The sequence below is a fragment of the Microseira wollei NIES-4236 genome, assembly GCF_020521235.1.
GTDB classification, from domain to species: Bacteria; Cyanobacteriota; Cyanobacteriia; order Cyanobacteriales; family Aerosakkonemataceae; genus Microseira; species Microseira wollei.
On record NZ_BLAY01000002.1, the window covers coordinates 1 to 165601 of the forward strand.

General features: G+C 46.6%; 141 protein-coding genes and 6 pseudogenes. 92 read left to right on the forward strand and 55 right to left on the reverse strand.

Annotation, left to right across the window (positions count from 1 at the left end; all coding sequences use genetic code 11):
* Both MiSe_RS01015 and MiSe_RS01020 read right to left on the reverse strand, forming a co-directional pair.
* Positions 1-439: hypothetical protein (locus MiSe_RS01015; protein WP_226572942.1), on the reverse strand; the 439-nt coding region annotated here is incomplete at its 3' end.
* Positions 436-726, reverse strand: a complete 291-nt coding sequence (locus tag MiSe_RS01020) for a hypothetical protein (RefSeq protein WP_226572944.1) — start codon at positions 724-726, stop codon at positions 436-438. The genes MiSe_RS01020 and MiSe_RS01015, both read right to left, overlap by 4 nt.
* A gap of 57 nt (positions 727-783) precedes the next feature.
* Between MiSe_RS01020 and hypE the strand changes: the two genes are divergently transcribed.
* The 5 genes from hypE to hypB all read left to right on the forward strand — a co-directional run bounded on the left by hypE (position 784) and on the right by hypB (position 5280).
* Complete coding sequence (hypE, locus tag MiSe_RS01025) at positions 784-1890, forward strand: hydrogenase expression/formation protein HypE (RefSeq protein ID WP_226572946.1); 1107 nt, start codon at positions 784-786, stop codon at positions 1888-1890.
* Positions 1891-2131: 241 nt separating this feature from the next.
* A complete protein-coding gene (locus MiSe_RS01030; protein WP_226572948.1) occupies positions 2132-2584 on the forward strand; it encodes an ankyrin repeat domain-containing protein in 453 nt (150 codons plus the stop codon).
* Entirely contained in the window at positions 2571-3857 is a 1287-nt protein-coding gene (locus tag MiSe_RS01035) for a SagB/ThcOx family dehydrogenase (protein ID WP_226572949.1), read from the forward strand. Before MiSe_RS01030 ends, MiSe_RS01035 begins: the two co-directional genes overlap by 14 nt.
* Before the next feature lie 194 nt (positions 3858-4051).
* Complete coding sequence (gene hypA / locus MiSe_RS01040; protein WP_226572951.1) at positions 4052-4393, forward strand: hydrogenase maturation nickel metallochaperone HypA; 342 nt, start codon at positions 4052-4054, stop codon at positions 4391-4393.
* Positions 4384-5280: a hydrogenase nickel incorporation protein HypB gene (hypB, locus tag MiSe_RS01045; RefSeq protein ID WP_226572953.1), complete on the forward strand. Its 897-nt coding sequence runs from the start codon at positions 4384-4386 to the stop codon at positions 5278-5280. Before hypA ends, hypB begins: the two co-directional genes overlap by 10 nt.
* 276 nt (positions 5281-5556) lie before the next feature.
* Here hypB and MiSe_RS01050 read toward each other — a convergent pair whose 3' ends face one another.
* The 3 genes from MiSe_RS01050 to MiSe_RS01060 all read right to left on the reverse strand — a co-directional run bounded on the left by MiSe_RS01050 (position 5557) and on the right by MiSe_RS01060 (position 7944).
* The gene (locus tag MiSe_RS01050; RefSeq protein ID WP_226572964.1) at positions 5557-7323 is read right to left on the reverse strand and encodes a C1 family peptidase; all 1767 of its coding nucleotides are present in this window, start codon (positions 7321-7323) and stop codon (positions 5557-5559) included.
* 43 nt (positions 7324-7366) lie between these two features.
* Positions 7367-7672 carry a protease inhibitor I42 family protein gene (locus MiSe_RS01055; protein WP_226572966.1) on the reverse strand — a complete coding sequence of 102 codons (306 nt, stop codon included), beginning with the start codon at positions 7670-7672 and terminating at the stop codon, positions 7367-7369.
* 116 nt (positions 7673-7788) lie between these two features.
* Positions 7789-7944, reverse strand: coding sequence for a hypothetical protein (locus MiSe_RS01060; protein WP_226572972.1), 156 nt, complete (start codon positions 7942-7944; stop codon positions 7789-7791).
* A 244-nt stretch (positions 7945-8188) separates the two neighbouring features.
* On the opposite strand from MiSe_RS01060, the gene MiSe_RS01065 reads away from it, so the two are divergent.
* The 3 genes from MiSe_RS01065 to MiSe_RS01075 are packed head-to-tail and all read left to right on the forward strand — an operon-like array spanning position 8189 to position 10381.
* Positions 8189-8899 (forward strand): PEP-CTERM sorting domain-containing protein, encoded by a 711-nt coding sequence (locus tag MiSe_RS01065; protein WP_226572975.1) that lies wholly within the window; start codon positions 8189-8191, stop codon positions 8897-8899.
* A gap of 51 nt (positions 8900-8950) precedes the next feature.
* On the forward strand, positions 8951-9640 hold the full coding sequence (locus MiSe_RS01070; protein ID WP_226572976.1) for a PEP-CTERM sorting domain-containing protein: 690 nt from the start codon (positions 8951-8953) through the stop codon (positions 9638-9640).
* A 51-nt stretch (positions 9641-9691) separates the two neighbouring features.
* Positions 9692-10381, forward strand: a complete 690-nt coding sequence (locus MiSe_RS01075; RefSeq protein ID WP_226572977.1) for a PEP-CTERM sorting domain-containing protein — start codon at positions 9692-9694, stop codon at positions 10379-10381.
* A 230-nt stretch (positions 10382-10611) separates the two neighbouring features.
* On the opposite strand, the gene ilvB is transcribed toward MiSe_RS01075, so the two are convergent.
* The 3 genes from ilvB to MiSe_RS01090 form a co-directional block, all read right to left on the reverse strand.
* Complete coding sequence (gene ilvB, locus MiSe_RS01080; RefSeq protein WP_444980447.1) at positions 10612-12522, reverse strand: biosynthetic-type acetolactate synthase large subunit; 1911 nt, start codon at positions 12520-12522, stop codon at positions 10612-10614.
* Positions 12523-12558: 36 nt separating this feature from the next.
* On the reverse strand, positions 12559-13815 hold the full coding sequence (locus MiSe_RS01085; RefSeq protein WP_226572983.1) for an RNA-guided endonuclease InsQ/TnpB family protein: 1257 nt from the start codon (positions 13813-13815) through the stop codon (positions 12559-12561).
* 581 nt (positions 13816-14396) lie between these two features.
* Positions 14397-15704: an MFS transporter gene (locus MiSe_RS01090; protein WP_226572990.1), complete on the reverse strand. Its 1308-nt coding sequence runs from the start codon at positions 15702-15704 to the stop codon at positions 14397-14399.
* Between the two features lie 355 nt (positions 15705-16059).
* On the opposite strand from MiSe_RS01090, the gene MiSe_RS50730 reads away from it, so the two are divergent.
* Positions 16060-16182, forward strand: coding sequence for a hypothetical protein (locus tag MiSe_RS50730; RefSeq protein ID WP_264196270.1), 123 nt, complete (start codon positions 16060-16062; stop codon positions 16180-16182).
* Positions 16183-16729: 547 nt separating this feature from the next.
* On the opposite strand, the gene MiSe_RS01095 is transcribed toward MiSe_RS50730, so the two are convergent.
* Positions 16730-20863, reverse strand: coding sequence for an nSTAND1 domain-containing NTPase (locus MiSe_RS01095; protein ID WP_226572993.1), 4134 nt, complete (start codon positions 20861-20863; stop codon positions 16730-16732).
* An 80-nt stretch (positions 20864-20943) separates the two neighbouring features.
* Here MiSe_RS01095 and MiSe_RS01100 point away from each other — a divergent pair, with 80 nt between their 5' ends.
* Positions 20944-21417: a hypothetical protein gene (locus MiSe_RS01100; RefSeq protein ID WP_226572996.1), complete on the forward strand. Its 474-nt coding sequence runs from the start codon at positions 20944-20946 to the stop codon at positions 21415-21417.
* Positions 21418-21918: 501 nt separating this feature from the next.
* Entirely contained in the window at positions 21919-22932 is a 1014-nt protein-coding gene (locus MiSe_RS01105) for a hypothetical protein (protein WP_226572997.1), read from the forward strand.
* A 246-nt stretch (positions 22933-23178) separates the two neighbouring features.
* Here the strand turns inward: MiSe_RS01105 and MiSe_RS01110 are convergent, their stop codons facing one another.
* Positions 23179-23718 (reverse strand): hypothetical protein, encoded by a 540-nt coding sequence (locus MiSe_RS01110; RefSeq protein WP_226573000.1) that lies wholly within the window; start codon positions 23716-23718, stop codon positions 23179-23181.
* Between the two features lie 298 nt (positions 23719-24016).
* Between MiSe_RS01110 and MiSe_RS01115 the strand changes: the two genes are divergently transcribed.
* Complete coding sequence (locus MiSe_RS01115; protein WP_226573430.1) at positions 24017-25144, forward strand: ferrochelatase; 1128 nt, start codon at positions 24017-24019, stop codon at positions 25142-25144.
* Between the two features lie 133 nt (positions 25145-25277).
* Here MiSe_RS01115 and MiSe_RS01120 read toward each other — a convergent pair whose 3' ends face one another.
* Positions 25278-25724, reverse strand: coding sequence for a CopD family protein (locus tag MiSe_RS01120; RefSeq protein WP_226573003.1), 447 nt, complete (start codon positions 25722-25724; stop codon positions 25278-25280).
* A 164-nt stretch (positions 25725-25888) separates the two neighbouring features.
* Here MiSe_RS01120 and MiSe_RS01125 point away from each other — a divergent pair, with 164 nt between their 5' ends.
* Together MiSe_RS01125 and MiSe_RS01130 are read left to right on the forward strand one after the other, a co-directional pair.
* The gene (locus tag MiSe_RS01125) at positions 25889-26137 is read left to right on the forward strand and encodes a hypothetical protein (protein ID WP_226573006.1); all 249 of its coding nucleotides are present in this window, start codon (positions 25889-25891) and stop codon (positions 26135-26137) included.
* A 139-nt stretch (positions 26138-26276) separates the two neighbouring features.
* Positions 26277-26513: a hypothetical protein gene (locus tag MiSe_RS01130; RefSeq protein WP_226573018.1), complete on the forward strand. Its 237-nt coding sequence runs from the start codon at positions 26277-26279 to the stop codon at positions 26511-26513.
* Positions 26514-26631: 118 nt separating this feature from the next.
* Here the strand turns inward: MiSe_RS01130 and MiSe_RS01135 are convergent, their stop codons facing one another.
* The 6 genes from MiSe_RS01135 to MiSe_RS01160 form a co-directional block, all read right to left on the reverse strand.
* Entirely contained in the window at positions 26632-27081 is a 450-nt protein-coding gene (locus MiSe_RS01135; RefSeq protein WP_226573029.1) for a nitrate reductase associated protein, read from the reverse strand.
* Between the two features lie 23 nt (positions 27082-27104).
* On the reverse strand, positions 27105-28295 hold the full coding sequence (locus MiSe_RS01140; RefSeq protein WP_226573032.1) for an MFS transporter: 1191 nt from the start codon (positions 28293-28295) through the stop codon (positions 27105-27107).
* Between the two features lie 14 nt (positions 28296-28309).
* The gene (narI, locus tag MiSe_RS01145) at positions 28310-29029 is read right to left on the reverse strand and encodes a respiratory nitrate reductase subunit gamma (RefSeq protein ID WP_226573041.1); all 720 of its coding nucleotides are present in this window, start codon (positions 29027-29029) and stop codon (positions 28310-28312) included.
* A 66-nt stretch (positions 29030-29095) separates the two neighbouring features.
* A complete protein-coding gene (gene narJ, locus MiSe_RS01150; RefSeq protein WP_226573044.1) occupies positions 29096-29650 on the reverse strand; it encodes a nitrate reductase molybdenum cofactor assembly chaperone in 555 nt (184 codons plus the stop codon).
* 229 nt (positions 29651-29879) lie between these two features.
* Complete coding sequence (narH, locus tag MiSe_RS01155; protein WP_226573046.1) at positions 29880-31370, reverse strand: nitrate reductase subunit beta; 1491 nt, start codon at positions 31368-31370, stop codon at positions 29880-29882.
* Between the two features lie 174 nt (positions 31371-31544).
* Positions 31545-35171, reverse strand: coding sequence for a nitrate reductase subunit alpha (locus MiSe_RS01160; RefSeq protein WP_226573048.1), 3627 nt, complete (start codon positions 35169-35171; stop codon positions 31545-31547).
* Between the two features lie 552 nt (positions 35172-35723).
* Between MiSe_RS01160 and MiSe_RS01165 the strand changes: the two genes are divergently transcribed.
* From MiSe_RS01165 to MiSe_RS01190, 6 genes are all read left to right on the forward strand, one after another.
* On the forward strand, positions 35724-37478 hold the full coding sequence (locus tag MiSe_RS01165; protein WP_226573051.1) for a peroxidase family protein: 1755 nt from the start codon (positions 35724-35726) through the stop codon (positions 37476-37478).
* A gap of 11 nt (positions 37479-37489) precedes the next feature.
* Entirely contained in the window at positions 37490-38425 is a 936-nt protein-coding gene (locus MiSe_RS01170) for a hypothetical protein (RefSeq protein WP_226573054.1), read from the forward strand.
* A 71-nt stretch (positions 38426-38496) separates the two neighbouring features.
* The gene (locus MiSe_RS01175) at positions 38497-38943 is read left to right on the forward strand and encodes a hypothetical protein (protein ID WP_226573056.1); all 447 of its coding nucleotides are present in this window, start codon (positions 38497-38499) and stop codon (positions 38941-38943) included.
* 9 nt (positions 38944-38952) lie between these two features.
* Positions 38953-40275 (forward strand): hypothetical protein, encoded by a 1323-nt coding sequence (locus MiSe_RS01180; protein WP_226573058.1) that lies wholly within the window; start codon positions 38953-38955, stop codon positions 40273-40275.
* 39 nt (positions 40276-40314) lie between these two features.
* Positions 40315-41760, forward strand: coding sequence for a Dyp-type peroxidase (locus tag MiSe_RS01185; RefSeq protein WP_226573060.1), 1446 nt, complete (start codon positions 40315-40317; stop codon positions 41758-41760).
* A 12-nt stretch (positions 41761-41772) separates the two neighbouring features.
* Positions 41773-43074: a catalase family protein gene (locus MiSe_RS01190; RefSeq protein ID WP_226573061.1), complete on the forward strand. Its 1302-nt coding sequence runs from the start codon at positions 41773-41775 to the stop codon at positions 43072-43074.
* A 251-nt stretch (positions 43075-43325) separates the two neighbouring features.
* On the opposite strand, the gene MiSe_RS01195 is transcribed toward MiSe_RS01190, so the two are convergent.
* Positions 43326-43508 carry a putative quinol monooxygenase gene (locus MiSe_RS01195; protein ID WP_226573433.1) on the reverse strand — a complete coding sequence of 61 codons (183 nt, stop codon included), beginning with the start codon at positions 43506-43508 and terminating at the stop codon, positions 43326-43328.
* A gap of 211 nt (positions 43509-43719) precedes the next feature.
* Between MiSe_RS01195 and MiSe_RS01200 the strand changes: the two genes are divergently transcribed.
* From MiSe_RS01200 to MiSe_RS01210, 3 genes are all read left to right on the forward strand, one after another.
* On the forward strand, positions 43720-44526 hold the full coding sequence (locus MiSe_RS01200; protein ID WP_226573064.1) for an SDR family NAD(P)-dependent oxidoreductase: 807 nt from the start codon (positions 43720-43722) through the stop codon (positions 44524-44526).
* 307 nt (positions 44527-44833) lie between these two features.
* Positions 44834-45520, forward strand: coding sequence for a type 1 glutamine amidotransferase domain-containing protein (locus MiSe_RS01205; protein WP_226573067.1), 687 nt, complete (start codon positions 44834-44836; stop codon positions 45518-45520).
* 31 nt (positions 45521-45551) lie between these two features.
* Positions 45552-46403: an esterase/lipase family protein gene (locus MiSe_RS01210; protein WP_226573070.1), complete on the forward strand. Its 852-nt coding sequence runs from the start codon at positions 45552-45554 to the stop codon at positions 46401-46403.
* A 359-nt stretch (positions 46404-46762) separates the two neighbouring features.
* Here MiSe_RS01210 and MiSe_RS01215 read toward each other — a convergent pair whose 3' ends face one another.
* The 3 genes from MiSe_RS01215 to ric all read right to left on the reverse strand — a co-directional run bounded on the left by MiSe_RS01215 (position 46763) and on the right by ric (position 48841).
* A complete protein-coding gene (locus tag MiSe_RS01215) occupies positions 46763-47698 on the reverse strand; it encodes a c-type cytochrome (RefSeq protein ID WP_226573073.1) in 936 nt (311 codons plus the stop codon).
* An 18-nt stretch (positions 47699-47716) separates the two neighbouring features.
* Complete coding sequence (locus MiSe_RS01220; RefSeq protein ID WP_226573076.1) at positions 47717-48046, reverse strand: carboxymuconolactone decarboxylase family protein; 330 nt, start codon at positions 48044-48046, stop codon at positions 47717-47719.
* A gap of 66 nt (positions 48047-48112) precedes the next feature.
* Positions 48113-48841: an iron-sulfur cluster repair di-iron protein gene (ric, locus tag MiSe_RS01225; protein WP_226573079.1), complete on the reverse strand. Its 729-nt coding sequence runs from the start codon at positions 48839-48841 to the stop codon at positions 48113-48115.
* A 376-nt stretch (positions 48842-49217) separates the two neighbouring features.
* On the opposite strand from ric, the pseudogene gntT reads away from it, so the two are divergent.
* Together gntT and MiSe_RS01240 are read left to right on the forward strand one after the other, a co-directional pair.
* Positions 49218-50579 (forward strand): annotated as a pseudogene (gene gntT, locus MiSe_RS01235) (guanitoxin biosynthesis MATE family efflux transporter GntT).
* Between the two features lie 200 nt (positions 50580-50779).
* Positions 50780-50938: a hypothetical protein gene (locus MiSe_RS01240; protein ID WP_226573087.1), complete on the forward strand. Its 159-nt coding sequence runs from the start codon at positions 50780-50782 to the stop codon at positions 50936-50938.
* A gap of 232 nt (positions 50939-51170) precedes the next feature.
* Here MiSe_RS01240 and MiSe_RS01245 read toward each other — a convergent pair whose 3' ends face one another.
* Positions 51171-51716: an NADPH-dependent FMN reductase gene (locus MiSe_RS01245; protein ID WP_226573090.1), complete on the reverse strand. Its 546-nt coding sequence runs from the start codon at positions 51714-51716 to the stop codon at positions 51171-51173.
* Between the two features lie 340 nt (positions 51717-52056).
* Between MiSe_RS01245 and MiSe_RS01250 the strand changes: the two genes are divergently transcribed.
* A complete protein-coding gene (locus tag MiSe_RS01250) occupies positions 52057-52233 on the forward strand; it encodes a DICT sensory domain-containing protein (RefSeq protein WP_226573093.1) in 177 nt (58 codons plus the stop codon).
* Between the two features lie 24 nt (positions 52234-52257).
* Here the strand turns inward: MiSe_RS01250 and MiSe_RS01255 are convergent, their stop codons facing one another.
* Positions 52258-53367 carry a glycosyltransferase family 4 protein gene (locus tag MiSe_RS01255; protein WP_226573096.1) on the reverse strand — a complete coding sequence of 370 codons (1110 nt, stop codon included), beginning with the start codon at positions 53365-53367 and terminating at the stop codon, positions 52258-52260.
* A 335-nt stretch (positions 53368-53702) separates the two neighbouring features.
* On the opposite strand from MiSe_RS01255, the gene MiSe_RS01260 reads away from it, so the two are divergent.
* From MiSe_RS01260 to MiSe_RS01285, 6 genes are all read left to right on the forward strand, one after another.
* Entirely contained in the window at positions 53703-55691 is a 1989-nt protein-coding gene (locus MiSe_RS01260) for a DICT sensory domain-containing protein (protein WP_226573099.1), read from the forward strand.
* 278 nt (positions 55692-55969) lie between these two features.
* Complete coding sequence (locus tag MiSe_RS01265) at positions 55970-56395, forward strand: photosystem I reaction center subunit II PsaD (protein WP_226573101.1); 426 nt, start codon at positions 55970-55972, stop codon at positions 56393-56395.
* 305 nt (positions 56396-56700) lie between these two features.
* The gene (locus MiSe_RS01270; protein WP_226573104.1) at positions 56701-57276 is read left to right on the forward strand and encodes a hypothetical protein; all 576 of its coding nucleotides are present in this window, start codon (positions 56701-56703) and stop codon (positions 57274-57276) included.
* A 75-nt stretch (positions 57277-57351) separates the two neighbouring features.
* On the forward strand, positions 57352-57741 hold the full coding sequence (locus MiSe_RS01275; protein WP_226573108.1) for a hypothetical protein: 390 nt from the start codon (positions 57352-57354) through the stop codon (positions 57739-57741).
* A gap of 145 nt (positions 57742-57886) precedes the next feature.
* Entirely contained in the window at positions 57887-59410 is a 1524-nt protein-coding gene (gene trpE, locus MiSe_RS01280) for an anthranilate synthase component I (protein WP_226573111.1), read from the forward strand.
* A gap of 72 nt (positions 59411-59482) precedes the next feature.
* Positions 59483-60367 (forward strand): PhzF family phenazine biosynthesis protein, encoded by an 885-nt coding sequence (locus MiSe_RS01285; RefSeq protein ID WP_226573114.1) that lies wholly within the window; start codon positions 59483-59485, stop codon positions 60365-60367.
* 510 nt (positions 60368-60877) lie between these two features.
* On the opposite strand, the gene MiSe_RS50735 is transcribed toward MiSe_RS01285, so the two are convergent.
* From MiSe_RS50735 to MiSe_RS01300, 4 genes are all read right to left on the reverse strand, one after another.
* Positions 60878-61009: a hypothetical protein gene (locus tag MiSe_RS50735; protein ID WP_264196271.1), complete on the reverse strand. Its 132-nt coding sequence runs from the start codon at positions 61007-61009 to the stop codon at positions 60878-60880.
* A gap of 149 nt (positions 61010-61158) precedes the next feature.
* Positions 61159-62010 (reverse strand): TIGR02452 family protein, encoded by an 852-nt coding sequence (locus MiSe_RS01290; RefSeq protein ID WP_226573116.1) that lies wholly within the window; start codon positions 62008-62010, stop codon positions 61159-61161.
* 4 nt (positions 62011-62014) lie between these two features.
* Positions 62015-62296: a hypothetical protein gene (locus tag MiSe_RS01295; protein WP_226573119.1), complete on the reverse strand. Its 282-nt coding sequence runs from the start codon at positions 62294-62296 to the stop codon at positions 62015-62017.
* Positions 62297-62470: 174 nt separating this feature from the next.
* Positions 62471-62968 (reverse strand): SAM-dependent methyltransferase, encoded by a 498-nt coding sequence (locus MiSe_RS01300; RefSeq protein ID WP_226573122.1) that lies wholly within the window; start codon positions 62966-62968, stop codon positions 62471-62473.
* 274 nt (positions 62969-63242) lie between these two features.
* Between MiSe_RS01300 and MiSe_RS01305 the strand changes: the two genes are divergently transcribed.
* Entirely contained in the window at positions 63243-66275 is a 3033-nt protein-coding gene (locus MiSe_RS01305) for a plasmid replication protein, CyRepA1 family (protein WP_226573135.1), read from the forward strand.
* A gap of 522 nt (positions 66276-66797) precedes the next feature.
* Here the strand turns inward: MiSe_RS01305 and MiSe_RS01310 are convergent.
* Complete coding sequence (locus tag MiSe_RS01310; RefSeq protein WP_264196275.1) at positions 66798-67649, reverse strand: RNA polymerase sigma factor SigF; 852 nt, start codon at positions 67647-67649, stop codon at positions 66798-66800.
* A gap of 468 nt (positions 67650-68117) precedes the next feature.
* Here MiSe_RS01310 and MiSe_RS01315 point away from each other — a divergent pair, with 468 nt between their 5' ends.
* The 8 genes from MiSe_RS01315 to MiSe_RS01350 all read left to right on the forward strand — a co-directional run bounded on the left by MiSe_RS01315 (position 68118) and on the right by MiSe_RS01350 (position 75140).
* Positions 68118-68846 (forward strand): Bax inhibitor-1/YccA family protein, encoded by a 729-nt coding sequence (locus MiSe_RS01315; protein ID WP_226573138.1) that lies wholly within the window; start codon positions 68118-68120, stop codon positions 68844-68846.
* 180 nt (positions 68847-69026) lie between these two features.
* A protein-coding gene (gene prfB, locus MiSe_RS01320) for a peptide chain release factor 2 (protein ID WP_226573439.1) occupies positions 69027-70152 on the forward strand; the annotation gives its coding sequence in 2 pieces (ribosomal slippage) (positions 69027-69101 and positions 69103-70152; 1125 coding nt in all).
* 134 nt (positions 70153-70286) lie between these two features.
* Positions 70287-70484, forward strand: a complete 198-nt coding sequence (locus MiSe_RS01325; RefSeq protein WP_226573140.1) for a DUF3285 domain-containing protein — start codon at positions 70287-70289, stop codon at positions 70482-70484.
* A gap of 36 nt (positions 70485-70520) precedes the next feature.
* Positions 70521-71036, forward strand: coding sequence for an rRNA maturation RNase YbeY (gene ybeY / locus MiSe_RS01330; protein WP_226573151.1), 516 nt, complete (start codon positions 70521-70523; stop codon positions 71034-71036).
* A gap of 14 nt (positions 71037-71050) precedes the next feature.
* Positions 71051-71590: a diacylglycerol kinase family protein gene (locus MiSe_RS01335; RefSeq protein WP_226573153.1), complete on the forward strand. Its 540-nt coding sequence runs from the start codon at positions 71051-71053 to the stop codon at positions 71588-71590.
* Between the two features lie 114 nt (positions 71591-71704).
* Positions 71705-72304: an anthranilate synthase component II gene (locus tag MiSe_RS01340; RefSeq protein WP_226573156.1), complete on the forward strand. Its 600-nt coding sequence runs from the start codon at positions 71705-71707 to the stop codon at positions 72302-72304.
* A 335-nt stretch (positions 72305-72639) separates the two neighbouring features.
* The gene (locus MiSe_RS01345) at positions 72640-73413 is read left to right on the forward strand and encodes an MBL fold metallo-hydrolase (RefSeq protein ID WP_226573441.1); all 774 of its coding nucleotides are present in this window, start codon (positions 72640-72642) and stop codon (positions 73411-73413) included.
* Between the two features lie 122 nt (positions 73414-73535).
* Entirely contained in the window at positions 73536-75140 is a 1605-nt protein-coding gene (locus MiSe_RS01350) for a peptide ligase PGM1-related protein (RefSeq protein WP_226573159.1), read from the forward strand.
* A 48-nt stretch (positions 75141-75188) separates the two neighbouring features.
* Here MiSe_RS01350 and MiSe_RS01355 read toward each other — a convergent pair whose 3' ends face one another.
* Complete coding sequence (locus tag MiSe_RS01355) at positions 75189-75497, reverse strand: hypothetical protein (RefSeq protein WP_226573162.1); 309 nt, start codon at positions 75495-75497, stop codon at positions 75189-75191.
* A gap of 253 nt (positions 75498-75750) precedes the next feature.
* Here MiSe_RS01355 and MiSe_RS01360 point away from each other — a divergent pair, with 253 nt between their 5' ends.
* From MiSe_RS01360 to MiSe_RS01375, 4 genes are all read left to right on the forward strand, one after another.
* A complete protein-coding gene (locus tag MiSe_RS01360) occupies positions 75751-77616 on the forward strand; it encodes an AAA-like domain-containing protein (protein WP_226573175.1) in 1866 nt (621 codons plus the stop codon).
* A 165-nt stretch (positions 77617-77781) separates the two neighbouring features.
* Positions 77782-79047: an RNA-guided endonuclease InsQ/TnpB family protein gene (locus MiSe_RS01365; RefSeq protein WP_226573178.1), complete on the forward strand. Its 1266-nt coding sequence runs from the start codon at positions 77782-77784 to the stop codon at positions 79045-79047.
* On the forward strand, positions 79044-79238 hold the full coding sequence (locus MiSe_RS01370; protein ID WP_226573181.1) for a hypothetical protein: 195 nt from the start codon (positions 79044-79046) through the stop codon (positions 79236-79238). The genes MiSe_RS01365 and MiSe_RS01370 overlap by 4 nt, the downstream gene beginning before the upstream one ends.
* 10 nt (positions 79239-79248) lie before the next feature.
* The gene (locus MiSe_RS01375; protein WP_226573184.1) at positions 79249-81723 is read left to right on the forward strand and encodes a Sll1247 family protein; all 2475 of its coding nucleotides are present in this window, start codon (positions 79249-79251) and stop codon (positions 81721-81723) included.
* A 257-nt stretch (positions 81724-81980) separates the two neighbouring features.
* On the opposite strand, the gene MiSe_RS01380 is transcribed toward MiSe_RS01375, so the two are convergent.
* From MiSe_RS01380 to MiSe_RS01395, 4 genes are all read right to left on the reverse strand, one after another.
* Positions 81981-84452, reverse strand: a complete 2472-nt coding sequence (locus MiSe_RS01380; protein ID WP_226573186.1) for a carotenoid oxygenase family protein — start codon at positions 84450-84452, stop codon at positions 81981-81983.
* Positions 84449-88144 (reverse strand): WD40 domain-containing protein, encoded by a 3696-nt coding sequence (locus MiSe_RS01385; RefSeq protein ID WP_226573188.1) that lies wholly within the window; start codon positions 88142-88144, stop codon positions 84449-84451. Before MiSe_RS01385 ends, MiSe_RS01380 begins: the two co-directional genes overlap by 4 nt.
* Before the next feature lie 362 nt (positions 88145-88506).
* Complete coding sequence (locus MiSe_RS01390) at positions 88507-89115, reverse strand: hypothetical protein (RefSeq protein ID WP_226573191.1); 609 nt, start codon at positions 89113-89115, stop codon at positions 88507-88509.
* A 129-nt stretch (positions 89116-89244) separates the two neighbouring features.
* Entirely contained in the window at positions 89245-89721 is a 477-nt protein-coding gene (locus MiSe_RS01395) for a hypothetical protein (RefSeq protein WP_226573194.1), read from the reverse strand.
* Between the two features lie 527 nt (positions 89722-90248).
* Between MiSe_RS01395 and MiSe_RS01400 the strand changes: the two genes are divergently transcribed.
* Together MiSe_RS01400 and MiSe_RS01405 are read left to right on the forward strand one after the other, a co-directional pair.
* Positions 90249-91739 carry a glycoside hydrolase family protein gene (locus MiSe_RS01400; RefSeq protein WP_226573197.1) on the forward strand — a complete coding sequence of 497 codons (1491 nt, stop codon included), beginning with the start codon at positions 90249-90251 and terminating at the stop codon, positions 91737-91739.
* 380 nt (positions 91740-92119) lie between these two features.
* A complete protein-coding gene (locus MiSe_RS01405) occupies positions 92120-94714 on the forward strand; it encodes a hybrid sensor histidine kinase/response regulator (protein WP_226573199.1) in 2595 nt (864 codons plus the stop codon).
* A gap of 184 nt (positions 94715-94898) precedes the next feature.
* Here the strand turns inward: MiSe_RS01405 and MiSe_RS01410 are convergent, their stop codons facing one another.
* Positions 94899-95729 carry a hypothetical protein gene (locus tag MiSe_RS01410; protein WP_226573202.1) on the reverse strand — a complete coding sequence of 277 codons (831 nt, stop codon included), beginning with the start codon at positions 95727-95729 and terminating at the stop codon, positions 94899-94901.
* 477 nt (positions 95730-96206) lie between these two features.
* Here MiSe_RS01410 and MiSe_RS01415 point away from each other — a divergent pair, with 477 nt between their 5' ends.
* From MiSe_RS01415 to MiSe_RS01435, 5 genes are all read left to right on the forward strand, one after another.
* Positions 96207-97163, forward strand: a complete 957-nt coding sequence (locus MiSe_RS01415; protein ID WP_226573205.1) for a hypothetical protein — start codon at positions 96207-96209, stop codon at positions 97161-97163.
* 562 nt (positions 97164-97725) lie between these two features.
* Positions 97726-98298 carry a hypothetical protein gene (locus MiSe_RS01420; RefSeq protein WP_226573219.1) on the forward strand — a complete coding sequence of 191 codons (573 nt, stop codon included), beginning with the start codon at positions 97726-97728 and terminating at the stop codon, positions 98296-98298.
* A gap of 31 nt (positions 98299-98329) precedes the next feature.
* On the forward strand, positions 98330-98716 hold the full coding sequence (locus MiSe_RS01425; RefSeq protein WP_226573222.1) for a hypothetical protein: 387 nt from the start codon (positions 98330-98332) through the stop codon (positions 98714-98716).
* A gap of 133 nt (positions 98717-98849) precedes the next feature.
* Entirely contained in the window at positions 98850-100610 is a 1761-nt protein-coding gene (locus MiSe_RS01430; protein WP_373872735.1) for a serine/threonine protein kinase, read from the forward strand.
* A gap of 28 nt (positions 100611-100638) precedes the next feature.
* Positions 100639-101223: a Uma2 family endonuclease gene (locus tag MiSe_RS01435; RefSeq protein ID WP_444980449.1), complete on the forward strand. Its 585-nt coding sequence runs from the start codon at positions 100639-100641 to the stop codon at positions 101221-101223.
* A gap of 72 nt (positions 101224-101295) precedes the next feature.
* Here the strand turns inward: MiSe_RS01435 and lipP1 are convergent, their stop codons facing one another.
* Entirely contained in the window at positions 101296-102231 is a 936-nt protein-coding gene (gene lipP1 / locus MiSe_RS01440; RefSeq protein ID WP_226573231.1) for a LipP1 family hormone-sensitive lipase, read from the reverse strand.
* 157 nt (positions 102232-102388) lie between these two features.
* On the opposite strand from lipP1, the gene MiSe_RS01445 reads away from it, so the two are divergent.
* Positions 102389-102544 (forward strand): hypothetical protein, encoded by a 156-nt coding sequence (locus MiSe_RS01445; RefSeq protein WP_226573234.1) that lies wholly within the window; start codon positions 102389-102391, stop codon positions 102542-102544.
* Between the two features lie 543 nt (positions 102545-103087).
* On the opposite strand, the gene MiSe_RS01450 is transcribed toward MiSe_RS01445, so the two are convergent.
* Complete coding sequence (locus tag MiSe_RS01450; RefSeq protein WP_226573236.1) at positions 103088-103444, reverse strand: hypothetical protein; 357 nt, start codon at positions 103442-103444, stop codon at positions 103088-103090.
* 400 nt (positions 103445-103844) lie between these two features.
* Here MiSe_RS01450 and MiSe_RS01455 point away from each other — a divergent pair, with 400 nt between their 5' ends.
* The 7 genes from MiSe_RS01455 to MiSe_RS01485 all read left to right on the forward strand — a co-directional run bounded on the left by MiSe_RS01455 (position 103845) and on the right by MiSe_RS01485 (position 110501).
* Entirely contained in the window at positions 103845-104315 is a 471-nt protein-coding gene (locus MiSe_RS01455; protein WP_226573240.1) for a tetratricopeptide repeat protein, read from the forward strand.
* Between the two features lie 177 nt (positions 104316-104492).
* Positions 104493-106271, forward strand: a complete 1779-nt coding sequence (gene hflX / locus MiSe_RS01460; RefSeq protein ID WP_226573457.1) for a GTPase HflX — start codon at positions 104493-104495, stop codon at positions 106269-106271.
* 497 nt (positions 106272-106768) lie between these two features.
* A complete protein-coding gene (grxC, locus tag MiSe_RS01465; RefSeq protein ID WP_226573243.1) occupies positions 106769-107026 on the forward strand; it encodes a glutaredoxin 3 in 258 nt (85 codons plus the stop codon).
* Positions 107027-107267: 241 nt separating this feature from the next.
* Positions 107268-108236 carry a glutathione synthase gene (gshB, locus tag MiSe_RS01470; RefSeq protein ID WP_226573471.1) on the forward strand — a complete coding sequence of 323 codons (969 nt, stop codon included), beginning with the start codon at positions 107268-107270 and terminating at the stop codon, positions 108234-108236.
* A 6-nt stretch (positions 108237-108242) separates the two neighbouring features.
* Positions 108243-108728, forward strand: a complete 486-nt coding sequence (locus MiSe_RS01475; protein ID WP_226573246.1) for a DUF4870 domain-containing protein — start codon at positions 108243-108245, stop codon at positions 108726-108728.
* A 69-nt stretch (positions 108729-108797) separates the two neighbouring features.
* Entirely contained in the window at positions 108798-109253 is a 456-nt protein-coding gene (locus tag MiSe_RS01480; RefSeq protein ID WP_226573260.1) for a DUF4870 domain-containing protein, read from the forward strand.
* Positions 109254-109364: 111 nt separating this feature from the next.
* Complete coding sequence (locus MiSe_RS01485; protein ID WP_226573274.1) at positions 109365-110501, forward strand: Gfo/Idh/MocA family protein; 1137 nt, start codon at positions 109365-109367, stop codon at positions 110499-110501.
* 201 nt (positions 110502-110702) lie between these two features.
* On the opposite strand, the gene MiSe_RS01490 is transcribed toward MiSe_RS01485, so the two are convergent.
* The 9 genes and pseudogenes from MiSe_RS01490 to purM all read right to left on the reverse strand — a co-directional run bounded on the left by MiSe_RS01490 (position 110703) and on the right by purM (position 118670).
* Complete coding sequence (locus tag MiSe_RS01490; protein WP_226573277.1) at positions 110703-111227, reverse strand: hypothetical protein; 525 nt, start codon at positions 111225-111227, stop codon at positions 110703-110705.
* A gap of 624 nt (positions 111228-111851) precedes the next feature.
* Positions 111852-112928 carry an endo-1,4-beta-xylanase gene (locus MiSe_RS01495; RefSeq protein WP_226573279.1) on the reverse strand — a complete coding sequence of 359 codons (1077 nt, stop codon included), beginning with the start codon at positions 112926-112928 and terminating at the stop codon, positions 111852-111854.
* Entirely contained in the window at positions 112916-114064 is a 1149-nt protein-coding gene (gene dprA, locus MiSe_RS01500) for a DNA-processing protein DprA (RefSeq protein WP_226573282.1), read from the reverse strand. The genes MiSe_RS01495 and dprA overlap by 13 nt, the downstream gene beginning before the upstream one ends.
* 13 nt (positions 114065-114077) lie before the next feature.
* Positions 114078-114613, reverse strand: a pseudogene (locus MiSe_RS53590) (GNAT family N-acetyltransferase).
* Between the two features lie 14 nt (positions 114614-114627).
* The gene (locus MiSe_RS01515; protein WP_226573290.1) at positions 114628-115290 is read right to left on the reverse strand and encodes a DUF2301 domain-containing membrane protein; all 663 of its coding nucleotides are present in this window, start codon (positions 115288-115290) and stop codon (positions 114628-114630) included.
* Between the two features lie 457 nt (positions 115291-115747).
* Positions 115748-116539: an SAM hydrolase/SAM-dependent halogenase family protein gene (locus MiSe_RS01520; RefSeq protein WP_226573293.1), complete on the reverse strand. Its 792-nt coding sequence runs from the start codon at positions 116537-116539 to the stop codon at positions 115748-115750.
* Positions 116509-116649: an HNH endonuclease gene (locus tag MiSe_RS01525; RefSeq protein ID WP_226573473.1), complete on the reverse strand. Its 141-nt coding sequence runs from the start codon at positions 116647-116649 to the stop codon at positions 116509-116511. Before MiSe_RS01525 ends, MiSe_RS01520 begins: the two co-directional genes overlap by 31 nt.
* A 332-nt stretch (positions 116650-116981) precedes the next feature.
* Positions 116982-117527: a reverse transcriptase domain-containing protein gene (locus tag MiSe_RS01530; RefSeq protein ID WP_226573296.1), complete on the reverse strand. Its 546-nt coding sequence runs from the start codon at positions 117525-117527 to the stop codon at positions 116982-116984.
* 114 nt (positions 117528-117641) lie between these two features.
* Positions 117642-118670 carry a phosphoribosylformylglycinamidine cyclo-ligase gene (gene purM, locus MiSe_RS01535; protein WP_226573309.1) on the reverse strand — a complete coding sequence of 343 codons (1029 nt, stop codon included), beginning with the start codon at positions 118668-118670 and terminating at the stop codon, positions 117642-117644.
* 442 nt (positions 118671-119112) lie between these two features.
* On the opposite strand from purM, the gene MiSe_RS01540 reads away from it, so the two are divergent.
* The 4 genes and pseudogenes from MiSe_RS01540 to MiSe_RS53595 all read left to right on the forward strand — a co-directional run.
* Entirely contained in the window at positions 119113-120336 is a 1224-nt protein-coding gene (locus MiSe_RS01540) for a septal ring lytic transglycosylase RlpA family protein (RefSeq protein ID WP_226573312.1), read from the forward strand.
* Positions 120337-120535: 199 nt separating this feature from the next.
* Positions 120536-120784 carry a hypothetical protein gene (locus MiSe_RS01545; protein ID WP_226573315.1) on the forward strand — a complete coding sequence of 83 codons (249 nt, stop codon included), beginning with the start codon at positions 120536-120538 and terminating at the stop codon, positions 120782-120784.
* A gap of 111 nt (positions 120785-120895) precedes the next feature.
* Positions 120896-122485 carry a bifunctional pantoate--beta-alanine ligase/(d)CMP kinase gene (locus MiSe_RS01550; protein WP_226573487.1) on the forward strand — a complete coding sequence of 530 codons (1590 nt, stop codon included), beginning with the start codon at positions 120896-120898 and terminating at the stop codon, positions 122483-122485.
* A 274-nt stretch (positions 122486-122759) separates the two neighbouring features.
* A pseudogene (locus tag MiSe_RS53595) lies at positions 122760-122855 on the forward strand (transposase); the annotation flags it as partial.
* Positions 122856-122880: 25 nt separating this feature from the next.
* On the opposite strand, the pseudogene MiSe_RS01555 reads toward MiSe_RS53595, so the two are convergent.
* Positions 122881-123060: pseudogene (locus MiSe_RS01555) on the reverse strand (transposase); the annotation flags it as partial.
* Positions 123061-123225: 165 nt separating this feature from the next.
* On the opposite strand from MiSe_RS01555, the gene MiSe_RS01560 reads away from it, so the two are divergent.
* From MiSe_RS01560 to MiSe_RS01570, 3 genes are all read left to right on the forward strand, one after another.
* Positions 123226-123981: an EF-hand domain-containing protein gene (locus tag MiSe_RS01560; protein ID WP_226573318.1), complete on the forward strand. Its 756-nt coding sequence runs from the start codon at positions 123226-123228 to the stop codon at positions 123979-123981.
* Positions 123982-124005: 24 nt separating this feature from the next.
* Positions 124006-124467, forward strand: a complete 462-nt coding sequence (locus MiSe_RS01565) for an iron-containing redox enzyme family protein (RefSeq protein ID WP_226573321.1) — start codon at positions 124006-124008, stop codon at positions 124465-124467.
* Between the two features lie 406 nt (positions 124468-124873).
* Positions 124874-126757: a TauD/TfdA family dioxygenase gene (locus MiSe_RS01570; RefSeq protein ID WP_226573325.1), complete on the forward strand. Its 1884-nt coding sequence runs from the start codon at positions 124874-124876 to the stop codon at positions 126755-126757.
* A 152-nt stretch (positions 126758-126909) separates the two neighbouring features.
* Here MiSe_RS01570 and MiSe_RS01575 read toward each other — a convergent pair.
* Positions 126910-127412: pseudogene (locus tag MiSe_RS01575) on the reverse strand (IS5 family transposase); the annotation flags it as partial.
* 862 nt (positions 127413-128274) lie between these two features.
* Between MiSe_RS01575 and MiSe_RS01580 the strand changes: the two are divergent.
* Together MiSe_RS01580 and MiSe_RS01585 are read left to right on the forward strand one after the other, a co-directional pair.
* On the forward strand, positions 128275-128658 hold the full coding sequence (locus MiSe_RS01580; protein WP_226573328.1) for a hypothetical protein: 384 nt from the start codon (positions 128275-128277) through the stop codon (positions 128656-128658).
* Positions 128659-128804: 146 nt separating this feature from the next.
* On the forward strand, positions 128805-130142 hold the full coding sequence (locus tag MiSe_RS01585) for a polysaccharide deacetylase family protein (protein ID WP_226573329.1): 1338 nt from the start codon (positions 128805-128807) through the stop codon (positions 130140-130142).
* Here MiSe_RS01585 and MiSe_RS01590 read toward each other — a convergent pair.
* Positions 130126-134907, reverse strand: a complete 4782-nt coding sequence (locus MiSe_RS01590; RefSeq protein ID WP_226573490.1) for a glutamate synthase-related protein — start codon at positions 134905-134907, stop codon at positions 130126-130128. The genes MiSe_RS01585 and MiSe_RS01590 overlap by 17 nt on opposite strands.
* Before the next feature lie 677 nt (positions 134908-135584).
* Here MiSe_RS01590 and MiSe_RS01595 point away from each other — a divergent pair.
* The 9 genes from MiSe_RS01595 (at position 135585) to MiSe_RS01635 (ending at position 144567) form a co-directional block, all read left to right on the forward strand.
* Positions 135585-137606 carry a phosphodiester glycosidase family protein gene (locus MiSe_RS01595; RefSeq protein ID WP_226573332.1) on the forward strand — a complete coding sequence of 674 codons (2022 nt, stop codon included), beginning with the start codon at positions 135585-135587 and terminating at the stop codon, positions 137604-137606.
* A gap of 341 nt (positions 137607-137947) precedes the next feature.
* Positions 137948-138367, forward strand: coding sequence for a cupin domain-containing protein (locus MiSe_RS01600; protein WP_226573334.1), 420 nt, complete (start codon positions 137948-137950; stop codon positions 138365-138367).
* Between the two features lie 6 nt (positions 138368-138373).
* Complete coding sequence (locus MiSe_RS01605; protein ID WP_226573338.1) at positions 138374-138703, forward strand: HesB/IscA family protein; 330 nt, start codon at positions 138374-138376, stop codon at positions 138701-138703.
* A 216-nt stretch (positions 138704-138919) separates the two neighbouring features.
* Positions 138920-139297, forward strand: a complete 378-nt coding sequence (gene rpsL / locus MiSe_RS01610) for a 30S ribosomal protein S12 (RefSeq protein WP_226573341.1) — start codon at positions 138920-138922, stop codon at positions 139295-139297.
* Positions 139298-139469: 172 nt separating this feature from the next.
* Entirely contained in the window at positions 139470-139940 is a 471-nt protein-coding gene (gene rpsG, locus MiSe_RS01615) for a 30S ribosomal protein S7 (protein ID WP_226573344.1), read from the forward strand.
* 90 nt (positions 139941-140030) lie between these two features.
* The gene (gene fusA / locus MiSe_RS01620) at positions 140031-142106 is read left to right on the forward strand and encodes an elongation factor G (protein ID WP_226573347.1); all 2076 of its coding nucleotides are present in this window, start codon (positions 140031-140033) and stop codon (positions 142104-142106) included.
* Positions 142107-142128: 22 nt separating this feature from the next.
* Positions 142129-143358 (forward strand): elongation factor Tu, encoded by a 1230-nt coding sequence (tuf, locus tag MiSe_RS01625; protein ID WP_226573349.1) that lies wholly within the window; start codon positions 142129-142131, stop codon positions 143356-143358.
* A 119-nt stretch (positions 143359-143477) separates the two neighbouring features.
* Positions 143478-143795: a 30S ribosomal protein S10 gene (gene rpsJ, locus MiSe_RS01630; RefSeq protein WP_018399487.1), complete on the forward strand. Its 318-nt coding sequence runs from the start codon at positions 143478-143480 to the stop codon at positions 143793-143795.
* A 124-nt stretch (positions 143796-143919) separates the two neighbouring features.
* Positions 143920-144567, forward strand: coding sequence for an LON peptidase substrate-binding domain-containing protein (locus MiSe_RS01635; RefSeq protein ID WP_226573352.1), 648 nt, complete (start codon positions 143920-143922; stop codon positions 144565-144567).
* 47 nt (positions 144568-144614) lie between these two features.
* On the opposite strand, the gene MiSe_RS01640 is transcribed toward MiSe_RS01635, so the two are convergent.
* A complete protein-coding gene (locus MiSe_RS01640) occupies positions 144615-146030 on the reverse strand; it encodes an alkaline shock response membrane anchor protein AmaP (protein ID WP_226573355.1) in 1416 nt (471 codons plus the stop codon).
* A 143-nt stretch (positions 146031-146173) separates the two neighbouring features.
* Here MiSe_RS01640 and MiSe_RS01645 point away from each other — a divergent pair, with 143 nt between their 5' ends.
* Positions 146174-146440 carry an ADP-ribosylglycohydrolase family protein gene (locus MiSe_RS01645; protein WP_226573358.1) on the forward strand — a complete coding sequence of 89 codons (267 nt, stop codon included), beginning with the start codon at positions 146174-146176 and terminating at the stop codon, positions 146438-146440.
* A 298-nt stretch (positions 146441-146738) separates the two neighbouring features.
* On the opposite strand, the gene MiSe_RS01650 is transcribed toward MiSe_RS01645, so the two are convergent.
* From MiSe_RS01650 to MiSe_RS01660, 3 genes are all read right to left on the reverse strand, one after another.
* Positions 146739-147563: a cyanophycinase gene (locus MiSe_RS01650; protein WP_226573361.1), complete on the reverse strand. Its 825-nt coding sequence runs from the start codon at positions 147561-147563 to the stop codon at positions 146739-146741.
* Positions 147564-148025: 462 nt separating this feature from the next.
* Positions 148026-148868: a GNAT family N-acetyltransferase gene (locus MiSe_RS01655; protein WP_226573362.1), complete on the reverse strand. Its 843-nt coding sequence runs from the start codon at positions 148866-148868 to the stop codon at positions 148026-148028.
* 3 nt (positions 148869-148871) lie between these two features.
* Positions 148872-149387, reverse strand: a complete 516-nt coding sequence (locus MiSe_RS01660) for a GNAT family N-acetyltransferase (protein WP_226573365.1) — start codon at positions 149385-149387, stop codon at positions 148872-148874.
* Positions 149388-149762: 375 nt separating this feature from the next.
* Between MiSe_RS01660 and MiSe_RS01665 the strand changes: the two genes are divergently transcribed.
* The 4 genes from MiSe_RS01665 to MiSe_RS01680 all read left to right on the forward strand — a co-directional run bounded on the left by MiSe_RS01665 (position 149763) and on the right by MiSe_RS01680 (position 153305).
* Positions 149763-150752, forward strand: a complete 990-nt coding sequence (locus MiSe_RS01665; RefSeq protein WP_226573368.1) for a S1C family serine protease — start codon at positions 149763-149765, stop codon at positions 150750-150752.
* Positions 150753-150886: 134 nt separating this feature from the next.
* Entirely contained in the window at positions 150887-151852 is a 966-nt protein-coding gene (locus MiSe_RS01670; RefSeq protein ID WP_226573370.1) for a S1C family serine protease, read from the forward strand.
* On the forward strand, positions 151849-152496 hold the full coding sequence (locus tag MiSe_RS01675; protein ID WP_226573373.1) for a response regulator transcription factor: 648 nt from the start codon (positions 151849-151851) through the stop codon (positions 152494-152496). Before MiSe_RS01670 ends, MiSe_RS01675 begins: the two co-directional genes overlap by 4 nt.
* Positions 152497-153062: 566 nt before the next feature.
* A complete protein-coding gene (locus MiSe_RS01680; RefSeq protein WP_307731107.1) occupies positions 153063-153305 on the forward strand; it encodes a WGxxGxxG family protein in 243 nt (80 codons plus the stop codon).
* A 152-nt stretch (positions 153306-153457) separates the two neighbouring features.
* On the opposite strand, the gene MiSe_RS01685 is transcribed toward MiSe_RS01680, so the two are convergent.
* From MiSe_RS01685 to MiSe_RS01695, 3 genes are all read right to left on the reverse strand, one after another.
* Entirely contained in the window at positions 153458-154702 is a 1245-nt protein-coding gene (locus tag MiSe_RS01685) for a CHAT domain-containing protein (RefSeq protein WP_226573376.1), read from the reverse strand.
* Between the two features lie 8 nt (positions 154703-154710).
* Positions 154711-154986, reverse strand: coding sequence for a hypothetical protein (locus MiSe_RS01690; RefSeq protein WP_226573379.1), 276 nt, complete (start codon positions 154984-154986; stop codon positions 154711-154713).
* Between the two features lie 168 nt (positions 154987-155154).
* Entirely contained in the window at positions 155155-155520 is a 366-nt protein-coding gene (locus MiSe_RS01695; RefSeq protein ID WP_226573381.1) for a DUF1822 family protein, read from the reverse strand.
* A gap of 56 nt (positions 155521-155576) precedes the next feature.
* Here MiSe_RS01695 and MiSe_RS01700 point away from each other — a divergent pair, with 56 nt between their 5' ends.
* The 9 genes and pseudogenes from MiSe_RS01700 to MiSe_RS01740 all read left to right on the forward strand — a co-directional run bounded on the left by MiSe_RS01700 (position 155577) and on the right by MiSe_RS01740 (position 165323).
* The gene (locus MiSe_RS01700; protein ID WP_226573384.1) at positions 155577-155933 is read left to right on the forward strand and encodes a helix-turn-helix domain-containing protein; all 357 of its coding nucleotides are present in this window, start codon (positions 155577-155579) and stop codon (positions 155931-155933) included.
* Positions 155934-156030: 97 nt separating this feature from the next.
* Positions 156031-156498 carry a transposase gene (locus MiSe_RS01705; RefSeq protein WP_264196274.1) on the forward strand — a complete coding sequence of 156 codons (468 nt, stop codon included), beginning with the start codon at positions 156031-156033 and terminating at the stop codon, positions 156496-156498.
* Between the two features lie 68 nt (positions 156499-156566).
* Positions 156567-156941 (forward strand): annotated as a pseudogene (locus MiSe_RS01710) (stress protein); the annotation flags it as partial.
* A gap of 156 nt (positions 156942-157097) precedes the next feature.
* On the forward strand, positions 157098-158030 hold the full coding sequence (rbsK, locus tag MiSe_RS01715) for a ribokinase (protein WP_226573386.1): 933 nt from the start codon (positions 157098-157100) through the stop codon (positions 158028-158030).
* A 418-nt stretch (positions 158031-158448) separates the two neighbouring features.
* Positions 158449-160548 carry a M3 family metallopeptidase gene (locus tag MiSe_RS01720; protein WP_226573389.1) on the forward strand — a complete coding sequence of 700 codons (2100 nt, stop codon included), beginning with the start codon at positions 158449-158451 and terminating at the stop codon, positions 160546-160548.
* A 665-nt stretch (positions 160549-161213) separates the two neighbouring features.
* Positions 161214-161360 carry a hypothetical protein gene (locus MiSe_RS01725; RefSeq protein ID WP_226573392.1) on the forward strand — a complete coding sequence of 49 codons (147 nt, stop codon included), beginning with the start codon at positions 161214-161216 and terminating at the stop codon, positions 161358-161360.
* Positions 161357-163678, forward strand: a complete 2322-nt coding sequence (locus tag MiSe_RS01730) for a sensor histidine kinase (protein WP_226573394.1) — start codon at positions 161357-161359, stop codon at positions 163676-163678. The genes MiSe_RS01725 and MiSe_RS01730 overlap by 4 nt, the downstream gene beginning before the upstream one ends.
* Entirely contained in the window at positions 163623-164069 is a 447-nt protein-coding gene (locus tag MiSe_RS01735) for a response regulator (RefSeq protein ID WP_444980448.1), read from the forward strand. Before MiSe_RS01730 ends, MiSe_RS01735 begins: the two co-directional genes overlap by 56 nt.
* A 78-nt stretch (positions 164070-164147) precedes the next feature.
* The gene (locus MiSe_RS01740; RefSeq protein ID WP_226573408.1) at positions 164148-165323 is read left to right on the forward strand and encodes a hybrid sensor histidine kinase/response regulator; all 1176 of its coding nucleotides are present in this window, start codon (positions 164148-164150) and stop codon (positions 165321-165323) included.
* Positions 165324-165601: the final 278 nt, after the last annotated feature.

A 165601-nucleotide genomic window follows, 5' to 3' on the forward strand; every position in this document is an offset into this window, starting at 1 on the left:
CAATCAACTCAACTCTGAAAGTAGGGTGCGTTAGCGACAGGGTAACGCACCCATCAATCAACTCAACTCTGAAAGTAGGGTGCGTTAGCGACAGGGTAACGCACCAATCAATCAACTCAACTCTGAAAGTAGTAACGCACCAATCAATCAACTCAACTCTGAAAGTAGTAACGCACCCATCAATCAACTCAACTCTGAAAGTAGTAACGCACCAATCAATCAACTCAACTCTGAAAGTAGGGTGCGTTAGCGACAGCGTAACGCACCAATCAATCAACTCAACTCTGAAAGTAGGGTGCGTTAGCGACAGGGTAACGCACCCATCAATCAACTCAACTCTGAAAGTAGGGTGCGTTAGCGACAGGGTAACGCACCCATCAATCAACTCAACTCTGAAAGTAGGGTGCGTTAGCGACAGGGTAACGCACCAATCAATCAACTCAACTCTGAATGTGGAATTCGAGGCGCATCCGCCCAATCAAAATCTGAATTGGAAACAAACTTCACCCTTGCCTTACGCACCCGATTTTGGAAAACTCCCAGGGAATAGTAATAAACCTTTATTTCCTTGGATTTACCATCCTGCCTGCGGACTCGAACCGTTGGATTTTCTTCCCCCGATTGATTAACCGAAACCAAAAGCGATATGCACTCATATTTGGTTCTGTCAAACATTTCCAAAATATCGCCAACTCGGGGATCTATCCTGGGATCGCGTGGTGTCATAGCTAAAGCAGGTCTACTTGTAACTACACTCTTAATTTTAGACAAATCGATTTAATTATGAACGTTTTCCCCAATACAAATCCAGCACAAAATCCCCTGTTTCAAAACATCGAACAAACCAGGCGACAACGAAGTAAACTGCGCGATACCCATATCACCCTCGCCCACGGTAGCGGCGGTAAAGCGATGCGGGATTTAATCGACGATGTATTTGTAAATAGTTTAGATAATCCCATCCTTTCCCAACTCGAAGATTGGGCGAGTTTTGACCTAGCATCCTTAATCGCGCAAGGAGACAGACTCGCATTCACCACCGACTCTTATGTCGTCGATCCGCTATTTTTCCCAGGCGGCGACATCGGCACATTAGCAATTAACGGCACCGTCAACGATTTAGCAGTTAGCGGTGCAAAACCTCTCTACCTTTCCTGTAGCTTTATATTAGAAGAAGGACTACCAATAGAAACCCTGCGGCGGGTAGTGCAAAGCATGAAAACTGCCGCGATCGCTGCCGGAATTCAAATCGTTACAGGCGACACAAAAGTCGTGAATCGAGGTTCTGCCGATAAATTATTTATCAACACCGCTGGCATAGGAATAATTCGATCCGGCGTTACATGTTCCGCCCATAACATTCAACCAGGAGATGTAGTAATTCTGAACGGCGAACTAGGAAATCACGGCGCGGCTATATTAATTGCCCGTGGAGAATTAGCCCTCGAAACCGATATTGAAAGCGACTGTCAACCCTTAAATGGATTAGTTGAAACCATCCTCAACATTTGTCTTGAAATTCGCGCCATGCGGGATGCAACGCGAGGCGGATTAGCCACCGTTTTAAATGAATTTGCCCAAACTTCTAATGTAGGAATCCGTCTCCACGAACAATCTATCCCCATTCGCGAAGAAGTCAAAGGCGTTTGCGAAATATTAGGTTTAGATCCCCTATATCTAGCAAACGAAGGCAAATTAGTCTTAGTCGTAAAACCAGAACATGCCCAAACAGTTTTATCAGCAATGAAAACCCATCCCGCCGGAAAAGATGCCAGCATAATCGGCGAAGCAATTCCCTCACCGACTGGTGCTGTCTTATTAAAAACAACCTTCGGTGCAGAACGTATAATAGATATGCTAGTCGGCGATCAACTCCCAAGAATTTGCTAACCTCTTCCTCTTCTCTTCCTCTGCGCCCTCTGCGCCTGGAGCGGTTCATTAACTCTCTTCCCGGTAGAACATTATCTTCTTCTTCCTTCTTCTTCCTTCGTGTCCTTCGCGTCTTCGTGGTTCAATAATACTAATTCTTCCGGCGGGAAAAGAGTAATTATGGAAATCAAATAAAAGTAGCAAACAATACTTTATTCCCCGATTGCTTTTGGGACAATAATCCTAGAAACAAGGAATCAAAATGATGCAACAACTAAGCGAAACAACCTACCAGTGGCTGATAGAAAAAGGCTATAATCCTGCCGACTTAAATCAGCGGGGGGAAAACGGCGATACCCCATTGATGAAAGCGACGATAGAGGGAGCGATCGCCATCGTCCAAGACCTAATTAATGCAGGCGCAGACCTCGATATCAGAAACAACGACGGCAACAATGCCTTGTGGTTCGCTTGCTATAAAAACCATAGCGACTTGATTAAGCTTTTAATCGCTGCAAACATCAATATCGACAATCAAAACGATAACGGCGCAACCGCTATAATGTATGCTGCCTCAGCCGGAAAAACCGATGTTGTTAAGTTACTTCTTAAATACAAACCCAACCTAAAGTTGAAAAATTTAGACGACTTTAGCGCCCTCGATTTCGCCAGTACCCGAGAAGTATTCAAGGTGCTAAAAAATGCTGCAAGCTAAGATAGCCGGGAAAACCTACCACGACGCTACCAAGCACTCGTATTTATCAGTGCTGATAGACCCAAATTACGTAGATGCGTCCACCCAACCTTCTCCGTTTAAATGCTATCCAAAATTTTATAGGAGATTTACCCTTGATGTAAATAATCCGATTCATTCCTTTATCTGGTTAACCAGCGCCATTACCTTTGAAAAAATCTATAAAGATGGCCCCTATCAACTGCGCGTAAATCCCTCCGCAGGCGCTTTATATCCCACAGAAATTTACGTGCAAATTAGGGGAATCAAAGGCATCGTCGATGGCATCTATCATCTGGAAGTCGTCAGTCAATCTCTGACTCTAATCTACGAATTAATCGATGATGGAGTAGAGAGTTACATCTTTCCCAATCAAATTGTCAAAGGCTTCATATTTTTAGTCAGTTGCGTTTATTATCGCTCCAGTTGGAAATATCAAGACCGCAGCATTCGCTACTGTTTTTTAGATAGCGGACATCATCTCGGTGCGATTGAAGCTTCCGCCTACCTTCACGACAGAAACCTACAACTTATCTTTGATTTTGATAAAATTTCCCTCAATGCCGATTTGGGCTTTGAGAACAAGGAATTTATCACCGCTTGCGCCATTTCTGGGGAGGTTGTAGAAAAAAATATAAGGCGTTTAAGGCTCAAAGTTCCCTTTGTCAGCGGCACAGATTATTTTGAGCCAAATCAATTTATTGAAAATGGCTATAAACAAACCGCTGAGGCGAAAAGTTACCAACAGCCACTCGCATATCCTCAGTTTAACTTTGATAAAGATAAATTTTTCCAGACAATTTGGAATCGGCGGTCAATTCGGCGATTTAAAAAACAGTCGATTTCCCAAGAAAGTTATTGGACTATCCTAAAACAAGTTGAACAACCAATCCCCACAGAGAGTTTTGAGGAGATAGAAATCTACTCGGTTATCAATCGAGTAGAAGGAATGGAAACGGGTTTGTATAAAGGCAACCATTTGATTAAATCGGGGGATTTCAGCCAAAAAGCCGGTTACTTATGCGTCAACCAAGCCATCGGTAGAGATAGCGCCGCAACGCTGTTTTTTGTCTCGAATTATAGAAACTATCAAAATGCCGTACAATTGGCAGGTTTCTTAGGGCAAAGAATTTATCTGTTTAGCAACTATCTGGGAATTGAATGCAGCGGCATAGGCGCTTATTACGACGATGAAACCCAAGAATTCTTAGGAACAGACAAAGACATTCTGTATGTCATGGCAATTGGAATCTAACTCAAACGGGACTTATGCAACAACACTAAATATGGTGCTATGGTGCCGTACTCTGCTGGCTAACGCACCCTACATATAGGTGCCGTACTCTGCTGGCTAACGCACCCTACATATAGAAAATTTGCCTAAGTCTTGTCAAAACCTCCACCCCAATTAGCAATTAGCAATTAGCAATTAGCAATTAGCAATTAACTATGCACGAATTAGGAATCACTCAAAATATCGTCGCCATTGTAGCTGAACATGCCAAAGGCACAAAAGTGCAGCGAGTTACATTAGAAATCGGCAAACTGACAGCGATTATGCCGGATGCCATCCGTTTTTGTTTCGATGTCTGCTGCCAAGGTACAATTATAGAAGGAGCCGAATTAGAAATTATCGAAATTCCAGGCTTAGCAATATGTCGCCGCTGCGGTGGGGAAGTTCCCCTAGAACAGCCTTTTGGCATTTGTGGGTGTGGGAGTGCGGACTTAAAAATAATAGCGGGTGAAGAACTGAAAATAAAAGAAATGGAGATAGAAGAATTATGTGTGTAACCTGCGGTTGTTCTGATGATGCTGAAACCAAAATTACCAATCCCGAAACGGGTGAAGTAGTTGCTATCAATTCAAACCTACACCATCATACTCATACTCATACCTTGGCGGATGGAACTGCGATTACCCATTCCCACAGTCACGCCTCTAGTCATTCTCACAGTCACGAACATCACAGCGATCGCGCCACCGAAGTCGCCCAAATTCACGCCAAAATGCACGGGAATACCGTTACCCTGGAAGAGAATATTTTGGCGAAAAATGACTTAATTGCAGCGCAAAATCGGGGATGGTTCAAAGGGAGAAATATCCTGGCATTAAATTTAGTCAGTTCTCCAGGTTCCGGGAAAACTACCTTATTAACTCGCACCATTAATGACTTAAAAGAAAAATTTCCGATTTACGTGATTGAGGGAGATCAAGAAACCTCTAACGATGCCAAGAAAATCCAAGAAACCGGGTGTAAAGTCGTTCAAATCAATACGGGAACCGGCTGCCATTTAGAAGCCGCAATGGTAGAACGGGGTTTGCAACAACTCAATCCACCGTTGAATTCAATTGTGATGATTGAAAATGTGGGAAATTTGGTTTGTCCGGCGTTATTCGATTTAGGAGAAAAGGCAAAAGTTGCCATTCTTTCTGTTACCGAAGGAGAAGATAAACCGATTAAGTATCCGCATATGTTCCGCGCCAGTGAGGTGATGATTATTACTAAAATAGACCTGCTACCTTACGTGCAATTTGATGTAAATCTAGCAATTGAATATGCCAAGCAGGTCAATCCCAAGATGCAGATATTCCAAGTTTCTGCAACCACTGGCGTTGGGTTAGAAAGTTGGTATGAATGGATTGCTGTAAATCTGCCGAGTTTAGCTGTGCAAATCTGAGCAACCTATCATATCAAATCCGGTTGCATCGGAATGATCGGCCTTTCTTGGTAATTGCTAATTGCCAGCTTGCTAATTGCCAGAAAAGCCCCTACAGGTCGTAATTCCTTAGCAACGGTCAACGATATCACCTTTGTTTCTTGCTGCGATCTGATTTTTCCGAGAAACCCGGTTTCTTTACGATTTGTGGATCTGAGATTTTGCAGCAGTAATCAGCCGAGGCAGAACCTCTAGGTTTTCGTTCCCAGGCTGCAGCCTGGGAACGAGTGGAAACATCTAAAGGATGTCCCAAACTATGCGGTAGTAACCGCTATTTTCACCTTTGGGATTGTCGATGTGAAATACTACCAAGTCAGGACGACCGTTACCATTGATATCTGCGATCGCAATGTCTCCTTCCTGGTTCTCCCAGCCGAACCATCCGGGGATCGGCTTGACATCATTCCACTGACCTGTGACATTACCTTTTGAGTCTAAAGGCTGACTGATGCGGTAGTAGCCAGTATTGTCACCCTTGGGATTGTCGATGTGAAACACAACTAATCTGGCACGACCGCTAACATTTGCGATCGCAATTCCAGCGCCTTGATTTTCCCAGCCAAACCATTTTGGCACTTGTTTCACATCGCTCCAACCACCAGTTGCATTACCGTTAGCATCTAAGTTCCAACCAATGCGATAGTAGCCGCGATTTTCCCCCCTTGGATTGTCGATATGGAAAACAATTAAATCTGGACGACCGTTACCGTTGATGTCTGCGATCGCAATTCCAGCGCCTTGATTTTCTGCACCAAACCATCCTGGAACCGGCTTCACATCACTCCAGCTAGTTACATTGCCGTTACTATCTAAGTTCCAGCCAATGCGATAGTAGGCGCGATTTTCCCCGCTAGGATTGTCGAGATGCAAGACAATTAAATCTGGACGACCGTTACCGTTGATGTCTGCGATCGCAATTCCAGCGCCTTGATTTTCTGCACCAAACCATCCGGGAACCTGTTTTATATCACTCCAGCCACCCGTCACGTTGCCTTTGGTATCTACATTCCAGCCAATGCGATAGTAGGCGCGATTTTCCCCGCTAGGATTGTCGATGTGAAAAACAATTAAATCTGGACGACCGTTACCATTAAGGTCTGCGATCGCCATCCCAGCGCCTTGATTTTCTGCGCCAAACCAACCGGGAATCCGCTTAATATCCGTCGTAGGAACCTTCACCCCACGCACAGTCCAAAAGGGGAATTCGGTGTCAATTCCGGCTTCGCCATAGGCAATCTTAAAAAAGCCATTATCTCCCCACTCAGTTCCCCAAGAGTTTTTGCATATCCAGCATTGTTCTGCTTCTGAATAACCGATCACTTCAACGCAGTGAAGACCTTGATCTTCGCCGGTAACGTGTTTGTAAATGCCGCTGCCATAGGAATAGAAATCTTCATAGACGTGAAGTACAGCACTAACTGGCCCGACATTAGTCAGCCAGTTCTTGCGTTCTACCATATTATTGACGCTGCTCGATTCTGTAATTTTCACAGCGCGAGCATCTCGATTTTTACCAACAATGCACGCAGGATTGCCTGAAGTAAAAGCACTACTATAAGGGAAACAATCTTCATCTGGCGCGCCGCGAGTTATGAGCGCATTGTAAGCCTCATGAGGCCACCAACCGTCACAATTTGCACCGTGATCCGAGCAGAAATGAAGATCTGCTTCCGACAAATCGAGCTTTTGTCCTAGTTCGATCGATGCCATTGATTCAACAGTTGATACCGTACAAAAAGATACGCAGGAACCACAGCTTCCTTGGTCTTTCACTGGACTGATGTGGTTGCCGTTGCGATCGCGCCAATCGATTGCCGGTGCAAAGTTAGCTACCACAGATCTGGCGCGGGGAACCATCGCCGCCGCCAAATCCGCTCTATCAACCACAACCCCTAAAAGTCGTCGCTTTTGAGTGCTAGTAAGCAAAGTCTGGGGAGTTTCTTTTGCTACCCAACTGGCATCAGAACCCTGAATACTAGAATTTATTTCGTCAAATGAAGTCATTGATTACCTCTTGGCGTTTAATCGTTTTGAATTTTTCCGCTCGTTAAGCTTTAATATCAACTTCCAGCGTATGTTCCGCAACAGGGGGTTGATTTTTTTCCCAAGGTCGCCGCTGCATAAAGCGAATTGTCAGGTGTCCCGTCGCGAGTCCCCGCAGGATAAATACTTGATCCATGCTGGAACCAACAGCTGGAAATTCGCTACTTTTTGCTGTTGTCTGCGATATATCAATTAAGTTGCTGTCCCAGGCGATATCATAAGTCCACAGATATCCTGCTGCTCCTAACCCTGGTAATCTGAGCGTGTAGGTTTCACCAACTTTGAGATCGATTTTTGCTGGTAATTCCATTGCTAACTGCTCCTGAAAACAGAACTAGCGGCGCGATTATCCTGCGGACTGAGCGAACGCATTTGCACACAGCCATCTCGGTTCGCTTATCTCTAATGATCGGATATGCGCTCTTGTTATGGCAGTACCCTCATGGGTACTTCCACCCAGAGGTAGCGGCTCAAGACGCACCCAGTCATTAGCAGGTTACCACGATTATCAGGTTTCTTTTTTGCGATCGCTTCACTTTTATTTTCAGTAAATTTACTTACTTGTTGCTCTGTAAATAACATAAAACTTTATCATGCTTTCATGAATTTAGTATGTTCATTTGATGAAGTTGAGATCCTGATAATTCAGTGTGATACATACATAAGTAAGGGAAATTACTATCCGTATTTTCCCAGGTAACGATCCGATTCTCGTGCCTCGCACCCAGGTTTCGGGTTGCAAGCAGACACAAGAGTAACAATATCGCCGAGTGAAATTTCCCCATCCATAAAGCAAAAACTTGACTAGAGCAAGAGGTACAATACCATGTCTAAAATCTGGCAAAAATTAACAGCGTTAACTACTGGTGCATTTCTTAGCTGGCTCGCCATAGAAGCTAACCCAGCACAAGCTGCCTTATTCCATTTTTTCAGCGAGGGACAAGGACGGCTGTTTGGAGATCTGTATTTTAATGACGCGACTTCCGGCTTGACGGGAATTGGTACCGAAGAAGCTAGCTTATCGCAATTAAACGCTACTTTTGGATTTTATTTTGAAACAAACAGTACTTTACCTTATGGGCGTACTTTAAGTTGGGGTAATCCCGATTTACTCAGTTCTCCAGTTTTTAGTTTTGAATCGGGTTCCTTGGTAGGAGTGAACTTAGCTTTAGCACCTAAAGAGGTTACTTGGAGAAATCCTGGACAAGGCGGCGGCTTATGGGTCGAGACAAATGAAGTTTTTCTCCAGGATGCTACCTACAGGGTCAAGCGATCGCTCGTAATTAAGGGAGCCTATGACCTTACTTGCCCTCCTTTTATTTATGTTCCTTACCCTCCTTATTCTTTACCTAATCCTAATTGTGGCTCCAGGGACTATCCAGGACCCACCTATGAAACGACAGGTCGAATCAATTTCGTTACCCGAGTACCGTTTCAAAGACCAACGAGCGTTCCAGAACCCGCCAGCGTAGTCGGTTTATCCTTATTAGGTTTGGCCTTTCTTTTGAAGCAAAAAACCGCCTCATCTCAAGGCTAAAAAATGCAGTTTTCCACCAGGATCATAATTTGAAATAGCAGGTACACTCCAATGACTAAAATCTGGCAAAAATTAGCCGCCGCAACCGCTGGTGCAATTCTAAGTTTTGCCGCCTTGGAAGCTAACCCCGCACAAGCTGCCGTATTCAATTTTTTCAGCGAGGGACAAGGACGGCTGTTTGGAGATCTGGTTTTTAATGACGCGACTTCAGGCTTGACGGGAATTGGAAGCGAGGAGGCTAGCCTATCGCAGTTAAAGGGGATTTTTGGTTTTTCTTATGAAATTAGCAGTTTACCACCCAATATACCCAAGTTACAGTGGGGTGAACCCGCCGATATACTCAGTACTCCAATTTTTAGTTTTGAATCGGGAAATTTGGTAGGAATGAACTTCGACCTAGCACCTAAAAAGGTTACTTGGGTTCATCCTAGAGGTATTGCCGCATGGATCGATACAGGTAAACTTTTTATTCAGGGTTCGACCTACAGGGTCAAGCAATCGCAGGTAACTAGGCAGGTCACTTACCGGCCATTTTGCGAAAGTTCTAGTTACCCTTGGCCTTGTGGAACGGTAGTTGATGTTCCAAGCGGATCAACAGAATCTACAGGTCAAATCAATTTCGTTACCCGAGTACCGTTTAAACGACCAACGAGCGTTCCAGAACCTGGTAGCGTAGTCGGTTTATCCTTATTAGGTTTGGCGTTTCTTTTGAAGCAAAAAACCGCCTCATCTCAAGGCTAAAAAATGCAGTTTTCCACCCCGATCATAATTTGAAATAGCAGGTACACTCCAATGACTAAAATATTGCAAAAATTAGCTGCCGCAACAGCTGGTACAATTCTGAGCTTTGCCGCTATAGAAGCTAACCCCGCACAAGCTGCCTTGTTCAACTTTTCTTTTGATAGGTCTGGTTCTTTTAGCAGCTATGGGCAAGGATTTCTGTATTTTAATGACGCGACTTCAGGCTTGACAGGAATTGGTCGCGAGGAAGCTAGCTTATCCCAATTAAATGGGAGTTTTTTCTTTGAGTACGTAAACCAGCGGAGTTTGGTCGTACCTCAATTGGTTAATTTCACCTCTAGCAATTTACTTGCTCCTCCGGTTTTCACTTTTGAGTCGGGTTCGTTGATAGGAATGAACTTAAATTTAGCACCCAAGACCAATATTTGGGTACATCCTAGAGGCTACGGTTTTACCCGCGTAGATAAACTTTTTGTAACTGGTGCTAACTTTAGGGAAACCCAAGCCGAGAGTACCCTTTCTCTTCTCTGTGTTCCATTTGCTCCTTTTGGTTACTATAACCCCGATTGTACACTTGTGCCGATTACTCTAACCTCAGAATCTTCAGGTCAAATCAATTTCGTTACCCGAGTACCGTTTCAAAGACCAACGAGCGTTCCAGAACCCGCCAGCCTAGTCGGTTTATCCTTATTAGGTCTGGCCTTTCTTTTGAAGCAAAAAACCGCCTCATCTCAAGGCTAAAAAATTAGGACTGTCGCAATTAACCAATAAACTGCGACAGTCATAGTTGAATAAAATCTAGTCTGTTTATCCCTATTAGGGTTAGGCTTTCTTGTGCAGAAAAAGAAACTATCCTCGATTAAATAAGGCATTTTCAAACCCTGGCAATCTCGAAACCCAAAAAAACAAGTAGTAGGGCAAGAATTCCTCACCCTACTACCAAATTACCAACTATCCATTACCAACCAAACTTACAATTTCGCCCCGCATTCCGGACAGAATTTGTGATTGGGCGCATTCTTAGCACCGCAGCTGCTACAAGTCACCTCTGTTACTTCTTCTAGCTGTTTGCGTTGCGGCAAACCAATCATTTGACCGTTGCTCTTACCGGGGGCGACCATCGGGTAACAGTTTTCATCTTTCCTGACGCGCACATCCAGCAGGACGGCACCCTTATGGGCTAGCATTTGGGCGATCGCATCCGATAATTCTTCCCGTCGCGTCACCACTATCCCCTTCAGACCATACGCCTCTGTCAGCTTCACAATGTCCGGCATTCCCTGTTCCATATTGGAAGCTTCGTAACGCGCCTCGTAGAACGTTTGCTGCCACTGGCGCACCATTCCCTGCCAGCCATTATTGATAATCACAGTCTTGACATCAATGCCGTATTGTGCTAATGTACCCAATTCCTGAATGTTCATCTGGATGCTGGCATCCCCGGCAACGCAGATCACCTGTTCGTTCGGCAGCGCAACTTTAGCGCCCATTGCCGCTGGCATCCCAAAACCCATCGTGCCTAACCCAGCACTGGAAATCCACCGCCGGGGGCCGTTTTTGAGGAATTGCGCCGCCCACATTTGGTGCTGACCCACATCCGTCGTGTAGTAGGCATCGGGTGCCTGACGCCCCAACTCCACAATTACCTCTTGGGGAGACAGCATCTCTTCATACTGAGGCACCACCAAGGGATAATCTTGCTTCCAGCCATTAATCCGTTCTAGCCAAGGTTGGGTTTGGTGCGGTTCGTCCGGTCGGATATCCGCTTCCTCGCACCGCCGCAGCATATCTGCCAACACCAGACGCACATCCCCCACAATTGGCACTTCTGGGGCGCGGTTTTTCCCGACTTCGGCGGGGTCGATATCGATGTGAATGACTTGGGCGCGGGAGGCAAACTCGTCCAACTTGCCCGTCACGCGGTCATCGAAGCGCGCCCCCACGGCAATTAGCAAGTCGCATTCGGTGACGGCAAAATTCGCATATGCCGTGCCGTGCATTCCCAACATCCCCAAAGACAGCGGGTGATTCTCGTCAAACGATCCCTTGCCCATCAGAGTTGTCGTTACCGGGAGTTGGAATCGTTCTGCCAGTTCTTTAATTTCCTGGTGGGCGCCTGATGCGATCGCTCCCCCACCCACGTATAGTAAAGGCTGTTTGGCTTTCCGAATCAAATTCAACGCTTGCTGCAACTGGCGGGGATTGCCCTTCACCGTCGGACGATACCCCGGAATTTTCACCGTTCCCGGTTCCACTGGCACGTAGTCGAATTGTTCCAAACCTACATCCTTAGGTACGTCGATCAACACCGGACCCGGACGCCCCGTACTGGCGATATGGAACGCTTCTGCCACAATTCGCGCCATATCCTGGGGATCGCGCACCACATAGGAGTGCTTCACAATCGGCAGCGTGATGCCGTAGATATCGATTTCCTGAAACGCATCCGTACCAATCGCCGCACGGGATACCTGTCCGGTAACCACTACCAATGGAATCGAGTCCATTTGCGCGGTGGCAATTCCCGTCACCAAGTTCGTTGCTCCTGGCCCCGACGTGCCAAAACACACCGCCACTTCCCCAGTTGCACGGGCATAACCATCGGCTGCATGGGCTGCTCCCTGCTCGTGCCTGACGAGGATGTGTTGAATTTCACCTCTTGATTCAAAGCGGTACAGTTCGTCGTAAATTGGCAGAATCGCACCGCCTGGGTAACCAAAAATATGTTTCACCCCATGACGCTTGAGACTGTCAATCAGGGCAAAAGCACCCGTCGCGCGCACCGCACTCCCAGCGGGGGTAATGCCACCAGGGGTCGTCGTCACGATGGGATTATTGATACTACTGGATTTTTGAGAAACGCTGTGGGAAGTCACGGGCATACCTCAGTTAATAACGTCTAATTTTGCTATTGTGAACTACCCACACTCACCTATCGGTACAGTGTGGGCTTCTAACATCAACGGGGAATGCAACAGAACAGACTTGCGTCCACCCTTTTGTCTTACTTCCCCGACCTTAGCAGAGACGGCTGTTCCATCCGCCTTTAGCATTCTGATGCCCTCTGCTCTGATATTGGTTGCAGCGTTGCCATCCCTATCGCGATCAGTGCCACAGTTAGGGCAAGTCCATTCCCTAACATCTAATGGCAATTCGTCAATCTGGTAATAGCAACTAGAGCCAAGCTTAGAACTGGGGAACCATCGGTCAACTTCCAATAATAAGCCACCTTTCTTCTCCAGTTTGTAGGCTAGAAAGTTGGTGAAGGTTCCCCATCCTGCATCAGAGATAGCATGAGCTAGATTGTGATTGCGAACCATGCCTTTGACATGTAGACTTTCTACTACGACAACTTGGTTCTCGTTGACGAGCTTTCTGGAAAGCTTATGTAGAAAATCCGACCTTGAGTTGCTAACCCGTTCGTATACTCTAGCTACAACTATTCGGTACTTGGATCTTGAATTACTCCCTTTTTGCTTTCTGGCTAATTTCTGCTGTTTTCGTTTGAGATTTTTCTCATGCTTGGCTAGGTGTTTGGGATTGTCGTATTTAGACACCTTACTGCCATTGCTGACAACAGCAAAATGCTTCAATCCCAAATCAACGCCAACCACATTGCCTTCACTTGCTGCTTGAGGATTATCCCCTACAATTTCATTCAATATGGATGCGTAATACTTACCATAATAGCTTTTGCTAACCGTCACCTTCTTAATTGTTCCCTCAATCGGTCTGTGTATTTTGGCTTTCACCGTGCCTATTTTTCCTGGCAATTTGATCCCCCCTCGGGAACCCCCCTTATTATGGGGGGACGGGGGGATCAAATTGACGTTTTGAGGATATTGAATCGACTGCTTACGATGCTTGGATTTAAACCTTGGAAATCTCCCACGACCCTCAAAGAAGTTTTTGTAAGCAGTCGTCAGATTAAGGGTAACAGCTTGCAAAAGGCTGTAACATTCAGCAAGCCAAGCAGTCTGAGCGTCCTTTTTCAGCTTTGGAAGGAGTGCATTTAGTGCCTTTCGCCCCAATCCCTTACCTGTTTCTTTGTAGCACTCAATCGATTGTGAAAGCGCATAATTCCACCACCATCTAGCGCCACCAAAATGTTGCGCGAGTAGAATTTCTGGCTCTGGTGTTGGATATAAACGAAATTTGACAGCTTTGTGCAGCACTCAATATCACCTCCTTGCGCTTTATCTTAACACCTACTACTGTTAGGGTTAAATACTGCCTGCCAAAATGGCTAATTTTACCGGCACCCTTCCAAATAAAATTAGCAAACGCAGCGAGTGTGGTCTTGGGGGAAACCCCCATCAACATCTCCCGTGGATGTCCATGTATCCCACGCCGGACTTGGGACTTATAGCCTCCAAGAGACGGTAGCACCGCAAGTTAAATGTGTGGCTTATGATACATTATGTTTGCATCTCTTTATCTTTCTTGACGCGATTTTTAACTAACATCGATCGGGCATCGGGTAAGCGCGATTGGTGCAGTCACGATGGGGACGCGATCGCGAAAAAGACCTTAGCAACAAGTTAGCGACTGTGGCATATGTTCGTTGCTGTTTATTGACTTTATGCCAACTGATGGGAAATTGGGATCGGACTGCCTTCGTTTGGGGCTACCAACTCCTTTTAAATCAAATCCGTTGGTGAAGACCTACGCTTCGCGCGTTGCAGATGGCGATATATCTTCATTCTGCGGCAAATCTCGGTAAGATCCCCTATAGCAAGGAAATCTCTTTATAATTCTAGATTGCGTCTTGCAGCACGTTGCGCGTATTATACCAAGCCCAGAAGCCTACTAAACTTACCAAAAGGCTCATACCTATCAGTACAACTTGCAGGCCAAACTGAACTGTGAGGGGTCCGGCGATCGCTAATGGCAAGGTCAAGGCAATATTCACCACATTGTTTTGAAACCCAAACACCTTACCCCGCATCGATTCTGGCGTTTGTCGCTGAATCAGCGTTTGCATCGGCACGCCGACAAATGCAGCACCCACACCCAAGAATACACTGAGGGCTAAACCCAACCATAGGCGATTGGCATAGGTGAAGACACCTAAAACAAACGCCATACTCAAAAAACCGATTAACGGCAAAGGTTTGTGCTGGAAGCTAGCGCCCCAAGTTCCCCCCAACAATGCTGCCCCCAACACCATCCCAACCCCGGCGGCGGCGAGCAGAAACCCAAATTGAGTCCCTTTGAGACCAATTTCTTCTGCCATATTAATCGCCAGCACGGTTAACGCCGCAAACACTGAATACAAAATCGTTAACTGCACCATCGCATTGCTGACCAAACGATCTTTTCTCAAATATCGCAACCCCGCCTTAAAATCGCTCCAAGGGTTGAGTCCCACTTCCGACCCTTGCATTATTTTTTCTCTCAAGGGAATCAGATAAATTACCCAAGCTGACGACAGATATAACGCGCCGACGGCAATTTCCGGCCCAAATGACCCGCCAAAGGTTTTAGCCAAGGTTAACAGGGGTTCCCCAATCGCAAAACCCACAATCAAAGAACCCATCATGGTGGTGGTAAAAAGGGCATTGGCGGACATTAACCCCTGGCGGGAAACGAGTAAAGGAATCGCCGCCTGTTCCGCCGGGGCGAAAAATTGCGTCAAAATCGATTCTAAAAACGCCACGACCAACAAAACGGTAAACTGTTTAGGCAGAAGCGGGATAGCAATTACTAACAACTCCCGCAGCACGTTAGTAATCCACATAATTTGCCGCTTGTCGAAGCGGTCAACAAAAATCCCCGCCGCCGAACCTAATAAAACCGCTGGTAGGGTATTGGCGACCATGATCAGCGAGTTCAGCAGCGCATTGGGCGATTCGGCATTTTTCATCGCCTGAGAGTTAGCCAGCCAAGCGGGGAGTCCTTCTTGATACGCTGGTTGTGCCACCAAGCTAATCAGCAACACCAAAAACACCTTATCCGCTATCTGGGACAAGATCTGTCCACTCCACAGCTTCATGAAGGGTCGATTCTCAAACAAGGCGCGAAACCCACTACCAGAAGCAGCGGCAGGGTCAGTTGGAAACATAGATGACTAAGGGTAAGGCTCGAAAGCGAAGGCTTAACTTCCTTAATTTATATCCAACCTTCGCCTCTAACAGCATAGTTAAAAACTGGGTAGGTGTGGATGCAAAAGCTTCGCTTCCCTTGCTGTCACATATAGCTAGGGGCTAGGGGCTAGGGGCTAGGGGCTAGGGGCTAGGGGCTAGGGGATCTTGGCAATGGGGTTGAAGGGCGTAGAATCTTGGGTGTAAGGAATTAAGAACGTTTATTACAATGGGGTTGCTATACAGAACTTACCCACGACGATCCTAGAAACCCGGTTTCTGGGTAGGGACACGGCATCCGAAATATTATTTACAAGCGAACATTTTGGCATTGCCGTGTCCCTGCAACATCCGAAATATTATTTACAAGCGAACATTTTGGCATTGCCGTGTCCCTGCAACATTCCCAACGATGTTTCTCGCGCCACCCGGAATATGAGCTATCGGATAAACATTTAGGACGCGCTGGTAGTGCAGAGCATATCACAGCGGTAGTCCAAGTTTTAAGAATTACTCTCTCTTGATTAACTTGAGCGCACGATTCATTCTTTAACTAACAGTTTGCTTGACTTATATTATGACGTTGAAAGTGTGATTATAGCAGTTTGTGATATGATGTCCGCCTAATTACCCTTAATAAAAATCTCAGAGATCTCCCTTGTCACCGTGTCAGGAGCGTCATTCCTAACTATGGGTATTTAACCGGACATGATATGACTTGGTGGAATACAGCCCTTGTGGCGCAAGGCAAGTGTAGCGGCAGCAAAAATGGCTGCCGCTACACAAACAGAGCAACGCAAGACAAGGACTATTAACTTATACGAAATAACCTGTATTCTATCAAGTCACAATCCGCTATATATAGCAACCGCTAAGGAAATTATGACGTTCTTAATCGGTGAAACCCAAGATTTCTAGACCCTTCAACCCCATTGCCCCATTGCCCCATTGCCCCATTGCCCAAAGGACAAATTTCTGTAGGGAATGCAACACCGCGCACTTTAAATTACTCCGGAAGTAAACGCTTAATCTCCTCCTGGGTGAAGGGATTCTTACCAGCCTTGAGGGCATCAATCCAGCCTTGCCGTTGTTTTTTCTCCTCATCCGAGCCAGTCGATTTTATAAATGCTTGAAAATCCTCAATCGCCCCGGCGGTATTCCCCGTCATCGCCCTGGCAATACCGCGACTATCCCGAAACTCTCCATTTTTAGGTGCAACCGTCACCGCATTTTCACAAGCTTTCATCACCTCAGCCGCCTGTCCGTGCAGACTACCGTACCGACAGAGGGTATTCCAAGACTCAGAAGGAAGTTTCCAGGTTGGCTTTAAAGTTTGTGCCTCCCTGTAGGCGGCAAGCGCTTCCTTGACCTTACCCTCCTTGACTAGCTTCTCACCATTTTTAACCAGACCACCTGCTGCCCACCATCCAACTTCTGCCTCAGATGGGATAGTGATGCTGGGAGACAATTTCCGGGCTGCTTGAAACTTCGCCATAGCACCCTTGAAATCTCCTCCCTGCCCTATTGCCCGACCTTGATTGACCAGAAACCGGGCATTTTCGCTGGGATTCCAGGCTAATTTTTGACAGGTAGAACGAGCGGATTGAGCGAACTTAATCGTTTCAGATTCTTCGTCAATATTCGTTTCAGGCTCAACTAGAACGGGATGATCGAGTAACCTGTCGCACCCCATTCGCAGCCACCTTTCCCAAGTGCCGCCTTGCCACAACCGCACCGTGCCGTCAGCGCCCCCAGAGACAATCCTCTGCCCATCCGGGCTCAATGCCACAGAAGAGACATCACCCTGATGCCCAAGGAAGGGGGAGCCAATCGCTTTGCCGCTGCTATCCCACAACCGCACCGTACCGTCCTCACCCCCAGAGACAATCCTCTGCCCATCCGCGCTGAATGCCACAGAAGAGACAATACCCTGATGCGCTTTGATGGGGGAGCCAATCGCTTTGCCGCTGCTATCCCACAACCGCACCGTGCCGTCAGCGCCCCCAGAGACAATCCTCTGCCCATCCGGGCTCAATGCCACAGAAAAGACAATACCCTGATGCCCAAGCAAGGGAGAGCCAATCGCTTTGCCGCTGCTATCCCACAACCGCACCGTGCCGTCCTCACCCCCAGAGACAATCCTCTGCCCATCCGGGCTCAATGCCACAGAAGAGACAATACCCTGATGCCCAAGCAAGGGAGAGCCAATCGCTTTGCCGCTGCTATCCCACAACCGCACCGTGCCGTCAGCGCCCCCAGAGACAATCCTCTGCCCATCCGGGCTCAATGCCACAGAAGAGACAATACCCTGATGCGCTTTGATGGGGGAGCCAATCGCTTTGCCGCTGCTATCCCACAACCGCACCGTGCCGTCAGCGCCCCCAGATACAATCCTCTGCCCATCCGGGCTCAATGCCACAGAAATGACAGAACCCTGATGCCCAAGCAAGGGAGAGCCAATCGCTTTGCCGCTGCTATCCCACAACCGCACCGTACCGTCCTCACCCCCAGAGACAATCCTCTGCCCATCCGGGCCCAATGCCACAGAAGAGACAATACCCTGATGCGCTTTGATGGGGGAGCCAATCGCTTTGCCGCTGCTATCCCACAACCGCACCGTGCCGTCAGCGCCCCCAGAGACAATCCTCTGCCCATCCGGGCCCAATGCCACAGAAGAGACAATACCCTGATGCCCTCTCAGGATATTCCGTTCTCTGGCTACATCGATCGCATCCAGCAAACTGGACTGAACCGGGTTGAGCACCTGCCGCAATGAGGATTGGCTTTCACCCGTCGCCTGAATAGCTCGCATTAAGCCCTCTACAGGCGTTACCGATACCAGATTACTGGCGACTGCCGCACTTTCCCCTAGTCTTGCAATTGTCTTCTGCCTTTCAGCATCTCGCCACAGGAAAAAAGCCCCAACAGCAACTGCACTCACTACCCCTAAAGATCCAACTAAAATTCGATTCCTAGTCTTAACAGCTTTAAGTTCTCGCTGTTTACGTTCTAACTCTTTTTGGATGAGGCGATCGCGAACCTTTTGACTCACCTCAATATACTCTTGGGCAATACCATCAAGCAGTCCCAGGTTGCCGTAGTCGTTCAAATACGTCTCAGCTTCTATTAACGTTGCCCCTTGCAGCAGTAAACCCAAATCCTCGGTCTTCCCGTTACGTTCCCAATCTTTCGCCCTAGCTTCAATCTTGCGCTCAATTTCCAATGCCACTTGGTTATCTGCCACCCATTGGCGCAACTCCTGCCAATGACGAATCAAAGCTTCATGGACGATATCCAAAATCACTCCCGGTTTGCCATTCACAGATTGTGATTCATTTGTCGTCACGATTAACTTCGCTTTCACTAACTGCTCAATCGTCCGATCCAACAGTTCCAGAGAATGCCTTTGGTTGACTAAATCCTCCTTGCGTACCCGCCTGCGCCTATCGCTTGTCTCACCTAACTGCGTCAGTTCCAGGAAGATGCGCTTCGCAACCAGCTTTTCTTCGTCCTGAAGCGAGTTATAAACCTGATTGGCGCGTTTGGGCAGCGTTTTCTCGATTCCACCCAGCAGATGATAACACTCCAGGGTCAACCGATTGCGATTTGGGCTTTTTTGCGCTTGTTCCCAAAGTTCTGTCAAGGTGTACTGGAGTAGGGGCAAGCTTCCGGGAGAACCGACTACATCATCAGTCATCTTTGTTACCAAAGCTTGCTCAACTTTTAAGCCAACCAGTTCACCGGGTTTAGCAATCGCCTCTTCTATCTCCTGGCGAGTCATCGGTTTCACCGTCACCAGATGCCGGTCAATTTTGTTAGCTAACTGTGCATATTCAGCACATTTGCCCAGAAAATCTGCCCGCATCCCCAACACTAGGCGGAGTTTGTTGTTCGTTTGTTCCACCGCCTGCAACAAGCAAGCAAAAAACTGCTCTCGTTCTTGCTTGTCTTGGCACATGGTGAAGCATTCTTCAAACTGATCCACCACTAGCACCACCCGTTCAGTTTTCAGGGTGGCAATATACTGCTTGAAATGCTGGGCATCTGTGCCCGTCGCTTTCTTAAAGCTTTGCAGGGGATGTTCGCCCGGGGTAAATGGATCGTAGTATTTCCAGCGATCGCTACCTGATAGTTTTTGTCCCCGCTTGAGTTGATAAAGCAATCCCGCCCGCAAAACCGAAGATTTACCACTTCCCGACGCCCCCAACACGGCGGTAAAATTTTCCCTGCGAACTCGATCGATTAATATATCCGTCAGTTCCGTTCGCCCGTAGAAAAAGACCGCATCCTCTTGCGTAAAATAGTTCAACGATTTGTAAGGACACTTGCCCTTCAGCTTTGAATCGACCTGCCTTTGCGCCCCATGGGTTCTATCCGTAAGGATAATCGCCCCACCGGAATTGTGAAAAACCGGGCGCTGGAGTTCTGCGGACATCTTTTTATTAATGAAATCCGCCAGCTTATTATTACTCACCCAGCCATCAACGTCCGCGTTCGGGTTTAAACCTTGCAACAGTGCCGCCGTCAGAATACCATGTTCGCCTTGCAACTGTTCGCGACTCACCTCAAATCCTCGACACGCAGCAATCAAACATCGGTCAACTGCTTTGCCTTCCTTCCCTGGATTAGCCTCATCCAAAATATTGAGTAATTCTCCACTATGGCAGCAATCGAGCCAAATAATCTGCTGTTGCACCGGACTTTTTTGCAAAAGTTCGCGCAACCACCGCAAAGAAACGCCCCACTTGCCTTTATCGGGATTCACATCACTCGTAGCCAAAAACCCTTCCGTCACTCCCCCCTGTTCTTTACGCAACCCATGACCGGCAAAAAACAGCAACGCGGTATCGGGTTTAATCCTTCCTGGTGGATTGAATAACTGAGCGATCGCCGCTTCCAAATCCGGTACCTGCACCAGATTCTGTGATGGTGGGTTGGGATCTACTCCCCGCTTTCCCTCTGGTGAATACACCTCTGGCAAGCGACGCACTGTGAAATTACCGTATTTTTCTATAATTTGGGCAACTGCTTCCGCATCCGCTGCCGGTTTTTCCAGATGTTGGGGCTTTTTAGTTGTTCCATCCCTCAACAACGGATAACGATTAATCCCTACCACCAGCGCTTCTCTGCGTTCCTTCATTTCTTAGCACCAAATTTGAGAGAGTATCCGGAAAGCTGCGGCTATCACTTGTAACTTTTCCCTCTTCATACTAAAGATATATGACATTTATGTCTGCGGCTGTTAACAAAACCTTACTTGCTCTAGTACTGGCTCTGAAGGATGTACAAGACCTAAGCGAAGATGAAAAAGACGCTTTCAAAGATGCCGCCGATCAACTGCAACTCGACCCCGATAATTGGGAGGACTACGAAGACTATTTGCTAACAGTCGTCCTGGCTAACTCCGACTTGAATCAGCGGTATCAATTCGCTAAATCTCAACTCGATGCCTTGAATGGCGAAATCCCTTCGGATTTACTACCTACCCCAGCCGAACTCGCAGCAGCAATCCCTACAAATCAAATTCCTGTAACGCGAGGTAAGCTGCCAGTCAACGATCGCTATAAAAGCAATGAAATTAACAACTTGGCTATCAACGTTTTTTCAACTGCCAACCCCCCAGAAACGGCTAAAAAACTCAGCATTATTGAGAAAATTCAACAATTCCTTCAGCAGTCTCTCAAAAGCAAATAGAACCTTTCTTCTGTCTTAGCCCCCCCTCGTTCCCAGGCGACCGCCTGGGAACGCTGGGGGGTTGGGGGGATCTGCATTTCCATCTAGCTCAATCTCAACCTCAAACCATAAATGAACGACATCATCTATCCCACCCTTGACCTCTTCCTCTACGACTTAAGAAATGGCTGAGGCGAGAGTCAAGAGGAAATTAATCAAAATCGGGCTGTTTATCCGAAAAAAATTCCCTAATCCCTTCAACAATCTTTATTCCAAAAAGACACCTACTTTGAAGACGAATATGTCCTTTTAACTGAGCCTCACGAATTTGCAAACAATGGCAAACCTTACCATTTACAAGGTTATTACTATCCTGTCCGGATCAATGATGTTTATGGGCTGCTGCTAGACTGCTCAGTCAACAATGAAATCGAAGCTCAACCTGCTGAATGTTTTAAAGACCTAAAAACCGAAATCGAGCAAAGAATCAACAACCAACCAGCAACAATTGGGCAAACCTGGATGATATCTGGCAGGCTACCCCAATCTGATGCCAAAAACCCTGAAGATATCGCCAAAGACTGCTACCAAGCATTAATGCCCGATGCCAATTGGAAACAAGATTTAGAAGGGCAAGGAACGTTTCTAGGGGCAACAATCTTTGAACTCTCGCGCTACCGCTTGGTAATCAAAGAAAGCCCAGAAACTCCGACAAATATTCAAAGCATCCAAGAGAATCAGCACGTTATTATTATTCTTTTTCCTGACAAAGCAAGCGCCGATAAATTAGCTGAGTTTTATGATGACTGGATGCGATTATTTGAATATCGCCACAAAATCCTCTGGGCTTACGGTCAGAGTCGCCTACTCAAACAATCGATTAAAAACTACTTTACTGTCATTGAAGAAGAGAGACAATCTATTAACCCGAATCAGCCCACAGACCGAGAATTGGAAAAATGTCGTCAAACCTTGATGCGAGTACAAAATAGCCTGAATAATTATAGCATAGAACTAAATAGACTCGAATTTCAAAACCGCAGGATTGATATGAATTTAAGTACCTATAAAAAACGCCTGGAACGAATCGAAGAAAAAGCCGGAAACAAACTAGAGTTTTTGGAGAAATTCACCAAGTTAGTTACAGATAAATACCAGAGCCAAATTACCAAAGACTCAGAAAATCTGGAACGGGGGATGAAATTAATAGAGAATACGATTAACGCCGTTCGCAGCCGTGTCGAAGTTGCCAAAGCCGAACGCGATCGCAACTTTCAAGATGCGATCGCCATTCTGGGTGTAGGATGGAGTGTCGCCTCGTTCCTTCCGTCTGCGGATAAGCTTGGTAACAATGCCAACGATCCTGTTAGAGTATTCCTCACCAACGCTCATCTCCCAGAACCCTGGATCAAGCCTGCTGTGCCACGGCTATACAAACTAAGTATCGCACTTTTTGCAGCAACTTTGGCTTGGCTGTTGATTCGCTTATGGCCTGGATTGGTGAGACTAATCCCACTCATACGCAAAAAGGAATAGCGCCATTGTACCTGCTGTCGTGGGATAGCTTCGCGCTCTGCGCGGAGCGCAGATCGCCTTGATTACAGCGGATTGCTTTTCGAGTGAGGGAAAGCCAAAATGCGCCTTTTGTGTAGCGGCACCCTTAAGGGTGCCGCTACACAAAAGGCGGTGTACCTCATGGGGCTGCAATCCGCTGTAATGACCCTTCTTCCCCCCCTAGCCCCTAGCCCCTAGCTATAAATGTGCAATGCTGCGATCGCTCGCCTATCCCCGCTCTAACACCCCAGCCAAAAACTCAGCCGCAGTTGAAAGCTCGCGCTCTCCCTCTCTCTTCACCCACCACCCTCGCACCGTTTGCGGCGCGCGCCACAAGTCCAAATGCCCCACCCCCGGTGAGGCATAAAAACTCTCTTCCCCACTCCCCAGCAACGCCGAACTCCAGTGGGTAAATTCATCGTGACTAACTCGATAAATCGGAAAATCACCAAATAACGGCACTCCCCATCCATCTAAGGCTATAAACGCTTTGACTGACCCTCCCATCCGCCTCCACGCCGCTGCTGCTGCGATCGCTCCCACTACCCCCGCACTGAAGCTGATAAATACCAGGGGGCAGGTAGGCGTGCGATCGCGCAACCTATCGCATACAAACTGCAAGATGTGAAACCCTGAGTACACTGGGTAATCTTTCCCTGGCACAATAAGTATATCTTCGGATTGACAAATTTTACCCAATCCCAATCCTGCCACAAAGCTTTCCGTCAACTCTGGCGGGTGAATGCCAGGACAAATAATTAGCTTCACAATTTTGCTTCTAACGCAAGTTGCTAGTTATAAACTTTGGCGTTGCTAATTGCTAATTGCTAATTGCTAATATAGGATTTTTACTGACATTAGCCATTAGCCTCGTGACCAGGGCAGAGCCTGGGAACGCCATTAGCCGCTCTTCGAGAGATAACTAGCAACTTGAGTTTCTATTACGGCTGCAACAATTATTAACCTATCCCCCCGGTGGGGATGCTAACCTATTAAGCAGAGGGGTGCTTTGGACAATCCCCCAACCCCCCACTCGGATATTTTCACTTTAGGCGAGGAATCCCACGTGGTTGCTACCCCAGAAAAACTGCAACATACCCATCATCACGCAGACTCCCAAGAGAGAGTTGCCGTATTGCTCATGGGTTACGGTGAAGTTGAAAGTTACGAAGACTTCGCCAACTATAACGAGCAGGCACTGCACCTACTCACCGCTAAGTTTGCACCAGTGCCAACCTGGATTTATCCCCCTTTAGCCAGAATTTTGGCAATGTTTGACTTGCACGAGTGGGGACATCAGCACGGCAATTTCATTTCACCGCACAATGCAATTTTTGAACAGCAACGGGCTGGAATTGAAAAGCACCTGCAAGAAAAATGGGGTGAGCGAGTTCAAGTTTTCAAAGCGTTTAACTTCTGCGCCCCCTTCCTCCCCAAACAAGTTTTAGCTGAAATTAAATCCCAAGGATTTGACAAACTGCTGATTTATCCGCTTTTGGTTGTCGATTCTATTTTTACCAGCGGTATCGCCGTCGAGCAAGTCAACAAAGCCCTGGCAAATCTGACTGACGGTGACCAACATTGGGTGAAAGGACAGCGCTACATTCCTTCTTTCTATAACGAACCAGATTACATCGATTTAATGGCTCGTCTCGTAGAAGAAAAAATCGCCGCCGAATTAACCCAAGCTTACCTGCCCTCTCAAATTGGCATCGTGTTGATGAATCACGGTTGTCCCCACAAAGCCAAGGGTTTTACTTCTGGAATTGACGAAAGTCAGGCAATGTATGAGTTGGTACGAGAAAAACTAATTCACCGCTATCCACTCATCTCCATCGGTTGGCTTAATCACGATACTCCCCTAATCGAATGGACGCAACCCAATGTCAACCAAGCTGCTAGCAATCTAATCGAATTGGGTGCAAAAGCAATTCTGTTCATGCCGATTGGTTTTGCTACCGAAAATCACGAAACTTTACTGGATGTCCACCATATTATTCATGCTTTAGAGCGGAAACATTCAGATGTAAACTACGTGCAAATGCCCTGCGTCAACGACCATCCAGATTTCTTAAAGATGGCAGCAGAGTGGGCGAATCCCCAAATTGAAGCGCTGTTAGGAGAAGAATCTCTAGCCGTTAATCCCCATCTGGCAGCACAAGCGCATCATCATCACCACCAATTTGAGATTTGAGATTTGAGATGGCAGATTTGTTTTGATTCAATTTGAAATCTGCCATCTCAAATCTATAAATCTATAGTTATAGCCTGCAAGTTTTCTGATATGTTCAAATCAATTATTTTTAGCTGTTAAAACAGGTGAATATCTAACCAAACCCACCGAGGCGAATTCCCGCACCTAAGATCGCAAACAACACTGCCAGGGTGGTCACGCCCACAATGTGATATGCCAGGGAGTTTAAGGTTTCTTTGGTCAGATGCGGAATGATGAAAAAGCGCGCATGAACTGCCAGTGCCAGAGTACCTAGCAGCAAGCCTAACTTGATGCCGATATAGACAGACAAAAACGAATCGAAGGCCCAAAAATTCTGGAAGCCAGGAAAGTAGATCCAGGTTAGCCACAACCCCGTAATCACCTGGAGCAACAAAGCAGCCAGCCCAAATCCCTCGAACTGTTCTTCAAACTGATGGATGCGATCCGGGTCGCGATGCTTGAGGGCAGGGGGCAAAACGGTGACCGCAAGCACCAGATGTCCACCCGTCCAGACGGTGGCTCCCAGAGTATGTAGAATAACCAGAATTTTGAACAGCATAAGCCTAGATTTTGTCAGGATTTGTTAATTTATCTGGTGGAATTGAGCGATGGGGCTGTCATTCTGTAAAAATGACTACAGAAATTATTTGATTCGCTTTCCTCTAGTTCGGTTAAGGGGAAGTGTTTTCACCAGTTTTAATCGATTTGAGACGGAGAAAGATTATGACCCTTCAAACGATCGATCCAGTTTGTCTACCGACACCCGCGCTAGAGAGTGCGATCGCCCCAACCTGGAACCCAGTTTGCCACATCACCTACACCCGCGATACCTGGGTTAAGCTGTTGCAACGCAAGAGTGAATACGCATTTGACGAAGCCAAGTTGCTCTGTCAAGAGTCACCAGATACCTGGGTTGCCTGGGTGCCGGATTGTGGGCAGGTTGTTCTCCATAAAAGCCATTTCTATAGTTGATTGAGGAAATTGGTTCCCGATGGGATTATCCTGCTCAAGAAGCTACGCGATCGTCTGCCAAATCAACAATGTAGTTTTTATTCCTTGGCTGCTATAGGGAACCGGGCAAGAGTTGCAGGTATCAGATTGGTTGAGTGCTATGAACACCGAGTCAGCTATCGATTGGGATGAAATATTTGAGTATCTACCGGGGACAATTGTAGAACTCAAAGACAAACCGGGAGTTTTGCATCGGATTGATTGCTATGAAGCCATGATGGTGCCTCCGATCTGGTTAGCGAACGATCCGCGTCCGCGCTATCCCCATGAATTGCGGATTGTGTCGCGTCGAGAAGTACAAGTCTGTGAATTAGAGTCCCAACCCGTTTTGGTTTGAGCTTTCTCTGGCGGTTGGATTTACAGCGATTTTCAATTCTTTTGACCACACCGTAGGGGCACGGCGTAGGTAAGATTTCGGTTTGAGTGCAAGACTTTCGATGCCGTGCCCCTACTAGCTACGCCAATTCAAACTCCTTCAACGCTGGCAAAAAATTACGGTTTTCGTGGTTAGAGCGACTGAGTTTGATCAGTGCAAAACGCTGGAGTGGAGTGAGAGATGCCCACTGCTCTGAATTTAAGCTAATGCCGAAACTGTTACTTTGAGCCTGGACGCTGGCAGGAACCACCTCAGAATTATGCCATTCGGGGGTAGGGTCGATCGGGAGGTCACTGGGGCGATCGCTCCCATGTTCTGCTACCAGTTGATGCACCATTTCCCGATAGGTTTGCACCTCAGTTTCCGTTTCGCAGGGGAGTTCTACCAACTGCTGTCGCTCTACCTTTGAAAAACGGTTCCAGTCTGGCAGTTTGAGTTTAACGCCACAGGTATCCAGTTTGTAGCGCACCTGCATGGGAATGCAACGGAGGCTTTCAACGAAATCGGCTTCAAATTGAAAAAAAGTCATGGCACTGTATTAGGCGGTTGTATTTAGTGGTGGACGGGGGTGGGTAAGCGCAGAAACGTGCGCCCCAGCACCCAGGCACAAAGTAACGCAAACAGACTCAGTAGGATGAATCCTGGAGCATAGCTGTGGGTGAGTTCCTGAAACATACCTAACTCCAGGGGCGGGAAGAACCCTCCCAATCCACCGGCTGCTCCTACTAAACCTGTGACGGTACCAACTTGTTGAGGGAAATACTGGGGTACTAATTTAAACACTCCGCCGTTGCCCAAACCGCAGAGAATAGCGAAACCTAATGCGCCAATGGTGAAGGGGATGATGGACGGGAATGCCATCAGCCAGCCGATCGCAAACATCCCCAAAAAGACGTACAGGAGCAGGGTTTGTCCGCCAATGCGATCGCTCAGCCAACCGCCGACGGGACGACAGAGGGTTGCCAAAATCACAAAAAAAGCAGTGCGGGCACCAGCATCAGCAGGAGGTAATGCAAAGACTTCTTTGAGCAGCGTCGGTAAATAGATACTCAACGCCACAAATCCACCAAAAGTAAGCGCGTAGAATAGACTGAGCGCCCAAGTCAGTTTTTCGGTTTGCAGTACGCTCAAACATTCCCGAAACGTTTTCGGTCTGACCTTGACTGGGGGATTCTGGGCAGTCAGGGCAAAGACAATCCCCCAAACCAGAGAAGCAATACCAAACAGGAGAAATGTAGCAGGAATCCCGATCCAACTAGCAAGAACTGGTCCGCCAAAGACGGCGATGGATTGTCCGATATTTCCCGCCCCATAAATTCCAGTAGCCATACCTTGACGTTTTGGGGGATACCAGCGCGAGACAAAAGCGACCCCAATCGCGAAAGAACTGCCTAAGATTCCCAGGAAAAACCCCCAGAACAGCAAGCTGTTATAGGAACGATCGATCGCTAACGCCACCGTTGGAACGATCCCAAAGCCTAACAGCAGGCTGAACACCCATCTTGCTCCAAAGCGATCGGTCAAGATCCCCGCCGGAATTCGTCCCACCGCACCCAGCAAGACGGGAATTGCGATCGCCAAACTCGCTTGACCAACAGACAGTCCTAGTTCTTTTTTCAGCAACGGTGCTAGACCTGCGATTAGCCCCCAGTTGGCGAAGGCGATCGCGAAGGCTGTAGTTGCCAGAAATAGGCTCTTTGGGGCTGTTGGGTGTACATTTTCAAATTGGTTAGAACTGGTCATGGCAAAAATGCTCCTTAAGAATGCTCTGCCATCCTGCTAGGCGTTCGCGTAGCGTCTCCGTAGGAGAATCGCTGATTCCACACCACCACTTGTGGGGGTCGCCAAACATATTGCAAAGGCACAGATAGGAAGTGAACCAGGCGGGTAAAGGGGAGGAGTCCAATTAAGCAGAATGCCCCCACAATGTGGACTTTCACCATGACTGGGAGCGTAGCCACCAAGGAAAGATCGGGATTGAGGAGAAACAGCGATCGCAAATAAGGCACTGCTGAGGTGGCATACCAGGACGAACCCCAGCGATAAAAGATCGCCGTCCACACCCCCGCAACTACTTGTACCAGCAAGGCTAAAAGCAAGACCAAATCCATTGGTGAAGTCACGACTCGAATGCGAGCTTGGGAAATGCGGCGGAAAATCAGGACAAGAATGCCCCAAAGGCTGAGAAAGCCCATCGCCAGCCCGGTCGATTCCAGAACGTATAATCGCCAGGGAACCCCATTCCAAGCTAGGAGCGATCGCGGCATCAGAAAACCGATCAGATGGGCGGCGAGAATGACGAGAATGCCGTAGTGCCAAGAAACCGAACCCCAAAACAGTTGTTTGCTCTCTAGAAACTGAGAGGACAGACTCGAGTAGGAAAAGCGATTGTTGAAATAGCGCAGACAGGTAACGATGATGGCAACAGCGATCGCCATGTAGGGAAAGATCGCGAACAATAAAGTATTGATGGTCATAAAAAATCCTCGCAATCAGGAAAAATCTAGCTTTAGAAACCGGGTTTCTTAGCTAAATCTCGGCAATCAGACAGAGATTATCGTAGAAACCCAGTTTCTTTGACGGCTGCTTTGCAAAAAACTCAACAGCGATCGCACCACCGTTGCATAAGGGCTATCTGTTTTGAAACCTTCATTCATTTTTTCCAGAGCAGGAACTAAACAATCCTCAATTAATTCCCTGCCGAGAACCGCATCGGGTTCTAAAGTACTGAGAAATTCCAGCATCACCGACAAATGATCGGCGAGTTCATTTGGGGGGGCGATAAACCCATGTTCCTGATATTTTTGTTGCAATTTGACGAGGAAATCAGCTCGATTAAAGTTTTCGCCAAATAAGTGAAATCCGGGATAAGGAAAACAAACGGGATTCACATCAAAAGTGCTGGTGTAAATCTCCTCTAAGTGAGCTATAGATGTGCTGTTTGCCAAGGTTTGGAACTGGTTAATTAACTCTGCCGCTTCGGGATAATCCGTCGTCAATTGGCGATGACATTCGCTAATTTCTGCGGGTAATTCAGGCGATGGATAGGTGAAAATTGCAGAGAAGAGCCGATAAATTTGTTGAATTTGTGTCTTCATTTTTGATTCTTTATCAACTAAATAAACATGCAGAGTGTAGAAACCGAGTTTCTTTTAGCTTCTGGCTTACTGGTTGCCTTGTCCGGAGAATTAGTATTATTGAACCGCAAAGACGCGAAGGACACGAAGGAAGAAAGAGGAAGAAGTCAGAAGAAGTCAGAAGAAGTCAGAAGAAGCAATAAAATTACAGAAACCCGGTTTCTGGGTCGGTTTTTGCCCCGCGCTACCACTAAAGTCCTCGCTCTGGAGGAGTGCGGAAGCCGATTCCCGCCGAGCCTTTGTGCATAGCTGGGTCTTCCATCAGGGCGATCGCATATTCCCGGTGCATCGGCGGAATTACAAACCGATCTTGCATCGTGGGTAGAGAAGTCAGGCGGTAGATGGCTTCACATTGTTCTGGAGTGACGACCGCTTCGTTCAGTGCCGCTTTTACCTCTGGATGATCGAGGTGGTGCATCTCCTCAGCACGTTTGTATAACCGAACTGCCATCAATTTGCGATAGGTTTGTTCAATCAGGTTGATATTGCCTGCCGAGAACAGTTTCGCCATGTATTGCATGGGAATTCGGGCGCGTTCGAGAGAGCTAAAGAAATCCTCACTGTTAATGTCATAAGTGCCATTTTCCACCTTGCCTGCGATCGGTAGCAGCGGCGGAACGTAGAACAACATTGGCAGGGTACGAAATTCTGGATGCAGGGGTAAAGCTAACTCCCATTCTTTGACGAACTTATAAACAGGAGACTTTTGCGCCGCTTCAATCACTGATGCATGAACTCCGCAGCGTTGCGCCTGGGAAATTACTTCTGGATCGAAGGGGTTGAGAATCAGTTCTCGTTGTTTAGCCACCAGTTCCGATTCATCGACGGAGGCAATTTCGTGGATGCGATCGCCATCGTATAGCACCACCCCTAAATAGCGAATGCGACCGACGCAGGAATGGAAACAAGCAGGCGCTTGCCCCGTTTCCAGACGTGGGTAGCACAAAATACACTTTTCCGACTTACCCGTTTTCCAGTTGTAGTAAACCTTCTTGTAGGGGCAAGCAGAAACACAATAACGCCAACCGCGACAGACATTTTGGTTAACCAACACAATGCCATCTTCACCCCGTTTGTAGAGTGCGCCAGATGGGCAGGATGCTACACAACTGGGATTGGCGCAATGGTTGCAAATTCGAGGTAAATAGAAGAAAACCAGCCGCTCAATTTCAAATAAGGTTTCCCGTTCCTCTGGACTGAGTGGATCCAGGTTGGGGTCGTTGGCGGCATAGATGGGGGAACCACCCAAGTCATCATCCCAGTTTGGTCCTGCCTGAATATCAATGTCCTCTCCCGTAATCAGCGAAACCGGACGCGCCGTCGGTTGATCGTCGCCTGCGGGAGCATCAATCAAATCGCCGTATTTGTAAGTCCACGGTTCGTAGTAATCGTCAATACTAGGCAGATAGGGTTGATGAAAAATATTAGCGAGTCCTTTAACTTTGTTGGTTGCTCGCAACTCAATATCATCCCCTTCTTTTTTCCATCCCCCTTTGTATTGTTCCTGGTCTTCCCATTGGGTGGGATAACCCGTTCCCGGTTTGGTTTCTACGTTATTCCACCACATATATTCCGTACCCTGGCGATCGGTCCAGACGTTTTTACAGGCAATGCTGCAAGTATGACAACCGATACATTTATCCAGGTGGAACATCATCGATACTTGAGCGCGAATATCCATTGTGTTTCTCCTCTCAATTTCTAACAAGCAACCTTCGTTTGATCCCCCTAAATCCCCCTTCAAAAGGGGAAATTTGAGCTTCTTTCTCCCCCCTTTTTTAGGGAACTTTGAGCTTCTTTCTCCCCCCTTTTTAAGGGGGGCTGGGGGGGATCTGGTTTGCGATCTACTGAGGTTCTAAAACTTGGGTTCGCCTTTGAGCTTCCGTACCGCCACAAAGGTGTCGCGGTTTACTCCCGTTGGTCCCCAGTAGTTAAAGCCATAGGTGAATTGTCCGTAACCCCCCATCATCAACACGGGTTTAAGGCGAATTCGCGTCAGGCTGTTGTGTCCCCCAGCGCGACGGTTGCCCCGTTCAGGTGACTTGGGTATGGACATGGTGCGCTCCATCGCGTGGTAGATGATGCCAATTCCTTGGGGAATGCGGGCGCTCACCACCGCTCGCGTGACGACCACGCCGTGATCGTTGAACACTTCCACCCAGTCGTTGTCTACAATGCCGATGGTTTCAGCGTCTTTATCGTTAATCCAGAAGGGTTCAATCCCGCGCGAAAGGGTGAGCATCCGGTGGTTTTCGGAATACATCGAGTGGATGTGCCATTTCCCGTGAGGAGTGAGATAGTTCAAGACGATCGTTTTGTCTGTAGGCTGATAACCATTACCCGCAACCAAATCCTCTGCTAAGTGAACGTCAGGTTTTGGTTTGTAGGTGGGCAGGTTTTCCTCAAAGGCGATGTATCCCTCATGGTCGAGGTAGAAATGCTGCCGCCCCGTGAGGGTGCGCCACGGCACTAGACGTTCCACATTGAGGCAATAGGCAGAATAGGGGCGACCATTGGTCATAATGCCTGTCCAGATGGGACTGTTCAGCAGTCGTCGGGGTTGTTGTACCAGGTCGCTGAATTGATAGCGCACACCTCGCGTTGGCTCAGCTAAATCGGTGAGGGGCAACCCCACTTTTTTCGACTCCGCCTCGAAGGCGCGGTAAGCCACTTCCCCATTGGTTTCGGGGGCGAGGTGGAGAATTACATTTGCCGCTTCTACCGCATCCTTAACGGAAGGATATTGCTGCCCATTCCACTGGGTTGCTGGCTGAGTAGAAGCCAATTCATCGTACAGATCGTCGATCGCCCAGTTAATCCCGTGAACGCCCAAGCCGTCTTTTCTGGCTAAGGGGCCAAAGGAAATAAAGCGATTGTACAAATTGACGTAATCCCGCTCGACTACGACAAAGTTGGGCATGGTCTTACCGGGAATGGGTTCGCATTCTCCTTTCGCCCAGTCTTTGATAGAAGGTTGAGCAATTTCCGCTGGGGTGTCGTGTTGTAGGGGTACTGCGACAAGATCCGAGATTGGTTGGGGCAGGTGAACTTTTGCCAGTTCGCTGACTTGTTGAGCTAGAGCTTTAAAGATATCCCAGTCACTCTTCGACTCCCAGCAGGGCGAAATGGCTGCTGTGAGCGGGTGAATGTAGGAGTGCATATCGGTGCTGTTGAGGTCGTTCTTTTCGTACCAGGTAGCGGTGGGGAGAACAACATCGGAGTAAAGCGCCGAAGTATCCATGCGGAAGTTGATATTCACCACCAGATCGAGCTTGCCCTGGGGTGCTTGTGGGTGCCAGACTGCTTCTTGGCTGGGATTGGTGGGCAGTTCGTCAGCGATCGCATTCGTATGAGTTCCCAGATAATGCTTCAAAAAATACTCGTGTCCCTTCGCCGAGGACATCAGCGCATTACCGCGCCAAATGTACCAAACGCGAGGCCAATTTTCCGGCGCATCTGGGTCTTCCACCGAGAATTTCAACTCCCCAGTTTGCAGTTGCTGGACAATCCACTGGCGAATCTCGGCATCGGTATTTGCGCCTGCGGCTTTGGCTGCTTGCACCAATTCCAGGGAGTTGCGGTTGAATTGGGGATAGAAAGGCAACCATCCCATGCGTACCGCTTTTACCTGCCAATCCATTGTGTGGCTTGGGTCGGAACCTAATTGAGCTTCGATCAGGTTGCGATCGTAGCGCCACTGATCGGTGTGAACGTAGTGGAAGGACGGCGCATTTTGTAACCGAGGCGGTTTCACCCAATCAAGGGCGAAGGCTAAGGCACTCCAAGAAGCCATTGGAGCTAGTTTTTCTTGACCCACATAGTGGTTCAGTCCACCACCGTTGCGTCCCACACAACCGCACAACATCAACCCCACCATCGCGGCGCGGTACATCAAGTTATTGTGATACCAGTGGTTGATGCCTGCGCCGATGATGATGCAGCACTTGCCTTCGGTGCGTTCTGCGGTGGTTGACCACTCCCGCGCAAACTGCACCACCGTCTTGCGGTCAATCCCCGTAAATTTTTCTTGCCATGCTGGGGTGTAGGGCGCACTTTCATCGTCGTAACCTTGGGGATAGTCTCCTGATAACCCACGGCTGACCCCAAACTGCGCCATCAGCAGGTCATAGATAGTGGTGACAACAACCCGTCCCGACGGGGTTTCCAAGTATTTAACGGGGACTTCCCGGTGGCAAACCTTCCCTGCCGCAAAATCGGTGAATTGAACGGGCAAATTAATATCATGATTTGCCAAAAAAGTCAATAGTGGCTCAATCTCTGCCCCATCCAGTCCGTCTTTCATTTCCAGATTCCACTGTCCCTTTTGGGTTTGCCAACGGAACCCGATCGTGCCTTGGGGCATCCGAGGACGGTTAGCGATTTGGTCAAAGACCAAGTATTTCCACTCACCGTGTTCGACGTTTTGGTATTCGGCAAGTTGATCGGCAGCAATCATGCGTCCGGCGCGGTATGCGCCATCCTGCTCGTTCAGCACCACCAGGAACGGCGCATCGCTGTAGCGTTTCAGGTAGTTGATGAAGTAGTCGGTGGGGCGATCGCAGTGGAATTCCTTGAGAATGACGTGGTTAACCGCCATCCAGAAGGCACCATCTTGACCCGCGTTAACGGGAATCCACCAGTCGCCGTACTTGGCAACTTGGCTGAAATCCGGCGAGAATACCACAAACTTAGCTCCCGCGTGCCTCGCTTCAGCGATAAAGTGAACATCCGGCGTGCGGGTCATGTTCAGGTTAGACCCCATCGAGACAATGAAGCGAGACTTGTACCAGTCTGCTGCTTCCGCCACATCGGTTTGTTCGCCCCACACTTCTGGGGAGGCGTTGGGGAGGTCGCTGTACCAATCGTAGAAGCTTAAATTCACGCCTCCCATTAATTGCAAGAAGCGGGAACCGCCAGCATAACTGAGCATGGACATGGCGGGAATGGGAGAAAAGCCAACCACGCGATCGGGTCCGTGCTGCTTGATGGTGTGAACCGTAGATGCTGCCGTAATTTCCAGCACTTCATTCCAACTGGCGCGGCGCATTCCCCCTTTGCCTCTAGCTTGTTGGTACTGACGACGCTTGGTTTCATCCTGCACGATCGATTCCCAAGCGGCGACTGGATCTGTGTGTTGGCGTTTTGCCTCGCGCCACAAGTCCATCAACACGCCGCGCATATAGGGATACTTGACCCGAATTGGGCTGTAGATGTACCACGAGTAGCTGACTCCCCGCTGACATCCTCTGGGTTCGCAGGAGGGGATACCCGGTTCTAGATCGGGATAGTCGGTTTGCTGCATCTCCCAGGTGACGATGCCATCTTTGACATAGATTGCCCAGGAACAGCCACCCGTGCAGTTAACGCCGTGGCTACTGCGAACTACTTTGTCATGTTGCCAGCGATTGCGGTAAAACTCTTCCCACTGGCGCAGATCGGGGTTGATGATGTCTTTAATCGGAAGTTGCCCCCTGCGGGGCAACTTTGGTTGGCTGAAACCCTTGTCCTGCTTTGTTTATAGCCATTTTGCCTCAAAAATGTGTAGTCATGTAATTTAAGCTTTTCTTAAGCTTTGTCGATTCAACCACGATATATGATTTTATTGAGCCAAAATTGGCTAAAACCAGCGCCACATAAGGGTTTCCACAAAATGTAGTCATGTAACAGATTTTCCCAAATGCTGGAAAGTCATATTGGGTAATGGTTTCAGCCGGAAGTTACCCCGCGACGCGGGGTAACTTCCGACTAGATTTTCCGGCTGTGCGATTGCGCGCGAGACTGCGATCGCGGGAAAATTCAGCAAGCCCTATCTACACGCTAATCACATACATCACGAATGTGATGCTATAGTTATTGGCGTAGCCAGACTGATTAGGGTCATAACGATTGTGACTATTGCTGCAGATAGCGTTAAGGATTGCCTTTATCCAGATATTCGTCCATCTGCTCGAAGGAAGCAGATTTTTGGTTGAGCGTCTCCTTATGTATAACTGTGCTTTTTCTACATCAGCAATAATCTAGAAGAGGTTAATCTATGTCTAAAACCCCCTGGCATCGTCTGATCCTGCCTTTGTCGCTGCTTAAGTTAAATCAGTTTCGCACAACCATGCGGCAAAAGAACTTGCACGATACATCGCAATTGCCGGACAAAGAGGCATCGCCTAAACCTTTGCCAGATCCTGAAGGACGGCATCTCACTACCCGTACATTTGATGGTAGCTTTAACGACCTTGAGCATCCAGAGATGGGGATGATTGGGACTCGTTTCGGGCGCAATGTGCCGCTGAAGGATGCCTACCCAGATGAAAAGAATTTAATGAATCCGAACCCGCGTACAGTCAGTCAGGTACTGATGACGCGAGATGAGTTTATCCCTGCAACGACGCTGAATATTCTGGCGGCCGCATGGATCCAGTTCCAGAACCATGATTGGTTTGTCCACAAAACTAATCCCAACAAGAAGTTTGAGATTCCTCTAGAGGACAGTGATCCCTGGCCCCAGGAACACCGCCCCATGACTGTGTCCCAAACCGATGCAGATCCCTCTCGTCCTGAAGGAGATCAATCTGCACCACCGACCTATATCAGTGATTCGACGCACTGGTGGGATGGCTCACAAATCTATGGACATGATAGCAGTGCTGCTTACAAGCTCCGTTCCCATGTGGACGGCAAACTGACCATTGGCGATGATGGATTGCTGCCTTTAGACCCGGAAAAAGGCGTTGATCTAACAGGTGCCAATGATAATTATTGGGTTGGATTGAGTCTATTGCATACCCTGTTTGTGCGGGAGCATAACACGCTCTGCGATGAACTGAAGAGACAGTACACTGATTGGAGTGATGACCAGCTCTACGATCATGCGAGGTTAATCAATGCGGCCTTGATGGCGAAGATTCACACGGTTGAATGGACACCAGGTATCCTTGCTCATCCTGCCCTGCAAATTGCGATGAATGCCAACTGGTATGGGATGCTGGGACAGCACGTAAAGCGGCTATTTGGTCGGATTGGGGAGGGTGAGATTTTAAGCGGAATTATTGGGTCGCAAACGGATCACCACACGGCTCCCTACTATCTCACCGAAGAATTCGTATCGGTTTATCGATTACACCCGCTGATTCCCGATGAGTTTGAGTTCTGCGAACTTAAAAGCGGCAAACTGCTGATGAAGAAGGATTTCTTTGAAGCATCCGGCAAGCGGACTCGGTCAGTTGTAGAAGCAATTCCAATGACAGATTTGTTTTACTCCTTAGGAATTGCTCATCCTGGCGCAATTACTCTGCACAATTATCCGCGTTTCTTGCAGCAGTTGGTACGAGATAACGGAGATGTATTTGACCTCGCGGCAGTCGATATTATACGTGATCGCGAACGCGGAGTTCCCCGCTATAACAGGTTCCGTGAATTGATTGGTCGGGGTCGGGTTAACTCCTTTGAGGAGATTACCAGAAACCCGCAATGGGTGAAGGAGATGCGTGAGGTCTATAACAACAACATTGACAGCGTTGATTTAATGGTGGGTATGTTCGCAGAAGATTTGCCAGAGGGATTTGGCTTCAGCGATACTGCCTTTCGAGTATTCATTTTGATGGCATCACGACGCTTGAAGAGCGATCGCTTCTTCACAAAGGACTATAGAGCGGAAGTTTATACCCAGTTTGGATTGGATTGGATTGATAACAATACCATGTTGACCGTTTTGCGTCGCCATTTCCCTGAACTGTCCCTTGCTCATACTAATCTGAACAATGCTTTCGCTCCTTGGAGACGCTTGTTTAACTAACCAGATAAGTTTTGGCTCAACATATGCAAAGTTCAGAACAAAGCCACGATTCTCAGGTTAACCCTCAGAATCCAGATTCACTGCCGCCTGATTACCCATCTTGGGCGGCGAAGCAAAAGCAGGAATTTCTCTGGAATGAACGACTTCTAAAATCCCGTTATGATCACCTGCCCGCCCTGAAAAAAATTGATGTGATCGGTCTGTTTTTGACCGCTTTAAGGGCAAAGATGGATTATGAATCGGATGAGGCACCATCCAACTGGAAAAAGGCAATTCACGCCCACGCTAGTGTGGCTAAGATTCAGTTTGTGCCTACAAACCCTAACCCCTTCACTGGATTGTTTCAGGGAGCCGATTATGGGTTTCTGAGATTGTCTTTAACAGGTGATCCGAGCGATCGCGGCTTTGCTCCTGGCCTTGCCATCAAATGGCTGGTTGATGGAAAACCTTCTGAAGATTTTTCTGCACTGGTTTCATTAACAGGGCAGGGAAATAACTACAACTTCTTCGCAAATGAGTTTTCTAATATTGTTCCAGTTGTGCACCAAATTGGTCCCAGATTAATCAATCTCATTTTCATGCGAGTGACTAAACATCCAACCAAGCTGTCTTTAAAAGGATTGAGTGAAGTCGATCAGCAAGGTCGAAATGTTGATCATCCTCGCTATCCCACTCAAATCTTTCTTGTACCAGAACCAACTGTTCAATTTTCAGAAAGTCCAGGGCGAGATTTTCGCAATGACCTTGCCGCGATCGCTCCCGGAACCATACTTTTTTCGGTCTATGGAACGGACTCCAACCAAGCTGGAAACACTGAAGCCCAACAAACCCAAAATCGATTGAAGTCTAAGCTCATCGGACACATTAAAACCACATCTGAATTCATTGCCTCATCCTACGGCGATAGCCGTCTTTTCTTTAGACATCAACGCTTTCGTAAGCAATAGCTTCACTCTTGCTTACAAATTGCTACTATAAGAACATTTGATTCATCTAACTCATTGGAAGGTGACGTGCCATGACTGTTGTAACAGCGGATTTGATGACCATGTCCCAGAGTGAACTGGATGACCTTTACAAAAGGAGTTTCCCTGGTGCAATTCCTAATGGCGATGGTAGAGGCACAGCTATCATCGCTGCTGGTTCTGTGCTCAGCAAAAGTCTGGCTCCGATCGTTAAGCTACTGGCTTGGCGGGGAAAATTTTTTTATGCCGATCAGTCCTTCTTGCTGAATAAGATCACGCCCTTGAGTCTCAAGTTAATCAAAGCTCAAATCTACCGCGGAGAAAGTTGGATTGACGGTAAAGAAACCATCATTCTGGACTACTCTAAAACTTCGTTTGTTGCTCAGCGCATCCGAGATGAAATTCGGGAAGTCTCTCCTGGCCTTTATTTGGGCCAAGCTTACTGGGGAAAATCACGGGTATTGAATTTCATTCTTGAATTCTCAAACTCCCTCAAATAATGCAGGCATATGACTCACCAAGAGACTCTCACGGTTGTTGCCCCAATCAAGCCTGAGCAGATGGATAGCCTGAGAGAAGTGCTTCATTCTATCCAGCAAAATGTTGAACACAACAACCTGATTCCCTTTGCCCAGTTTCCACAGGTACATTTTGCCCGATTTGTCATTCTTGAGTCGGTTGTCGATCCTTTGCATGGCACAATCATTCCTGCAAGTTTGGCATTTTCAAGCTGTATTGATGCTCCCCTGAAAAGCTATGTGCGATCGCTGGTAGAGGTTTCTGGCCTGGGACTGGATCAGATCTTTAGCCACTGTCAAGGCTATCCCCCACCCGAGCAACGCACTGCTACCAGACAGATTGCCTATCTGCAACAACACCAGATTGAGACCCAAACTTTCTATGTAAACACTGTCGGTCGCACCGTACAACAGGTGCATCAGGAAGCAGATCTGCATGACCAGATTGAGGACTTTCTAGATCGCTACCAACGCCAACAAGGGGATGCCAGACCCGATGAAGACACAATTCGTCGGGCCATTCAGGACTTTGTCAAGCAGGAACCAACCCTTGCCTGGAGTCAGGCTCCAGCCGCATCCCCCGGTCTGAAGTGGAAAATTCAGGAAAAGCTGTATTTTGTCTTTGGTTTGCTATTCATTTTGCTGCTGGGTCTAGTCTTTTTACCCATCTCTCCCATCTTCTTTGCAATTTTACGATGGCAAGAAGAAATAGCTCCTCATCCCCGACAAGATCTAAATTTTAGATTAAGTCAGTTTCATCGCATCCACCTTGCCCAGGATGAAGACTTTTTTAGTCAAAATCAGTTCAGTGTCGTGGGTTTTGTTAAACCAGGTTGGTTCCGTTACATCACCCTGAACGTTATTCTGAGGCTGGTGAATTTTGTGATTCGCCACATTTTTAACAATGGCGATTTAGGAACAGTCCCTCTCCTCAATCTACATGGGGTAGATACCATTCACTTTGCAAATTGGGTGGTCATTGATCAGGGCCGACGAGTACTGTTTATGAGTAACTACGATGGCGACTTAGAAGATTATATGAATGACTTTATCAACAAAGTTGCATGGGGATTAAACCTCATCTTTGGGCATGGTGTGGATTATCCCAAAACGAGTTGGCTCGTGAAGGGAGGTGCTAGGGATGAACAGATCTATAAAGCAGTCCTCCGCAAATATCAAATTCGCACTCAGGTTTGGTATTCAGCCTATCCAAATCTTTCTGCGGTCAACATCATTAACAATTCCGAGATTCGAGCCGGATTGTTTCGATCGCTAGACTCTGCTGCCCAACAAGCATGGCTAGCTCGATTCTGACCAGATTGCGTCTCTTTTCCACAATTCCAGGGAAGCTCTATGAATCACCTCGAACTTCAGGATATTCAAGGCATCATCGCCCGTGGCTATGGCAATCTCGAAGCTGCGACCTACCTTTTGCTGCATATTCAGGATGCCCCTTTGACTCGACAATGGCTAGGGAACTTAGCGGATTCGATACAAACCTGTCAGGAGCCTCCCCGCAATCGCTGCCTGAATGCTGCCTTCAGCTATGAGGGACTTGTCGCTTTAGGATTGCATCAAAGTAGTCTTTGCACTTTTCCCACAGAGTTTCAAGAAGGTATGACCGAGCCGAATCGCAGTCGTCATCTGGGTGACCGTGAGGGCAGTCCAAATGACCCGAAATTATGGCTTTGGGGTGGTTCGGTTCCACAGCAAACTAAAGTACATCTTCTTCTGCTCCTCTATGCCAGTGATGAGCAGCAATTGGCTGAGTTTTATAAGACTCTCGCTGACCAGTTCTCTCAGGGTGGGGTTGATCTTATCCAGAAACTAGACACCAAACCCCTGAAGGATGAGGGCGGTTGCTTTCGCGAACACTTTGGTTTTCGTGATGCGATTAGTCAACCGATTATTGAAGGCTTAAACCGAGTCGGGGAATCTTATAACACTATCAAAGCGGGAGAATTTATCCTCGGCTATGCCAATGAGTACAATCTGCTGACAGAAAGCCCTAGAGTAAAACCTGAGTACGATCGCCACCACATCCTACCATCTGGTGAATTTGGCTACCCTGATCTAGGTCGTAATGGAAGTTATCTGGTCTTCCGACAGCTTAGCCAAAACGTTGAGGAATTTTGGCGTTTTTTGGACAAAGCCACTCAAGATCCTAACGGTTCCAGTAACCCTGAGGCTCGCCTCAAACTCGCAGCCAAAATGGTTGGTCGCTGGCCCAGTGGCACTTCCCTGGTGCAGTCTCCAGATCAAGATGACCCAACCGTTATCGATCAAAATGCCTTTGCCTACCATCATTTAGATACCCAAGGCTTTCGGTGTCCCATTGGATCTCACATCCGCCGCTCCAATCCTCGGGACTCTCTAGGTCCGGCTCCAGGTACCGAGCAATCCATCGCTGTGAACAAAACCCATCGACTGCTCCGCCGAGGCCGCACCTATGGGGAACCGATCAGTTCGTCCTTTGATCCGGAAGCCATTCTCAACACTCCAACCTCGGGAGAGCGAGGAATTCATTTCATTTGTATTAATGCCAATATAAGTCGGCAGTTTGAGTTTGTCCAGCATACCTGGATCAACAGTCCTAAATTTAGTGGTCTCTATGAAGAGATAGACCCCTTGGTGGGTGATCGCAATCTTTTTGGAACCAACGTTGATACATTTACACAACCCGCTAATCCGATTAGACACCGTACCTACGAACTACCTCAATTCGTAGTAGTGCGAGGAGGTGCTTACTTTTTCTTACCTGCAATTAAAGCTATCCGATATTTAGCTTCCTTTATCTGAATCATCTTTTTTTTGGAACAGCTTCGCAATCTAAAAAATGCTGATGCACGTTTACCTTTGCGAATTTTAATTGAAACCATTTTAGCTATGAACTCCAATACCAGTCGCCCAGTGCCACCTGCCAATACCGGCTCAGCCTTTTTGAATTGGTTAAGCAATACTTCCCTTTGGCTTTTGCAAACAGAGCGCCGATTTGATCCCTTTTTTCGGCCAGTATTCGATGCTTTATTTCAGGCTCCGATCGCAAGCTTAACCACCACTTTGATTAACATGAATCGCTCAAACGAAGGCTTAAAAATTGCGGAGGAAAAACCGATTCCAGATGAAGAAGCGTACCTCGAATCAATCATCTCAACCTTTGAAAAGCAGATGCGTGAACTCTGGAAACCTGGAGCTTTTGAACGCGGAGGTAACACAAAAACGCACGGCATTGTACGCGGAGAATTGATCATTCATGACGATCTCCCTGCCGAGTTCCGCCAGGGCATCTATGCACAACCGCAAACCTTCCGGGCATGGGTGCGCTTTTCGGGTCCTGGCCCCTATATAACGCCGGATATCGACGATGTAGGTTTCATGAGCATCAGCATCAAGCTAATGGGTGTACCTGGACCGAAGTTGTTGGATGATGAGAAGTTTACGCAAGATATGTTCGGCGTTTCCACACCAACCTTTGTGACCCCGGATACCAAAGCAAATGCTCAGTTGCAGATCGAAAGCTTGAAAAATGCACAAATTTTCTATTTTATTAACTGCCATCGTCCCCACATTCTGGACTTGATTATGCAGTCATTGTGGAACAAGACCCAGACTAGTCCATTGGAAGCTCCCTATTTCAGTTGTGTTCCGTATCTGCTAGGAGACGGCCAAGCCATGCAGTACTCCATGTGGCCGAAATCAACAAAACGGACTCCGATCCCCCAACTTCCTTGTCGTCCTCCCGATGACTATCTGCGCGATGCAATGGTTGCCACCCTTGCACAGGAAGACATTGAGTTTGATGTTCGCCTGCAACTGCAAACCGATCCACACCTAATGCCGATTGAAAACAATGCCGTACTCTGGCCCGAAAAGCTTTCGCCACGGGTATCAGTTGCCACACTGCGTATTCCTCAGCAGAAATTTGACTCTCCAGCACAATTGGACTTTGCCAAACGCCTCTCATACAATCCGTGGCATTGTATTCCCGAACATCGACCGTTGGGCAATCAAAACCGTGCTCGGAAACGAATGTATGCGGAACTTTCAAAACTGCGACAAACGATGACTGCTGTCCCCCACTACGAACCGACGGGAGATGAAGTCTTTGAGTAAAGTCTTTCACTATTGGTAAGTAGTCCCTCATGGCACAAAGGAGAGTAGAATACCAACTTCTTCATGGTACTCACCGACACAACGTGAATTACCGATCATCCTAGTCCGTGGATTTGGAGGACCCGACACAACGGATGAGCAAAAACTCACTTACCAAAGCCACACGATTCTCTACTCCCCACTCCCTACTTCTCGTCTTCGCTGTGGTCTACACATCTGAAAACTGCTGTAAGTTGGTAGCCCCAAATTCGTCAATCAATCTGCTGCCAAATCATGGTTTGGATTGGTTCAGCTACAACCGCATGTTCCTTTTCGTCTAATGTTTTGACATAAGGCATTGCCAGGTGTTTTGTTAATACTTCCATGCTTACCCAATTTTCATAGAGCATAAAGATAGATCGATCGTTAACCGATTGATGAATGCCATAGTTGATGCAGCTTTACTCGGCTCGTGTAAGTTCTGCAACAACGAGGATCTCTTGCTTGAGCATCTCCTCCCGCCCGGTTTGACCTTGATTTGATCTGCAAGGTTATTTGCTCAGATGCCATTGCTGATTTCCCATATAATTGGAGCGGTGAATTTTATCAAATCTTACGTTGAAATCGCCTTCAAAACTGAGTTTTCTTTACTAATCACAATTCATTATGGATAACGCACTTCGATTGAAACAACCTCAGACCGCTTTAATTACAGGAGCTTCTAGTGGACTGGGATACGAATTTTCTCAACTATTTGCACAAGATCGGTATAATCTTGTGCTTGTTGCTAGAAATGAACAAAAGCTGAGTCAGTTAGCAAATGACCTTATATCCAGGTTTAGTATTGCAGTCAAAATTATTGTTAAAGATCTTTCTGATCTAGCTTCTCCAGAGGAAATTTTTACTGAGCTTCAGCAAGATGGGATTGCAGTAGACATTCTAGTCAACAATGCTGGGTTTGCTACGTATGGATTTTTCTCTGAAATTGACCTGCCAACGGAACTGCAAATGATGCAGGTTAATATAGTTACCCTGACGCATCTCACCAAATTATTTCTTAGAGAAATGCTGAAGCGTAAGTCAGGCAAGATCTTGAACATTGCGTCAACCGCAGCTTTCCTGCCGGGACCATTAATGGCTGTTTACTATGCCACTAAAGCTTATGTACTATCCTTTTCTGAGGCAATTGCTAATGAGGTGCAGGGTTCTGGGGTTACAGTGACGGTTTTATGCCCTGGACCAACTGAATCAGGCTTCCAAAAAAGAGCAGCAATGGAGCAATCTAAATTAGTGAAGGGACGCAAGATTCCAGATGCCGCTACTGTTGCCAAAGCAGGCTATCGTGCCTTGATGCGAAATCAAACAATCTTGGTTCCAGGTTTAGCCAATCAGTTACAAACATTCTCGATTCGATTTCTGCCTAGAAGTTTTGTAAGGCAAACAGTACGAAACATGCAGAAACGAAACGACTAGGTCATTTAATACAAATGAACCACTCTGCACTTTCAGTGCAGAGGTTCCTTGGGGGCTGAAAGCCCAAGTTAATTCAATCGCGTCATAAATTGTCGCATTCCTGATTCGACAGAGGTGCCAAGGTTTGTCTTTTGATCCACCGCCAGAGATTACTTATAGAGTTAGATCAGGCAGGGGATACTCAAGAGGCCATTACACCTGGTTACGCTGTCTTTTCCTCGCCTTGAACAAAAGCGCCACCCAATAGGTGAGTAGCAGCTAAAGCCTCCCACTAAAGTGGGTAGTTTCGACTAGCGCGTTTGGGACAATGAAAGATAAAAAAGTTCTAATTGTCACCACCAGCCATAACACCTTGAATAATGGCAAGGAAACGGGTTACTGGCTGGGAGAGGTGACGCATTTCTATCACATTCTTGCAGCGGCAGGCTTTGAAATTGACTTTACCAGCCCTAAGGGAGGTCAACCACCGCTCGATCAAAAAAGTTATGATTTGCGGGATAAAGACAATCGTCAATTTTGGGAAGACAAACGCCTTCAAACTCAACTGAATAACACCATTCCAATTGAAGCCGTTAACCCAGAGGATTATGCTGCCATTTACTATGCGGGTGGGCATGGGGCAATGTGGGATTTTTCCAATAATGAAAGACTTGCACAGGTGGCAACCCAAATCTATGAAAATGGTGGATTTGTCTCAGCCGTATGTCATGGTTCCGCCGGACTGCTCAACATTAAGCTTGCCAATGGTCGTTCTTTGCTAGATGGAAAAACAGTCACGGGGTTCGCTAATTTAGAGGAACAGTTGATTTGTTTGACTAAGGCGGTTCCCTTTCTTCTGGAAGACAAACTCAAAAAGCAGGGTGCGACCTACAAAAGAGCGATGATTCCCTTCATTCCCCATGTCGAGGTGAGCGAACGACTGATTACAGGTCAAAATCCTCAGTCTGCCAAAGCGGTGGCTAAAGCCTTGATTAAAGCTCTGCAAACACCGTAGCAAATTCAATCCTAAAATCCCAAAATATCCCATGTCAAATACCTCTAACTCAGTTCAAACACGAGAGGCTCTACCTCTAATCTTGGTTCGTGGCTTTGGTGGCACAGATGTTGTTGATGAGCAGAAAAATGCGTATCAGGGCTTCAATGATGGGACGGTTTATCCGCTGAAAAAAGGTAAGAACTATATCTATGAAGGTCTTATTCTTCGGTTGATGAAATCTAACTGGAAGTATCAAGATGCTACCAACGTAGTGAATTATTCCAACAAAGAAACTGCACATCTTCGCGAAAATCTTCCGCCAGGATTAGAAGCATTGGATCAAGCGGGCTTTTTTTCTAAAAGTAAAGTTGTGATTGATCCAGCTATGGCTCTCAGCCTGATCAACTCAAATAATGATCCGCGTCAAACGATATGGGTGTTTCGATACTATGATTTGAGCGATCGCGCCTTTAAACAATATGGCATTGCTTTAACCCGACTGATCGACTTTATCCGCACCTTGGTTGATATTAAACTGAAGGCAAAAGGATTTGAATCGTACATCAACAAAGTGAATATTGTTGCCCACTCGATGGGGGGACTAATTGCTCGTCAATCTATTCAAGGCGCTTTCCAGGATAAAGAAACGAGAGTAGGGAAAGCCACTGCGGAGCAATCGATTAACAAAATTGTGACGCTGGGAACACCACATCAAGGAATCAGTTTTCAGCTCTTGCAAGAACTCTCTTGGATTCCTTTTTTGCAAGCGGATGATGAAATCGAGCAATTCAATCCAACAAAGCAAAACGATTCCACCAATACGGTTGGATTCAAGCAATTCAAAGATCATTTTCCACTCGATCGCCTGTTAACGATCGTTGGGACAAACTATCGTACATAGGGCTTGCTGAATTTTCCCGCGATCGCAGTCTCGCGCGCAATCGCACAGCCGGAAAATCTAGTCGGAAGTTACCCCGCGACGCGGGGTAACTTCCGGCTGAAACCATTACCCAATATGACTTTCCAGCATTTGGGAAAATCTGTTACATGACTACATTTTGTGGAAACCCTTATGTGGCGCTGGTTTTAGCCAATTTTGGCTCAATAAAATCATATATCGTGGTTGAATCGACAAAGCTTAAGAAAAGCTTAAATTACATGACTACACATTTTTGAGGCAAAATGGCTATAAACAAAGCAGGACAAGGGTTTCAGCCAACCAAAGTTGCCCCGCAGGGGGCAACTTCCGTTTAATCCAGCTCATGATTTTTCTCCCTCAACTAAACGTTGACGTACACCTGTGAGGCGATCGCGCCAGGTAATCTGACTGAGTAATACCAGCAGGAGAAATCCTCCCAAACCCAGCAGAATGAATTTCCAAGTAGAAGAAAGCTGGAAAGATGCAACTTCGGTGCTACTTGTGTTTGGTGTTTCTGATTGATTGGCTGCTTTAAAGAAAGCCAGTAGATCAGCTTGTTCGGCTTCCGTCAGCTGACTGTTTTGATAAATGCTTTGCATAGTCGGGAATGGTAAGGTGGGCAAGACACCTTGAAGACCGACTTCGGTGTAGCGATCGATAACATGGGTTAAGTTCGGTCCAAGCGTGCCGCCCCGTAAGGCTCCCACCACATTCACTGTATGACAGGACATACAGGCAGGACCGCCATTTTGAAAGGGAATAGTTCCGGTAAATAACTTTTGTCCAATGATGGCATCACCAGCAATTGGTGAGTCTGTCTCTAACGATGTTGCGGTTGCTGTTTCTGGTGGGGTGGCAATGGCATTTCCCAACCCATTTTCCAGATAAACGACGATGGATTCAACTTGATCGGGTTGCAATCCCATATTGGGCATGGGAACGCCGTTATATTGCTGAACTAACTCAGTCGCGATCGCATCTCCCGATGCGATGACTTTCTCTGGTGCAGCAATCCAGCGTACTAACCAGTCGCGATCGCGTCTTTGAGTCACCGTTTGCAGATCGGGGCCATAACTTGCGCCACTGCCATCCATCGAGTGACAAGAGGCACAGGATTGTTCAAACAGCGTTTTTCCTTCCTCTACGGTAACGGCTGTTGCGGTCGCCATACTCCCGAACCACAGGATGCCGCTGGTCAATAGCATTACCAGTAAAGATCTGCCCCAGCAGCACCACCAGCGTTGCCATTGCTGAGTCAGCCGTGACATGAATTCCATAGGTTTTTCACCTTTGTTTTAAGCGTTTTTACTCAGTTCGTTTTGCACCCAAGAGAAGACGGCTACAGTGGCAGACATCCCCAGAGTGGCTGCGGCTAAGGCAATGACTTGTTCAATTTCTGCTTGGGAAATACCGAGAGCGAACGCTTTACGCACATTGGCACGCACCGCTCCCTCTCGCATCGCGCCAATCGCAATTCCCAACTTAATTAATCTGACCGTTTTGGCATCCAACGGTCCTTCTCTGCCTGCCTCACTGAGTTGCTCCCAAGCTTTTTCCAGTTTGGGATAGCGTTCAACAAACTGCTGATAGATTTCTGGGGGAATAGGAACAGCTTCCGCGTTCATAAAGACCTCCAAATTCCCAATTACACCCTACCTTCCCAGCATCAAAGCTAAGATGCCAAAGAATGCCTACACCGAAAACTGACGCGCTTTTTGCTGTTCCATTTCCATAGCACGGGGAAACAGCACATTGTTTTCTTTGTGAATATGCTGGTGCATATCTTGTTCAAAATTAGCTAGAGCATCCAGCATGGCACGATAGGTATTACACGCCCAATTTGGCGGAGTGAAGTCGTCGGTGAGTTGGCGCAGTTGTGCTAGGGCGATACCCGCTTCCTCATGCTCGAATTCCATGCAGCGCACTGGGTTAGCAAGAATGCCACTCTGGAATAAGCACAAAGTTTCCGATGATTCTAGCTGCCGAATCATCGGAAACAAAATCTGTTCTTCCTTCATCAAGTGCGTTGCTAGTTCTTGGGATAGGGCCAGAAATACAGCCTTAATTTGGTGTAAACGAGGTTCTTTATCCCCATGTACGGCAGCAACTTTCGCCGTCATTTTTTCTAGGCGCGGTAGCTCAGAATGTAGGTAAGCGTGGTGGGTTTGCTCGATGCGGTCGGCGAGTTCTGTCAGGGATAAAGTCGCTACATTCACTTCTGGTTCTTCGTCGGAGGCAGTGCTGGCTTCCAGTTGAGCCAGAAAACCCTGGGGGTCGATCCCGACCTGGCGGCAGGCTTCTTCTAGGGTCTTTTTGCCACCACAGCAGTAGTCAACTTTGGCTTGCTCGAACAAGCGGGAAAGGGAAGGGCGATCGCGGACAATCGCGCCTACGGTATCGTGGATTTGAAAGATTGTCATAGCTGCCTCCTGGATTGGATTTAGGTGATTTACAGTTGGTTTACCCTCACCCCAACTCACTTCTGACAACGGTTACAAGCGCCGGTTTCACGATGGGATGATTCCCGAAAACGTCATAATTGCCAGCTTGAATCTGCCTTTTCCTGTGACTTCATCAATACTTTCAAGCCTAAGCGAACGACTTTTGGTATTCCTTGACTTAAGTCAAAACAGACCTTAAAAGATTCTTAATTCTGAATTGTTATGGTTTGGGGGCGCAATTCGCCCCCTGAAGCTAAAAATACCAGTACTTAATTGCCTGGTATCAATCATTTGGACTATCGCCTAAAATTAAATAGTTCCAATTTAAATCAATAGCTTCAATCCACTCAATCTTATGCGACTTGCAGCAGTATCACTCCAGTATGACTTCTTACCACGCTTTTACAACATGGCAAGCATTAACGTGCTTTCCAACATGATGGTTCCTTTGGCGGGTATTGTTGACATAGCCTTTTTGGGACATTTAGCAGATATCCGCCACCTAGCAGGAGTTATTCTAGCCACTATACTGTTTGACTACCTTTACCGAGTGTTAAAGTTTTTGCGCTCCAGTGTCAACGCCTTAACTGCACAAGCCGTCGGGATGGATGACCACAAAACTATATTATTAGTCGGGATGCGGAGTGCTGTAATTGCGCTGGGACTGGGATTAATCATCTTGTTGTTGCAATACCCAATTCAAAAACTGGGGTTCTGGATTTTAAGCGGTTCTCCAGAAATTGAAAGTTCTGGAACTGACTATTTCTATGCCAGAATTTGAGCAGCTGCGGCGGTGTTGCTCAATTTTGTATTGATTGGTTGGTTTACGGGGCGAGAAATGAATAGTCTGGTGTTGTTGATGTCTGTCATTGGTAATGGTTCTAATGTTCTGCTGGACTATTTGATGATTGTCAAGTGGGGATGGGAAAGCATGGGAGCGGGACTGGCTACAGCAGTTAGTCAGTATTTGGCGTTAGTGACTGGCTTGGTGGGAGTGTGCTTGAGCATTCAATGGACAAAATTAGCAGCCCCCTTACAAGAGGTTTTTGATTGGGTGGCGTTAAAAGAAACTGTTGTTCTCAAAACCAACATTCTGGTGCGATTTTTAGTATTGATTTCTACTTATGCCATCTTTACAAATTTGAGTGCCACAATGGGAACAATTACCTTGGCAGAAAACGGATTGCTGTTGCAAATTGCTCTGTTGAGTCAATTTACCATCCAAGGGGTAGGGATGACAACACAAACCTTGACTGGCAATTTTCAGGGTAAAGGTTCAACAGAGAAGATGATTCCATTGTTGACTATTTCTGTAATTACCAGTTTATTTATTGCCCTATTTATTGCCATCGGCTCTGTGATATTCCCAGAGCCAGTATTTGGATTATTGACTAATCATGCAGAGGTGAACGAACACATTAGTAGTTATGTAATTTGGCTACTACCGCTTTTGGGATTAACTGCGATCGCTTTCATGTTAGAAGGATACTTTATTGGTTTAAAAGAAGGTGCAATTATTCGTAACACTGTGCTTTTAGCCTTGGCAATCGGTTTTACACCCCTAGCTGCAACAGCATGGTATCTCCACAATAATCACCTGTTATGGATGGCGCTGGTTTGTTACATGACCGTCATGATTGTAGTGCTGGGGTCACAATTACCTAAGACACTGGATAGCAAAAACTGTCACCAGATGTCTAATAACTCAAGTCCCTAGTAACTCAAGTTGCTAGTTATCTCTCTTGGAGCGGCTAATGGCTAATCGCTAATGGCGAGATTGGTAAAAATCCAAGATTAGCAATTAGCAATTAGCCAGCTGGCAACGCCCTTGTTTATAACTAGCAACTTGCGTTAGTAGTTAATAGTTGTGACAGCCGTAATGGGTAATGGGTAATTGGTAATTGGATTAACAGGCTTTTGCCGTCAGTACAATTACCAGAAACCGGGTTTTTGGCTCCGCCTGCGTCAGTCCTGAGATTCTTAATTGTGAATTGGCGAGGTGATGGGATGATGGAGGCGGGGAAAGACTCGATCCGCGATCGCACTGGGGTTGAGCAACAGCTACACAATCCTTAACTAAATATTACTATAATTACTCATTTTACAAGATATAAAATTTAACAATTCTCAATTCTCAATGGGGATAACGCGAAGGTTTCGCTGGATCTTCTCCTTAGCTTTTATTCTGTGTCAAGGTCTAGCAATTATAATTTTTTGCGGCCATGAAAGATAAAAATATCCAAAAAAATCCGCAGATAGTTGAAATCTGCGGATTTTTCGTTGTTGGCTTATTTGAGCAATACTAAAGCTAATAATTTCCTCTGAGCTTGCGGGTATTTTCCACTAAACTTTGAGCAAATTGATCGAACCGTTGCGCGAGTTTTTCATCTAACAGCTTGCCTTCTGAACCAAAGGCTTTCCATGCTTGTCCCACGGCTATTTGTTCGGGAATTACCCATCCATGTACCCATCTCATGATTATCCGCAAATCGTTGAGGGCGTTGCTGTTAGATTGACCGCCCAACACGCTAATTAAACCCGCAACTTTGCCGGATAATTGCTCGAAACTCATCAAATCAAGGGCATTTTTTAACACGCCGCTGACGCTACCGTGATACTCTGGCGTTGCTAAAATTATCCCGTCTGCTTGTTTGACTGCTGCGCGCAATTTTTCCACATCTGGGTAGTCTGGATACTCTTCTCCCCCATCGCAAAATGGTAGGTTCATTTTCCGCAGGTCGAGAATTTCTACTTCCGCCCCTAAAGCTTGTACTCGTTGTACTGCTTGCATTAATGCCTGGTAGCTATAGGAGTCGGGGCGTAAACTACCGGCAATTCCTACTATTTTGACCATATTTCCCTGTTCGACGTGTCTTTACTAAACGCAAAATTACTTAACTTCACTTAAACGTCTACTTCGAGGTAATACCTCTACTCGCGGGTTGATTTAGGGAGTTAAAGCGAAGTCATTACGACTACACTTAAGATCGCAAAGAAAATTAACAGATGTCAAGGAGAGATTAATGGGGAGAAGAACTGAGGCAAATCACCTTTGTTTCTATGAAAAATCGTCGGGTGGGGAACGAGCGAACGCAGCTGGAAACTTTGGTGATAGGATCTTCGGGCGTAAGTCCTGGGGAGAAGGAGCGCTGGCGCGATCTCGCTAGGGATCGTTGGCAGTTAAACTAAAAGCTATGAGCATCCAGACCTCCGTGCTAGCAGAGCTGCTGCAAGACCAGCCCCAGCTGCGTCCGCAAATGTACTTCAAGTCTTCCTTAACGGCACTCTCCCACGGGATGGAAGACCTAATACCCGCACATAGTAAGGGTTTGAACCCAGATGCCGCACCCCCAACTATCAAAAGGGGTTAGTACAGAGATTCTGGATTCCGAGAATTATTGTTGCTCGACGACATTACTAACTATCTGCTTGATGATTTTATCAATATATGCTTGCGAAAGGAAGCTATCAGCAAGAAGCCTCGCATTTTCTTTAATTTTTACCAACTGAACTGGATTCTTTATTAGGTTACATAAGACTTCTATCATCATTTCATTATTTTCTGCGACCAAGATATCCTTTCCAGGAGTGACAATGCCACGAAATCCATCTGCTGCGTTAGTACTCGCAACTATTGCACAGCCATATTGAAGAGCCTCTGCTAATTTAACATTAGCGCCCCCTTTGTTCCAAATAGGACACATGACAACTAAGGCTTGTTTGTATTCTTGCACGATATCGGCTACAAAACCAGCCGCATCAACGCCATCAATACCAGAATAAGCCTCTGTCCCATCCCCAACCAGACGAATTCTTAACTCTGGATTAATTGCGCGCAGGCGAGGCAGTACTTGAGTGATTAGAAACGTAATTGCATCTCGGTTTGGTTGCCAACCAGCGCTGCCGACAAATAAAATATTCTTCGCATCTGACTGCACATCGATCTGAGCTTTTGCGGTGGCAGAAATACAAGGAAGCCAAGTCGTGTTGCACTTATTCAAAATAAATCTATCATCTGGTCGAATCACAAAAACATGTTTGAATTTCGCCCCGCATCGATTCATCATATATTTTGTAACTGGCCATATAGCTCTAGTTAGCGTGGTTTCTGGCATAGGAAGACGATCCGCATCAAGAATACATGGCACAAAATGATGCGGGGCAGCAACCGAGGCTGCAAAAAAACTGCAAAAAGCAACATCAAATTGGTAGGTTTCTCTAATCTTTTCGACTTCTTTAATGGCGGGTAGATATAAGCGGAAATTGCTGAAACTAAGGTTTCTGCGTATCCAATACATCCGCTCTGGATTATGCGGTATACCGCTTGGCGCGGTATAATCTACAGTGGCGGGTATATTCTCTTGCGGTTGAGGAGCCAGCCACAGTACGCGACATTCACCTAATTTCTCTAACGCGATTTTGATAGACAAAAGACGTTGCCCTGTACCGTAGGTATCCGAAGGAACGTCTTTTGATGAAATTAATAGAGATTTTATTTTTTTCATTAGATGTAAAACCCAAGTTTAACTATTAAAACTCACCGTTCGCGCCATAAAAATAAGTAAAAACAACTATTTTTACTGGCGAGCGCACAAAAGAGAGAGTTTATTTTCCATCATTTCTGTGGATATTAACCCATGATGCGCAAATACGCAATCCGAGCAAATCGCCAATCTCGCGCTTTAACTTTTACTCGTCGGTTAATTGAGCTATAAAGCGAAGCCATTACGACTACAGTTAAGACCGCAAAGAAAATTTACAGATGTGAATGAGAGATTAATGGGGAGAAGGAGCGCTGGCGCGATCTCGCTAGGGATCGTTGGCAGTTAAACTAAAAGCTATGAGCATCCAGACCTCCGTGCTAGCAGAGCTGCTGCAAGACCAGCCCCAGCTGCGTCCGCAAATGTACTTCAAGTCTTCCTTAACGGCACTCTCCCACGCGATGGAAGACCAAGTTTTAGCGGGATTAGACGAACCATTGATTATTGCTAGTTTTCAGCGAGAGCGTTTTTACCGTCAAGAAGCTCATCGGTATCGCCGCATCGCGGAACAAACGAAGCAAGTGTACGTGCTGGCAGCATCGGAAACCAGCTTTACCAGTGGTTCGGGAGACTATGAAACCGTCGCCTTCTCACCAGAGGACGAATTAAGTCACGAATGGAACTTGATTGTAATTGGACAGCAATACGCGAGTTGCTTGGTATGTCGGGAAAGGGAGGGATTACCCACCGAGATTCAAGTGCCGTTTATCGACCCATCCCGTCGATTTGAAGGGATTTGGACATTTGACCGACAAGTCAGTTGCAAAGCCGCAGAATTGTTATTAAAGCTGATATTAGTGTATCGACCCGAATTAGAAGCCAAAATACAGCAGGCGCGATCGCTTTTTCTGGGAATTAACCCAGAAAATAGAGCTGGGGAAAGTTGCCCCATGCCCAATTCCCAATGCCCCAATCCCGACCCCTTCGCCCAACGCTTGGTTACCTATCTACAAGCTGGTCAGTATAAATTGCTCAAAGCTTATCGTTCGATTGCGGCTGCCGAACGTAAAGAGCGACTGGTAAATTCTATTACAGCTTCTATCCGTAAATCCCTGAATGCCCACGAAGTGCTAAAGCAAGCGGCGCAAGAATTGGGGCAAGCGATGCAAGTATGTCGGTGTCTGATTTATCGCTGCAAGCAGACCGATGAAACCAGGACGGTACAGCACGAGTTTTTAAGACCGGGCATTAGTTCGCTGGCGGGGGAAACTTGGCCTTTGAAAGACAATCCCCTATTCCAGGAAGTGGTGCAGCATCAGGAACGAGTCTACGTCGCCGACACGCAGCAAGATGTCAGGATTGCCAATTCACCGACGTTAAAGAAATTGGTGCGTCGGTTTGGGATTGTATCTTGGTTGCTGGTGCCAGTGCTGAATCGGGGTAGATTGTTGGGGATGCTGGAATTGCACCACTGCGGATTAAAGCCGCATCGGTGGGAAGATGATGCACTGGAATTGGTGGAAGCGATCGCATCCCAAATCGGGGTAGCCTTAATACAAGCCGAAGCCTACGCCAACTTAGAAGATTTAAATGGGCAACTAGAAGCCTTAGAACGCACCCGCAGCAACTTAATTGCCATTACCGGACACGAATTGCGGACGCCCCTATCGACGATACAAGTCTGTTTGGAAAGTCTCGCCAGCGAACCCGACATGTCGGCGGATTTGCGACAGGTAATGCTAAACTCGGCACTGGCAGACGCCGAACGAATGCGAAAACTCGTGCAAGACTTCCTCACCCTGTCAAAACTAGAAAGCGGACGGGTAGAATGGCATCCAGAAGCCTTACAAGTCGAAGAATGCGTCGAATTAGCCATTAGCAGTACTCGCGTCCGCCACTCCAAGCAGGAATTGCCCCAAATCGAAAACGCAGTGCCACCCGAATTGCCCCTGGTGCGAGCCGATGGAGAATGGTTGGTGGAAGTTCTCACCAAACTGTTGGACAACGCTTGCAAGTTTACATCCCCCCAAGGAAAGATTACAGTGCGGGCGCGGCAAAACGGCAATCAAATGCTAGAAATCACCGTCGCCGACACGGGGCGAGGCATCGAACCCAATCGTCTGGAAACCGTATTCGAGCGATTTTATCAAGAAGAAGGCGCTCTGCGGCGAACCACAGGCGGTACGGGGTTAGGATTGGCTATTTGCCGTCAAATCGTCAACGGCTGGGGTGGAAAAATATGGGCCGAATCAGATGGGAAAGACACCGGGAGTCAGTTTAACTTCACCATCCCCATCGTTGAAGGTAGCAGAGGAGCAGAGGAGCAAAAGGTGCGGGTGAGCAGGTGAGCAGGTGAGCAGAGGAGACAAGGGAGACAAGGGAGACTCTTGAACTAGAAGTAGTTTCTTCCCCAGCTCCCCCATCCCCTTTGCTCCCCCAATGACCAATTACCCATTACCCATTACCGATTGCTAAAGAAGTGTAACAGTTCCTCACAAAGTCTTTAGACAGAGGCGATCGCAGTGATACGATGCCCTAGAAACGTGGAAAACGTTCATTGACCGTCATTTATCTTCCCATAACTACAACGCGGGTAATCCCGAAAGTCTCTTTACGGAGGTTTTAGATGTCAGAAGAACTAAAAGGAAAAACCCCTATCTTTGGCGGCGGCACTGGTGGCTTGCTGACCAAAGCAGAGGTTGAAGAAAAATACGCCATCACCTGGACTAGCCCCAAGCAGCAGGTATTTGAAATGCCTACTGGCGGCGCGGCTATCATGAACGAAGGTGAAAACCTGCTGTACCTCGCCCGCAAAGAATACTGCATTATGTTGGGCGGTCAGCAACTGCGGGCAAAATTCAAAATCAACAACTACAAGATTTACCGGATTTTCCCCAACGGCGACGTCGAGTTCATCCATCCCGCAGATGGCGTGTTCCCCGAAAAGGTGAACCAAGGCCGTCCCTACGTCGGTAAGGTTGACCGCAGCATCGGCGAAAACCCAGATCCCGCCAAAATCAAATTCAGCGGCAAGAAAACTTACGATCCTTAATTGGTTGTAAGTGCTACAATAGATCTTGTACCGTGGGGCACACGGGAATTCACGCTTGAGGAGTAGGTCGCAAAGCCTAGCATCATCTCAAACAAGATGAGCCCAAGAATCCGTCAGATATTTCTGCGCGGAATGTCACAATTTTTGTGTTTGGAAAAGTCCGGCACGCATAGTAAAAGTCAAGTCTCGGAGGGTTATCTCTCCGAGATTTGATGTTTGAAGCGAGAGGGGAGCAGGTGAGCAGGGGAGCAGGGGGGAGGGGTGTAATGAGGGTAAAATTATTAACAAGAGTTGGATTTGTAGCTATGGCAATTTTAGCGATTAGCGCTACAACCAGTTTGGCACAGCAACAATCCGAGCGATATCCAACCGCAACCGAATTGCAAAGATTAAGGGAAAAATTACGCCAGCAAATTCGGTCAAGTAATATTCAAGACAGACGTTCCCCAGCAGAAAAACAAAGCAGAGAAGCTTTTGTCAGAGCTTGGTCAAGAGTCGCTCCCGCTGTCTCCCCTTTTTTAGGGGATTGGTCGGGATATGAGGAAAGTTTGAGTATTTATCCATCCAATACAAGCGGGCGCGTTTGTTTGATTTATATTGGGATCCAAGAGGCTGAATTAAGTTTGGGAACCGTCTCTAATGGACAAATCCGCACGAATCGAAGAGAAGTTATTTTAAAAGAAGGAGACTACTTGGGAGTGGCGAGTGTAAGAAATAATCAACCAGATATTTTTGTCGAAACTCCTTATCACTCCCCGGTATCTTTGCCAGCACCTAGACAATTCGCTCAGTCATCGGGAACCACTACAGAGGAGGTGAATAAAGTAGTGCGGGAATTTAATGCATCTGGTTGTAGGTTGGCGCTGCCATCCTTACGGTAAAATTGTCATACCCTTCAAATAACGATGCTTATGAAAAGCCAATCGCTCCTTAGTATTAGCTTATTGAACTTAGTTATGTTAGCTGGATCAATCCCGGTTTTGTCCCAATCTACACAGACATTTCAAAGCTTACCCAATGGCGTGTATCTTTATGGGGAATCTCAAATGCCAGACGAAAAAGATACTTATTACTTTGTCTTGCGTAAAACTGGGAATAACATTATCGGCATGAGCTATACAGGTATGGAAAGAAATGAGTGCTTTAGAGGCACAATTAGCCAAAATACAATTAACGATCTAACCGTGGCAGAAGTCGAGCCGAATTCGACAGTAGGATGGCAATTTAGTCAAGGAGAAACGCCCTTAGATTTGAATGAATTATATAGAATAGACTCGCAGAAAATACATGAAGGTGCTTTAGGACAGTTGCAGGAATGCGTCACGCTATTTTCAAATAGAAGATAGCCGAAGTGCAGATGGCAAAACCAAAGATGGGAAATTTGAAATCTAAAATCTGAAATCTAAAATCTAAAATACTCAATAAAACTCTTCAGATTGGGGTAAAATTTTCTGTTGGGGCAGGTGCGTCCCATCCTCACCCGGTAAATTTATGATATTCCCCGATTTCTCCCAATTCGCCGAACTCGCTAAGCAAGGTAACTTCGTCCCCGTGTATCAGGAATGGGTGGCGGATCTGGATACGCCAGTATCTGCATGGTATCGCGTCTGTGCTGGTCAACCTTACAGTTTTTTGTTGGAGTCGGTTGAAGGAGGAGAAAACATCGGACGCTATAGTTTATTGGGATGCGACCCGGTGTGGGTGTTGGAAGCACGAGGCGATCGCACGACCCAAATCCACCGCGACGGTTGGATTGTAGAATTTGAAGGCGACCCGTTTAAAGCATTAACCTACTGCATTACGCCCTATCATCCAGTAAAATTGCCCCAACTTCCTGCCGGTATTGGCGGATTATTTGGATATTGGGGATATGAGTTAATTCGCTGGATCGAACCTAAAGTGCAAATTTATCCGGCGGGGGAAAAAGACTTGCCGGATGGAGTGTGGATGCAAGTCGATCACCTGTTGATATTTGACCAGGTGAAGCGGAAAATATGGGCAATCGCATACGCAGACTTGCGCGACCCGGAGGTGAAGTTAGAGGAAGCTTATCAGCAAGCGTGCGATCGCGTCACCCAGTTAGTCAATAAACTGCAATCTCCCCTATGCCAGCAGAGTACCTTTTTAGAATGGAAACCGCCAGGAACAGGTGCAGGGGAAACCGAGTATACGAGTAATATCACCCGCGAACAGTTTTGCGACAACGTTAAAAAGGCAAAAGAATATATCAAAGCAGGGGATATTTTTCAGGTAGTACTTTCCCAGCGACTATCGGCAGAATACAGCGGCGATCCTTTTGCACTATATCGCTCGTTGCGGTTAATTAATCCTTCGCCGTATATGTCATATTTTCACTTTAACGACTGGCAAATTATCGGTTCCAGTCCCGAGGTGATGGTAAAATCAGAACGAGATCGGGATGGTAATAAAATAGCAACTTTGCGACCAATTGCCGGAACGCGACGCCGGGGTAAAACAACTCAAGAAGATAACGCTTTGGCAGAAGAATTGTTGCAAGATCCGAAAGAAATTGCCGAACACGTTATGCTAGTAGATCTGGGGCGAAATGACTTGGGTCGCGCCTGTAAAATCGGTAGCGTAAAAGTAGACCAATTAATGGTAATTGAACGGTATTCCCACGTGATGCATATTGTGAGTAATGTCGTGGGAGAATTGGCGCAAGATAAAACAGCTTGGGATTTGTTGAAAGCGTGTTTCCCAGCGGGGACGGTCAGCGGTGCGCCTAAAATTCGGGCAATGGAGATTATAAATGAATTGGAGGGATGTCGGCGCGGGGTTTATTCTGGGGCTTATGGGTACTATGATTTTGAAGGGCAGTTGAATAGCGCGATCGCAATCCGCACGATGGTCGTCCGCAGTCAAGGAAATGGCAAGCATACGGTATCGGTGCAAGCGGGTGCCGGGTTAGTCGCTGATTCTGAACCTGAAAAAGAATATGAGGAAACGATTAATAAGGCAAGGGGTTTGTTGGAAGCGATTCGCTGTTTAAAATAGCTAATGGCTAATAGTAGCAATTAGCAATTAGCAATTAGCAATTAGCAATTAGCAATTAGCAATTAGCAAATTATGAACTTTTACATTGTTGATGTGTTTGCGGTGGGGAAATATACTGGCAATCAGTTGGCTGTGTTTACGGGTGATGGGGTGGGTGAGTTATCGGATTCTCAGATGCAGCGCATCGCTAAGGAGATGAATTATTCGGAAACTACTTTTATCTCATCAACAGAGATGCGAGAGGGTGGTTATGATGTGCGGATTTTTACCCCTGAGCAAGAGTTACCTTTTGCTGGGCATCCGACTTTAGGAACTGCTTATATTATACAGCAAGAAATAGTTAAAAATCAGGTTGACAAAGTTAATTTAAATCTCAAAGTTGGGCAAATTCCAGTCACGCTGCATTATGGGGGTGAGTCGGTAGAATGGTTGTGGATGCAGCAAAAAACGCCAACTTTTGGTCAGGGGTTTTCGGCAGATAAGATTGCAAGCGTGTTGAATTTAGATGTATCCGAGATAGATTCGAGGTTTCCGATTGAAGAAGTTTCGACCGGAGTGCCGTTTATTATCGTGCCGTTGAAAACTCTGGAAGCAATTAAGCGTATTAAGGTGAATAAAGATAAATATTTTGAGCTAATTGAAAAGACGCAAGCGAAAGCGATTTTGGTATTTTGCCCCGAAACTTATAGTCCGGAAAATAATCTAAATGTACGGATGTTTGCCGGTTATTTAGGAGTTCCGGAAGATCCGGCGACGGGGAGTGCTAATGGTTGTTTGGCTGGGTATTTAGTCGAGTATTCTTATTTTGGGTCAGCACCAATTGATTTACGAGTCGAGCAAGGATATGAAATTGGTAGACGTTCTTTGCTGTTATTAAAAGCGCAAAGAGGTAAACAAGGAATTGAAGTTTCAGTCGGTGGAAAGGTGATTTTGGTCGCCAAAGGAGAATTTGTTTAAACAAAGCATACCAATGCTAATTTATTGAGGCAAGTCTCTTTCTTCTCTTCCTCTGCGCGGTTTATTCTATTCTTATTTGTAGGGTGCGTTAGGCGCAATTTAATCTGTTGTTTTTGAATAATTTCCCCAGATCTGCGCCGTAACGCACCGCGCAGAGATGGTGCCGTACTACTCTTCTTGGCGTTCTACTCTTCGAGAAGCTGAAGAAAGCGTCTATGGCGTCTACCCTACGGGAAGCCGCTGCGCGTCTATGGCGGTTCAAAAAAGTTATTTCTGGAAGTCGAACCAGGCGCAGATCGGGATATCCTGCACGAATCTCTTCAAAACTATCATCCTCATCTGAGTTGAGACTTGATTCATAAAGCAGCGAGAACCGATTTTTCGTAAATCTGGCGTTATGGAATTGGTTGGAATATCCCAATCATATCATGTCCGGTTCTTCACCCATAGTTAGGAATGACGCGGCGACACGGTGACACGGTGACGCAGAGAGATTTTTATTAAGGGTAATTAGGCGGACATCATATCAATCCAAAAATCGACCATTCCCCAGTCCTGCGATCGCTCTAAGAAAACCTTCGTATATCCACCATCTAAGTGGAAGAGAACTCCCACGGGTTCTAGTTGCTGATGAAATTTCATACCCTTGTTTGAGAATTTCTAGGGTTTCTTCATCGATCGGTCGTAGGGTGCGTTAGGCGCAATTTAATCTGTTGTTTTTGACTAATTTCCCCAGATTTGCGCCGTAACGCACCATCAAATGGCGGTGCCGTACTCTCGACTAACGCACCCTACTCGAAAATTGAGCGAAATGAATTAATAGTAGCACCATCTCGTGAATTATCTAACACCGCAAACACAACTTTTTCAAAAAAGCAATTGAGTTGAGGGTTTTCTACAAGATGATGGTAAAAATATCGGGCAACATTTTCAGGATTATTTTTAAACACGCCACAACCCCAAGCGCCTAACACAAGTACTTTGTCACCCTGAATGGCGGCGATTGAAAGCAGCTTTTCGGTTCGCGCGAACATTATGCTTTCAATTCGATCTATTTCTTCTTGATTCCCTTTTTCTCTAACTTCGCCTGCTTTGACTGCTGGTGCAGTCAGGATTGATACTAAAAAAGGTTTGTCTAAAAGTTTATCGTCATCATCTCTGATTACTGGAACTTGGGGGGAATAAATCATATCGTCGGTGTAGAGCGCCGAACCTAGATTTCTGTTAGTGTTATACATATCTGTCATTTGAGCAATACAAGGATAAAGTCCAGTTGCTCTAGCTAAACTTTCTTCTTGCGCTTGAGTCCCTCTTAAAAATCCACCTCCGGGGTTTTTGCCTGAAGCGAAGTTTAAGCATAAGACTTTTTCTATCCCTTCTTGATTCACCAACCGACTCGCCGCGCGCAGTGTAGTTTCGTTATTGACTTCAAAACTGGTTTTAATGGCAATTGTAGCAAGGCGATCGCGTTCCCTAAAAACTTGATTAAATCTGTCTGACGAGTAATGAATCGATTTAGTTTTCGCAGCTAGTAAATCATCTCTAATTTCAACAAATTCTCCATTTTTATTTTGGTATAATCCTTGTTTGAGAATGTCTATGGTTTCTTGAGCGATGAGGATGCGTTGCTCTGGATTAGTCATATATTCACCTATCTTCGCCTTCTTGTTTTCGCTCTAACAACCGATCGACTTTACTTTCAATTGCTGCGATTTTCCTAAAAATAGTGGGGCGATCTTCATCGATAGATGCTAGCAAGTTGGCTATACCTTCTTGCACAATTGTTAATCGCTCTACTACGTTCTGGAGTCGTAACATACCGTCTCGAAATTCTTCTCGCTCCTGTCTCGCTTCAACCATTGCATCTAACATAGCTTGGATTGCCCTAGCGTTACTCTCAACAACCTGCTTTAATTCTTCATCAGTCATGGCAATTACACCTTTGAAGTTAAGCCTACCTTCTATTATCTCAAGTTGCTAGTTATAAGCTTTGGCGTTGCTAATTGCTAATTGCTAATTGCTAATATAGGATTTTTGATTGAGCCATTAGCCATTAGCCATTAGCCCCAAGCAGATAGATAACTAGCAACTTGCGTTATTATCTCATTTTACCTCAATTTCTCTACCAGAAATTACCCAGCGATAAATCGTAAATTCGGCTTCGGGAGTTGGTACGTAAATTACTTGCTCTGGTTCCCAATCTTCCATGTCAAAATCTAGGGATAGTACCCGCGTTCCAGGTTTAAGTTGGTTCCATAACATGGGACGGAGTCTTTTATTAACATGGGGCAATAAGTAAACATAAACTACCGTTGCATCGCTAAAATCGCTTTCAAATATGTTTTGGTGACGAAATGTAACGAGATCGCTCACACCAGCAGCCAAAGCATTCTCGTTAGCTGCCTGGATGCGATCCGGATCGATATCGATACCAACGCCTCTTGCACCGCATTGTAGGGCTGCTGCAATCGCCATCTGTCCATCCCCGCACCCCAAGTCGTAAAAAATATCCTCTGGAGTGATTTTGGCTAGGTTGAGGATGTCTTGTATTACATCTGGATGGCTGGGTATGTGACCGATGTCTGGTTGAAATTGTGGCATCTTTTGCTTTTTTGACCGGATCTCTAGGTTAACTGCAAACCGCAAATGCATGATACAGTTCTAGATCGCTTGATTTGGCAACCCGCTTGCCAATCACCTTTGTTTCTCGGAAAAATCGTCCCTGGGAAACTAGAGATCGCAACCAGAAACCCGGTTTCTACGATCTTCGACCATTTTACAGATAGAGTAGTCTTGGCTAAAATTAGCATTCCGGACACCATATGTATTGTGTCTCGGAATTGACCCGCAACTCTGACCCAGGAAGACTCGCACCATGCATCTGCCCCATCTCCACCCGCAACACGTCGATGAATTCGTCAAAGGCAGCAGCATTGACCCGATCCTGGCCTCGCTGAATTTCCTGTCTTTAGAAGGAAATGTGCCTTACGAGTATTTGTTTATCTCCAGCTGCATACCTCGCACAAATATAGGAATTGTTAGCCTCCAGTGGCGGCGTCGCTACGCACAGATGGCAAAAGGCGGCTGGTGGTGTTCGGGGTTAGACCCTTTAAATCGTTGGCAGGAGATGGAATGGGGGTGCTATAAGCCAAATCATCCCCGGCAGAATCGAGAAGGCAAACCGATCAAATACGAACATCCGCCGGGAATGGCAACGCGGATATTTTGTCTGAGGGTGTCATTGCACATTTGGCAGCAGGCGGCTTGGCGTTACAGTATTGCAATGCCAGAGAATATTGCGATTGGTGAAAATGGGGAAGCCATAGGGTTTTGGCAGTGGGTGGTGGAACAAAAAGTCCCGATAATTATATGTGAGGGAGTGAAAAAAGCAGCGGCTTTGTTGACCCAGGGGTATGTTGCGATCGGATTACCGGGAATTACCAGCGGCTACCGGGTGACGAGAGATTGGCAAGGTCGGATAAAAAACAGACAGATTATACCAGATTTAGCAGCGTTTGCTCAGTCAGGGCGTACCTTTTATATTTGTTTTGACTACGAGAGGGAAGAGAAGAAAAAAAGGGCGGTGGAGAGTGCGATCGCGCAACTCGGTTATCTTATAGAACAAACAGGTTGCCAAGTCAAAGTCATCCGACTTCCCGGAGTAGAAAAAGGCGTAGATGAATTTATTGTTGCCCAAGGTGCAGCTGCGTTCCAAACCATTTATGAATCCAGCATAGACTTAGAAACCGACCTAGCCAAAACCAAACCCCACACCGAACTAACCTATGCAAGCGCACTGATTCTCAATCAAAATTATTTAGGTTCCTTGCCATTTCCCCAATCTGGATTAGTCGGAGTCAAATCTGCCAAAGGAACGGGAAAAACAACCGCCCTAGAAACACTGGTTACACAAGCAAAAACCAAAGGTAAACCCGTTTTATTAATTACCCACCGCATCCAGCTGGGAAAATTTTTATGCGACAAAATCGGCTTAAATTGGGGATTGACATCGATGACCAATTACCCATTACCAATTACCCATTACCCATCATTAGGACTTTGCATTGATTCCATCTGGAAACTCAATCCCGAAGATTGGCGAGGTGGGATTATTATTTTAGATGAAGTTGAGCAATCTTTGTGGCATCTCCTCAACAGCGACACTTGTAAAGATAAAAGAGTCAAAATTTTGAAAGTCTTCCAGCAGTTAATTTCCACCGTTCTGCAAACGGGTGGGTTAGTAATCGCCCAAGATGCCGATTTATCAGATATTTCCCTAGATTACCTCAAAGGATTGGCAGAAATTCCGATTGAACCTTGGGTGGTAGTTAATCAATGGAAACCCGCAAATGGGTGGAATGTGACATTCTACGATTCCCCAAACCCAACGCTGTTAATTGAACAACTAGAACAAGATTTAATCGCCGGGAAAAAGTGTTACGTCACTACCGATAGTCGTTCTGGACGTTACAGTCCAGAAACGATTGACCGCTACATTAAACAGCGCCTCGAACAATTTCAAAAACAATATCCCAAAACCCTAGTAGTCAGCAGTCAAACAACCAACACACCGGGGCACGAAGCCGTCAATTTTGTCGCTCAGATCAACAAGAGTTCAAAAGATTATGACGCGGTTTTTGTGACTCCCACTTTGGGGACGGGAGTCAGCATTGATGTCGAACATTTTGATCGCGTTTATGGGATTTTTCAAGGAATAATTACCGACTCGGAAGCGAGACAAGCATTAGCAAGAGTTCGTTCTAATGTCCCGCGACTTGTTTGGTGTGCCAAGCGGGGAATTCGCTTTATTGGCAGCGGTAGTAAGAATTACCGATTGCTATCTCAATGGTATCAGGAAAATCAAAAAGAAAACCTGGCTTTGATGAGTACATCTCATAAAATAGATGTAGATTTACCTTTGGTTGTTGACTTAATTCATTTGAGAAATTGGGCTAAATTTGCCGCCAGGGTGAATGCTTCTATTACCTTGTATCGTCAATCAATGCTAGAAGGATTAATCGCGGAAGGACATCAAGTCAACCTGATGGGTGAAGCAACTGCAAAAGAGCGGCTTATCAAGCTACGTAAGGCACTTTTGGCAGCCGTTCCAGAAAATAGAGAACTAGCCAAAAAGCTGGTAATAGAAATTTTTTATCTGCAAAAACAGTTGAAAAATAAAAGCCAAAAGGCTCAATCGATCAAACATAAAATTAAAACAATTCATAGTCAAATAGAATCCGATGAAGCTGAGGCTGTTGCTCGGGCAAATGACATCAGCTTTAAAGAATACGAGCATCTGTTAGCCAAGGGGTCTTTAACCGATGAGCAACGCTACCAAGTTCATAAATATATCTTGAAACAGCGGTATGGGATAGAAGTTACTCCAGAACTGAAATTGCGGGATGATAAGGGTTATTATTTTCAACTATTAATGCATTATTATTTAATAGGCGAACGCCACTGTTTTCGGAGCAAAGATTTCCAGGAATGGAGCCACTATTTAAAAATAGGCGAAGGCCAGGTATTCCTGCCAGATTTGAAAACTTACACCTTAAAAATTGAGGCATTAAAAGCGTTAAAAATCCCGGATTTTCTCGATATAGAACGCGAGTTTCAAGAAAGAGATTCAGATTTAGTTCAACTAAAAAAAACTGCAATTTATTGCAGCAATCATATCAAAAGAGCGCTGGAGATCGGGAGGGATTATGAAAAAGGGAAAGAGGAAATTAGCTCGATAAAAATTATCAGCATTATTTTAAGCTTGCTAGGATTAAAGCTAAAACGCATTCGGCGGAGAGTTTACAAAATAGATGCAGCAACTTTCTACGACGGCAGACAGGAAATATTTCAAATTTGGCAGCAAAGAGATCTAAGTTTATATAAGACGGATAGAGGAATGCTAGTGTGAAGCGATCGCTTTGTTCGTAGTACGCGCTGTCTTCGCCATCCGGTATGGTTAATAGGGTCGTAGGGGCGGGTTTTACCCAAAACGTTTGATTTTAAGCGAATTGTTTTGATAAACTCGCCCCCCCGTGGGATGCCGATGCCAGCGGACATGATATTAACTCAAGTTGCTAGTTACATCCCAAGGCATTGAAACAAAGGGCGCTCTGAAAAATCGTGGGGTTGACAGGGAGAAATTAACGAATCAACCGGGTTGATGACTGGGGTAATGGGTAATTGTCAAGAGTAGACTGAGTCAAGAATCGAATTACCAATTACCAAGTACCAATTACCAATTACCAATTTGAATAACTAGCAACTTGGGTTATTACTTGAAAACCCAACAACACGCCAATGTTGCTTAAGCATATAATTCGAGGTATTGCTCGACGCAAACAATCAAAAAAAGTAGAAAAAAAGGAGGGTGACGCCAGGTTTTCATGGGATTTGAGCAAAAAACTCATGACGATTAACCGACCACCGCTCCCTAACCAGCCAAACCAGCCGTTTGAGCTTGCAACATACTCACCAACTGATCGACTCCTTTTTGCAGATGTCGGGTTACGGTCATTGGACTAACCCCAATCTGCTTAGCAGCTTCTTTGCGGGGTAGTTCGCGCAAAAATACACACTCAATTGCCGCTCTGGTTTTAGTTTCCAACTGACTCAAAGCATCTTGCAATTGTTGCCGGTCTTCTTCCAAATGTTGCAAAGCTTGATAGCGAGTATCGGGCAAAGTTTCTCCCAAACTAACCGGATAATCTAGTTGGCGAGCCACCGTAGCATCCAAACTCAGAGGTTGGCGGTTTTGAGCAGCCAACTTGCTATCGCGCCACTCTTGCAGCGAAACTCCCAGCGCTTGGGCAATTTCGGCATCCTTTGGCGTGCGTCCCAGCTTCGCCGTCAGTTTCTTTTCCACCTTTTCTCCTTCGATGTAAAGTTCTTGCCAGCGGCGGGGTATCTTTACCATAGAACTCTTGTCGCGAAGAAAATGCAGCATCTCGCCGCGAATGTAAGGTATGGCAAACGAACTAAAGGCACAGCCTTGAGTGGGATTGAACCGCTCAATGGCGCGAATCAAACCGATAAAACCAATTTGTTCCAAATCTTCATAAGGTTCGGTACATTGATATCGGATGCGATGCGCCACCTTGCGAACCAAACCAGCGTGCATCTTGACCAGTTGATTCCGCAGCGAAACAGAGGGATTTTGATGGTAAGCCATCAACAGTTCCATCCCTTTGGTATCCCACTCGCCCTTATCAGATGCGGTGTTGGGAGTTGCCGAGGTTTCCGTTGCGGTACTCACAGCCTTCGACAAGACTTTGATCTGAGGCATCAAAGGAGCAACTGGCAAATCAGTCCCTGCTGCTTTTTGGCGTGCCATACCGTTCTGACGGGACTTAATCGCTTCTAGGGAGCGACGCGAGTGCTGGCGCTCTGTGTAGTCGCCCAAATCCTTCAGAGGGGATGAAATCTCGCGTGCAAACATTGGATACGAGTAAACAGCAGACTGAGTTGCCATCATAAAAATCCTGATTCGGGAACACCCATCTTGTTATAGACGCCTCCATCGCAGCTTTCCCTGGAGTGGGAATTGGGGCGTTGTTTTTCACCTGAACCCATTTTCTTTATGACAGCCAGAAACCCACCATTGCGTTTCTACGGAATTCGGTACAAAGGTTTCACGCCTATTCGGGATAAATACGCACATCCAGACTGGCCGTTTGATTATGGGTGCAGAGATCTGAGAATTTGAGTCAGAATAAAACCAAAAGAGTCACACACCAACAAGGGAGGCAGTCCCGTGAGCAGTACCAGCAACTTCCGCGAAGCGATTCGCTCTGCCAGAAGCCATGCGCTTGTTGGCCCTAATGTCATTGCCAACGCTCTCCCCTATGTCGGCGGCGGCTTGGTTTTAACCGCCGCTGGCGTCTATGGTGGTCTTGGCGTTATCCGTTCCTATCCAGGATTATTTTTCCCAACTTTGATCGTCGCCGTTATTGCGGAGTTGATTCTTTTCTTCATCGCCCAAAATGTTGCCGAAAAAGGCAACAACAAAGTCGCCCTGCCCCTGCTAGCGACCTATAGCTTGCTGTCCGGCTACACCCTCAGCGGACTCGTGTACGTTGCACTAGGCACAAAAGGCGTTGGCATTCAAGGCATTGCCTTTGCCGCCCTTGGCTGTGGCGTCACCTTTATTGCCGCAAGGCAAATTGGCTCGAATCTGTCTGAAGAAGACGGAATGGCCTTAACCAAAACGATCGGCATTGGTATTGTTGCCTTGCTTGTCGTGCTTGTGGGTCAATTCCTGTTTGCCCTGTTTGGCGTCTACACCCCCACCTGGCTGGAAATCGCTATTTCAGGCATTGGGGTATTTCTATTTGCCGGATGTGCCGTGGTGGATTTCTACATTTTGCCCCGCACCTACCGCAACGACCAGTACCTGCCAGCAGCGCTGTCGATGTACCTGACTTACATCAACTTGTTTGTCTTTATCCTGCGCTTGTTGATTGCGATTAATAGCCGCGATTAACCTTTGTTCCAAGGGTTCTCTCTTCTAAAAGATGAGGGTGAGCAGATGCCGACCCTCATCTTTTGGGGCAAAACAGCCGTTAATAGGACTTACGCCAGGGCGTTCCTAGAAACCCGGTTTCTTTGCCTGGGTCCTGGGTAAGATAAACATGTGCAAGCTTTTTTCCAGCGCCATCCAACCATGCTAGAAGTTCAAGATATTAAACGCGAAGTCGAAACGCTGTCTCATCGCCTGGGTAAAACCCAGGACTATCTTTGACATTCCCGCTCTTTCCGCCAAAATTCAAGACCTGGAACAGCTGGCGGCGCAACCGAATTTTTGGGACAACCAAACTGCTGCCCAAACAACCCTGCAAGAACTCAACGACCTTAAATCCCACATCCAGCAATATCACCAGTGGAAAATTAGCTTAGAAGACACCAAGGCGATTCTGGAACTGCTGGAATTAGAATCCGACCCAGCACTGCTGCAAGAAGCCGAAACTAATGTCACCCAACTGAGTCGCGAACTCGACCGCTGGGAATTGGAGCAAATGCTCTCTGGCCCCTACGATGCAGAAGGAGCAGTACTGACAATCAATGCCGGTGCTGGCGGTACAGACGCCCAAGATTGGGCCGAAATGCTGTTGCGGATGTATACCCGCTGGGCAGAAGATCGCGGCTATCAAGTGCATTTGTCGGAAATTTCAGCAGGCGATGAAGCGGGGCTAAAATCTGTCACCCTGGAAATTACCGGGCGCTATGCCTACGGCTACCTTAAATCTGAGAAAGGCACTCATCGCCTGGTGCGAATTTCGCCTTTCAACGCCAACGGTAAGCGGCAAACTAGCTTCGCCGGGGTGGAAGTCATGCCGATTTTGGCACAATCAGTTGAACTGGAAATTCCAGATAAGGATTTGAAAGTTGATACGTTCCGTTCCGGCGGCAAAGGCGGGCAAAATGTCAACAAAGTTGAAACCGGCGTGCGAGTTGAACACGTTCCCACCGGCATCGCCGTGCGCTGTACCGAAGAGCGCTCTCAACAGCAAAACAAGGAAAAAGCTCTTGCTCGTCTTAAAGCTAAGTTGCTGATTATCGCCCAAGAACAACGCGCTCAAGAAATTGCCCAAATTCGAGGCGATATGGTTGAAGCCGCTTGGGGCAACCAAATTCGCAACTATGTTTTCCATCCCTATCAGATGGTAAAAGACCTGCGTACTGAGGTGGAAACCAGTGCCATTACAGATGTGATGAACGGCGAGCTTGACCCGTTTATTCAAGCCTATCTGCGACAAGAAAATCAACTCGTCGAAACCGGCGCGGTGTAATCTAGTCATCTGGGATGCAGAAACCCGGTTTTTCGCAAAAACCGGGTTTCTCAAATTTTTGTTAATTTATTGTTACAATCTCAGGAAACAGCCTCAAACCTGATAGACTTCACCTGACTCAGCATCACCGTTCTATGAACTCAGCTTCGCCCTCCAACCCTACCGAAACGGCAACCGAAACACCATTAGCTACCCCCGAAGCTCAACCGAGTTACGTCAAACTCGCCATGCGTAATATGGTACGCAAGGGAGGAGTATCGCTGAAACACTTCGCCCTGACAACTATCGGTCTTTTAGCCGTTCTGATCGGTCTTTCTTACCTGACTCGTTAATAAATGCAATTAGATCCGGAATAGAGAGGAGTAGGTGTGGAAGTAGAAGTAAGCATACAGGATATTTTTGGGGAATTATACCACGAAAGTGTCATTTCGGCCGAAAATTGGCAGGAATGGTGCGAGAAGTGGCTAGAAATTCTCAAAACCTCGCTTCCACCCGCCGATGCCTATGAACTGGGTCTGCGTCTCACCGACGATGCTGAAATTCAGGAACTGAACACCCAGTACCGAAACAAAAATCAGCCGACTGACGTCCTGGCTTTTGCGGCTTTAGAAGCAGATATACCTCAGTCAGAGGAAATGCTGCTGCACGTACCTTTATATCTCGGAGATCTCGTCATCTCGGTGGAAACTGCTGCTCGGCAAGCTCAGCAGCAAGGACATTCGCTGCAAACTGAGTTAGCTTGGTTAGCGGCACATGGTTTGCTTCACCTGTTGGGTTGGGATCATCCGGATGAGGATAGCTTGACTGAAATGCTCTCGATGCAAGCAACTTTGCTAGAGTCTATAGGCGATCGCACCTGGCTCGCTCAAATCACACCTGTTTAAGTTCGTGGCTGCACATGAAAGTTAATGAACCGCTCAATTCCCCCAAAACCTCCAACCCCCAAACCTACGAAATAGCATCGAATGGTTCCTCCCCCCCGTCTGAGGGACTTTCCTCTGGGGTGAAAAACCCAACCGAACCAGTCTTATCCCCAAAACGCCAGATGGCGTGGCGGGTAGCTCCCACTTTAGCAGTTAGTTTTAAATATGCCTGGGCTGGACTTAGCTACACTTTTCAAACTCAACGCAATTTTCGCATCCACGTATTTATCGGCGCTCTGGCAATTGGCCTGAGCGTCTTTTTACACTTAAAATCGGTAGAAATTGCGGTGATTGGCCTCACGTGCGGCTTGGTTTTGGTGATGGAGTTACTCAATACCGCGATTGAGTCGGTTGTCGATTTGACCGTGAAGCAAACGTACCACGAACTGGCTAAAATTGCCAAGGACTGTGCCGCGGGTGCAGTTTTAATTTCGGCAATGGCATCGGTTTTAGTGGCTGGGTTGCTAATACTGCCGCCGCTGTTTAGCATGATTTATCTGTCAGCTATTAATTAGCAGAACGATAGAGCATTCAAAATTAAAAATCAAAAATTAATTCAAAATTAGAACTTGACAAAAGTGGCATTTTGGATTAAAAATAGAGCCTTGCCCAGCTAAGGAGTTTGAAGGTTGATTTTAGTTATCGATAATTACGATAGTTTTACCTACAACTTAGTTCAGTATCTCGGCGAACTAGCAGCAGAGTTTCCGGTAGCATCTGAGATAAAAGTGTATCGGAATGATGAAATTTCTGTGGAGCAAATCAAAGAATTAAAGCCGGATGGCATCGTGATTTCTCCTGGACCGGGACGCCCGGAAGATGCGGGCATTTCTTTAGAATTAATCGCAGAAATGGGGCCTGATTTACCGATTATGGGCGTATGCTTGGGGCATCAAGGAATCGGTGAAGTGTTTGGCGGTAATATTGTTTCGGCTCTTGAGTTAATGCACGGCAAAACTTCTCAGGTCTATCATACGGGCGTGGGAGTGTTTCAAGATTTGGAAAATCCGTTTGTGGCAACGCGGTATCATAGTTTGGTCATTGACCGGGAAACTTGCCCGGAAGTGTTGGAAATTACCGCTTGGGTTGAAGATGGAACAATTATGGGGGTACGACACCGGAACTATCCCCATATCCAGGGCGTCCAATTTCACCCAGAAAGTATTCTCACGACTTCTGGGAAGCAGTTGCTGCGAAATTTTCTGTCATCGCTAATGGGTAATGGGTAATTGGTAGGAGACTAGAAACCGGGTTTCGACCTAGATCTCTGTTTCACAGAAACCCGGTTTCTTTGCCTGGGTCCTGAGACTGCTGCAACAAACAAACCTCTTGGGCAGGCATTCTGCCTACCCCACAAGAGATGTGGTCTGGGTCTAATAGACCTCTCCAAAAAACAAACCTCTTGGGCAGGCATTCTGCCTACCCCACAAGAGATGCGATCGTAGGGGTGGGTTTCACCAAGGATGCAGGCGATCGCCAACAGTTTATTTAAACCAACCCGCTTGTCGGCGATATGCCGACCGCACGCTGCGCGAACGCATGAGTCGATATATTGAAGGTAATGATGAAACGACGACAGTTGATGCGCTATGCTGGCGCTGGATTGGTAACGGCTTTTGGAACGGCTTGGCTGTCTGGATTTGAGGCAATTCAAGCGCAAACGAACGATACGCTTTCAATTCAGTGGTTGGGTCACACCTGCTTTTTGTTTTCGGGGGGTGGTAAGCGCATCCTCGTAAATCCGTTTCGCCCTCTCGGTTGTACCGCAGGGTATCGCGCCCCGAAAATAGAAACCGAGTTAGTGCTGATCAGCAGTCAGTTACTTGATGAAGGGGCGGTAGACCAGCTACCGGGGGATCCTAAACTGTTATTTGAACCAGGTGTATACAACATACAGGGGACGCAATTCCAAGGAATTCGCACCGATCACGATCGCTTTGGCGGACGGCGTTTTGGGATGAATATTGCTTGGCGCTGGAACCACGCAGGGATTAATATTCTACATTTAGGGGGTGCGGCGGCACCGATTACTGTAGAACAAAAAATCCTCATGGGGCGTCCCGATGTGCTGTTTGTGCCGACCGGAGGCGGGGCGAAAGCTTATAATCCTACTGAGGCGAAGGCGGCGATCGCTACTCTCAATCCTAAAATAGTCATTCCCACCCATTACCGCACCCAAGCAGCAGCAGATACCTGCGATATCGTCGCCCTAGATGAATTCCTCAAACTCATGGATGGAATGCCGATTCGCAACATGGATACCGATACAATGACCCTGAGGTCGGCAGATTTGCCTGATAGCGGTTCGACGATCAAGGTTTTGAGTTATAAGTTCTAGGGAATAGGCAATGGGTAATTGGGTGCGCCGTAAGGTATAATTTTGTTTCTCTTCTGTACATACCTGGCTGTTTCGTTGCAAAATGAGATGACTGCGGTTGGGTTGGCGATGGGACAGGGGTTATGGAACTATTCGATCTTTCCTCAATTGAACTGGCAGCACAGTTTCGCTTGCTACAGTCCCAATTGCGCGAGCGCTGGCAGGCGATCGATGTGTTGGATAATAGCGATTATGATATCCTCGTCATTCCTTCTTTGAGTCTCGACCAGCGGGAACTGCAAAAGGTTCAGGGATTCCTCCACTATGAAGAACGGCTGCTTTTTTCGCTAATTCGGCTGCAAAATCCCCGAACGCGGGTGATTTACGTGACTTCCCTGCCGCTATCGCAGATTGCCATCGATTATTACCTGCAATTGCTCCCCAGGATTCCATTTTCCCACGCGCGCGATCGCTTGGTGCTATTCTCCACCTACGATGCTTCCGCTACGGCACTTACCCAAAAAATTTTAGACCGCCCGCGCCTAATGGAGCGCATTCGCGCCAGCTTGCGGGCGGATAAAACCTATATGATTTGTTATAACTCTACGTCTTTAGAACGGGAGTTGTCCGTTCGACTGGATGTACCTTTATTAGCTTTAGACCCAGATCTGCTTTATTGGGGAACAAAAAGCGGATCTCGGCAAATTTTCGGAGAATGTGGGGTTCCCTATCCAGATGGCAGCGAATTGCTTAAGAATACTCAAGATTTAGCCGCAGCAGCTGCACAATTGTGGGAACGGCAACCGGCATTGCAGCGCCTGGTGGTAAAACTAAATGAAGGGTTTTCTGGGGAAGGCAACGCGCTGCTGGATTTAAGACGAATTCAAGATAAAGCTCCTGGTAATGCATCTTACAAGGAACGAGTCGCAGCGATTCACAAAAGCTTTGCCGATTTAAAGTTTGAAGCGAAAGGCGAAACTTGGGATAATTTTTCCAGTCGCATCCCGGAATTAGGGGCAATCGTCGAAGCGTTTATTGAGGGAGATAAGCGATCGCCCAGCGTCCAAGGTAGAATTACCCCCACTGGAGAAGTGGAAATCCTCTCCACCCACGATCAAATTTTAGGCGGACCCAGCGGTCAAATTTACCTCGGTTGTCGGTTTCCCGCCAATGAATCTTATCGCCTCACTTTGCAGCAATTGGGATTGAAGATTGGACAAAATTTAGCTGAAAAAGGCGCTTTAGAACGCTTTGGTGTAGATTTTATCGCCGTCCGCCAAGACGATATCGCCAGCGTTCCCCAATGGGATATTCAAGCAATTGAAATCAACCTGCGTAAAGGCGGCACTACCCACCCGTTGATGACTTTGAAATTCTTAACTAACGGTCGTTACGACCTTTCTACCGGCTTATTTTACAGCCAACACGGTTGTGCGAAATATTACATTGCTACGGATAATTTGCAAAAAGACCGCTACAAAGGATTGCTGCCAAACGATTTGATGGATATTATTGCAGAACAGCGGTTGCATTTTGATACCAGTACCGAAACGGGTACGGTTTTTCACCTCATGGGTTGCTTGTCGGAATTTGGCAAACTGGGATTAACCAGTATCGGCAATTCTCCCCAAGAAGCGCAGGATATTTATAATCGGGTGGTAAAAGTATTAGATGAAGAAACGAAACCAATCTCTCATGGTTTAATCGAGGAGGGAGAGGAAGAAAAAGCAATAGTGTCCTCAATCTGAAATCCTGGCATCCCAAATCTAAAATCTAAAATCTAAAATCTGAAATTCTTAAGAACCGCCTCCCGGTACTCCACGTCTAGGAGGGGAAGGCACTTCATATCGGCGTCTGGTTGATTTTGGTTTCATACCCCGCGCCAAAATTGATGGGGTGAGGAAAGAACGGGAGATTGATGAACGGGTTGACTCGGGGATTTCTGGGGAAAATTGGGTTAAGGTGGTGATGGGGTTAGGGAAGGCGATCTCTGCAACTGTAGCGCCTGCGATTAAGCCACCGATTAAATGTATCCTGGAAAAGCTGGTATCCATATCAAACACGCTTAAAAGACGTTTGTATAGTTTGACTATCCCAAGCGGCATCTGTCGTTAGGTGGTTTGTGTAATCAATACTCACAGGCGTTGGCGCTTCTGTGCCGTGGCGTACACATCTGTGAATGTGCTTACACAGAAAGCAACAACCCCTCGGTTGGGGGACTATAAGTAGAAGAGCAAGGGAATTGAGTATGGTTAAAAAGGATGAGGGATGGCATAAATTAGTCTTTCCTCCCTCGTTCTTTCTTTTTCTGTTCCCCTGTTTGAGCATCTCCAGTCGTCTGATACCAGGGTTCATCAGTTGGCGCGAAGTCTCCAAGGCAACATGAATCAAGCTGAGTTTAACAAGGCATTTGCCAAACTAACCGGAAGACAGCAAGAAGTGTTGCTGAAATTTTTGCAGGGGCAAAAAGATGCAGATGTTGCCAAGGAACTGCATATCACCCAAGATACTGTCAGAAGACACATTGCCAATATTTGCAGGGAATTTGGTTTAAGCGAACCCGGAGACGCTGGTTACTCGCACCGTTCGGATTTGGTAACCTTATTTGTGAAATATAGACCTGAATTATTAAATGCCAGCGAAAGTCCCCCCGTCATTACCGGCACCAAAGTCTTACTGAGTTACTATCGCAACCAAGACCCAGATCTGGAGTTAGTCACCGAGTTAGATACTGTCTTACGAGATCGAGGCTACGACATTTTTCCAGCAAATGCGAGTCTGCGAATGGCTAAAGATGGGTTGCGGCAAATTTATACTGCCCTCAACACCTGCGATTATTTGCTGCTGTTATTGTCGCCGCTTTCCGCTTGCAGCGAAATGGTGACCGAGGAAGTAGGACTAGCTAAGAGATTACAAAGTTCGCGGGACGATCGCAAGCCTTTAATTATTCCGATTCGGATCAATTGTCCCCTAAACTTGCTCAACCACGATCTGCGGGGTTACCTACAGAAAATGCCGCAAATTGAGTGGCGCTCGCCTGATGATACCCCGGCAACGATACAACAAGTTTTGCAGTTAGTAGGCGCAAGTATTGAAGGGGAAAAAGAAGAAAATAGGGGCAGTGGCAGGGTAGGAACTCCAGCTGCATCGAAGATAATATCGCCTTATGCCGCGACGCCGCACCATCCACCCCAACCAGTAGCGGAACCGGAATTACCCAGGGGACAAGTGGAATTGGCGTCGGCGTTTTACGTCGAACGTCCGGGAATAGACGAAAGGTGTTACGAAGCGCTCGCCAAACCGGGTGCGTTAATTCGCATCAAAGCACCCCGCCAAATGGGCAAAACTTCCCTGATGGCGCGCATTCTCCATCGTGCCGCTGCTTTTGGTTACCGCACCGTGCCTTTAAGCTTTCAGCTGGCAGATAGTAAAGTATTCAGCGACTTAGAACAATTCTTACGCTGGTTTTGTGCCAACGTCGCCCTACAACTGGAATTACCCGATGGATTAGCGTCCCATTGGCACAACATTTATGGTACCAGCATGGCTTGCAAAACTTATTTTGAGCGCTATTTACTCGCCAACGCTTCCAGTCCCCTCGCCTTGGGGTTAGATGAAGTCGATGCCATCTTTCGATACCCCGAACTGGCGGCGGATTTTCTAGGAATGTTGCGCGCTTGGCACGAGGAAGCTAAAAATCGGGATATTTGGAAAAAGCTGCGCTTGGTTGTCGTCCACTCTACGGAAGTTTACGTACCGATGGATATCAATCAATCGCCGTTTAATGTAGGGTTGCCGATAGAGTTACCAGAATTCCAACCCGCGCAAGTGAAGGATCTGGCAAATAGACACGGGTTATCTTGGGGCGATTTAGAGGTAAAAAAATTAATGGGGATGCTGGGAGGACATCCTTATTTGGTGCGACTGGCACTTTATCACATCGCTCGTGGTGAAATTACCTTGGAACAACTTCTCCAAACCGCTCCCACCGATGCTGGACTCTACAGCGACCATTTAAGGCGGCATTTGTGGAATTTAGAACGGCATTCCGAGTTAGCAGCAGCGCTGAAAACAGTCGTGGATGCCAATGCTCCCGTGCAATTAGCGTCAATGCAAGGATTTAAGTTACAAAGTATGGGGTTGGTGAACCTACAAGGGAATTATGTCACCCCCCGTTGCGATCTATACCGTCAGTATTTCCGAGTTCGGCTATCATCAAGTTAACCTCGCGCTGGGGGTCACATGGAGGCTATAAGTCCCACGCCTACCCGAAGGGAGGCGTGTGGATAAATGGACATCCCCCCAGGTTAATCAAGGCACAAGCGTGTGCCTTGATTAACTATTTAGAACCCGACTGTCTCATGTTAAAATATCCTCATGAGCATAACCATGAACTACTGCTACCGAATTTATCCAGATGCCGCTCAGGAGCAAACACTCCTTGAGTGGCTAGAGATTTGCAGGTCAACATACAATTATGCCCTGGGAGAAATCAAAGATTGGGTAAGTTCCCGGAAGTGTAGTTTAGATTATTGCTCATTAGAGAAAGAGTACATCATCGCTGCTGATACCCCATTTCCGGGATACTACTTTCAGCAAAACGCTCTTCCCAAAGCTAAAAAAGAATATCCCAAGTTATCAGACGTGCCGTCTCAGGTATTGCAAACAACAATTAGGCGGCTTCATGATGCATGGGATTTCTTTTTGAACCGAGGCTATGGCTTTCCCAGATTCAAAAAGTACGGACAATTCAAGTCCATGCTATTTCCCCAGGTAAAAGCCAATTGCCTAACCGGATGGCAAATTACTCTTCCAAAAATCGGATATATTCGTATCAATCTGCATCGACCAATCCCTGACGGGTTTGTAATCAAGCAGGTAAGGATAGTTAAAAGAGCTGCGAGTTGGGATGCAGTAATTACTATTGAATCCGACGCTTCAATCTATGAGCCTCAACCTCACGGTCATGCCATTGGCATTGATTTGGGATTGGAGAAATTTTTGACAACCTCGGATAGAGAATTCATCGGTAGACCCCGATTCTTTGTAGACAAGCAACGTCGGCTTAAAGTGCTACAACGCAGATTATCTAGAAAGAAGAAGCGGTCTAAGAACTACTCTCGAGCTAGTATCAAGGTTGCCAAACATTATAATCACATCACTAACACCCGTAAATTATTTCATTACAAAACCGCTCATCATCTTTGCGACCAAGCGGGAATGGTATTCGTTGAAGATATCGATTTCCGCGTCATGGGCAAAGGGATGCTATGCAAGCATACCCTTGATGCAGGCTTTGGAGCGTTTCGAGATATTCTCAAACAAGTGTGCTTCAAGCGAGATGTATACTTTGCTCACGTAGACCATAAGGGAACATCTCAAACTTGTCCAAAATGCGGAGCGCATACGGGTAAGAAAACATTGTCACAGCGAGTTCATAAGTGTAGTGAATGTGGTTACCAGACGCATCGCGACCACGCATCGGCTGAAGTAATTAGGTTGCGTGGTCTAGCACAATTAGTAGCCAGGGACTCTGGCGAATCGAAAGAGCCTGTTGCAGTCGGTCTGCCGGGGGCTGGTGAAAACCAGTCTAGGTCAGAGGCGAAACCTTCTTCTCGTAAGGGAGGAAGAAGAACCAGGAATGCCAGTTCGTGAGAATTGGAAGCCCAGACTTACCCGGAACGGGAAGTGTGGGAGGATGTCACGTAGGAATACTGAACGCTGCGGCTGATAACCGCCTATCTGGGTGCATAAGTGTGGAAGGGTCAGACATAGTAGGTTATGGATGGAGGTGCGAGCAGCTTCATCCCAATTCCTTCTCGTTCCAGTGGGAGAAGGCAATATAGAGGTGCATCGATGAATTCGGAACCTTCCTCGGCGTATGACTATCAGGTAGGCGGGTGCTTACCCCAGGACTGCCAAACTTACGTCAAAAGACAAGCGGACTTAGACTTTTATCAAGGCATGATGGCGGGAGAGTTTTGCTATGTCCTCAACTCGCGACAAATGGGAAAGTCTAGCTTGCGGGTACAAACGATGCAACGCCTTCGGTTGGAAGGCGTTGCTTGTGCAGTGGTAGACTTGACCTCGATTGGTTGTCGCGATATTACCCCGCAGCAGTGGTATGCCAGTATTATCGGGACTTTGGCGGATGGTTTTAATTTATCCGATAAGATAGATATTGTCAGTTGGTGGCGCGAGCGCGAGATTTTCTCCCCCGTCCAACGCCTCGATGAGTTTATCGGTAAGGTACTGCTGAAAGAAATTACGCAAAATCTGGCTATCTTCGTCGATGAAATTGATAGCGTTAAACGACTCAATTTCCCAGTCGATGATTTTTTTGCCTTAATTAAATCTTGCTACAACAAACGGGGGGATCGTCCGGAATATCGGCGTCTCGCTTTTGCTTTGTTGGGGGTGGCGACGCCAAGCGAGTTAATTCAAGATGCCAATCGCACGCCTTTTGATATTGGTCGCGCCATCGATTTAACCGGATTTCAACTCCACGAAAGCTTGCCGTTAGCTAAAGGATTAGCGCGTAAAACTAGCAATCCTTTAGCCGTCTTGAAAGAGATTTTAGATTGGACGGGAGGCAAGCCGTTTCTCGTGCAAAAACTTTGTAAACTAGCGATGGGGGAAAATTCTCCGATTCGCGAAGGGAGGGAAGCTCAATGGGTAGAGGAGCTGGTGCGCTCGCGCATCGTCGAAAATTGGGAATCCCAAGACGAACCCCCACACTTGCGAACCATCCGCGAGCGCCTTTTGCATCGCAACGCTAGCACCGTTAAGCTGTTAAAACTTTATCAGCAAATTTTAGAGCGGCGCGAAATCCCAGCTGACGACACTCCCGAAAAAATGGAATTGCGCCTATCGGGATTAGTCGTTAAACACCAAGGTAAATTAAAAGTTTACAATCGAATTTACCAATTAATTTTTAATCAAAGCTGGGTGCATCAGGAACTAGAAAAACTACAACCTGGGAAAGAAACCCCCATGCGCGAACCGACTAACAGCGATGAACAGCTCCTCTACGACCACCTACTTGAATTATCAAAAAGAAAGTCACCCAGAGAGTTACTTGAACGGTTTAACAAGTTATTTATTGACGGCATGGGCTATCCCGAATCGGAAGTGGAAGCTGCCCTTTATAGAATTATAGCATTTTTAAACCAAGAGTCAAAATTTAACTATTTTCTCAATCGTTGCTGCTATATTCTGATCAACCGCTGGCAAGCCAATCCTAAATATAAAGATGCCGTTGCCGATTTGGTAGCATTATTGGATCATGGGGCTTTTAGGTATAAGCAAAAAGCCTCTCCTTCGCGGGTTGTTAGACGCTTGCAGGAATTGGTTTATTTGTTTACCCAAAGCGACGAATATCAAATTCTCAAACGCTTGTTACCAGTTGTAGAGATCAACTATAATCTACATACCCCAGAAGCCAATCAACCCTTAAGTCAATTAATTTATCGGTATCCTTATTTGTATAGTCATTATTTGCTGCCGCCAGACAGTTCTTACGAACATCGACAAATGATCCGGCAAATTCAAGAAAAAAATCGGCAGCAATTTGAAAATAAGCTTTCTGAATATATCCCTGACCTGCTCAAGCGAGTTCAACAGGTTCCCAAAACAAATTTACATAAACCCCGGAGCAATACTTTTGGAGATCTTATCCTCAATCCTTCCTACCGACCTGAGATCGTTATTTCCAAATCGGCAGACATGAAACGCCTGCCAAATCCTACGCTTTTAACCGACGAAGAACTTTATTTTGCCATCAAGGAATTTGTGGGAAAAGTAGAAAAAACCTACAGTTATCAAGACTTAGCAAATATTTTCCTGAGTCGCCATACTATAACAAGAACCTATCGAGACTTCAAAGCCGATTTATACCAATATTTGATTGCATCGGTCGATGGGAAATATGGGAAGCATCAATTTAACCAACGCTTGTACAATTTTTTAAAAAACACATTAACCGAAAACGACAATAAAAAAATAGACGAGCTTTTAATTATGCAGACTTGCAGTAAATTATTTAATTTTTTAGTCACCAGTCCTCCCGATCCAGACTATTTATACTTTTTCGATATGTTAAATAACCTGGGAAGCATCAAAACGGTGGGGTTATTACTCAAAATTGCCTTGCTTTCCGGCAAGGTAAAACTACATTTAGAAAAGCGATTTTCAATTTTGTTCTCTTACTATGAAACCCAAGCTTTCAAGGAAATTGGCTGGCTAGTACACTCTCTAGAAAACTTAAATATTGCTTTATTGACAAACTTTGGAACTGTAGATATATCCTCAATTAAAAAGAATATTCTTTGACCAAGCTAGCGGGTGAGCGGGTGAGCAGGTGAGCAGGTGGGAGGGAAAAAAACAGCTTTTCGCACAATCGACTATATACAACTGATATCATGTCCTCTGGCAACGGTTGTGTAACTGCTAATAGCTAATCGCTAATGGCTCAATCAGGAAAAATACTATATTAGCAATTAGCAAGCGAGCAATTAGCCATCCATACACTACCGATCTCTCGCGGACATGATATTACGCAAAGAAACCGGGTTTCTTGGCGTAGGGGTCTATTTTCCCGGAGTTGACTCCCGATTTATTCCACAATCGCATCTGATTTTGTAGTCTGACTCGTGCAAGCGTTTCATAGCTGCTTGTTCTGAAAGTTGCTGGGTAAAGTACCCGTAAACAATATCGTCGAATAATTCATGCACAACTGAATTGGCTCGTTTTAAACGAGACTTGTAGTCAAGACTAACAGATTCTTTGCGGATTTGTTGGCGAATGCCTTCATCGTCATATCGCTTTGTTTGATTGTAATTCCCGCTCTCGCGCATCCAAGTTGTGTGTAAAGTTAGTGCCAAATTCAATGGTTCGCGATCGGATGGAGCGAGCAAACGATAGATGGGTTTGTTGTGAAAATCATCGGCATGAAACACCCAGAATTCATCGCAGGATTGCTCTTCGTTGTCTAAATTGTCAGCTAATACAACGCAGACAATATAGCCATGTGTAGATGGCTCTGCTGCTTCAGGTAATGGATCAGAACTGGGAACAAATTGAGGCGAAGAGACAAAGTAACCCAGTGGAAACTGAAAGGAATCTGCGACGGTCATCGTCTCGGTATCCAGCCGCACCAAAGTCAGAGGGCGATCGTTTGAAGGTAAATCCTCAATCGGAATTGTCCTAGATTCTCTCGATTTATAAGCATCGTAAATTCGCTGGGGAATCAGTTCCCAAGAAAATCCCCAACACAGCCAGTAAATATTCTTGATTTGTGCTTCTTGGTTATTAGCATCATCGCGACTTAGTTCGCTATGGGTATAAATCGATGGCGACCAAGTAAATTCAGGATCTCGAATCGTCTGAATTTTCTCAATCTTGCCAGTATTTCCATCAATTTCATACTTGGCTAAACCTCCCAAATCCGTCGTACCAACTTGCATTCCTTCTAAGTCGCAGCGCAAACAAGGCTTAGAAGGAACCGAGAGATCGTATCTGGTAATCCACTCAGTCACATCCCAGCCATTAATATGACCGACGTGAAGTGTAATTTTGCCATCGGGATTATTGTAATCGGCAGCAAAGTGAGAGATTTCGTGGGGCAAAATAACTTGCAAAGCTGGTAATGTCGTAGGTTCTGTATCTGCTGTACAAGCTGGATATTTCTCTAAATCTGACCGCTTGACAATGTAAATAATTCCATTGGGTAGAGGAGGCATTGCCCGCAAGAAGTTGGCATATATCCATGCACCCAGCGCCCAGAATTTTTGAAAGAGTTTTAATTTGAGAAACCCGAAAAGGAATGGTGAAAATATTTGGGAAAACTCCATTTTGAAGGCGATGTCAGCCAGAATGATGAAGTCTTCTGTAATTGCCAGTTGATGGAGTGACTGTTCAACGATGACGGGTTTTCCTTTATGCAGACCATTTGCTAGAACTAATCGCCATCGTTTCAGTTCTGGTTCTTGGGATTCGGTTGCTCGATCAAAGGTGTAGTAAATTAAGTCGGTAAAGCGTCCAAATTGCTCTTTGGCGGCGGCTTCTCCTTTGAAAATATGATTTATTTTCTCAAAAAACCAATTCACTGGCTTGCGGTATAATCCGTTATATCCAGTCGAATAGTTGGTACTCAAAAAGCCATTGATGGTAGAGCCGTAAATATTATTAGCTTTTTTGGTATCGGCAACAGGATGGGCTGCATTAATGTAAACATCAAAGGGATAACTACCAGTCAACTGAGCGACTAATCGAGAAACAATTGGGAATATTCCCAGCCAACAGCTTGCTTTACCGATGGGTGCGAGTAATTCTAGGGAGTTGGGATCGATTTCATAAGGACGACCTGCATCAATGGTGACTATTAAGCGATCGCCTAATTTCAAAAAAGCAGTATTCAGTTGATTTCTGCCACCCAAAAGCATACTGAAACGGCTCGGTCCCCCATTCCGAAATGCTGCAAAATAAGAAAATATCCGATGTCGCTTGGCAAATTCCGTTTGAGGTTGCCAAACAGATCGATTGCTGTCTCCAGCAGTTGCTAAATCGGCATAATAACAAGGAGTTTTGGCAATTCTGGTTTTCAAAATCGCCTGACCTTGTTCAAATCCCAAGCGATAAATCATCCCATCGCCTGTATAAAGTTGCGTACCGTCTTCCTGGGGGCGATCTTGAGCCTGAAACAGCGCACCAACGGTGAAAATATAACCTTGCAATGCCGCAGGTAATTCATTAGACCTCTCCATAAACTCTTGTGGGGTGGGCGTCTCGCCTGCCAAAGAGATTGTTTGTTCGAGAGGTTTATTAGACCTCTCCATAAACTCTTGTGGGGTGGGCGTCTCGCCTGCCAAAGAGATTGTTTGTTCGAGAGGTTTATTAGCATCTTGTGCAATTAGTTCCCAATCTCCGTTACTATTCTTGACATACTTGCGAACGATTAACCGCAGATCGGTAATTTCTTCGCGACTGGTTTTGATGACAGATCGAGGAACAAAAAACTTTCTCAAAGGTTCGCCGACAAAATGCGCTGGCAGATGTTTCATATCGCCCCAAGTTCCTTTAACATTGCTTCTTGAGCCAGAGTTAACCCTGTTACTCCAGTAATTTGCATCCCTTCATAGGGACGTTTGGGTTTCAGTGTAGTGATACAACTTCCAGTCTCAAGATTCCAAATCCGGACAGATTCATCTTCACTGGCGCTAATAAGTTTTTGACCGTCAGGACTAATTGCAACTGTCCAGATCCAGTTTGTATGACCTGTTAAGGTATGTAAACATTGTCCTGTATGGCTGTCCCAAATTTTGATCGTGCGATCGCATCCCGCACTAGCAACTGTACGACCATCGGGGAAAAAAGCCGCGCTCATTACCCAGTTTGCATGTCCTTGCAGCGTTTGTAAGCACTCCCCCGTACCGACATGCCAAATTTTTAATGTCCCATCCAAACTCGCACTGAGCAATAGATTACCATCAGCATTAAATGCTACCGTTCCTACTCTGGCATTGTGTCCGGTTAGGGTATTGCAGCAATTTCCTTCAGTAATATTCCAGAGTTTGATAGTGCAATCATCACTACCGCTGGCAAGTATGTTGACCTTGGGATGGAATGCTAGGGTGGGAATGCGATCGCGATGTCCTAAAAGTACCTTCAAGCAAGTTTTATTCTCAATATCCCACAGTCTAATAGTTTGGTCGAAACTGCTACTGGCTAAGATCCCCCCTAGCCCCCCTTGCAAAGGGGGGAACTTTGGATCGTAGCCCCCCCCTGGTTCCCACGGCTCTGCCTGGGAACGCCGGGGGGTTGGGGGGATCGGACTAAATGCCAGTCCCCAAACTTCATCGCTGTGTCCTTTCAAAACAGCAAGACATTCACCAATTCGCCAATTCCAAACTTTAACAATTGAGTCGTGTCCGCCACTAGCAAGCAATGAGCTATGGGGATGGAAAGCGATAGAGGAAATACCTCCAGCATGAGCTAGCAACTGTTGCAAACATTGATAACTATTGCTATCCCAAATCCGCAGAGTTTTGTCCTTGTGACCTGTGGCGATCGCTGCACCATTAGGGCTAAATATTGCAGAGCGCACCCAGTTTGAATATCCGGTCATTGTTGTGATGCGACGACCGCTTTCTACATCCCACAATCCAATCGTTTGATCTTCTGCACCAGTGGCAATTGTTCGTCCATCAGGACTGAATGCGACTCGCCAAATTTGAATCCCATGTCCTGCTAAAGTTCGCAGACATTCGCCTGTCATAATCTCCCAAATTTTGACGGTGCAATCGACACTGCAACTAGCAATTAGTTGACTGTCAGGATTCCAGTCTACACCCCAGATCCATCCATTATGTCCTTCTAAAACCCTGATGCACTGCCAGTCTGCGACGCGCCAAATGCGGATCGTGCGATCGCAACTGGGACTAGCTAACCATTTTCCATCGGGACTAAAACTAAGTCCTGTCACCCAGTTTTTATGTTCGGTAAGTGTATGCAAACAAGTACCGCTATAAACATCCCAAATTCGGATTGTATGGTCGAAGCTGCCAGTTGCTAGAAGTTTGCCGCACGGACTAAAGCTAGAATGTATAACTGCTGAAAAGTGTCCTGACAGGATTCGCAAACAGTTGCCATTCTCTACACTCCATAAGCGAATTGTACCGTCATGGCTAGTGCTGGCAATTAGCTGACCATCTGGACTGAACGCGCTACCATATACATTGCCTGAATGACCGCGCAGAACATTCTTACACACACCTTTAGATAAATCCCAAACTCTTAAAGTGCCATCATCGCTAGCACTGACGAGCAGTTTACCGTCTGGGTTGAAAGCAATGCAGCGCACCCAATTATTGTGTCCTTGCAGTGTTAAAATCTGCTGTTTATTGGCAACTTCCCACAGTTGAATCTCGCAGTTTGTACTACTTGTGGCTAGTGTTTGCCCATCAGGACTAAACCGAACTGCTAGAACACCCCCAAAAGTCTGCGCGAACAATGAATGGATAAACTCTGAGTTAGAAAAGTTCACTTCATGCAAATTCATGTCTTGCAGAAATGCTTGTCGAATCGTTAATTTTGAAAAATCGTATCGGGCAATATCTAACCCTAAATAGCGATACAGATTTATCAAATTTCCAGCGGCATAGCCTAGTCTCAATTCATCTTCACTGCGAACTTTATGCAATAAATTATCTAATCTTTTACGAATGTTCGCTTCTGTCCTAAAATCCGATCGCAACCCTTCGATAATAGGATTGACAATTAGCCGTAATTGTGCTTCTATCCCAAATTCTTTTGACTGAGTTTTAATCAGCGCAAATTTGTGGAGAAGCGATATTTCTTCGGTCTTGATTTCCGCTTGTACTTGCTCGATCAGTCGATTAGTTATGTACTCCATGATTACGGGTTGCTGTGTAAAGCTACTCGACTGTTTTTCAATCAACGAACGACGCTGTAGAGATGCAATGGCTTCCAGCAGTTCCCGCCTTGCTACAGAGGGAAAAATATTTTCACGTATGTCTTGAAAAGAAGTCCATTCGCGCTCAATTGCTAACCAGTACATGACCTGGGTTTCTACAGGAGATAGCCGATCAAACTGTTCGCTTATCAGCTTCCATATCTCGCCAAAAATAATAGTTTCCTGGTTGAGGAATTCAGCAATATTGTTATCAAATAGTTCAGTAATTGTCGTGGCAATTACTTTTAATGCCAATGGATTACCGCTGTATCGCTCAACGAGCGGCTTTAATTCGGCAACAGATCCAGAGTATCCTTTGGTTTCCAGAATTTTATAGCCCTCTAGTTCGCTTAAACCGTTTAAACGAAGCGAGCGCACAGACAACCTCTCACCCTCCATCTGCACCAATTCACTAGGCTTTTCCCTACTGGTTAGCACTACACAACTTTGATGCTGGGTTTCTCCTATACACTTGAGCAGATAACCGTACCCTTCATAGCCACTTTTGTACTCTCCAACACAGGTACTTTCTTTAAGAATTGATTCGCAATTATCTAGAACGATTAAACACCGATGTTGACGCAGGTAGTCTAAAAAACGCGATACTATACTATATTCGGTTGCAGGTAGGTTAACGTGCTGGGGTGGAGTAAAGAACTGAATTAACTCAGTCAGTATTTCCTCTAGAGGTGGGGAGTTGCGGAGACTTCGCCAAACAACATATTCAAAATTGTCTGCGATTTCACTGACAAATTTAGCAGATAAAGCAGTTTTACCAATTCCTCCTACTCCTAATATTGCTACTAACCTACAGCGATCGTGAAGAATCCATTGTTCTAGAGTAGCAATTTCCTGCTGCCTGCCGTAGAAGAGAGAAACATCTGGCGCTTCTCCCAAATCCTTGCGACTTCTAAGAATCTCCAGGTGCGACACCTCGTTCCCAGGCTCAGCCTTCCACACCTCGTTCCCAGGCTCAGCCTGGGAACAAGATCTTAGAGGCAGAGCCTCGCTTATTTTACTGCCATTAGTCTTGGAATCCAACTCAGATAACGAAGTATCAATACCTACGTCAGCAATTTCTTTCCAGTTCAACGACAGCTTCTGGCAAATTTCCTCAAAAATCGCGCGATCGACAGGTTTACCCGTTAAAAAATTGCTAACCGTGCACAGCGCCAATCTCAAGTCTTCAGCTAGCTCGCGCTGACTGGGAAAACCATTCCGTCGCACAGCCAGTTTAACCTTTCCGATATATTCAGTACGAACCTTAAGCGACCTCGGCATAACGTTCTCTTAACCAGATTTATTGGAAAAAAACAAAATATAAGTCAGAGCAACTCATACCAGATCCGGCTCGACAACCCCCCTGATTTTCTTCCTCTTCTTCTGAGTGTCCTAGCGAAGATCGCGCGTTGATTTAAAAGGGGGTTGAAGAGGACGCGGTGACAAGGGAGAGCGGTGACGCTCTGAGTTTTAATTAAGGGTGAAAAGCCTGACATCATATCATGGAAACGGATTTGGTATCATTTAAAAGTTGGGAAATCTTGTTACAAGACAACCAGGCGATCGCATCAAAACCCATTGATTTCCTCAGTGGTCTAGATGCCATCGCTTTCTCACCATCTAATTTGATATTTTTAGCGATGCTAATTGGGCAACCTAGCTAACAGTTCCTCATTGGATAATTGCGGCAACTGTTGCAGCAATAACGTTAACTCTTCTGCTGACAATGCCAGTAAATTTTGCACCAGAACGGGGAGGCGTTCGCCCAATTCCCCAAACCGCATTCTCCACACATTTTCTGCTAGCAATTGTCTGGCTTGCTGCATTCCTTGTTCGTCAAGATTCATTGCCGATAATTGCAATAACAAGATCGTAAATTCGGTAGCAGGTAAAGCCGATACTTGAGTTAAAAAAGCAGCCAAAACCGCGTCTAATTCACCAAACCGCACTAAGAAGAAGCTTTCTAAAATCGAGCGCTGTCCTTCTTGTCTGCCTTCTTGCCTGCCTTCTTGTATACCTTCTTGTCTGCCTTCTTGTTTTGCTGCTTCTAATTTCTGTTGAAATAAGGGTGCGTTCGGCGTAGCCGTCGCGTAGCGAATCGCCATAACTAACTCCCGATCTTCCGCTTCTAATTGTTGTTCTTGATTTACCGCTAAGCTAGATTGCAGTTTGTACAACAATTCTAACGCGATCGCGCGGATTGGATTATCCACCGATAAAGCACTCAACTCGGTAATTGCTCGTTCCTGCACCCTCCCCCTACCTAATACAGCGGATTGCAAGCTCGTCTAGGGAAAGCGTTATCGCTTCGTTTGTGTAGCGGGTGCATTAATGCACCCGCTACACTTGCCTTGCGGTGTACCATCAGCGTCTGCAATCCGCTATATTCTCAGCCACAACGTTGCTTCTGTTTCCGGCAACTGATGGATCGCTACAATTGCCGTCCGCAAATATTCCCCTAAAAAATAGATTCCCCTGGGCCAGTTTTCTTCATCTGGAGTGGCATGAAACCCATTCAGCAACGCTGCCGATGCTGTGGGAGTCAAAATCCATAGTTTGGGTAAATCTGCTTCCTCGCAACGAGTATTTTCTCGTCTTGATCTACGTTCTAATTCGGATCGCACGTGCAATAATTTGCTCAAGCAACTACAAACCTCGCCCACAGTAACCGGATTGCGAAACGGTTCAAACAGGGCGGTTGTAGTTGCCATTTTTCCTAATATCCCCAGCAGTTCTACATAATCTTGTGTGGCACTTGAGGGAGTGAAGTAAACATCAATCTCGCGCACTTCGGAAGCTACGTCACGACTGACGGTAACTTGTCCTATGGGCGATAGTAGTTCCGATAAATAACTCAAGTTGCTAGTTATCTCTCTGGGAGCGGCTAATGGCTAATGGCTAATGGCGAGATTGGTAAAAATCCTAGATTAGCAAGCTCGCAATTAGCAATTAGCAACGCCAAAGTTTATAACTAGCAACTTGCGTTAAATAATCTTTAGCAAACTGGTCGTAAATGAATCGCGTCATGACTGGCGCTGTAATTTAATTATTCACAATTTTAGCATATTTGTTATCAATTTATTGCCATATTAATATTTGAATAGCGTAAGTTGCTAGTTACATCTATCCTTACTGGTAATGGGTAATGGGTAATGGGTAATGGGTAATTGTACTGAGGGCAACAGCCTGTTAATCCAATTACCAATTACCAATTACCCATTACCCATTATTGTCTCGTTTGCCTTTAGGAAACTCAACAACTGAGAAAACAGAACAAAAGTCAGATCAACTCAGTCATTCTCAGGCTTGAACTCAGTCAAGCGCGAGTTTAGATGAAATTATCCAACTCACAGGAAGTGAGACTAATAACGAGTTTACAAATCCTATGAATATTTCTCCAAATTGTTTAGACTTAATTAAAAAATGGGAAGGGCTGAGTTTAGAAGCTTACAAAGATCCAGTCGGGATACCAACCATAGGATATGGAACGATTCGATATCCGAATGGGCAGAAAGTTCAGATGGGTGACACGATAACAGAACAGGAAGCCGAAGCTTTTCTGCAATTGGAATGCGATGAAGTAGCGGAAAAAGTCTCTAAGTTAGTCAGCGGCATTTCGCTTAACCAGAATCAGTTTGATGCGCTGGTATCGCTCTGCTATAACATCGGTACTGGAGCATTTGAAGATAGTACCCTTTTGCGAGAACTCAAAGCTAATAACTTTGCCAATGCAGCTAAAGAGTTCGATCGCTGGGTTAAAGGAACCAAAGACGGTATAAAGATAACGCTTCCGGGTCTGGTTAACCGAAGAAAAGAAGAACGGGCGCTGTTTGAGAAATCAGGTGGACAAGGAACTCCCATTGACACCGAAACATCCCCACAAGACAAGGTAACCTGGCTGGAAGGATATCGCGATGGTGAGAAAAATGTTATCGTCGCTCGCAATGGTTCTGAAGTTATAGAGATCCTGACTTTGGAAAGTCATCTCAAGGAAGATTTAATTGCTGTATTACAGCAATATAAAAATGCTCTAAACTTCCACTTTGCGCCTAATGGTAAGACAATTCCTAGCGGCGATCGCATTGCAGTTGCCACTAAAGAAAAGTCAATTTTGAAGGTAATCGATCCACCGCCTTTGAGTCGTCTGTTAGTTCTTGATACTGAAGGCGATGATGTGAAAAAGCTCCAAGAACGCTTAAACGATCTTGGTTATGACGCTGGTAAAGTTGATGGTATTTTTGGCAAGAAAACCGACACAGCCGTTAAAGAATTTCAAGCCGATTACTTTGGTGCAGCTGAAGCTGATGGTAAAGTTGGCCCTATTACATGGAAGAAATTGTGGGGAGACGTGAATCCTACTCTTCCACCTCCAACTAAACCTGTTCCTGGTAAGAATTACCTGCGATTGACTAAGACTGGGCGCAAAGATGGTTACGGTTGTTATGTATTAAACTTGCAGTATTTCAAGGATGGAGAATTTAAAGATGGAATAGAAGTTTGCTCCGGACAACCTAAGAAACAATTCTTCCGCATAGGTCGTAAGAGTATTGCAGGTTCAGCCGAACCATTACCTGAAGGTAAATGGTTTATCCATGATATTCGTTGGGCCGGTGGGAAGGATAACTATGATGGCAAAATCCATGCAAGTGGGATTGGTCCGGTAACAATTCCGCTTGACTACGTTGGTCCCGATAAAACTGGACGTAGTGCGATTGAAATTCATATCGATTGGAATCGAAAGAAGTTTCCAGGGACTGTTGGTTGCATTGGGGTTTACACAAAAGCAGACTACAAGCGATTGGTGAGTTGGTTACGAGACACCGATCCCCGCGATCTGTTCGTTGATTGGGGACTTGGAACTTGTCCACAACCGTAAAAGATTGATTCTCGGCTTGTTGTTGCAAAGAGTAGAGTGCAATCGCTGATGATTTACTAGCAGTAAGCAGGGGCGATTGCAACTCGTAGCTTGGCGATCTCGTCACCGTATAACAAGAGATGAGGGTAAAAAATGGGATGAACAAATCTTGGTGTCCGACGGTGTTTTTTTTGATTTGTTCCTGCGACTGATTGATGAAGGTATTCTTGAGCGAGCAAAAAGCTATTGCAGGACTTATGCACAACAAGCCTATCACCTTAGTTTCTTTGCCTAAGTCCTGTATTGAATACTTCGCGGCAAAAGTCAGGTAGTAAATCACACTAAGTCTTGAAGCGGTAGTGCAAAATGGAAAAATTATATACTATATCGCTCCGGTTCCCATGAAACCTTTTCCCTTTCCCCTGCGTTTCTCAATACCAATCATTCTGGTATTGTTCAGCAGCTTGCTGGGTTTGTTTTCTTTTTACCGGGAAGTATCCCTGTCTGCCTCCCGTGAAGAAGAAGAGGTAATCGACGAGATCCAGTTAGTCGGGAATCAAATCTCAAGTATATTGGAATACTTGTACCGCACAGAAGACGCCAAGAAAGCGGAAATCGTCATCAACAGGATGAAGAACGACCCAAAGCTGCGGTTGGTTTTGCTCTGCGATCAAAACAACCGCATCATCGCGGCAAACCATGACTCACTGCAAAATCGCCCAGTCAGCGACACGCCAGCGGCGAACAGCTTGCCAGCATTCTCACAAGTGCGCCAGAAGATGTCAGTCAGGGTCATAGTTTCCGAAGACAGACAAAGCCTCCGGGCAATCTATCCTATTAGGTTGGGGGCGACGCCCGGTAAACTGAGTTTATCGCCAGTCGGCATTCTCTTGATCGAGTATGACCTTTCAGTGGAAAAAAATCAGGCTCGTGAAGATGCCCTACAGCCAACGATAGAATCTATGGTTGCGATCGCCTTCGGTTGCATCGCGGTCTGGTTATTTTTTAACAAAACTTTAACAAAGCGAGCGGCTAGATTGGTCGCAACCAGCAACAGTTTAGCGCGAGGAAATTTTAACATTCGGGCTAGATTAAAAGGTTCTGATGAATTAGCTCAAATAGCAGCAGCCTTTGACCAGATGGCTGACCAAATTCAGACAGAAACCGAAGCATTACAAGAGAGCGAGAAGCGATTTCGTCAGCTAGCGGAAAACATCGGTGCAGTCGTCTGGATGTGCAACCCCGACGGCAGCCAGGTAATTTACGTCAGCAATGCCTATGAGAAAATTTGGGGTCGTTCCTGCGAATCTTTATATGCCTCAGTCAAGACTTGGTTTGATGCGATTTATTCAGAAGACCGCGATCGCATTATTGCTGCTTTACCCAAAATGGTTCAAGGAGACTACGACGAAGAGTATCGCATTGTGCGAGCTGATGGAGAGATTCGTTGGATTCGCGATCGCGCTTTCCCGATCCAAAACGAAGCCGGTGAAATTTACCGCATTGCTGGAATTGCCGAAGATATTAGCGATCGCAAGCAAGCAGAGGTGGAACTGCAACAAGCCAAGGAAGCCGCCGAGGCAGCCAACCGCGCCAAAAGCCAATTTCTCGCCAACATGAGCCACGAACTGAGAACGCCACTAAACGCGATTTTGGGTTTTGCCCAAATCATGCAGCGCGATGCTTCCCTCACTCGAGAATATGGACAATATATCAACATTATTAACGACAGCGGTCAGCACTTGTTGACATTAATCAATGACGTGCTGGAAATGTCCAAAATTGAAGCAGGTCGGGTAAAGCTGAATGAAAATAACTTTGACTTGTATCGAATGCTAGATAGTCTGGAAGAGATATTACGTCCCAAAGCCACAGCCAAGCAACTAATTCTGATTTTTGAGCGGGCAACATCAGTTCCCCGGTACGTAACCTGTGACGAAAGTAAGTTGCGGCAAGTCTTGATTAATCTAGTTGACAATGCCATCAAATTTACCGCAGTCGGTAGCGTTACCTTGCGAGGGAAAATAGGTAAAGTGGAAGAAATTACCAATTACCCATTACCCATTAACAATTACCAATTATTATTTGAAGTCGAAGACACAGGTTGTGGCATGGGGCCTGAGGAGATGAAAAACTTATTTAAGCCGTTTGTGCAAACTCGGACAGGTCAAAAATCTCTTGAAGGCACAGGTTTGGGGTTATCGATTAGTCGCAAATTTGTCAACTTGATGGGCGGGGATATTACCGTCAGCAGTACCCTAGGAAAGGGAAGTGCATTCAAGTTTGATATCAGCGCAATTCAGGCTCAAATGACTGACTTGCCAGACCAACCCCAAACCCGTCCTGTGATTGGTTTGGCACCCAACCAACCTGTATATCGCTTGCTGATTGTGGAAGATCAATGGGAAAACAGCCTGCTTTTGGTGAAGCTGCTGACATCGGTGGGTTTTGAAGTCAAGGAAGCCAGAAATGGGCAAGCAGGAGTGGAACTGTGGCAGGAATGGGAACCGCATTTGATTTTGATGGATATGCAAATGCCTGTGATGAATGGGTATGAAGCCACGCAGAAAATCAAAGCCACCGCTAAGGGACAAGCTACAGTTATTATTGCGGTGACTGGGTTTGCCTTTGAGGAGAATCGTGCAGCTATATTATCAATCGGTTGCGATGATTTTGTCAGCAAACCATTGCAACAGGATGTCATTTTTGCCAAGATAGCCGAGCATTTGGGAGTCCGTTATATCTACCTTGAACCTAATCGAGGCAGTAGCGATTCATCCCCTCCTTCTGAATTAACCCGTGCCGATTTAGCCGTGATGCCAGATGAATGGATCGCCAAACTGTATCAAGCTACGATTAAGTGCGACGATAACTGCATGTTGCAACTGCTTGAGGAAATCCCAACAGAATATACAAACCTGAAAACTGCTTTGACCGATCTAGTCGATGAGTTTGAATTTGAAAAGATTGTAGAACTGACAGCAACGAGTGATTAGCGAGCGCAAATCCTATCACCTTTTTTCACAGAAACCCGGTTTCTTTGCGTAATATCATGTCCTGAGGCAACGGTTGTGTAACTGCTAATAGCTAATCGCTAATGGCTGATATGGAGGCAATTGAATTGCGAGCAATTAGCAAGCGAGCTATTAGCCATCCATATCACCCAGTTCCTATGTCCTTTTAAGCTCCTATTCCCTCCCCAATCGGTGTTTCCTGGTGATTCACTTGCTTGTGATATCCGTTATTTTCTGTTAGCGGCGTCCCCTTCTTGTACGATTGTACAGATAGGATCGTAGCCATTGCTAGAGGTTCTAAAGCTTTAGCCCATCTGTCCGTTATCCACTGTTTTTCTTCCAAAGTGGGGTTAGTGGCTAACCGCTGAACTTCAGCCAAGACAACTGCTGGTAGTTGTTCGTAGAAACTCCTGGCTAATTCAGTACCCACCTGATTCAGCAACATTTGTAGTAAAGCATCGCTGCTTGTTGCACTATTAGCCGCGTTGAGCGTTACATAGTTGGCAACGCCATTAGTTACATCACCTTTATTACCGGCAGCTACTGGTCTGGTGGCTTCTACAGGGGGGGTTCGCTCATTCTCCAAGGGGGTTGAAACTTGATTTTGATCGCGGTTTTCTACAGTCGAATTCGCACCATAAGCGACACCTTTAACTGTGTTTTCTGCACCTTCAATAATCGTGGATTTAACATTTTCAGCTGCTTCTTTTACCGCGTCCACTGCACCGTCAACAATCGCTTTAACACCATCAGCCACACCTTTACCAGTCAACGCCGCAGCGAAGGCACCCGCTACAGCACCAAGACCCGCTCCAACTAAGGCAGCATTAGCGACACGCCTACAAGTGCCTGCTTTCCGAACATCGGATCGATCTGTCAGGGGGTCTGTATTTTCGTTAGCTTCAGCGCCTGTCGCTGCTGCATCGACGCTAGGGTCGGCTGTAATTGAGTCAGCTTTTTCGTCATGCCAATCAAAAGGCTGGTTGTTCTCACTCATAAAATTATCTCTTTTCTACCAAAAAGGTATAACCCGATCTGTTAGGGCTTGTTTGTCTATGGGCAATTTAACAATCCTAGGTAAGGACTTACACCAATCTCAAGGTAGAGAACGTTGAAAGCTGTGAGTTAGTATAGAAAAATACAAAAGTAACCCAGTGCTGAATTATTAGGCGATCGCCAGATTTATCGGCAGTTTTTCTCGATTTAGCGCCTTAAAGAAAGCAGCGATTCCTCACCGCTAGTTACGAATAGCAGAAGATTTTAATTCCGGCTAGCGAACAGTACCTCTAAAGCTAGATGCGTATGAATAAAAATCAATTAGCAAGCCTAACTTTATGTCGAGGGATACAGACTATATTTTTGGCGATATCTGCCTTTAGCTCGGTTAAATGCGGCTCTGGGTTCGTTAAATTTGCAGTAGCTAAGAAGGCGTTACAGATGAGCGTTAAACCGTTCTCGTAGAAGGGAGAAAATTATGAGCGATCGCCTACCAAATTTTGAGATAAATTACGAAAAAGCTGGCACAATTTCCACAGATCAACCCTATGTTCGTTCAGCAGGGACAAGCATAGATGTTGGGGGAAATAGAGAAGCAAATCGTCCCAGCACAACGATTAAGTCTCAACCCCAATCCCATGTTCCTGCAACAGGCAACGACATGAATTCCGTATTATCTAGGTTACTAATGGGAGGACTCATTGGTGCTACTTTAGGTGCTACGTTGGGTACGTTAGCGAGTGCTTTCGCTGGTAAGAGAACATCCGAGGGTGTGAACCGCGCTGCAAAAGGTGTAGGGGAGGCAGCAAAGACTATAGCCCAGGGCGTTACCCAGACTGCAAAAGGCGTAGGCGACGCAGCAAAGAGTGTAGCTGATGGTGTTAACTACGCTGTAGTAGGCTCGTTACAGGATACGGCTTCTGGTGTTAGCCGCGCTGTAGGAGCTGCCTTTGAGGCAGCCAAGGGTACAGCTAAGGATACAGTTGAGGGTGTTAGCAACGCTGTTGAAGGTGCATTGGACGCAGTCAAGGATACAGCTGAGAATGCCAAGCAATCTGCTATAAGTGCAAGCGACGCAGTCAAGGATACAGCTGAGAATGCCAAGCAATCTGCTATAGGTGCAAGCGACGCAGTCAAGGATACAGCTGAGAATGCCAAGCAATCTGCTATAGGTACATTGGACAAAGTCCAGGATACAGCTGAGTCGATCAAGCCATCTGAGAATCAGGAAGTCAAGATAGCTCAAGAACGGCGGGTTGCAGACGCGCCCCAGATCGATACTGGAGAGCAAGATAAAACCTCTATGACCTACATTTCAGGTCCAGAGGGAACTATCCCTGTAGACGCTGGAATGCCCGTCACTTATGGGGAACCCAACTACGAAGAGCGGAAAGTTGATCAGAGCGAAATTTATCGACAAACTACTGGCATTTAGCTTTTGCCTGAGATAAATATACCTGTTGCAAAAGCCTGCCCTGAATTAAAGTATGCCCTGTCGCGCACGCTGGGCGAACAACCTAAAGTAGGGAACGTAGAATAACTTTTGGTTTCTACCATCCATGTTCTAAAACGTTCGCTCCAGCCAAAAACACGACTTATATCATTTCCTTAGGTATCGGTAGTGTATGGATAGGTAATTGCTCGCTTGCTAATTGCGAGCTTTTCAATTGCCAAAAGAGCAGCCATTAGCGATTAGCTATTAGCAGTTACACAACCGTTGGTCAGGGACATGATATTACGCAACCTCTCTATATGTAGGGTGCGTCCTCAGGGTTGTACGGCACCATCTCTACCAGATATGGAGTTGCTGCGTCAGACATGAAAAATTTATTTCAGGGCAGTTTTGCAATAAATAATCCTGGAAAAATAAGGTCTAATTGCCGCTTTTTTGTCAGCTCCAGGACTGAGGCAAAGAAACCGGGTTTCTTGGTTGCCCAAGCGTAATTACTGAGAGCAACAGACGACTATTCATCAGCTTTAATACAAAGGAGAGGATAATGATGATTGAGGACGATCGGATTTTGGATGCAGATGAAATAATCGTTGAGCAAATTCCCCATCAATCCAACCATAGATCGGCATCCATAGGCATGAATAATGACTTAGCTAAAGTAGCGATGGGAGCCTTAATTGGTGGTACCTTGGGCGCAATAGCTGCGGCTTTGGCTAATAAGAATACAGTTGCAAGGGTTAACCTGGCTGTAAAAAGTGTAGGGAATTTGGTCAAGAATGCAGCTGATGGTGTTAACCAGACTGTAAAAGATGTAGGCGATGGAGTAAAAAGCGTAGCTTCTGGTGTTAACGACACGGCAAAAGATGTAGGAGAAGCAGTCAAGGGTGCCGCTCTTGGAATTAACGACACCGTTCAAACTACACTTGATACAGTCAAGGATACAGCTAGTGGCGTTAACAACTCTGTAAAAAATACAGTAGACGCAGTCAAGGGTGCAGCTAGCGATGTTAACAACTCGGTAAAAAATACAGGGGACGTACTCAAGGGTGCATCCTCAGATGTCCAGCCATCTGATAAGCAGACAACCTACATTTTAGTCCCAGTTGACAAACAGTAGACCTCTGGCAAAAATATTTGAGGCGGGCAAGATGCCCACCCCACAAAATCAGAAAAATTCTTCTGGGATGGGCGCTTTCCTGCACAACCCACAAAATCAGAAAAATTCTTCTGGGATGGGCGCTTTCCTGCACAACCCACAAAATCAGAAAAATTATTGTGGGGTGGGCGGGACGCCCGCCTTTCAAATCGTCTCGCACAACCCACAAAATCAGAAAAATTATTGTGGGATGGGCGGGACGCCCGCCTTTCAAATTGTCTCGCACAACCCACAAAACCAGAAAAATTATTGTGGGGTGGGCGGGACGCCCGCCTTTCAAATTGTCTCGCACAACCCACAAAACCAGAAAAATTATTGTGGGGTGGGCGTCGGTGCCCGCCTTTCAAATTGTCTCAAAAGACTTTTGCCAGAGGTGTAGTAAGTTGGTGAACTATCGCCAGTATTCTAGGGAAAAGTTGAAAGAATAGAGGCTTAAGCTCATGCTGTTGTTGGTCAGATAGCACGGACTCGTGTAAAATCTATCCAGCTTTCTTCTTATCTGGCTTTTCCCAGTGGTTGTAAATCACTCAGTCGCTGTTGCTGCCCATTGCATTAACCCGGATTGTTCCCATCCCTACCCTCAGAGTATGGCGAACAATTTTTGCAACAGCTGCGGATCGCCGCTACGGTTAAAAAATCGTTATATTCCCCTCCAACGCCTGGGTGTTGGGGGGTTTGCTGCGATTTACGCGGTTTGGGACATCTCAGCACAAACGGAACTCGTGCTGAAGGTGTTGGTAGAAACCTCGCCCAAGGCGTTGGAATTATTTGAACAAGAAGCAAAGGTGTTGGCGAGTCTGCGCCATCCGGGAGTGCCTCTTGTGGAAGCAGATGATTATTTTCCGATAATTGTCGGCAATTCGCCCCAGCGGTTATTGCCTTGTCTGGTGATGGAAAAGATCGCTGGACAGACTTTAGAGGAAATTCTAGAACTGTATCCCCAAGGATGTCCCCCAGAATGGGTGCTTTCTTGGTTAAAGCAAGCGGTGGATATTCTGCGGGAGTTGCATCGGCGTCGCATCGTGCATCGGGATATTAAACCGTCTAATTTAATGCTGCGTCACCACGCCCCATTGAGGGGGACTCAATTGCTGTCTTCTCCAGGGAAAAAAGAAAAGGGGCAGTTGGTGTTAATTGATTTTGGTGGGGCGAAACAAATTGGGTTGGGGATAAAAGCGCCTATTGTTTCTAATTCTCAAGGTAGATCGACGCGGTTATTTTCTCCCGGTTACAGTCCACCAGAACAAATGACTGGGGGAGTGGTAGAACCAGGGGCGGATTTTTATGCCCTGGGGATGACTTGCATTCACTTGCTGACGGGTATTTTTCCGCCGGAATTGGAAGATCCGGTAAGTGGGAAATTGCGATGGCGCGATGCGCTGCGCGATCGCATCCTCATTCACCCCGAATTTGCCGATTTGTTGGATGAAATGATCTCTCCGGATCTGCGCGATCGCCCCGCCAGCGCCAGTAAAATTCGAGCCAGAATTCTGCGGATTAACCGCCAGAAGGTTACATCCCGAAATTTCATCCTCCTGTGCTTGCAATGGTGCTTCAACTCATTGTGGGCGGGGTTGGTGTTTGTTTGGCGGGTAATTTATTCAGCTTTCCGATTAATTTTCCAAGTCCTGAGTGCGGGAATCAATACTATTTTGGCGATGGGGATCGGTGGGTTGGGTGGATTTGCCGGTAGCATTGGATTTTGGTTAGCCCATAAGTCGCCGATAATGACTCAAATGAATAATTATCTCACCCAAGAGATACCCCGGCAGCTTCCCGATATTGCGATTATAATCAAGCCGGAAATTATCTTATTTGCAGCAGCAGGATGGACAACGGCGGCGAGTCTCTCGCGTACCAGTAGTTTAGGCACTTGTGGGGGGTTTTGGGCAGGATGTATGGGAATGTTGGGATATATTCTGGGATGGTTGCTTTGGCAAGCAGTATCTCCCGATGGGGCGGGATTGGTGGGGGGTTGCGCGATCGCTGCCTATTTCCTTACCGTTGGGCTAGGCTTACCCAGGCAACACATCTTAGTTTATGCGATCGTCGCCGCCACCGGCACGGCGGGTTTGTTCGCCAGTCTCGTTACTTTAAACTTGTTGCCCAACGGCACTATTAATTCCCTCGCCGATGCTTTTAGTCAATTGGGTTGGTCTGAACCTGGAATTAGTCTCGCTTTTTTTAGTATTCTGGGGATTATCCTTGGCTTTTGGCTGAGTGTAAGTCATCATATTGTGGTGCCTCTTCTACGATTGTTAGGTTGGCGATGAGATTGGGAACAATAAAATGGATTTATCGATGCAAATTGAAGCAACAAAAGGCTACTACACGCCCGAAGAATATTTGGCGCTAGAACAAGTATCTGACTCTAAACACGAGTACCGCGATGGAAAAATAGTTGCCATGCCCGGAGTTAGCAAAAATCACAATAAAATTGCTGGCAATTTTTATGCTGAATTAAAGTTAGCTTTAAAAGGGCAAGATTGCGATATCTATATCGGCGATGTCCGCTTGTGGATACCGCGCTATCGTCAGTACAGCTATCCCGATGTCATGGTGGTTTCAGGAAATTGTATTTATCCGGGAATCGATAATACACCCGTCCTGAATCCATCGCTGATTGCTGAAGTTTTATCTAAATCAACTAAAAATTACGACCAAGGCGAAAAGTTTTTGTATTATCGGTCAATTCCTCAATTAAGTGAATATATTTTAATCGACCCCTCGAAATATCACGTAATGCAGTATAATAAACTCGGCAATAACCAATGGTTATTAACCGAGTACGAATCAAAGAATGCCGAATTAATGCTCGAATCAGTAAACGTACAAATTCCTATGAGCGAACTATACGACCGCGTAAATTTTGATGAAAGTGAATAAGAATTGCTAATGGCTAATGGCTAATGGTTCAAAGCAATTAGCAATTAGCAATTAACCATTAGCAATTAGCAATTAGCCATTAGCAAATACTTCTCGCAATCGGGTGGTGATGTAAGCGATCGCATCCTTCCCTTTATCTAAAACTTGCGCCATTCCGACAAAACTGTGAATCATTCCCTCACCCTCCCAAAACTGCACCGATACGCCCGCTTCCTGCAATTTTGCCCCATACGCTAACCCTTCATCTCGCAGCACGTCGCATTCGCCAGTAATAATTAAAGCGGGGGGTAAATTGCTCAATTCTTCCGCTAATATCGGCGAAGCATAGTGGTTTTGGGCATCCGCTTCATCGGCAAGATAATGTTGCCAATACCAAATCATTTCATCCCTGGTTAAACCAAAACCGCTGGCATATTTTAAGTAGGACTCGGTATTAAAGTCATTCTGAATTACCGGATACATTAGCAGTTGATAAACTAATTTCGGTTCGCCTTTATCCCGCGCCATCAGTGCAAGTGCGGCGGCGATATTGCCCCCGGCGCTATCTCCCGCTACCCCAACCCGCGCCGGATCTATATGCAATTCAATTGCATTGGCGACAACCCATTTAAGGGCAGCATAAGCATCATCTAAAGCAGCGGGAAATTTATGTTCTGGTGCGAGACGATAGTCTACCGACACGACGACGCATTCTGCTTTTAAACTAATATTCCAACAGATACTATCTGCCGCATCTAAGTCGCCCAATACCCAACCGCCGCCGTGAAAATAAACTAACACGGGCATGGGTGCGTTACCCTTTGGCGTGTAAATGCGGATGGGGATATCTCCCACAGGGGTGGAGATGGTGCGATTTTTGACTTGCGGTACGGGTTGCAATCGGCGGGGTTTACCCCTGTATTGGGCGGTGATTTCCCTTGCTTTTGCGGGTTCAAGGGTTTGCAGGGGGGGGATGTTGAGTCCGGCGATTAGTTTGAGGATTTTTTCAGCTTGTGGATCTAGAGGCATTGGGGACAGGTGAGAAATTGCTAATTACATATGTTGCGATCGCATCCGCCCATTTGGCAACAATTGGCAAAATATGCCAAACTCTCAGATCTAACCGTTATTGACGAACAAATTCAGAAAAAAGGCTATAGTACCGCAGCGTGAATATATTCGCCATATGATTCGCACTCCCCAAGAAAGAGAAGAACAGAAACGCCTAGAAACCCTGTTAATCGAAGGTTTAGACAGTGGTGAACCGATAGAAATTACCCAGGAATGGTGGGAAAACAAGCGGGCGGACTTGATGCAACGCCTTCGCCAAAACCAACCATGACGCTTCGGTTTTTGATCGATGCCAAAGCAAGTCAAGATTTAGATAAGTAACTCAAGTTGCTAGTTATCTCATGCATAGGAGCTCATGGCTAATGGCTGATGGCTAATGGCTGATGGCTGATGGCTGATGGCTGATGGCTGATGGCTGATGGCTGATGGCTGATGGCTGATGGCTCATGTCAGTAAAAATCGTATATTAGCAATTAGCAATTAGCCATTAGCCATTAGCAACCCCGAAGTTTATAACTAACAACTTGCGTTAACTAGCAACTTGAGTTAATAGACCTCTTGCAAAAGTCCTTTTGAGAGGATTTGAAGGGCGGGCACCGACGCCCACCCCACAAGAATTTTTCTGGTTTTGTGGGGTGGGTAGTATTGCCCGCCCACCCCACAAGAATTTTTCTGGTTTTGTGGGGTGGGTAGTATTGCCCGCCCACCCCACGAGAATTTTTTTGGTTTTGTGGGGTGGGTAGTATTGCCCGCCTCAAATATTTTTGCCAGAGGTCTAATATCTGCAGGTTTTACCCGCCCCTACACAATAAGATTACGACTCTAAAACTTGACGAATGCGCCGTTCTAAACGGTCAAGGTCTAAACCGCCTTCGTCGCGACAAATACGGCGTACAGTCCCGTTAAGATTACCCAAATCAACTAATAAATCTTGCAGGATTTCTTGCTGCTGACGCGACTGGGTAACTTCGCGGGGTTCTTGTACTAAATCCCGCACAATAGTATCTTCAGCACGGGAGGCAACGATCGGGTCTGTTTGTCCTTCGAGGTGAACAAAAGTGCGCCTTCCCGGTCCGCGTTCTTCCTCAATCGGAATCACCGCTGATACGCGATCCGACCGCACGTATTTGCCAAATCCGAGATGAACTAAAACCGATGATTGAATTTTCATAAACCTTGAAATTTTCTTGAATGCTTATCCTTATTTTAACTAAAATAAAAATGGTTTTACCAAGCGGTTTTTCCCGATTTTTGCTACGGTTTTTCCTCAAGTAAAAACAGCATCAAAAGCCACAATAATTATCTATACTCGCCCAAAAAAAATGACGGAGAGAGAGTCTAAACCCAGATAGCGAAAATTTTCAAAAACATGGCTCTGTTGCAGTAAACTTTTAAAAAATGCCAAATAAATTTTAATCTATATAAGCCGAAAAAAAGGCTTTGAGATTTGTTAGTTGATCCCCATACCCAGCGTATGTTGGCTGGGCCTACATCTGGTGGCAAACTCGAGCGAGTATGGCGGGATATTTCTGGTGAAATTAAGGTAAAATCAGTAGAATTAACTGGATAGATTGTTTAAGCGGTCGTTGTTGTTGGTGGTGAAAATACTTATGACTGGCATCAGTCGCTACAATCGGGCGCTAATTAGCCTCGAACAAGCTTGGCAAAGGGAGTCTGGCAAATCAAATCTCTGGTATAACCAGGGCGATGTGCTGGCTAACTTAGGTCGTTACGAAGAAGCACTTGCCTGCTTTGAGAAAGCCGTAGAAGTTGAGCCAAATGACTACGCTGCCTGGGTTTTCCGCGCCGTGGTACTGCTCCACTTAAACCGCTATCAAGAAGCTGTCACAAGTTGTAACAAAGCTTTAGAAATTCAACCAAAAGATGCACAAGCCTGGATTTTCCGAGGCGCGGCGCTGCATCGTTTGGGACGCTACGCAGAAGCTTACGACAGCTACGACAAGGCATTGGGAAAACCGGAAGCATCGGGATGGAGAAAAAAGCTAAGCAAATTGATGGGATGGGTAATGGGTAATGGGTAATAGGTAATGGGTAATGGGGAAAGGCGTGTGAGCGATTACCAAGCTGGCAATTAGCAATTAGCAATTAGCAATTAGCAATTACCCATTACCAATTACCCATTACCGCTGACCTTCAAGTAGATTGTCTAAAATAGACAAATAACGATTTGGGGGCCAGGTAACTGGTCAAGAGTGCTTATCGAGACGATCTACGGGTTACTTCAGGGTTTAAAGTCCAGCCAGCTGAAGCAGCTACAACGGCTGTATCATCAGCGGATTCCGGGCGATCGCATCACCACGCCGGAATTTGCCCAAAGGCTGGCAGCTATTAGCGCGGAACTATCCGAACCTGTCTGCGCCTATATCAACCGTCGGGGACAGGTGATTCGCGTGGGTGTGGGTACGCCCCGTCAAACTCAAATCCCGCCTTTAGAATTGCCGCGCTATGGTGCCGAACGACTCAGCGGTATTCGCTGTATCGCCACCAATCTCAAGTCAGAACCACCAAGCGTTGCGGCTTTAACCGCAATGGCACTGCAACGGCTCGATGTACTGGTGGTGCTAAGTGTTACCGGCGAAGGATTTGAGCGACGGGGTGGGGGTGCGACTGGTTATGTCAAAGAAACCTATCTGGCACACCTAGTACCAAATCAAGTTCTGCGTGAGGACTTCAGTTCTGGGCTGGAGAAAGGGACTGAAGTCCTGACGCAGAACGGGGTGAAATCCGCCCCGGCAGAATCAGGCGTTGCCAATTGGATCGTGTCGCCAGCAATGAGTCTAGATATGCTAACCAAGCAGGATTTTCTCGACTTGGTTAATGGGTTAGAAGCAGAATTTCAGCGGGAATTCATCGCTCAACAGGTAGACTCGGATAGCGATCGCGTCCTCTTAGTCGGAGTCATGACCGATGATATCACCCCCCAAGAATTCCAGTACGGCATCGAAGAATTGGCAAGGTTGGTGGATACTGCCGGGGGTGAAGTATTGCAGGCGGTGACCCAGAAGCGATCGCGCCTCCATCCCCAAACCGTTGTCGGGGAAGGCAAGGTGCAAGAAATTGCCCTCACCGCCCAAACAATAGGTGCAAACCTGATTGTATTTAACCGCGACCTCTCCCCCGCCCAAGTTCGCAACTTAGAAACCCAAATTGGCGTCCGGGTAGTAGACCGCACCGAAGTCATTTTAGATATCTTTGCCCAACGCGCCCAATCCGGGGCAGGAAAATTGCAAGTAGAACTGGCGCAGTTAGAATACATGCTGCCGCGACTGACTGGGAGAGGTCAAGCCATGTCCCGTCTAGGGGGCGGTATCGGTACCAGAGGTCCCGGTGAAACAAAATTAGAAACCGAACGCCGCGCCATTGGGCGTCGCATCGCCCGCCTGCAACAGGAAGTCAACCAACTGCAAGCGCACCGTTCGCGCCTGAGGCAAAATCGGCAACACCAAGAAGTTCCCTCCGTCGCTTTAGTCGGTTATACCAATGCAGGTAAATCTACCCTGTTAAATGTATTGACCAACGCTGAGGTTTATACCGCTGACCAGCTATTCGCGACGCTTGACCCCACCACGCGCCGCTTGGTAATTCCCGATGCAGTAACGGGGGAACCGATGCCCATTGTGCTGACAGATACAGTCGGATTTATTCACGAACTACCCCCCGCTTTGATGGATGCGTTTCGCGCCACCTTAGAAGAAGTCACCGAAGCAGACGCTTTGTTGCACCTGGTGGATTTGTCCCATCCGGCGTGGCACAGTCACATTCGTTCGGTAATGGCGATTCTGTCAGAAATGCCCGTCACTCCCGGCCCAGCTTTGGTTGCTTTTAATAAGATCGACTGCGCCAATAGCGAAGCTCTAGCATCGGCGCGAGAAGAGTTTCCCCAAGCCGTGTTTATTTCGGCAAGCGAACGTCTGGGTCTAGACACCCTGCGTGAGAAACTCGCCCAACTGGTGCATTATGCCGTCGCCCAACGTTGACCGACGAACCTTTTCCCTCCCCACACTCCAGCGGTAGGGTGCCCAATCAACCCACCTTAGACGGGAGGCTTTGCCTCCCCGTCCTCGTTACCAGGCTCAGCCTGGTAACGAGATTCAGCCTGGTAACGAGATTCTAGAGGCTCTGCCTCGCTTGGGTAAACTGATTGAGACAAATCTATCGATAATTACTTGCGATAGCCTGGTAACGAGGCTCAGCCTGGTAACGAGGCTCAGCCTGGTAACGAGGCTCAGCCTGGTAACGAGGCTCAGCCTGGTAACGAGGCTATCGCCTCCCCGTCCTCGTTACCAGGCTCAGCCTGGTAACGAGATTCAGCCTGGTAACGAGATTCTAGAGGCTCTGCCTCGCTTGGGTAAACTGATTGAGACAAATCTATCGATAATTACTTGCGATTGCATATCTAACATCATTTCCCTGCCATGCACCACCCAGCGCCTAAACTAAAATAAAGTAAAATAACTTAACATTTGAGGTGGTTATGGCTGCGAACGTAGAAATTTATACCTGGAGTAGTTGTCCTTTTTGCATCCGCGCCAAGGGTTTGCTGAACAAAAAAGGGGTTCAATTTACCGAATACTGCATCGACGGGGATGAAGCCGCACGGGCAAAGATGGCCCAACGTGCCAATGGCAGGCGTTCTCTGCCTCAGATTTTTATTAACGACCAGCATATCGGCGGCTGCGACGATCTCCACGCCTTGGACGCCCAAGGCAAGCTAGAGCCAATGCTGGTATAGTCAATGGCGATCGGTCAGGGGTGATTAGACCTCGACCGAATATAGAGTCGAGGGCAGGCAGGATGCCTACCCCACAAGAGTTGTGGCATAAGTCTACCCTTGATCGTTGGTATTAGTAGCACAGCAATCATAAAATCTTCACTTGTACAGAATATTTCGGCTGCCGTGCTACTACTCTGAAACCCGGTTTCTGACTTTCTCGCCCATTACCTATCAGCAATTACCCATTACCTTCTCACTTATGAAATTTGCGTTTATCATTGACCCGATCCACTTGCTCGACCCAGGTCACGATACCAGCGTGGCGCTGATGGAAGCTGCTCAAGAATTGGGTCACGAAGTCTGGATAACTCAGGCATCTCACTTGAGTGTGGTGGATGGCAAGGCAATGGCGGTGTTAGAACGGGTGCATTTAACGCCGGTGCAATTGGTCGAGGGACGTTGGGTGGCCCAATCGCCTTGGTATCGATTGGGCGATCGCGCATTTCACCCCCTGGAAACAATGGATGCGGTATTCATGCGAACCGATCCGCCGGTAACAATTCCGTATCTTTACGCAACGTATATTTTGGACTATATCAACCCAGCCAAAACCTTGGTAATTAACGCTCCTACCGGCATTAGGGCGGCGAATGAAAAGATGTATGCGCTGCAATTTATTGGGGCAATACCAGAAACAATTGTTACCTCGGAGAAGGCAGTAATTCGGGAGTTTGTAGAAGCAAAAGGTGCGGCGGTATTAAAACCTTTGGGCGGCAAGGCAGGGGAAGGGATATTATTTTTAGAACCGAGCGATCGCAATTTCAATTCGTTAATCGAAGTTAGCACCCAACAAGGGAAAGTACCCGTCATGGTGCAAACTTACCTCCCCGCCGCCAAAGAAGGCGATAAACGCATTATCCTGCTCAACGGCGAACCCATCGGCGCAGTCAATCGCATCCCCACGGGCAAAGAATTTCGCGGTAACATGGCAGTGGGCGGCCGAGTAGCAGCCACCGAAATTACCGCACGAGAGTACGATATTTGCGCCCAACTCGCACCTACCCTGCAACGGGATGGCTTGATTTTTGTCGGTATTGATATCATTGGCGGCTACCTTACTGAAGTTAACGTTACCAGTCCTACGGGGGTGCGGGAAATTGACCGACTATCGGGGACAAAGTTGGCATATCAGACGATCGAATGGATAGAAAAACAACGCCAAAGGTAAACGCCAATGTTTGACAATATCAACGAAGAAGCCAGAACTTGGGGAATGTGGTGTCACCTAGCTTCCCTAGTAGGGATACCTCTAGGACTTTTATCATTTATTGGCATTCCCCCCTTGCCATTTGCTAATATTTTAGGGCCGTTAGGGATTTGGTTGTGGAAGAAAAAGGAACATCCGTTTATTGACGACCAGGGAAAAGAGTCGCTAAACTTTCAAATTTCCCTCACCATATACGGCATTGTAATAGGAATAATTGCAGTAGTTGTGGGCATAATTGTTGGTATTATTGTTGGATCTACTGCATCCAGCGGCTCGAATCCCGAGCAAGCTGGTGGGGCAGCAATCGTAGGATTTGGCTTAGCTGCTGGCATATTAGGGATCGCATTGACGCTGATTGCTTTGGTAGGGTTAGCTTTAGTAATTTTTGCCGCAATTAAAGCTAAAGGTGGTCAGTCTTATCGCTATCCTTTGACGATTAGATTAATTAAATAACAAGCAACGGTATCAGGGCGTTGTGGGTGAAAAGAATCAATTTTGAATTAAAAATTCCAAGTAACTGCCATGAACGACCAAGAAGCCAAGAAATGGGGAATGTTGTGTCATCTTTCGTCGCTGATATGGATTCCGCTAGCGTTCTTCGGTTTCGCACCTCCTTTCCTTAACCTGCTGGGGCCAGTAATTATTTGGTGGTTGAAGAAAGACGAAAGCGCTTTTGTAGAAGCGGAGGGAAAAGAGTCGATTAATTTTCAACTCTCGATGTCTTTGTACAGCATTGTCGGATTTCTGATCTTCTTTATTTTAGGTTTAATTTCCCTTTTGGTCGTAGGCAGACTAGGAGGAGTAGATCCTGAGAGTAACCAAAGACCTCAGTTAGTACCAGGGGGACTTGAACTGTGGCAAAATGGAGCATTGATTCTATTGGGGATCTTTCAAATGGCGGTGGCGATCGTGGCTGCCGTTAAAGCGAATAAAGGTGAGTTGTATCGCTATCCTCTCACCATTCGATTTGTCCAATAGATCTCTCCAGAAAAGAAACTCTTTGGCAGGCAGGATGCCTACCCCACAAGAATTTTTGGAGAAGTCCAATCAACCAATGTCGTTTTCTTCGCGCAAGGGAATGCATCTGAAATGCAGTCAAATATAGGTGTAGCAATTGTAGGTACTGGATTTGGTGAGAAAGTCCATATTCCGGGATTTAAGGCGCATCCGCGCACAGAGGTTGTCGCAGTTTATCATCGAGATTTGCAGAAGGCGCAAGCGATCGCATCCACCCACAACATACCCCACGCCTGTACCACCATAGAAGATATCGTCGCACTGCCCCAAGTGCAAGCGGTCAGCATCTCGACGCCGCCGTTTCTCCACTACGAAATGGGAAAAACTGTATTGCAAGCGGGGAAGCACTTATTGCTGGAAAAACCCACCGCGCTTTCAGCAATCGAGGCGAGGGAGTTGTATCAACTGACGATCCCCCCCTACCCCCCCTTACCAAGGGGGGAGAGGATCGTTGCGACGCTTGATTTTGAATTCCGCTTTGTCCCCCCGTGGCAGTTATTTTCAGAATACTTAGCAGAAGGATATGTAGGGCAACCGCGTTTAATTAAAATCGATTGGTTAGTATCGAGTCGCGCCGATGCTTCGCGTCCTTGGAATTGGTACGCGCGCAAAGAAACCGGCGGCGGCGCGTTGGGGGCAATTGGTTCCCACGCCTTCGATTACATCAGTTGGTTATTTGGCCCTGTAAGGCGGTTGTGCGCCCATTTAAGCACCGCAATTCCCGCGCGACCCGATCCGAAGTCTGGCGAAATGAAGCCAGTAGATGCCGACGATACCTGCCTGATAATGCTGCAACTCCAAGATGGTACTCCGGTTCAAGTTTGCCTGAGTTCGGTGACGTATCAGGGAAGGGGACATTGGGTAGAAGTGTATGGCGATCGCGGTACTTTAGTGTTAGGCAGCGATAATCAAAAAGATTACGTCCACGGATTTCGCCTTTGGGCTGCACCTGCGGGAAAATCTTTAACAGAAGTCGCAATTCCCAATCGTTTGGAGTTTCCTAAAAATTACGCCGATGGTCGCATTGCACCGTTTATTAGAGTAGTCGATCGATGGGTGCAAAGCATCGACCGAGGTGAGGAAATGACCCCCGGATTGAAAGAAGGCGTATACTCGCAATTATTGATGGATTTAACCCATCAATCCCAGAAAATGGGTAGGTGGATAGATGTGCCGGAGTTAGAAACGTTTTTGAGTGGTAATTGGTGATGGGTAATTGGTAATGGGTAAATAGCGATCGCACCGTTAGTAGTAGGCGCTAAAGCGCCAGAACCGTTAGTAGTAGGCGCTAAAGCGCCCCAGAAAGTAGTAGGCGCTAAAGCGCCCCAGAAACCGGGTTTGTTTCCGTGTCACTCACAAAGAGAATTGATAACAGAACAAACCCGGTTTCTCAACATCTGCAATTAAAAATTATCGTGCTTGTTGTGACGATGGTTGAGTTGCAGGTTTTGGTGCTGCCGGGGTATTGCTGGCACGCGCTTGCTGATAAAAGTTTACAACCCTTTGCACGTAGGAAGCCGTTGCACCGCTGCCGCACCCCGTCGTATTGCCAGTCATCCACCAACAGGCGACGTTGCGTACCGAGGCAGTTTCGTTGTTATTAGTCACGCGATACTGCTTGCCGAGTTCTCGTCGGACAATACAAGATACCGTATTGCGTGCCGCCGCCGCATCGGATTCAAATTCGGCGGGTGTGAGTTCCCTGCCGACGCATTGTTTAGTCCAACTGGGGATAATGCCGGGTAAAACTTGCCATTGACTGAACATCCCGTCATTCGGTTTGTTGGGTGGTGCAGCTTGTCGCAATGCGTCCACCATCGCGTTTATCTGCGCGTCAGCGACTTGTGCTTGTGCGGGTATTGTCCACAGTCCAAGGGTGACTATGATTCCGCCTAGCAGTAGATGCTTGGTTTGTCTGATTAACTCAATTTTCATTTGGGATTACTCAGTGTTAATCTGACTGTGCTATACAAAACTTGGCTAAACTTATCTAAGCTTCACCATTCAACTAGAACTAATTTCTAGAGGGTCTGCTTAGACCTTCAACCAAGGGAGTCGGTTCCAACAGTCAAGAGGCGTAAATTCGGGTGAGCAACACCCTATTTTGGCGCTGTCAAACTATTGTTGTTGAAGCTAAGAGCCATTGTTCAACCATTATTTTCCACCAATTTAACGAATCGTGGCATCCCGTTCCACCTTATTTATACGCTGGTCAGTTTTGCATCGACTGTGGTTTACAAAATGCGAAAATTTTTGGCCTTGGTTTTCGGCACTCTTAACCTAGCATAAAATTCCCAATCTGTCAATATCAAGACTATAGAAAACTGGCATTTAGTCTGCCTCTTTAGAGAGGTTACTACCAAAATCATCGCACGCCTCTATCTAAAGTATGCTTTCGCCCATAAATTTATTTCCATCTGTAGGGTGCGTTAGGGACAGCGTAACGCACCGTCCCAGTTAAAACTTCAGGATTTGCAGCAACTCTAGATATGGTTGTGGCGGTGCCGTACACTCGTCAGATTGCACCCTACATTTAGAATCGCGTAAGTCCTGAACTTGCTACCGTCGCTGCCTTAAAACTTCTTTCAGTGCATTGTAAGCGGGTTTGGGACGATAGAAATTATCGAAAATCAGCGCGGCGTCGGGTTTTTTGGTAAACCAAGGTATCCAAGAATGTTTATCGGTAAATCCCCACAACACAAATGCCTGACAATTCCGCTTAGATAAACAAACACCAAGCAGATCTCGATAAATCTTAGCTTGAGCGGCAAATCTTTCTGCTTGTGTACCCGTTGCATTCTGGATTTGTACATCCATTTCGGTGATATGTACATCCAATCCTAATGCTGCGAAACGTTGGATATTTGCAGCGACATCTGCGGGAGGGGGTGCATTATTTAAACCAACGTGCATTTGCAAACCTACGCCGTGAATGGGAACGCCGCGTTGTACCATTCCCCGGACTAGATTGTAAATCGCATCTGATTTTGCCCCTAATCCCTCGCCACCATAATCGTTATAAAATAAACGCGCTTTGGGGTCTGCTTCCTGCGCCCACCGAAAGGCTAAATCTATATATTCTGGCCCAATTTCTCGCAGCCAAATTGTATCCCGCAACCCATTATTATCGCCAATTCCTTCGTTGACTACATCCCAGGCAAAAACTTGGCCGCGATAGTGTCCGACTACTGTATAAATATGATCTCGCAGAATTTGTAACAGTTGTTGGCGGGTAAACTTTCCTTCGGTTAACCATTGGGGTAGTTCGATATGCCAAACTAGCGTATGACCGCGCACTTTCATGTTATTATCTTCGGCAAAGGTAACGAGGGTATCTGCATCGGTGAAATCATAGCGCTCGCGCTTTGGATGCAAGAACCTAAATTTCATTGCATTCTCCGCCGTTAAGCTGCTAAATTCCCTCGCCAGTACCTCCCGATAAACGGGTTCGTTTCGCAACGCATTTATTGCCACTGCCGCACCGATGACAATTCCCCGATTTTGTGCTAAAGAACGCAGCGATGTCACCGCCGTATGGGAGGATTGGGGAATACTCAGAAGCACAACTATTAAAACTGTAGTTGCAGCTAGAAATAGGAAAGTTTTAAATCGGCGGCGTTGGGTTAAGCTGAACATCGCTGATACCTCATTCCCGGCAATTGAGAGACTAATCCCATTAGTTCTAATTGCAACAGCGAACTCAAGACTTCTGCCGCAGAAAACCCAGTTTGTTGCACGATTAAATCAAGCGCAGTAGGTTCGGAGGCAATCGCTTCTAATATTTTATGGAATTGCGGTTCTAGCTTTGGTAAAGGTTGCCGATTCTCCGATGTTACCGGCTGAGAAAATAAAGGTAAATCGGCTATACTTCCCGTATCTACAGGCGGCATACCGCTCAACATTTCTACCAAAAGACCTTCATTGATAATCAGTTGCGCGCCTTTGCTTAAAAGTCCCAAACAACCTGTGGATTTATAGTCATTCCACCGCCCAGGTAGTGTATACACATCGCGACAAAACTCATTAGCTAAACGCGCAGTAATTAAAGCACCCGATCTACTCGGTGCTTCCATTACTAACACCGCGCGACTTAACCCGGCAATAATGCGATTTCGAATGGGAAAATGGGCGCGATTCGGTTTTGTGCCAGAGGGATATTCACTTAATACCAAACCCTGCTGTAAAATTTGTTCGTAAAGTTTTTGATTGCGCGGTGGGTAAATAATATCCACACCTGTTCCTAAAACGGCGATCGTCCGTCCACCCGTTTCTAAGCAGGCGCGATGCGCTTCTGTATCAATTCCCTCTGCCATGCCGGAAACAATTGTAAATCCTTGCTTGGCTAAAGCAATGCTAAAATGGCGAGTTGAAAATTTACCGTAGTCAGAAGGATCGCGAGTACCTACAATCGCAACAGTTGGAGTAATGCCCAAATTTTCTTCAACTTGAACAATTCCCCGATAATATAACACCGGCGGCGGACTGGGAATTTCCAACAACAAGCGGGGATATTCCCTATCTGCTGGCGTCCAGAAACAGGGATTTTTGACAGAATGTTCTAGGAGGAACATTTCGGGATCGAAACGCGATCGCTCCCTTACCACCGTATCAATTATCTGACGCCCAAAACCTTCAACTTGCCCCAAAGCTTTTGCATTTGCTTCCCAAGCTACAGATAGGGTGCCAAAATGCTGTTGCAGTCGGCGCTGCAAAATTGGTCCAATTCCGGGAATTTGCGACCAAGCTAGCCAAAAAGCGCGTTCTTCTATCAATCCCACATCCTTTTTAAATGTTGAGCGCTTTCCACTCTGATTCGAGCATACTCATTATATAAATGCTCCAGTACTCGTCGCCTACCCTCCAAGACTCTCGCAGGTAACCTTCTTTGACAAAACCGACTTTTTCATAACAAGCGATCGCTTCTTTGTTAAAGTCAAAAACGCCGATAGAAATGCGGTGCAAGTCTAACCGATCGAATCCTATTGCCAGGGTTTTTCTCACCATTTCAGTACCAATACCTTGACCTCTCAAGGCAGGTTCTCCCACCAAAACGCGGGCAAAGCCGACCTATTTTTCAGGTCGATTCTATCCAATTCGATATGACCGACTACTGCATTATTTTTATTATCCACAGCTTTGAAGATTTTTCGGTTTGGTTTGTCACCTTCAGCAGTTTGAATATACTGAGCAAGCTGAGACTCATTCAAAGGATAGCTGAATACCAATGGTGCCCACTTTTGAATCAAATCCGCCGAGGTGACCCAACTAATTAACCGAGCAAAATCCTCGCGTTCAAAGCGTCTGAGTTCTATATCTATCATCCCTTGAACCTAACTCAAGCTTTGGCGTTTCGCTGCGCCTTAAGATAGTCGAAAACCGACTTATCGCCGATATCGGGGGGAATAGCTTGAATTGCTTTCCGCAGGGCGAAGACGATAAATAAAATTGCCCAAAGTCCTAATAAAACTTGTTCCCCATTCACCGGCAAAACACCGAATAAATGCCCTAACAGCAAGATTGGTACGACAGGAGTTAGCAGTTTTGTTTCAAATCTATCGAAACAAAAAGCTTCTTTAAAATATATCCCCGTCAAAGCTGCAAAAGTAAAGCCAACGCCGACAAGTGCAAAAGGTTGGCTAGCAACAGTTAAAGCCAGAGGTTCGCTATATTGCCAGGCTAAAACTAAAGATGCGACGCCGCCGATTGCCCAAAAAACTTGCAAAACTCGGTGCAGCGATGCCAAATAAATATGAATCGTCGCCAAACTAACGCCCAGGGCGATATAGAAACAGGCATAAAGGAAAGTAACAGCGGTTAGTACAGTTGGGTTATTGCCTTGCCACAATACTAACCCGCTAGCGATCGCAAAGCTCAAAGCCGCTACCATCAACCCGGTACGATAGACGATGACGCCAGTGCGATCGCTCTGAGTAATCGTAAATTCCCCAAACTGACCTTGATACACCCTTGGTTCAGAAGATTCGAGTACTTGAGTCATAGTTTACTATCCCCTGTTGCTTGTGCCTTCTGGCATATTTTATTTCCAAATATAACCCTATTTGGGCCCAAGAGCATTCAACTATAGCGAAGAAACATAAAAAGAGTATAGCCAGTCAATAAAGACAAGCCAATTAACCAATAGATTTATATTACCATAACGAAACGAATCGGGAAGCGAGCGTGGCTTCTAGCGCTCCTAATGGCTATTTTAATTCCCTTTGCCGCCAATGCTCAAACGCGCCCTCTTAGAGATCCCCCTAAATCCCCCAAAACAGCGGGGGACTTTCCCCTCTCCCCTCGTTCTCCCCTCGTTACCAGGATCTTGCCTGGTAACGCAGATCCAGAGGCTCCTGCCTCTGGGACTCCCTATATTCTACAAACAATATTTTTGCCTATTTTGATCCGGACTTAGGCACGAAGATCCTATCACCTTTGTTTCTTTGGGTAAGTCCTGTTTATGAATCGATTAAAACTTGCACCAAAGCACCCAAATCTACCTTTAACCTCATCTGAGCATTACCGCCGTTGACAGCAATTTCCACCCAGTCGTGACTGCCAATTAAAGCAACCAAATTGCCAACTGGAGTATCGCTGTAAGTTTGACATCCTAAAATAGTTTGCCCCGCAATTTCAACCGACCAAAATTTGCCTTGAACCAGAGAACCTGGAATATTTGTAACTAAATTGCCGAAGCGATCGCAATACTGTATACAACCCGTTACACCCCGCTCAATTCGCTGACATGCGGGAATCGGCAATTCAACTAAACTTGCCGGATCGATTTCTCGTCCTAGCTGTTGTAAAGGTACGCCGCTAGCGAGATGTGCGCCTACGGGGGCAAAAATATCTCGTCCGTGAAACGTCGTGCTGGGTGTTGGTACTCGCCAGTAATCGGGGTTAGTCAGTTCAAAAGCGGCAATTGCCGGACTTTGACTCAGAATACCGCCGAACAGTCCATTATCTGGCCCGACTAGGAACCCTGAGGCAAATTGTAGCGCGATCGCTCGACGATTCCCCCCCACCCCCGGATCGACTACCGCCACATGTACCGTTTGAGCGGGAAAATAACGGTAAGCACTCATCAAGCAAAACCTTCCCGCTGCAATATTCTGCGGTGGAATTTGATGGGTCAAATCCACCAGCGTCAGCGTCGGGTTAATTTGGGCAATAACGCCTTTCATGACGCCAACATAAACATCATTTAAGCCAAAATCGCTCAGAAGGGTGATAATTTTAGGCTCAAGCATCTGGAATTATTTCCATGTACCTGTTTATGGCAAGCTTTGTGTAGATGTATCCGGTTGGTTACATCACTATTGCCGCCTTTGGCTACAGGTATTATATGGTGGGTGTCTATCTAGAAGCTCCCCATTGAATAGCTGTTCGCCGCAGATTGGACAAAACCAGTTTTGCTTCTCCGCTATCTGGTAGAGTTGCGACCCTCTGGAAAAGTGTTCTTTCCCATAGTTGGTCTTTCTCTTCGTCCAATAATCCTTGAGAGACGGATCGTCTGGTGATGCTGTCCCTTTGAATTTGATCTGCCTGGTGATAGGGATTGTACCTGTCTTGTAGACCTGGGCAATCCTTTGTTTTCCATGCCTATCAGTGACAAAGGTTCTAAACACCCATGAGTCGTTGCCTACTCTACCAAAGTATTTCCGCTTGACCCAACCTTTGAGTTTCTTTGGATCAGGACTCTAGCACGCGGGGCCAAAAACAAAGGTGATGCGTCAATCTCGCAACTCTAAACCCACGATTTTTCGGCTCGCCCTTTGTTTTTTTGCGTAAGTCCTGTGGATGTCTTTTAAGTGCCCATTTGTAGAGCATTTCATACATCCTGTAGTCGATATATTCAAAGGTTTTATGGCTTACTCCATGTTTGTAGTAGAAGGCGTTGCCCAAAACCACTGCGTTGAGGTGTCTGATTACTACACTAGGGGCAGTATGACGGTTGGTTTCTAGCCATTCCTTGACTTCTCGTAGTTTGGCTATTACCTTCTCTTTTTGTGGCTTGAGGAGGCATTTTCCATCGAAGTGACGGATGTTAAAACCCAAAAAATTAAAACCTTCTTCGATATGGCGAATCTGGGTTTTTTCCTCATTTAGGGTTAAGCCTCTTTGCTTTAGCCATTCCTGGATATGGGGCAGGATTGATTGGATGTCTTCTTCTGATTGGGCGGTAATAATGAAGTCGTCCGCATATCGGATGTATCCGTATTTTGGATATTGCTTCACTAGCTTTGCTCCGGCGGTTTTCCCTGTCTTAACCTCGTATCGATGTTCCCTTTTGAACGTCGAGAGTAACTCTTCAAGTTTATGACGAAAGGAGTGCTTAAGGTGGGGAGCGTGTCAATCTGGGATTCCCAACAGGCCACCAGACCCAGCGATCGCTTCACCAATAGCGTAGGCAGCAATATCCTGTGACTCAAACCAGCTGATGGTCTGCTCAGCTTGCTCTGGCGGCACTAGCAGTACAAATCCAATTCCCATGTTGAAAGTCTCAAACATGGCTTTTGGAGAAACCTCACCGGCAGCAGCTATCCACTGAAAAATCGCTGGCACGGGCCATGTGTTAGTATCAATTCGTACAGATTGCCCTTCACCTAGACAGCGGGGCAGGTTTTCTGGCAACCCTCCTCCCGTGATATGAGCCATGCCACGAATCTCAACACCGGCAGCACGAGCAGCTAGAACTGGTTTTACGTAAATCCGCGTAGGTGTGAGCAAAACTTCGCCTAAATTTTTACCTGCCACTTGTTCTGGAGAATCGCTCCAGTTAAAATTGCCGGTTTCGACAATTTTCCGTACCAAACTGAAACCATTGCTGTGAACGCCAGAAGAAGCCAAACCAATGGCAATATCGCCAACTTGGACTTGCGAACCATCCAACATCTGGCTTTTTTCCACAATTCCGACGCAAAATCCTGCCAGGTCATAAACTCCAGGCGGATAAAATCCGGGCATTTCTGCCGTTTCTCCTCCTAGCAAGGCGCACCCAGAAAGCTCGCACCCGGCGGAAATACCAGCAACCACTTGAGTTAGCTGGTCTTGATTTAGCTTCCCGGTGGCTAAATAATCCAGAAAAAATAGCGGTTCTGCCCCAGAGGTGAGGACATCGTTGACACACATGGCGACCAAGTCAATGCCAACCGTATCGTGTTGGTTGAGTTCACAAGCCAGTTTTAGTTTCGTCCCTACACCATCCGTCCCTGAAACTAAAACGGGTTCGGTGTAGCCGCTTGGCAAATGGAAGCAACCGCTGAAGCCACCTAAACCACCAATAACTTCTGGTCGATAGGTACGATGCACCAGGTTGCGGATTTTATCCACAAAGGCACGGCCTGCCTCTACATCAACCCCTGCTTCTCGATAATCCATGAGCCAAACAACCTGGGAATGCGATCGCCATCAGGGGCTATTTTACTAGGGATTGGGCATGAGCAACTGTTGGCATTGGGTTTTTGGCCAGGAAAAGCACCCAAGGCAACAGAATTAGAGACTTTTGGCTGTTCCCTCGTACCCACAAATCGCAGCCAGTGAATATAAAGATTTCTTAAAATTTGCCTACCTAATTTATGGGGCTGCCAAACCCGAAAATCCGGAGCTTATGGGGCTTTTGAGCAAAATTTCAATTCTAAACTTTTGATAAAGTTATGGGTCGATTGCGGATAACACCGATCCCCAAAGTAAAAACTTCGTGGTAGGCTGTTGCAGTTTAACAATCCGCAACAAACGCGGAAAGACTATGAGTTAGCGGGTCAAGTAGATTGCGATTAAAGCTGCCGCTGCTCAGATATCAACGTCGATTTACGACTGACTTATGAATCAAAGACTTTGGAATGGCTTCACTGCCGTCTTGCTAACGACTGCACTCAGCACGACATCATCTTGTCAGGCACAGCAAACCAAGGCAGCTGCAGAAGAACCGGAGGCAAGCTATTCGGCAGTTGGTAGCAGAGACTCGAATCCCTCATTACCAAGCCAAACAGGACAGAAGTCCTTGCCCGCTGGTAGTGGTGGCTCAAGTCCCTCAACGCCAAACCAAACAGGAGAAACGGCCTTACCACAAACGGAGAGCCAACCAGTTGAAGCAGTAAAAGTAGGGGAGTATCAGTCCAACCCTGCCACCCCAGGCGCTGCTGAAACGATCGCCAAGATTGAAACTCACGAGATCGAAGGGCGAAAGGCGGCAACGCTTTATGTAAGAAATATCCCAGTTCTGACCTTTGTTGAGTCTGCTCCCGTCACCCCTGGCGGGGAGGAAGCTCGTCCGGATATCAAAGTCGGGCAGGTGGAACAGGGCAGCAATAGCCATCCTCAAGGGCAGATGGCAAGCGAGGCAAGCCAATCCCCAGCCGACCCAGTTTGGCGAGCAATGGCGGTGGCAGCTCGCATCAACCAGTTGAGTCGAGATAATGTCAATGCCAACACGATTACAGTTAGATGGAATGGCGAGCAAAATGCTACTGCTTCCCAGCCAACACCTGGCAATGGCAGACCGATGCGCGATCGCTACATCATCCAAGCTGATGGACAGGATATAGTCCAAATCGATTCGGAAACCAGGCTGCCAGATACCACCCGTAACCCAGCCCAAGATGCACTCCAAGCCACCAATCGACTGCGGCGACTGCTGGGTGGCGCTCCACCCGTCAGGGAAATAGCTGGTGTCCCGGCACCCCCTCGTCCACCCCAACAAGTTTCCTTAGTCACAGTACTATCCCGCTTTAGGGGTTGGGCTTCCTGGTATGGACCGGGTTTTCACGGCAATCGCAGCGCCAGCGGCGAACGATACAACCAAAATGCTATGACTGCCGCCCATCGCAGCTTGCCCTTTGGCACGCGGGTACGAGTCACCAACCTCAACACCGGCGTTTCCGTGATTGTACGGATCAACGACCGAGGGCCATTCGTTCGCGGTCGGATTATCGACCTCTCAGCAGCCGCTGCCAGAACGATCGGTATGATGCGAAGCGGAGTGGCTCCCGTCACCATAGAAGTTCTTGGCCCCTCGCAAACCGTAACCATCGAAGATCCGTCTTAGGTTCCCGATCAACTACCTCAAGCAAGGCATATGCGGGAGTCATATGCGATCGCACCCTTTGAGTATTGTGGGAGCAATGGCAGCGATCGCAGTGCATAAGTTAATTCGGGTGGCACCGATTTAAGGTTAGAAGTTGAATTTAACAATTTTGCTAAAGTTCAACCCCAACCAAAAATTTGCCACACGGAGATTTGTAACTATGGCTGGTCCGTTTCGACTTGCACCAGATGAAGTACAAGGTGGAATACCAACTTGGGCTTTCGGGAAAGAGACTAAAGTTATCGTTGACTGCAATGTTGACGGTAATTTTGAGCTGAGGGCAGGAGGTTCGCCTTCGGAAACTACTAGCGTTAGAACAGGACGAAATGAATTTTTCCGAAATTTTGCAGGTGTGCTTTTAGCCGTTAAAAACTTGACAAGTCAAGATATCACGGTGACTACAGAATAGTAATGCCAAAAGCACAACACCTGTGATGCCGGAAATCCCCACTATACCGCTTGCGGTTAGTGGGGGAGGATGTCAATATGGGTCGAGTTGGTCGAACCCTGGAGTATAGCCGTGCGTCTGTTTACGACGGTTGCCGGATTGCGCTGCTACTTGCGTCGATGCCGGTTTGGACAATCAACTCAGGATGTGGAAATCGGCTTGGTTCCCACAATGGGAGCCTTGCATATAGGCCATTTAAGCCTGATTGAAAGAGCTAGGCAAGAGAATAACGTTGTTATTGTCAGTATATTTGTCAATCCGTTGCAATTTGGACCCAATGAGGATTTCCAGCAATATCCCCGCAGGTTAGAGCAGGATCGGCAACTTTGCCAACAAGCTGGAGTCGATGCCATTTTTGCCCCTGCTGCTGAGGAAGTTATTGTCAGTTATGCGAATCGGTCTAACTCACCACCTATGACCCATGACGCATCACCTACAGCAGTTGTTCCCCCCGAATCCATGACCTCTGTTTTGTGCGGTCGATTTCGACCAGGGCATTTTCAGGGTGTTGCCACAATTGTGACGAAGCTGTTGAATCTGGTACAACCTAATAGGGCGTACTTCGGTCAGAAGGACGCCCAGCAGCTGGCTATCATTCGGCGTTTGGTGGCGGATCTGAATATTCCTGTGGAAATCGTAGCCTGTCCCACGGTGCGGGAAGCATCCGGACTCGCCTTCAGTTCCCGAAATCAGTATTTGACCCCAGAACAAAAACAGCAGGCGGCGGTGTTATATCGCAGCTTGCAGCAAGCTGCGAAAGCGTTTAAAGCTGGGGAACAAGTCAGTGCCTCGCTGAAAATGGCAGTGGAGGCCGAGTTGGCAAGCGAACCAGCTATTAAACCAGAGTACGTTGAGTTGGTGCATCCTAATACTCTAATGCCTTTAGACAAAGTTGAGGAGGTCGGACTGTTGGCGATCGCAGTAAGGTTGGGTGCTACTCGCCTGATTGATAATATTCTGTTGCAGAATCGCAAACCAATTGTGGCGATTGACGGCCCCGCTGGGGCAGGAAAATCTACCGTAGCAAGGGCAGTAGCAAAAGAATTAGGGCTGCTGTATCTCGATACGGGTGCAATGTATCGGGCGGTAACGTGGCTGGTGCTAAAATCGGGTATTTCGATGGAAGATGAACCAGCGATCGCAGAAATTACCAGTCAGTGTGATATTCAATTGGCTCAAAGCGATGAACCAAACGCGCCTATTCGCGTTTGGATTAACGGCTTTGAAGTGACCCAGGCGATTCGCAGTCTGGAAGTAACTTCCCAAGTGTCGGCGATCGCAGCCGATCCCAGCGTCCGCCAACAAATGGTTAAAAAACAGCAGCGCTGGGGGGAAAAAGGCGGTATTGTGATGGAAGGTCGCGATATTGGCACTAATGTTTTCCCTGATGCTGAACTTAAAATCTTTTTGACGGCTTCGGTTGGTGAACGTGCCAAACGGCGTCAGCAAGATCTAAAAGTGCAAGGCGAGAAACAGCTAAGTTTGGCACAGCTAGAAAAAGCGCTTTCCGAACGCGACTTCAAGGACAGCCACCGGGAAGTTGCACCTTTGCAAAAAGCAGCGGACGCCTTCGAGATTCAAACAGATAACCTTAGCATTGCCGAGGTTACCAATCGAATCATTACTCTCTACTGCGAAAAGGGACTCTATTCCCAAATGTAGCGGCGAAGCATTCCGGCAAAAAGTCCCCTGGCTTTTATAGCGGATTGCAGCCGCATGAGGTACACCTTCGTTTGTGTAGCGGCACCCTTAAGGGTGCCGCTACACAAACGAAGCCAAAAGGCTGTACCTCACACGAAAAGCAATCTGCTGTAGCCAAATAGGTGAGCCGGAATGCTTCACCCTTAGAGCTGATTCGTAAAGAGAATCTAAAGAAAACTGAATCCGGCTTTGTTCAGGTTATAGGCTAAATCGAGTGTAATTTATGTTCTAGTCGATCGGCCGTCTACCTGGGATTGAGAATCCACACCGCAAACCCTACCCAAGTGATTTAAGCGATGCCGAATGGTTAATTCTCAAGCCTCTTCTACCGGGTCTTGCGTAGTTAGTATGCTAAATTAGCAAAAAACATTTGGTAAGTGCCAACATAGCAAAGCTCTTGTTTCAAAGTTAATAAAATTTCTAAATCCAAATCCACAAGGTTTTAAAACTTTGAGTTTGTGATTAATTCCTTCCACTATCCCGTTTGTTGTTCTGCGTTCAAAATATCCGACTATCTCGGCAAACCACCGCACTATTCCCTATTCCCTGTTCCCCGTTCCCTTTTTTGGTCAACCGTCAGGTTGTTAAGTATTTATACTCAGCAAGTAGGATATATACTGTTTTACTCTATGTGACAGTCCTTGGGTGCGGAATGTGGAATATAATACTTGTAACAAATTTCCGGCAAAATCGATAGATTTATGGATCAGCGCATTCTCAAGCTAAAAAAAACCTTTGAAATATTTGATAAAGATAGGAATGGAGCAATTAGTATCAACGAATTCAAGCAGGTTATACAAGCACTCGGACAAAGTGTTACAGAAACCCAGCTACAAGAGATTATCGCCGAAAGTGATATAAATCGTGATGGAGAAATCGATTTCGAGGAATTTTGTTCAATCAGCATTGTTTCTGTTGACACTCAAAGTCCAGAGCAAGACTTGATGCAAGTGTTTCAGAAATTTGATAAAAATGGCGATGGCTATATCGATGTTCAAGAAATGAGCAGCGAAGCCATGTCAATTCTGAACACAACATTATCAGAACCAGAAATTATGGAAATGTTTCGGATAGCTGATAGTGATGGTAATGGTCAGCTAGATTATCAGGAGTTTGTTAAAGTCATCATGGCGAAGAGTGATGAAATGGCATCGTCCTCTGATCTAGCGATTTCGTCTAACTTGGACGGTTTTAACTTCGTGCATGAAATTCCAGAAGAATCATGGAATTTTGTAGAGCAACTGCAGCAAAAGGCATATTCCCATCCAGCTTTTAATCATCCCTATCTTCAAAGGTTAGCAGAGGGAAATCTACCGGATGTAATTGGAGCTATAAAAGATTATGCAGTGCAGTATTCTCAATATAGCAAAAACTTTAAAACTTATCTTAATCTTGCTATTTATCAATTAACAAATCAAGAACATAAGCAATTAATTAGCGAAAATTATCAAGAATAAAACGGTCATTTAGACAAGCAGCATGTGCAAATATTAGCAAATTTAGGCATAGATTTAGAATGGGTTGAAAATGTTCCCCATACTGTACTTTTTAAGCGGTTTCAGAATGGATTGGGAGTAACTGAAACAGATTTAAAACAAGTTTGTCCGGAAGCAATGCAATTTTGTGAACGAATGCAGGAAATTTGCTCGAAAGATGTTGCTAGTGCGATCGCTGCCATTGGATTAGCGGCAGAATTGGGAGTCAAGCAAATGTATAGTTATATTCTCGAAGCTATTAAACGCTATACGCCCCTTGCTCCCCGTGAGTATGTCTTTTTTACACTCCATACCCAAATGGATGAGGAACATACTCATGCTTTGAAAGCGATCGCGGCAGATTTAGCCAGCACAAATGAAAGAAAAGAGCAACTCTCCCAAGGCATGGAAATGGCACTGGCTGCTCGCAATTCATCAGAAAAATGGGTAGAAACCCCGTCCTTATAGGACGGCTTTACAGTTTTAGCGCTACTGCCTTGGGGTTGCTAGACCTGGTGTACTTTTGTAATGTACTTTCGACGGGACAGTTACCGCCTCAAGTTTGACAACCCTGTACACATAGCGTTTTGCTACCGAGGTAGCCTCCCTTGCGGGGTAATGTTAGCTTCGACAAAGTTAACGGTCGGTACTATATCAAAGACACTGACTTAACCCTCTAAATCTGTTTAATCCTTGATTTCTAGAGCCTGGAACTAGCGAGCGCATTCCAAGGTAGGAACTCAAACACTTGCCGTTAACGTAGTACACGAAGTACTTAGTCTGGTCAACTATCCTAAAAGTTTGAGGCTAGAAGCCCCTCGCCTTTAGGCAGGGGTGTTGACTCTGGGATGCTTTGCTTGAACGTGCTTTAAAAATGCCAGAGAAAAATAACCAATTTATCTCCCCAGCTCAGTTGTACGAAACAAGCAGTCAAAAGTGGGTGCGTAAAGAACCCTCTTGTTTATCTGATTTTACAGCTCGTCCGGCAATTTTTGAATTGTGCGAACCAGTCAAAGATGCTGTCATCCTCGATTTAGGTTGCGGTGAGGGATACTGTGCAAGGGAGTTGATGCGTCGAGGTGCTAGCAAGGTGATTGGAGTGGATATCTCGGCAAACTCCATCGCTGCAGCGCAAGCTGAGGAACAGCGCGAACCCCTTGGTATTACTTACCTGACAGGAAATTCAATCAATGTTTTAGAATTACTGCGGAACGGCAATCTTTTGACTGAGCAGGAAGGGTACTTCGATGTAATTGTAGCTGTATTCCTGTTTAACTACCTTACCCTCCATGAAATGTTGCAATGTATGACCCAAGTGCAACAGTTACTAAAACCAGGAGGACGATTTATTTTTTCAGTTCCCCACCCTAGCTTTGCTTTTTGGAGTAATCCCCAAGCCAGTTTCCACTTCGATGTCCAAGGATTAGCTGGGAGTGAGGATAATTCCCTCGGTTACTTCTCAGCTCGCGATCGCCTCCTACCAGGAAAAATAGCACGTCGAGATGGTACCCAGCTACAGGTGCAAGTCCGACACAAAACCATGCAGGATTACTTTGAAGCCTTACGTAAGAGTGGTTTTGAAACTTTGCCTATAGTGCAAGAGTTAAGAGTTACTGACGAGCATATAGAGCTAGATAGAGCATTCTTTGGCAGCTTATATGATATCCCCCTGCATGTAGCTTTCAGCATTCAGAAACAGGCATTCCAGCAACCACAACCATTGGCTAAAAAAGAAAAAGCCATGAGCAACGACATTATTTGGTCGCCCATTTTCAGCGAGGAGGATTATTGCTTTCAATTCCCTTCAGAAGTCCTGGATGAATTTCGTCAGGCACACAGACATCTCAAAGCAAATGATATTACATGGGAAAATTATCAAATAGGTGATGCGGGAGAACTACCTCACTTACAAGCCTTTGCCCATAAAATGCGCGACTGCTGCTACGACACAACTGGCTTTGTCCTCATTCAAGGATTACCCCTCCAGGAGTTTGGTGATAGCTATGAACAGCGAGAGGCAACCGCCAAACTGCTTTATTATATGATGAGCGTTGAAATGGGCATTGTCTCCGAACGGCGGGGTCGTCTGTTTGATGTGCGCGATCGCAACTTAAATGTTGCTGACGATAATGTATTATTTTCCGTAACCAGGGAAGCATCTGGTTGGCATACTGACAGCACTGATAAAGACTTTAACCCTGATATAGTAGGCTTGCTCTGTTTACAGGATGGTGCAGAAGGGGGAGTGCTACAAAATACCAACGCGCTCAATGTTTACTACCGCCTGAAGCAAATTTTACCCCAGTCCATTTTTGAAGAGTTGGAAAAACCAATTATTCGCGACCTTATTGAGAAAGGTTTGGGTAAAGATTCTGGGAACACTTGGGAGCAACTCCGGCGTAGTTCTGCACTAAATGTGCAAAAATATCGCCTCAGAAACAATCGCTTTCCCATCTTCAGTCGCGACCCCTACACAAATGAATTTTCCTGTCGCTATATGCGTTACTGGATTGAAAGTGGTCACAAGAAAGCAGAGGTTCCGCTTTCACCCCTGTTGAAAATTGCTATGAATGCCCTAGATGACGTAATATATAACGACCCAACAATTTACCGGGTTGAACGGAAGTTACGCCTTGGAGAAATTATTTACACCAATAATCATATTTGTTTGCATAACCGGACTGCATATGAAGACAGAGACGATCGGCCTAAAAGGCACATGGTCAGGGTTTGGATTGACTTTAATCCAACGACTTAAGTACAGTAAAATTATTGATTTTTACTCAAAATATCAGTTCCAAGCTGTCGCATTTTGTTGAATTTTACGAGGAGCAAAAACGTAATTTCTTTTTCCCACAATTACTATTCTTAGATCTGATTCAGCTTAAGATGCCATTCGCTTGACCCGACAGCACACAAACGTTCTGACCCATTGGCTTCAGTCACTAAAACGCCAATCAACAACCCTTGAGAATCTACAACTATATGGCGCTTACGTCCTTTAACCTTCTTACCACCATCGAAACCGTAGACCTCCCCTTTTTTTCCGTTGTCTTCACGGACTGAGAATCAGCGATCGCAACGGTAGAATGTTCATCTCGCCCCAAATCTTGTCGCAGCTGATGGCGCACTTGGTCGTGAATTTTCTGCCAGATGCCTTTGCGCTGCCATTTCTGAAAGTAGCCATACACCGTTGTGTAAGGAGGAAGGTCATGAGGCAGCATTTCCCACTGACACCCGGTACGTTGCACGTAGAAAATGGCATTCAAAATTTCTCGTAAATCTACTTCTACAGGATGCCCAAATCCTTTGGGTGTCGGTAGAAGAGGCTTGAGAATTAACCATTCGGCATCGCTTAAATCACTTGGGTAGGGTTTGCGGTGTGGATTCTCAATCCCAGGTAGACGACCGATCGACTACAACATAAATTACACTCGATTTAGCCTATAACCTGAACAAAGCCGGATTCAGTTTTCTTTAGATTCTCTTTACGAATCAGCTTTTACAGTAATCGGTTTTGAATCCCAATTTTCTCCGATTTCCTCAATTAAGTGACTCAGATCACCAAAATCCGCTACTTGAGTCACAGTTTTTCAGTACGATCAAACACTTAAAAAAGCCGATATTATCACATAGATTAAAGACTGCGATCGCTTGAAAATCCTACTCGATGCTCCATCTTATAAGTAACTCAAGTTGCTAGTTACATCCCTGGCAAAGAAACAAAGGGCGCTCTGAAAAATCGTGGGTTTGACAGCGAGAAATCTACTCTGAAACCGGGTTGATGACTGGGGTAATGGGTAATTGTCAAGAGTAGGGGCGGGTTTTACCGCCATCACCTTTGTTTCTGTGAAAAATTGTTGAGCCAGGAAAGAGATCTACTCATAAACAAAGGTGATAATGAAAGAAACCGGGTTTCTGTGAAAAATTGTTGAGCCAAGAAAGAGATCGTGGTCGAAACTTTGGTGATGGCCTCGTTAAAGCGGCCCCTACTGCCAATGAATCCAATTACCAATTACCAATTACCAATTTGAATAACTAGCAACTTACGTTAAGTAACGCAAGTTGCTAGTTACATCAAGCGGTACTGGTAATGGCTAATGGCTAATGGCTAATGGGTAGTTGTCAAGAAGGCAAAAGCCTGTTAACCCAATTAGCAATTAGCCATTAGCAATTAGCAAGCGAGCAATTACCGCTGTCACAAGTTATAACTAGCAACTTGGGTTAAGTATATGGATTTTTGCCGCTAAAAAACCGCCATAAGAGGAGCCAATTATGTTATCTCAATCTGGTTTCGACGATCGCTCTTTAGTTGAATCTTTTTACGGAGAATTATTCAATCGTTTCTACAGTGGTTGTAATAGTTCGCTCCGGGCACTCTTACGAGGGTGTGCCTTTGGCATTGCTCCCAACCGCAACAAGATCGTAACGTTTTTTATTGTAGCTCCAAACCGAGATGTGGCAGAGAAACTAACGCAACACATTGACAACATTATCCAGCACGCAGTCGAGCTGATGCCAGGAATACCACAAACCGCCATCTGCTATAACGTTCCATCTGAAAATCCGGTAGAAGAATCAGCAGATCTGGCAACCTCAAGGCAAACTTCCTCTAAGTTGATGGTAGGTAAATTCTTCCCCAATATTTCTCTTAACTAAAAATAGCTATAAATACTCAATCCTTCAACTATAGACAAGGCTCATTAGTTGCAAAGGCAAGCGCGATTCCCCTGCAAGCCGACGCGCGCGATCGCACAGCGTGCCACGGCTTAACCTGGGAGCAGGACAAGTGGAGAATCGCTTGAATGAATTTCCCACTACCAAACTTAACTTTCTCCTCGTCATATTATGCTGGTTGTGCCACTACAATCAAAGGCTATATGAGTGTGAGGAAAGTTAAGTTGGCAAAGCGTAAGCGCTTGGTTAGGCAGATTCTGATATTGTTATCGCTGGTTATTTCCGGTTTCTGTTTAGCGATCGCTCTGGGTGGGATAGCACGTCAACCAGCAGCTCAAACGTTACAAGCACAGAATTCTGCGCCTCAGGTATCGCCGGCAACAAAAACCGCGCCAAAGGCTGCTTCTACTCCGATTCCCACTCCCCAAACCCCAATCGCCGATGCTCAATCGGAAGTCCCAGCAGAGGAGCAACCCGTTAAAACTTTTTCACCCCCAACCCAGTATCAGGGCAAACTCGTCAAGCAAGTCAAACTCTCAAATAAAGAAAAAGTCGTTGCCCTAACGTTTGATGACGGCCCTTGGCCTAATTATACTTCGCAGGTGTTGGAAATACTTAAGAAAAATGATATTAAGGCAACTTTCTTCTGGATCGGACGGATGCTGAAGCAGCATCCGGAGATAGCCAAGCAAGTTGTCGCTGAAGGACACGTCGTTGCGAACCACACTTGGAGCCATTCTTACCGTTGGATGAATAAAGCTGCTGCTGCACGGGAAATTGATGACACGGCAGATTTAATTTACCAGACGACAGGAGTAAAATCGCTCTACTTCCGGCCCCCTGGTGGCATTTTAACCAACGGAGTAGCTGATTACGCCAAAAAGAAAAATTATGCCGTCATCATGTGGTCGAACGACTCGATAGACTATCGTCGCTCTGCTGCAAAACGGTTGGTAAATAACGTAATGCGTAGGATTAACCCTACCGAAATCGTACTGATGCACGATGGTGGTGGAAATCGTTCCGAAACGGTAAAAGCTTTACCGGAAATCATTTCTAGATTCAAAAAACTCGGATACAAGTTTGTGACTATACCCGAGTTACTAGAAATGGAATTGAAGCAAAAAGAAGCCGCTTCTAAGAGTAAGAAAAAAGCAGTTAACACCGAGGAGAAAGATTCTAACTCCTCACCCGTTAATAGGGAGGCACAAGGTGTTAAGAGCGAGGAGAAAGATTCTAAATCCTCACCCGTTAATAGGGAGGAACAAGGTGTTAAGAGCGAGGAGAAAGATTCTAACTCCTCACCCATCAACAGCGTGGAACAAGGCGTTAAGAGCGAGGAGAAAGATTCTCATCCCTCATATATCTCCCCTGACCCAGAAGCCTCACCAGCAGAGGGGATACAGGAAATACCGGATTCCCAATCCCCCTTACCCAGTCCCCATTCATCTACTGAACAGTACTGAGAACTTTTTGTGCCGCTGTTTCGGGATTCGCTTCTGGTGAATTCGCTTCCGAAGGCGGCACAACTTGCCAGAATTTCGCCAAATATTCCGACCAATTAGCCAAAATATCTTTGGCTTTTTGGCTGCCAGTACGTTCTAAGAAAGCTTCAATTAAGTCTTTTAATTGTTGCTCTCCAACTTGGGTAATTACCCGCTGAATTTTGACAATTTCCCGGTTAACTTTGGAGGGGAAGCTGCCATCTTCATCCAGGAAGTAAGCCAGACCCCCCGTCATACCCGCTCCCACGTTACGGCCTACTTTACCCAAAACGACGATAACGCCGCCGGTCATGTATTCGCAACAGTGGTCGCCTGCACCTTCGATGACAGCAGCAGCTTGGGAGTTCCGCACCGCGAAGCGTTCTCCGGCAATTCCAGCAGCGAACAAGGTGCCGCCGGTAGCACCGTAGAGGCAGGTATTGCCTGCGATCGCATTCTCCCACGAATGGTAGGTAGCGACGGAGGGTGGCTTAATAATAATCTCGCCACCGTGCATCCCCTTGCCTACATAATCGTTTGCTTCCCCTTCCAAGATTAAACTCATCCCCGGCAAGTTAAACGCGCCAAAGCTTTGTCCCGCACTACCGATAAAGTTGAGGGTAATTTGACCTGCAAAGCCGTTATTGCCGTATTGGGAAGCAATTTCTCCCGCCAGACGCGCTCCTACTGTCCGATCGGTATTGACAATTCGCAGCGTTTTGTGGTATAATCCGTTCCCTTTGATCGCCGCTGGCAAGTTCGGATCGGCAAGCAATTCGTCATCGAGTACGGGGCCATTACTATGGACGCTCTCGTGATGCAACCAATCCCGATTTTCCCTTGTATCGGGCAGGGACATGATGCAATCGAGGTTCAAAGCGCCTGTCTTGGTGAGTTGCACGTCCCGCCTTGTCAGCAAGTCGGCGCGACCAACAACTTCGTTAATCGAACGATAGCCCAACTTTGCTAGGACGCACCGGACTTCTTCGGCGATGAAATAGAAGAAATTCACCACGTGTTCTGGTATACCAGTAAAGCGCTTCCGCAACTGTTCTTGCTGAGTTGCCACGCCGACGGGACAGTTATTCGTGTGGCAGATGCGTGCCATAATGCAGCCTTCGGCAATCATGGCAATTGAGCCAAACCCGAATTCTTCTGCGCCCATGACAGCGCCCATCAGTACATCGTGACCAGTTTTGATACCGCCATCCACGCGGAGGATGACGCGATCGCGCAATCCATTCTCCATCAACACGCGATGCACTTCGGTCAATCCGAGTTCCCACGGAGAACCCGCGTGCTTAATCGAACTTAGGGGCGAAGCACCCGTGCCGCCGTCGTGACCGGAAATTTGGATAATATCTGCATTCGCCTTGGCGACGCCTGCGGCAATTGTGCCGATACCAACTTCCGCGACGAGCTTCACGGAAACCCCAGCTTTGGGGTTAATTTGGTGCAAATCGAAAATCAACTGCGCCAAGTCTTCAATCGAGTAGATATCGTGGTGCGGAGGTGGCGAAATCAGGGTTACGCCTGGTTTAGAACGCCGCAACATGGCGATGTAAGGACTGACTTTGGTTCCGGGTAATTGACCGCCTTCTCCGGGTTTCGCGCCTTGGGCGATTTTAATTTCCAGTTGCTGGGCGCTGATCAGATATTCTGGAGTTACGCCAAACCGACCGGAAGCGACTTGTTTAATTGCAGAAGAAGCAGTATCGCCGTTTCGCAAACCTTTGAGGTGCGGGAAGGTTGGGGAATGACCATTTTGATCCACATCATCCAAAATTTTGAAGCGCAGGGGATCTTCTCCACCTTCCCCAGAATTCGACTTGCCGCCGATGCGGTTCATGGCAATAGCCAAGGTTTCGTGCGCTTCTGGCGATAGCGCCCCTAAAGACATACCGCCGGTGCAGAAGCGCTTCATAATAGATTCTGCTGATTCTACTTCCTCGACGGGGATGGGGGAGCGATCGCTCTTAAATTCCAGCAAATCCCGCAACGCCGTCACCGGACGACCTTGCAAGTACTTTTGATAAACTTCGTAGTGGTCGTAACCGGGCGGGTGGGCAGGTGTGCTGGTGGGCAGGTGAGAAGAATCTGCACTCTCACCTGCTCCTTTGCTCACTTGCTCACCTGCTTTAAAAGCTGAGACAGCCTTATGCAACGCCTTCGACATTTCCGGGCTATTCATGTGATACTCGCCACCCGGACGGTAAGCCACAAAGCCGAAGTTTTCTAACTTTTTCAGCGTCAATTCGGGGAAAGCTTTTTGATGGAAAGACAGCACTTCCGAGGCTAATTCGCTCACAGTTAAGCCGCCGACGCGAGAAGCCGTACCTTTAAAGCCCAAATTTAGCAAATCTGGACCGATACCAATCGCTTCAAAAATCTGCGCTGCTTGGTAAGAAGACAGTAACGAAATGCCCATCTTGGACAAAATTTTCAGCAAGCCATCTTCTACCGCTTTGCGGAAATTTTTCTGAGCTTGACTGACAGTAATGTTGGCAATTTTGCCTCGTTCCATCAGACTGCGCGTCTTGGAATTTGACCACCAATGGCGCACGCTTTCCAGCGCCAAATACGGACATACCGCACTCGCTCCATAGCCAATTAAACAAGCGAAGTGGTGCGTACTCCAGCACTGCGCCGTATCGACGACTAAAGAAACTTTCATCCGCACGTTTTGGCGGATTAAGTGGTGGTGAACCGCACCCACTGCCAACAGCGGCGGGATGTAGGTTGTATCCCCCCCTAACCCCCCTGTTGTCCCCCCCTTATCAAGGGGGGCTAGGGGGGATCGATCGCTTAATACCAATATCTTCGTTCCGTTTTGTACCAATTCGGTCGCCTTGGCACAAAGATTGCCAACAGCTTCTGCTAAACCTTCTGGTCCTGTGGCAATTTCAAACAGCGTTGAAATTGTAGCCGTTCGAGATTCTAGAGTCCGAATTTGCTCTAAATCTGGATCGGAAAGTACTGGCGAATCTAACTGCAAAACCCGCGCATATTCAGGCATTGCTTCTAACAGGTTTCCCTTCTCACCCAAGTACGTGCTTAAAGACATCACCAACTTTTCGCGCAAAGGGTCAATTGCCGGGTTAGTTACTTGAGCGAAACGCTGCTTAAAGTAGTCATAAAGCAAGTGGGGACGTGATGACAGCACTGCCAAAGGAATATCGTCTCCCATGCAGTAAGTCGGTTCTTTCCCTGACGCAGCCATTTCTTCAATTACCATTTCCACATCTTCAGCTGTATAGCCAAAGGCGATTTGATGGCGCAGTAAAGTTTGCGCGTCGAGTTGAGTATTTTCGAGGGCGGGTTGTACTTCCAGATTCTGGCGCTGTTTTAGCCACTCGCCATAAGGCAACCTTGCCGCTACCCGCTGCTTAATTTCCCAGTTTTTCAGGACTTCTTTAGTTTCCAGGTCAACAGCGATCGCACATCCTGGTCCTAAGCGACCCTTTTCTACAATTTCAGCTTCTGGGATATCTACCACACCTGCTTCGCTACCGACAATGATATAGCGATCGCGCGTCACGCAATAGCGAGCCGGACGCAAACCGTTACGGTCAAGCGTAGCACCCACCTTCTTGCCATCGCCGAAGACTAGCAAGGCGGGGCCATCCCAAGGTTCTTGAATGCCGCTGTAATATTCGTAAAACTCGACAATTTCGGGATGAGCGTCCAATTCTGGCTGATTTTGGTACGCTTCCGGCACCATAATCATCAAAGCTTCCATCGGACTGCGACCAGATCGCACCAACAATTCCAGCACGTTATCCAGGGTAGCCGAATCGCTGTTATCGACATTTACGATTGGTTTGAGGTCATTTAAGCGCCCCTGCCAAATCGGATGGGCTAAATCTGCTTCCCGCGCCACCATCCAATTAATATTGCCCAACAGCGTATTGATTTCGCCGTTGTGTCCCAACAAGCGCATCGGCTGTGCCAAAGGCCACTTAGGCATGGTATTGGTGCTAAAGCGCCGGTGATAAACCGCAAACGGACTCTTATAAGCTGGATTTTTTAAGTCCGCGTAAAACTCTCCCAATACCGCCGCGCGCACCATGCCTTTATAGACAATCGTGCGGCAAGAGAACGAGCAAATGTAAAAATCGGGAACGGGTGACTGGTGATTCGTTGTTGCCGAAGGATCTGCTTCTGTATTGTGAATGTAAGCCTCTGCTCCAAGTACCGCTTTCTCTATCCGCTTCCTGGCTAAATACAAGTGTCGCTCGAGTTCATCGCCGCGCAGATGTTCTGAAGCAACAATTACCTGTTCGATTTGCGGTTGATTTTCTCGTGCTTGCACGCCCAAAACCTGTTCGCGTACCGGCACTTTCCGCCAACCCAACAAGGTTAAGCCTTCTTTTTGTAACAAATCTGCTACAACCGGGCGAATCTTTTCTATAACAGAGTTATCCTGGGGCAGAAACACCATCCCCACCCCAACTTGTTCGGAGGATGGCATTTGAATCCCCTGTTCCCCTGCCCACTCGAGCAGTAATTCCCAAGGAATGGCGGTCATTAAACCAGAGCCATCACCCGAATCTTGGTCAGCACTGCACCCGCCCCGGTGTTCCAAACAAGTCAGTGCAGACAAAGCCTTTGTCACAATTTCATGGGTGGGGGCAGATTCAAGGGTGGCGATAAAGCCGACACCGCAGGCATCGCGTTCCTCTACCAACCAGCGTTGGCCTGCATATCCCGCCTGTTGTTGGTTATTATCCACGCTCGTGTTATTCATCGGATGACTCATGCAACTGTTTCCTCGTTTATCCTGATGTAGATTTATTGATCGAACCTTGCCCCGCCTGTAGTGGCTTGTGCTTACCACAACAAGTTCCCCTGCGTAAAAATTCTGATTTTGTCGCGAAGCCAGTTCCCTCGACCTATTCAGCCCTTACTCCAATTGACACCTATACTGCCTGACACCTTCAGATGCTTATACAACTCGATTGTGAAGGTGAAACGCTCAGTTTTTTTTATTACCTATGCGTCTGGTGTCGGCAGCTGGAAAAACCTTTTGCCAAAAGTAGACCCTAACTTAATAGGGTCAATAAACCCTGGAAATCCAACGTTAAATATACGCATTTCGACTGCTCAGAGGGCGGGATAAAGATTCTATCTAAAAAACTCGTATCTAACAATCCCCTAGAGGCACCTATCGGTTAACAATGGGTTAAACCGAGCCTCAGAAAAGCTGCAAATATTTCCTGGCGATCGCGCTTCCCGAAGGTTTGTTTAAAGCAACTTGGTTATTTGTGGGGTCTTACACCTTTATTATGAGGGCGGGGAGGAAAGGATTACCACGCTCAAGTCATTAGTTCTTGATATTATGTGGGGGCTAATCTGACCAAAGACGGGCGCAGGCGGGAACGCTCCCACAGCACCTCGCTGGCCTTCCAAGTATTTATCCTTCCTATGCCAGGTCGTAAACATCAATTGTATCTCACCCTGTCAATCGTACCTATCATCGCCACGTCGCTGTGGTTGGGTCAAAATGCCATTGCTAGCCTTTCTACCTCTGTAGCCATCCCACAGCAGCTAGTGCCAGCCAAACCGATGACTGTACTAAGCCAACAACTCCCAGTATCGGTGCCCAACGACACTTCTTTCCAGAGGAATTTAAGACAGGGGAACCAAATCGCTGTAAATGGGCGAATTTTACCCGTAGTTTGGAGTCAGCGGCAACTAAGTGTCAGCGATAAAACTATCCGCACTGGGATTAGCGATACCGGCTTAATGCGGACAATCGGAGCTGAGTTACTGAGTACTTGGAATACAACAGCACAGCCGGTACAGTGGTTTTCCCAGGCTCAAACCCAGCCGCTGATTTTAGCAACCTGGTTAACCAGTCAGTACCGCTATTTAGATATTACCGATTTAGCGACAGCGATGGGTTGGCAGTTGCAAGCCGATGGGACAACGCTGCGAATTAACTTGCCTCCCGCCAAATTACAAGACATGCGACAGGAACAGCTACTTTGGCGTCAAAACTCCCCCGCCTCCTCTAGCCTACCCATTGTTGTAGATCTAGACCGTCCAACCCCTTGGCAAGTCAGCCAAGAAGGCAATGTAGTAAAAGTTACCATCGATGCGGCAACTGACCCAGCAATACTACAGAGAACCGTGCCGGGAAATGGGACACCAAGCATAGAATCTGGTATAGCAGACACAGTACAAACGCAGCCAGACCAACTTCTGCCCCCTCCCCCTCCCGCCGAACTATGCCCAATCCCCCAGACGCCATGCCCAATTAATCTGGAAAGCACTTCTAACCAAACGACAATTAGAACCAACATTCCCAGTGGTTTGCGTCCTCGCGTTTGGAGTTTATCCAATCCCTACCGCCTCGTCATCGATTTTCAACCAGAGACTATGGTAGAGCGAGATATTGTCTGGGCAACGGGATTGCGCTACAGGCAGCAGTATATCGAAATTAAAGATGCTTCATCTGGGAAACAGGTTGCTTCCCGTTTTCCGGTAGTTTGGTTGGAAATCAATCCGCGTCAGCCTGGATTGACGATCAAGCCTATCTGGAGCAATCCTAGTACGTTAGTGGGGATTGCCCCTTTAATTCAGACAGCGCAGCAGTGGCAAGTCGCGGCGGCGATTAACGCGGGTTTTTTTAATCGCAATACTCAGTTGCCTTTGGGCGCAATCAGGCGGGATGGTAGGTGGTTATCCAGTCCTATTCTCAACCGGGGAGCGATCGGTTGGAACGACTTCGGCGAAGTCAAAATCGGACATCTAAGTGTTGAGAACACGATCGTTACATCAGGTGGAGAGCGGTTACCCGTCACAGCGGTTAACAGCGGCTACATCCAGCCAGGAATTGCCCTCCACACAAAAGAGTGGGGAAATACCTACACCCCCCTCAGCGATAACGAAACCATAGTCGCAATCGGGAATAACCAGGTTATCAGTCAATCACCCGCAGGTTCAGCGGGACAAACACCCTTTCCCATTCCACCTGACGGCTACCTGCTCGTTATCCGTGCCAAACCAGAATTAGCCGATAAGCTTGCCGTTGGTACGACAGTCCGCTACGAAAGCGTTCCCGTCCCTGGGGAATTCGTCCGTTATCCCCAAATTTTAGGAGCAGGGCCGGTTTTACTGCAAAATCGTCAAATTGTTCTCGACGCCAAAGCCGAACAATTCCGCGATTCCTTTATTGAAGAATCTGCCGTTCGGAGTGCCATCGCTATCACCGCCAGCAACACCCTACTCATAGTCACCGTCGGTAATCGTACAGGTGGCACGGGACCAACCTTACGTGAAATCGCTCAGATCGTACAACAAATGGGAGCCGTTGATGCACTTAATTTAGACGGCGGCAGTTCTACCAGCCTTTACCTGGGCGGTCAACTGCTCAATCGCCCTCCCGGCACTGCCGCTCGCGTTCACAACGGCATCGGTATTTTCCTCAATCCCCGGCTATGAGATGAGGGAGATGAGGGGCAAAAGGGGCCCAGGAGCAGAGGGACAAAAGGGGAATTAGAATGTACATTCTCCCCATCGCCTGGAGCTACCCATCGCCTCTGGTCCCCATCTTCCCCACCTTCCCCATGTTGTTAAAGCCCCTTTAAAGCTGCTAAGTCCCATGTAAAGACTTGATGTAAATCAGCTCAATTAGCAGGATTACTGATGACAGCGGCCCGATGGTATTTGCTATGTTGGGCTGTGGGTTTGAAAAGTATCTAGGTTCAACGCAACCGAGCGGCGCTTGTATTTCATAGATCTTCACAAAACTAACTCTGATCCCAGTAATTAGGAGAAAATATATGGCTCAGCTTCAAGAAATCTCTCACGTATCCGCAGTTGCCCTACCCACATCTGCTGCTACAAACACAGTTGCCGCCACAGAACTGCGGCCTTGGGGTTCTTTTACAGTTCTTGAAGAAGGGCGAGGATATAAAATTAAGCGGATTGAAGTCAAGCCCGGTCACCGCCTCAGCCTGCAAATGCACCACCACCGTAGCGAACACTGGATCGTAGTTTCGGGTACGGCTAAGGTAACTTGCGGCGAAGAAGAAATCATGCTGGGCAGCAATCAGTCTACCTACGTACCCCAATGTACCAACCACCGTCTGGAAAACCCTGGTGTAATTCCTCTAGTTTTAATTGAGGTACAAAATGGGGAATATCTGGGAGAAGATGATATTGTGCGCTTTCAAGACGACTACGCCCGCACCAAAAAGTAAAGTTTTATGATTAATCTCAGTCCAGCAGCCGCCAGTGAAATCAAACGTCTCAAATCTAAACACCAAAAGCCAAATGCACTATTTCGCCTGGGGGTACAACCAGGCGGCTGCGCTGAGATGGTCTACACCCTGGAATTTGACGAGACGCCAGCGCCAGGGGATCGAGTTTACGATTGTAACGGCCTGTCTGTGGTCGTAGCACAACAGCAGCTCAACTATATCGACGGCCTGACTCTGGATTACTCGGAAGATATGATGGGTGGCGGTTTTCGCTTTCATAACCCCAATGCCAAGACTAGCTGTGGCTGCGGTAATTCCTTTTCCATACAGGGTTAAGATGCCGCAGCAAATATTGAACTGCCACGGGAGCGATCGCTCTGCGCGTGGTTTTTTGCTTGCAGGACTGACGCACTACGAGCAGAGAAACCCGGTTTCTTTGCCTAAGTCCTGGCTTGGCTTTCCACCCCCTTGCCTTGACAAAAATCTAACAAAATTGATATATTCAATGTTTGTGGTAAATTAAAACAGCTAAAAACTGTAGATATAGAGGTCATGCCCACCATCCAGCAATTGATTCGTGCTGAACGTCAGAAAATAGAGAAGAAAACAAAATCGCCAGCGTTGAAGAGTTGCCCGCAACGCCGTGGTGTTTGTACAAGAGTTTACACAACGACGCCGAAAAAACCGAACTCAGCGCTGCGGAAAGTAGCTAGGGTGCGCCTCACATCTGGGTTTGAGGTAACGGCGTACATTCCGGGAATAGGTCATAATTTGCAAGAACACTCGGTTGTAATGATTCGGGGTGGTCGGGTCAAAGACTTACCCGGTGTCAGATACCATATTATTCGCGGCACTTTGGATACAGCAGGAGTCAAGGATCGCAAGCAGGGTCGTTCTAAGTACGGCACGAAGCGTCCTAAGAAAAAATAATTCCTGTCATCCCAAGCAGATGAGGCGGTCTTAACAAAAATGACTGTAAAATTGAATTCTGCTGGGCGCAATGCCTGCGCTCAGAATCAACTTGGGAGTGCCTAAGTCATAGGCAACAGGATTTTATATAAGTCTGATGCCAAAAAAAACAAGTTCCTGTTGAAGGCTTAATATGTCTCGTCGTACTGTTGCTCAAAAACGTCCCGTACCGCCAGATTCGGTCTATAACAGTCGTCTAGTTAACATGCTAGTACGACGGGTAATGCGGCACGGCAAAAAGTCACTGGCATTAAGGGTGATTTACGATGCCATGAAAATTATCGAGGAACGGACAGGCTCAGATCCATTAGAAACGTTTGAGCAGGCTGTCCGCAACGCTACTCCTCTGGTGGAAGTAAAAGCCCGCCGGGTGGGTGGCGCAACATACCAAGTGCCGATGGAAGTACGCCCAGACCGGGGTGCAGCGTTGGCGCTAAGGTGGCTGATTCAATTTTCCAGATCCAGGTCGGGTCGCTCAATGGCGATGAAACTGGCGAACGAGTTGATGGATGCGGCTAACCAAACCGGCAGTTCGATTCGCAAACGGGAAGAAACCCACCGCATGGCTGAAGCGAACAAAGCTTTTGCTCACTATCGCTATTAGCATTTGGGCAAACCGCTTGACCACAAAAAGTATAGAATCTTAACAGAGAGTAAGGAAATCAATACTGCGGCATTAACCAAGGAGGTAGCCGTGGCACGTACCGTCCCGCTTGAAAGAACACGCAATATCGGGATTGCCGCCCACATTGATGCGGGCAAGACAACGACAACTGAACGGATTCTATTCTATTCGGGGCTGGTTCACAAGATTGGAGAAGTCCATGAAGGAACCACAGTAACGGATTGGATGGAACAAGAGCGGGAGCGAGGAATTACCATTACTGCTGCCGCTATCAGCACCAGCTGGAAAGACCATCAAATTAACATTATTGACACACCGGGACACGTTGACTTCACGATTGAAGTCGAACGTTCCATGCGGGTTTTGGATGGAGTAATTGCTGTATTCTGCTCGGTGGGCGGGGTACAGCCTCAGTCTGAGACAGTATGGCGGCAGGCAGATCGGTATAACGTGCCTCGGTTCGCCTTTGTTAACAAGATGGATCGGACTGGGGCGAACTTTTATAAAGTTTACGACCAGATACGCGATCGCATGAGAGCCAACGCAGTACCAATTCAACTTCCGATTGGAGCGGAAAGCGACTTCCAGGGAATTGTAGACTTGGTGCGGATGCGTGCCCTGATCTATAAAGACGATGTCGGCAAAGAAATCACAGAAACAGATATTCCAGCCGATCTGCAAGCAAAAGCAGAAGAGTTTCGCCTCAAGCTGGTGGAAGCAGTAGCCGAAACCGATGATGTCTTGACCGAAAAATATCTCGAAGGCGAAGAATTTACTGAAGAGGAAATCAAGCAAGCCCTACGCAAAGGCACGATCGATGGCACGATCGTTCCGATGCTGTGCGGGTCGGCCTTTAAGAATAAAGGCGTACAGCCGCTGTTGGATGCGGTGATCGATTACCTACCCGCCCCGATTGACATTGCGGCGATTAAGGGAACTAAGCCAGATGGCACTGAGGTAGAGCGGAGAGCCTCGGATGAAGAGCCACTGTCAGCCTTGGCCTTCAAGATTATGGCAGACCCCTACGGTCGCCTCACCTTTATTCGCGTTTACTCGGGCGTACTCAAGAAAGGCAGCTACGTGCTGAACGCGACCAAGGGTAAGAAGGAAAGGGTATCGCGGCTGATCGTATTAAAAGCAGATGAACGGATCGAAGTTGAAGAACTGCGAGCGGGAGATCTGGGTGCGATTTTGGGTCTGAAAGACACATTTACCGGCGATACGATCTGCGAAGAAGGCTCGCCAGTAATTCTGGAGTCCCTGTTCATCCCCGAACCCGTGATATCGGTGGCGGTGGAACCCAAGACCAAACAGGATATGGAGAAGCTATCCAAAGCTCTGCAATCCCTGTCGGAAGAAGACCCCACTTTCAGAGTCAATATCGACCAGGAAACCAACCAAACCGTGATTGCCGGGATGGGCGAGTTGCACCTGGAAATCCTAGTTGACCGGATGCTGCGGGAGTTCAAGGTAGAAGCAAACGTCGGTGCGCCGCAGGTGGCTTACCGCGAAACAATCCGCAAAGCGGTGAGAGCAGAAGGGAAATTTATCCGCCAGAGCGGTGGTAAAGGTCAGTACGGTCACGCCGTGATCGAAGTGGCACCAGGAGATCCCGGTAGCGGCTTTGAATTCGTCTCCAAGATCGTTGGGGGTACTGTACCTAAAGAATACATAGGACCCATAGAGCAAGGGATCAAGGAAACCTGCGAATCGGGTATTTTGGCTGGATATCCGGTAATTGACCTGAAAGCAACCTTGGTGGATGGCTCATACCACGAAGTAGACTCGTCAGAAATGGCGTTTAAGATTGCTGGCTCAATGGCAATAAAAGAGGCAGTCAATAAGGCTTCGCCGGTACTGTTGGAGCCTATGATGAAAGTTGAGGTGGAAGTACCGGAAGCATACCTGGGGACTGTAATGGGAAACCTGATTTCCCGTAGGGGTCAAATCGAAGCTCAAGAAGTCGAACAGGGTCTGGCTAAGGTGACCACTAAAGTCCCACTGGCAGAGATGTTTGGATATGCTACAGATATCCGGTCTATGACCCAAGGCAGAGGCATCTTCTCGATGGAGTTCAGCCACTACGATGAAGTGCCTAAGAACGTGGCTGAAGCCATCATCGCCAAGAGCAAAGGGAACTCTTAGTTAGTAAAGGAAATTAGCATTCATGGCACGCGCAAAGTTTGAACGGAATAAACCCCACGTCAACATCGGTACTATTGGTCACGTTGACCACGGTAAAACAACCTTAACAGCAGCCATCACCATGACCTTGGCAGCTCTTGGTCAGGCGCAGGCAAAAAAATACGATGAAATTGATGCGGCGCCAGAAGAAAAGGCACGGGGTATTACCATCAACACCGCTCACGTAGAGTATGAAACCGCAAAACGGCACTATGCTCACGTGGATTGCCCCGGGCACGCGGACTATGTGAAGAACATGATCACGGGTGCTGCTCAAATGGACGGTGCTATTCTGGTAGTTTCTGCGGCTGATGGTCCTATGCCTCAAACCCGCGAACACATCCTCTTGGCAAGACAGGTAGGTGTTCCCAGTCTGGTGGTCTTCTTAAATAAAGAAGACATGGTGGATGACGCAGAACTCCTGGAACTGGTAGAATTGGAAGTTCGTGAGTTACTGTCTAGCTACCAATTCCCTGGTGATGATATTCCAGTTGTGATCGGCTCGGGTCTGCAAGCGCTGGAAGCAATGGTTGCTAATCCCAAGACAGCACGGGGTGAGAATAAGTGGGTAGATAAAATCTACGCGTTAATGGACGCTGTAGATGCTTATATCCCTACTCCCGAACGGGATATTGATAAACCGTTCCTGATGGCTGTAGAAGACGTGTTCTCTATCACAGGTCGTGGAACTGTAGCTACAGGTCGTATTGAGCGGGGTAAGGTTAAAATCGGTGACAACGTGGAACTGGTCGGCATTAAAGCTACCCGTAGCACCACCGTTACTGGGATCGAGATGTTTAAGAAGAGCCTTGAGGAAGGGATGGCTGGTGACAACGCCGGTATCCTGCTGCGGGGTATCCAAAAGGCCGACATCGAGCGCGGGATGGTGATTGCCAAGCCGGGTTCGATCACGCCTCACACTCAGTTTGAAGGTGAAGTGTACGTTTTGACGGAAAAAGAAGGCGGTCGCAAAACGCCTTTCTTCCCTGGCTACCGTCCTCAGTTCTACGTGCGGACAACCGACGTAACTGGAACGATCGCAGCATTCACGGCAGATGACGGTAGCGCGGCAGAAATGGTGATGCCCGGTGACCGCGTTAAAATGACCGTGGAATTAATCAACGCGATCGCAATTGAGCAAGGTATGCGCTTCGCGATTCGCGAAGGTGGTCGCACCATCGGTGCAGGTGTCGTATCGAAGATCCTCAAGTAGACACTTTCCTTTTTAATTAAGAGCAGAAAGGCAACTACCCGTTTGGGAAGTCTGCTTTTCTGCTCTGGCTTCTGGAAAAACAAAAATAATCGTTTTCAACCGAACCTGGAAAACTGAAAATGGCAACGATTCAACAGCAAAAAATTCGCATTCGACTCAAGGCTTTCGACCGCCGCTTGCTCGATACTTCTTGTGAAAAGATTGTAGATACGGCAAATCGGACAAACGCTACAGCAATCGGCCCGATTCCCCTGCCGACTAAACGCCGTATTTACTGCGTGCTGCGCTCGCCCCACGTTGATAAAGATTCGCGGGAACATTTTGAAACGCGCACCCATCGCCGCATTATTGATATTTACCAGCCTTCTTCTAAAACCATTGATGCTTTGATGAAACTCGACCTGCCAGCTGGCGTGGATATTGAAGTGAAGCTGTAAGCAAAACTGGCAAGTTGGCAAGGGTAGCCCTTGAGTGCTAATGCTCAAGGGCTGCTTACTTTATTACCTTTTTTAGGAGCAGATCCGTTAAAGTAAGTAAATAAGCGCCTTTACTTTCTGTACTATGGCATCCTCTTCCTCAATTGCTGTTAGAGAGCTTCCTCTGTTCCCGTTGCCGGAAGTAGTTTTATTTCCAGGTAGACCGCTGCCTCTACACATTTTTGAGTTTCGTTACAGAATCATGATGAACACGATTCTGGAGAGCGATCGCCGCTTCGGGATTCAGCTGTGGGATCAGGTTAAGGGACAACCCGCCGATGTGGGGTGCTGTGCCGAAATTATTAGATACCAGCGTCTCCCAGACGATCGCATGAAGATCTTAACCTTAGGGCAGCAGCGGTTCCGCGTCCTGGAGTATGTCCGAGAAAAACCTTACCGAGTCGGCTTGGTGGAATGGCTCGAAGATACCCCGCCACAGAAGAACTTGGTTCCTTTAGCAGCAGAAGTAGAACAACTGCTGCGGGATGTGGTACGTCTTTCGGCTAAGTTGACCGAGCAAAATATCGAATTACCCGATGATATCCCCAGTCTGCCTAGAGAATTATCTTATTGGGTCGCCAGCAATCTCGCTGGCGTGGCATTAGAGCAACAGGCAATGCTAGAAATGCAAGATACTGCGGCGAGACTGGAACGGGAAGCGGAAATTCTCACCTCTACGCGCAATCATCTGGCGGCGCGGACTGTGCTAAAAGATACGCTGAAAAGTAGCTAATGGGTAATGGGTAATTGGTAATGATTTTGCCAATCTACCTCTCGCCCTTACTCGGATCGAGTACTTGAATATCCTGAAGTTAAAGGATATAAATTATACCAGTGACGAACGGCGAGCCATATGACCGAGAGCAGCCCCGCTAGGCTAAGGGTTAGACCGCTGTAGGTGACTAATAACCCTAAAACGGGCAAAATTGCCCCGGCAATGGTACAAATAACGGCGGCGAGGTGGACGCGACGATTTGACCCCAGTCCCCAGGCTAGGGCTAGCAGGACAAGGGAAATACCTGTCCACGCTATTTGGGCATTGACAAAACGGCTGAGATATGTTAAAGCCAGGATGCAGGCGAAGAAGGTAGCGCCAGCGATCGCTACATCTCGTAAACTCATCGGTAGGGATAAGTACAGCAACAATAACCACCACAGGAATAAAGCTGGAGCCAGTATCAGCAAGCGGGGTAAAATCCCAGTATTCTGAGCCGGTTTAATCGCTGTAAATACTCCGAAGGGGTTGAGGACGGAAACATTATCGTCAAATACCCAGGTAAAGCGTGTGCCTTTTGCTTCTTCTTTGCTCTCAGTAGGAACGATACCGCTAGCAAAATCGGCTGCGGGGAAATTAGCCAGTACGCTGAGGCGAAAATTGGAAAGTAGTTGTTCGCTGGCATTATAAACCCAACGCGGCGCGCCTTGAGCTTTATAGGTGACGCGAAAGCGAGTTTTTTCGTTTGGTTGTAGGCGGAAAGGAAAGCTATATTCCCCTGGATTTTTGGGTTGCAGTCTTGTACCGTTTCGCTCTACCTTAAAATTTTGTAATAGAGAGTAACCGTTGGGTGGGGAGATTTCAAAGAAAAAATTCTCAGCTTGGTTTAGACGATTCGTTGCTTGATAGTCAGCGCTAAAATCTAAAAGATAAATTGCTCGACCCTGCTTTTGGGGGTCTGGGACTTGGTCAATTTTAACCTCAATTTGCGATCCGGTGAGTGCGAGAAAGCGATTAATTGCTCGCTTTTCCTGGACTCGGACAAGCCTGTCACCTACTTGAGTATTGTAAGTATAGGGTGCGCCAATAATGTAGCGCACTTGGGGTGCTGGTTGTTCTAAACGTTCTCCGGCGACAGTTTCGGCGACTTTAGCTACTCGTGCTTGTTCCCAAAAGTGGTACCGAGTGCTTAAGGTTGAGCAGAGAAAAAATCCGCCTACTAAGAGGATTAAAATTAAGGCTGTATGTTGCAATCCTCGTAGCAATACTGAGTAGCGGAAGAGCCATTCGCCGATGAAAATGGCTTGTTCGGGTTCGTCGCGGCGGAGGGAGAAACTTAGGAGAGCAATCGCTATTCCTAATAGTCCTACTAAACCAGTTAAAATTAGGAATGTACGAAGTAGCTGTTTGCCAAATTCAATTAATTGGGTTGCTTGGGTAAGATCGGGTAACCCTGGAATACCTTGGGCTAGGTCAACCATAGGATAAGTTTTTTAAGGATATACCCAGTCAGACTGATATAATTTGTCAAAAGTTTCTGGCTTGACAAAAATTTTCTTTTTAATGAACCGCCAAGAAGCCAAGGACGCAGAGGAAGAGTAGAGAGAGAATTTTTGATGTTTAAATGGGAGATCGAACTTGTGAGTCAATTGTTGGCTGTTTGGTTGGAACTGCTGTGGGTGATGGTTTTGGATTGCTTTATCAAGGGTTAAGTAAGCGTCAGCTAGTTCGTGTTTATCCGCATTTGAATCAATCTCAATTTTTGTTTGGTAGAGGGATGATTTATGATGATACGGAATATACTTGTACAGTGGCTAAATTGCTGATTGTTTCGGCGGGAAATGTCGATATATTTAAGCAAGATTTGGGGATTAGATTGCGGTTTTGGTGACTCGGTTTACCGGCTGGAATTGGATATGGGAGGTTAGAAGCGATTTTGAAGTTGTGGTTGGGATATCGCTCTGGTGTCTTCTCGGCTGGAAATGGTGCCGCGATGCGAATAGCTAATAACGCAAGTTGCTAGTTATAAACTTTGGCGTTGCTAATGGCTAATTGCTAATTGCTAATATAGGATTTTTACCAATCTCGCCATTAGCCATTAGCCATTAGCCGCTCATCGAGAGATAACTAGCAACTTGAGTTAATAGCTAATGGTTTTTGGAGCCATTAGCTATTAGCACCTTTGCGATTTAGGCAACTGGGGCAGCAACTCTATCAAGGATAGCTTTGCGCTTTTCTAGGTCAAATCCATAGCCGTGGGGAAGAATATGAAGCCTCGCGCCGCAAATTGCCATCGGCTCATCTTTCAAGACATCATCGGCGTTGCTATGGGTAATTTCCGAGTCATCGACAACGGTAACAGAGCCAGCGCCAATGACTTCAAATTTGTTGCCATTGACTGCTACGGCTGTATTTTCGTCAATACCGATTCCCAAGACGGCTGGCTGCTGTGCCAAGGCTGAAATTAAGCGTCCCAGACGTCCGCGCTGGGAGAAATGCTGATCGACTACAATTCCCGGAAGGAAGCCCATACCAGGCCCCATTGCCACAGTATCAGCGCGAGGATTTGTCTCGGAGTCTCCTTCAATAATCATTACATCTGGCATCATGGCAGCACCGGCGCTTGTGCCTGCGACTACAATTCCTTCAGCGTAACGCCTGTGAATTGCTGTATCGAGTTTGGTGTCTTTAATTAAGCTGATGATGCGAGCTTGATCTCCTCCAGTAAAAAATACGCCAGTTGCTTGTTCAATGAATTCTAAGTAGTCTGGTTTATCTGCATCTTCTCGATATTCGGTGTCAATCACTTTAACCTCTTCGGCGCCCAGACGCTCAAAGATTCTGGTGTAGTCGTCTCCTACTTCTCTGGGCAAGCTGGTGGCAGCTGTCATAATTGCAATGCGAGCTTTGGTACCTCCGGCGCGTCGCACGAATTCCCGCAGGATTCTGCATTCGCCTTCTTTTTCTTCTGCACCGCCGATGATTAGTAATTGCCCGCGCTTATCGTCAGTCATACAAGCTCCATTTTTGAGGTCTTCTTTTAAGAAAACATCACAATCGAATCGTGGGAAACAGCCAAACGGTAGATTCTTATACAGAATTTCCAGTAATTTGGCTACCGGGGTAGACTTGCCATGGCACAGGGTAGGATAGTGGCAAGTGATTAGGTGGCAATGCCTGAGAACTCACTACCGGCTGACTCACTAGTCCTCTGAAATCCCAAGTGTCCCACAAGCTGACCGCAGTCTCGTTAGGCCGCAAGTTGCTAGTTATAAACTTTGGCGGTGCTAATTGCTAATTGCTAATTGCTAATATAGGATTTTTACCAATCTCGCGATTAGCCTCGTTCCCCAGGCGGTCGCCTAGGAACGCCATTAGCCACTAGCAATAATTCCAAAATCAGAAGATCAGGATTTTAGATTTGGGATTGAGCTGGGGGCGGGTTTATCTAAAATGTCTGTAAAACCCGCCTTTACTTAATGCTTGATAAATGAATAGTTGCTCCAATTGCTGACGGGTCGATAACCAATCTTATGATAGATGTGATTGGAAGTGGGATTGGCTAAATCTGTATAGAGAAAGCAGTATTTGCAACCGCTATCGAGCAGGTTTTGACTGAGGGCGGCGACGCAGGAAGTGGCATAACCTTTTTGGCGGTATTCGGGTGGAGTATATACCGCCGTGATGCGCTTTCCGTTGGGTGTTGAACCTCCAGAAAAAACCATTGATACGGGGATTTTATCTTCCCAAATATAGGCTAGATTGTGCTTGAGGTGATACTCAATGTTGCGAGCGCTATTTTTCTCATTCTCTCCTAATGCGTCGAGTTCAAAGGCTTTATACCATTCTAGTAATAGTTGGCGATCGCTCTCAAGAGCCAATCGCAAATAACCGCTAGATTTGGCAATTGGTTCGACGGTTTGCAACTGATGAATTCGCATTTGCATTTCTATCTCATAAGATTCACCTGTTAGCTTCTGCCAGGTTTGAGCAAATGCAAGTGCTTCATCTGTCAAAGCATTGACGCCGGGAAGCGGTTCTTTTTGCGCGTGTAAGTCGGATGCGATCGCTTCCAATGCAGCAAAATCCTCTACCTTTGATAGTACCGCCGCATACGGTGCTGTTTTAACTGCAACTGCTACCACCTTTCCCCCATCTTCTACGGATGCTAAATAGGGGTTTTTGTCGTATCTTTGCGGATAGTTAATTAAAGTATCGATGATGCCAAACAGCAAGCAGTGATGGGCTTCGTAGTTTAGCAGATAGTCTTTAACTTGTTGGTAAAATTGACTCGCGTCTTCAAACCGATGCAGTTTCATAACTCACTCCCATTCAGCGCGCGATATTGAGTAGAAAACTAAGTCTAGATTGTTAACGTTGGCTGCTTTTTCAAATTTCATCCCGGCTTTCTGCATTACGCGCAATGATGCGAGATTAGGTGCATCTGCATTTGCCACAATGCGATCGAAACCCAGTTGTTCAAAACCATACTTTATCGTGGCTTTGGCAATTTCTGTAGCATATCCCCGATTCCAATATTCGGGGGCGACTCCATAAATCATTTCCAATTCTGGCGGCGTATGAAAATACCAAAAGCCACCGAAACCTATGAGGATTTCTTGTTCGCGCAGAAACACTCCCCAAAGACCAAAATTATTAGTCTGGAAGCAAGCGATACTTTTTTCAATCAGGGAAGCGACTTCCTCTCTGGGGATTACTTTGTCGTCGCAAAGATATTTACGCACATCGGGATGAATCCACATTTGATGCAGCGCATCCACATCATCTAGCGTAAATGGGCGAAATTTGAGTCTAGCGGTTTCAATTTCAGGTGACATCGCGTTAACTCTCCCATCAAGTTTATAGCGGATTGCAGCCGTATGAGCTGCGCCTTCGTTTGTGTAGCGGCAGCATTAATGCTGCCGCTACACAAACAAGCCAAAAGGCTGTACCTCACTCACTTACAATCCGCTGTATTAAGCTACATTTTGCCACCATTCAATTCCAGAAAACCGGCTAGATTTTACCACCTACACGTAAATAGTCAGTGCAGAAATGCCCCTAGCCATTTTTCTAGGTATGCTTCTGCCCATTTTACCGATGTCGCTGGCTTTGAGAATAAGGCATTCTGAGGACATGAGGGAATTGAAAATTGTTCTTACCAATTACCAATTACTCATTACCAATTACCCATTACCAAATGGAGTTGTTAAATGTCTGCCGATCAATCTAACGCCATAGTTACGTTGTCTAATAATTTAGCCGATGCGGTTGAACGGGCAGGTGGGGCGGTTGTTGGTATTAATGCTAGACAGCGGATGGCTTCTAGTGGCGTCCACTGGCGATCTGGTGTCATTGTTACTGCTGACCATACTATTAGACGCGAGGACGAAATTACCGTTATTTTGCCCGATAATCGCACGGTTACTGCTACTTTAGTAGGAAGGGATACGAGTACGGATTTGGCAGTTTTGAAGTTAGAGGGAATAGATTTTCCTGCTGCTACAATCGGCGATGTGGACTCGCTAAAAGTGGGTAACATAGTGCTGGCGTTGGGGAGGTCAAGCGATCGCTCTTTAACCGCCAGTTGGGGTGTAGTCAGCGCCAAAGGCGGCGCTTGGCGCACTTGGCGCGGCGGTCAAATCGACCAATTATTATTACCCGATCTAACTTTATACCCCGGTATGGATGGAGGACCGTTAGTCGATTCTTCTGGATGCGTTGTGGGTATCAATACCGCCGGTTTATCCCGTCGCAGCGATGTAACTATTCCTGTTTCTACTGTTAACCGGGTGGTGAATCAATTGTTAGAAGCTGGACATATTAAACGGGGATATTTGGGCGTGGGTATGCAACCCGTGCGCTTGCCAGATGTGCTGATAAAGCAGCTAAATTTGTCCTCTGCTGGGGGTGCGATCGCTGTCAATATCGAACCAGGTGGCCCAGCAGATACAGCAGGCATGTTGCTAGGTGATGTCATCGTAACACTCGACGATACCCCGATCAACGATACCTATGATGTCCTCGCAATGCTTGGATCTCAAAGCGTCGGTAAAACAATAAAGGCACAAGTTATCCGAGGTGGCACATTAATTGAACTAACAATAACTATCGGCGAAAGAGTCAGACAAGAAGGATGCGAAGGAGAGGAAAGAGGTAGGGGGAGATCGAGAGGTAGATGGAGAGGCGATCGGGAGGAATAAATCAGAATTTCCGTCGCATCGCCCGCCAGGGACTTAAGTCCCTGGCTAATAGCAAAAGTCCACTTAAGTGGACTATAAATTACGCAGTCTCTACAAATTATTGGCGTCTTGGCGGTTTATAAAACTTTGAGCATATGACACAATTAACCGATGAATTGGCATCCATCGCAGCTACTTTGAGACGTTCTACAGTCCAAGTGCGTTCTGGAAATGACGGAGTTGGAGCGGGTGTAATTTGGCATTCTGATGGAATAATTATCACAAATGCCCATGTTGTTCGTGGGTTTTCAACAACAGTTGAGTTGTGGGATGGACGAGTATTAGAAGCGGCAATTACTGCCAAAGATCCGGTGCGAGATCTAGCGGCGATTAAAGTTAACGAAAAAGAGTTAACCGCCGCCACTATCGGCAATTCCGATAATTTACGAGTTGGTGAATTAGTGTTAGCAGTAGGCAACCCTTTAGGCGTAGTCGGCGCATTTACGACTGGAATTATCCACGCAGTTGGTATGGCTGTAGGGGCAGGTTTTACCAATAACCATACAACTGGTACAGACAATTTGACTAAACCCGCCCCTCAAGGTGAACAGAGGAAAAACCCCAATCTAAAATCCAAAATCCAAAATCTAAAATTCCCTGATTGGATACAAGCAGATATCCGACTTTATCCTGGCAATTCTGGTGGTCCTTTGGCTGATGCACGCGGTCGCGTTATCGGTATTAATAGTATGGTTGCTAATGGTTTGGCGCTGGCGATACCGAGTAATGCGGTAGAAGGTTTCTTGCAAAAACAGAACGCGCCGCGTCCTTATCTTGGGGTAACTACTCAACCCGTGTTAGTACGTTTAGGTAAACAGCGGATTTTGGGTTTATTGGTTTTGGCGGTAACTAAAAATAGTGCTGCTTTTGCGGCGGGGATTGCTCCTTTTGATGTGTTAATTAAAGCTGGGGATGACTATTTTAGGACGCCGAATGATTTGGTGAGGGTGCTTTGGGAAATGAATCCAGGGGATGTGCTACCGCTGGAATTGATTCGCCAAGGACAGCACTATTGCTTAGATGTGATGGTGGGTGGCGCCAGCGAGGCGGAGGCGGCGTGACGCGGGTTTTGGTTGCTGCGGATTCTGCGATCGCGCGCGCCGGTTTAGAAAGCATTCTCCTCTCTCACGCAGATTTTACCCTAGTCGGCAGTGTAGGAACCCAGCCAACTGCGCTACAGCAGCAAATTGAAACTTATGCGCCCGATGTGGTACTCCTGGATTGGGATCGAGTGGAAGACGAAGCAATATCCGAACTATTGTTTGCTTTGGGGATGGAAGTTCTGGAGTTACCGGCGATCGCTATCTTAACCGACTCCCTAAACTCGACATCACAAGCATTACGCTTAGGCGTGCGAGCAATTCTACCCCGATCCGCAACCAAAAGCGAAATTATCGCCGCCGTTGCTGCTGCTGCTACCGGACTGTTTGTACTCCATCCCGATGCGGTAGAAACATTACAAACAACTTTACCCTCTACCCCACGCACCTTACCAGCTTCCCCGCTACAAGCACTCACCCCCCGCGAAATCGAAGTTTTGGGGATGCTAGCGGAAGGAATGGGAAATAAAACTATTGCGCGACAACTGGGAATATCCGAACATACGGTGAAATTCCACGTTGCTTCGATTTTGAGCAAACTCAATGCTTCCAGTCGCACCGAAGCAGTTACCCTGGGTGCGCGACTGGGTTTAATTATGCTCTAATATCAAGTCCCTTCCTATAATTTTAAAGCCTGCGTTCGCGAAGCGTTCCCGAAGGGTAGGCAGGCTTTGTTTGTGTAGCGACACCATGCGCGGGTGTCGGCTACTCAATTGGTTAATGGTGTTGTAGGGGCGGGTTTTACCAGATACCTTTGATCGAAAGCGAATTGTGTTGATAAACCCGCCCCCCGCGCGATGTCGATGCCAGCGAACATGATATCACTTCAAAATCGCAGATGAATCGGTATATTTTACCCCGTTCATCTGCGTTCATCTGTGTTTTAATTGACAAATTTATAATTTTTAACAGCTAGCGTAACCTTTTAACTTTCAAACCATTTATTCCTGTGGTTGATATTATGTTAACCATATTTTATTTAAAAAGATAGACCAAACTGCCAATTTTTCTATGTCTTTAGTCTCAGATAATAAAACATTAATTTCCCGCCTGAGATTGAGGCTAGTTTCTGGTGTGAATCGATAAAGTAGAAACATCAGAAACAAGAAGACAAAGGAAAAGACGATTATGAAATTGACCAAAATTGCTAAAGCTAGCCTTCTAGCCGCCGATGATTGCTGTTGCACCTTTAAGTTTACCCGCACAAGCTCAAACCACGACTACCCCAGGGGATACTTACACGACTACTCCTCGCCAAGGTGTTGATGCTGTTAACGATGACAACGATTTTGATTGGGGTTGGTTAGGTTTACTGGGTTTAATTGGTTTGGCTGGTTTAGCAGGGCGCAAAAATGAAGAAACCGTGCGTTACCGCGAACCCAATGAAGTGAGTTCTCAGACCACCAGACGCTAGATATATCTATTCCTAACGTCAGATCTTCCTGGTTGATGCGAGGCGTTGACTGGGGAGATTTTGCTTATTAAAACTCGACTTAAGATAGTTTTTTGCTCAAGAGTTGTTGAATATATTTAATCGCAGTATCCCTTCACAGATAGACGAGAACTTCAGACTCTGCATTGAAAGATAATATATAAAGTTAAACAAGTACCAGTAATTAGTAAAGCTATCGCTGAAGCAAGCAGCGGTATCATAATGCCTTGGGTCAAGAAGACAAAATAGAGTCCGTACAAAATACCGAGTGCGATCGCATAAGCACCAAGGTCTACTAACGATTTAGATTGCCAAGCAAGCAAGCCTCCTATTAATGACCAAACCCCTATCCAAAGAGCATTACCCCACCAAGGCCAAATCAAAATTAGCTTACTCCCCACTTCGATCAGGAGCGGCTTTAAAGAGTTGTAAGCTGGTAATTCCCATGTTCGCAGCCTTTCTTGCCACCCCGGCACCATTAGCAAACAGGCGATCGCTAAACTGGCAACAAGCACTGTACGGAGAATGCGCCATCTGTACGGCGGTGAAAACAGGCTGTTTCTTTTGAGCAATTGCTGCCAAGTCAGCGGTGTCTCTTCCGAACTCTGACAAAATGCAGGTAACCAGCTAGCACAAGGATATTTTTTCTCTAAACCGTGTAATCTTTGCCTTGCATTGCGTATAGCGGTGTCTAAAGCAGTTCCCCTCTTGGCATATTCCTCCAAAAAATACCGAAAAAATTTGGGAGCGACCTCATCAGGCACGGGTTCCCGCATCACAATCACAAAAGGCAAGTATATCGCTTCTTCTGCTAGCTGTTGTGCTAATCCTAACCCGTCGCAAGAGTTGAAAATCGCTAGCTGTAAACCTTTTTCTACAGCTTTCTTCAGGGCGTATTTTAATTCATCAATTGTTAACCAATATTCCTCATTAATCTGAATTATTCCCTGTTGACTATTGGGTTGAGTCAAACTATGTCCAGCAAAAAATAGAATGTCCCATCCCTGTTCCCAAAGCCGATCGTTCAACTCTTCTACTGAAGGCTGTATAAGAAATTCGATTTTTGCTTGTCGAGCTAAATTTTTCAAAGCTTGCCTCTCTGATTCGGGATTAATGCCAGGGCCAAAAATCGCCAAAATTTTAACTTTTCCCTTAGCAGAAGGTGAAGCTGGTTTTTTAACTAATTCAAACTCAGGAACGCTGAAGATGATTTCTGGTTGGGTTTCCAGGGGCAAATCCCACAGATGCCAAGGTAGTCTTCGCAGCCAAATGTTGTAAGTTCGCAGCAACACTCGCACATCTTTGGATGACTTCAGTTGACGGCACAATTCGTCCTCAATAACGCGAAACCGATTTTCCAATTTCAGCCAGGTATTCATGCTTGTTTTTAACGCTTTAGCCGCCTGGAAGCTGCAAAAGCTTCAGGTTTTTGAGAATAGTTTGTTACCTGTCCCTGTTTTTCTTTAAGGGAACGGTAAAACGCCTCTAAGTTGCGGTAAAGCGACTGCCATTGGCGATATTGATTGAGAAGATCTGGATTTCTGGGCAACTTACCGCTTCTCGTTAAAGTAGGGGTGTGTTTGTTGTCTTCCTTAATTACCAAATTTACGGCAAATCCATGCTCAAAGTCTCCATATATCTCCAGTACGATCAGCTTACCCATTGCCAGCACCCTTAAGTATTCTTCTTAAGAAACAAAGCTCAAAGCCTTATTTGTCAAGGGTTAGAATATTGTAACGGCAGCGTAAACCGCCCCCGTAAAAGACTCGCATCTTACACCTTTATTAATAAGGCTTAAGAAATCAGTTTGATGAACGAAAAATCAAAATTTTCACGTTTCATCATTTGCAATAAACAAAGGTGATGGCGGTGGTTCAAGCTCTGAGATGGCGAACTTTTCGGTAATGCTAACACCCTGCCAATCTACTTTCACCCCAAATCGATCTCCCCGTTCGGCCTCAAACTGATATTGGATGAATTTATCAGCGCTTCTGGCTGTAACTTCTTTGAAAATTTCCTCTGACTCATCAAGTACAATCAGTTTGAGTCCTGGGGGTAAATAACTATTTTCTCCTGTTGGATACACCTGCAAATTAACTGCCACGGTATCTTCGTTTTCTCGCGAAAGATTGATAATCAAAATGAACGGATGACCTGCTAATTCTATTCCTAGATCGATCACCTTTCCCCGTCTCACTTTTACAGCAGTTTCGAGGTTAATGAGGTACAGGTATTAGTGCATCGAAAATTACAATGAAACCGTACTCAATTGATTTGCGAGAAAAAATAGTAAATGCTTATGAAAGAGGTAACACGTCAATCCGAAAAGTAGCTGTTCAATTTGGCGTAGCGAAAAGCTACGTACAAAAGCTCCTCCAACAAAAGAGAACACTCGGTCATCTAGAACCCAAAAAGCAAGGTGGTGCAATGAAGGGTAGATTGGATGACTACAGTAGCGAATTAGCGGAAATGGTTAAAAAACATCCGGATGCAACTTTATCCGAATACTGTGAGTATTTTGGAGAAAAATATAACATTTGGGTATGTGCAAGTGTAATGTGTGGTGCATTGCAAAAACACAATCTAACACGAAAAAAAAACTTTACGTAGTAGCCAAGCGAAAACAGAAAGAGTCCAAAAACTGAGAATCTAGTATTGGGAGAAAGTAAGACAAGTAGACCCATAAAACCTTGTTTTTATTGATGAAATGGGTGTCTTACTGGGTTTGACTCGAACTCATGGTAGAAGCGAACGCGGCAGTAGGTTGTATGATTTTAAGCCATATTATCGAGGTGCAAAAGTTAGTGTAATCGGGGGAATCAGTTTAAAGAAAGTTTTAGCTGTCATGACTTTAAACGGCTCGATGGATGGAGATGCATATAAAGTCATCGAACATTTTTTGTTACCACAATTATGGACTGGTGCAGTAGTTGTAATGGATAATCTTCCGGCACATCAAGTCGTAGAAATTAAACCCTTAATTGAATCTGTTGGTGCTGTTCTATACCTGTCTCCCTATTCCCCTGAATTTAATCCCATCGAGCATTGGTGGTCACAATTAAAAGCATTCTTGAAACAATTTTATCCAAAGAATGCCTCTGGAGTTGATGTTTTAATAAAAATAGCAGAATTAATTAATCCTGAACATATCAAAAATTGGTTGACAAATTGCTGATACTGTACCTCATGAACTCCGAATATGCTGTATATAACAAGCAACAAATTATGATGGCACAGTCTGGTGTAGGTCTATCTGTTAACATGGATTTACTTGGCATTGCTAACCAAATCAGATCCGATATCAAATCTGCTCAAAACCGTAGCGGATTTGTGAAAAATTTAGCGAACACAGCTTATTATGCTGCGCGTTTTGCTGCGAAGCGACACAATTTGGGTAAGCGATACCATGTGATGGTTTTTAATTTGAACCAAAACTATCAGGAAAGATTTAAAGGTGTTGTATTCTATGGTTCAGCAGTTTATGACGGCATACATTACGGTATTTGGGTGTTTGAAAGTGGTGAATTCATCAATCAAGGCGATGGTGGATGGATTAACTGGGCTTTTATAGGCCGGTTTGACAAAAATGGTGGTTATGTAAAATTCAAACCGTCATAGTCGTAGTCAGAAGACGAAGAGCATAAATAGCCCAATCTCCAACTTATCCGACACCAGAAACATACCCTCCTGAGAAATCCTTGCTAGCCCCTTCCAGGCGACTGGAAGGGGTATTCTTATTGGGGGTAGTATAGATTGAATAGCCCCTACTGACTCATGACCAATAAAGTAATCGTTTTCGGTAGCATCAACATGGACTTAGTAGTAAAAACACCCCGGTTACCCATTCCGGGAGAAACCCTACTAGGTCATGATTTTTTTACCGCACCGGGGGGAAAAGGCGCAAATCAGGCGGTAGCAATGGCAAAATTGGGTATCCCAACTTATATGGTGGGAAGGGTGGGAAAAGATGCCGAAGGTAACTCCCTCCTCGCCAGTCTGCAAACCTATGGCGTATCCACAGATTACGTCTTAACCGATACCGAAGCTCATTCCGGTGTCGCAATTATTGCCGTAGAAGATAGCGGGCAAAATAATATTATCGTCGTTCCCGGTGCCAATCGTCGCGTAAATACTGAAGATGTGGAAAGATTGAGTAATATTTTTGACAATGCAGCCGCTTTGTTATTGCAATTAGAGATCCCTTTATCGGCTGTAATTTTAGCAGCAAAAGCCGCTCGGAATGCCGGAATATCAGTCATTTTAGATCCAGCACCCGCGCAGAAAGATATCCCGGATGAAATTTATCCACTGGTAGATATTATTACCCCAAATGAAATCGAAGCGGCGCAATTAGTTGGTTTTCCAGTTAATAACCCGGAAACGGCACTTGAAGCTGCTGCGGTATTGCGTCAGCGGGGGGTGAAAACTGCCATTGTCAAATTAGGGGCATTGGGTGTTTGCTGTGCTACAGAGGATGAGAGTTTCTTCGTGCCAGCATTTCCCGTGGAAGCGGTGGATACAACTGCTGCTGGAGATGCATTTAATGGGGGTTTGGTAGCAGCTTTAACAGAAGGACATTCGCTGCGACAGGCGGTGGTATGGGGTGCGGCGGCGGGTGCGATCGCTACTACCCTTCCCGGTGCAATGCCTTCGATGCCCTCCCGCGATACATTTAACCAGTTTCTCAAAGATCGCCAAATTCTGTGAGCTTTCATCACTTACTCGTTTCCTGCCGCAAAAATACCTATTTAATCAACCGCAGAGGACGCTCCAGGACGCAGAGGTAAGAGAAAAGAAGAGAGAAGTGGGTAGGGAGTGTTTTTTGGGCGGCGATCGCCCCAAATTTTTATCTACAAATATTACCACCGAAATCCACGTACCAGTATGATTTATTACCATCGCCCCGGGTGGAGCTGGATTTTTAGGCAACAGCCATTCCGGCTAAAGTCCTCTAGGATAGGAGTAGCCGCATTGAGTCCGGTAAGGCTGGGATATAGCTCAGCCTTAGTTCCGGGCGACTTTTGCGTCTCGACCTGAAGCTGCTACCTCTCCCCCAACCTACGTGGAAGGGATAAGCTGGGAGAATTCACTGACAATTAACTTTAAACTGGTATAAAAACCACCCATGATTGCAACTACCAGCGTTACCGATAACCTGTTATTAAGAGGCAAAGGGTTGCCGCCGTTTGATGCGATTAAGCCTGAGCATGTGGTACCTGCAATAACCCAGCTACTGGCTGAACTAGATGAGGAGCTTGCCAGATTGGAGGCTAGGGTAAAACCAACTTGGAACGGCTTGGTTGAACCTTTAGATAGATTGACAGAGCGCTTAAATTGGAGTTGGGGTGTAGTAAATCATTTGATGGGGGTCAAGAATAGCCCCGAACTGCGCCAAGCCCAGGAAACGGTACAGCCTCTGGTTGTACAATTTTGGAACAAGCTCAGCCAAAGCAAACCGATCTACGAGGCGTTTAAGGCACTACGGGCGGGTGATACTTGGGAAAGTTTAGAGTCGGCACAACAGCGGATTGTAGAAGCGGCAATCCGAGATGCGGAACTATCGGGTGTAGGATTTGAAGGAGAAAAGCGAGACGAATTCAACAAAATCAAACTCGAACTGGCTGAACTTTCTACCAAATTCTCGAACCACGTCCTAGACGCGACTAAAGCTTTTAGCCTTACCTTAACCAGCTTTGACGAAGTTGACGGTTTACCGCGAAGCTTACTCAGTTTAGCCGCCTCTTCTGCTCGCGTCGCAGGAGAAGAAAACGCCACCCCGGAAAATGGACCCTGGCGCATCACTCTGGACTTCCCCAGTTACTTCCCCTTTTTGCAGCACAGCACTAGACGCGACTTGCGGGAAAAACTCTACAAAGCTTATATCAGTCGCGCCTCTAGTGGGGAGTTAGATAACAATCCGCTGCTTGAACGCATATTAGAACTGCGTCAAAAACAGGCGCAGCTACTCGGGTTTAACAGCTATGCCGAATTAAGTTTAGCCAGTAAAATGGCTCCCAACGTGGATGCAGTAGAAGCGCTGCTAGAAGAACTGCGCCGCGTTAGTTACGATGCTGCTTGGAAGGAATTAGAAGAACTGAAAGCTTTTGCAGCATCGAAAGGTGCAGAGTCAGCTCTGGACTTGAAACACTGGGATATCCCATTTTGGTCGGAAAGGCAGCGGGAAGAAAAATTTGCCTTTAGTGCGGAAGAGTTGCGCCCTTATTTCCCCTTACCGCAAGTGCTAGATGGTTTGTTTGGTTTAGCCAAGCGGTTGTTTGGCATTACCATAACTGCTGCCGATGGTCAAGCACCAGTATGGCACGAGGATGTACGATATTTCCAAATTGCGGACGAAACGGGGAATGCGATCGCTTACTTCTATTTAGATCCATACAGTCGTCCAGCAGAAAAGCGGGGCGGTGCTTGGATGGATGAGTGCATTGTGCGCGCCAAAATTATCGAAGCGGGGACGCCCAAAACCAGGTTACCTGTCGCGTATTTGGTCTGCAATCAAAGTCCCCCAGTCGATGGTAAACCCAGCTTGATGACCTTTGGCGAAGTGGAAACTTTATTCCACGAATTTGGACACGGTTTGCAACACATGCTGACAAAGGTAGATTATCCCAAAGCATCGGGCATTAATAACGTTGAGTGGGATGCGGTAGAACTGCCGAGCCAGTTTATGGAAAACTGGTGTTACGAACGACCCACTTTGATGGGAATGGCGAAACATTACGAAACAGGGGAACCGCTACCAGAGCATTATTACCAAAAACTATTGGCTGCGCGCACTTATATGAGTGGTAGTGTGATGCTGCGCCAGTTGCACTTTAGCTTGGTTGACTTAGAATTGCACCACCGCTATCAACCCGGTGGCGAGGAAACCGCAGCCGATGTGCGTCGCCGCGTCGCCAAAACCACCACGATTTTGCCACCCCTACCCGAAGATGGCTTTTTATGTAGCTTCGGACATATCTTCGCTGGCGGTTATGCGGCGGGTTATTACAGCTATAAATGGGCTGAAGTATTGAGTGCGGATGCGTTTGCGGCGTTTGAAGAAGCTGGTTTGGAGCGGGAGGATGCGATCGCTACCACCGGATCGCGCTTCCGCAATACCGTCCTCGCTTTAGGCGGAAGTTTACACCCGATGGAAGTCTTTAAAGCCTTCCGAGGACGCGAACCTTCTGTTACACCCTTACTCAGACACAGCGGTTTAGCTGCTTAATCAAAAGCCGATACCCTAAAGGGTATCGCTACACAAACAAAGGCTGCCAGAGCAGCCTGTAAGAATTTTAGCCCGCTACGCCTTGCTTTGTTTGTGTAGCCCCATGCTTTAGTATCGCTAAACAAACAAAGGCTGCCAGAGCAGCCTGTAAGAATTTTAGCCCGCTACGCCTTGCTTTGTTTGTGTAGCCCCATGCTTTAGCATGGGGGCATTTCATCACGTCCGGTAGCAAAGGGTGTGTATCATTTTTGATGTTGTAGGGGCGGGTTTTACCAACCATTCAGTGGAACTACCAGATATCTCGTTAAACCCTTCCTTTGCTGACGCTACCGATGCAACCGGGCATGATATCAGACGATGGGCGAAGGTATTGTCAAAGAAACCGAGTTTCTGCATTTCAGTTTATATAAATAAGAAAAGATATTTTCAAGCGTTACGAATCCCACATAAATTGTTACATTAATCAGTCGCGTCACCCGCAAAAAAAGGGAAATTTTCGCTAAAAATCTCGCTCCTGCCCTTAGCCTCGCAGTCGCATCAGAAACAGAAGAGTTCCTTGTTTTGTACAATTTTTTACATTTTGATGATAAGGCAGGTTAGCTTCCCGTGCTATGCTGTTTAACGCAAGCAGATGGGGAAGACACTGCAAAACGAGTCAGAAAATTTTGAGCGCAATTGAAGGCAACCAGATTTTAGCATCGGCATTAGTTTGCTCGTCTGCAAGTAAGTTTGAGAATGCTGCGGGAGTGACATCGAGGGAGTGTTGCGATCGCACAGAAATTAGTCACCCCGATAACGGAGAAAAATCATGATAGACATCGACAGACAAGGACAAGATATTAATTTGGCTAGCTTGGAACAAGAAGCAATGCAGCTAGCCACTCAGCTATCGGGGCGAATTCAGCCTCACGGGGTTTTGTTTGTATTAGAAGAAACCGACCTAAAAATATTACAAACGAGCAGCAATACCTACGCGGTTTTCGGCAGATCGCCCCAAGAAATGCTGCAAAAGACTATAGAAGAAATCCTCGATCCCTACCAAGTAGAGAGAATTAAAGCCGGGTTAACCGACGAAAATTTTGATTACATCAATCCCACCAAAGTTTGGGCGCGCACCCAAGGCGATAATTATCTAGTATTTGATGCACTTTTTCATCGCAACAAAGATGGGTTTCTGATTTTGGAATTAGATCCAACATTCTCACAAGAAAGCATCCCGTTCCTCAGCTTTTATCATTTAGCAAGAGCATCGATTAACCAGTTAGAAAAAACAGCCAATCTGCGCGACTTTTGTCAAATTATTGTCCAGGAAGTCCGAAAAGTAACGGGTTTTGACCGGGTGATGCTGTATAAATTTGATGAGGATGGACATGGAGCCGTCATCGCCGAAGAAAAATTAGACAGTATGGAATCTTACCTGGGTCTACACTACCCAGAGTCAGATATTCCCAAACCAGCCAGAACATTTTTTACCTCGAATTGGATCAGATTAATCCCGGATACCAAAGCTCAACCCGTCGGACTTTTTCCAGCTAATAATCCCATCAGTCAGCAACGGCTAGATTTAACTTTTTCTCTGCTCAGAAGTGCGGCTGACTGTCATATGGAATACCTGCACAATATGGGAGTTGGGGCGAGTCTGACGATTTCTTTAATGAAAGACCAAAAACTCTGGGGACTGATTGCTTGTCACCATCAGACACCCAAACACGTGTCTTACGAGTTGCGGAAAGCTTGCGAATTCTTGGGTCGAGTAGTATTTTCGGAAATCTCGGCGAAAGAAGAAACCGAAGATTACGACTATCAGATGAAATTAAACTACGTTCAATCAGCCTTGATTGAATACATGTCCCAAGAAGAAAACTTTATTGACGGGTTAGTTAAACACCAGCCGAATTTGCTGGAATTAGCAAGCGCTACTGGTGCTGCCGTCTGTTTTGGCAACTATTTTACCACCATCGGCGAGACTCCCAAAGAAGAAGATTTGAATTTCTTAGTCCAATGGCTCAAGAATAACGTTCAAGAAGAAGTCTTCTATACCGATTCTTTGCCGAGGATTTATCCCGATGCAGAGAAGTATAAAAACGTCGCCAGCGGCTTGCTAGCAATTCCTATTTCCAAGAAAAACTACGTTTTGTGGTTCCGACCAGAAGTAATTAAAACGGTCAATTGGGGAGGCAACCCGAATCAGGCTTATGAATTAAATCGCGCCGAGGGGAATTTGCGCTTGTGTCCGCGTAAATCATTTGAATTGTGGAAAGAAACCGTTCGATTAACATCGCTGCCCTGGAAACAGGTAGAAGTTAAAACTGCACTGGAATTGCGAAAGGCAATTATTAACATCGTGCTGCGTCAAGCCGATGAACTGGCTCAATTAGCGCAAGATTTAGAACGTTCCAACGCCGAACTGAAAAAGTTTGCTTATGTAGCATCCCACGACTTGCAAGAACCGCTCAATCAAGTGGCGAATTACGTGCAATTGTTAGAGATGCGTTATTGCGACCAACTCGACGAAGATGCTAAAGAATTTATTAGCTTTACCGTTGAAGGAGTCAGCTTGATGCAAACTTTAATTGATGACGTGCTGGCTTATTCAAAGGTAGATATTCAAGGCAGCGAATTTAAGCTGACTGATGTGGAAAAATCCTTGGATAAAGCGCTTAGCAACCTGCGACGACGCATCGGTGAAAGTCGAGCCGTTATTACCCAGGATCCCATGCCAACGGTGATGGCAGATAGCACTCAAATGATGCAGCTATTCCAAAATCTGATCGGGAATGCTATCAAGTTCCGCAGCGAAGAAACCCCTGTAATTCATATAGGAGCGTCTCGTTTAGAAGATGCGTGGTTATTTTCAGTCAAGGATAACGGGATTGGGATTGACCCGCAATTTTCCGAGCGCATATTTGTGATTTTTCAACGCCTGCACGCGCGGGATGAATACCCAGGTACGGGGATGGGATTAGCGATTTGTAAAAAGATTGTGGAATGTCACCGAGGTCGGATCTGGGTTGAGTCAGAATTAGGACAAGGTGCAACTTTTTATTTTACAATTCCAGTCGGAGGACGCGAGCGTGAGCGTAGAAATGGGCGAAAGACCCAAAATCATCTTTTTGGTAGAGGACAATAAAGCGGATATTCGTTTAATACAAGAGGCATTGAAAGATAGCCCGGTGTCCCACCAGGTGGTGGCGGTGAGGAATGGGATGGACGCGATCGCATATCTCCGCCGCGAAGGAGAGTATACTGAAGCATTGCGTCCTGACCTGATTCTGCTAGATTTAAACTTGCCCAAAAAAGATGGTCGAGAGGTGCTAGCAGAAATTAAAGCCGACCCGGACTTGAAACGCATTCCGGTCGTCGTGCTGACAACTTCTAGGAATGAGGAGGATATTCACCACAGCTACGAATTGCACGTCAATTGCTACATCACCAAATCCCGCAATCTCAACGAACTATTTAAAATAGTTAAGGGGATTGAAGATTTTTGGCTAGCAACAGTTACTTTACCGTCGGAGTGATAGGATTTTGGATTTGGGATTTTAGAGTTTAGATTGGGCAGACTATCAAAGGAGGAGAAAGGGAAGAACCAAAAGAATATGCTTGCAAGCGCGCTAAAAATATTGTTGATTGAAGACAGTCTGGCAGAAGCTAGATTGTTAGAAGAGTTTTTGCAGCAAGCTAAGTCCAAGCAGTTTAGTCTGGTGCATGTGAAACGATTGCGGGAAGCTCTTGAACAACTAAATCAAGATTCGTTTGATGCGATATTGTTGGATTTAACGCTACCAGATAGCCAAGGATTAGCCTCCCTCTTGCCGCTGATAAGTCTTGCCCCTAGCGTACCGATTGTGGTGCTAACGAATACCAACGATGACGAACTGGCGATAGAGGCGGTGCGCCAAGGAGCGCAAGATTATCTGGTCAAGCGCCAGGTAAATTCGCAATTGTTGGTGCGATCGCTCTATTATGCGATCGAACGCAAGCAAATGTCGGAATCCTTACGGGAATTAAATAAAACCTTAGAAACTCGCGTTGAGGAACGAACCGCTGAGTTGATGAAAGCCAAAGAAATCAATCAACTCAAATCTGAATTCGTCTCGATGCTGTCTCACGATTTCCGCAATCCTTTAAATGCTATTCTGCTTTCGGCTGGATTTCTGCAACACCACGAACAAAAATTAACGCGGGAGAAAAAACACGCTCATTACCAATTAATTCGCTCAGCTATCAAAAACATGGCGCAGTTATTGGATGAAGCTTTAGTACTCGGTAAAGCCGATGCCGGTAAATTTGAGTTTCGCCCCACTCCCTTAGCTTTAAAACTATTTTGCCACGATTTGATTGAAGAGCTAAAACTCAATATAGGCGAGAAACATCAGCTTGTTTTTACAACGGGTGGGGTATTCGTCGAGGCGGTATGGGATGAAAATCTTCTGCGACACATTTTGACCAATTTACTCGCCAACGCGATTAAATATTCACCGGAAGGTGGTATAATTAGATTTGAATTAATCGGTCAGGAAAAAACAGTTATTTTCCGGATTCAAGACCAAGGAATTGGCATTCCAGAAGAAGACCAAGAACGACTGTTTGAACCTTTCCACCGCGCCAGTAATGTCGATACAATTCCCGGTACTGGTTTAGGATTAGCCATTGTCAAAAGGTGTGTGGAGGCGCATGGAGGCGAGATTTCCGTGCAAAGTGAAGAGGGAGTTGGCACGACGTTTATCGTGACGCTGCCGGTGATGGTGCAAACCTATTGCAATTCTGGGTAAGATTGCGTAAGCGCTGAGCTTCTTTGGCATTGAAATTAGCATTTAAATAAATTTCAAGTTGTAGGGGCACGGCAATATACAATCTTTGGGTATAAATCAAAAGTTATCTATGCCGTGCCCCTACTATAACGGCAATATACAATCTTTGGGGATAAATCAAAAGTTATCTATGCCGTGCCCCTACTATAACGGCAATATACAATCTTTGGGGATAAATCAAAAGTTATCTATGCCGTGCCCCTACTATAACGACAATATACAATCTTTGGGGATAAATC

Coding starts and splice junctions, on each gene's coding strand:
- MiSe_RS01065 (WP_226572975.1), top strand. CDS start 8,189: ATGTCTAAAATCTGGCAAAAATTAACAGCGTTAACTACTGGTGCATTT.
- MiSe_RS01515 (WP_226573290.1), bottom strand. CDS start 115,290: ATGACTCAAGTACTCGAATCTTCTGAACCAAGGGTGTATCAAGGTCAG.
- MiSe_RS01540 (WP_226573312.1), top strand. CDS start 119,113: ATGAATCAAAGACTTTGGAATGGCTTCACTGCCGTCTTGCTAACGACT.
- MiSe_RS01400 (WP_226573197.1), top strand. CDS start 90,249: ATGAATATTTCTCCAAATTGTTTAGACTTAATTAAAAAATGGGAAGGG.
- MiSe_RS01545 (WP_226573315.1), top strand. CDS start 120,536: ATGGCTGGTCCGTTTCGACTTGCACCAGATGAAGTACAAGGTGGAATA.
- MiSe_RS01055 (WP_226572966.1), bottom strand. CDS start 7,672: ATGGAATTACCAGCAAAAATCGATCTCAAAGTTGGTGAAACCTACACG.
- MiSe_RS01070 (WP_226572976.1), top strand. CDS start 8,951: ATGACTAAAATCTGGCAAAAATTAGCCGCCGCAACCGCTGGTGCAATT.
- narI (WP_226573041.1), bottom strand. CDS start 29,029: ATGACCATCAATACTTTATTGTTCGCGATCTTTCCCTACATGGCGATC.
- MiSe_RS01305 (WP_226573135.1), top strand. CDS start 63,243: ATGCATCTGCCCCATCTCCACCCGCAACACGTCGATGAATTCGTCAAA.
- MiSe_RS01260 (WP_226573099.1), top strand. CDS start 53,703: ATGAGCATCCAGACCTCCGTGCTAGCAGAGCTGCTGCAAGACCAGCCC.
- MiSe_RS01405 (WP_226573199.1), top strand. CDS start 92,120: ATGAAACCTTTTCCCTTTCCCCTGCGTTTCTCAATACCAATCATTCTG.
- MiSe_RS01595 (WP_226573332.1), top strand. CDS start 135,585: ATGCCAGGTCGTAAACATCAATTGTATCTCACCCTGTCAATCGTACCT.
- MiSe_RS01385 (WP_226573188.1), bottom strand. CDS start 88,144: ATGCCGAGGTCGCTTAAGGTTCGTACTGAATATATCGGAAAGGTTAAA.
- MiSe_RS01335 (WP_226573153.1), top strand. CDS start 71,051: ATGAAAGTTAATGAACCGCTCAATTCCCCCAAAACCTCCAACCCCCAA.
- MiSe_RS01090 (WP_226572990.1), bottom strand. CDS start 15,704: ATGTTTCCAACTGACCCTGCCGCTGCTTCTGGTAGTGGGTTTCGCGCC.
- MiSe_RS01050 (WP_226572964.1), bottom strand. CDS start 7,323: ATGACTTCATTTGACGAAATAAATTCTAGTATTCAGGGTTCTGATGCC.
- MiSe_RS01605 (WP_226573338.1), top strand. CDS start 138,374: ATGATTAATCTCAGTCCAGCAGCCGCCAGTGAAATCAAACGTCTCAAA.
- MiSe_RS01415 (WP_226573205.1), top strand. CDS start 96,207: ATGAGCGATCGCCTACCAAATTTTGAGATAAATTACGAAAAAGCTGGC.
- ric (WP_226573079.1), bottom strand. CDS start 48,841: ATGACAATCTTTCAAATCCACGATACCGTAGGCGCGATTGTCCGCGAT.
- MiSe_RS01600 (WP_226573334.1), top strand. CDS start 137,948: ATGGCTCAGCTTCAAGAAATCTCTCACGTATCCGCAGTTGCCCTACCC.
- MiSe_RS01655 (WP_226573362.1), bottom strand. CDS start 148,868: ATGAAACTGCATCGGTTTGAAGACGCGAGTCAATTTTACCAACAAGTT.
- MiSe_RS01030 (WP_226572948.1), top strand. CDS start 2,132: ATGATGCAACAACTAAGCGAAACAACCTACCAGTGGCTGATAGAAAAA.
- MiSe_RS01450 (WP_226573236.1), bottom strand. CDS start 103,444: ATGAAAATTCAATCATCGGTTTTAGTTCATCTCGGATTTGGCAAATAC.
- MiSe_RS01125 (WP_226573006.1), top strand. CDS start 25,889: ATGACCCTTCAAACGATCGATCCAGTTTGTCTACCGACACCCGCGCTA.
- MiSe_RS01120 (WP_226573003.1), bottom strand. CDS start 25,724: ATGCTGTTCAAAATTCTGGTTATTCTACATACTCTGGGAGCCACCGTC.
- MiSe_RS01100 (WP_226572996.1), top strand. CDS start 20,944: ATGACATTTATGTCTGCGGCTGTTAACAAAACCTTACTTGCTCTAGTA.
- MiSe_RS01295 (WP_226573119.1), bottom strand. CDS start 62,296: ATGACTGATGAAGAATTAAAGCAGGTTGTTGAGAGTAACGCTAGGGCA.
- MiSe_RS01485 (WP_226573274.1), top strand. CDS start 109,365: ATGCAGTCAAATATAGGTGTAGCAATTGTAGGTACTGGATTTGGTGAG.
- MiSe_RS01480 (WP_226573260.1), top strand. CDS start 108,798: ATGAACGACCAAGAAGCCAAGAAATGGGGAATGTTGTGTCATCTTTCG.
- MiSe_RS01130 (WP_226573018.1), top strand. CDS start 26,277: ATGAACACCGAGTCAGCTATCGATTGGGATGAAATATTTGAGTATCTA.
- MiSe_RS01180 (WP_226573058.1), top strand. CDS start 38,953: ATGACTCACCAAGAGACTCTCACGGTTGTTGCCCCAATCAAGCCTGAG.
- MiSe_RS01645 (WP_226573358.1), top strand. CDS start 146,174: ATGGGAGATCGAACTTGTGAGTCAATTGTTGGCTGTTTGGTTGGAACT.
- MiSe_RS01355 (WP_226573162.1), bottom strand. CDS start 75,497: ATGCCGCTTGGGATAGTCAAACTATACAAACGTCTTTTAAGCGTGTTT.
- purM (WP_226573309.1), bottom strand. CDS start 118,670: ATGGATTATCGAGAAGCAGGGGTTGATGTAGAGGCAGGCCGTGCCTTT.
- MiSe_RS01740 (WP_226573408.1), top strand. CDS start 164,148: ATGCTTGCAAGCGCGCTAAAAATATTGTTGATTGAAGACAGTCTGGCA.
- MiSe_RS01060 (WP_226572972.1), bottom strand. CDS start 7,944: ATGTTATTTACAGAGCAACAAGTAAGTAAATTTACTGAAAATAAAAGT.
- MiSe_RS01475 (WP_226573246.1), top strand. CDS start 108,243: ATGTTTGACAATATCAACGAAGAAGCCAGAACTTGGGGAATGTGGTGT.
- MiSe_RS01520 (WP_226573293.1), bottom strand. CDS start 116,539: ATGCTTGAGCCTAAAATTATCACCCTTCTGAGCGATTTTGGCTTAAAT.
- narH (WP_226573046.1), bottom strand. CDS start 31,370: ATGGATATTCGCGCTCAAGTATCGATGATGTTCCACCTGGATAAATGT.
- MiSe_RS01270 (WP_226573104.1), top strand. CDS start 56,701: ATGGCAATTTTAGCGATTAGCGCTACAACCAGTTTGGCACAGCAACAA.
- MiSe_RS01670 (WP_226573370.1), top strand. CDS start 150,887: ATGACACAATTAACCGATGAATTGGCATCCATCGCAGCTACTTTGAGA.
- MiSe_RS01640 (WP_226573355.1), bottom strand. CDS start 146,030: ATGGTTGACCTAGCCCAAGGTATTCCAGGGTTACCCGATCTTACCCAA.
- MiSe_RS01410 (WP_226573202.1), bottom strand. CDS start 95,729: ATGAGTGAGAACAACCAGCCTTTTGATTGGCATGACGAAAAAGCTGAC.
- MiSe_RS01205 (WP_226573067.1), top strand. CDS start 44,834: ATGAAAGATAAAAAAGTTCTAATTGTCACCACCAGCCATAACACCTTG.
- MiSe_RS50735 (WP_264196271.1), bottom strand. CDS start 61,009: ATGAAATTTCATCAGCAACTAGAACCCGTGGGAGTTCTCTTCCACTTA.
- MiSe_RS01245 (WP_226573090.1), bottom strand. CDS start 51,716: ATGGTCAAAATAGTAGGAATTGCCGGTAGTTTACGCCCCGACTCCTAT.
- MiSe_RS01435 (WP_444980449.1), top strand. CDS start 100,639: ATGCAAATTGAAGCAACAAAAGGCTACTACACGCCCGAAGAATATTTG.
- MiSe_RS01290 (WP_226573116.1), bottom strand. CDS start 62,010: ATGACTAATCCAGAGCAACGCATCCTCATCGCTCAAGAAACCATAGAC.
- MiSe_RS01420 (WP_226573219.1), top strand. CDS start 97,726: ATGATGATTGAGGACGATCGGATTTTGGATGCAGATGAAATAATCGTT.
- MiSe_RS01665 (WP_226573368.1), top strand. CDS start 149,763: ATGTCTGCCGATCAATCTAACGCCATAGTTACGTTGTCTAATAATTTA.
- MiSe_RS01585 (WP_226573329.1), top strand. CDS start 128,805: ATGAATTTCCCACTACCAAACTTAACTTTCTCCTCGTCATATTATGCT.
- MiSe_RS01380 (WP_226573186.1), bottom strand. CDS start 84,452: ATGAAACATCTGCCAGCGCATTTTGTCGGCGAACCTTTGAGAAAGTTT.
- hypB (WP_226572953.1), top strand. CDS start 4,384: ATGTGTGTAACCTGCGGTTGTTCTGATGATGCTGAAACCAAAATTACC.
- gshB (WP_226573471.1), top strand. CDS start 107,268: ATGAAATTTGCGTTTATCATTGACCCGATCCACTTGCTCGACCCAGGT.
- MiSe_RS01310 (WP_264196275.1), bottom strand. CDS start 67,649: ATGCCTCAGATCAAAGTCTTGTCGAAGGCTGTGAGTACCGCAACGGAA.
- MiSe_RS01200 (WP_226573064.1), top strand. CDS start 43,720: ATGGATAACGCACTTCGATTGAAACAACCTCAGACCGCTTTAATTACA.
- hypA (WP_226572951.1), top strand. CDS start 4,052: ATGCACGAATTAGGAATCACTCAAAATATCGTCGCCATTGTAGCTGAA.
- MiSe_RS01220 (WP_226573076.1), bottom strand. CDS start 48,046: ATGAACGCGGAAGCTGTTCCTATTCCCCCAGAAATCTATCAGCAGTTT.
- MiSe_RS01570 (WP_226573325.1), top strand. CDS start 124,874: ATGCCAGAGAAAAATAACCAATTTATCTCCCCAGCTCAGTTGTACGAA.
- MiSe_RS01325 (WP_226573140.1), top strand. CDS start 70,287: ATGAACTCAGCTTCGCCCTCCAACCCTACCGAAACGGCAACCGAAACA.
- MiSe_RS01685 (WP_226573376.1), bottom strand. CDS start 154,702: ATGAATACCTGGCTGAAATTGGAAAATCGGTTTCGCGTTATTGAGGAC.
- MiSe_RS01095 (WP_226572993.1), bottom strand. CDS start 20,863: ATGAAGGAACGCAGAGAAGCGCTGGTGGTAGGGATTAATCGTTATCCG.
- MiSe_RS01035 (WP_226572949.1), top strand. CDS start 2,571: ATGCTGCAAGCTAAGATAGCCGGGAAAACCTACCACGACGCTACCAAG.
- MiSe_RS01265 (WP_226573101.1), top strand. CDS start 55,970: ATGTCAGAAGAACTAAAAGGAAAAACCCCTATCTTTGGCGGCGGCACT.
- MiSe_RS01650 (WP_226573361.1), bottom strand. CDS start 147,563: ATGACTGACGATAAGCGCGGGCAATTACTAATCATCGGCGGTGCAGAA.
- MiSe_RS01255 (WP_226573096.1), bottom strand. CDS start 53,367: ATGAAAAAAATAAAATCTCTATTAATTTCATCAAAAGACGTTCCTTCG.
- rpsL (WP_226573341.1), top strand. CDS start 138,920: ATGCCCACCATCCAGCAATTGATTCGTGCTGAACGTCAGAAAATAGAG.
- MiSe_RS01720 (WP_226573389.1), top strand. CDS start 158,449: ATGATTGCAACTACCAGCGTTACCGATAACCTGTTATTAAGAGGCAAA.
- MiSe_RS01375 (WP_226573184.1), top strand. CDS start 79,249: ATGAATTCGGAACCTTCCTCGGCGTATGACTATCAGGTAGGCGGGTGC.
- tuf (WP_226573349.1), top strand. CDS start 142,129: ATGGCACGCGCAAAGTTTGAACGGAATAAACCCCACGTCAACATCGGT.
- MiSe_RS01495 (WP_226573279.1), bottom strand. CDS start 112,928: ATGTTCAGCTTAACCCAACGCCGCCGATTTAAAACTTTCCTATTTCTA.
- MiSe_RS01185 (WP_226573060.1), top strand. CDS start 40,315: ATGAATCACCTCGAACTTCAGGATATTCAAGGCATCATCGCCCGTGGC.
- MiSe_RS01705 (WP_264196274.1), top strand. CDS start 156,031: ATGGGTGTCTTACTGGGTTTGACTCGAACTCATGGTAGAAGCGAACGC.
- trpE (WP_226573111.1), top strand. CDS start 57,887: ATGATATTCCCCGATTTCTCCCAATTCGCCGAACTCGCTAAGCAAGGT.
- MiSe_RS01635 (WP_226573352.1), top strand. CDS start 143,920: ATGGCATCCTCTTCCTCAATTGCTGTTAGAGAGCTTCCTCTGTTCCCG.
- MiSe_RS01285 (WP_226573114.1), top strand. CDS start 59,483: ATGAACTTTTACATTGTTGATGTGTTTGCGGTGGGGAAATATACTGGC.
- MiSe_RS01700 (WP_226573384.1), top strand. CDS start 155,577: ATGAAACCGTACTCAATTGATTTGCGAGAAAAAATAGTAAATGCTTAT.
- MiSe_RS01590 (WP_226573490.1), bottom strand. CDS start 134,907: ATGAATAACACGAGCGTGGATAATAACCAACAACAGGCGGGATATGCA.
- MiSe_RS01075 (WP_226572977.1), top strand. CDS start 9,692: ATGACTAAAATATTGCAAAAATTAGCTGCCGCAACAGCTGGTACAATT.
- MiSe_RS01690 (WP_226573379.1), bottom strand. CDS start 154,986: ATGGGTAAGCTGATCGTACTGGAGATATATGGAGACTTTGAGCATGGA.
- MiSe_RS01730 (WP_226573394.1), top strand. CDS start 161,357: ATGATAGACATCGACAGACAAGGACAAGATATTAATTTGGCTAGCTTG.
- hypE (WP_226572946.1), top strand. CDS start 784: ATGAACGTTTTCCCCAATACAAATCCAGCACAAAATCCCCTGTTTCAA.
- MiSe_RS01135 (WP_226573029.1), bottom strand. CDS start 27,081: ATGACTTTTTTTCAATTTGAAGCCGATTTCGTTGAAAGCCTCCGTTGC.
- MiSe_RS01300 (WP_226573122.1), bottom strand. CDS start 62,968: ATGCCACAATTTCAACCAGACATCGGTCACATACCCAGCCATCCAGAT.
- MiSe_RS01350 (WP_226573159.1), top strand. CDS start 73,536: ATGGAACTATTCGATCTTTCCTCAATTGAACTGGCAGCACAGTTTCGC.
- MiSe_RS01580 (WP_226573328.1), top strand. CDS start 128,275: ATGTTATCTCAATCTGGTTTCGACGATCGCTCTTTAGTTGAATCTTTT.
- MiSe_RS01365 (WP_226573178.1), top strand. CDS start 77,782: ATGAACTACTGCTACCGAATTTATCCAGATGCCGCTCAGGAGCAAACA.
- MiSe_RS01165 (WP_226573051.1), top strand. CDS start 35,724: ATGTCTAAAACCCCCTGGCATCGTCTGATCCTGCCTTTGTCGCTGCTT.
- MiSe_RS01215 (WP_226573073.1), bottom strand. CDS start 47,698: ATGGAATTCATGTCACGGCTGACTCAGCAATGGCAACGCTGGTGGTGC.
- MiSe_RS01140 (WP_226573032.1), bottom strand. CDS start 28,295: ATGACCAGTTCTAACCAATTTGAAAATGTACACCCAACAGCCCCAAAG.
- rpsJ (WP_018399487.1), top strand. CDS start 143,478: ATGGCAACGATTCAACAGCAAAAAATTCGCATTCGACTCAAGGCTTTC.
- MiSe_RS01105 (WP_226572997.1), top strand. CDS start 21,919: ATGATATCTGGCAGGCTACCCCAATCTGATGCCAAAAACCCTGAAGAT.
- MiSe_RS01275 (WP_226573108.1), top strand. CDS start 57,352: ATGTTAGCTGGATCAATCCCGGTTTTGTCCCAATCTACACAGACATTT.
- rpsG (WP_226573344.1), top strand. CDS start 139,470: ATGTCTCGTCGTACTGTTGCTCAAAAACGTCCCGTACCGCCAGATTCG.
- MiSe_RS01660 (WP_226573365.1), bottom strand. CDS start 149,387: ATGTCACCTGAAATTGAAACCGCTAGACTCAAATTTCGCCCATTTACG.
- narJ (WP_226573044.1), bottom strand. CDS start 29,650: ATGAAGACACAAATTCAACAAATTTATCGGCTCTTCTCTGCAATTTTC.
- MiSe_RS01425 (WP_226573222.1), top strand. CDS start 98,330: ATGCCCACCCCACAAAATCAGAAAAATTCTTCTGGGATGGGCGCTTTC.
- ilvB (WP_444980447.1), bottom strand. CDS start 12,522: ATGCCCGTGACTTCCCACAGCGTTTCTCAAAAATCCAGTAGTATCAAT.
- MiSe_RS01680 (WP_307731107.1), top strand. CDS start 153,063: ATGATTGCTGTTGCACCTTTAAGTTTACCCGCACAAGCTCAAACCACG.
- MiSe_RS01445 (WP_226573234.1), top strand. CDS start 102,389: ATGATTCGCACTCCCCAAGAAAGAGAAGAACAGAAACGCCTAGAAACC.
- MiSe_RS01175 (WP_226573056.1), top strand. CDS start 38,497: ATGACTGTTGTAACAGCGGATTTGATGACCATGTCCCAGAGTGAACTG.
- MiSe_RS01020 (WP_226572944.1), bottom strand. CDS start 726: ATGACACCACGCGATCCCAGGATAGATCCCCGAGTTGGCGATATTTTG.
- MiSe_RS01210 (WP_226573070.1), top strand. CDS start 45,552: ATGTCAAATACCTCTAACTCAGTTCAAACACGAGAGGCTCTACCTCTA.
- MiSe_RS01560 (WP_226573318.1), top strand. CDS start 123,226: ATGGATCAGCGCATTCTCAAGCTAAAAAAAACCTTTGAAATATTTGAT.
- MiSe_RS01490 (WP_226573277.1), bottom strand. CDS start 111,227: ATGAAAATTGAGTTAATCAGACAAACCAAGCATCTACTGCTAGGCGGA.
- lipP1 (WP_226573231.1), bottom strand. CDS start 102,231: ATGCCTCTAGATCCACAAGCTGAAAAAATCCTCAAACTAATCGCCGGA.
- MiSe_RS01250 (WP_226573093.1), top strand. CDS start 52,057: ATGAGCATCCAGACCTCCGTGCTAGCAGAGCTGCTGCAAGACCAGCCC.
- rbsK (WP_226573386.1), top strand. CDS start 157,098: ATGACCAATAAAGTAATCGTTTTCGGTAGCATCAACATGGACTTAGTA.
- MiSe_RS01345 (WP_226573441.1), top strand. CDS start 72,640: ATGAAACGACGACAGTTGATGCGCTATGCTGGCGCTGGATTGGTAACG.
- grxC (WP_226573243.1), top strand. CDS start 106,769: ATGGCTGCGAACGTAGAAATTTATACCTGGAGTAGTTGTCCTTTTTGC.